The following is a 230,686-nucleotide window of genomic DNA, read 5'->3' as shown; positions in this document are numbered from 1 at the left end:
GAAGATTCACCCCGCACGCGCGATGCGCAGACGACCTCGACGGAGCGCTCCGGCCTGAAGCGGATCGTCGCCGCCTCGATGGTGGGCACCGTCGTGGAGTGGTACGAGTTCTTCCTCTACGCCACCGCCGCGAGTCTCGTCTTCGGAACGGTGTTCTTCCCCAGCGCCGGCAGTCAGCTCGACGGCATCATCGCCGCCTTCCTCACCTACGCCGTCGGATTCATCGCCCGTCCGCTCGGAGGCATCGTGTTCGGGCAGATCGGCGACCGCCTCGGGCGCAAGCACACGCTCCAGGTCACGATCATCATGATCGGCGTCGCGACGTTCCTCATCGGCTGCCTACCGGGCTTCGGCTCGATCGGCTATTGGGCACCCGCGCTGCTGGTAGTTCTGCGCTTCGTTCAGGGCTTCGCTCTGGGCGGGGAGTGGGGCGGCGCGGTGCTGCTCGTCGCCGAGCAGAGCCCGAACCGCTCGCGGGCGTTCTGGTCGAGCTGGCCGCAGGCGGCGGTGCCGGTCGGCAACCTGCTGGCCACGCTGGTGCTGCTGACCATGTCGACGATCCTCCCCGCCACGCAGTTCCTGGAGTGGGGCTGGCGCGTGGCGTTCTGGCTTTCGGCCGTGATCGTGCTCGTCGGGTACTACATCCGCAAGCACGTCAGCGAGGCACCCATCTTCCTCGAAGCCCGTGCGCAGGTCGAGGCCGAGAAGGCCGTCAGCTATGGCGTGTTCGAAGTGGTCCGCCGGTACCCGAAGGGCGTCCTGAAGGCCATGGGTCTGCGGTTCGCCGAGAACATCCTCTACTACATCATCGTGAGCTTCTCGATCGTATATCTCGTCACGGTCCACCAGTACGACACCAGTCAGCTGCTGCTGGCGCTGCTGATCGCGCACGCGGTCCACTTCGCCGTGATCCCGCAGGTCGGTCGTCTGTGCGACCGCATCGGACGCAAGCCCGTCTACTTCGCCGGCGCCGTTCTCGGTGCGACCTGGGCATTCTTCGCCTTCCCGATGTTCGACACGCTCAACCCCGCCTTGATCGTGCTCGCCGTCACGATCGGACTCTGCTTCCACGCCCTCATGTACGCCGGGCAGCCGGCCATCATGGCAGAGCTCTTCCCCACGCGGATGCGCTACTCGGGGGTCTCGCTGGGGTACCAGGTCACCTCGATCGTGGCGGGCTCGCTCGCCCCGATCATCGCCTCGGCTCTTCTGCAGCGCTATGGTTCGTGGGTGCCGATCGCCTTGTACATCGTGGGAGCGTGCATCGTGACACTTGTGGCGGTGATGACGCTGCGCGAGACCAAGGGTGCGTCGCTCCGAGCCGTCGACGAGGCGGATGCCGCGCGCTTCGGTCTGCCGTCGCCTGCGGATGCTCGATCGTGAGCGCAGAAGCCCTCGCAGGCCGCCGGGCGTTGGTCACCGGCGGAGGGGCGGGTATCGGCGCCGAGGTCGCCCGTCACCTCGCCGCCCGTGGAGCGCACGTGGTCGTCGCCGACCGCGACGGCGACGCGGCTCAGGCGGTCGCAGGTGAAATCGGGGGAACGCCTTGGGCGGTGGACCTCGCTGATCGGGAGCAGATGGACGGAGCCGCGTTCGCAGAGCGTCTGCGAGACATCGACATCCTCGTCAACAATGCGGGCATCCAGCGCATCGACGCGATCGAGGACTTCGACCCTGAGGCGTTCCGGTTCATCCTCCGGCTGATGGTGGAGGCGCCGTTCCTCCTCGTGCGCGCGGCGCTCCCGGGAATGTACGAGCGCGGTTTCGGCCGTATCGTGAACATCTCCTCGGTGCACGGACTGCGTGCCTCTCCGTTCAAGAGCGCCTATGTCACCGCCAAGCACGGGCTCGAGGGTCTGTCCAAGACGACGGCGCTCGAGGGCGGGCCGCACGGTGTCACGAGCAACTGCGTCAATCCCGGGTACGTGCGCACGGCGCTCGTCGAGAAGCAGCTTGCCGACCAAGCGGCCAAGCACGGCATCTCCGAGTCGGAGGTGCTCGAGAAGATCCTCCTCACCGAGAGCGCGATCAAGCGCCTGGTCGAGCCGCGAGAGGTCGCCTCGCTCGTCGGATGGCTGACCTCCGACGATGCGGCGATGGTCACGGGCGCCAGTTACACGATGGACGGCGGCTGGTCGGCGCGCTGATCTCGGCTCGCCGGATCTCGGCTCGCCGGTCTTGCGCGGCATCCGGTTCTTCCGCGAACGGGCGCGACACGCCGTCACGCGCTGCGCGGCGGGCCGTCCCGCGGCGTGTCGCGACCGTTGGTGATGCCGGCCCGCAGGACGCGGCATCCGGTCCTTCGACGAACGGGCGCGACACGCCGTTGCGCGCGGCGCGATGCCGCGCGGCGTGTCGCGACGGTCGGCGATACCGGCTCGCGGGACGCAGCATCCGTCCCTTCGACGACAGGGCGCGACACGCCGTTGCGCGCTGCGCGGCGGGATACCGCGCAGCGTGTCGCGACCGTTCGGCCGGGCTCGGCGGATCCCTCGAGGCGCGCGCCGCCGCGCTCGCCCGGCTGGCTGCGCGCGGCGAATCAGTCGAGCGCGTAACTGAGTGAGAGCCAGTTCTCGCGGCAGAGGCCGGCCGTCGCCTCCGCGTCGCCTGCGCGCGCCGCGGCGAGGATCTCCCCGTGCTGCGCAACCGAATCCCGCGCCGCGAACGAACCGAAGCGCTGTCGCTCCACCCGCCGCAGCAGGGGAGTGGTGATCTCCAGCACCTCGGCGATCATTGGATTGCCGCTGGCGACGACGAGCACGTCATGGAAGCGATCGTCCTCGCGCAGGGCGTCCTCGATCTCGCCGGCAGAGATCGCGCGCTCGAACGCGGCATTCGCGTGGTCCATCTGGTCGAGGAGCGCGTCGGTGAGGCGGGGCACAGCGAGGCGGGCGGCGAGTTCGTGCATGGATGCCGCGACCTGCTGTGCGCTGAGCGTCGAGGCTGCATCGAACGGGGCGACGATCGTAGACCGCCCCGGGTGGGCGACGACGAGCCCGGCGCGCTCGAGGCGCAGGAGCGCCTCGCGAATGGGCGTGCGGCTGACCCCCAGCCACGACTCGATCTCGGCATCGCGCAGACGCTCGCCGGGCGCGAGCGTGCCGTCCACGATCGCGTCACGGAGCGAGACGTAGACGTTGTCGCGCAGCAGCTCGCGCGTGCGGATGCGGCTGTCGGCCGGAATGGGCATGCATCGACTCCTCGTGACGGTGGAGTCGACTCTACGCGGCATACGCCATCTCGTATGCAATATCCAAAATACTGCGCTACGGTGAGGACACCCGACCCGAAGGAACGCGACATGCCCCTCTCAGATTTCGAGCGCTACCCGCTGACTTTCGGACCGAGTCCGATCCACCATCTGCCCCGCCTCACGCAGCACCTCGGCGGAGCCCAGGTGTGGGCGAAGCGGGAGGACGTCAACAGCGGTCTCGCATTCGGGGGCAACAAGACACGCAAGCTCGAATACCTGATCCCCGAGGCGCTCGCCCAGGGCGCGGACACCCTCGTCTCGATCGGCGGCTACCAGTCGAACCACACCCGCCAGGTGGCCGCCGTGGCGGCGAAGCTGGGGCTCAAGGCGCGGCTCGTGCAGGAGAACTGGGTCGAGTGGCCCGATCCGCTGAGCGATCGCGTCGGCAACATCCAGCTGTCCCGCATCATGGGCGCGAAGGTCACGCTCGACTCGGCGGGCTTCGACATCGGCATCCGCTCCAGCTGGCAGGCCGCGATCGACGAAGTGGTGTCCGAGGGCGGTACTCCCTACGCGATCCCGGCGGGGGCCTCCGACCATCGACTCGGTGGGCTGGGGTTCGCGAACTGGGCCTACGAGGTGGAGCAGCAGGAACGCGAGCTCGGCGTCTTCTTCGACACGATCATCGTCTGCACCGTGACCGGTTCGACGCACGCGGGCATGATCGCGGGCTTCGCGGGGCAGGAGCGCCCTCGGCGCGTGATCGGGATCGATGCATCCGCCACCCTGCAGAAGACGCGCGATCAGGTCGAGCGCATCGCTCGGAACACAGCCGAGCTGATCGGGCTCGGGCGGGACCTGCGCGATGACGAGATCACGATCCTCGAAGGCTGGGCGGGCGACCTCTACGGCATCCCGGTCGACTCGACGCTGGATGCCATCCGGCTGGGTGGCTCGCTCGAGGCGATGATCACCGATCCCGTCTACGAGGGCAAGTCGCTCGCCGGACTCATCGATCTCGTGGCATCGAAGGAGATCCCCGCGACGAGCAACGTCCTGTACGCCCACCTCGGCGGGCAGCTCGCGCTCAACGCCTACAGCGGACTGTTCCGCTGACCGCGTCCGCTCATCGACCGTCGGTGCCGCCCGGCGCGTCGAGAGCGGCGAAGTCGATCGTGCCGGTCGCGATGTCGACGCGCTGCAGGCGCAGACGCACCGTCGACCCGGGTTCGGCCCCCAGCCCCGCCACCGAAACGGTCACCGCCGGTCCGTTCAACTGCACCCGTGCCCCGTCGCCCCGTCTTCCGAGGACCGTGCCGGTGAACACGGTGCCCTCTCGTCCTCTCAGCAGAGCCGCCTCGACGCGGTCGACCGACGCGGCATCCGCGCGTCCGGCCAGCTGTCCGGTGCGACCCATGATCTTCGGCAGCTCGTCCAGGCTCGTGCGCGCCCATTCGGGCACTTCTCGCCCGTTGGCCAGTGCCTCGCAGATGACGAGGGACCAGCGGTCGACCAACCGTCGCAGCGGCGCGGTGGTATGCGCGTAGGGAGCGCCGATGGCGGCCTGCGTCGCGTCGGCGGGCGGCGTGCCGTCGAAGGCCGCGTATCCGGCTCCTCGGAAGAGGGAGGCGGCCGCGTCTGCGACCGCGAGCGCCGCGCGGTCATCGCGGTCGAGCCCCCGGAGGTAGTCGCCGTATCCCACCTCCGCGGGCCAGGGCAGGCCGAGCGCTGCTGCCCGGGTTCGGAACACCTCGACATCTGCGGCGGCGGCCTGCGGCATGGTGCGCAGGATGCCGATGCCACCGTCGAGCATGATGCGAGCGGCAGCCATGCCGGTCAGCAGCGAGACCTGCGCGTTCCAGTCCTCCACCGGCAGCGGCGCCCGCCGTTCGAGACGGTAGCCGTCCTGGTCGGCGATGATCTCCACGTCGGGCACGTTCAGACTGGCGCCTCCGCGCTCGCGTTCGCGCGCGGCCCGCAGGGGGCCGAACCAGGCGAGGGCCAGAAGGGACTCGGGCCCCGTTCCGTCGTCGATGGCGCGCTGGGCCTCGGCGTAGCTCCATTGCCGACGCGAGCGGACGACGGCGCGGCGCACCGTGACCTCCGTCGGGCGCGCGCCGTCGTCGAGCACGAGACGCCAGACGAAGGCTCGGCGGTCCCGATCGGGGAGGAGCGAGGCCGCGTCCTCGCTAATCCGGGGCGGATGCAGCGGGATCCGGCCGCCGGCCGTGTAGATCGTCTGGCCGCGCCGGCGCGCCTCTGCGTCGATCGCTCCGCCGGGCGCCACGAAAGCGGGGACGTCGGCGATCGCATAGTGCAGCACGGCTCCGGTCGCCGAGCGTGACAGATGCAGCGCCTGATCGAGGTCCTGCGAACCCTCGGGGTCGATCGTGAGGAACTCGATGTCGCGCAGATCCTCCACCCCGGCGCCGGCCGGGTCGTCGGGGACCGACGCCGCCGCGTCCTGCGCCTCGGCGAGGACATCAGGTGAGAACGCGCCCGGCAGGTCGAGCTCGGCGGGCAGGGCGGCGAGAGCGGCGGCCAATTCGCCCGCCGCCGCGGCGGAGACGAGGCGGGAACGACGGGCGGGCACGTGGTCAGTGTAGGGACACGCTTGCCGACGTGGGCGGATGAGCACCCTCGCGACGCGCCTGGCCGCGGTATCCGCCCGCCTAGACTTGGTGCTCGTGGTCACCCGTCTCTCGCACTACTTCCTGCGCACGCTCCGCGAAAACCCCTCCGACGCGGAGGTGGCGAGTCATCGCCTGCTGGTGCGCGCCGGTTACATCCGTCGTACCGCGCCCGGGATCTTCGCGTGGCTGCCGCTCGGCCTGAAGGTCAAGGCAAAGATCGAGGGCATCATCCGCGACGAGATGACTGCCGCCGGCGCCTACGAGGTGCATTTCCCGGCGCTCGTGCCCCGCGACCCGTACGAGCAGTCCGGCCGCTGGGAGACCTACGGGAACGGCATCTTCCGGCTCAAGGATCGCAACGACGCCGATTACCTGCTGGCGCCCACCCACGAAGAGCTCTTCACGCTGCTGGTGAAGGACCTGTACTCGTCGTACAAGGATCTGCCGCTGGCGATCTATCAGATCCAGGACAAGTACCGCGATGAGGCGCGACCTCGCGCGGGCCTCCTGCGCGGGCGCGAGTTCACGATGAAGGACGCCTACTCGTTCGATTACACGGACGCGGGATTGGATGCCTCGTACCAGCGTCAGCGCGACGCGTACGAGCGCATCTTCACGCGCCTCGGACTGGAGTACGTCATCGTCGCCGCCGACAACGGCTTGATGGGCGGGGCGCGGAGCGAGGAGTTCCTGCACCCCACCCCGATCGGCGAGGACACCTTCGTACGGACGGCCGGCGGGTACGCGGCCAATGTCGAGGCGTTCACCACGGTGGTGCCGGACGCGCTCCCGTTCGACGACCTCGCCGAGCCGGTCATCTTCGATTCGCCGAACACGCCGACGATCCAGACGCTCGTCGACCACGCCAACGCGAACCTCGACGCGCCCGCGGAGGGGGAGTGGACGGCCGCGCACACCCTGAAGAACGTGGTCCTCGCGCTCACCCACCTCGACGGCACTCGCGAACTCGTCGTGGTCGGGCTTCCCGGCGACCGCGACGTCGACGACAAGCGCGTGGAGGTCGCCTTCGCGCCCGCTGCCGTCGAAGCCGCCACGGCGGATGACTTCGAGCGCCATCCGCTGCTCGTGAAGGGGTACATCGGACCCTGGTCGGAGACCGGCGCGATCCTCGGCGAGGAGTCGGCCACCGGCATCCGCTACGTGCTCGACCCTCGGGTGGTCGAGGGGACCAGCTGGATCACCGGGGCGAACATCGACCAGAAGCACGTCCACACGCTGGTCGCCGGCCGCGATTTCACCGGCGACGGGTTCGTCGAGGTCTCGACCGTTCGGGCGGGAGACCCCGCTCCCGACGGCTCCGGCCCGATCGAGCTCGCCCGCGGCATGGAGATCGGTCACGTGTTCCAGCTCGGACGCTTCTTCGCCGAGACGCTGGGGCTCAAGGTGCTCGACGAGAACGGCAAGCTCGTCACCGTCACCATGGGTTCGTACGGAATCGGGGTGACGCGCATCCTTGCGATCATCGCCGAGCTCAACAACGACGACAAGGGCCTCATTTGGCCCGAGTCCGTGTCCCCGTTCGACGTGCACGTCGTGGCGACGGGCCGGGATGCTGCGGCTTTCGAGCTCGCCGAGTCGCTGTCGGCCGATCTCGAGGCATCCGGATTCGACGTGCTCTACGACGATCGGGCGAAGGTCTCACCCGGTGTGAAGTTCGGCGACGCCGAGCTCATCGGCGTGCCGCAGATCATCATCGTGGGTCGCGGGGCCGTCGACGGGCAGGTCGAGCTGTGGGACCGTCGCACCGGCGACCGGGAAGTCGTGCCGGCGGTCGAGGCCGTGGGACGGCTTCGCGCCTGACCCTGACCCGGTCCGGGTTCGGGTCAGCGGACGATCTGCAGGCTCACGATGCGAGCGGGCGTGCCGGTGCCGCAGGAGGCGTCCCCGGGAGAGGCCGTTTCGATCTTGACCAGGACGGTGTCGCCCACCGCGACCTCCTGATCGACCGGGCCGATGAGTGACCACGTCGTGCCGTCGTCGGTGACGACGTCATGGCAGCCGTCGCTGGTCGCCGACACCCGACCGGCGACGGTGCCGGCTGCCTTGGCATCGGACGGACCGCTCGGCGGACCGGTGGGTCGTGGCGTGGTGGGGAGCTCGCTCGACGACATCGGAGTGGACGACCCGGACGGACCGGTGGGGCCCGACGAGCCGGAGCCCTGACCTGCGGCGCACCCCGTGACGGTGGCGGCCAGGCTCCCCGTGGCGAGCACGGCGACAGCGATTCTCAACGACACGCGCATGATGACTCCTTCGTGGGGCTCCGAGAAGACCCGGCGGATGGACCATCCTGCGCCCCGAAACCGTGCAGCGCCCGGGAGTCGGACTCCCGGGCGCCGCACAGATGGGTGTGGATCAGAACAGTCCGACGGTCATCGACGTCCCGTTCTGCTGCAGGACGAGCATCCGCACGCCCACGGCGGGCAGTTTGACGCCGTGGTTCGGCAGCTCCTCGTACCAGTACTTCTTGCGGTCATCGAACAGCGGAGACGGCAGCTGGCTGCGTACCGTGCTCTTCTTGCCGTCCACATGCAGGTTCAGCGTGTCGGTCAGCTTGAACCCGAACGGCGCGTCGTACACCTGCACGCGCGCGCGCCACAGATTGCCGTTGACGTCCTTCAGCGGCTTGGGGTGCGCGTCGATGTAGAGGTTGCGTCCGCTGCCGGGGTGCACGAAGGTGTCGTTGTCCGCATAGGACGTGTCCCAGTACGAGATGAGCAGACCCTGCTGGTAGGGATAGTGGTCCACGAAGTCCGGCTTCGTCGACGCGTATCCGAAGAAGTAGGGACCCGTCTTCAGGTACTTGTCGTAGGAGACGTACGACCGGTTGGCGGCGATGTAGTAGTTGTCGTACTGCGCCGTCGAGGAAGAGCCGACGTTCGCGAACCCGTCCGCCGTCCAGCCGTTGTCGCCCGACTCGGCGTCGTCCGTGAAGACTCCGGCGATCGCGATGTCATCGACGAACAGGCCGTTCGGCACCTCGGGGTCGTTCCCTCCGACAGCGGGGTCGGTGGAGTAGCGGAATCGGAGATCGACCGTCTGACCGGCGTACGCACTCAGATCGAACGATGCTGCCGTCCAGTCCGCCTGCGTGCCGTCGATGCCGTTGCCACCGTCGTCGTTCGTGATGCTGCCGGGGATGGCGACGAAGCCGGAGCCCGCATCCACCTCGACGAACGCGTAGTCGCAGGCGTCCGGACCGCAGTCCTCGATATCCCAACGGGCCTGGAACGTGAGCTGAGGAGCTCCCACCGGGAGCGTCACCGATCGTGTCAGGGTGTTGCTCAGATCGGCTTCGTCTCCGCTGTACCACTGGTGCGCTCCGCTGAACGGGTCGCCGAGAGGTGTGGCGACGTCCTTCTTCGGGAGCGTGACGATGATCGCCTGCTTCTTCTTGGAGTTGTACTCCGCCGGGCCGAGTCGAACGATCTTCCGTTCGCCCGCCGTCACCGACTGGTAGTCGAGCCACCCGAGCTGGAGCTTGTTCCACGCGCCGAGGTCTCCGCCGCGCTCGCCGATCCCCTGGTCGCTCTTCGCGCCGAGTCGGCTCTGCGCCATGAGCGTCCAGTGCTCGTTGTTGTTGTCGCCGCCCGATTCGACGTTGTAGTCGTCGGGCAGCCCGAGGTCGTGCCCGTACTCGTGGTAGAAGACGCTCCGGCCGCCGTTCTCCGGCTGGATCGTGTAGTCGCCGATCCAGACGTCCGACGAACCGATCTGCGTTCCGCCGAGGGGGTTCTCGCCCGGCCCGGTCGCGCCCTGGTCGTTCGAGAAGGCGTACCAGCGGTGACTCCAGATGGCGTCGCTGCCGTAGATGGGGTCACCGTCGGCCTCGTCACCCCCGGCGTGCACGATCTGGAAGTGGTCGATGTAGCCGTCGGGCTCGTTGAACTCGCCGTCGCCGTCGAAGTCGTAGCGATCCCACTGGTCGAAGGACGCGAGATCGGCGTTGACTTCCGTCTCAGACCGGCCCTGCGCGAGCTGGTCCTGGTACCAGACGTTCGCTGCGTCCCGGACGAGGTTCCACACCGTGCTGCAGACGTTGCTGCCGCACAGGTTGGTGCCGTAGCGCCCCTGGGTGTACGGAACCTTCACCCAGTCGGTCACTTCGCCGTTCAGGCTGTAGCGACCCGAGGACTGCGACTCGTAGTACGTGCGCAGCGACTCGTCCTCACCGAAGTAGAGGTCCTGGAAGTGCGACTGCGAATAGTCGGCCTGCCACACCGTGCTGTTGTCGACCGCGCGGTTCGGCTCCGGGATCTGGTTGCGCAGGGGACCTTCGGTGCGCTGCGCATCCTCCGCCGACGGGATGTTGGCGAGCTTCTCATCGCCGAACTCCGCGAGGATCACGAACACGCGGTCGGTCGTCTCACGGGAGAGTTCGACGTACTGATCCTTACGGGGCTTGAAGTCGAAGAATCCCCGTCGGCTCTCGGCGTTCCCGCCCGGGGCGGCTCCGGCGTCTGAGCCGTTGCCGAGGTTCACCACGGTGCTGGAGCCGCGCTGCTCGGGCGTCGCCTCCCCGTTCAGGACCGACGTGATCGCCTGCTCGCGCAGAGCAGACCGTTTCTCGTCGAGCGGGTTGGGCAGGTTGTCCGTGGGGACGGACTCCGCTGCGGGAGGGACGGCCGCGGGGGCGGCGAATGCGGGACCGGCGGCGGTGAGGCCGGCACCCACGAGCGCCGCACAGACGACGCTGACGAGCAGTTTTCGCACGAATGACTCCATTTGTGAGGGTGCCGTCGTCGCTGAGGTCGGCGGCGGAACGTCAAGAGCGCAATCACCGGGCCGCACGTGCGCGGAGGGGTGCCTCAGACTCTCGTTCGTATTGCGCGCGCCGGTTCGGCGCTCTGGGGAGTCTATGAATGGGCCGAGAGTTCGACAAGACCTTGCCGAGAAGGTCCGCCTGCGATACGGACCTCGCAACTCCCGCGGATCAGTGGGTGATCCGCCCGTGGTTCATGATGTCGTCGTCGGGGGTGTCCTTGCTCACGAAGGCCTTCAGCATCCCCGCGGCCAGCGCGATCTTCCCCTTCGCGGGCTCCCAGAACTCCGTTTCGACCGGAGTGACCTTCAGGAGCGCGATGTCGGGGGTGTCCAGTCCCTCCTCGAACCAGATGTCGAGCGACGGCGAGTACAGCTCCTTCATCTTGTCCGCATCGTGGACCACGCTCGCCCGTCCCGCGACCGACACGTAGCGCATGCCCTTCGCATCGCAGTACGACAGTCCGACCTCGTGGTGGGCCTCGGCCTCGTCGACCTTCTTGGAGTCATCCGAGGTGAAGAACCAGATGTCGCCGTTGTCGTCCATCTGCCTCGTGCTCATCGGTCTGCTCACCAGATTGCCGGCGTCGTCTCGTGTCGTCAGCATCGTGAAGTCGATGTCTTCCACCAGATCCTTGACGCGGGCGATGGCCTCGGGTCCTGTCAGTTCAGTCATGGTCCGAGCCTGTCGCCGGGGTTCTTCCGCGACAAGGGATTGACAGGTCGGATGCCGCGTTCTAGCTGTTCCTCGCAGAGATCACGCAGATACGGCCGACTTATCATGGGCCGGTGGCCGGGGGACTCGATGAGCGCGGGCGCTCCATGCCCTGGAGCGCTCTCCCACGCATGATCGTCCGTGCGCCGCCGAGGGTCGTGCTCGTCGTCGGACTGGCTGTCGTCATCCTCGGTCTTCTCATCGTCACGCGGCCGCTGACATCGCTTCTCCTCCTGGGCGTGTACGTCGGACTCAGCGCCATCATCTCGGGCATCTTCGACCTGATCGCGACGCACCGGAGACCGCGCTGGTGGACGCGGGTCTTCGCCGTCCTGTGGATGGTCGGCGGCGCGGCCGTCCTGATCTGGCTGGGACGCAGCCTCGAACTCCTCCCCGCAGCGCTCGCCGTCCTTCTCCTCGTCGGCGGACTCGCGTCGCTCGGCGACGCCGTGGTCCGCGGCCGTGCCAGCGAACGCGTCCTTGCTGCGGCGTGGGGCGGGGCGCAGGTCGTGTTCGGCATCCTGGCGCTCACGTGGCCCGACGTCTCCGTGCTCGTGGTGGCCGTCGTCTTCGGTATTCGCACGATCGTGTCCGGTATCGCGCTGCTCGTCCAAGCGGTGCAGGGCCTGCTCGCCCAGGACGCCGCCCACACGGCGGCGCAGGCAGCGACCGACGAAGCCGACGGACGCGTCCCCGCCGTCGAGGCGGTACCCGACCCCGCCCGAGTCGCCCGCACCCACGCGCGCAGGCGCCGATCGGCGGATGCCGGACGGTACGCCCTGTCCCTGGTGCTGGTGGTGGCGGCGGCGGGCGGCTGGGCGCTGAACGACTACCTCGAGGACGGCGCCCCCGTGGTGGACGCCTTCTACAATCCGCCCTCCTCGGTTCCGGCCGAGCACGGCAAGCTCATCCGGTCGGACGACTACCCGGGACGCGCGCCGAAGGACGGGCGGGTGCACCGGATCCTGTACACGACCGAGGACGCGCTCGGCCGCCCGGCGGTCGCGAGTGCGCTCGTGATCACACCGACCGAGCCGATCGAGGGCGCAAGCCCCGTCGTGATCTGGAATCACGGCACCACCGGCGTCGCCCAGGGGTGCGCGCCGAGCCTGCGTGACGCGTCGGCGACGAAATGGGCGATCCCCGCGTTGGACGATGCGATGGCGCGAGGCTGGGTCGTGGTGGCGTCCGACTATTCCGGCCAGGGTGCCCCCGGGGACTATCCGTATCTGATCGGGCTGGGTGAGGCTCGCTCGTCACTGGATGCCGTGCTCGCCGCCCGGGAGTTCGAGGCGAGGTCGACCAGCCAGTGGGTGGAGATGTCCGCCCGGACCGTCGTATGGGGTCACTCGCAAGGGGGTCATGCCGGTCTGTGGACCTCGCAGATCGCGGGGGAGTACGCCCCGATGCTGAGTGTGGTCGGGACGGTCGCCATCGCGCCGGTCGCCGATCCGTACGCGCTCGCCAAAGAGATGCTGCGCGGCAGTGCGGGCGCCGAGCTGTCCGTGCTGTCGTCCTGGGTGCTGGTCCCCTACGCCGACACGTACGCCGACGTGAAGGTGAACGACTACGTGCCGCCCGAGGCGCGCACGCTGGTGCGCGAGATGACGCAGCGCTGCCTCAGCGAACCGGGCGTGGTCGTGTCAATGGTGTCGGCCCTCGGCGTGTCGGAGGATCGGCCGCTCTTCTCCGTGGGGCTGATCGGCGGTCCGCTCGGCAAGCGGCTGCAGGAGAACGCGGTCAAAGGACCGCTCCCCGGTCCCCTGCTGGTGGCGTGGGGCACGGACGACGAAGTCGTGCCCCCCAAGCTGCAGGAGGAGTTCGTCGCGGCGCAGTGCGCGGCGGGTGAGGAGGTCGAGGCGATCCCGATCAAGGGGTACACGCATCTGCAGACGATCCTTCCGAAGTCGAGCCTCCTCCCGGAGCTGATCTCCTGGACCGACGCCCGTTTCGAGGGCGAGGAGCCTGCGCCCTCCGATTGCCCCTAGGCCCGGGGCCACCTCGTCGGCTCCTTCGGGCTTCCCAGACGGTTCGGACGCGGCATCCGGTAATGTAGGCGGGATGTCGTCGCGCACGTTCGCGACGGCGAGAGCTGAATATGGAGGGCCATCATGGACATCGATCTCGGACTGCTGCGCACGGTTGAACGCGAGAAGGAGATTCCCTTCGAGGAACTCGTCCGCATCATCGAGCAGGCGATCCTCACGGCATACGCGAAGCACACATCGCCCACAGGCGAGCTGCCCGCCGGCGCACGCGCAGAGCTGGATCGCAAGACCGGCCATGTCGCCGTGTTCATCCCTCTCACCGACGAAGAGGGCCTCGTGATCGGCGAGGAGGAGAGCACGCCGGACGACTTCGGCAGGATCGCCGCTTTCGCCGCGAAGCAGGTCATCGGCCAGCGGCTGCGCGACATCGCCGACGACGCCGTCCTGGGCGAGTTCAAGGGCAAAGAGGGCGACATCGTCGCCGGGGTCATCCAGCAGGGACCGAACCCCCGCATGGTGCACGTCGATCTCGGCACGGTCGAGGCCATCCTTCCTCCCGAGGAGCAGGTCGCCGGCGAGAAGTACACGCACGGCGCCCGTGTCCGCGTGTATGTGACGTCTGTGTCGAAGGGCAACAAGGGTCCGCAGATCACGGTCTCGCGGACGCATCCCGGTCTCGTTCGCAAACTGTTCGCCCTCGAGGTGCCGGAGATCGCCTCCGGCCTCGTCGAGATCGTCTCGCTCGCCCGTGAAGCCGGCCACCGCACCAAGATCGCGGTCAAGGCGAACGATCCGTCGATCAACGCGAAGGGCGCCTGCATCGGAGAACTCGGACGCCGCGTGCGCGCCGTGACCGAGGAGCTCAACGGCGAGAAGATCGACATCGTCGACTACCACCCCGAGCTGGCGAAGTTCGTGGCCAACGCCCTGTCGCCGGCGAAGGTGACGTCGAGCTTCATCCTCGATCAGACCTCCAAAGCGGTGCGGGCGCTCGTCCCCGACTACCAGCTCTCGCTGGCGATCGGCAAGGAAGGGCAGAACGCCCGTCTCGCCGCCAAGCTGACCGGCGCGAAGATCGACATCCAGCCCGACAGCATCCTCGAGGACGCCTGAACGACGGCAACGCGGTCGCCGTGACGCCTGCGACACCGACGGGGTCGATGTCGCAGGCGGTGCACGAGGGGGAGGTGTAACATGGAGCCCGTACGAACGTGCGTCGGTTGTCGTGCGCGTGCCTCCCGGTCCGCCCTTCTCAGGGTGGTGGCCACCCACTCCGCTCTCATCCCCGATGAGCGCGCGGTGATGCCGGGGAGGGGCGCGTGGGTGCATCCGACGAATGAATGCGTGGATGCCGCCATCCGGCGCCGCGCCTTCGTACGTGCATTGCGCGCGTCAGGTCCTCTTGACTCGCAGACCCTCACCGAACACCTCCAGCGAAACGGCTGAACGGCTATGGAATCAAAGTGAACGGCTCGAAATGAGTCCCGTCCGCAACTAACGGTCTGCCCTGCCTGGGTGGATCCCAGACAGGAGAATTGTGGCTAACGCCAAACCCCGTGTGCATGAAATCGCCTCCGAGCTCGGAGTCGACAGCAAGGTCGCCCTCGCGAAGCTCAAAGAGCTCGGCGAATTCGTGAAGAGTCCCTCTTCCACCATCGAGCCTCCCGTGGCCCGCAAGCTCCGCGCCGCGCTCGCCTCCGAGGCCGGCTCCGCCGCGCCTGCCGGCGCCCCTGCTGCGGCCAAGCCCGCAGCAGCACCGTCCGGCGCGACCCGCACGCCCGGTCGTCCCGGTCCCGCCCGTCCGGCGGCTCCCGCGGCACCCGTGCCCGCGCCCGCCGCTGCCACTCCGGCCCGCCCCGCGCCGGCGGCTCCCGCTGCGCCCGCCGCGGAGACACCTTCCGCTCCGGCCGCCGCAACCCCGTCCGCTCCGGCACCGGCAGCGCCCGCAGCATCCGACGCGCCGGCGTCCTCGGCGCCCACCCCGGGTGGTGCCGCTCCCGGCGCTCCCCGTCCCGGTGGCGCCCCACGTCCGGGCAACAACCCGTTCGCGTCGGCGCAGGGCATGGGTCAGCGTCCCGCGGGTCCGCGTCCGGGGAACAACCCGTTCGCGTCGACGCAGGGCATGGGCCAGCGTCCGAGCCCCGGAAACATTCCGCGTCCGCAGGCGCCGCGTCCCGGCGCTCCCCGTCCGGGCGCCCCGCGTCCCGGCGGCCCCGGTCGTCCCGGCGGTGCCGGTCGTCCCGGTGGTGCGCCGTTCCAGCAGCGCTCCGGTGGTCCTGGTCGTCCCGGCGGCGCCGGCGGCTTCCAGCGTCCCGGCGGCGCTCCCGGTGGAGCACCGGCCGGCGGTTTCGCCGGTCGTCCCGGCGGCGGCGGTCCCGGCAGCCGACCCGGTCGTGGCGGCACAGCCGGTGCGTTCGGTAAAGGCGGCGGCAAGTCGAAGCAGCGCAAGTCGCGTCGTGCCAAGCGTCAGGAATTCGAGATGCGGGATGCCCCGACCGTAGGTGGCATCAACGTCTCGCGCGGCAACGGCGAGATCATCCGTATGCGCCGCGGAGCATCCATCTCGGACTTCGCCGACAAGATCGAGAACATCACCGGCTATACGGTGCAGCCCGGCACGCTCGTCACGATCCTCTTCAACCTGGGTGAGATGGCGACCGCGACGGAGTCGCTCGACGAGGCGACCTTCGAGGTGCTGGGTGTCGAGCTCGGCTACAAGATCCAGATGGTCTCGCCCGAGGACGAAGACAAGGAGCTCCTTGAGGGCTTCGGTCTCGATCTCGAGGCGGAGCTGGAGAACGAGAACGAGGAAGACCTCGAGATCCGTCCTCCGGTCGTCACCGTCATGGGTCACGTCGACCACGGTAAGACCCGGCTGCTCGACGCCATCCGCCAGACGAACGTGGTCGCGGGCGAGGCCGGCGGCATCACGCAGCACATCGGTGCCTACCAGGTGTGGACCGAGCACGACGGCATCGAGCGCGCGATCACGTTCATCGACACCCCGGGTCACGAGGCGTTCACCGCCATGCGTGCGCGTGGTGCGCAGGTGACGGATCTCGCGATCCTGGTGGTCGCGGCCGACGACGGCATCATGCCTCAGACGGTCGAGGCGCTGAACCATGCGCAGGCGGCGAACGTGCCGATCGTGGTCGCGGTGAACAAGATCGACAAGCCCGACGCGAATCCCGCGAAGGTCCGCCAGCAGCTGACCGAGTACGGTCTGGTCGCCGAGGAGTACGGCGGAGACGTGATGTTCATCGATGTCTCGGCCCGCAACAACGTCGGCATCCAGGAGCTCCTGGACGCGGTGCTGCTCACGGCGGACGCCGGACTCGACCTCACGGCGAACCCGAACAAGGCCGCCCGTGGTGTCGCGATCGAAGCCAAGCTCGACAAGGGCCGCGGCTCCGTGGCGACCGTGCTCATCCAGTCCGGAACGCTCCGGGTCGGCGACGCGATCGTGGCCGGTACGGCTTACGGCCGCGTGCGGGCCATGGCGGACGAGAACGGCGACGCCGTTCTCGAGGCGTTCCCGTCTCGCCCGGTGCAGGTGCAGGGTCTCAACTCGGTGCCCCGCGCCGGTGACACCTTCATCGTCACGGACGAGGACCGTCTCGCCCGCCAGATCGCTGAGAAGCGTGAGGCTGCCGAGCGCAACGCCCAGCTGGCCAAGGCACGCAAGCGCATCTCGCTCGAGGACTTCACCCGTGCTCTGCAGGAGGGCAAGGTCGAATCCCTCAACCTCATCATCAAGGGCGACGTGTCCGGTGCCGTCGAGGCACTGGAGGAGTCGCTTCTCAAGATCGAGGTCGACGACTCGGTGCAGCTGCGCATCATCCACCGCGGTGTCGGTGCGGTGACCGAGTCGGATGTGAACCTGGCGACGATCGACAACGCGATCATCATCGGCTTCAATGTGCGTCCCGACGCCAAGGCCCGCGAGCGTGCATCGCGCGAAGGCGTCGACATCCGGTTCTACTCGGTCATCTACAACGCGATCGACGACGTCGAGCAGTCCCTCAAGGGCATGCTCAAGCCGGAGTTCGAAGAGATCCAGTCGGGTGTGGCCGAGATCCGCGAGGTGTTCCGCTCTTCCAAGTTCGGCAACATCGCCGGTGTCATCGTCCGCTCCGGAACGATCACGCGCAACGCGAAGGCCCGCGTCATCCGCGATGGCGTCGTCATCGCCGATGGTCTTGCCATCGAGTCGCTGCGTCGCTTCAAGGACGACGTCACCGAGGTTCGGACGGACTTCGAGGCCGGTATCGGTCTCGGCAAGTTCAACGACATCCAGATCGGCGACGAGATCGAGACGACCGAGATGATCGAGAAGCCTCGCGGCTGATCCGCATCGGTCACCCCGTCAGGATGCCCCGCCCTCACCGGGGCGGGGCATCCTGCGTACGCATCACCCTCTGGCAGGAAATGAAGGAGAACGACATGGCAGGCGAACGACAGGCCCGTGTGGCCGACCGCATCCGCGTGGTGCTGGCCGAACGGCTCGAGAAGGGCTTGCGCGACCCGCGTCTGGGCTTCGTCACCATCACGGATGTGAAGGTGACGGGCGACCTGCAGCACGCATCCGTGTTCTACACGGTCATGGGCGATGAGGCGCTCCGGGCAGACACGGCCGCCGCCCTCAAGTCGGCGACCGGACTCCTTCGGACCGAGGTGGGCAAGAACCTCAACACGCGACTCACCCCGACGCTCGAGTTCTTCCTCGACGCGATCCCCGAGAACGCCGACCACATCGCGGCGCTTCTCCAGGAGGCGCGCGAGCGCGATGCGGCGGTGGCCGCCCTCGCCGCCACCGGCGCCTACGCGGGCGACCCCGACCCCTACGTCAAGCCGCGCGAATTCGACGAGCAGACCGACGAGGTCGACGAGGTCGACGACGCCGACGATTCCGAGGGTGCCGCGGAGCAGAAGACGGTCTGAGTCAGACTCGGGCGTCGAGCGCTCCGGGCAGAGCGAGAAGACCGGCGGATGCCTCGGCCAATCCGTCGGCCACCAGCGAGTCGATCGCGCGGTCGCGCTGCCGGGCATCGGGCCAGTCGACGAGGATGTCCTGGAGGGGAAGAGCCGATGATGAGGCATCCCGCAACGCCCTGAGGACTGCTCCCCGTGCCTGGCGGTCGCTGCCCTCGTAGCGCGCCTGCCGACGCCTCGTGTCGCCCGTGTCGGGATAGCCCGCAGTGCGCCATGCGCACACGTGCGCGAGCGGGCAGATCGGGCAGCGTGGCGCACGCGCGACGCAGACCGTCGCACCCAGTTCCATCGCCGCGGCGTTCGTGACTCCCGCAGCATCCCGCTCCTGCGGGAGGACGGCCTCCATCGCCGCGAGGTCGCGAGCCGACGGCGGACCGGGTTGCCCGGCCCCGTCGATCACCCGCGCGAGCACACGCCGCGTGTTCGTGTCGACCACGGGGTGCCTGTCGCCGTAGGCGAAGACCGCCACCGCCCGCGCCGTGTAGTCGCCGATGCCGGTGAGAGACAGCAGGTCATCCACGTCCCGGGGAACGACCCCGTTGTGGCGTTCCTGGATCTGCACCGCCGCGCGGTGCAGCCACAGCGCCCGTCGCGGGTACCCCAGATTCGCCCATTGACGGACGGCCTCGGCCGGGGCGTCCGCGGCCAGTGCCGCAGGCGTCGGCCATCGTGTCAGCCACGCTTCGAGGTGGGGGATGACGCGGGTCACCGGCGTCTGCTGCAGCATGAACTCGCTCACGAGTACACCCCAGGCCCCGAATCCCTCGGCACGCCAGGGCAGGTCGCGCGCATGCTCGCGGTACCACGCGATGAGCGGGGTGGCGAGGTCGGGCATGCGTGCCAGCCTAGGGCGACGACCCGCGGGTTCCGATCGCGGCACTCGACGGACCTCCGGCGTCCGGCGACGCGGGCCGGCCGGCGGTCCGCGCAGCGTCCGGGCGCCGATCCGCTGCGCCCGCGACTCTAGGCTGGAAGCATGCGCCTGCCGACCACCCCTGTCACGACCCTCCAGCGCGAGCTGCGCGATGAGGTGCGCCAGCACTACCGCGGGGGCCGCGTGATCGTCGCCGTCGACGGCGTGGACGGCTCGGGCAAGACCACCTTCGCCGACGGACTGGCCGAGGCCTTCGCCGAAGCCGACACCGCGGTCTTCCGCGCGAGCATCGACGGTTTCCACCGGCCGCGGGTCGAGCGCTACGCGCGCGGACGCACGTCGCCCGACGGCTTCTACCGTGATTCGTTCGACTACAGCACCTTCCGCCGGGTGCTGGTCGACCCGTTCCTCGACGGTGCGCAGACATCGGCGGCAACGGGGTTCCAGCTCAGCGCGTTCGACGTCGCGCGCGACGCGCCCGTCGAGGCGCAGTGGGTGACGGCCCCTCGCGACGCCGTTCTGATCGTCGACGGGGTGTTCCTCCTCCGCCCCGAGCTGCGAGGCCTGTGGCACTGGTCGCTCTGGCTGGAGGTGCCGTTCCGCGTCGCCTACGCGCGGATGGCGCTGCGCGACGGCAGCGATCCCGACCCCGACGCCCCGTCCAACGCCCGCTACCGTCAGGGTCAGGAGCTCTACCTCCGCGAGGCGAGGCCGAGGTACGCGGCATCCGCCATCGTCGAGAACAGCGACCTCGCCCACCCGGTGCGCATCTTCGGGGACTACTGCTGATGGCGGACGACTCGGCGCCGTCGGGGATCCTGCTCGTCGACAAGCCCGGCGGCATGACCAGCCACGATGTCGTCTCGCGCGCGCGCAAGGCGCTCGGCACGCGCAAGATCGGTCACGCCGGCACCCTCGATCCGATGGCCACGGGCCTCCTCGTCCTCGGCGTCGGGCCGGCCACACGGCTGCTGACATTCATCGTCGGTCTCGACAAGACGTACGAGGCCACGATCCGGCTGGGGTCGACGACCGACACGGACGACGCGGACGGTGCCGTCACATCGAGAGCGGATGCCGCAGCCCTCGCCCTCGTCGATGCGCCGGCGATCGCCGAGGCCATGGCCCCGCTCGCCGGTGACATCTCCCAGGTGCCGAGCACCGTGTCGGCCATCAAGGTCGACGGTCGGCGTGCCTACGACCTCGCCCGTGAGGGCGCCGAGGTCTCGCTCACGGCACGGGACGTCTCGGTGTCGCGGTTCGATCTGCTGGCTCGACGCGACCTGTCCGACGGATTCGATCTCGACGTGGTCGTTGACTGTTCGAGCGGCACGTACGTGCGTGCACTCGCGCGCGACCTCGGAAGGTCGCTCGGCGTCGGCGGGCACCTGACGGCACTGCGCAGAACACGCATCGGTCCATTCCCGGTTCAGGGCGCAGCATCCATCGATCAGCTCGCGGATGCCGCGCTGCAGACGGCCGCCGATGTCGGTGCGCTTCTGCTCGGTCGTTTCGATGCGACGCAGGCGGAGGCGCTCGACCTGCGCCAAGGCAAGCGACTGGTCGGCGCCGCGGACCGCATGGCCGGCAAGCGGGCGGCTGCGATCGATCCGGACGGCATGATGATCGGCGTCGTCCACCGGCGGGGGAGCGATGTGAAGAGTGAGATGAATCTGCCGACGGGGAAGTACGTATGATCCTCTGGTTCACGTACGTGCAGGTCGGCGTCGCCACCGTCGGCGGTCTCCTGTGCGTCGTGCTCGGACTCGCCGGGCGCCGGCCCAGCGACCTCTCGGTCGGGGCGCTCGCTCTGCTCGAGTTGCTGCTCATCGCCCAGATCGTGGTCGCCGTCATCGCGCCGTTCGCCGGCAACTCGCCCTCGGGGAGTCTGCTGGAGTTCTGGGTCTACCTCGTCTCGGCCGCGCTCCTCCCTCCCGCGGGCGCCGCGTGGGCGCTGCTGGAGCGCAGCAGGTGGAGCACGGTCATCATGGGCATCGCCGCGCTCGCGGTGGCCGTCATGGTCTGGCGGATGCAGACGATCTGGACCATCCAGATCGCCTGAGGGTGACCCTCCATCCGCCGCAGCCGCGACACCGTGCCGGCTCTAGGATTGTGAGGTCATGTCATCTGCCGTCCCCTCTCGCCGCATGACCGGTATCGGACGTGTGCTCGTGGTCGTCTACGCGATCATGGCGCTCGCCGCCACCGGTCGCTCGCTCGTCCAGCTCATCGAGAAATACGATGAAGCGCCGCTCGCCTACACGCTGTCCGCGATGTCGGCGGTCGTCTACGTCGTCGCCACTCTCGCGCTGATCTTCTCGCGCTCACGCCGCTGGTACGCGATCGCCTGGGTCGCGATCGTGTTCGAACTCGCGGGGGTGCTCGTCATCGGCGCTCTGAGCCTGGTGCTGCCCGAGCTGTTCGCCCACCCCACCGTCTGGTCGTGGTTCGGGATGGGATACCTGTTCATCCCGCTCGTGCTGCCGTTCTTCGGGCTGTGGTGGCTCGTCACGCATCGGCCGATCGACGCGGGTACGACGCAGGTTGCGGCGGTGGCGCGGTCATGATCGTCTTCCGAGACCCCACGGAGGTCCCCGAGGGCTTCGGGCCGTCCGTGGTGACGATCGGCAAATTCGACGGGGTGCATGCCGGCCACCGTGCCATCATCAATCGCGCACGGGTGGATGCCGCATCCCACGACTCACGCGTCGTCGCGGTGACCTTCGACCGCAACCCGCTGAGTCTCCTTCGTCCTGAACTCTGCCCGCCGAGTCTGATCGGAGTGACGCAGAAGCTGCAGTTCCTCGCCGAGGCCGGGGTGGACGCGACGCTCCTGCTCACGTTCGACGAGGTGCTGGCCGCGCTTCCGGCGCGAGAGTTCGTGGAGCACGTCCTGGTCGCCTCGCTGGGTGTGCACACGGTCCTCGTGGGCGAGGACTTCCGCTTCGGGCACAAGGGTGCCGGAGACTCGGAGCTGCTGCGGTCCCTCGGTGACGAGTACGGCTTCCGCGTGGACGTCATCCCGGACGTCCGCGCGATCCACGACGACCGTCGCGTGTCGTCCACCTGGATCCGCGAGCTGCTCGCAGAGGGAGACGTGCGCACGGCGGGCAGGGTGCTCGGACGTCCGGCGTCGGTCTGGGGTGAGGTGGTGCACGGGCTGAAGCGAGGTCGCGAACTCGGCTTCCCGACCGCGAACCTCTCCGTCGATCTGGAGGGGTTCGTCCCCGCCGACGGCGTGTACGCCGGATGGCTGATCGACGAGGAGCCCGAGACGGCGACCTCCGTCGAGCCGCGGCGCAGCATCCGGTACCCCGCGGCCATCAGCGTCGGCACCAACCCCACCTTCGACGATGTCCCCACGCGCCAGGTCGAGGCGTACGTCCTCGACGAGACCGACATCGACCTCTACGGCCATCACGTCGAAGTGCAGTTCATCGACCGCATCCGCGGAATGGTCGCGTTCGAGGGGATCGATCCGCTCATCGTGCAGATGACGGATGACGTGCGACAGGTGCGGGCGGCGCTCAGCTGACCGAGTCGGCCCGGGGTCAGTAGGACGAGTCGTCCGTCGCGCCGGTCGCGCCCTCACCGGCGAGGATGGCGCGCAGTTCGCCCAGGATCGTCGCACTGCCGCTCGTACCCAGTCGGGTTGCGCCGGCGTCGATCATGTCGAGCGCATTCTGGAGGCTGCGGACGCCCCCGGATGCCTTCACCTGCACATCGGCGCCCACGCTCGCGCGCATCAACCGGACGTGCTCGAGCGTCGCGCCGCCGCCCGCGAAGCCGGTGGAGGTCTTCACGAAGGTCGCGCCACCCTCCTCGGTCAGGCGGCTGCCGCGCGCGATCTGCTCGTCGTCGAGGTATGCCGTCTCGAGGATCACCTTCGAAACGTGGCCGGCAGCAGCATTCGTCACGGCAGCGATGTCCGCGACGACGTCGTCATCCAGCCCCGAACGCAGCCAGCCGATGTTGATGACCATGTCGACCTCACGTGCACCGTCCGCGAGCGCCCGTTCGGTCTCGGCCACCTTCGCGGCCGTCGACGTCGTGCCGTGCGGGAAGCCGATCACCGTGCCGACCGCCACTCCCGAGCCCTCGAGGCGCTTCACCGCGTAGGCGATGTCGGAGGGACGGACGCAGACGCTGAAGACCTTCCATTCGCGGGCGATGTCGAGCTCGGCGTCCACGTCGGCGCGGGTGAGCTCCGGCTTGAGGATGGCGTGATCGATGGTGGCGGCGAGGTCGGCTTCGCTGAGCTGAGGCATGCCTCCAGCCTACGCAGGCAGAGGATCTCCGGGGATGAACCCGCGATCGGAGCTTCTTCGGGACGAGGGAATACCCCGGGGGGGTATGGTGGTTCCACTGCAGGACAATACGCAGGAGAGGTCGGATCACCATGAGCACCGAGGTCTACCAGGTCGAAGGCATGACGTGCGCGCACTGCGCCGCGGCCGTGACACGTGAAGTGCAGAGCATCGACGGCGTAGAGGATGTCGCGGTCGACGTCGACCGGGGAACCGTCGCGATCGTGGCCGACGTCCATGACGACGACGTCATCGCGGCCGCGGTGGACGAGGCGGGCTACCGACTCGTCGGACGCCGGTGAGCACTCCCGTCACCCCCGTCTCGGGCCGGCGCGAGGCGGTCCTGGAGATCGAGGGGATGACCTGTGCGAGCTGCGTGGCACGCGTCGAGAAGCGGCTGCAGGCGGTGGGCGGCGTCACGGCCGCCGTCAATCTCGCCACGGAATCGGCGAAGGTGTCCTACCCCGCGCAAGTCGAGACCTCGCGGCTGATCGCGGCCGTCCGCGAAGCCGGGTACGACGCGACGTTGCGCGCGCCGCGCCGGGGGCGTGCGGTCTCGGCCGCTGTCGACGTCGGACACCCTGATGCTGCCGAGCATGCTGTCGGTGATCACGACCACTCCCATGAGGATGCCCCCGGGGGGACGCCGCTGCGCACCCGTGTGCTCGTGAGCGCTCTGCTCGCGCTTCCCGTCGTCGCGTGGGGGATGGTGCCCGCGTGGCAGTTCCCCGGGTGGCAGTGGGCGTCGTTCGCCCTCGCGACACCCGTGGTGCTCTGGGGAGGCTGGCCGTTCCACCGTGCCACGATCGCCAACGCGCGCCACGGCGCGATGACGATGGACACCCTGATCACCCTCGGAACGATGGCGGCTTACCTGTGGAGTGCTTGGGCCCTGTTCTTCGGGTCAGCGGGCGAGATCGGCATGGTGCACGACGTCGCTCTGTTCGGCCGTTCGCACGACGCCACCGCGCTCGTCTACTTCGAGGTGGCCGCTGCCGTCACGGTCTTCCTCCTGGTGGGGCGGCTCATCGAGCAGCGCTCGAAGAGACGCGCGGGCAGCGCTCTGCGGGCGCTGCTGCAGTTGGGCGCCCACGACGTCGAGCTCGAGAACGGCGTGCGCATCCCGATCGACGATCTGCAGGTCGGCGACCTGTTCGTCGTGCGTCCGGGGGAGAAGATCGCCGCCGACGGCACGGTGCAGGGCGGCCGCGCCGCGGTCGATCAGAGCATGCTCACCGGTGAGTCGGTGCCCGTGGACGTCGCGCCCGGGTCGACCGTCACCGGGGGCACGATCGCCGTCGACGGTCGCCTCGTCGTCCGGGCGGGCGCGGTGGGTGCCGACACGAGGCTCGCGCACATGGCGCAGCTCGTCGAGGACGCCCAGTCCGGCAAGAGCCGCGTGCAGCGCGCGGCGGACCGCATCTCGGCCGTGTTCGTGCCGATCGTCATCGCCCTCGCTGTGCTCACCTTCCTCGCCTGGGTGCTGGCCGGCCAGCCCGTGTCGGCCGGCTTCGTCGCCGCGGTCGCGGTGCTGATCATCGCCTGTCCGTGCGCGCTCGGTCTGGCGACGCCCATCGCCGTCCTCGTCGGAACCGGCCGGGGGGCGGAGATCGGCATCCTGGTCACCGGACCGGAGGCGCTGGAGTCGGCCGATCGGGTCGACACCGTCGTGCTCGACAAGACGGGCACGGTGACGACGGGGCGGATGACGGTGGCGTCGGTGACGACGGACGACGGACTCGACGCCGCGGGGGCGCTCGTCCTCGCGGCATCCGTCGAAGCCGCCTCTCAGCACCCCGTCGCCCGCGCGATCGTCCAGGGCGCGGCGCGCGTCGACGCGGTCGAGGATTTCGCCGACCACGCGGGGCGGGGCGTGACGGGTCTGGTCGCCGGTCGGCGCGTGTTCGTCGGCCGGCCGTCGTTCGCGGTCGAGCAGGGCGCGGCGGTGAGCGACGTGCTCGCCGAGGCGGTCCGCCGCGGACAGGAGCGGTCGACGACCATCGTGCTCGGCTGGGACGGCGCGGTACGCGCGGTGATCGAGGTCGCCGATGCGGTGCGCGGCGACAGTCGCGAGGCGGTCGCGGCCCTCCGGCGGCAGGGGCTCGAGGTCATCCTGCTCACGGGCGACCACGAGGGCGTCGCGCGGGCGGTGGCCGCCGAGGTCGGCATCGGCACGGTGATCGCAGACGTCCTCCCCGAAGGCAAGGCCGCCGAGATCGAACGGCTGCGGGCGGAAGGTCGGCGTGTGGTGATGGTCGGCGACGGCGCGAACGACGCTGCCGCACTCGCGCTGTCCGACCTCGGCATCGCGATGGGCGGCGGCACCGACGCCGCGATGCACGCGAGCGACATCACCCTGGTGCGCTCCGAGCTGTCGGCCGCGGTGGACGCCATCCGCCTGAGCCGCCGGACGATGGGCGTCATCCGGGGCAATCTGTTCTGGGCGTTCGCCTACAACGTCGCAGCGCTTCCGCTGGCGGCCCTCGGCCTGCTCAACCCGATGATCGCAGGTGCGGCCATGGCGTTCTCGAGCGTGTTCGTGGTTCTCAACAGCCTCCGGCTGCGCAGCTTCCGCTGACGCGCCGTGGCGGCCGGGTACGGTCGCCGCGGCGCGCGCCGCCCGCGGGCGCGGCCGCAGCGTCGGTAGTCTCGACGAGCGCCTGAACGGCACCCGGCCGACTTCGCACGGAGGAATCACATGCCCGCGCACATCCGCCACCACGTCCGTGCCCTCACCCTCGCAGCGGCGGGTGCGACGCTGATGCTCGCCCTCGTCGGCTGTCAGCCCGAGCCGTCGCCCACAAATGCCGCGTCCTCCACGCCGTCGACGAGTTCGAGCACCGCCGCGCCGGCTTCGCCGAGCCCGTCCGCATCGACATCGCCGACCTCCACGGCGGCCGCGGAAGACATCGCACTCCCGGCCTCGTGCGACCAGCTCTACTCGTCGGCGATGCGCGCGACCCTCGACGCGACCATTCCGCCGCTCGGCGACCCGGGCGTGACGATGTACTCGACGCAGACGGTGGAAGCCCTCGAGGTGCTGGACTCGGGCGTCCCGACGATCCGCTGCACGTGGGGCGTGCCGTCCGAGACCGGCCTGTCGACCAACGTCTCGATCATCGACGGGGATCAGGCCGCGGCCATCCAGTCGGCGCTGCAGAACTCGGGCTTCAGCTGCGCGCCCGGGGCCGGGGGCACGCTGTGCACCTTCGAGGAGCGATCGATCACGCAGGACGACACCGAGACCGTCCGTACCGAGACCCAGTTCTTCCGCGGCAACGCGTGGGTGACCACGGTGAGCCTGAATGCGGCGGTCCCCGGGTACACCGAAGACATCGTGACGAGCCTCTGGGGATGACCTTCGCGCTCGGCGACGCGATTGCGCCGTTCCGCTGTGGCGCGCCGACCATGCTCTAGACTGCTCGTGGGGAATCATCGTCGACACCGCACCTCGCTGAAGCGAGTTCATGCGGATCGCATCGAGAACACCTGATCCGCGTTCGACCGGTCTACCGGCCACCCCGGATCACGCAGACCGAACCGGTCCCGACCGGTCATCGCCGGAGCATCCGGCATTCACGCTCAGGAGAAGCATGCCGACCACGGCAACCGCCAGCCAGAAGTCTCAGAACTCCGGTAACAGGCGCAGGAAGCCTTCGTCATCGCGGCGCGACGACGAAGCGCCCATCATTCCGATTCTCGCCCGCAAGGTGCGCGAAGTCGAGGCGAAAGCCCAGCACGGCAAGCTCGGTCCGACCAATCGGGTCAAGTTCCAGGTGATCGCCTTCCTCGTGCGCGAGGAACGCGCACGAGTCAAGGCCGACACCACGCTGCCCGACGGTGCGCGCCCCGAGCTGCTCAAGCGCCTCGACGGGGTGGCCACGATCCTCGCCAAGACCGCCGCGCGCGACACGTCGCTCATCCAGCTGCTGGAGGCCGACCAGGCGGCGTCGCCCGTCGCCCGTCGCATGCGGCGTGACTGGCTGCTCGAGTCGGGCGCCGATCTTCCCGACGACGAGCTCATCATCACGGATGTCGCGCCCGCGAGCGCGCCCGTCGTGCCGCCCGCCCTCGCCCAGAGGCAGGTCATCCCGCCGCAGGTCGACGCGCGTCGCGAGTCCAACCCGTTCCTGCCGCCCGACCTCTCGATGCGCGTCGCCCGGGAGACACCACGCCGACGTCTCGACGGGTGGGAACTGATGGGTCCGCTCTACAAGGCGTTCGAGACGGGCGCCGGGGGATCGGCAGCCTCGATGGAGCTTCCCGAGGTGCCGGAATTCGACCGCCTGTCGCCCCGGGGGCTCGAAGTCATGCCCCATCAGTCACGGTTCCTCGAGGCCGTGCGCGCGGGGCACCGCTCCTTCCTGCTCGCCGATGAGCCCGGCCTCGGCAAGACCGCCGAGTCCGCGCTCGCGGCATCCGTCGCCGACGCCTACCCCCTCCTCGCCGTCGTCCCGAACGTCGTGAAGATGAACTGGGTGCGCGAGGTCGAGCGCTGGACGCCCCATCGTCGCGCAACCGTCATCCAGGGGGACGGCGAGCAGATCGATGCGTTCGCCGACGTCTTCATCGTCAACTACGAGGTGCTCGACCGGCACCTCGCCTGGCTGAGTTCGATCGGACTGAAGGGGATGGTCGTCGACGAGGCCCACTTCATCAAGAACCTGTCATCCCAGCGCTCGCAGAACGTGCTCGCGCTCGGTGCCCGCATCCGCGAGCAGGTCCGCGATCCGCTCATGCTCGCACTCACGGGAACGCCCCTGATCAACGACGTCGAGGACTTCGACGCGATCTGGCGCTTCCTCGGGTGGACCAACGGCGAGAAGCCGGGGCCCGAGCTCATGGAGAAGCTCGACGCGACCGGTCTCACCCCCGCCGACAAGGCGTTCTACCCCGAGGCCCGCGACGCGGTCATCTCGATGGGCATCGTCCGTCGGAAGAAGAAGGACGTCGCTGCCGACCTGCCCGACAAGCTCATCGCCGACCTGCCCGTCGAGCTGGACGACGAGTTCGGCCGCTCCATTCGTCAGGCCGAGCGCGAGCTCGGAGAGCGGCTCGCCGCCCGCTACCGCCGCATCGTCGAGGCGCGCGGCGATCGTGGGCTGCTGCCCGGCGAAGTGGACGACGACATCGTCCGTCTCGTCGCGCACAACGAGCTCGAGGAGTCCAAAGCCGCCGGAACCGGTTCGGAGAACGTCTTCACGATGGTCCGCAAGATCGGTCAGGCCAAGGCGCTGCTGGCGGCGGACTATGCCGTGCAGCTGCAGCGGTCGGTCGGCAAGGTCGTGTTCTTCGCGAAGCACATCGACGTGATGGATGCGGCGGAGAAGCACTTCGCCGGCGCCGGGCTGCGCACGATCTCGGTGCGCGGCGACCAGACCAATACGGTGCGCCAGAACGCGATCGATGCCTTCAACAACGACCCGGGTGTCGGGATCGCGGTCTGCTCGCTGACCGCCGCCGGTGTCGGGCTGAACATGCAGGCGGCATCGAACGTCGTGCTGGCCGAGCTGTCGTGGACCGCGGCCGAGCAGACGCAGGCCATCGACCGCGTGCACCGCATCGGGCAGGACGAGCCGGTCACCGCCTGGCGGATCATCGCCGCGCACACGATCGACACGAAGATCGCCGAGCTGATCGACTCCAAGCAGGGTCTGGCGGCGCGCGCGCTCGACGGTGAGGCGGTGGATCCTCAGTCCAGCGACTCCGTGCAGTTGTCGGCCCTGATGCATCTCGTGCGGCAGGCGCTCGGCGCCGCGTAGGAGGGGCTCGCCCGGGTCGGGCGTTGTGGCAGGGGCGAGGCATCCGGCGCTAATGTCGGGTGAGGCAGCGTGGCCGACCCGACCCCCAGCAGCAAGGATCACACCATGAAGATCGGCATCCTCACGAGCGGTGGCGACTGCCCCGGACTCAACGCTGTCATCCGCGGCGCCGTGCTCAAGGGCACCACCGCGCACGACGTCGAGTTCGTCGGTATCCGGGATGGGTGGCGCGGCGTCGTGGACGGCGACTTCTTCCCCCTCACCCGGCACGAAGTGAAGGGGCTCTCGAAAGTGGGCGGCACCATCCTCGGCACGAGCCGCACGAACCCGTACGACGGAGTTCGCGGCGGGGCCGAGAACATCGCGAAGACGCTGTACGGCCACCGGATCGACGGGATCATCGCCATCGGAGGCGAGGGCACGCTCGCTGCAGCCGACCGGCTGTCGAAGGACGGCATCAACGTGATGGGCGTCCCGAAGACGATCGACAACGACCTGAGGGCCACCGACTACTCGTTCGGATTCGACACCGCGGTCAACATCGCCACGGAGGCCATGGACCGCCTCCGCACGACGGGGGATTCCCACCAGCGCTGCATGGTGGCCGAGGTCATGGGGCGACACGTCGGCTGGATCGCCCTGCACGCAGGCATGGCGGCCGGTGCGCACTCGATTCTCATCCCCGAGGTGCCGATGTCGATCGACGAGGTCTGCGCGCACGTCGAGCGAGCCCATGACCGCGGTCGCGCGCCGCTCATCGTGGTCAGCGAGGGGTTCAAGCTCAAGGACATGGACGAGGCCTTCAGCGTGAAGGGCATGGACGCGTTCAACCGCCCGCGACTGGGTGGTATCAGCGAGATCCTCGCCCCCGAGATCGAGCGCATCACCGGCATCGAGACCCGCGCGACGGTGCTGGGCCACATCCAGCGCGGCGGCTCGCCGTCGGGCTTCGACCGTGTGCTGGCGACGCGCCTGGGGATGGCTGCCGTCGACGCCGTGATAGACGATGCGTGGGGTCAGATGGTGTCGCTCAAGGGCACCGACATCGTGCGCGTCTCGTTCGCCGAGGCGCTCGGTGAGCTCAACACGGTTCCGCTGTACCGCTACGAAGAGGCCGCCGCGCTCTTCGGCTGACACCCGACCGGTCGGTCACTTCCGCTGCGGATCAGGACATTCCGCGGACTGACGAAGAAGAGCGGATGCCGCGGCCGCGGCATCCGCTCCCCGCTCAGTCCGCCAGCCCGAGGGTGTCGAGCAGCCAGGCGAGCTCGAAGGCCCGCTCCTTCCAGGAGTTGTAGCGCCCGGAGACCCCGCCGTGGCCCGCGACCATCTCGCACTTCAACAGCGCGTCGGCCCCGACCTCGCGGAGGCGGGCGACCCACTTCGCCGGTTCGACGTACAGCACCCGGGTGTCGTTCAGCGAGGTCACCGCGAGGATCTTCGGATAGTCGACGTCCGCGCGCACATTCTCGTACGGGGTGTAGGACTTCATGTACGCGTACACCTCGGCGTCGTGCAGCGGATCTCCCCACTCGTCCCATTCGATGACGGTGAGCGGCAGGTCCTCGTCGAGGATCGACGTGAGCGCGTCGACGAACGGGACCTCGGCCAGGATGCCCGCGAACAGCTCGGGCGCGAGGTTGGCCACGGCGCCCATCAGCAGCCCGCCGGCCGATCCGCCCTCGGCGACGAGGCGTTCGGGAGTCGTGTAGCCCTCGGCGATGAGATGCCGGGCGCTGTCGACGAAGTCGGTGAACGTGTTGCGCTTGTGGAGCAGCTTGCCGTCCTCGTACCACTGGCGGCCCATCTCGCCACCGCCCCGCACGTGCGCGACGGCGAAGATGACTCCACGATCGAGTTCCGACAAACGCGCGATCGAGAACGCCGGGTCGATCGAGTGCTCGTACGAACCGTACCCGTAGAGATGAAGTGGTCGAGGCGCGTCGCCGGCCGGGCCGAATGACCGCTTCCAGACGAGCGACAGGGGCACTTCGGTTCCGTCGGCGGCCGTCGCCCAGACGCGTGCCTGCGCGTAGTGCTCCGGGTCGTATCCGCCGAGCACGGGCTGGCGCTTGCGCAACAACAGCTCTCGCGTCGCGATGTCGTAGTCGTAGACCGTCGACGGCGTCACGAACGAGCCGTAGCCGACCCTGAGCAGCGGCGGCGCCCACTCGCGGTTGCCGCCGAAGCCGGCGGCGTACAGCGGTTCACCGAACTGCAGGTCGTCGACGGCACCCGTCTGGTAGTCGAGCAGGCCGATGCGCGACAGGCCTTCGCGGCGGTACTCGACCGTGGCGAAGTCGCGGAAGCAGTCGACCTCGATCAGTCGGGTGCCGCCGGTGTGGGGCAGGAGCACCGCGCGCTCCCCCTGAGGGTCGGATGCCGCGACCCGCACGAGCTCGAAGTCCAGGGCGCCGTCGTTGTGGAGGATGAGCAGAACGTCCTCCCCGTCGAGGACGGCGTGATCCACGGAGTACTCGACCCCTTCCTTGCGCGGCCAGACGACCTGCGGAGTGGCGCTCAGATCGTCGGCAGGCACGAGCCAGTCCTCGGACGTGATGGATGATCCCATCCCGATCACGAGGTACTTGTCGCTGCGGGTGAAGCCCGCACCCAGCCAGAACCGCTCATCGGGCTCGTGGAACAGCTGCACGTCGGCGGCGGCGTCCGTGCCCACGATGTGATTCCACACGGTGTCGGGTCGCCACTTGTCGTCGACCGTGGAGTAGATGATCGATGCACCGTCGGGGGAGAACTGCGCGCCGGATGATGTCTCGACGATGACGTCGGGCAGGGGCGCTCCGGTGTCGAGGTCGCGCACGCGAACGGTGTAGCGCTCGTCGCCGCTGGTGTCGACGCCGAAGAGCATGAGCCGCCCGTCATCGGAGACGTCGAACGCCCCGAGGGAGAAGAAGTCCGTGCCCTCCGCCTCCAGGTTGCTGTCGAGCAGGACCTGCTCACCGGGGACGGGGACGTCCGGCGAGAGCTCCGGGGGAGTCCAGTCGTCGGGCGCCGCGATCGGGGCGCGGCATTGGATGCCGTACTGCTGCCCCTCGACGGTGCGACCGTAATACCACCAGTCGCCCCGACGGGACGGCACAGAGAGGTCGGTCTCGAGCGTGCGGTCCTTGATCTCGCGGAAGATGCTCTCGCGCAGCCCTGAGAGGTGTGCGGTGCGCTGCTCGGTGTAGGCGTTCTCCGCCTCGAGATGCGAGATGACGTCGGTGTCGTCCTTCTCGCGGAGCCACTCGTACGCGTCTTCGACGTCATCGCCGTGGTGCGAGCGCGTGAACGGCTCTCGGCGGGTGGTGGGGGGGACGAGGGATGCCGCGACCTGCGGCTCTGTGTCGGTCACCACTCCACGCTAGTCGAGGCCCGTCGGCCGCGGCCCGGAGCTCGCCCCCGACCCGATCGGCGAGCGCCGATCACGACTCGAGACGCTGCCCGCCGGCTACCTGACGGTGACGAGGGTGCGCTGCCACCCCGATGAGCCGTTGGGCGCGATCGCCGCACGCTCCTCGATCTGCAGCTGGCCCGCTTTGTCGGTCGCACGCACCGCGATGTAGTGCGTTCCCGGCGACGCATCCCAGTCGACGAACCACTGCACCCACGTATCGGCGTTGATCGGGGTCGACAGCGTGGCGCCCTGCCAATCGGCGTCGTCGATCGAGACCTCCACCTTCGCGATGCCGACCGTCTGCGCCCACGCCATTCCGGCGATCTTGACGGGGCCCGCCGTGACGGGCGCGTCCGTGCGGGGGGTGTCGATGCGCGAGGACATCTTGATCGGCGCTTCGGCGCTGTACCCGCGGGGCGTCCAATACGCCTCATCGGCGGCGAAGGTGGTGACCTTGAGCTCGGTGAGCCACTTCGTGGCCGAGACGTACCCGTAGAGGCCGGGCACCACCATGCGGACGGGGAATCCGTGCTCGAGGGGCAGCGGCTCGCCGTTCATCGCGACCGCGATGATCGCGTCGCGATCGTCGTCGGTGAGCGCGTCCAGGGGCGTGCTGGCGGTGTAGCCGTCGACACTTGTGGACAGGACCATGTCGGCACCCGACTGCACGCCCGCCTTCTTCAGCAGGTCGCGCACGGGGATGCCCTGCCAGACGGCGTTGCCGAGGAGCGGTCCGCCGACCTCGTTCGAGACGCACGTCAGGGTGATGGCGAACTCGTCGGTCCCCATCGCGAGGAGGTCGTCGAAGGACAGCTCGATCCGCTCGTCGACCATTCCGTCGATCACGAGACGCCAGGTCGAGGGATCGATCGAGGGCACGGTGAGCGCCGTGTCGACGCGGTAGAAGTCCTTGTTGTCGGTGATCAGCGACGACAGGCCGGGAATGTCGAGCTCAGCGCCGGCCGGAATGGTCACGGTCGACTTCGGCGCCGGGAGACGGAGAGCCTCTCGGACCGAGGCGATGGACGATGTCGTGGCCGAGACCACGCGCGCCCCCACACCGACGACGACGGAGGCGGCCGCGGTGATGCCGGCCAGGGAGAGGAACGACCGTCGACTCGGGTGCGTCGTGCGGGCATCGGGGTTGTCCGCGGATGCGGTGGCGGAGGACGGAGCCCGGCCGGCCGGCGCGTCGGCGCGCCAGGCGCGCAGCCGACGCACCAGCAGGACGATCATCACGACACCCGCGACGAGTCCGGCGAGCGAAGGGAGGATCGACAGGACGCCGGCGCCCGCCCGTGTGAACGCGGCGGCGCCTGACAGCACACCGGCGACGCCCAGCGCGATGGCGCCGAGCGGAGGGCGCACGTACTGCAGGACGCCCGCGATGGCCGCGGCCACGACGACGGCGAGTCCGAGACCGGCGAGCAACGCGATCTTGTCGTATTCACCGAACGTCGAGATGGCGAACTCTTTCAAGGGCTGGGGGACGATGTCGATGACGAACGATCCAACGGCCAGGAGCGGGCTCGCCTGGGAGGCCACGAGGAGGGCGACCAGTTCGGCTGCGGCGAGGAACGCCGCTGCCGAGATGACACCTGCCACCGCCGCCAGAAAGATGAAGAGGGCTGATCGCCTCGTGGACATGGGGTGCAGCCTCTCGGTCGGTTCGCGGTGCTGAGACCTATTCGCCGCCCGTGCGCGATCGGATTGTCCGCGCCGCGCCGCGCCGCGCTGAGATCGACCGGGTCGGGCGTCGCGTTGGACGCGACCGGCCGCGGGGTCACCGGGTGCACACCTCCCGAGTCCCGCTCTCGCGAGGAGTGTGGAAGGATTCTCCTGTCCCGGGTGACGGGACTGTGAACTCCAGGTGAACACTTCGTTCGCCAAGCCGATGTGCTCGGCACCATCCCTTTCTCTCAGACATCGAAAGCGACCGGTGGACTCCACAGTTCTGATCATCGTGCTGGTCATCGCACTGGCGCTGTTCTTCGACTTCACCAACGGGTTCCACGACACGGCGAACGCCATGGCGACGCCCATCGCCACGGGCGCGCTGAAGCCGCGGGTCGCGGTGCTTCTCGCGGCGTCCCTCAATCTTGTGGGTGCGTTCCTCTCCACCGAGGTGTCCCAGACCATCTCGCACGGGATCATCCGTGAGGATCAGATCTCCGCGACGGTATTCCCCGCTCTCATCTTCGCCGGCCTGATCGGGGCGATCACCTGGAACATGCTGACGTGGCTGCTCGGTCTGCCGTCCAGCTCGTCGCATGCCCTCTTCGGCGGTCTGATCGGCGCGACCGTCGTCGGCGTCGGGGTCATGGCCATCGACTTCGGCACCGTCATGAGCAAAGTGATCCTGCCTGCGCTGATCGCCCCGTTCACCGCAGGGGTGATCGCGTTCCTCGTGACGAGGATGGCGTACGCCCTGACGCGCCGATACGACTCGAAGCCCGACGGTCGCGACGGGTTCCGGTGGGGTCAGATCTTCACGTCCTCGCTCGTGGCGCTGGCACACGGCACGAACGACGCGCAGAAGACGATGGGCGTCATCACGCTCGCTCTGATCACGGTCGGCTGGCAGAACTCCGCCGACGCCGATCCGCAGCTGTGGGTCATCCTCGCCTGCGCCTTCACGATCGCGCTGGGCACGTATACGGGCGGATGGCGGATCATCCGCACCCTCGGGAAGGGCCTGACCGACGTCAAACCCGCGCAGGGATTCTCGGCCGAGACGTCGACCGCTGCGACGATCCTCGCCTCGAGCGCGCTCGGATTCGCCCTCTCGACCACCCAGGTCGCGTCGGGCTCGGTGATCGGATCGGGCCTCGGTCGCCGCGGTTCGACCGTGCGGTGGAAGACCGTCGGTCGTATCGCCGTCGGATGGCTGCTGACGCTCCCGGCCTCGGGAGCGGTGGGCGCCGTCGCAGCACTCATCGTCGTGTGGGGTGGTACCTGGGGCATCCTGATCGACGCAGTCCTGGCCGTCGCCGTCATCCTGTTCCTGTTCCGACGTTCCCGCCGCGACAAGGTCGACGCGAGCAATGCCATGAGCGAGGTCGCCGACTCCGGACGGGCGATCAAGGTCACGCGCAACCCCCCGCCGACCCGCCGGCAGCGCGCCCGCGAACGATCAGGCACGAAGGGGACGCGGTGATGGTGATCGACTGGTGGGCTTTCGTGCAGGTGTTCGCGGCCGCGCTCGTGGGCTCGGTGCTCGTCGTCGGGTTCTATTCGCTCGGGCTGCGGCTGCTGGTGCTCGCCGGCCGCGTCCCTGTCGTCGCCCCGGCCGAATTCACCGACGCGATCACCGTGATCTCGCCCACTCACGCGCAGCGCGCGGCGAAACGTGCGGCGAAAGCCGCGCGGAAGAACCCGCTCACCGAGCGTCAGAAGCGACTCGCCCTGCTCGGGGCGTGGGGATGCTTCGCCCTCTGCGCGCTCGCGGTGCTGTCGGGGCTGCTGCTGATCGTGTGGGGCTGACGTCCGACCGCACGACGGCGGGGCCGGTCGTCCGGCCGAGGTCGGAGGGCATGTCTAGGCTGATCCCATGGATGAGCCATCCGTTCTTTTCGGTCAGCACCCGCCGGCGCGGCGGACGATCGTCCACCTCAGCGACACGCATCTGATGGGGGGCAATCGGCCGCTCGGCGAGCGCTACGACACCGCCGGCAATCTCGCCCGTGCGCTCGCCGCCGTCGAGCGCAGCGGTGTGCGCCCCGACGCCATCGTCTTCACGGGCGATCTCACCGATCTCGGCGAGCCGGAGGCATACCGCGCGCTGCGCGCTCAGGTCGAGCCGTTCGCCGCACGTCTGGGAGCCCCCGTCGTGTGGGTCGCCGGCAATCACGACGAACGGCCCGAGCTCCGGCGCGAGCTCCTCGACGCCGAACCCACGGACGACCCCATCGTCGGCGTCTGGGATCTCGGCGGCCTGCGCCTCATCGCCCTCGATTCCACCGTGCCCGGCTGGCATCACGGCGATCTCGACGCCGAGCAGCTGGAGTGGCTGCGCTCCGAACTCGCCGAGCCTGCACCCCTGGGGACCCTCCTGGCGCTCCATCACCCGCCGCTCCCCAGCCACCTGCCCTTCTTCGACATCCTGGAGCTGCGCGATCAGGGACGCTTCGCCGATGTCGTCGCGGGCACCGACGTGCGCGGCATCCTGGCGGGCCATCTGCACTACTCGACGAGTGGAACGTTCGCGGGCGTGCCCGTGAGCGTGGCCGCCGCCACGTGCTACACGATGAACCTCCAACGGCCGGCCGCGGAGGTGAACGGCATGGATGCCGGACAGTCGTTCCACCTCGTGCACGTGTACGACGACACAATCACCCACGCTGTCGTACCGGTGATCGACGCACCCACCGCGGAGTTCTTCACGCCCGAATGGACCGAGCGGATGTCTCGGCTCACTCCGGAGGAGCGCCTGGAGGCCTTCTCGCGCAAGCGGTGACCGCCGCCTCCTGCATCCGGCGCGCGGAGGACTTCGAGCACAGCAGTCCACGCGAAGGTGTACGCCGCGTACAGCGGGCGTCGCAGGGGTGGGCGGTTAGGCTCGACGCATCCCCTGCACGACGACGTGACCCACAAGGACGATCGAATGGCTGTGACCACCATGACCGGCACCCGCACGGAGACCGATTCGCTCGGCTCCCTCGAGATCCCCGCGGACGCGTACTGGGGGATCCACACCGCACGGGCGCTCGAGAACTTCCCGATCGCGAAGCGGCCGATCTCGGTGTACCCCGACCTGATCATCGCGCTCGCCATGGTCAAGCAGGCCTCCGCTCGCGCCAACGCCGAGATCGGCGTGCTCGACCAGGAGAAGGCCGATCTCATCGAGCGGGCGGCGCAGCTCGTCATCGACGGAGAGCACCATGACCAGTTCGTGGTCGGTGTCATCCAGGGTGGTGCGGGCACGTCGACGAACATGAACGCGAACGAGGTCATCACCAACATCGCGCTCGAACTGGCCGGGCGCCAGAAGGGCGACTACGCCTTCCTGTCGCCGATCGACCACACCAACCGCAGCCAGTCCACGAACGACGTCTACCCGACCGCGGTCAAGGTCGGGCTCTCGCTCACCCTTCGCGGGCTTCTCGAAGAGCTCGCGCTCCTGCGCCAGGCGTTCCTCGACAAGGCGGTCGAGTTCCACGACGTGCTCAAAGTCGGCCGCACCCAGCTCCAGGACGCCGTGCCGATGACGCTCGGTCAGGAATTCCATGGGTTCGCCACGACACTCGGTGAGGACTACAGCCGTCTCACCGAGAATGCCTATCTGATGTTCGAGATCAACATGGGGGCCACGGCCATCGGAACCGGGATCACCACCCACCCCGGTTACGGCAAGTCGGTGCTGAGACACCTCCGTGAGATCACCGGCCTCGACCTCGAGACGTCGCTCGACCTGGTCGAGTCCACCAGCGACACCGGCTCGTTCATGTCGTTCTCGGCGTCGCTCAAGCGCAATGCCATCAAGCTCTCCAAGATCTGCAACGACCTCCGGCTGCTCTCCAGCGGCCCGCAGGCGGGGTTCGGAGAGATCAACCTCCCCGCGCGCCAGGCGGGCTCGAGCATCATGCCCGGCAAGGTCAACCCCGTCATCCCGGAGGTCGTCAATCAGGTCGCCTTCTCGGTGGTCGGCGCCGACATGACCGTGACGATGGCGGTCGAGGGCGGCCAGCTGCAGCTCAACGCTTTCGAGCCCGTGATCGCGCACTCCATCTTCCAGTCGCTCACCTGGATGCGGCAGGCGATGTGGACGCTGCGCGTGAACTGCGTGGTGGGCATCACGGCCAACCGGGAGCGCTTGGGCGCGATGGTGGGGGCGTCCGTCGGCGTGGTCACCGCCCTGACCCCGTTCATCGGATACGCAGCGGCGGCGGCGCTCGCCAAGACCGCTCTGCTCACCGGCCACAACGTCGCCGATCTGGTGGTCGAGGGCGGGCTGATGTCGCGCGACGAGGTCACCAAGCAGCTCTCGCCCGCCCGGCTCTCGGGACTCGAGGCCATCACTGCGGCGATCCCGATCGTGCAGCCGGCGGAGAACGTCGTCTCGGATCCGCCGAGCGGGCGCTGAGCGATCACGGCCGGTCCTCCGCCGTCACCGGCCCCGCGCGGCTCTGTCGTGCGCGCGCACGCAGCCGCTAGCGTGTGAGGGACCACTCTCAGCCACCGGAGGATCGCACCATGACCACGCCCGACAACTCACAGCCCCCGCAGTACACCCCGCCGCCGGCGCCCGAGCCGGGCTCGGCCTACGGCACATCCGCTGCGCCCGCCTACGGCTCCGGCGCCCCCGCGTACGGAGCATCGGGTCAGGCGCCCTCGGGACCCGTACCCGGCAAGACGCTCGGTATCGTCGCGCTCATCGTGGCGTTCTTCTTCAATCTCATCGGACTGATCCTCGGGATCGTGGCGCTGGTGCAGAGCCGCAAGGCCGGAGTGCGCAACCTTCCAGCCGTGTGGGCGATCATCATCGGGGCGCTGTCGATCGTGATCGGCCTGATCGTCGTGTTCGCGTTCATCATCCCGGCCGTCACGTTCGGTGTCGAAGCGGCGCAGGCGTGCCAGGCTGCGAATTTCGCGGGCACCGTCGTCGTGCGCGGCGTCGAGGTCGACTGCGCGTCGATCGACGGCTAGACCCGGCACGTCGACGTATCGGCGCCCTGACCGCGCGGTCGGGGCGCCGATGCGTTTTCCGTCAGTCGAGGATGCGGCAGTGGGTCGTCAGCTCACCGATGCCGTCGATGCCGACGGTGACGGTCGAACGATCGCGCAGGAAGATCTGAGGGTCTCGCGAGTACCCGGCGCCGCCGGGGCTGCCGGTCGAGATCAGCGTTCCCGGCAGAAGAGTGACGGACTGCGACAGGTGGGCGATCAGCGTGGGCACCGATCGCACCATCTGCCCCGTGGATGCGTCCTGCACGGTGTGTCCGTCCACGACGGCCCAGATATGCAGATCCTGCGGATCGGGAATCTCGTCGGCGGTGACGACGAACGGCCCCGTGGGCGTGAATCCGTCGAACGACTTGCATCGGCACCACTGCGCCTCAGAGAACTGGATGTCACGCGCGGTGATGTCGTTGACCACCGTGTAGCCCCAGACATGATCGAGCGCATCTTCGGCCGACACGTCCTTCGCCGGAGCCCCGATGATGACCCCCAGCTCGGCCTCGTAGTCGACCGACTCGCTCAGCGAGCGGGGCCACGATGTGACCCCCTCATGGGCGGTCAGCGAGTTCGGCCACAGGACGAACACCGTCGGCGCGGAATCGGTCTTCAGCCCCAGCTCGCTGGAATGCGCGGAGTAGTTCAGTCCGATCGCGAGGATCGTCGGGGGCGTGCGCGATGCGGACGCAAAAGTGACCGTCGACAGCGGATGCCGCGTGCCGGTGTGCTCCGCGGCGTCTCGGACGCGTGCGAGCAGCTCGTCGCCGCCGGGGATCAGTTCTTCGAGATAACGGGGCGCGCCGGCGAATAGGCTCTCGACGATGATCGCATCGTCATCGATCACCAGTGCCAGTCGCGGCTCAACTGCCCCCGAGGGGATCACGTGGGCGAAGCGCATGACTCCACGCTACCGGGCACGGAGTGGGTGGGTGCGACGGGGGTGCCGCTCCTAGGCTGTGCGTCATGGCCTTCCCCTCACCTCTGTCGCAGCCTCGCCCGGGCGTCGGTGCGCCGATCTCCGCGCCGGCCGTGTCGCCGCCGGCGCTCCCGGTTCCACCCCGGAGAGGGCGGAGCGCTTCGATCTGGGCCATCGGTCTGGTCGTGCTCCTGCTCGCCGTGCTGGTGGGCTACTTCCTCGAGGCACTCGGGCCGGGCGCGTCGATCGTGGGCATGATCCTGGCGCTCATCCCCCTCGCGGGTGTCCTCCTCGCGGTGCGGCTTGTCGATCGTTGGGAGCCCGAACCTCGGGGGCTGCTGCTCCTCGCGGTCGCGTGGGGTGCCGTGGTGGCGGTCGCCATCGCGCTCGGGGTCGACCTCGTGCTGAGCATTCTGTTCGGCGTCGGGGATTCCGCCGCGCACGACGCCCTCCGCGCGGTGGTGCAGGCGCCGATCGTCGAGGAGTTCGCGAAGGGTCTCGGGGTTCTCCTCATCTTCGCCTCCGCGCGCCGCGCGTTCGACGGTCCCGTCGACGGAATCGTCTACGGCGGGCTGGTGGGTGCCGGGTTCGCATTCACTGAGAACATCCAGTACTTCGCGATCAGTCTGATCGAGGGCGGAGCGGAGCAGGCGACGGCGACGTTCTTCGTCCGCGGCATCCTCTCTCCGTTCGCGCACGTGATGTTCACCAGCGTCACCGGCTTCGCCCTGGGCATCGCCGCGCGTCGCGGCCTCGGCCCGGGGAGGGCGCTCGGCTTCTGGGTCACGGGTATGGCGGGCGCGGCCTTGCTGCACGCGGTGTGGAACGGATCGGCGACCTTCTTCGACTTCTTCGGCCTCTACCTGACCCTGCAGCTGCCCCTCTTCGTGCTGTTCATCCTCGGGATCCTCATGCTCCGCAGGGAGGAGGCGCGGCTGACTCGGGCCCGGCTCGGCGACTATGCCGCGGTGGGGTGGTTCACCGCGGCGGAGGTCGACATGCTTGCGACCTCGTCAGGACGGCGGGCCGGTCTGGCGTGGGCGGGCAGCCTGCGGGGGGATCGGAAGCCGCTCATGAAGAGGTTCATCACGGACGCCACGGCTCTGGCCGCCGCGAGGCAGCGTGCGCTCTCCGGCCGCGATCCACGAGCGGCCGAAGACGAACAGGTGCTGCTGGTGCGGACGACGGCGACGCGCGCAGCTCTCTTCGCGCCGTGATCGTGGCCACGGGGCGACATCATCCGCCTCCGGCGGGGCCCTGACAGCGTCGCGGCCCTTGACGTGGGCATCGCCTGGGGGCAAGCTGACTGCAGACCAACTCAGCGCTCGGTTGACCCGCAGGCTATGCCGCGGCACCGGGCGCTGAGTCTGTCCGGGGGCGGTCCGGAGTCGACCGCTGCGCAGGCTCCGTGGTTGGATGGAGCCATGACTGATGACCGCACCAAGCCCGAGATCGACGCCCCCGAAGGACCGGCTCCTCGCGAGCTCGTCACCCGCGACCTGATCGTCGGAGACGGTAAAGAAGCCAAGGCCGGCGACACGGTCACCGTGCACTACCTGGGTGTCGACTACGAAGCCGGCGAAGAGTTCGACTCGTCATGGAACCGCGGCGAGAGCATCCAGTTCCCTCTTCGCGGACTCATCCAGGGGTGGCAGGACGGCATCCCCGGCATGAAGGTCGGCGGCCGCCGCGAGCTCGTCATCCCGCCACACCTCGCCTACGGTCCGGCGGGCGGCCACTTCCTCGGCGGGAAGACGCTGATCTTCGTCATCGACCTGATCGACGTCGCGTAAACAGATTCGTATGAGGGGGGCGGATGCTGCGGCATCCGCCCCTTCGCACGTCTGCGCGGATACCGCCCATGTCGGGCAATCTGTATTCGCGGGAATAGACTTGGGACCGCGACGCTTTTACCCCTGCAAGCTGCCGGAACACCGGCCATTCTCATGGAGGACCTGATATGACCACCAACACGATCGACATCCCGGGCTACAAGGCCGGCACCTGGGTGCTGGACCCCTCGCACAGCGAGGTCGGCTTCACCGTCCGTCACATGATGATCTCGAAGGTCCGCGGCGCCTTCAAGGTCAAGGAGGCGACCATCGTCGCCCCCGAGAACCCGCTCGAGGTCACCGTCGAGGCGCACGCCGACGTCGCGTCGGTCGACACCGGGGACGAGGGCCGCGATCAGCACCTCCGTTCGGCCGACTTCTTCGACGCCGAGCAGTACCCCACCATCGACTTCGTCTCGACCGGCGTGCGCATCGAGAAGGGCGAGTTCCTGGTCGACGGCAACCTCTCCATCCACGGTGTGACCAAGCCTGTCACCTTCGACCTCGACTTCGGCGGGTTCGGCAGCGACCCGTGGGGCAACTACAAGTTCGGCGCGACCGCCAAGGCCGTCGTGAACCGCGAGGACTTCGGCCTCACGTGGAACGCCGCACTCGAGACCGGCGGCGTTCTCGTCGGTAAGGATGTCACCATCACGCTCGACCTCCAGGGTGCCCTGCAGGCCGACTGAGTCATCGGCTCACCTCGGTGTCGGAGAGGACCGGATGCTGCGGCATCCGGTCCTCTCTCTTCTTCCGGACACGGAGACGGTCTTGTGCGAGCAGGATCCCGGCGAACACGATGAGCGCGCCCACGGGCTCATTCCAGCTCACCTCCTCGCCGAGTACGACCATGCCGAGCGCGACTCCGACGATGGGCGTGATGTAGGTCACCGTGGACGCGCGGGTCGGGCCCCAGACCCGCAGCGTGTTCTGATTCCAGATGTAGGCGACGCCGGTGCCGAGACACCCGAGTGCGAGCACGGCTCCGACGATCGAGGGGGTCAGTGAGATCGGGCTGAGCACGAGCACGGGTGAGAGGAGCACCATGACGGCGGCTCCGAGACCGATGTTCAGGAACGAGAAGACGAGGGCGCTCATGCCGGTGCGCGCCACGAAGCGACGCATGTACCCGAGGCTGAAGCCGTAGCACGCGGTCGCGCCGAGCATCGCCAGCTGTGCCGGCAGGCTCTGCGTGAGGTCGAGACCCTGCCACGGAGCGATGATCACCATGACGCCCAGGATTCCGACCATGATGCCGACCAGCTGGACCGCCCTCAGCTTCTCGACGCGGAAGACGAGCCCGGCCATGACGGCCGTCATGATCGGTGTCGTCGCGTTGTAGATGCTTCCGAGGCCGGACGTCACGTGCTGCTGCGCCCAGGCGAAGAGCAGGAAGGGCGCGACGCAGAAACTGATGCCGAGAACCAGCATGTGGCCCCAGACCCGGATGCTGCGCGGCAACGCCTCGCGGCGGGCGAGCACGAACACCCCGAGGGTGAGGGCACCCAGGACGAGTCGGGCCCATGCCACCTGCCCGGCGCTGAGCCCCTCGAGCCCGATCTTCATGAAGAGGAAGCTCGACCCCCAGATGACGCCGCACAGGATGAACTGGGTGACCACGGAGGCGTGGCCGGGTACGCGGTCGGGGAGGGGTGCTGCGGTCATCACCCTGGTGACTGTAGCCCCGGGACGGGACACCCGCGCCCCCGGCGGGGATCGACGTCCGGAACCCGCGGATTCGTGGCAGTCAGACGCCGATGGGCGATGCCATCTGTTGCGCCGTCGGCGATCGGAGACCGGTTTCGCCGGGGCGTCCGCTTGCTGGTAAGATCTTGAGGTTGCCGTTTGATCGGCCGCGGATAAAGAGAGCTCGCACATCAGGTGCCGGGCGCCGCGCAATGACGAGAGAGGGGATCCCATATATGGCACTCGAAGCAGACGCCAAGAAGGCGATCATCGAAGAGTACGCGACGCACCCCGGTGACACCGGATCCCCCGAGGTGCAGGTCGCGATGCTGTCGCAGCGCATCAAGGACCTCACCGAGCACTTGAAGGAGCACAAGCACGACCACCACTCGCGTCGTGGTCTGTTCCTCATGGTCGGTCAGCGTCGCCGTCTTCTCGGCTACCTCCAGGACATCGACATCGCGCGCTACCGCACGTTGATCGAGCGTCTGGGCCTGCGCCGCTAGTCGCACCCGCGTATATCGCTTTCACGAAGGCCGCTCCACGGTGTGGGGCGGCCTTCGTCGTGCGTGGCGCTCAGGCCGTCAGGACGCTGATCGCGCGGCGACCAGATCGCCGTGCCAGCGCTCCGCCACGTCGGGGTGGGCGCGCAGTCGCGACTTCAGCGCATTCTCTCCATACAGGGCATGGATCGGGTTGGTCGGATCCTGCGTCACGCCGCGCGCGTCCGCGGCGAGTTCGTCGGGCAGATCGATCAGGGGCAGCCGTGTGTCCAGGCCGGGGTTGAAGAAGTACGGGATGGAGATGCGGTCGTCGGGGAAGCGGGGCGAGACCACACGGTGGTTGGTGGCCTTGAGGTATCCCTGCGTCGCATACTCGAGCATTTCGCCGATGTTGACGACGAAAGCGCCCGGCACCGAGGGGGCATCCACCCATTCCCCGTCGCGCTCGACCTGCAGACCGCCCTTCCCGGGCTCGACCCACAGCAGCGTCAGCACACCCGAATCCTTGTGCGCGCCCACGCCCTGCTGCGGCTCCGGTGCGGTCGTCCCCGGGTAGCGCACGATCTTGAGGAGGGTCGACGGTTCACCGAAGTGCTCGTCGAAGTAGGACTCGGGTGCGCCGAGGGTGAGCGCCCACGCTCGCAGCAGTTTGCGCGAGACGCCGGCGAGGTGCTCCTGCCACTCGTCAGTGATGACGCGCAGCTCGGGCTGGGCTTCCGGCCACAGGTTGGGGCCGATCAGGCGTGCCCAGTCCGGGGCGCCCGGGTCGATGATGGCATCGCGCTCGGGTCCGATGTCGATCTGCTCGCGCCAGTCGACCCTGCCCTGCGTGCGCTCGCCGCCCACGCGGGTGTAACCGCGGAAGTGCGGGCTCGTCACGTTCTCGATCGCGAGCTTGTCGGCCTCGGGGAGAGCCAGGAAGTCGCGGGCGGCCCGATGGAGCCGCTCCTCGAGGTCGGCGGGGATGCCGGTTCCCGTGAGGTAGAAGAAGCCGACGTCGTGCGTCGCGGCCCGCAGGTCGGCGCGGAAGGCGGCGGCCGCCTCCGGCCCGTCGTCGAGGCGGGAGAGATCCAGGATCGGAAGAGTGAGATCGGCCATCCGTCGAGCGTAGGCAGGCGCCGCGCCCGATGGGGCTATGTTGCGTGACGTTACCGATGTCGTCATGCCGAGCGGGTTTGAGCGGCGCGCTCCCACGGGGTAAGGTTCTGCTTACTGAGGTATACCTAACCTTCCCTCGGCTCCCTCGTTCCCCACCCGAAAGATCGCGCTTCCGTGCTCGCCACCTTCTTGATCGGCCTCCGAGAGGGCCTCGAGGCAGCGCTCGTGGTCGGCATCCTCGTCGCGTACCTCCGCAGGCTGGAACGCAGAGATGTCCTCGTCCGCCTCTGGATCGGAGTCGCCCTCGCGGTCGCGCTCGCGGTGGCCATCGGCGCCGTCCTCACCTTCGGCGCCTATTCGCTGACCTTCGAGGCGCAGGAGATCATCGGCGGAACCCTGTCGATCATCGCCGTCGCGATGGTCACGTGGATGATCTTCTGGATGCTGAAGGCCTCGCGCTCCCTCAAGGCGACGTTGCAGGGCGACGTCGACCGCGCGCTCGCGAACGGGTCGCTGTGGGGGATCGTGATCATCGGCTTCGTGTCGGTCTCACGTGAGGGCATCGAAACGACTCTCCTGCTGTGGTCGATGGTGCAGTCGTTCGGGGATGCCCCGCTGGCCCTCGTCGGCGCGGTGCTGGGCATCGTCACGGCCGTCGCGCTCGGCTGGCTCATCGCCCGAGGAATGCTGCGACTGGACCTCCGGCGGTTCTTCCTGTGGACCGGCGCCTTCCTCATCGTGGTGGCGGCCGGAGTTCTCGCGTACGGCGTTCACGACCTCCAGGAGGCAGGGGTCCTCCCCGGCCCGTTCACCGCCGCAGCTCCGGTCGATGCGACCGGCGTGGTCGCGGTGGGGATGAGTGCGTTCCCGTTCGGGTTCGCGTTCGACGTCAGCAGCGCCATCGCACCCGGCAGCCCGCTGGCGGCGATCCTCCAGGCCACCGTCGGCTTCATGCCGGCCATGACCTGGCTGCAGGTGCTCGCGTGGGTGCTCTACATCGGCATCGTCGGCGCCCTCTTCTTGCGTCTGTCGCTCCGCCGCCCCGCGCCGAAGGCCGCCCCGCACGAGGTCGATTCCGCAGCGGCGCCGGCTACGGCCTCCCTTTCCGACCCTGCCCGCGCGCAGCCGGTCGGTGTTCTTCCCGCACCCCCGCAAGGAGCTCGATGACCATTCCACGCACCGTGACCGCCGTCACCGCGGTCGCTGCCCTCGCTCTCGCCCTCGCGGGCTGCGTCGCGAAAGCCGACGTCGCAGCCACGGACGCCCTCACCGTGACCTCGACCGACGCCGCGTGCGACGTCTCCTCGACCACGGTCACCAGCGGCACGCTCGCCTTCGATGTGAAGAACGCGGGAGCGCAGACGACCGAGTTCTACCTGCTCGCCGAAGACGGCCTGCGCATCGTCGGTGAGGTCGAGAACGTGGCTCCGGGTGCCAGCCGCACGCTGACGGTCGTCGCGCAGCCGGGGGAGTACTTCACGCTCTGCAAGCCCGGCATGGTCGGGCAGGGCGTCGGGCGGGCGAGCTTCAGCGTCGGAGGCGATGCGGTCGTCGTCGATGACGAGGACGCAGACCAGAAGAAGCAGGCGGTCGATCTCTATGCCGCCTTCGTCAAGGATCAGGTCGAACAGCTGTTGCCCGCGGTCCAGTCGTTCACGAGCGCCTACGCCGCCGGCGACGATGCGACCGCGAAGGCGGCGTTCCCGAACGTGCGTGCCTTCTACGAGCGCATCGAGCCGATCGCCGAAGCGCTCGGCGACCTCGATCCGCGCATCGACTACCGCGAGGTCGACGCGGTGGCCGAGGGACTGGAGTGGACCGGGTTCCACCGCATCGAGAAGGACCTGTGGGTGCCGGCCGCCGACGGGGTCAACTCCGACGGAGAGACCTCCGCCTACCTCGACTGGGCGCCGTCCACCCCCGCAGAGCGGCAGCAGTACGCCGACGGCCTCGACGCCGACGTCCAGGAGCTGTACGACTACGTCCACGGCGACGAATTCCAGACGACGCTTGAGGCGCAGGGCATCGCCGGACTGTCGAACGGGGCCATCGCGCTGCTGGACGAGGTGGCCACCGGCAAGATCTCCGGCGAGGAGGACTGGTGGTCCGGCACCGACCTCTGGGACTTCGCCGCCAACGTCGAGGGATCGAAGATGGCCTTCTCCCTCGTCCGCGACTTCGCCGCTTCGAAGGGCGACGAGGGAGCGGCGCTCGTCGACGACATCGACAAGGGGTACGCCGACCTCGACACGAAGCTCGCGACGTACGGCAGCCTCGACGCCGGCTTCGTCACGTACGACCAGATCACCGATCAGGACCGCAAAGACCTGACCGATCTCATCAACGCGCTCGCCGAGCCGCTGTCCCAGTTGACGGCCACTGTTCTGGAGTGATGTGAGCGAACAAGTATCGCCGCCCGCCGGCCTCAGCAGGCGTGGGCTTCTCGGTCTGCTCGGCGCCGGGGCGGGGGGGATCGTCGTCGGCGCTGCCGGCGGCGCCGTGGTCGGCACGACGGTGGCGACGGCCGCCGACAGCGGATCGGCTGCGGGAACGGTGCATCCGTTCTTCGGGGCGCACCAGGCAGGCATCACCACGCCGGTGCAGGACCACCTGCACTTCGCGGCGTTCGACATGGCCGATGACGCCACCCGGGAAGACCTCATCTCGCTGCTGCAGGACTGGACGTATGCCGCGGCGCGCATGACTCAGGGGCTCGACGTCAGCGCCTCCGGTGCGGTCGGCGGCAGGCCCGAGGCCCCGCCCGACGATACGGGTGAAGCGCTCGGACTCCCCGCCAGCGCGCTGACGATCACCTTCGGCCTGGGGCCCGACCTGTTCGAACGGGATGGGGTGGACCGGTTCGGCATCGCGGCGCGTCGACCGGCCGACCTGATCGTCCTGCCGAAGTTCCTCGGCGACGACCTCGTGCCGGCCGCTTCCGGCGGACAGCTCTGCATCCAGGCATGCGCGGACGATCCTCAAGTCGCCGTCCATGCGATCCGCAACCTGAGCCGCATCGGGTTCGGGCGTGCGAAGATCCGCTGGTCGCAACTCGGATTCGGCCGTACGTCCAAGACGTCGGCCGCGCAGGCGACCCCCCGGAACCTCTTCGGATTCAAGGACGGCACGGCGAACATCCTCGCCGACGACACCGCGGGTCTCGACGAGCATGTCTGGGTCCCGGCATCCGGGGCCGCCGGCTGGATGGCAGGCGGGTCCTACCTCGTCGCCCGCCGCATCAGCCAGCTCATCGAGACCTGGGATCGCGTGCGCCTGGTCGAGCAGGAGCGCATCGTCGGGCGCGACAAGGCGAAGGGGGCTCCCCTCTCGGGCGGGGACGAGTTCACTGCACCGGACTTCTCGAAGACGGATGCCACGGGCGCGACGTCCATCGATGCGCGCAGCCACGTGCACCTGGCGCATCCCGACGTGAACGGCGGCACCCGCATCCTGCGCCGCGGCTACAACTTCGTCGACGGCAACAGCGTCCTCGGAAGCCTCGACGCCGGTCTCTTCTTCCTGTCGTATCAGCGGTCACCCGAGCAGTTCGTCCGCATCCAGAAGAAGCTCTCGACCGACGCGATGAACGAGTACGTCCGGCACGTCGGATCGGCGGTCTTCGCGGTGCCGCCGGGCGCGACGGAGGGCTCATACGTCGGCGCGGGCCTGTTCGCCTGACGCCGTCGACTCAGCCGTTCTGTCGCGGATCGGGGTGCAGAGGTCCGGCCGACCGCGGGCGCCTGGAGCCCGTCGGATCGGACCGGCGACCTTCTTTGCCCGACAGCGACGGATCGAGGAACAGCCACGAGGGCCGGGGCTCGATGAGCGGTCGGAAGACGGTGCGCACCGGCTTCGTGGCAAGGGCCACCGCCACCGCGACGGCACCGAGCATGACGACCGGGAGCCAGAACCACACGGGCTCGAGCTCGCGCAGGAGGCCGGATTCGCGGAACGGGTACAGCACGAAGGAGTGCAGGAGGTAGACGTACATCGTGTACTGCCCGAAGTGGGTCCACCAGGTCTGTCGTCGGGGCACCAGGACGAAGAAGGCGGCCGAGAGGACGAGAGCGACGACCATCAGGAGAAGTCGTACGCCGCCCGCCCACCACTCGGTGCCGCCCAGTGCGGAGTAGGACGCGTCGTAGAACAGCCAGGAGCGCAGGTCGACCTCGCGCCAGAGGTCGCTGCCGAACCAGGCCGCAGCTCCCGCGCCGGCGAGGACGAGCACCGCTCCGGCGACCGCCGCGGGCGAGCGGCGGAGCAGGCCGAATCGGGCGACGATGTCGTGTTCGTGCAGCCACCACCCCAGCGTGAAGAACGGCAGCAGTCCGAGGGTGCGAGAGAGGGAGAAGGTGTTGTCGAGGTTGGGCAGGTACCCCGCGCCGACGGAGATCGCGACGGTCCAGACGAGCGGCCACCGGAACAGTGCGAGGTATGGCAGGACGAGACGGAAGATGCCGAGGGCGAGGAGGAACCACAGCGTCCACGAGGGCTTGGTCGGGTTCGGATTGGCCGAGCCCTCGACGGCCCACTTCGTCAAAGTCCACAGCGTCTCGAAGATGACGTACGGCACGATGATGTCGGTGACGACGCGGGACATCTGACGACGGGTCGGCGGGCCGGACTTCGAGAAGTACCCGCTGATCACGGCGAACGCGGGCATGTGGAACGCGTAGACCACGAGATACACGCTGAGCGCGGCATCCGAGTCGTAGATCATCCGCTGGGTCGCATGGCCGAGCACGACCAGCACGATGCAGGCGAAGCGGGCGTTGTCCCAGAACGGCACACGACCGCCGCCGCGCTTCGCGCCGGTCTTCGCAGCCGGCGCCGTCTGATCGCTCACCGGCCTTACGCTACCCGGCCCGGCTCCGCCCGTCCGGCCGTTGACAACGCGATCGTCGTGCAGCCCCGCACCGCGGTATCACTCGAGCAGCAGGACGCCTCTGGGTGGATGAGCAATCCGCTCGCTCGAATCCAGGAGGTCTCTCGTGTCACTTTCACTCCCTCGCCGATCTGCGATCACCGTCGCGTGCATCTCGACCGTCGCCGCCCTTTCGCTCGTCCTGCTGCCGTCGGCGTCCTACGCCGATGACGGCGCACCGCCGCCGGAGACGGTCGTGGCCGACACGACCGCCGTGACGGACGCCGCGCCCGAGCCGCCCGCCGGCCCGGCTCCCGCAGATGCGGTCGCCGACGCGACGCCGGCCGGTCCCGCTCCCGAGGCCCTCGCCGCAGAACCCGACGTCGCGCCCGAGCCTGCCGAGGTCACCGTGGTCGATCCCGCCGACACCACTCCGGAGGAGGTTCTCGCCTCGCCCGTCGACGCGCCCACCATCACCGTGTTCGACGCCACGGCCGATACTGACGCAGAGGCCGCTGCGGCGGTCGACGCGCCCGCGGACGCAGACACCGCCGCGGGGGATGTCGAGCCGGATGCCGCGGCCGCTGCGCTTCCCGCCCCGGGTGCTCCGTGTTATCCGGCGGTGTGCATCGACAACGGGACCATTCTGCTCGCCGTGAATCCGACCGGAGCGCTCAACACCGAGGACGGCACGGGGTCTGCCGCCGGCCCGGGTGATGCCGGTCTGGAATACCTGCCGACCGGCAACGACGCCACGTCACCGGGGTGCCTGTGCGAAGGGTGGGGCGTCGCCGATCCGGATGCGGGCGTGTGGGGCGGAGCCAACGTTGCCGATGATGGGGGCGCCGGACAGAACATCACCGTGGAGTCCTTCGAATGGACCGGCTCGACCGCGACGTCCGTATCGACGGTCAACGACGACGACGGTGTGCCGCACTTCCGGGTGACCCACGAATACGTTCCCGCGCCCGAGACGCCGAACCTTTACCAGGTGAACGTCACGATCGAGAACATCTCGGGCGAGCCCATCGCCACGGTGCAGTACCGCCGCGTCATGGATTGGGACGTCGAACCGACCGCATTCGACGAGTACGTGACGATCGACAAAGGCACCGCGACTGCGGTCACCTACACGAGCGACGACGGGTTCGCTTCGTCCAACCCGCTGTCTGGACCCTCAAGCATCCTCGGCGAAGGCAACATGACCGACGCCGGACCGGATGACCACGGTGCCCTCTTCGACTTCTCGTTCGGTGCGCTCGGAGTCGGTCAGTCCCTGTCGTTCATCATCTTCTACGGTGCGGCCGCCACCGAGGCCGACGCTCAGGCGGCGCTCGCCGCAGTCGGTGCCGAGGCCTATTCCTTCGGGCAGACCTCGACAGACCCGTCCGGCGGCACGCCGAACACCTTCATCTTCGCGTTCGGAAAGGTCGGGGGCGCACCGATCTTCGTCCCGCAGGACGAGCCGGCCCCGGTTCAGCCCGAGGTGCCTGCAGGCGTCGAGCCTGCCGTCGTGGGAGCAGCGGCGCCGGTCGCCCCGGTGACGATCGAAGCCGCGCCCGTGGCCGAGGCGCTCGCCGCGACCGGTGCGGACGCGGCGTCATCCAGTTCAGGATGGGCGATCGGTGGGCTCGCCGCGCTCGTCGCAGGCGCCGCGCTGCTGATCGCACGGCGGGTGAACGCGCGCGCTCAGCGATAACACCGGATCGGCAGGGGGACGGATGCCGCGGCATCCGTCCCCCTTCGCCTGCGTGAGAACGGGCTCGGAATAAAGTGGACCCACCGCTGTTATACGAGATACATTCATTTGCATAGAACACCGACGGAGAACCCGCCGATGAAGAAGCGGAGAGCGATCGTGAACGACACCACCACGTGGCCGGCCATGCAGTTCGGAATCTTCACCGTGAGCGACATCACGCAGGATCCCACCGACGGGCACACGCCGAGTGAGGCGGAGAAGATCCGCAACACCATCACCATGGCCAAGCACGCCGAAGACGTCGGACTCGACGTCTTCGCGCTGGGGGAGCACCACAACCCGCCGTTCTGGTCGTCCTCACCCACCACGACGCTCGCTTTCATCGCCGCGCAGACCGAGCGTCTGCTCCTGTCGACCTCGACCACGTTGATCACCACGAACGACCCGGTCAAGATCGCCGAAGATTTCGCGATGCTTCAGCACGTCTCGGACGGGCGCACCGACATCATGCTCGGGCGTGGGAACACCGGCCCGGTCTACCCCTGGTTCGGCAAGGACATCCGTCAGGGGTTGCCCCTCGCGATCGAGAACTACAACCTCCTGCACCGACTGTGGACCGAAGACGTCGTCGATTGGGAGGGCAGCTTCCGCACGCCCCTGCAGGGCTTCACGTCGACCCCGCGCCCGCTCGACGGCGTCGCACCCTTCGTGTGGCACGGCTCCATCCGGACCCCTGAGATCGCCGAGCAGGCCGCGTACTACGGTGACGGGTTCTTCGCGAACAACATCTTCTGGCCCGCCGAGCACTACCAGCGCCTCATCGCGCTCTATCGTCAGCGGTACGCGCACTACGGTCACGGAACGCCCGAACAGGCGATCGTCGGCCTCGGTGGTCAGGTCTTCATGAGCGCGAACTCGCAGGACGCGGTCCGTCGGTTCCGGCCGTACTTCGATAACGCCCCCGTCTACGGTCACGGTCCGAGCCTCGAGGACTTCAGCGAGATGACCCCGCTCACCGTGGGATCCCCTCAGCAGGTCATCGACCGATACGCCGGCATGCGTGAGCTCTACGGCGACTATCAGCGGCAGCTGTTCCTCATGGACCACGCCGGACTGCCCCTGAAGACCGTGCTCGAGCAGCTCGACATCCTCGGCGGCGAGGTCGTGCCGGTGCTCCGCAAGGAGCTCGCCGAGAACCGCCCGGTCGAGGTTCCCGACGCCCCGACCCACGCCGCGCGCGTCGCGGCCGCCTACGGTGACGGCGTCCCGCGCGAAGTGCGGCCCAACGCCAACCGCGGCGACAACCTCACGACGGGCTCGCCCTACCAGGACACCCCGGTCGCTGCCGGCTCGTCCTTCGGTCGCGCCGCGACACGCTCGGTGGCCTGACATGGGCACCCGTCGTATCGCGGTCGTCACCGCCGGACTGTCCAATCCGTCATCCACGCGTCTTCTGGCCGATCGACTCTCGGCCGCCGTCGTCGCGGATCTCGCTGAGCGCGGCATCGACGCGCAAGCGGACACCTTCGAGCTGCGGGACGTCGCGCACGACATCACGAACAACCTGCTGACCGGATTCGCGCCCCCCGCGCTGGAGTCGGTGATCAACGCGGTCGTCTCGGCCGATGCGCTGATCGTCGTCACGCCGATCTTCTCCACGAGCTACTCGGGACTGTTCAAGTCGTTCATCGATGTCCTCGATCCCGACTCGCTCACCGGCAAGCCCGTCCTGATCGGCGCGAACGCCGGTACGGCGCGGCACTCGCTCGCGATCGACTATGCGATCCGCCCGCTCTTCGCCTACCTGCACGCGAACCCGGTCTCGACCGGTGTCTTCGCGGCGTCCGGGGACTGGGGGGGAACCGGCGACGGAGTGTCATCGCTGGCAGACCGCATCGGTCGAGGCGCTCACGAGCTCGCCGACCTGGTCGCCGCCCGCGAACATACCGTTGAACTCGATCCGTTCGACCCGGCGAACTACCTCGGAGAGGGCCGCTCCTTCGGCCACCTGCTGGGCGGTCTCGCGGGGGAGTGACCCGCAGGCACACGCACGCGTGCACCCACCCGGCTCGGTCGCTGGATCAGCGGCCGAGCCGGACCTGGTCCAGCTGTCTCAGTCTGATCCGGGGCGGTTCCTCCCGTGCCGACACGAGAGCCAGCACGTCCGCCCCGACGATCACTCCGAAGTCGACCTCGGCGATCTCGGCGATCTCGGCCACGCTGACCTGGAACGTCCGGAAACCCTCGAGCGGCGCGACGGCCACGGCGGAGCGCTGGTCCACGTCGATCAGGTCCGTCTGGTCGAGGAGGAACCCGGCGGCGGCGACATCGTCGCCGTCACGCCACACCGCGACCTTCCAGAAGCGCCGCGGCACCTGGAGGCCCCGATAGGCGGGGTCGTCGTCGGCCAGCACCGGTGCCGTGAACACGCAGACGCGGGATCGGTTCGCCCCGGCGTAGGCGAGGACGTGGTCCTCCAGCCCCAGCCACAGCTCGGGTGACTGATTGAAGCCGGATGCCTGGGGTGCCGCGTTCGGGTAGAAGAAGGTCTGCTCGGTGGCGCGACGCGCGGTGGCGTCGTCCCCCCACCCGGGGTCGCGGCGGCGCACGAGGTGACCGCGGTCCAGATCGTTGTCACGGTAGACATCCGGTCCCGCCTGTTCGCTCGCAGGGACGCGATCGTCGAGATCCCAGTCGCCGGTGCGCGGCAGGTCCTTGAGCGTCTCGCCGTCGATCATGACGCCCGTCACGGCGGCGAGGCGGCGCCGCCGGTCCAACGTCACCGTGAAGTGCAGGTAGTCGAGGTGGGCGAGCGACCGTTCTCCCCCCGGAACGGGGAGCGGAACGTCGAGGCCGAGGAACGCGGGGTCGTAGCCGATGTCTGCCATGCGGTCCACTCTTCCCGGTGCGTCCGACACGCGCGAATCGGCGGACGTCATCGAGCCGGCCGCGATCTCCGGTGCGGGCGCCACGGCGGAGACCTCTCGTCGGCGGCGCAGCGACAGCAGCGCATCAAGACCTGCGCCGAGGGCCAGCGCGACGGCAACGGAGGCGATCACGGCGAGGGCGGGAGCATCCGGAAGCAGCCGTGCGATCAGCGCCCCGAGGAACGCCTGGTACATCGCCCACACGAGGGCCGCGCAGGCTGCGAACAGCAGATATCGACCGGCGTGCATGCGCCCGGCTCCCGCCGTGAGATTGACCGCCAGACGGGCGAACGGAATGAACCGCGCCGTGAACAGCACGGACGCGCTGCGGGTGTGCAGTCGGTGCCGCGCCCAACCGAACGCCGCGGCGACGCGCGGTCGCCGCATCCACCGCCAGCGATCCGTGCCCACGCGACGCCCGATGACGTAGCAGGCGATGTCACCGGTGAGAGCGGCTGCCGCTGCGACGACGATGACGGCGGCCAGAGGTGGTGTGCCCTGGGTGATCGACAGGGCCGCGAATGCGGTCACCGCGATCTCACCGGGCACGACCACGAGGACGGAGTCCGCGAGCACCAGGGCGAAGAGGATCGGCAGGGCAGCGGCGCCCGCCGCCACTCCCGCCAGCGCATCGTCGATCATCGGTGGGCCCACTCCACGCGGCCCGGGAGGCGCGCGGGGGACGCGGCGGTGGCCCGCGCAGGAGCAGTGGATGAACTCTGGGTGCGGCATCCCGTTTCGGGCGTTGTCGGTGGCGCCGCACCGTCACTCTGGAGACGTGAGAGTCGCACTGCTCGCCGAAACCTTCCTCCCGCACATGAACGGGGTCACCGGGTCTGTCCTGCAGGTCCTGCAGCATCTGCAGCGCGAGGGTCACGACGCACTCGTGATCGCGCCGGGGTCACCCGAGAACGAACCCACCGCACGCGACGTGCACGGAGCGCGCACCGCTCTGCTGCGGTCGGCGGCCCTGCCGTCGTACCCCGAAGTACGGCTGGCGTTCGCGCGGACGGCGCATCTGACGCGCGTGCTCGCGGAGTTCGACCCGCACGTCGTCCACCTCGCATCACCCTTCGTGCTCGGCTGGCAGGGTGTGCAGGCCGCACGGGCGCTCGCGGTCCCCTCGGTCGCCGTCTATCAGACCGACGTGATCGCCTATGCCGAGAAGTACCGTGTGCCGGGCATGACGGCGTTCGCCGCCGCTCATGTCGCCCGTCTGCACAGACACGCGACCCTCACACTCGCCCCGTCGAGCGCGGCCGAGGCGCAACTGCAGTCCCTCGGAGTGGATCGCCTGCGGCGCTGGGGCCGGGGCGTCGACGCCGAGCGGTTCGCCCCCGCGCGCCGCAGTGAACGGTGGCGGCGGGAGGTCGCCCCGGGCGAGATCATCGTCGGCTATGTGGGACGGCTCGCGCCCGAGAAGCAGGTGGAAGACCTCGCCGCGCTCGCGGACCTGCCCGGCGTGCGCCTCGTGATCGTCGGCGACGGGCCGTCTCGGTCCCGCCTCGAGTCCCTGATGCCGCGCGCGGTGTTCACGGGCTTCCTCGGAGGAGCGGCCCTCGCCGAAGCCCTGGCGAGTTTCGATGTCTTCGTGCACCCGGGCGAGAGCGAGACGTTCTGCCAGACGGTGCAGGAGGCCCTGGCGAGCGGGGTGCCGGTGGTCGCCGTCGGTCGCGGCGGCCCCGTGGACCTGGTGCGCAGCAGCGTCGACGGGTGGCTCTACCGGCCCGGCGATCTCCACGACCTGCGGGCGCGTGTCGCCGACCTGACCGGCGACGAGGCCAAGCGTCGCTCCTTCGGCATCGCTGCCCGCGCGTCCGTGCGGGATCGCACCTGGGCCGCCCTCGGCGATCAGCTGCTGAGCCACTACGACGAGGCGCGGATGCTGCGGCCCATCGACGATGCGCTGGTCGCCCGAGCCGCGACCCGACCGGTCGTCGCGCCGCGGCCGGCCGCAGCATCCGGCCCCCGGCCCGCACGGTGGGCGCGCTACGTCGCGCTCGGCGACTCGATCACCGAGGGACTGTGCGACTCCTCGCGGATGCCGGACGGCCAGTACCGCGGGTGGGCCGACCGCCTCGCGCTGCTACTCGCGCATGCGCGTCAGGGTGGCGAGCGCTTCCGCTACGCGAACCTGGCGGTGCGCAGTCGCCGGGTGCGAGACGTCGTGAACGAGCAGATACCGGCGGCGATCGCGCTCCGACCCCAGCTCGTGTCGGTGCTGATCGGTGCCAATGACCTTCTGCGCGTCGGCGCCGACCCCGCAGCTCTGGCGCGGGAACTCGAGGAGGGTGTGCGGATGCTGCGCACGGCGGGGTGCGATGTGCTGCTGGTGACGCCGTTCCTGCCGAGACGCTCGGCGGCACGGGTGCTGGCCGGGCGCTTCGCCGCCTTCGCGTCGGAGCTGCGGGCGGTCGCCGCGCGCACGGAGGCGATCCTGCTCGACGTCGATGCGCTCCCGGGACTCGGCGAGCTCGGGATGTGGGCCGAGGACCGGGTGCATCTGCAGGCCGTCGGCCACCGCTTCCTGGCGTACCGCGCCGCCGAGGTGCTCGGCGTGCCCGACGCCGAGGCCCTCGGCGCACTCGACGCCGCCCTCCATGCCGACGACGAGCCCGCCTCCGCCGCGCTGGCGTCGCGTACCTGGCTGCGGCGTCACGCCATCCCGTGGGCGATGCGCCGGATGGTCGGGCGGTCCGCGGGAGACGGTGTCAGCGCGAAGCACGAAGGCTACGTGGAGCTGCGCCCGCGTCGGCGCAGTTCGTCGAGCCACACCGACGCGTAGAGGCGCTGCCGAGCTGGCCGGGAGCGAAGGCCCCGGCAGGCCTCGTCACTCCGAGACGCGGATGAGCACCTTGCCCGTGGCGCCGTTCTCGACGGCGTCGTGAGCGGCTGCGGTCTCTTCGAGCGCGAACCAGGTCAGGGGCAGGCCGGAGGCTTCTCCCACCGGCAGCGCTCCGTCCTCGAGCGCCGCGGTGATGTCCGCAGCGGCAGCGGCCAACGCCGCGCCGCCCACCGTGTACAGCAGCAGTCCCTGCCAGCGCGCATTCTTGGCGAAGCTCTCGACGATCGGCGCGGTGAACTCCTCGCCGTTGTTGTTCGCGTAGTACGCGATGCTGCCGTGATTGGCGAGCACCCGGACATCGAGTGACGCGTTCTGCGCGGGCGCGACTTCGACGATCTGATCGACGCCGTCCGGGGCGATGGCGAGGATCTGCTCCGCGAGGTCGGCGCTCGGGTATCGCAGCACGTGATGGGCGCCGGCTGCGACGGCGAGAGTCGCTTTGCCGTCGCTGCTGACGGTCGTGATGACCGTGCCACCCGCCCACACCGCGAGCTGGATGGCCGCGTGCCCCACGGCGCCCGCGCCGCCCTGCACCAGGACGATCCTGCCGTCGAGTGATCCCGGCGAGAGCCGGTCGGGCCCGAACTCATGCACGGTGAGTGCACGGTGCGCGGTCATCGCCGGGACGCCGAGACTGGCGGCGACGTCGAAGTCGGTGTGCTCGGGCAGGGGGACGACGCGCTCGGCGGGGACGACCGTGAACTCCTGGGCGGTCCCGGTCGGGCGCTGGTGGGCGGCGAGGAAGATCCAGACGCGGTCGCCGACGTGCACGTCGGTGACGCCCTCTCCGACCTCGTCGACGATGCCCGCGCCGTCCTGGTTGGGCACGATCTCCGCGAACGGCATCGGCCGGTCCGCGGCGGCGCGCGCCTTCCAGTCCGTCGGATTGACGCCGGACGCCACCACGCGCACGCGCACCTCACCCGGCCCGGGCGACCCGGGCTCGCCCTCGGTCAGATGCAGGACGGACGACGGGCCGGTGCGGGCGTAGGAGATGGATCTCATACTGCAGTGCAAGGCGGCGACGCCCGTGGGCATTCCTCCGCCGGCCGGGGCCGACGTGTCCGGGTTGCGCACGCTCCGATCACGGCGATCCAGCGTCTGGTGGACACGGTGAGGACCTCTCGCCCGTCCCGTTCGCTCACCGCCAGTGGTACTCGGTCTCGGGCCGTCCGGGCGCGCCGTACCGCGCGGACCGCTCCACCCGCCCGACATCGGCCAAGTGCTCGAGGTATCGTCGCGCGGCGACCCTCGACATGCCGAGCTCCGACGCGACCTCGGCAGCCGACATCGGGGACCCCGCCCTCGCGGACGCCGAGACCTTCTCGAGCGTGCCCGCCGACAGTCCCTTGGGCACGTCGATCGATGCCGAGGGTCGGAGAGCGCCGAGCAGGGCGTCGATCTCGGACTGCGTCGCCTGCCCCGAGGCTGCCGCGGCCTTTTCCCGGTATGCGGCGTACTGCTCGAGCCGGTCCCGGAACGTCGAGAACGGGAACGGTTTCACCAGGTACTGGGCCACACCGAGACTCGCCGCCGCCCGTACCACTTCGGCGTCGCGCACACCGGTGATCGCGATGATGTCGACATTCTGGGCACGCGCCCGGATGTGCCGGGCGACGTCCAGTCCATGCCCGTCGGGCATCGTCATGTCGAGCAGTACGAGATCGACGCCACCCGCCGGGGGAGTCTCGAGCACGGCCGTCACCGCCGCTCGCGCGCCCGCGCACTCGGCGACCACCTCGAACCCGGCGATGCGCCCGACGTACTCGCGGTGGAGCTCACGGGTCAGACGTTCATCGTCGACGATCATCACATTGATCACCGGGTGACCTCCGCCGCGGGCAGCAGCACCCGGAACGTGGTCGGATCGGAGGTGATGTCGAGCGTTCCGCCGGCAGCGTCCGTGATGGCGCGCACCAGCGCGAGCCCGACTCCGCGCCCCTCGGCACCGGCCGGCTTCGTGCTGAAGCCGTGCTCGAAGATCTGCTCCCGCAGGCCGTCGGCCACGCCCGTGCCGCTGTCGCGGAAGGTCAGCTCGATGCGTCGCCCCGATGTCGCGGCCATCCCCACGCGCACCCACCGCGGCTCCGGGCCCGAGGCGGCGGCGTCGATCGCATTGTCGACGAGGTTGCCGACCAGCGAGACGGCGTCCACCGCGCCGAGGTTCGTGCGGGGGATCGCCGGCTCCATGTCGACGCTCCACTCGACCCCGCGCTCGGCGGCCTCGGCAGCCTTCCCCAGCAGCAGCGCCGCGACCGTGGGGTCGCCATCCCGGGCGATCACCTGGTCGACGAGATCCTGGCTCGTGCGGGCGGTCTCGGTGAGCAGTTCGATCGCCTGGTCGGTGCGGCCGAGTTCCATGAGGGCGACGGCGGTGTGCATGCGATTGCCGTGCTCGTGGTTCTGCGCCCGCAGCGCCTGCCCGAGGGTGCGCACCGACTCATAGGACGACACGGCATCGCGGACGGCGCTCGCCGGGAGGTCGCCGGCGATCCGGCGGGTGAATCGGCCCGCAAACCATGCCGCCGCCACGCCGACCGCCGCCAGCGCGATCGCGATCAGGACCACGAACGGCAGCTGGGCGAGCACTCCCGCACCGACGCTGCCCAGAGTGATGCCGGCCGACACCAGGGCGACCACCCGACCTTCGACCATCACGGGCACGATCGAGCGGAGGGAGGGGCCGAGCGTGCCCACCGCTTCCTCGGTGAGGGTCCTGCCCGCCAGGCCGGGACCGATGGTGCCGAGGTAGGGCTTGCCGATCTCGGTCGGATCGCGATGCGTCAGGCGGATCCCCGCGGTCGTCATGACGGTCACGAAGTCGATCGGTGTCTCGTCCATGATGCGCACCGCGATGGGTTGCAGGGCGGCGGTGGCGGCGGCATCCGTTCCCGTCGTCACCGCGTCGGCGACCGCGGGCATCTCGGCGATGGTCTGCGCGACGGCGAGCGTGAGTTCCTCGGCCTGCGCGCGCTCGTTCGCCTGCGCCTGGAACGCGAGCAGGGCGACGAGCAGCAGCGTGATGACGACCACCGCGCCGAGGAACGCGACGAAGACGCGCGATGCCGCGCTCCCGCGTTCCCTCGATCTCGTCATGCGCGTCCTCGCGTACTTGTGACCAATACGACCGCAACCGGGGGCCGGCGGCGGATCGGCCCCACAGTAACAGTCAGGACGGGCGCCAAGACGGCGGTCGGAGAAACGAAGAAGTCTTGCCAACGGAGGCGATGATGTCGAAGATCATTCCCAGCACCCAGAGCTTCAAGCTGCCCGGCTACAACTGGCGCCGGGGCAAGGCCTCGTGGGACAGGCACACCTGGCTCTACGTGGCGGTGATCATCGCGGTCGTCGCCGGAGCATCGATCGGACTCATCTGGCCCGAGTTCGCCGTCGCCCTGGAGCCGATCGGCAAGGGCTTCGTCAGCTTGATCAAGATGATGATCGCACCGATCATCTTCTGCACGATCGTGGTGGGCATCGGCTCGATCGCCAAGGCCGCAACGGTCGGCAAGATCGGCGGACTCGCCCTCCTCTACTTCATGATCATGACGACGTTCGCGCTGGCCATCGGCCTCGTCGTCGGCAACCTCATCCACCCCGGTGAGGGCCTGAACATGAGCAGCTCCACCTACGACACCTCGAACGTCGAGGCGAAGACGACGCAGGAGTTCATCCTCGGCATCATCCCCACCACGTTCTTCTCGGCCTTCACCGGTGAAAGCGTCCTGCAGGTGCTGTTCATCGCGCTGCTGGTCGGCTTCGCCCTGCAGAAGATGGGCCCCAAGGGCGAGCCCATCATGGCCGCGGTCAAGCACCTGCAGGCTCTGGTCTTCCGCATCCTCGGCATGATCCTGTGGCTGGCCCCGCTCGGCGCCTTCGGTGCGATCGCCGCGGTCGTCGGCAAGACGGGCTTCGCGGCCATCGTCAGCCTGAGCGTGCTCATGATCGCGTTCTACATCACGTGCGCGGTCTTCATCTTCGGCATCCTCGGCACCCTGCTCTACGCCGTCGCCCGCGTGAACATCTTCAAGCTCATGAAGTACCTGGCGCGGGAGTACCTCCTGATCGTCGGCACCTCGTCGTCCGAGTCGGCGCTGCCCCGTCTCATCGCGAAGATGGAGCACCTGGGTGTCGCCAAGCCCGTCGTCGGCATCACCGTGCCGACCGGGTACTCGTTCAACCTCGACGGCACGGCGATCTACCTCACGATGGCGTCACTGTTCATCGCCGCGGGGATGGGCATGCCCATGTCGATCCCCGAGCAGATCGGCCTGCTCGCCTTCATGGTGATCGCCTCGAAGGGCGCCGCCGGTGTCACCGGTGCCGGACTGGCGACGCTCGCCGGCGGTCTGCAGGCCTACCGCCCCGACCTCGTCAACGGCGTCGGCGTCATCGTCGGCATCGACCGCTTCATGTCCGAAGGACGGGCGATCACGAACTTCACCGGCAATGCCGTCGCCACCGTCCTCATCGGCACCTGGACCAAGCAGATCGACAAGGATCAGGTCAACCTCGTCCTGGCCGGGAAGGACCCCTTCGACGAGACGACGCTGTCCGGCGATCACGACGGAATGAGCACAGCGCCGGATGCTGTCGGCACGGTTGGTCTCGAAGCCGCCGCCGTGGACGAGGCCCTGGCCAAGGAGCGCCGCGCCGCTGAGCGACTGATGTCCTCCTGACCGTGACGCGAACCACCTGACGACGAAGCATCGCCCGCCGCATCGAATGCGGCGGGCGGTGCGTGGTCGTGCGGAGACGATGCCCCCGTGGCTCTCAGCCCTCGATACCGGCTTCGAACTGCGGGACCTCGAGCTGCAGACGCCGCTCGATCTCGATCTCCTCGGCGCGATCGAGCTCTACGCCCTCCTCGGGGGCGACGACGTCGCCTTCCTCGTTCTTGCGGTCGTCAGTCATGGCGACTCCGTTCTGTCGTCCGGGTGGCCGGGCTCAACCGCTCTTGCGGCGGAACTCGCGCTTCACCGATGCGGGGCCCTGCGTCTGGTGCACCGCCGAGTCCGCATCCATGTGCGACTCGCCGTTGCGGTGGTGGGCGTTCTTCTTGTCGAGCGCCTCTTTGAACTTGCGCTTCATCTCGTCGGATGCCGCGCCATCCTGCTTGTCTTCCGTACTCATGTCTTCAGCCTAGGCGGGCCGCGCCGTCCGGCAACAGGTGGAGCCGGCGCTCAGGCGCACCCTGGTAGGCTTCAAAGGGTTGCCTCCGGGCATCCGCTCTATTACATATGAGCACTCTGTCTGACACAGACACAGTGGAGCAGGCCGGCAGCAAGCTGGTCTCCTGTGGTGGATCCCTCGTCGCACACGGCGCCGGGTGTTCTTCTACTGGTGGCCAGCGCAGGTCCTGCGCGACGGAGAGTCGCGCGCCGATAATCTGCCTGTTCCTGCTCCTTCGAATGCTCGTGCGCGACATGCGCGCGCGAGACTAAACAAAGAAGGAGAGACCTCTTGGAAGGTCCTGAAATCACCGCCGCTGAAGCCGTTCTCGATAACGGCCGCTTCGGAACCCGTACGGTCCGGTTCGAAACCGGACGCCTCGCCCAGCAGGCGCAGGGCGCCGTCGCCGCCTACCTCGACGAGGAGACGATGCTCCTGTCGGCCACCAGCGCCGGCAAGCATCCTCGCGAAGGCTTCGACTTCTTCCCGCTGACCGTCGACGTCGAAGAGCGTTCGTACGCCGCCGGCAAGATCCCCGGTTCGTTCTTCCGCCGAGAGGGCCGCCCCTCGACCGAGGCGATCCTCGTGTGCCGTCTGATCGACCGGCCGCTGCGCCCCTCGTTCGTCCAGGGCCTCCGCAACGAGGTCCAGATCGTCGTCACCGTGCTGTCGATCGCGCCCGGCGAGTTCTACGACGCGCTGGCCATCAATGCGGCATCGCTGTCCACCCAGATCTCGGGTCTGCCGTTCTCCGGCCCGATCGCGGGTGTGCGCCTGGCGCTCATCCCCGGACACGGCGAGCACGCCGACCAGTGGATCGCCTTCCCGACCGTGACCCAGCTCGAAGAGGCCGTCTTCGACCTCATCGTCGCGGGCCGCGTGCTGCCCGACGGTGACGTCGCCATCATGATGGTCGAGGCCGAAGCCACCGAGAACAGCTGGAACCTCATCAAGGCCGGCGCCGTGAAGCCGAACGAGCAGGTCGTGGCGGAGGGCCTCGAGGCCTCGAAGCCCTTCATCAAGGAGCTCGTCGCCGCACAGAACGTCGTCGCGAACACCGCGGCCAAGGAGATCAAGGAATTCCCCGTCTTCCTGCCGTACAGCCAGCAGACGTACGACTTCGTCGCAGGCCGCGCCTACGACAAGCTCGTGCCGATCTACCAGATCGCCGACAAGCAGGAGCGCCAGAACGCCGATGACGAGCTGAAGGATGCCGTCAAGGCGGAGCTTCTCGCCGCCGTCGAGTCCGGCGAGCTGCCGGCCGTCGCGACGCTCGAGTTCTCGGCCGCGTACAAGTCGGTCACCAAGGTGATCGTCCGTGGGCGTATCCTCTCCGAGGGCGTCCGCATGGACGGTCGCGGCCTGGCCGACATCCGTCCGCTCGACGCAGAGGTGCAGGTCATCCCGCGCGTGCACGGGTCCGCGATCTTCCAGCGCGGCGAGACCCAGATCCTGGGTGTCACCACGCTGAACATGCTGAAGATGGAGCAGCAGATCGACTCCCTCTCGCCGGTGACGCACAAGCGCTACATGCACCACTACAACTTCCCGCCGTATTCCACCGGTGAAACCGGTCGTGTGGGCAGCCCCAAGCGTCGCGAGATCGGGCACGGCTTCCTCGCCGAGCGCGCGCTCGTGCCGGTGCTGCCCAGCCGCGAGGAGTTCCCGTACGCCATCCGCCAGGTGTCGGAGGCCCTCAGCTCCAACGGGTCGACGTCCATGGGCTCGGTGTGCGCATCGACGCTGTCGCTGCTGAACGCCGGTGTGCCCCTGCGCGCCCCGGTCGCCGGTATCGCGATGGGTCTGGTCTCGGACCAGGTCGACGGCCAGACGCGCTACGCCGCGCTGACCGACATCCTCGGAGCCGAGGACGCCCTCGGTGACATGGACTTCAAGGTCGCCGGCACGAGCGAATTCGTCACGGCGATCCAGCTCGACACGAAGCTCGACGGCATCCCGTCGTCGGTCCTCGCCGCCGCTCTGACCCAGGCACGGGAAGCGCGCCTCACGATCCTCGGCGTGCTGAACGCCGCGATCGACGCTCCGGACGAGATGGCGCCCACCGCGCCCCGCGTCATCAGCGTGCAGATCCCGGTCGACAAGATCGGCGAGCTGATCGGCCCCAAGGGCAAGACGATCAACTCGATCCAGGATGAGACGGGAGCGCAGATCTCCATCGAGGAGGACGGCACCGTCTACATCGGTGCGACCGATGGGCCGTCGGCCGAGGCCGCTCGCGCCCAGGTCAACGCGATCGCCAACCCGACCAACCCCGAGGTGGGCGAGCAGTTCCTGGGAACGGTCGTCAAGATCGCGACCTTCGGCGCGTTCGTCTCGCTCCTGCCCGGCAAGGACGGACTGCTGCACATCAGCGAGGTTCGCAAGCTCGCCGGGGGCAAGCGTGTCGAGAACGTCGAGGACGTGCTCGGTGTCGGTCAGAAGATCCTCGTGAAGATCACGAAGATCGACGACCGCGGCAAGCTGTCGCTCGAGCCCGTGGTCGAAGAGGCCGCCGGTGAGACCGCCGACGCGCCCGAGGTTCCCGCAGGCGTCTGACCGCCACTCGCGCATGACTGCGATGCCCGCTCTCTCCCCCCCGGAGAGGGCGGGCATCCGTCGTCCGGTCCTCGCCGAGGGACATCTCCCCGGGGCATCGCTCGTGATCCAAGCGTTATCGAATGTTTACCGACCCGTTGCCGCAGTGTCGGGCGTCACGGCCGGCGGGGCCTAGCCTCTAAGTACGCGCCGGGGGGCGCGTGCAAAACGATCACGAGGCTCTCCCCACGGAGGAATCGTGAGGGGGTGAGACATGGCTTTCTTCGGCGTAGGCGCATCGGCGGACTCCACGAGCCCGTCGCGTGCCGCTGCACCGCTGCCTCCGCATCCGTCCTCACCCATCCCGGTGCAGGGTCGCCCGCTCGGCGGCGGGGTCCGTGTTCCCTTCGGGGAGACGGGATGCTCGGTCTTCCCCCTCATCCTCGGGGGCGCCGAGTTCGGCTGGAACGTCGATCTCGACTCCAGCCACGACATCCTCGACACCTACACCGACCTCGGGGGCAATGTCGTCCACACCGCCGACAGCTACTCGGCGGGGCGCAGCGAGCACATCATCGGTCAGTGGATACACTCCCGCGGCGTGCGGGACGACATCGTCCTGATGGTGCGGATCGGCGGCCACCCCGACAACCCCGGGCTGGGTCCGGTCAATCTGGTGCGCGCTGTCGAGGCCGCTCTGACACGTCTGCGCACCGATCGCATCGATGTGCTGACGCTCGATGCGACCACCGACAGCGCGACGGCGCTGGAGGACACCCTGGCCACTGCCGAGTGGCTCGTGGAGTCGGGCAAGGTGCGTGCTCTCGGGGCGGCGGGCTACACCGCGGCTCAGCTCGTCGAGGCGCGCATCCTCGCATCGGCCGGGTTCCCCCGGATCACGGTGCTCGACGTGCCCTTCAACGTCCTGCGCCGCCACGACTTCGACGCCGACCTGCGCCTGGTGGCGGGAGCGCAGTCGATGGCCGTCACGCCGTCGCACGCGCTCGAGCACGGCTTCCTCTCGGGGCGCCACCGCACCCGACAGCGGACGATGCTCTCCGCCCGTGGCGCCCAGCTCGCGGCGAACATCAACCGCCGCGGCAGCCGAACCCTCCGCGCCCTCGACGCGGTCGGAACCGAGCTCGGGGTGCCCGATGCCGCTGTGGCGGTGGCCTGGCTCCTCGCGCAGCGTCTCGTCACGGCGCCCATCGTGAACGCCTACGCCCCCACGCAGGTCGAGGAGCTCGTGCAGGGCGTGGGGGTGCGACTCGGTCGCTCTCACCTCGCCGACATCGCACGAGCGTCCGAGTAGGTCAAGACCCTGTCACCGCGTACGGGGTGGCATAGGGTGACAACGTGTCCTGGACACCCACCTCGACGAAGTGAGCTTGCGTGACGCACTATCTGTACCTCGTGCGACACGGCGAGCACCAGGATGCCGAGCACGGCCTCGTGGACGGGCCGCTGTCGCCCCGCGGTCGCCGCCAGGCATCGCTCCTGGCGGATCGCCTCTCCGGAGTTCCCCTGAGCTCGGTGCTGCACTCCCCGCTGGAGCGCGCGAGCGAGACCGCCCGGGCCGTGGCCGACCGGTTGCCGTCCGTCGCGCCCGAACCCTCGGCGCTTCTGTTCGACTGCTATCCGACGGGTATGACCCCTGAGACGCCTTCCCATTTCGAGCCCTTCTTCGGTGCCGTCAGCGAAGCCGAGATCGAGGCGGGTCGAGCGCAGATGGACGATGCCGTGAGCGAGTTCCTCGTGCGCAAGCCCGGCGACGTGCACGAACTGCTCATCACGCACAACTTCGTCATCGCCTGGTTCGTGCGTGAAGTGCTGCAGGCACCCGAGTGGCGGTGGATGACGCTCAATCAGGCGCACTGCGGGTTGACGGTCATCGCCCAGAAGCAGGGTCGGCCGTGGACGCTGGTCACGCACAACGACCTCGCCCACCTGCCGTTCGAGCTGCGCACCGGACTGCCGGAGCAGCTCCCGGTCTAGTCGAGCGCCTTGGAGTACCAGCGCGTCGCATTGGGGTTCTCGTTGAAGCGCTCCGTCTCGACGAACCCCGACGTCCGGTAGAGACCGGCGGCGGCCTCCAGCGAGTGGTGGGTGTCGAGCACGAGTTCGCGCGCGTCCCACTCGCGGGCTCGACGCTCCAGGTCCTCCAGCATCAGGCGCCCCCAGCCCCGCCCCCGTGTGTCCGGGCGCAGATAGAGGTGCTTGACCTCGTAGCGGACGCCCCGCTCACCGTCGGCGATGCGGCGGATGCCTCCGCATCCGCGGGCCTGTCCCTCGTCATCACGGAGCACCACGAACGCGCCCGCGGGCGGAGTGAAGGTGGCGCGCGCCGGAAAGACCGGGGTGTAGACCTGATCCTGCGCGGCGAACCCGATCGTGCGGTCCTCGAAGTATTCCGCCAACAGCATGTGGGCGTCCGGCGCATCCGCGTCCGTTCTCTGCACTTGCACCATGCCGATAAGACTAGCCAGGGCCGCGCAGCTCGTGCCGCTCGGACCGTGGACGCCGGCACTCGTTAGGCTGAGTCCCATGACGACTCGAGTGGCCCTGGTCGGAGGCACCGGCAAGCTCGGCGGCATCATCCGCGAGGTGATCGACGCTGAGGCCGATTTCGACGTCGTCGCGGTGCTGAGTTCCCGTTCCGAGCTCTCCGAACTCGACGGAGCAGACCTGGTCGTCGATGCCTCTGTTCCGGCCGTGTCGATCGACGTCGTGCGCGCAGCCATCGATCGCGGGCTCAACGTGCTCGTCGCGACCTCCGGCTGGTCGGCGGAGAGGATCGCGCTCGTGCGCCCGTTGGTGGACGCCGCGGGCACGGGCGCCGTGTTCGTGCCGAACTTCTCGCTGGGTTCGGTGCTCGGGACCGCCCTCGCGGCCGCAGCGGCTCCGTTCTTCCCCTCGATCGAGATCATCGAGGCCCATCGCGAGACCAAGGTCGACTCGCCCAGCGGCACCGCCGTCCGCACGGCGGAGCTCATCGCGACGGCTCGCGCGGGCGTTGGACCCGTCGAGTCCCCCCACGTCGATCAGCGTGCGCGAGGCCAGCAGGTCGCGAGTGTGCCGATCCACTCCCTGCGACGCCCGGGCGTGATCGCCCGGCAGGACGCCGTGCTCTCGGGCCCGGGGGAGTCGCTCACGATCACCCACGACACGATCGAGCCGGCGCTCGCCTATGCCCCCGGCATCCGTCTGGCCCTGATCGCCGCGCGGGATGCCAACGGGGTGACGGTCGGACTCGACAGCTTCATCGACATCGGCATCCGCACGCCCGGGGTCGCCCCGCGACGCCTGGCACCTCTCGACGAGGGCGGTGTGCCCGGTCAGGTCGCCCGCACCACCGGCGCATGACCGCGCGCATCGGCGTCGCCGTCATGGCGGTGCTGCTCGCGCTCTACATCTTCCTGGTCGGGCAACGGGCGTACCTGCTTCTGGTCTCCGGGGAGCCGGTCGCGATCGCCATGGGGGTCGCCCTGATCGTGCTGCCGATCGTCGCCGTCTGGGCGCTGGGGCGCGAGCTCTGGTTCGGAGTGCGAGCGGAGCAGCTCGCCCGAAGGCTGGAGGCTGAGGGCGGCCTGCCGGAGGAGCCCGTCGACGTCCGGCCGAGCGGTCGCGTCATGCGCGAGGACGGTGACGCCGTGTTCCCGCGGTACAAGGCGGAGGTCGAAGCATCGCCGGAGTCCTGGCAGGCGCGCTTCCGCCTGGCGCTGGCGTACGACGCGGCCGGCGACCGGAAGCGGGCGAGGGCTGCGGTCCGGCACGCCATCTCGCTCGAGACCGCGGAACGCAGGTCGCGTCGCGCCTGACGTCAGTCGGCCAGGGCCGCCGTCACCGCGGACTCGACGGTGGGGTGGGAGAATTCGAAACCCGATGCCTCCAGCACTTTCGGTGCCACGTCGGCGTCGACCGTGAGCAGTGCTTCGGTCGCGTCCGCTCCCAGAGCGAGCTTCATGCCCCACACGGGCGCGCGCACGATGTAGGGCCGATTCATCTGCACGGCGAGGGCGAAGCCGAGGTCGTTCGCGGTCGCCCGCGTCGGCCCGGTGAGGTTGACCGGGCCCGCGACGTCGGTGTCGATGACGTGCCGGATCGCGCGCACTTCGTCCTCGAGTGAGATCCACGGCCACACCTGGGTTCCACGCCCGATGGGCCCGGAGACGCCGAGCCTGGTCAGCAGCAGGAGGGGCTTGAGCACGCCGTCACGGTGCACCACAGGTGCCGTCCGCAGCAGAGCGACCCGCGCCTCGGAACCGGCCGCGAGCGCCGCGGATTCCCATTCGCCGCAGAGATCGGCCAGGAACGACTCTCCGCGCGGAGAGCTCTCGTCGAGCGGTACGCCCGGCACCGACCCGTAGTAGCCGACGGCGGATGCCGACACGAAGGCCGGGGCATCCGTTCCCAGCTCCCGCACCGCGCGTGCGAGCACCTGCGTCGGCGTGATGCGCGACCACACGAGCGTGTTCTTGTACCTCGCGGTCCACGGGAAGCGGCCGATGCTCGCGCCGTTGAGGCCCACCACCGCGGCGGCTCCCGCCAGCACGGCGGGATCGAGCGGCGTGTCGTCCTCGAGCCACTGCACCTCGTGGGGCGACGTCGGGGCATGCCGCACGAGCGTCGTGACCGCCACGCCGTCCGCGCGCAACGACCGCGCCAGTGCCTCGCCGATCAGGCCCGACGCCCCGGCGAGCACCACCCGGGAGCCGGCGTCAGGCAAGCGTCGCCTCGAGCGTGATCTCGATGCCGGCCAGCGCCTGCGACACGGGGCAGCCCTGCTTGGCCTCATCGGCGATGCGAGCGAAGTCCTCGGCGCTCAGGCCGGGAACCGTGGCGTTGACGTTCAGGTGGCTGCCCGAGATGCCCTTCCCCGGCACGAAGGTGACGGATGCGGTGGTCTCGATGGTCTCCGGCGGGGTGCCGTTCTCCGCCAGGGCGTTCGACAGCGCCATGCTGAAGCACGAGGAGTGGGCCGCGGCGATGAGCTCTTCGGGCGTGGTGACCGAGGTGGAACCCTCGCTGCGCGCCTTCCAGTTGACGGGGAGCGGTCCCTGGTTGGAGCTCTCGAGCGCGACTTCGCCGCTTCCTTCGAAGAGCGTGCCCTTCCAGGTGGTGCTGGCTTCGCTGGTGACGGACATGGGAGCCTCCCGGGGTGACGGGCATCGACCGTCGATGCGCCTCGCGGTCAGCTTAACCTCGGGCGTCGGAGGCACGCGAGGGATTGACACCGCGGCCGTGAGGAGTGCCGCCGTGCAAGGGCTCAGGCCTCGGTCGCGCCGTCCGTGAGTCTGGCGAGCTCGAGCTCGATGACGTCGCGACGCGGAATGCCGCCGAACCGCGTCTGGATGGCTCCGTCGCGATCGAGGATGAGCGTGGTCGGCGTCTGCAGGACGCGGAAGTGCTTCGCGATGTCGGGCCGGTTCGTGAGGTCGACGTCGAGGTGCACGACGCCGCGGCGTCCGTCGGCCACCGCCGCGAGCTGACGATGCACGCCCGGGCAGCGTCCGCACGTCTCGGTGCTGAACTGGAGCAGGGTCGCGGCCTCGCCGAGCGGCGGCGCGCCGAGCCGCTCCGGCTGCACGATCTCGTGGGGGACGTGCGGCTTCGGGCGACGCTCGCGCCACCGCAGCAGCAGGCCGATGCCGATGGTCACCACCAGCAGCACCGTGAGTGCGAGGAGGGAGCCGAGGACCGTCACAACAGATCAGGCTATCCGGTTCCGCCTGAGTGGGACCGGTACGAGGTCGTGACGTCGCCGACGGCGCGCGGTCCGCCCCGGGTATGGTGGCAGGCGTGACTGATCCACAGAGCCCCGAGATCGAGTTCCGCAGCGATGTCACGGTCGAGCTGGTGCGCTCGAGCGCCGCCGATTCCGACGTGCTGTTCGCCGCCCGGGTGTCGACGCAGGGGGAGCAGACGCTCGACGCGGCGGCTGCCGGCACCGAAGCATCCGTCCGCGATCGCGGCCTCATCAACTACCTGATGCGGGACCGCCACGGCTCGCCGTTCGAGCACAACTCGATGACGTTCTACGTGCAGGCACCCATCTTCGTGTTCCGCGAGTTCATGCGCCATCGCATCGCCTCGTACAACGAGGAATCGGGCCGTTATCGGGAGCTTCGTCCCGTCTTCTATGTGCCGTCGCCGCAGCGCAACCTCCTCCAGGTCGGCAAGCCCGGTGCGTACGAATTCCTCCCGGGCACCCCCGAGCAGGTCTCTCTGGTCGATGAGACGACCCGCGCGGCATCCGTCTCCGCGTACGAGGCCTACCAGCGGATGCTCGAGGCGGGCGTCGCGCGTGAGGTCGCCCGCATCGTGCTGCCGCTCAACATCTTCTCGTCGATGTACGTGACGATGAACGCCCGTGCGCTGATGAACTTCCTGTCGCTGCGGACGAAGGCGGAGGGCACGCATTTCCCGTCGTTCCCGCAGCGCGAGATCGAGATGTGCGCGGAGAAGATGGAGACGTTCTTCGCCGAGCTCATGCCGATGACGCACGCCGCCTTCAACACCAACGGCCGAGTCGCGCCCTAGCGCGGGCTGTCTGCTCGGTCGCCTACGCTGGCGGGCATGAAGACCGCCCTCATCACCGGTGCGAGCTCCGGACTCGGCGCCGAGTACGCCCGCCAGCTGGCCGCCCGCGGGGCCGATCTGGTGCTGGTCGCCCGCACCGCGGCCACTCTCGAGTCGGTGGCGGCGGCGATCGAGGCCGAGTGGGGTGTGCGCTGCGAGATCCTCGTGGCCGATCTGTCCCGGAGTGCGGATGTGGGTCGCGTGGCGGCGCGGCTGGCAGATGGCGGGCAGCCGATCGAGGTGCTCGTCAACAACGCGGGATTCGGTCTGTCTCTGGACTTCGAGCGCAACGAGATCGACGACGAAGTGGCGCATCTCGCGGTGCACGTGGAGGCACCCATGCGGCTCATGCACGCCGCTCTCGACCCGATGCTGGCGCGGGGGAGCGGCCGCATCATCAACGTCGCCTCTGTGGCGGGGTTCATCCCTCGGTCGACCTACGGCGCCTGCAAGGCGTGGGTGATCAGCTTCAGCCGGTGGGCGAATGCACGATATGCGGCGGACGGCGTGACCGTGACGGCCGTCTGTCCGGGTTTCGTCCACACGAACTTCCACGAGCGGCTGGGGCTGCCGCCGGGCGAAGAGGGGGTGAGTCCCTGGATGTGGCTGAACGCCCCGCAGGTCGTCGCGGAATCGCTTCGTGACGCGGCGCGCGGCAGGGCGGTGTCGATCCCGTCTCTGCGCTACAAGGTGCTGACGGGTCTCGCGCGGATGATCCCGGCCTCGGTCGCCGCACGGGTCGGCACCCGGGGCCGCTGACAGCTCCGCCGTCTCCGCATCATGTGGGCCCGGCGGTCTCGCCGGCCGGACCAGGCGGCGCGAACCTGGGCCGCCGAGACCGGGACCCACCCGATAGCCTGGAAGCATGACGCACACGGGCAACCCTTTCGGACAGGTTCTCGTCGCTCTGATCACCCCGATGACAGCCGACGGCGAGGTCGATTGGCCCGCGGTCGAGAAGCACATCGACGATGTGATCTCGGCCGGTGCCGACGGCATCGTCGTGACGGGCACGACGGGGGAGACGAGCACGCTCACCGACCCCGAGAAGATCCGCCTCGTAGAGGTCGGCAAGCAGGTCTCGGGCGGCCGCGCCGCGATCATCACGGGCGGCGGGTCGAATGAGACCGCGCACGCCATCGAGCTCTACAAGGCCAGCGAGAAGGCCGGCGCGGACGGCATCATGATCGTGACGCCGTACTACAACAAGCCCACGCAGGCGGGCATCCTGACACACTTCCGATTGGTCGCCGACGCGACCGATCTGCCGGTCATCCTGTACGACATCCCGGGCCGCACCGGTGTGCCCATCAAGTACGAGACCATCCTCCGCCTCGCCAAGCATCCGAACATCCTCGCCGTGAAGGATGCGAAAGGCGACTTCAGCGAAGTGAGTCGCGTGCTCAATCAGACCGATCTGATGTACTTCTCCGGAGACGACGCGAACGTGCTGCCGCATCTCGCGATCGGAGCCACCGGGCTGATCGGCGTGACCGCGAACATCGCGCCGGCGCCCTATCGGACGATCATCGACGCCGTCAACGCCGGAGACCTCCAGACGGCGACCGCCGCCCACATGCAGCTCGAGCCGCTCGTGCGCGCCACGATGACCCACGTGCCGGGCACCGTCGCAGCGAAGTACATCCTGCACGGACTCGGCCGCATCTCGAGTCCGCGTGTCCGCCTCCCGCTCGTCGGTCCCGAGGAGTGGGAGGCCGCGGCGATCGAAGACGAGCTCGCTCTGGTCAGGAACGTCCCCGGTGCGGACTTCTCGAACTTCCGTCCCGACCGCAATGCCGCCGCCGGCGGCGCGCTGCCGAAGGTCTCGGGCACCACCCGCTGATGACCGACGTGCCCCGCTCCGAGAGTCCCGCCGCCGGGGCCGTCGGCGCGGAGTGCACGGCACCCCCACTCACCCACTGAATCGACGGATGCCGCGCGTCGGCATCTCCCAGGAGGCACCCATGCCCAGAACCGTGTACGACCCGCCCGCCCTCACCACCGGAACGCTGCGGGTCACCCCGCTCGGCGGTCTCGGAGAGATCGGCCGCAACATGACCGTCTTCGAGTACGGCGGCAAGCTGCTGATCGTCGACTGCGGCGTGCTCTTCCCGGAGGAGCATCAGCCCGGCGTCGACCTGATCCTGCCCGACTTCGAGCCGATCAAGAACCGCCTCGACGACATCGTGGCCGTCGTGCTCACCCACGGTCACGAAGACCACATCGGTGCGGTGCCCTACCTTCTGAAGCTGAAGCGCGACATCCCCCTGATCGGCTCCGGCCTCACGCTCGCTCTGGTCGAGGCGAAGCTCAAAGAGCACCGCATCAAGCCCTACACCCTCACGGTGACCGAGGGTCAGCACGAGAAGGTCGGCCCGTTCGAGCTCGAGTTCGTCGCGGTCAACCACTCGATCCCCGATGCTCTGGCCGTCGCGATCACGACCCCCGCGGGTACGGTGCTCGCGACCGGCGACTTCAAGATGGACCAGCTGCCGCTCGATGGCCGCCTCACCGATCTGCGCGCGTTCGCACGACTCGGCGAGAAGGGTGTCGACCTCTTCCTGGTGGATTCCACGAACGCCGATGTGCCCGGTTTCACACCGCTCGAGCGCAGCATCGGCCCGGTGCTCGACCAGGTCATCGGCAAGGCTCCGCGGCGCGTGATCGTGGCGAGCTTCTCCAGCCACGTGCACCGTGTGCAGCAGGTCCTGGATGCGGCGGCCCTTCATGGCCGCCGGGTGGCCCTCCTCGGCCGCAGCATGCTGCGCAACATGACGATCGCGGAGGACCTCGGCTACCTGCACGTGCCGGAGGGCATCCTGATCGACTACAAGAAGGCGCGCGACCTCCCGGACGACAAGATCGTCTACATGTCCACGGGTTCGCAGGGCGAGCCCATGGCGGTGCTGAGCCGTATGGCCAACAACGACCACGAGATCGAGCCCGGCCCCGGTGACACGGTCATCCTCGCGTCCAGCCTCATCCCCGGCAACGAGAACGCGGTGTACCGCGTGATCGACGGTCTGACCAAACTCGGCGCCAACGTCGTGCACAAGGGCAACGCGAAGGTGCACGTCTCCGGACACGCCGCCGCGGGCGAGCTGCTCTACTGCTACAACATCCTCAAACCCAAGAACGTGCTCCCCGTCCACGGCGAGTACCGGCACCTGATGGCGAACGCGAAGCTCGCCCAGGACACGGGTGTGCCCGCGGAGCGCACCATCATCGGCGAGAACGGGACGGTCATCGATCTGCGCGACGGACTCGCGTCGGTCGTCGGGCAGCTCGATCTCGGCTTCGTCTACGTCGACGGCTCGACGGTCGGCGAGATCACGGATGCCGATCTCAAGGATCGCCGGACACTCGGCGAAGAGGGCTTCATCTCGGTCATCGTCGTCATCGATTCCGCGACCGGGCGGGTGATCACGGGTCCCGAGATCCACGCCCGCGGCGTCGCCGAAGACGATCGTGTGTTCGACGCCGTCAAACCCAAGATCGCCGCGGCGCTCGCCGACGCCGCTCAGTCCGGCGTCCGTGACACGCACGCGTTGTCGCAGGTCGTGCGCCGCACGATCGGCCGTTGGGTGAGCCAGTCGCTGCGCCGTCGTCCGATGATCGTGCCGCTGGTCATCGAGGCCTGAGACGGGAGAGCGGATGCTGCGGCCGACGTCGGGTCGCAGCATCGGCTCTGCTCGGTAAACTCCCCGCATGCCCTCGACCTTCAGCGTCCGTCCCGCCACGCGGGCGGACGGCGCGTTCCTCGGCGACATGGTCGTCGAGGCGGCGAACTGGAGGCCGGGCGCGGCGCGGCCGAAGCACGACATCCTCTCGAGCCCTGAGCACAGCAGGTATCTCGCGGGGTGGATGCGCCCGAGCGACGCGGGGTTCGTCGCGATCGCGACCCACGGCGAGCCGATCGGAGCGGCCTGGTACCGGATGCTGCCGCGCACCGATCCCGGATTCGCCTATGTCGGCACCGGTGTCCCCGAGATGGTGATGGGCGTCCGGCCCATCTGGCGTGCGCACGGCGTCGGACGCATGCTGCTGCAGAGCCTCGGGGAGAAGGCGCGCGCCGACGGATACGCGCGCCTCAGCCTCAGCGTGGAGCGGGGGAATTTCGCGGTGACGCTCTACCGCAGCGAGGGGTTCGCCGTGACCCAGCCCGGCGTCGGCCGCGACACGATGGTCAAGCGCCTGCAGTAGCGGCAATCCGAGTCACACCCGTCACATGCGTCACGATGGCCTCGCGTCTATCCGGGCAAATCGGGGTGGAGCGGCCTAGCGTGGACACCATGGCCAGGAGCACCAATCCGACCACCAGTGGTCGCGCGTCCGCGAAGGCGTCTCCGCCGCGCGCCCGAAAAGCCGATCCCAAGCCCGCGCCCGCCCCCAAACGGTACGTCGGCGAGCCCGAGAGGCCGCCTGTCGTGGTGCGCGCGTGGCTCGGACTGGCGCACGCGACGGGCGGCGTCTACCGCACCTTCGGCCCGGAGACACTCGAGAAGGATCAGCGCCGAGACGGGTTCCCCTTCCTGCTCGTGCTCCTGGCGGCCGTCGGTGCGGTCATCGAGTGGTTCTTCATCGGCACCGACGTCGCCGCCGCCATCAGCGCCTACTCGGTCGGCGGTCTCCTCGGACGCACGGCGTTCGTCCTGCCGGTCTTCCTGCTCGTGCTGGCCGGCTGGCTGTTCCGGCATCCGTCTTCCGTGCACGACAACGGCAGGATCGGCATCGGCTTCGGATTGTTCCTCTGGACGATCGCGGGTTTCTGCCACGTGCTCGGCGACCGCCCGGCGCCCAAGGACGGCCTGCCCGCGCTCAGCGAGGCGGGCGGGCTGTTCGGCTGGATGATCGGGGAGCCGCTCGCACTCGGACTCACCGCGATCGGCGCGTGCGCCGTGCTGGGGCTTCTCACGATCCTCAGCATCCTGATCCTGACGAAGACCCCGCCCAACCACATCGGTCGTCGTCTCGGCGATCTCTACGCGTGGATGTTCGACGCGGAACGCCCCGACCCCGCCGCGAAGGGTCCGGTGTTCGCCGAGACCGGTGACACGAAGGTCGCGGATGCTGCGGCATCCGACCCCTCATTGCCCTGGTGGCGACGCAACAAGACCGGACGCGAAGAGGACCCGGACGACGGCGTGCTGTCGCAGGACCTCACCGAGCTCCTGCCCGTCGGATCTTCGGAGGGCGCTTTCGATCAGGCGATCCAGCCGCCCGTGCCGCCGCTTCCCGTCATGCCGGACGCCCTGACTGAAGTGATCGCCACCTCGGCCGCGGCACCCGTCATCCCCCCGCGCAAGAGCCGCGGCGACACCTCGCTGCGCGACGACAGCCCGGACTCCGACGACATGCTGCCGGGGCTTTCGGGGATCGGCAGCGATTCCGAGGGGATGCCTCCCGCCTCGCTGTATCGCCTGCCCTCGACGGCGACCCTCGCAGCCGGCACGCCGCACAAGGCGCGCTCCGCAGCCAACGACGAGATCGTCCGCGCCATCACCAGCGTGCTCGACCAATTCCAGGTCGACGCACGGGTGACCGGGTTCTCGCGCGGACCGACGGTGACCCAGTACGAGATCGAGGTCGGCCCCGGCGTCAAAGTCGAGCGCATCACCGCCCTCACCAACAACATCGCCTATGCCGTGGCGTCCAATGAGGTGCGCATCCTCGCCCCGATCCCCGGCAAGAGCGCGATCGGCGTCGAGATCCCGAACACCGACCGCGAGATGGTGACGCTCGGCGACGTCCTGCGCTCGCAGGCGGCCGCGTCCAGCACCCATCCCATGACGATCGGCGTCGGCAAGGACGTCGGCGGCGGATACGTGGTGGCCAACCTCGCGAAGATGCCCCACCTCCTCGTGGCGGGCTCGACCGGATCGGGAAAGTCCAGCTTCGTGAACTCGATGATCACGAGCCTGCTCATGCGTGCCAAGCCGTCCGAGGTGCGCATGGTCCTGATCGACCCGAAGCGCGTCGAGCTCACGTCCTACGCCGGGGTGCCCCACCTGATCACCCCGATCATCACGAACCCGAAGAAGGCCGCCGAGGCGCTCCAGTGGGTCGTGAAGGAGATGGACATGCGGTACGACGATCTCGCGTCGTTCGGCTTCCGACACATCGACGACTTCAACAGGGCGGTCGTGGCGGACGAGATCATCCTCCCGCCGGGCAGTGAGCGGGTCCTCAAGCCCTACCCCTACCTCCTCGTCGTCGTCGACGAGCTCGCCGACCTCATGATGGTGGCGCCGCGCGACGTCGAGGATTCGATCGTCCGGATCACACAGCTCGCCCGGGCGAGCGGGATCCACCTCGTGCTCGCCACGCAGCGCCCCTCGGTCGATGTGGTCACCGGCCTCATCAAGGCCAACGTGCCGTCCCGCCTCGCCTTCGCCGTCACCAGCGTGACCGACAGCCGCGTCATCCTCGATCAGCCGGGTGCCGACCGGCTCATCGGTCAGGGGGACGCGCTCTTCCTGCCGATGGGGACGTCGAAGTCGATCCGCGTGCAGGGCGCCTGGGTCAGCGAGGCCGAGATCGAGAAGGTCGTCAAATACGTCACCGCGCAGGCCCGTCCGGAGTACCGCTCCGACGTCGCCGTCGAAGCGCAGAAGAAGCAGGTCGACGCCGACATCGGCGACGACCTCGAATTGCTCCTCGCCGCGGCCGAGCTGGTGGTTTCCACCCAGTTCGGCTCGACCTCGATGCTGCAGCGCAAGCTGCGTGTGGGCTTCGCCAAGGCCGGCCGCCTCATGGATCTGTTGGAGTCGCGCGAGATCGTCGGACCGTCGGAAGGGTCCAAGGCCCGCGACCTGCTGGTGTCCGTCGAGCAGCTTCCCGGTGTGCTGGCCCGTCTGCGGGGCGACGATGCACCCGCTGCCGCCGCGACGCCCGCCGGCGATGGCGCACCGCTTCGCCCGGCCGCGCCCGCCGACCCGGTCGATGCGCAGTTCGAGGGGTATCCGATCGTCGAGGAGGACGGCGACGAGGATGCCTGGGGTCTGACGGGACGCGACTGATGGCCGTCCCGCGGCAGCTGCCGAACGCGATCACGATCGCCCGGATCCTCCTCGCGCCGGTCTTCCTGTGGATGCTCCTCGCCGACGGCGGCGCCGACGGGCCTCTGCGCTGGTGGGCCGCGGTGCTGTTCATCGTCGCCATCGCCACCGACGGCATCGACGGCTATATCGCGCGCAGATATGAGATCGTCACCGACCTCGGCAAGCTGCTCGACCCGATCGCCGACAAGGTGCTCACGGGCTTCGCGTTCATCGGGCTCTCCATCCTCCTCGAGCTCCCCTGGTGGGTGACGATCATCGTCCTGATCCGCGAAGTCGGCATCACCGTGTATCGCTTCATGGTCGTGAGCGATCACGTGCTGGCCGCCGCGTGGATGGGAAAGCTCAAGACGGTCGCTCAGTCGGTCGCGCTGTCGCTCGCTCTCCTCCCACTCGCGTCGGTCGTCGGGGATTGGATCGTCTGGGTCAACATCGTGACGATGTGGATCGCGGTGATACTCACGATCGCCAGCGGCCTGGACTACGTGATCACCGAGGCCCGTGCAGCCCGCTCGAAGAAGCGTCCGTGACAACGCCCTCGGGGGATGTCGAGGGGGGTGAGGTCGACTTCCCGCACGATGCGCAGCGTCTGCTGTCGGCGCTGCGCGAGCGCGGATGGTCGCTCGCGGTCGCGGAATCGCTCACCGGGGGGCTGCTCGCGGCATCCGTCGTCGCCGTCCCCGGCGCGTCCGCATCTTTTCGCGGGGGAGTGGTCGCCTACGCCACCGAGGTGAAGCACACCGTGCTCGGTGTGGACGCCGGCCTGCTGGCCGCACACGGTCCCGTGCACCCCGATGTGGCCGCGCAGATGGCCGTGGGGGTTCGGCGAGCGCTCGAGGGCGCAGACGGCCCTGTAGACGTCGGCATCGCGACGACCGGTATCGCCGGACCGCAGTCCCCGGACGGGCAGCCCGTGGGTACGGTCCACATCGGCGTCGCCACCCCCGACGGCATTTCCGTGCGCTCGCTGACGCTGCGGGGGACGCGCGACGAGATCCGGACGCAGACCGTCCGGCTGGCCCTCGCCACCGCATCCGCCTCGCTCTGACACCGCGCGCCCGTGCGGGAATAGGCCGTGTTTCCGCTCGGTTACATTCGGCGATTCCCACCCTTTCCCCAGCGCACGGGATTAGATTGGCACCAGTCGGTGTTGTACCGTAGTCCACCCAGACAACGGCAGGAACCAGCAGTGAGGAGGGGGCCCGAATGATACTTGTACGTCAAGAGATCGGTGAAGTCCTGCGTGACTTCCGTCAGCAGAAGGGTCGCACCCTCCGACAGGTCGCGAGTCGTGCGAGCGTCGCGCTCGGTTACCTCAGCGAGGTGGAGCGCGGTCAGAAAGAGGCTTCGAGCGAGATCCTCGCCTCGGTGGCCGATGCGCTGGATGTTCCCATCTCGACGATCATGCGCGAAGTGAGCGACCGTCTTTCGGTCGTCGAGGGCCTGCAGGTCTTCCCCGATGTCGTTCCCGACGAGCTCGTCGCGTCCGTCGACGCCGAGCTGTCGCTGCGCTGATCCGCCGAACGCGAGTCGCCCGTGCGTCGCAGTGAGTTCTTGCGCGCCGTCGACGAGCAGTTCGGCGGTTCGGCCGCCGCGCTGGTCAACGACCTCGTGCTGGGCGGTGTGGGTGGTCTGACCCCCGCCCAGGCCCTTCGCGACGGCGTTCCGCCGCGCGAGATCTGGCTTGCGCTGTGCGATGAGGCCGATGTGCCGGTCACGCAGCGCTACGGCGTCGGACGGCTGGACCCGCGCCAGAAGTAGAGCTGTCACGGCCATGTTCCGTGTGCCATCGCCGGCTGCCGGCCCGACGCGGCGAGCCGTCTCCGAGCACGGCGTGTCGTCGAAGATCTGTTCGACAGCGGCGTAGGCTCCTGCACAGGTGATGCCGGTGACGAACTGTCCACGGTCACGAGCGGGTGCAGGTCCGGATGTCGGAGGCCCCTCGTAGCGTGAACAACGTCGAACGACACCACACGCCTTGTCGCAGCATCCGCCCCACCGGGTCGGAGCGCGACAGCCTACAGGCGACGGAACGCGAGCATAAGGAGCACGCCATGCCATCAACAGCTGACCGCGAGAAGGCCCTCGAATCGGCCCTCGCCCAGATCGACCGGCAGTTCGGGAAGGGCTCGGTCATGCGACTGGGCAGCGACGACCGTGCGCCGGTCGAAGTGATTCCGACGGGCTCGATCGCCCTCGACGTCGCTCTCGGCGTCGGTGGGCTCCCGCGCGGCCGCATCATCGAGATCTACGGCCCTGAATCCTCGGGAAAGACGACGCTCACCCTCCATGCCATCGCGAACGCCCAGCGCAACGGCGGCATCGCCGCCTTCATCGATGCCGAGCACGCGCTCGATCCCGATTACGCGATGAAGCTCGGCGTCGACATCGACGCGCTGCTGGTGTCGCAGCCCGATACGGGTGAGCAGGCTCTCGAGATCGCCGACATGCTCATTCGTTCGGGGTCGATCGATCTCATCGTCATCGACTCCGTGGCAGCGCTGGTGCCCCGTGCCGAGATCGAGGGGGAGATGGGCGACTCCCACGTCGGGCTGCAGGCGCGATTGATGTCGCAGGCTCTGCGCAAGCTCACCGGTGGCCTCAACCAGACCAATACGACCATGATCTTCATCAACCAGCTGCGCGAGAAGATCGGCGTGTTCTTCGGCTCGCCGGAGACCACCGCCGGTGGCAAGGCGCTCAAGTTCTACGCGTCCGTGCGCCTCGACATCCGTCGCATCGAGACACTCAAGGACGGCACCGACGCGGTCGGCAACCGCACCCGCGTGAAGGTCGTCAAGAACAAGATGGCTCCGCCCTTCAAGCAGGCCGAGTTCGACATCCTCTACGGCGTCGGCATCTCCCGCGAGGGCAGCCTGATCGACTTCGGCGTCGAGCACGAGATCGTGAAGAAGTCCGGCGCGTGGTACACCTACGACGGCGAGCAGCTCGGGCAGGGCAAGGAGAACGCGCGCAACTTCCTGCTCAAGAACCCGGATATCGCGGCCGACATCGAATCGAAGATCAAGACGAAGCTCGGCATCGGCACGCCGAAGCTCGTCGAGGCGCCTGTCGGTGCGCCCCCAGTGGCGGAGCTGACCAAGAAGCGCTCGGCCTGACGATGACGACGGAGCACGGGGGTGAGCGTGAACAGCTCGCCCCCGTCACGCCCTTGTTCGGTGAACGTCGCGCCTCCAACACCGCCGGACCGCAGATGATCACCCGGGCCCTTCCCGATCGCCCGCGCAGAGCCGTGACATTCACCGATCTGCCCGAAGACGAGCTGCTCGTGGATGCCGCTCCCGAGGTGGGTCCGTCGGCACCGGCGTCCCCGTCGGCGCTGACGTCGTCATCGCGACGCGGCACGGGCAGTCGCGGCGGTTCGCCGCGAGGTGGAGCGGGTGAGCAGATGACCGAGGCTGAGGCTGAGGCTGAGGTCGATGATCGTGCCACCGTTATCGAGCGCGCGCGGGTGGCGCTCACCCGCAGCTTGGGTCGTCGGGGCCTGTCGATCGCCGAAGCGCGGTCGACCCTCCGCTCAGCGGGCCTTGACGCCGACGAGGTGGACGACGCCGTCGAAGACTTCGTGACCCGTGGGTGGCTCGACGATGCGCTTCTGGCCGAACAGATCGTGCACGGCGCGACCACGCGCAAGGACATGGGTTCTCGAGCGATTCGACAACTGCTCGTCAAGCGTTTGGTGTCGCGGGATGTCGTCGACGCCGTCGTGGCAGAACTGCCGGATGACGACGTGGAGCGGGCCCTCGAATTCGCGACGACGAAAGCGCGTTCGCTTGTCCGCTATGACGACGAGACGGCGATGCGGCGTCTGATGGGTCAGTTGGGCAGGCGTGGATTCGGCGGGTCGGTCGCGAGCACTGCTGCGCGCACGGCGATGGCGCGGGCTCGGGATGAGGCAGGCGGCGGCAGCGCCGTTCGATTCCGCTGAGCCGTCCCACGCTGGGCGCAGCCCCGTCGGTGCCTGTGATCTCGTATCGTGAGCCCTACCGGTGAAAGGGGCTCCGATGGCGATCGACGTGACAGGGCTGACCAAGCGTTACCGTTCGCTGACAGCGGTGGATGATCTGAGCTTCCATGTGGATGACGGACTCGTCTTCGCATTCCTCGGCACGAACGGCGCCGGCAAGTCGACGACGATCGGTTGCCTCACGACGACGCTTCCGTTCGAAGCGGGAACGGTGCAGATCGCCGGTCATGACGTCCGTTCCGACGGGGAGAGCGTGCGGGCCGAGATCGGAGTCGTGTTCCAGGATGCCCTGCTCGATCCCGAGCTCACCGTTCGCGAGAACCTGACGCTGCGGGCGACATTCGCGCGTCTCGACGCCGCGCGCACCCGTGCGCGCATCACGGCGTTGGCCGATCTGATCGAGTTGGGCGACTTCCTCGACCGCCGCTACGGCCGCCTTTCGGGCGGACAGAAGCGCCGTGTGGACATCGCTCGGGCGCTCCTTCACGAACCGCGCATCCTGTTCCTCGACGAGCCCACCGCGGGTCTCGATCCTGCGAGTCGCGCCGTCGTGTGGCGGACCATCCAGGAGCTGCGGCGGTCGTCCGGGCTCACGGTGTTCCTCACCACGCACTACATGGAGGAGACCGAGGAGGCCGATCGCGTGTGCATCATCGACCGCGGCCGCATCATCGCCGACGGCACCCCGACCGAGCTGCGGTCGACGTACAGTCGCAGCGTGCTGTCTGTCACGACGTCTGATCGGTCAGCCCTCGTGTCGTTGGCGGCCTCCCATGACCTCGTGGCGGAATCGACGACCGCGACGCTCGGACAGGCGGCTTCCGCACGCCGCGGCGACGTCGTGACCATCGCCGTGCCCGACGCGGGCGTCGCCCGACGGATCCTCGCCGAGCACGGGGACGCGGTCCGGGACTTCGAGTTCCGTCACGGACGCATGGACGACGTCTTCCTGGCGTTGACGGGTCATGCCGGCGTCGACGACGCACAGGGAGCAGCTGCGTGAGGGTCGTCGCGGGGATCGTCGTCCGCAACCTCCGGCTCTTCTTCCGGGATCGCCTGAACGTCTTCTTCTCTCTGCTCGGCGCCATCATCCTCTTCGCCCTCTACACCCTGTTCCTCAGCAATCTGCAGACCACCGGTCTGACCGAGAGCTTCCCCGATGCCGGGGAGGGCGCCGTCAAGGCCTTCGTCGACAGCTGGATGTTCGCCGGCATCGTTCTGATCACCACCATCACCACCGGCCTCGGTGCCCTGTCTGTGCTGGTGGACGACGCGCAATCCGGGAGGTTCCGCGACTTTCTCGTCTCACCGATCCGCCGAGGGCAGATCGTGCTCGGCTATCTGATCGCCGCCGTCGCCGTCGCCGTCATCATGTCCCTGCTCGTCCTGGCGCTCAGTGTGATCTACCTGGGCCTCGTCGATGGACTGTGGCTCGGTCCCGCCGCGGTCCTGCGCGCTGCAGGCCTCGTCACCCTGTTCTGCTTCGCGTTCACGTCACTGTCGGCGCTCGTCGTGTCGTTCGTGCGCACGGCAAGCGCGTTCTCGGCGATGTCCACGATCATCGGCACGGTCCTGGGTTTCATCGCGGGCGCCTACATCCCGGTGGGATCTCTCCCCACCACCGTCGGCGATGTGATCAACGCGCTCCCCTTCGCGCAGGCGGGGATGCTGCTGCGCCGGGTCTTCACCGCGGAATCGCTCACCGCGGTGACCGGGGGGGAGCCCGCGTCCGACGAGGCGCTGCGCGCGGTCTACGGGATCGATTCGATCGTGGGGGAGTGGCTGGTGCCGACCGGCGTCGCGATCGCCGTCCTGGTGGGGATCACGGTCGTGTGCACGGCGCTGTCCGCGATGCGCATCCGGGCGCGCATCCGCTGAGCCTGATCGAGCGGCTGCCGGCGCGCCGTAGAATCGAGCAATCATGACTCTGCTGGATGGCACCCCCACGATCATCGCGCCCTCGCCCTCGGCGCACGACGAGAGCGGACGAGCACGCACCTACGAAGTGCGCACGTTCGGCTGTCAGATGAACGTCCACGACTCCGAGCGACTCTCGGGCTCCCTCGAGAGCGCCGGCTACGTGCCTGCCGCCGACGGAGCCGAGGCCGACGTCGTCGTCATCAACACGTGTGCTGTCCGAGACAACGCTGCAGGCAAGCTCTACGGCACCCTGGGGCACCTCAAGGCCCGCAAGGACCGGCACGAGGGCATGCAGATCGCGGTCGGCGGATGCATGGCGCAGATGGACAAGGACGTCGTGCTCGACAAGGCCCCATGGGTGGATGTCGTGTTCGGCACGCACAACATGGGCTCCTTGCCGAGTCTGCTCGAACGGGCGCGGCACAACGACGAGGCCGAGTTGGAGATCCTCGAGGCCCTCGAGGTCTTCCCCTCCACCCTTCCCACGAAACGCGATTCGGTCTACAGCGGGTGGGTGTCGATCTCGGTCGGCTGCAACAACACGTGCACCTTCTGCATCGTGCCGAGCCTGCGTGGCAAGGAGAAGGACCGTCGTCCCGGCGACATCCTGAACGAAGTGCGCCTGCTCGCTGAGGACGGTGCGATCGAGGTCACGCTCCTCGGCCAGAACGTCAACTCGTACGGCGTCGAGTTCGGCGACCGCCACGCCTTCGGAAAGCTGCTGCGCGCTGCCGGCCAGATCGACGGGCTGGAGCGCATCCGCTTCACGAGCCCGCACCCCGCTGCCTTCACCGACGACGTCATCGACGCGATGGCCGAGACGCCCGCCGTCATGCCCCAGCTGCACATGCCGCTCCAGTCCGGAAGCGATCGCGTATTGAAGAACATGCGCCGGTCCTACCGCAGCGAGAAGTTCCTGGGCATCCTCGACCGGGTTCGCGAGCGCATGCCGCACGCCGCCATCACCACCGACATCATCGTCGGCTTCCCCGGTGAGACCGAAGAGGACTTCCTCGAGACGCTGCGCGTGGTCGAACAGGCTCGGTTCGCGAGCGCCTTCACGTTCCAGTATTCGATCCGTGAGGGCACACCCGCAGCGACCATGCCCGACCAGGTGCCGAAGTCCGTCGTGCAGGACCGCTACGAGCGCCTCGCCGCCCTCCAGGAGCGCATCTCGCTCGAAGAGAACGAGAAGCAGGTCGGCCGGGAGGTTCAGGTCCTGGTCTCGCAGGGCGAGGGCAAGAAGGACGCCGCGACACATCGGCTCACCGGGCGCGCAGAAGACAACCGCCTGGTCCACTTCGAACTGCCCGTCGGTTCCGACGTCCCCCGTCCGGGTGACGTGGTCAGCGTCGTCATCACCCGCGCGGCGCCTTTCCATCTCCTCGCGGATTCGCTCGACGGCGGCGCGCTCCGCATCCGCCGCACGCGGGCAGGCGACGCGTGGGACCGCACGCAGGCGGAATCCTGCGGCGTCCCCGCCGGCGCTGCGTCGTCGGGTGCCACCACCGCCGTCGCACTGGGGCTCCCCTCGCTGCGCATCGGGGTGTGAACAGCACCGATCACGAGGCGCCACCGCGGCTGTGGGCGATCGTGGGGGCGACCGGTACCGGCAAGACTGGACTCTCGCTCGACCTCGCGCAGCACCTGTCCGCGCAAGGCAGGCCTGCTGAAATCATCAACGCCGACGCCATGCAGCTGTACCGCGGCATGGACATCGGCACGGCGAAGCTCCGACCGGACGAGCAGCGCGGCATTCCGCACCACCTCTTCGACGTGCTCTCCGTCACTGAGGAGGCCGCCGTCGCCTGGTACCAGGAGGTCGCGCGGAACGCGGTTGCCGCCATCCACGAGCGCGGCGCCGATGCGATCCTGGTCGGCGGCTCGGGCCTGTACGTGTCCGGCGTGATCTACGACTTCCGGTTTCCGCCGCGTGACGAGGTCCTGCGGGCCCGGCTCGAGACCGAGCTCGCCGCGGACGGGCCCGGCGCGCTCTTCGCACGCCTGAGGGACGCCGACCCGGTGACCGCGGCCCGGATCGACCCGAGGAACGGCCGTCGTGTCGTGCGCGCCCTCGAAGTGCTGACCCAGGGCGAACAGACCCACGGTGCCGCACTTCCCGACGAACCGACGCTCTGGCAGGCCGGTACGCGCGTGATCGGGGTGCGGATGCCGCGCGACGAACTGGTGACCCGATTGGACACCCGGGTCGAGCGGATGTGGGAGGGAGGTCTGCTCGACGAGGTGAACGACCTCCGGGAACGCGGCCTCGAGCGCGGTGTCACGGCGCGCCGCGCCATCGGCTACGCGCAGGCGCTGGCTCAGCTCGCGGGAGAACTCCCGCAGGATGCGGCGATCGCCGAGACCCGAGCGCTCACCCGTCGGTACGCGCGGCGTCAGGTGTCGTGGTTCCGGCGCTATCCGGGGGTCCGGTGGGTCGAGGGCGGCGGCCCCGTCGACCTCGAAGGACTCACAGGGTGGTCCTGAGACCGTCGTCCCCGATACTGGTCTCATGACCAGCATCCGGCCGTTCGCCCTCCGTGACACCGAATCCGTGATCTCCCTGTGGCAGGCGACCGGCCTGACCAAATCCTGGAACAACCCCCATCTCGACATCCGGCGAAAGCTCACCGTGCAGCCCGAGCTCTTCCTGGTCGCTGTCGAAGGTGAAGATGTGATCGGTTCGGTGATGGCGGGCTATGACGGGCACCGGGGGTGGATCTACTACCTCGCCAGCGACCCCGCGCATCGTGGGGAGGGCATCGGACGCATCCTCGTCGAGCACGTGGAGGAGCTGCTGCTCGAGATGGGCTGCCCCAAGGTGCAGCTCATGGTCCGTCCGGGCAACGAAGATGTGCTCGGTTTCTACGACACGCTCGGGTACGAGCGGTTCGACACCACCACGACCGGCAAGCGACTCATCGCCGACTGAGGCCGGTCGTCTCCCTGGATAGGATCGTGGGATGCCGCAGACCATTCCGTTCACGAAGGGCCACGGCACCGGAAACGACTTCGTCCTGATCGCCGACCCCGACGGGCAGCTCGATCTCTCGGACGCGCAGGTCGCCGCGATGTGCGACCGGCGCTTCGGGATCGGTGCCGACGGCATCCTCCGGGTCGTCCGGTCCGTCGCCATCGCGGAGGGCGGGGCGACTCCGGACGCCGAGTGGTTCATGGACTACCGCAACGCCGACGGCTCAGCAGCCGAGATGTGCGGCAACGGCATCCGGGTCTTCGCGCGCTACCTGCTGCAGACCGACCTCGCCGACCTGGCCGAGGGCGGTTCGCTGCTCATCGGCACGCGCGCCGGCACCAAGGCCGTGTCGCTCCCCGGGGAGCACCTCGAAGTCGATCTCGGACCGTGGGTGGTCGCGGAGGATGACACCCTCGTGAGAGCCAGGGGGCTGCCGGTCGCGAGACCGGCGACGGGGATCGACGTCGGCAATCCGCACGTCGTCGTCGCGCTCGCCAGTGTGGCCGAACTCGATGACCTCGACCTGACCGCGCAGCCCGTGCTCGATCCCCGGCCACCGGACGGGGCGAACGTGGAGTTCGTCGTGCCGAGCGACCCGCTGGTGCGCAGCGGAGTCGGATCGATCACGATGCGCGTCTTCGAGCGGGGTGTCGGGGAGACCCTCAGCTGCGGCACGGGCGTCGCTGCGGCCGCACTGGCGGTACGCCACTGGGCAGGCGCCGCGGCACCCGACCAGTGGAGCGTCGATGTGCCGGGGGGAACGCTGGGCGTGCGCGTGTTGAACGGCCACGTCCTGCTCTCGGGGCCGGCCACGCTCGTCTTCAGCGGCGAGCTCACGTTGGCCTGACTCCTCAGACGGTCGCGACGGGCCCGGTGGCCGTCACCCCGTGCCGTCGGACCTTCAGCACCCGGAAACCCCGCCCGATGGCGGCGCGATGCACGCTGTACTCGTGCGGGAAGGTCGCTGCGATCCATCGCTGCAGCGAATCGGAGCCGAGGTTGCGCTGCACGACGAGCCAGGCATCCGATCTCTCATCCAGCCGCGGGATCCATCGCTCCAGCAGGCCGTGCAACTCGTTCTTGCCGACGCGGATGGGCGGATTCGAACGGATGCTGCGGAACACGACATCGTCGGGAACATCATCGGGCAGCACGGCGTTGACATTGGTGAGGCCGAGGATGTCGCAATTGCGACGGACGAGGTCGAGTGCGCGTTCGTTGACGTCGACGGCCCACACGGTGGCGTGCGGAGCGTCGAGTGCCAGCGACAGCGCGATCGGACCCCACCCGCAGCCGAGGTCGAGCAGGTGGCCCCCCGGCGGCGGCGGGGGGGTGTTCGCGAGAAGCACTGCGGTGCCGGTGTCGATGTGATCAGGACTGAACACACCGCCCGCAGTCACCACCTCGACGGATCTGCCGGAGAGTGTGACGCGGATGCGGCGAAGGTTCTCGGCACTGGACGGAGACGCGCTGAAGTAATGATCGCTCCCCATGCAGGCGAGCGTACCGGAGACCCCGCCCACGGCGGGAGGCTAGAATTCACGGACCCTTGGAAAGGACCCCATGACAGACATCTCGACACCTTCGAGCACCGACGAGACGTCGGTCGACCCGGTGGATCGCGTTCTCTCGCGGTCGGAGGCGCGCTCGGGTGTGCGGGTATTCGGGTCTGCTCAGGCGCTTCAGGATGCCACCACCACGGTCGGCGCTCACAGCGACGGCGAGCAGTGGGATCGGGAGGAGCGCGCCGCGCTGCGTCGTGTGCCCGGACTCTCCACGGAGCTCCAGGACGTCACCGAGGTCGAGTACCGCCAACTGCGGCTCGAGAACGTCATCCTCGTGGGTGTGCACCCGCAGGGTGAGCAGGGCGACGCCGAGAATTCCCTCCGCGAACTCGCGGCACTGGCGGAGACCGCCGGCGCCGTCGTGCTCGACGGCGTGCTGCAGCGTCGACCGCATCCCGATCCGGCGACCTATCTCGGTCGAGGCAAGGCGCAGGAGCTCCGCGACCTCGTCGCCGCTCTCGGCGCCGACACGGTCATCGCCGACACCGAACTCGCGGCCTCTCAGCGGCGCGCGCTCGAGGACGTCGTGAAGGTGAAGGTCATCGACCGCACGACGGTCATCCTCGATATCTTCAGTCAGCACGCCAAGAGCCGTGAGGGCAAGGCGCAGGTCGAGCTCGCGCAGCTCGAGTACCTCCTCCCGCGACTGCGTGGTTGGGGTGACTCGATGAGCCGCCAGGCAGGTGGCCAGGTCGGCGCGGGCGGTGCCGGTATGGGCTCGCGTGGTCCGGGTGAGACGAAGATCGAACTCGATCGTCGGCGCATCCGCACCCGCATGGCCATCCTCCGCCGGCAGCTGCGCGACTTCGCACCCGCCCGCGACGCCAAGCGGGCCGAGCGCAAGCGCAACACCGTGCCGTCGGTGGCGATCGCCGGTTATACGAACGCCGGCAAGTCGAGTCTGCTCAACCGTCTGACGAGCGCGGGCGTCCTGGTCGAGAACGCCCTGTTCGCGACCCTCGATGCCACGGTGCGACGCGCCGAGGCATCCGACGGCCGCGTGTACACGCTGACGGACACGGTCGGATTCGTCCGCAATCTGCCCCATCAGCTCGTCGAGGCGTTCCGCTCGACGCTGGAAGAGGTGGCCGACGCCGACGTGATCGTCCACGTCGTGGATGCCGCGCACCCCGATCCGGCAGCACAGCTGCAGACCGTGCGTGACGTCATGGGCGACGTCGGAGCGCGTGACGTGCCCGAGCTGGTCGTCTTCAACAAGGCCGACCTCGTCGACGACGACACCCGCCTCGTCCTGCGCGGACTCGAGCCGAAGGCCCTCTTCGCGTCATCGCGTTCCGGCGAGGGTATCGATGAGCTGCGTGCCGCGATCGAGCAGGCTCTGCCGATGCCCGCGGTCGAGGTGCACGCGGTCGTCCCGTACGACCGCGGAGACCTCGTGTCCGCGGTGCACGGCACGGGCATCATCATGAGCGAGAGTCACGAGCCCGAGGGCACGGCGCTGCATGCGCACGTATCGGCGCGGCTCGCGGCCGAGCTCACGCCCTTTTTGGCGTGACGGCGACGTTCGTCCGTCGCGGGGCGAACCACTCGTCACTCGTCACTCGAGGGTGAGCGTGGGCACGTCCGCGGGCGTGAATCCGAAGACCTGACCGAAGAAGCTGACCTCGGCCTCCAGGCATGCGATCACCGTCTCGGGTCGGCGGAAGCCGTGCGACTCGCCTTCGAACGCGAGGTACGCGTGCGGGATCCCGCGGGCGGCCAGCGCGTCGCGCACCGCTTCGGACTGCGTCGGCGGCACGACGGGGTCATCCAGCCCCTGTTCGATCAGCATGGGCGTAGTGAAGCGGTCCAGGTGCGAGAGCGGTGACCGTTCCACGTAAACGGCCTCGTCCTGCGGGTACGGCCCGACCAAGCCGTCGAGGTAGCGCGCTTCGAAGTCGTGGGTGTCCTCGGCCAGAGCCCGGAGGTCGGCCACGCCGTACCGGCTGACCCCCGCGGCGAAGCGGTCGGTCGCCGTCAGCGCGCAGAGCACGGTCCATCCGCCCGCCGATCCCCCCCGGATCGCGAGTCGGCTGCCGTCCGCGAGGCCCGCCTCGACGAGCCCTTCCGCTGCGGCCACGACATCATCGCGGTCGACGATGCCCCACTGCCCGCTGAGACGCCCCCGGTAGGCCCGGCCGTAGCCGGTCGACCCGCCGTAGTTGACGTCCAGCACACCGATGCCACGGCTCGTGAAGTACGCGATATCGAGCGATGCCCCGCCCGACACGTTCGAGGTGGGGCCGCCATGTGCGAGCACGAGGTACGGAGGTGCGCCGTCGGCGGCGGGCTGGTCGGGATTGACGGGCGCGTACGCGAACGCATGGACGGGCCCGTGCGGGCCCTCGAACGTCATGGCCCGCGAGCGGGACAGCCAGGCGGCATCCGGTGCGGCGTCGACCGTGCCGCGCACCAGGGATGCGGATGGAGTGGCGTCGTCGAGGTCGATCTCCCAGAGGCCGCCCAGCGTGGACACTCCGGAACCCGTGAAGAGCACGCGGGCGCCGCGGACGTCGTGCAGCAGGAGGCGGGACGAGACATCGGTCGGGATGTCTCGCACGGTGCCGTCCACATCGATGAGGGCGAGTTCATCCGAGCCGTTCGTACGGACCGTCAGCACTCGTCCGTCGTCGAGCGGCGCGAACCACCGGATACCGAGGTTCCACAGTGGTCCACCGGTATCGGCGTCGACAGGGGCGATCGCCACCGGCCCCTCGTCCTGCGTGGTGACGTCCACCCGGTACAGGTTCCAGCGTCCGGAACGATCGGACGCCACCCGCAGCTCGCGCTCGTCGATCCACTCGGGCTGCACCACCGATTCCTCCGGTCCGCCGAGGATCGTTCGGACGTCGGAGACCCGACCGTGGGCGTCCCGGTCGCCGATGCGCAACTCGGTACCGTCCCACGGCATGCGGGGGTGATCCCAGGCGATCCACGCCAGACGCTCGCCATCGGGGGAGACGCGGGGGTACGCGGCGAAATCACTCCCCGACACGAGGGACATGATCGCCGTTTCGTCATCGCGGGCCGAGCCGTCGAGGGGGATCGAGACGATGTCCCGGCGAGGGGCGCGCGACGCTCCGTGGGTCTCGCGCACCGCGAGCAGCTCGCCGTGCTGCACCGCGAGGTCGGCGAACCGCATTCCGAGCGCGGCCGGAGTCAGCGGCGCCGGCTGCTCGCCCGGCGTCTGCACCCAGACCCTCTGATCGGTGCTCTCGACGAAGTAGAGCGTCCCGTCCGTCGTCGCCGTCCACGCCGCCCCGCCGTACTCGTGGACGCGCGAGCGGACGTCCCACGGGCGAGGCAACATCGTCTCGGGCTCGCCGCCGTCCGCGGCGGTCCGTCGCACGGTCGATCGTCCGCTTTCCGCGGGCATCCGCTCAAGCCACCAGATCGCGTCACCGACGTAGCGGGCATCGGTCACGGGGTGAGACCCGGCCGCCACGATCTGCGCCGAGATGGGGGAGGGCCAGGAGCCGTAGGCAGAGGGTGCGTTCACCCGCTCCACGCTACGCGCAGGACGTCCGCGCGGACGTCTCCGAGGCGTGACCTCAGCCGGGGATCGGATGCTGCCACCGGACGCATCCGCGTCTGTGAACGCTGGTCAGGGGAGCGCGCCACGGGGCACGTCGGCAGCGTCCGCGTCGATTGTGGCGGGGGCGTCGCCGACGAACGCTGCGTCGCGCTTCTGGACGAGTTCCGTGAGCCACCACACGAGGGCGCTGACGATGACGACGAGGAAGATGTCGCCCACGCTCAGCGGGCGCAGGAGCAGGAGCCAGAGCACCATCAGCACGCCGAGCACGACGCGGACCAGAACCCGCTGCTGGAACATCCAGGTGCCGAATCGGCCGGTGTTCACTCCGCGGAGCGTGAGCGTGGAGCGGATGCTGTCGTTCACCGCCGCGATCCCGCCCCGAACGGCTCGTGCACCGCGCCAGCGCCCGCTCACCCACGCGAGGAGGGCGATGATGATGCCGACGACCATGACGACCACTGCGGTGTGCTGCATCGCGGCGACGACCGCCGTGTAGACCGCTGTGAGGGCGGTGGCCGGCACTCCCAGGTTGGTGGCGCTCAGGCCGAGGACCGTACCGCCGACGGCGATACCCGTCGCGACGGACAGCCCACCGAGCGCCAGTCCCACGCCCGAGCCCAGCACGGCGGTACTCCGCCGTCGGGCGATCAGGATACCGGTCACGAACAGCGCGAGCGCCACGAAGGGGAGACACCAGCCGACGGTCACCGCCAGTGTGTACACGACGCCCACAGTGGCCAGCGCGTCGCTCTGCGCGATGACGATGGTGCGGTCGATCGTCGGAATCGCGGACGCGAACCCGACACCCTGGTCGAGCAGTCGCTGCTTGACGGCGTCCACGATCGGCCCGAGGGCGATGCCGAGCTCGCCGGAGTCGCTGATCGTGACCGCGCCGTTCGCGCTCCCGCCGTTCGCCGTCGCGACGAGCGCGCGGTGACTCGCCACGAGAGTCGTCTGCCAGATTCCCGAGAACGCGTCCGACGCGACCACCCGGCTGACCGTGGTGGTCACCAGACCGTCGAGTGCCTGGGCGGCGGGGCCGCGCAGGAGATCGATGGATGACAGCGCGGCGGGCGGGAGGTCGAGGGTGGCCACGCCGTCGAACAGGTCATCCGTGATCCCGTCGAGGTCGACCGACTCCGTGATGGCCGACGATGCCTGATCGACGATGACCGCCTGCACGGAAGGATCGTCGATGAGCGGGGCGAAGGTCGACACGAAGGCGGTCTCGTCGACGAGCTGCGCGCGTGCCCATCCCGCGATGATCGTCGTGGGGATGAGCAGCGCTGCGACGATGATGCAGAAGGCGGAAAGCACCGCACGCCATCCTGTGCCGGGAGGGCCGGTCCTCGTGGCGGGCCGGGGCGCATCCGCCCGCAGCCGTGCGTTCTCCGCCTCGAGGCGGTCGAGCCGAGCCTGGAGTTCATCGACGGATGAGGGTGTGGTGCTGCCGGCGAGGGTCATTGCTCACTTATAGCGCGGAAACACTGCGCCGGACAGGGCTTCCGAGCGCAGCGCCGCGCAGGGGGCGGGTCAGACGGCGCGCAGAACGGCCACGATGCGCCCGAGAACCACGGCGTCGTCGCCCAGGATCGGTTCGAACGCCGAGTTGCGCGGAAGCAGCCACGTGTGACCGTCCCGTCGACGGAACGTCTTGACGGTCGCCTCGCCGTCGAGCATCGCCGCAACGATGTCACCGTTCTCGGCATCCGCCTGCGAGCGCACGACGACCCAGTCGCCATCGCAGATCGCCGCGTCGATCATCGACTCGCCCGAGATCTTGAGCATGAACAGGTCACCCTTGCCGACCAGCTGACGCGGAAGCGGGAAGATCTCCTCCACCTGCTGCTCCGCGGTGATCGGCACGCCGGCGGCGATGCGACCGACGAGCGGCACCATGGCCGCGTCGCCGACGGCGGGGGCGGAATCGGCGGGGTTCTCCGTCGACATGCCGGGCAGATCGATGAGGACTTCCATCGCGCGGGTCTTGCCGGGGTCGCGACGCAGGTATCCGCTCAACTCGAGCTGATTCAACTGGTGGGTCACGCTCGACAGCGACTTGAGATCGACCGCGTCGCCGATTTCGCGCATGCTCGGCGGGTAGCCGTGGCGTGCGATCGAACGCTGGATGACCTCGAGGATCGCGATCTGCTTGTCGCTCAGACTCTTCCGCCTGCGCGTCTGGGGCTTCTCCCGCGGGGTGGCCTCGCTCATGATCTCTCCTACTCTCACGGCCTCTGATCGGCATCGTTCTTCGAATGTCGGAGGTCCGTGGTGGGGTGTCGCTATCGAAACCGTATCCGGTTCCGAGCGATCCGAAGAGGAGGTGGCGCGCGTGTCGCGTTCGAACAATCAGACCCCGGGGCCCCGGTTGACAATCTCTCACGTCGAAGATAGCTTCGGAAAAGAGATTCGTATTCGGCCCTCCCGGCCGAGGGTCGAGTACGAATCTCTTCCCACCCCAGGAGGAGCCATGACCAGCGTCGCGTTCTCAGACCGGGCTTATTCGAGCCCCTCGTTCTCGAAGTCCACGCGTCTCACGCTCACCGTGCGGGGGCGTCGCGTCCTCGCCACCCTCGCCGCGCTCCCCGCAGCAGGCGTCCTCGTCCTGGCTCTCGTCAGCGGCGGCTCGGCGATCGCCTCGGCGCAGGACGGCGCGCCCCCGACCACGTTCGCGACGGTCACGGTGATGTCGGGTGACTCGCTCTGGTCGATCGCTCAGGACGTCGCCCCGCATGCCGACCCGCGGGATGTCGTCGACGCGATGGTCCGCCTGAACGCTCTGGAGGGCGCAACGGTGTCCGCGGGTCAGGAACTGGCTATCCCGGCGCAGTACAGCGCAGCGCGCTGAAGCACTTCGTCGGCCGGGCGCGGCGCTCTCCCGCCTACGATGGGACAGGTGAGTGCACGCCTGGAAGATCTGCCGATTCGTGACGACCTGCGGGGGATGACGCCATACGGCGCACCTCAAGCGGCACTGCCCATCGCGCTGAATGTCAACGAGAACACCCATCCTGTTCCGCAGGACGTGGCCGACGACATCCTGGACGCGGTGGCTCGGGCTCTGCGCGATGTCAACCGCTACCCCGATCGAGAGTTCACCGCTCTGCGCGAGGGATTCGCCGACTATCTCGGACACGGCCTGCGCCTCGAACAGATCTGGGCGGGCAACGGCTCGAACGAGGTGCTGCAGCACCTGATGCAAGCGTTCGGGGGACCCGGCCGAACGGCGTTCGGCTTCGCGCCGACGTATTCGATGTACCCGCTCATCTCGCGGGGAACGGGCGCATCCTGGATCGGCGGATCGCGAGGGCACGACTTCCTGGTGACGCCGGAAGATGCCGCCTCCCAGGTCTCGGATGCGCAGCCGGATGTCGTGTTCCTGTGTGCGCCGAACAACCCCACCGGCACTCCGATGACCCTAGACGTCATCGAGGCCGTCTACGACGCGACCGACGGAATCGTCATCGTCGACGAGGCGTATCAGGAGTTCGCCCCCCGCGACGAGCGCTCCGCAGTGACGCTGCTCGACGGCCGGGAGCGGTTGGTCGTCTCCCGCACGATGAGCAAGGCTTTCGCCTTCGCCGGCGCACGAGTGGGGTATCTCGCCGCCGATCCCGCCGTGATCGACGCCCTTCGTCTGGTGCGGCTCCCCTACCACCTGAGCGCCCTCACTCAGGCGGCGGCAACGGCTGCACTGCGCCACTCCGACACGATGCTCGGGATGGTCGACGAGATCGTCGTCCAGCGCGAGCGCATCTCCGCCACCCTGGAGGCGCTCGGCTACGAGCCGTACGACTCGTGGACGAACTTCGTGCTCTTCGGCGGGGTCGAGGATCCCGCCGCCACGTGGCAGGCCCTGTACGACAGGGGAGTGCTCATCCGCGACGTCGGGATGGCCGGACATCTGCGTGTCACCGCCGGCACCGAAGAGGAGACCACCGCGTTCCTCGATGCGCTGGCCTCGTTAGGATCGGGCGTATGACGGCCCTGGATGTCCACCGTACGGCGTCGCTTCGTCGGTCCACGAGCGAGTCCACGGTCGAGCTGACCCTCGACCTCGACGGGACCGGTACGAGCCACATCGACACCACTGTTCCGTTCTTCGACCACATGCTCACGGCGTTCGCGAAGCACTCGCTCACCGATCTCACCGTCCGCGCCTCGGGTGACACCGACATCGATGCGCACCACACGGTCGAAGACGTCGCCATCGTGCTCGGACAGGCGATCAGGGAGGCCCTCGGCGACAAAGTCGGCATTTCGCGGTACGGCGACGCCCTGGTCCCGCTGGACGAGGCGCTCGCCCAGGCGGTCGTCGACATCAGCGGCCGCCCGTACCTTGTGCATGACGGCGAACCGGCGGGCTTCGAGCATCACTTGATCGGCGGACACTTCACCGGTTCACTGGTGCGGCACACGTTCGAGGCGATCGCCTTCAACGGTGGGCTGACCGTGCACGTGCGCGTGCTCGCAGGCCGTGACCCGCACCACATCGCCGAAGCCGAGTACAAGGCATTCGCTCGCGCGTTCCGCCAGGCGAAGGCGGTCGACCCGCTCGTGCAGGGTGTTCCCAGTACGAAGGGTGCTTTGTGAGCGACCGTCCAGTGGTCGCGGTCCTCGACTACGGATCCGGCAACGTCCACTCCGCTGTGAAGGCGCTCGATGCCGCAGGTGCTGACGCGCGGCTGACCAGCGACCGCCAGCTGGTGCGGGAGGCCGATGGTTTGGTCGTGCCCGGCGTCGGCGCGTACCGAGCCGTGATGGATGCGCTGCGCGCCAGTCGCGGCGACGAGCTGATCGGTCGCAGGCTCGCGGGCGGGCGCCCTGTCCTCGGTATCTGCGTCGGGATGCAGGTCCTCTTCGAGCTCGGGGTCGAGCGGGGTGTGGACACGGAAGGCATGGGGGAGTGGCCCGGGGCGGTCACTCAGCTCGATGCCCCGGTTCTTCCGCATATGGGGTGGAACACCGTGCAGTCCGGCGCGGGATCGCGTCTGTTCGCCGGCCTCGAGGACGAGAGGTTCTACTTCGTCCACTCCTTCGCCGCGCAGCAGTGGACGCTCGACGTGCAGGCGCCGTTCCCGCAGCCGACGCTGACCTGGTGCACGTACGGTGTGCCCTTCCTTGCGGCGGTCGAGAACGGTCCGCTCTCCGCGACCCAGTTCCACCCCGAGAAATCCGGGGCTGCGGGCATCCGCCTCCTGTCGAACTGGATCGACGGGCTCGGCGCGGCTACGCTCTGACCTCGTGCCAATCGCCGGTGAGATCCGTCGCCGCACCCGTCGGCACGAGGAGCTATGAACGACTTCGCATCCACACCTGAACTCATCCTGCTGCCTGCGGTCGACGTCGCCGACGGCAAGGCCGTCCGTCTCACCCAGGGGGCGGCCGGCACGGAGACGAACTACGGCGACCCGGTCGATGCCGCACTCGAGTGGGCGCGCCAGGGTGCGCAGTGGATCCACCTCGTCGACCTCGACGCCGCGTTCGGTCGCGGCAACAACGCATCGGTCCTCCGCAAGGCGATCCGGCAGGTGCGCGGTGTGCAGGTCGAGCTCTCGGGCGGCATCCGCGACGACGCGACGCTCGATGCCGCTCTCGAGAGCGGCGCCGCCCGCATCAACCTGGGAACGGCGGCGCTCGAGAACCCCGAATGGGCGGCCGACGTGATCGGGCGCTACGGCGAGGTCATCGCAGTCGGCCTCGATGTGCGGGGAACGACGCTCGCGGCGCGCGGCTGGACGCGCGAGGGCGGCGATCTCTGGACCGTTCTCGATCGTCTCGAGGCGGCCAACTGCAGCCGTTACGTCGTCACCGACGTCACGAAGGACGGAACGCTGCAGGGGCCCAACGTCGAGCTGCTCCGTGAGATGACCTCCCGGACGCCGAAGCCCGTCGTCGCGTCCGGCGGCATCTCGAGCCTCGACGACATCGCGGCGCTCCGCGATCTCGTGCCGCTGGGCGTCGAGGGGGCGATCGTCGGCAAGGCGCTCTACGCCGGAGCGTTCACGCTGGCGGAAGCGCTCGATGTCGCCGGCGGCTGAGCACCCCGGTGACCCCGGCGCGACAGGCGGCAACGATCCGCACGGGCGCGCCGGCGATTCCGCGGGCGTTCCGTGGGAAGGGCGTCGGTTCGAACCCAATCCGCACTCGTCCGACGACGGGTCGGCTGATCCCGCCCTGCTCGCCGCGCTCGCCGCAGTCGTCGGCGGCGCCGGCGACCCGGTCGCCGTCATCGACGCCTATCGCTCGGCGCGTCTCTTGATCCCACTGGTGGCGGCGAAGGGCGAAGAGGGCGTCGGCGTCCACGGGCTGGCGGTCGACAAGACCCAGGAGCTCTCGATCGTGACGGTCGCAGCCCCCGACGGCCGCCGCGTGCTGCCGGTGTTCACCTCGGTGGCGGCGTTGGGCCGGTGGGACTCTTCGGCCAGGCCGGTGCCTGCCGAGGGCGTGCGCACGGCGCTCGCGGCATCGGCGGACGACACCGAGTTGATCGTGATCGACCCGGGCTCGGACACCGAGTTCGTCATCCGCCGACCGGCGGTGTGGGCGATCGCGCAGAACCAGCCGTGGGAGCCCGCTTACGCCTCGCCCGAGGTCTTCCTCGGGCTGCAGCAGAGCATCGGCGGCGAACTGGCCGTGGTCGACCTCGCGGTCGAGTCCGGCGATCCGGCAGCCCGCCTGCGGGGGCCGGAGATCATCGTCAAGCTGACCCTGATCGACGGCCTCGACGCGACGGAGCTCGAAGCGGTCTTGTCGCGGCTGGCGCGTCGGTGGGCTGCGGACGACCGCGTCGCGACCCTGGTCGATTCGCTGACGGTCAAGCTCGTCCGCTCCCGCCCCTGACGCCGTGGGACGAGGTCAGTTGACCGGTCCGGTCCACTTCTCGCCCGGCCCTTTGCCGATCGGATCAGGAATGGCGGATGCTTCGCGGAACGCGAGCTGCAGGGATCGCAGACCGTCGCGCAGGGAGCGTGCGTGCATGTCGCTGATCTCGGGCGCGCCGGCGGTGATGAGGCCGGCGAGGGCGTTGATGAGCTTGCGGGCTTCATCGAGATCCATCTGCGTGTCCGGGTCGTCGGCGAGGCCGAGCTTGACGGCGGCCGCGCTCATGAGGTGCACGGCGGCGGTCGTGATGACCTCCACCGCCGGCACGTCGGCGATGTCCCTTGTGGCGGCCGTGGCGGCACGCTCCTGCTCCTCCCAACGAGCCTGACGCGCAGCATCCGTCCCGTCCGTCTCCTGGGGAAGGCCGTCGTCGGTATCAGGAATCGTGTTCACGTCACTCTCTCTGCTAAGCTGGTCGGGCCTCCGGAGCGTTCTGCCCCGGATCCAAGAGGATGACATCCCACCCGCGCTTGCCGCTCAAGGCTACCGGGTCATGGCACTCCGCCTCTCTCATCAGAGAGAGGTAGCCCTTCGCGGGGTTCAGGGTGCGAAGCCGGCGTTCACGCGTCGTGCCGGGTGGAGTCGCCCTCGTGGGCCGAGACGCTGAACGCGTTGAGGTGGTCTCAATCCACGAAGAGGAGTTCCGCATCAGCGATCCCCGTACCAATGACCGCATCCGCGTCCCCGAGGTTCGCCTCGTCGGCCCCGCCGGTGAGCAGGTCGGCGTTGTCCGCATCGAGGTGGCGCTGCGTCTTGCTCAGGAAGCTGACCTCGACCTGGTCGAGGTGGCTCCGAACTCGAAGCCCCCTGTGGTCAAGATCATGGACTATGGGAAGTTCAAGTACGAAGCTGCGCAGAAGGCCAAGGAAGCACGTCGCAACCAGGCGAACACGATCCTCAAAGAGGTTCGCTTCCGTCTGAAGATCGAGGCGCACGATTACACGACCAAGCTCAAGCGCGCCGAGGGCTTCCTCCAGGCGGGCGACAAGGTCAAGGCCATGATCCTCTTCCGTGGTCGTGAGCAGTCGCGTCCCGAGCAGGGTGTCCGATTGCTCCGTAAGTTCGCCGAGGACGTCGCCGAGTTCGGCACGGTCGAATCGAACCCGACGATCGACGGTCGCAACATGGTCATGGTGGTCGCCCCGCACAAGAACAAGTCCGAGGTCAAGACCGAGCAGAATGCCCAGCGCACTGCCAACCGCGAGGCGGCGCGTCCGCCCCGTCCCGAGGACGCCGACCGCGTGGCCGCTCCGGCCGACGCCGAATAGGCCCCCACAGTCTCCCGCTCCGCGGGTAACTCTCCATCGCCCGCAGGGCTCATCAACAAAGGACAGACAATGCCGAAGCAGAAGACCCACTCGGGTGCCAAGAAGCGGTTCAAGGTCACCGGCAGCGGCAAGCTCATGAAGCAGCAGGCCGGCATGCGCCACAACCTCGAGGGCAAGTCGAGCCGTCGCACGCGTCGTCTGAACCAGGAGCAGGTCCTCGCTCCGGGTGACGCCAAGCAGGCCAAGAAGCTCCTCGGCCGCTGACGCGCGCCGACGTACGAATAGGAACAGAACGAAATGGCTAGAGTCAAGCGGGCGGTAAACGCCCACAAGAAGCGTCGCGTCATCCTCGAGCGCGCGTCCGGCTACCGCGGACAGCGTTCGCGCCTGTACCGCAAGGCGAAGGAGCAGGTCACCCACTCCCTCGTCTACGCGTACCGGGATCGTCGCAAGCGCAAGGGGGACTTCCGCCGTCTGTGGATCCAGCGCATCAACGCTGCGAGCCGCCAGAACGGTCTCACCTACAACCGCTTCATCCAGGGCCTCGGCCTCGCGGGTGTGCAGGTCGACCGGCGCATGCTCGCCGAGCTCGCGGTGAACGAGCCCGCGACCTTCGCGTCGCTGGTCGCCACGGCGAAGACGGCTCTGCCGGCCGACGTCAACGCGGCGAAGGTCTCCGCCTGACCCCGTTGTGATGAAAGGGCGTCCTCCTCAGAGGGCGCCCTTTCTCATCCGCCGTGACCGCACCTCTACACTGGTGAGGTGCTCGAGAACCCGCGCTCGCCCCGTGTTCGCGCCGTGGCGAAGCTCGCGAAGCGCAGTGCTCGAGAAGAGACCGGCCTGTTCCTGCTGGAGGGCCCGCAGGCCGCCCGCGAGGTGCTGGCCTTTCGTCCGCACACCGTGCTCGAGCTCTTCGCGACACCCACCGCGCTCGAACGCCACGCCGATGTCCGCGAGGCTGCTCGCGGGGCCGGGGTGGACGTCGAGTTCACGACCGAGGCGGTGATCGCGGCGATGGCCGACACGGTCACCCCCCAGGGGATCATCGCGGTCGCCCGGCAATCGCCGACCTCGCTCCGCGATGTCTTCGCCGCCGGACCGCGACTGATCGCCGTCTGCGAGGAAGTGCGCGATCCCGGCAACCTCGGCACGATCATCCGCGCTGCGGATGCGGCGGGCGCCGATGCGGTGCTCCTCACCGGTCGCACCGTCGACCCCTACAACCCCAAGGTCGTCCGCGCCACGACGGGTTCCCTCTTCCACGTGCCGATCGTCGTCGATGTCGAGCTCCCGGCAGTCGCGGCGGCCGCGCGCGACGCCGGTCTCCGGATCATCGCCGCCGACGTCGGCGGGTCCGACTTCCTGGCCTCGCGAGGGCTGCTCCGCGAGCCCACCGCATGGCTCTTCGGCAACGAGGCTCGTGGGCTGGATGAGGCATCCCTCGACCTCGCCGACATGTCTCTGCGGCTGCCGATCTACGGCAACGCCGAGTCGCTGAACCTCGCGACAGCCGCCAGCGTCTGCCTGTATGAGAGCGCGTTCGCGCAGCGCGCGGGCGACTGAAGCGCGCCCGGCACGCCGCGCCGACGCGCGGGTCGTTGCCCTGCCGGCGAGACCGGATGCCGCGTACCCGCCCTGTTACGGTCCGGTAAAGGTTGCCGTTGCGAGAGTGGTCGCGGCGGCAGCCCCCTCATAGGGTGAGGGGCATGGCAGACAGCGCAACATCCGCCCCCCTGGTCGTCGTCAGCAATGTGCAGAAGCACTACGGGCAGTTCCAGGCGCTCACGGATGTGGATCTGACGGTGCACAAGGGGGAGGTCGTCGTTGTCATCGGTCCATCCGGATCGGGCAAGTCGACGCTCTGCCGCACGATCAACCGCCTCGAGACGATCACGAGCGGCACGATCACGATCGACGGTAAGGAGCTCCCGAAGGAGGGGAAGGGCCTGGCCGCGCTCCGTGCCGACGTCGGCATGGTGTTCCAGTCCTTCAATCTGTTCGCGCACCTCACCATCCTCGAGAACGTCACGCTCGGGCCGATCAAGGTGCGCAAGATGAAGAAAGCCGATGCCGAGCGCGAGGCCGCTGTCCTCCTCGACCGCGTCGGGGTGGGTCACCAGGCCTCGAAGCTCCCCGCACAGCTGTCCGGCGGTCAGCAGCAGCGCGTGGCGATCGCCCGCGCACTGGCGATGAATCCCAAGGTCATGCTCTTCGACGAGCCCACCAGCGCGCTCGACCCCGAGATGATCAACGAGGTGCTCGACGTGATGGTCGGGCTTGCGAAGGACGGCATGACCATGATCGTCGTCACCCACGAGATGGGCTTCGCCCGCAAGGCGGCGGACCGCGTGGTCTTCATGGCCGACGGCAAGATCCTCGAAGACCAGAAGCCCGACGACTTCTTCACCGCTCCGAAGACGGACCGGGCGAAGGACTTCCTCTCCAAGCTCATCACCAACTGAGACTTCCCGTGCCGCTGAGGCCCCGTCGCGACGGGGCGGCGCGGGGACACCGAAGAACCATACGAAACCCAGGAGGACTCACATGCGCAAGAACCGCATCATCGCCGGCGTCGGCATGACCGCCGTCGCCCTGCTCGCTCTCACGGCCTGCAACAGCGGCACCCCCGGTGCCACCACCGGAGAGAGCGGCGCAGCCGAATCGGACGGTGCCCTGTTCGAGGTCGCCACCGACGTCACGCTCGAAGGCAGCCCGACGTTCGACGCGATCACGGAGCGCGGCACGGTCAAGATCGGCGTCAAGGAAGACCAGCCAGGACTCGGCTACCTCGACCCGACGACCAACGAGCGGTCCGGCTTCGACATCGACATCGCCCGTTGGATCGCGGCCTCGCTCGGCTACGACGAGGACAAGATCGAGTTCACCTCGATCCCGTCGGCGAACCGCGAGCAGGCGATCATCAACGGCGATATCGACTACTACGTCGGCACGTACTCGATCACCGACAAGCGCAAAGAGCAGATCTCGTTCGCCGGGCCGTACTTCGTGACCGGCCAGGGCCTGCTCGTCGCCGCCGACAGCGACATCGAGAGCGTCGACGACCTCACGGGCAAGAACGTGTGCTCCGCCACCGGCTCGACCTCGATCCAGCGCATCAAGGACGAGCACCCCGAGGCATCGACGACGGAGTTCGACACCTACTCGCAGTGCGTCGAGCAGCTGAAGTCCGGCCAGGTCGACGCCGTCACCACCGACGAGGCCATCCTGATCGGCTACGCAGCCGGTGACCCCGACAACCTCAAGGTCGTCGGCGACGTCTTCAGCGAGGAGCGCTACGGCGTCGGCATCCAGAAGGACGACACGGCGTTCGTCGAGTTCGTCAACACGATGCTGACGGACGGCGGTGACACCTGGACGGCGATCTTCGACAAGAACCTCGGCGCCTCGGGCGTCAAGGCCACCCAGCCCGAGGTCGACCCGGTCGGCTGATCGACATGGTGGCGGCATCCCGTTTCGGATGCCGCCACCATCCCTCCTCACCGCGAACGCGCGACGGGAGACGGCCGGCAAGACGGACATGAATCGAAGGGATCGCCGTGGGGATCATCACCGACAATCTCGACCTGTGGGGCGAAGCGCTGTGGGGGACCATCGTCCTCTTCCTCGCGGGCGGGGCGATCGCCCTCGTGCTCGGCGTGATCGTCGGCGCGATGCGGGTCTCGCCGATCCCCGTCGCGCGAACCGTCGGCACGCTCTACGTGAACACGGTGCGCAATACGCCGCTGACGCTGATCTTCTTCTTCTTCGCCTTCGGGGTGCCGCTGCTCGTGGACTTCCGGGTGAATTTCCTGGTGCTCGGCATCCTGGCGCTCGGCATCTACACCGCGACCTACGTGGCAGAGACCCTGCGCTCGGGTATCAACACCGTGCCCGTCGGTCAGGCCGAGGCCGCCCGTGCCCTCGGCCTCACTTTCGGTCAGGTGATGAGCCTGGTCGTGCTCCCGCAGGCCGGGCGTTCGGTCATCCCTCCGATGATGAGCGTGCTCATCGCCCTGCTGAAGAACACCACCGTGGCGGCGGGCTTCTCCGTGCTGAACCTGGGCTCGATCCGCGCCAATCTGAGTGAACGCGGCGAGAACGCGTTCGGCGTGATCCTGTGGGTCATGGCCGTGTTCGTCGTCCTCGTCCTGCTGCTGGCAGCCCTCCAGAGATACCTCGAGAACAAGTGGAGGGTCGCGCGATGAGCTCCGTCCTGTACGACGTCCCCGGTCCCCGCGCCATCACCCGCAACCGCATCCTCGGCGCCATCACCATCGTCGTGGTGCTGGCGATCCTCGGCTTCATCCTGTGGCGATTCGCCATCAGCGGTCAGTTCAGCGCCGAGAAGTGGTCGGTGTTCACCTACGTCGCGATCTGGGAGCAGTTCGGCCTGGCCGCCCTGCGCACCCTCGCGGCGTTCGGCGCCGCGGCGGTCGGCGCCGTGGTCCTCGGCTTCGTGCTCGCGATCGCCCGACTCTCCGATCACGCGTGGGTGCGGGTCCCCGCCACCGTCATCGTCGAAGTGCTGCGTGCCGTGCCCGTGCTGGTCCTCATGCTGTTCCTGTACTTCGGCCTTCCGGTGATCGACATCAAGCTCGGTTCGTACTGGTCGGTGGTCATCGCCCTCGTCGTGTACAACGGCGCCGTCATCTCCGAGATCCTCCGCGCGGGTATCGAGTCGCTCCCGCGTGGTCAGAAAGAAGCCGGCTACGCGGTGGGCCTGCGGAAGTCGGGCGTGATGCAGCTGATCCTGCTGCCGCAGGCGATCCGGGCCATGTTGCCGGTCATCATCGCGCAGCTCGTCGTCACGCTGAAGGACACCGCGCTCGGGTTCATCATCACGTACCCCGAGCTGCTGGACTTCGCCAAGAAGCTCGGGTCCAACGCCCTGTACGGCTCGCCGCTCATCCCATCGGCCATCATCGCGGGCGCGATCTACATCGGCATGTGCCTGCTCCTTTCCTGGGCCGCTGTCACCGCCGAGAAGCGCATGCGCCGGTCACCGCGCGTCATCGCGGCCGGAGCCGCGGCGCCCCTTCAGGACGGTGTGACCGACACGTCGCTCATCGTGGCGCAGCAGGACGGGCCGGACGCGAAGGGCTGATGGCCCCGTCTCGGCGGTCGCACCGCCGTCGGTAGACTCGACTCTCGTGCCAGACAGTCCTGAAATCACCCCCGAAGCAGTCGAGGCCGCCGTCGCCGATGCGCTCGCGGCGATCGCCGCGGCAGCCGATACCGGATCGCTGAAGAGCGCCCGCGCGGCCCACACGGCCGAGGGATCCCCGCTCGCCACGCTGAATGCGGGGCTCCGAGCCGTCGAGCCGTCCCGCAAGGCCGAGTTCGGCAAGCTCGTCGGCCAGGCGCGGGGACGGGTGAACCAGGCGCTGTCGGCCCGCGAGAGCGAACTCCTCGAGGCCGAGACAGCCGCGCAGCTGGGGGCCGAGCGCGTGGACGTCACCGCCCTGGCCACCCGGGCGCGCGCCGGGGCGCGGCATCCGATCTCCCTCCTCCAGGAGCAGATCTCCGACCTCTTCGTGGGGATGGGCTGGGAGATCGCCGAAGGGCCCGAGCTCGAGCACGAGTGGTTCAACTTCGACGCCCTGAACTTCGATGTCGACCATCCCGCACGTCAGATGCAGGACACGTTCTTCGTCGATCCGGTCGACCGGCATTTGGTGATGCGCACGCACACGAGCCCTGTCCAGGTGCGCTCCATGCTGCAGCGCGACCTCCCGATCTATGTGCTGTGCCCCGGCCGGGTGTACCGCACCGACGAGTTCGACGCGACGCACCTGCCGGTGTTCACGCAGTTCGAAGGGCTCGTCGTCGACAAGGGAATCACGATGGCTCACCTGAAGGGCACGCTCGACCATTTCGCGCGCCAGCTCTTCGGCCCGGAGGCGAAGATGCGCTTCCGCACGAACTACTTCCCCTTCACCGAGCCGTCTGCCGAGCTCGATCTGTGGCACCCCACCTTCAAGGGCGGCGCGCGGTGGATCGAGTGGGGCGGCTGCGGCATGATCAACCCGAATGTGCTGCGGGCCGCGGGCATCGACCCCGACGAGTACTCCGGCTTCGCGTTCGGCATGGGCATCGAGCGGGGACTGATGTTCCGCAGCGGCGTGCAGGACATGCGCGACATGGCAGAAGGCGACGTCCGCTTCAGCGAGCAGTTCGGGATGGTGGTCTGATGCGCGTCCCGCTGTCGTGGTTGCGCGACTTCGTCGATGTGCCCGCGGATGCCTCGCCCGAGGATGTCCTCGCCGACCTGGTGCGCGTCGGGTTCGAAGAAGAGGATGTCCACCGCTTCGAGCTCCAGGGGCCGATCGTCGTCGGAGAAGTCCTCTCGTTCGAAGCCGAGCCGCAGACGAACGGCAAGACGATCCGCTGGTGCCAGGTGCGTGTGGCCCCCGACGGCGTCGAGGCCGCCGACGGAGGCCCCTCCGTGCACGGCATCGTCTGCGGGGCCGGCAACTTCTTCGCGGGCGACAAGGTCGTCGTGACCCTGCCCGGAGCGGTTCTTCCCGGCCCGTTCCCGATCGCCGCGCGCACGACGTACGGCCACGTGTCGGACGGCATGATCGCGTCGGCCAAGGAGCTCGGCCTCGGCGACGAGCACAGTGGCATTCTGCGCCTCGTCGAGCTGGGCATCGATGCGCCGGTGGGCACGGACGCGATCGCCCTCCTCGGCCTCGACGACATCGCGATCGACGTGAACGTGACACCGGACCGCGGGTATGCGTTGTCGGTCCGCGGCATCGCCCGGGAGTACGCACTCGCGACCGGTGCGGAGTTCCACGACCCGGGCGATAAGGCTCGAGGCGACGTCGATCTGCGTGATGCGGCCGCCTTCGCGGTGTCGGTCGACGATCGGTCCCCCCTCCGTGGCCGCGTCGGCGCGTCGGAGTTCGTCGCCCGCATCGTCCGAGACGTCGACCCGTCCAGGCCGACCCCGGCGTGGATGGTGGCTCGGCTGACTCTCGCCGGCGTCCGCTCGCTCGGCATCCTGATCGACATCACCAACTACGTCATGATCGAGCTCGGCCAGCCGATCCACGGCTACGACCTCGACCGACTGCGGGGGGGCATCGTCGTCCGGCGGGCGACGGCGGGCGAGAAGCTCGAGACGCTCGACGGCAAGCTGCGCACCCTCGATCCGGAAGACCTGCTCATCACCGACGATTCCGGACCGATTGGGCTCGCCGGGGTCATGGGCGGCGGCCCGACCGAGATGACGGATGCCACGCGCAACGTGCTGATCGAGGCTGCGACGTTCGACACCGTGTCGATCGCGCGCACCGCCCGCCGGCACAAGCTTCCGAGCGAGGCGTCGCGACGTTTCGAACGCGGGGTCGATCCCGGCATCCCGTTCGTGGCTGCCGCACGGGTCGCCGAGCTGATGGTGGCCCACGCAGGCGGCACCGACACCCGCGCCGGTGGTGCGCTCATGACCGTGCGCCAGACCGTGGGCATCGATCTGCCCGAGCCGTTCGTCTCCACGCTGATCGGTGTCGCATACACCCGTGAAGAGATCGTCACGGCGCTCGAGAAGGTGGGCGCCCTGGTCAGCGAACGCGGGAGCGATTGGCTGGTCACGCCGCCGTCCTGGCGTCCGGATCTCACCGACAAGTGGACTCTCGCCGAGGAGGTCGCGCGCATCCACGGGCTCGATCGCATCCCGTCGATCCTGCCGACGCCACCGTCGGGCCGCGGTCTGACCTCGGCTCAGCACGGACGTCGTCGCGTGGCGAATGCCCTCGCCGCGGCCGGATACGTCGAGACGCCGTCGTTCCCGTTCTGCACGGAAGCAGACAACGCCCTGCACGGGTCGGCCTCCGGGGTGCCGTTGCCGTCGATCAAGCTCGCCAATCCGCTCGACGGCCAGTCGCCCTTCCTGCGTCGCTCGCTGGTGCCCGGACTCCTCGCGGTGGCGCACCGCAACCAGTCCCGCGGTCTGACCGATCTGGCGCTTTTCGAGACCGGCTCGGTCTTCACGCCGGAGGCGGGCATCGCCTACGGCACCGCCTTCGTGCCTCCGTTGGCCGTGCGACCGGACGCCGCGACCCTCGCCGCGCTCGACGACTCGATCCCACCCCAGCCTCGTCACGTCGCCGTTCTCCTCGCGGGGAACGTCTCCCCGAAGCAGCCGGGCCGACCCGCCGCGGCGGCCGACCTCGGCGACGCGTGGGACGGCGTCCGCACCCTCGCGCTCGCGGCGGGAGTCACGGTGGAGCTCGCGCAGACCACCCGTGCCGCCCTCCATCCGGGGCGGGCGGCCGTCCTCACCGTCGGAGATCGCGAGGTGGGCTATCTCGGCGAGCTGCTGCCGAGCGTCGCCTCCGCCGCCGAGCTGCACGGACGTGTGATCGTGGCAGAGCTCGACCTCGACCTGCTTCTCGAGCTCGCGGGCGAGCGGGTGGTGGTGGCGTCGCTGTCGGCCTTCCCCGCGGCGACCCAAGACGTCTCGCTCGTCGTCCCGTCGGAGGTTCCCGCCGCAGAGATCCAGGCGGCACTGGTCCACGGCGCAGGCGAGCTTCTCGAGTCCGCTCGGCTCGTCGACGACTACCGCGGCCAGGGTGTGCTGCCGGGTTCCAAGAGCCTGACATTCGCTCTGCGCTTCCGCGGTCGGAGTCGCACTCTCACGGCCGCCGAGGCGACCGAGGCCAAGCTCGCGGGCGTGGCCGTCACGGCCGAGCGGTTCGGCGCCCAGCTCCGCGAGTGAGGTCCGACCGCGTCGAGCGCATCACCTTCCGTCGAGAGCACGACTTTCGGTCGCACGAAGGTCGTGCGCTCGTCGGCATGCCGTGCGTTCGACGGTCGACGGCCCACGTGCGGCCGGACGTGCGCGCGGCCGAGTTGCGGATGCCCCGACCCGGCGGCTATCGTCGGCGCATGCCTTCGGCCACTCCGGTTCGCGTCGCGCTCGCTCAGAGCGCCGCTCCGGTATGCCGACGTCAGGGCGGACGCCGACTCTAGGCGACCCCGATTGCGCGCCCTCGTGGGCGCGCGACAGGTGTCGCCGTTCCTGGCCCCCGACCCCAGAACGTTAAGGTGGAACCCATGACCTATTCGGTCGCCGTCTCCGGCGCCTCCGGCTACGCGGGCGGCGAGATCCTGCGGATCCTCGCCGCGCATCCCGACATCGAGATCCGCACGGTCACCGCTCATTCCAACGCGGGTCAGCCCCTGGTCGCCCACCAGCCGCACCTCCGGTCGCTCGCCCATCTCACGCTGCAGGAGACGACGCCGGATGTGCTCGCCGGCCATGACATCGTGTTCCTCGCGCTGCCGCACGGGCAGTCGGGGCAGTACACCGAGGCGCTCGCCGGCACACCCCTGGTGATCGATGCGGGCGCCGACCACCGGCTCGAGTCGGCCGCTGCCTGGGACGCCTTCTACGGCGGCGACTTCCACGACCCCTGGACGTACGGTGTGCCCGAACTGCCGGTGGCGGGCGGCAAGCTTCGGGATCAGCTGGTGGGTGCATCCCGCATCGCCGCGCCCGGGTGCAACGCCAGCACCGTCAGCCTGAGCCTCGCGCCCGGCGTGGCATCCGGCGTCGTCGATCCCTCCGACATCGTCACCGTTCTCGCCGTCGGTCCGAGCGGCGCCGGGAAGAGCCTCAGACCCAACCTTCTCGCGAGCGAGATCCTCGGCTCGGCGAACCCCTACGCGGTGGGGGGCACGCATCGACACATCCCCGAGATCCGGCAGGCGCTCGCCGCCGCGCGCGCGGCCGGCGCTGCAGCAGACGGGCACGTCGGCGACGAGGGCATCGCCATCTCGTTCACGCCGGTGATCGTGCCGATGGCGCGCGGCATCCTGGCCACGTCGACGGCGCCGATCGCCGCAGGCGCGACTGACGACGACATCCGTGCCGCATGGCAGGGCGCATACGACGGCGAGACGTTCGTCCAGCTGCTGCCGGCGGGCTCGTTCCCGCGCACCGCCGACGTCCTCGGGGCGAATACGGCTCTCATGGGGTTGGCGATCGATCGTTCCGCCGGACGCGTGGTCGTCATCACCGCACTCGACAATCTCGTCAAAGGGACGGCCGGCGCGGCCGTCCAATCAATGAACATCGCGCTGGGCCTTCCCGAAGACCGCGCATTGACCGTGAACGGAGTCGCGCCGTGACCGTCACCGCGCCCCAGGGGTTCGAAGCATCCGGAGTCGCCGCCGGTCTCAAATCGACGGGCAGCTCGGATGTCGCGGTCGTGGTCAACCGTGGCCCGTTGCGTGCGGGCGCGGCCGTGTTCACGAGCAATCGCGCGAAGGCCAATCCGATCATCTGGTCGGAGCAGGCCGTCAGGGACGGCGTCGTCGAGGCGATCGTGCTGAATTCGGGCGGGGCGAACTGCTTCACCGGGTTATTCGGTTTTCAGACCACCCACCAGACGGCCGAGAAGGCCGCGGCGCTGCTGGGGGTGAGCGCGGGCGATGTGCTCGTCTGCTCGACGGGGCTCATCGGCACCGGTGACGAGGTATTTCGCGGCAAAGTGCTCGAGGGCGTCGCGGCGGGGATCGCGGCGCTCAGCCCGGACGGCGGAGCGGATGCCGCGCACGCGATCATGACGACGGACTCGAGGGCCAAGCAGGCCGTCGTCCGGCGCGACGGGTGGTCGATCGGCGGGATGGCGAAGGGCGCGGGGATGCTGGCGCCGGGCCTTGCGACGATGCTGGTCGTCATCACGACCGACGCCGTGCTCGATGCCTCCGCCGCCGATGCGGCGCTGCGTCGCGCCACCCGGGTCAGCTTCGACCGGCTCGACTCCGACGGCTGCATGTCGACCAACGACCAGGTCACCCTGATGGTGAGCGGAGCGAGTGGGATAGCCCCGGACGAGGACGAGTTCGCCGCGGCGCTCGCCGAGATCAGCCTCGATCTCGCCCGTCAGCTGCAATCGGATGCGGAGGGCGCGAGCCACGACATCACGATCGAGGTCGTCCACGCGGCGTCCGAAGAGGACGCGGTGGAGGTGGGGCGGTCCGTCGCCCGCAACAACCTCTTCAAGGCCGCCGTGTTCGGCAACGACCCCAACTGGGGGCGCGTGCTGGCGGCGATCGGAACCACGCGGGCCGAGTTCGACCCCTACGACGTCGACGTCTGGATGAACGGCGTGCGCGTCTGCACCGCAGGCGGGCCCGACCGGCCGCGGGAGGAAGTCGATCTGACGCCGCGGGCGACGCACCTGATCATCGATCTCCGGGTCGGCGAGGCATCCGCCACGATCCTGACCAACGATCTGACGCACGATTACGTCCACGAGAACAGCGCGTACGCATCATGAGCGACGTCGAGGTGCAGGACACCGACCCGGCTGAGGCCAGCACGCGTGCGATCACGCTGATCGAGTCGCTACCCTGGCTGCGCCGGTTCCGCGATCAGGTCGTCGTCATCAAGTACGGCGGCAACGCCATGATCAGCGAAGAGCTGCAAGACGCCTTCGCGGCCGACATCGCCTATCTGAGGTACGTCGGAGTGAAGCCCGTCGTGGTGCACGGGGGCGGTCCGCAGATCTCGTCGATGCTGGACCGACTGGCGATCCCGAGTGAATTCAAGGGCGGCTACCGGGTTACCAGCACAGAGGCGATCTCGGTCGTGCGCATGGTGCTCACCGGTCAGATCAATCCGCACCTGGTCGCGAAGATCAACGCGCACGGCCCGCTGGCGACCGGTCTCTCGGGCGAAGATGCGGGACTCTTCGGAGGCCGGCGACGCGGGGTCGTCATCGAGGGCGTGGAGCACGATCTCGGTCGGGTCGGCGACGTCGTCCAGGTCGACCCTCAACCCATCCACGATCAGCTCGATGCCGGGCGCATCCCGGTCGTCTCGAGCATCGCCCCCGACCTCGATCACCCCGGGCACTCGTTGAACGTGAACGCGGATGCTGCGGCCGCGGCTCTCGCCGTGGCGCTGGGCGCGTCCAAGCTCGTCGTCCTCACGGACGTGCCGGGTCTCTACGCGGACTGGCCGAACCGCGATTCCCTCGTGTCCCATCTGACAGCCTCGGAGCTGCGCGCAATGCTGCCGAAACTCGAGTCGGGCATGATTCCGAAGATGCAGGCGTGCCTGGATGCAGTGGACGGTGGCGTCGAGACGGCGGCCATCATCGATGGGCGGGTCCCGCACTCGGTGCTCGTCGAGATCTTCACGAGCAAGGGAATCGGAACAGAGGTGGTGGCACAGTGAGCGGCAGCAGCGTGATCGGCGCGACAGGGACGACATGGCAGGACGACGTGGGTCGCGACCTGCTGCGCAACCTGGGTGATCGACTCGAGCTCCTCGTGCGCGGGGAGGGCGCCTACGTCTGGGACGTCCAAGGTCGCCGCTACCTCGACTTCCTGGCGGGCATCGCGGTCAACTCGCTCGGCCATGCGCACCCCGTCTTCGTCGAGGCGATCTCCCGCCAGGCGGCGACGCTCGCGCACGTGTCCAACTACTTCGCCACGCCGCCCCAGCTCGAGCTCGCGGCGCGCCTGAAGCGCCTCGCCGGCACCGGCGAGGCCGGCAGGGTGTACTTCGGCAACTCGGGGGCCGAGGCCAACGAAGCGGCGTTCAAGCTGGCGCGGTTGCACGGGGGAGCGGCGGGCCGCACGCGCATCCTGTCCCTCAAAGACGCCTTCCACGGTCGGACGATGGGCACGCTCGCCCTGACCGGCAAGCCGTGGATGCAGGAGCCGTTCCTCCCGATGGTGCCCGGGGTCGAGTTCATCGACTCGACGATCGAGGCGTTGGATGCTGCGCTCGACGAGACCGTCGCTGCGCTGTTCGTCGAACCCATCAAGGGCGAGGCCGGCGTGCTCGAGCTGCCCGCGGGCTATCTCCAGGCGGCCCGCGCGCTCACGGCGCAGCGCGGCGCGCTGCTGATCATCGACGAGATCCAGACCGGCGCCGGCCGCACCGGGGAGTGGTTCGCCTTCCAGCACGCCGGCATTCAGCCCGACGCGATCACGGTCGCGAAGGGCATCGGAGGCGGATTCCCCATTGGCGCGCTCATCACGTTCGGCGCGGCGAGCGACCTGTTCTACCCGGGAACCCATGGCTCGACGTTCGGCGGCAACGCGCTGGGTACGGCTGTCGCCGGCGCGGTGCTGGCCGAGATCGAGCGGGCGGACCTCGTGCGCAACGCCGCCGAGCGGGGCGCACAGCTGCGCGCCGCCATCGCTGCGATCGATTCGTCCATCGTCGAGGGATGCCGCGGCCAGGGTCTGCTGATCGGCGTCGCCCTGCGGCATCCGGTCGCGAAGGCCGTCGTCGCCGCCGCGCAGGAGCACGGTCTCATCGTCAACGCCCCGAACGACGACACCATCCGGCTCGTGCCACCGCTCACGATCGGCGACGTCGAGATCGACGAGTTCATCGAGCTCTTCTCCGCGACGCTGGCGACCGTGGAGGACGCATTGCTGCTGGACGCACCCACGAAGGAGACCACGACGTGACTCGCCACCTGCTTCGCGACGACGATCTGACAGCCGCCGAGCAGTCCGAGATCCTCGATCTGGCGATCGAGCTCAAGAAGGATCGGTGGGCGGACAAGAGCCTCGCCGGTCCGCAGACCGTCGCCGTCATCTTCGACAAGTCCTCGACCCGCACGCGCGTCTCCTTCGCGGTGGGGATCGCCGACCTGGGTGGCTCGCCGCTGATCATCTCGACCGCGAGCAGTCAGCTCGGCGGGAAGGAGACCCCTGCCGACACGGCGCGCGTGCTCGAGCGGCAGGTCGCCGCGATCGTCTGGCGCACCTACGCGCAGTCCGGTCTGGAGGAGATGGCGCGTGACACCCGGGTGCCGGTCATCAACGCGCTCTCCGACGACTTCCACCCGTGCCAGCTGCTCGCGGACCTTCTCACGATCCGCGAGCACAAGGGCGAGCTGCGAGGTCTGACGCTCACGTTCTTCGGCGACGGGCGGTCGAACATGGCCCATTCGTACATGCTCGCCGGAGTCACGGCAGGCATGCACGTGCGCGTGGCCTCGCCGGAGTCGTACGCCCCACGGGAGGACGTGGTCGCCGATGCCGATCGCCGCGCCGCTGAGACGGGCGGCTCACTCACCCTCTACACCGATGCGAACGAAGCCGCGGGTGGCGCCGACGTGATCGTGACCGACACGTGGGTGTCGATGGGCAAGGAGGAGGAGAAGCTGGCTCGACTGCGTGACCTCGGCGCCTACAAGGTGACCCGCGACACGATGTCCATCGCACGCCCCGACGCCATCTTCATCCACTGCCTGCCGGCCGACCGCGGATACGAGGTCGAGGCTGAGGTCATCGACGGCCCGCAGAGCGTGGTCTGGGACGAGGCCGAAAACCGTTTGCACGCGCAGAAGGCGCTGCTGGTGTGGCTGCTGCGCCAGGATTGATCGCCTCCCCACCGGCTCGGGGTACGAGCTGGTTCCCGTCGAGGTGGGAGCGGCTGAGCGGTGAGAGCCGGCTCACCGGTGTCGACCTGGCGCGCGGCCTTGCCATCCTGGGGATGTTCGCCGCCCACCTGGTCGCCATCGACCCGATCGTCTGGACGGATGCTTCGACGTGGGGCGGGATCGTGCACGGGCGCTCATCCATCCTGTTCGCCACCCTCGCCGGGGTCTCGATCGGTCTGATGTCGGGGGGACCGGCGCCGCGGCCGTGGGCAGCGCTGCGTGTGGTGAGACTGCGGTTGGTGGTGCGCGCGGTGATCTTGTGGCTTCTCGGTGTCCTTCTCATCGCCACCGGCGTGCCCGTCTACGTGATCCTGCCCGCATACGCCGTGCTGTTCGTCCTGGCGATCCCGCTGCTGTCCCTGAGTTCCCGCGTGCTGCTGCCGCTCGCGGCCGCGCTGGCACTCGCGATGCCGCTCGTGCAGGCGGTCGTCGATGCGTCCGCCTTCTGGCGCACCGACCCGGGCGGAGCCTTGAGTCTGGTGCTCGGCTGGCATTACCCGTTCCTGACGTGGATCGCCTTCGTCGTCGCCGGAATGGGACTCGCGCGGGCGGGGCTGAGGCGCACCACCGTGCAGGTCGGCATGCTCGTGACCGGTCTTGTCCTCGCTGTGCTCGCGTACACCCTGGACGTCGTGAGCGGCGCGGACGAGGCATCCGAGTCCGCCTCGTGGTGGGGCGCGGTGTGGACCGCCCGCGCGCATTCCACGGGTTTGCTCGAGGTCGTCGGCTCGGGAGGATTCGCGCTCGCCGTGCTCGGCGCGTGTCTCCTGGTCTGCCGCACGGTGATCGTCTGGGTCGTCCTGCCGCTGCGTGCGGTGGGTGCCATGCCGTTGACCGCCTACACCGCTCAGATCGTCGCGTGGGCTTTGGTCGCGCAGGCGGCGCTCGGCGACCCGTCGGATCTCGTGGGGTTCCGTGCGCTCGAGCCGTTCGCGCCTTTCGTGGCTTGGACCATCGTCGGTTGCACCGCGTGGGCGCTGATGGTCGGCCGTGGACCGCTCGAGTGGTTCGTCGACATGGCGGCGCGGCGGATCGTCCCCCGCGCTCGTGCGACCGAGGACTGACGTGCCGGTCGACGCGGCCGCCCGGGCGCCGGCAGTGCGCTCGGTAGGCTGAGGAGGTGAGCGATACGAAGAACGACGGGACCAACGAGGGCGCACTCTGGGGCGGCAGGTTCTCCACCGGTCCGTCGCCCGAACTGGTCGCGCTGAGCCGATCGACCCACTTCGACTGGGCGCTCGCGCTCTACGACATCGCCGGTTCCCACGCGCATGCGAAGGCGCTCGCCGCTGCCGGGTACCTCACGGGCGATGAGGAGCGGCGGATGCACGAGGGTCTCGACACCCTCGCCGAACGGGTGGCCGACGGTACTCTGCAGGCGGTCCCCGGAGACGAGGATGTGCACGGTGCCCTCGAGCAGGCCCTGATCAGCGTGGTCGGCCCGGAGCTCGGAGGAAAGCTCCGTGCCGGCCGCAGCCGCAACGATCAGATCGCGACGCTCGTGCGGATGTTCCTGCTCGACCATTCCCGTGCGATCGCCCGCGACATCCTGCGTCTCATCGACGCGATCGTCGCGCAGGCAGAGGCGCACGAAGCGGCGGTCATGCCGGGACGCACTCACCTCCAGCACGCACAGCCGGTGCTGCTCGCCCACCACCTGCAGGCGCACGCCTGGCCGCTCGTCCGCGATCTCGAGCGACTCCGCGACTGGACCGCGCGCGCGGTGGTCTCGCCTTACGGGGGAGGTGCGCTGGCGGGGTCCACGCTGGGTTTGGATCCGCAGCTGGTCGCGAACGAGTTGGGATTGGCCCGTCCTGCCGAGAATTCCATCGACGGCACAGCAGCGCGCGACGTGGTCGCGGAGTTCGCCTATGTGACCGCGCAGATCGGCATCGATCTGTCGCGGTTCGCCGAGGAGATCATCCTCTGGAACACGCGCGAGTTCGGTTTCGTCACCCTCGACGACGGGTACTCGACCGGCTCGAGCATCATGCCGCAGAAGAAGAACCCCGACATCGCCGAGCTCGCCCGAGGGAAAGCAGGACGGTTGATCGGCAACCTCACCGGTCTGCTGGCGACCCTCAAGGGCCTTCCCTTGGCCTACAACAGGGACCTGCAGGAGGACAAGGAGCCCGTCTTCGACTCGATCGCCACGCTCGAAGTGCTTCTGCCGGCATTCACCGGAATGGTCGCCACCCTCCGGTTCGACACCCAGCGCATGCGAGAGCTCGCCCCTCAGGGCTTCAGCCTCGCCACGGACGTGGCCGAATGGCTCGTCACGCAGGGCACACCGTTCCGTGATGCGCATGAGATCTCCGGTGCGCTCGTCCGCGAATGCGAGACCCGGGGGATCGGGCTGGAGGATGCGTCGGACGAGCTGTTGACCCAGGTGTCGCCTCTGCTGACGGCCGATGTGCGCGAGGTGCTGTCCGTCGAGGGTTCCGTGGCGAGTCGCACGGGTCTGGGCGGCACAGCACCCGCGCGGGTGGCGGAGCAGCGGTCGGAGCTCATCGCCCGGTCCCAGGCGCTGGCGCACGCCCTCGTCCCGTAACGGACGATCACCCGGGCGCGTTATTAAGCGTATGTCTTATTTCTCTTGGAAATAAGCGATAGGCTGATCAAATGGCGATAGCAGTCATTGCGGACATCATCGGATCTCGTCGGCTCCCGGATCGCGACGCCGCCCAACGCACGCTCGACGAAACCATCGCGGCTGTGGAACGGGGGCTCCCTGCTCCGGTTCGGGGTCTCCGTCCCACCTTCGCCGACGAGCTGCAAGGGGAGTTCTCGGCTCTGGCCGACGCGCTGGCGTTCCTGCTCATGCTGCAACTGGCTCTCCCCGACGACGTGCAATGCCGATTCGGCATCGGCATCGGTTCCGTGGGTCTCGTCCGCTCTGTCAGCGGGGACTTGCCGGAGGGACCGGCCTGGTGGGCGGCGCGGGAGGCGATCGACACCGTCCATGACAAGCAGCAGCGCCTCGTGCCGACCACGCGCACGTGGGTCGGAGTAGCCGCAGACGAGCCGGCCTCCACGCGGGAGACGGCCATGCTCGCGAACACGATGCTGCTCTCCCGCGACCAGCTCGTCGCGGCCATGAGCGAGCGCACCCGCCGGCTGACGTACGGCCGCTGCCGAGGGGAGACGCAGAGACAACTTGCGGAAGCCGAGGGCATCACGCAGTCCGCGGTGTCTCAGGCGCTCGCCGGCGCCGGGGCCGCCGCGGTGATCGAGGGTTTCCGTCTGCTCCGCCAGGACGCGTCTCCTGCTTCCGGCGGGGCGGCCTGACATCACCAGATGGCGAGGTGCACCAGACCGCCGACGACACTCGCCCACAGCAGGCTGGCCATGGTGCCGATGATGAACCGCTCGCGCGACTCCGCCGCCGCCAGCTCCGAGAATCGTCCGACCCCCTTCACCGCCACGATGATCGCGAGCGCTTCCGGAAAGCCCGCCACGATCGCCACGACGACAGCCGTCCGCTCCAGGTACCCGATCGTGGCCCCGCCCCGCATCACTTCGCGCACCTCGGGGTGAGAGCTGACCGATGCCTCGTTCGAGTCCTCCGTCGCCGACGCCGGTGCGCGCAGCAGGATTCCCCCCGCGGCTCCGTCGCGGACGGTCCCGTGGGTGGCGATCGTCAGCACCTGGCGGGTGACCGGGTCGCCGCCGAGGATGGCGAGGGAGGTCCCGAGAAGGGCGATGATCAGTCCGACGGCGACCGGAACGTTCACGGGGGTCACGGCGACGATGATGAGCGCCAGCACCACCAGCCCCGTAGCGGCGATCAGCAGAACACGCGAAGGACGGCGGAGACTGACGATCACCAGCGCGAGCGCAGCGCTGAGGGCGAGGAACAGGAACGTCGAGAGCAACGCCACGATCAGCGCATCGAAGGGGAGCATCATGCGCCCCAGTGTGCCACCGACGTCCGTCATCGGACGGCGGCGAACGGTCGCGTCGGATGTCCGCTGATACGCTGAAGCGCGTGTCTGCACCGTCCTTGCCCGCTGTCGAGCCCACGAACGATCCGACGTTCGACACCCTGTGGGATGAGCTCGAATGGCGCGGCCTCGTGCACGTGTCCACGGACCCGGCGGCTCTTCGTGAGCTGCTCGACGGCGATCCGATCACGTACTACTGCGGCTTCGACCCGACGGCGCCCAGCCTTCACCTGGGCAATCTCGTTCAGCTCCTTCTGATGCGCCGTCTCCAGCTGGCCGGCCACAAGCCGCTGGGGTTGGTCGGCGGCTCGACCGGGTTGATCGGCGATCCCAAGCCGACCTCTGAACGCACCCTGAACGATGCGGCGACCGTCGCCGAGTGGGTGGGATACCTTCAGCAACAGGTGGCGCGCTTCCTGAGTTTCGACGGCGAGAACGCGGCGCGGCTGGTCAACAATCTCGACTGGACGGCGCCGATGAGCGCCATCGACTTCCTGCGCGACATCGGCAAGCACTACCGCGTGGGCACGATGCTGAAGAAGGACGCGGTCAGCGCCCGCCTCAACTCCGACGAGGGCATCAGCTACACCGAGTTCAGCTACCAGATCCTGCAGGGACTCGACTTCCGAGAGCTGTACCTGCAGTACGGATGCGTCCTGCAGTCCGGGGGCAGCGACCAGTGGGGCAACCTCACGAGCGGCGTCGATCTGATCAAGCGCTCCGAGGGGGCCAGCGTCCACGCCATCGGCACGCCGCTGGTGACCAACTCCGACGGTCGCAAGTTCGGAAAAAGCGAAGGCAACGCCGTCTGGCTCGACCCCGAGCTCACCAGTCCCTACGCGATGTACCAGTTCTGGCTCAACACCGACGACGCCGACGTGGCCGACCGGTTGAAGGTGTTCACGTTCCTGTCCCGCGCCGAGATCGAGGAGATCGTCGCTGAGCACGAAGCGGCGCCGTTCCGGCGGAGCGGGCAGCGGGCGGTCGCCGTCCTGGTCACGGAGTTCGTGCACGGCTCGGATGCCACGGCCGCGGCGGTCGCGGCATCCGAAGCCCTCTTCGGCCAGGGTGACCTGACTGCTCTGGACGCGGACACCTTGAGGAGTGCGTTGTCCGAGCTCCCGCATGCGGGCGTCACGCGGACGACCTCGGTGACGCAGGCACTCGTGGAAACGGGCCTGTGCGCCAGTCTTTCGGAAGCGCGGCGCGCGATCGCCCAAGGCGGAGTATCGATCGACGGCGTCAAGGTCGTCGATGAGACGGCCGTCGTTCCGGGTTCGTTGCCGGGCGGGGTCTCGGTACTGCGGCGGGGGAAGAAGACGATGGCCGGGCTCTTCGTCTCGGGCTGACGATGCCCTTCACTCCCAGTCACGCGGTCGTCGCGCTGTTGTTCGTCCGCACGCCGCTGGTGCCGGCGGCGATCGCCGTGGGTGCCATGGCGCCGGACCTCCCGCTCTTCGTCCGGGGGACACCTGTCACCTACGGCGGCACGCACGACCTTGCGCAATTGCCGAGCACGATCCTCGTCGCACTCCTCCTGCTCCTCACCTGGCGGATGGTGCTCCGTCCCGCAGCGCGTGAACTCGCGCCGCGCATGCTCGCGGAGCGACTGCCGGTTCGATGGGACGGCGGTGCCGCCACCGGGTGGCGCGAGACCTTCGCGGTGGCGGGCTCACCTCGACGCGCATCGTTTGTCGGTGTCGTGCTTCTGGTGACGTCTCTCGCGCTCGGCATCCTCACCCACGTGGTGTGGGACCTGTTCACACACGAGGGACGGTGGGGCAGCGAGATGCTCCCCGTGCTGGACGAGGAGTGGGGACCCTTCACGGGGTACAAGTGGCTGCAGCACGGTTCGAGCGTGCTCGGACTCGTGATCCTCGCGGTGTGCGCGCTCATCTGGTGGCGGCGGGCGGATACGACCTCCGTGCCTCCGCGGAGGAACGCGGAGCGGGGGATCGTTGACCGAGCGCTGCCCGGGTGGACGCGCGGCGCATGGTGGGTGTCGTTGCCCGCGATCCTGGTGAGCGGGTGGATCTGGGGAATGGTGGCGTTCGGACCGTTCTCTGCGGAGTGGACGATTCCGCACCTGGCATACCGGGTGCTTCCTCCTGCGTGCGCCCTCTGGGGGTGTCTGACCATCGTCGTCTGCATCGCCGTGCAGGTCGCCCGCTCAGCCCGGCGTGGCGCATCGGCGACGGCGGTCGGGAACGAGTGACCGCGCTGAGACACAGCGGCCGACCGGTGATCGGGCCGAATCGGTCATCCTGTCTCGACCGGCCACTCCGGGGCATCGCATCCCCACGGCCGCGGCGCCGGGTAGTCCGAAGGCGCACCGGAGTAGGCGATCGCGGGACGCGTGGTGGTGACGAGGCCCGACGCGGTCGAGTACTCACGAAGATGACCACCGGTGTCGACGGTGGGCGCGACGGACCGGTCGCCACGGGGCATCCCCAGGAGTTCCGCCGCAATACGTCGCAATGATGTCCTCACCATCCAGGTGCCGCCGTCCCGCGATTGGCGGAAAAGGGCGTTCATCACAGCGGCGGCCAGCAGATAGCCCGCGCTGTGGTCCAGCGCCTGAACCGGAAGCGCACCGGGGGTCGAACCGTCGGGGGACTCGATCCAGGCGATCCCGCTCTCGGCCTGCACGAGACTGTCGAATCCCCGCCGAGACGCGGCGGCGGTGCCGAAGCCCCAGGCGGAGAGCTGCGCGATGACGAGCCCGGGATGGGTCGCGCCGAGGTGGCGCAGCGACAATGACGCCATTGCGGTGGACGAAGGGCGGTAGGCGCCGACCACGACGTCGGCAGCGGAGAGCAGCCGTTCGAACCGATCGACCTGCCGTCGGACGTCCATGACGGCGGACCGTTTGCCGTGCCCGGTATCGAGGTGCTGCCAGGGCAGCTCGGGCAGCCCCGGGGGATCGAGGCGCAGGACATCCGCTCCGAGATGGCTGAGCACCCGCGTCGCCACAGGCCCCGCGATCACTCTCGTCAGATCCAGAACACGGATGCCACGCAGGGGCGCCTCCGCCTCGGCGACCTGCCTGCGTCGAGCCGGCGCGCCTGCCCATCGCTCGACCGCCACGACGGGGTGCGCGCGCAGCAGCGCGTCGAGCGAAGGCTGCTCCCGTCGCACGACCACGCACAACCCACCGGCGGCCGTCGTCGCGTGGACGACCTCCCGTGAGGACAGTCGGAGGATCGCTGCACACGTCGCGTCCTTGTCGGCGTGCGGCGGCACGCCGAGCGCGTGGAGGAGTGCATCGGCGTGGTGAGGGTAGTTCGCGTGGGTCCGCACCCAGCCGTCCGACGATCGGAAGAAGCCTGAGAGCGGCGACCAGATCTGGGGCGGCGTCCCGTCGATGCGCAGGTGACGTTCGCTGGCGTAGGCGATTGCGATGCGCCCGCCGTCGAGTCGGACGCCCGCGGCGGGTGCCACCCACTCGGCTGCAGCCGATGAGGCCGCGGCCACGCTGGCATGGGCGAGCGCGGACGCCGCGGTCTGCGCAACGAGCGGTACATCGGCGCGCACATCGTCGGCTATGGCCGTCCAGTCCGCGCCGAGGTCGCTGCGCACACGTGCCCAGAGGTTCGCCGCTGTTGCGTGATCGCGCATGCACCGGACGATACGCGCCTCGCCGCCGGAACGCCGCAGGCGAGCACGTCGTGCGCCAGCGACCGGATCCCGCGGAATGACAGGGCCCGCCACCGCGACACGCCCGGGGTGCACGCAGGATTTGCCGACGCCTGAATCGGCACGTAACTTATTACTTGTTCGCCCCACAGGGAAGCGGAAAGGCCGAAAAGCCTCATCCCCCCTCAAGCGGAGAACCACCCCCCACACGAACACCCCTTGCGGGTTCGTCCTTCAGGACTAGAGTGGGGTTCTCACTCCTCATTGCAGTCGAAGAGTGCTGACCGGAGACGATAGACAGTCACGGACAGCCGATTTGACAAGCCGAGCGAGAGAGATAAGATAGACAGGTTGCTTCGCAGCATGGCCATTGAGTCATGTGGGCGGAGCCACAATGTCTGTCTTCGGGACACGCGGTCACAGCCGGCTTCGACATCACGTCGGAAAATGCTGATTTGACATGCGGGTCGCGATGAATAAGATAGAGAAGTTGCCCTGCAGGGGATGCCGAGAGGCTGAACGGCAGGAGCATCCGATCCTTGAGAACTCAACAGCGTGCACTTGTCAAATGCCAAAAAACCTCGCGGTCAGCTTAGCTGGCCGATGAGATTCTTTTGAGATTAAACGAGATGTCAGCAATGACATCCGATCGTCAGATCAAACTCGCTCGGCCAAACCCATTCCGGTCTGGTCGCAGCAAAATTCTTTCACGGAGAGTTTGATCCTGGCTCAGGATGAACGCTGGCGGCGTGCTTAACACATGCAAGTCGAACGGTGAAGAAGAGCTTGCTCTTCGGATCAGTGGCGAACGGGTGAGTAACACGTGAGTAATCTGCCCCTGACTCTGGGATAACAGTTGGAAACAGCTGCTAATACCGGATACGAGACGTGAAGGCATCTTCAACGTCTGGAAAGAACTTCGGTCAGGGATGAACTCGCGGCCTATCAGCTAGTTGGTGAGGTAATGGCTCACCAAGGCGTCGACGGGTAGCCGGCCTGAGAGGGTGACCGGCCACACTGGGACTGAGACACGGCCCAGACTCCTACGGGAGGCAGCAGTGGGGAATATTGCACAATGGGCGCAAGCCTGATGCAGCAACGCCGCGTGAGGGACGACGGCCTTCGGGTTGTAAACCTCTTTTAGCAAGGAAGAAGCGAAAGTGACGGTACTTGCAGAAAAAGCACCGGCTAACTACGTGCCAGCAGCCGCGGTAATACGTAGGGTGCAAGCGTTATCCGGAATTATTGGGCGTAAAGAGCTCGTAGGCGGTTTGTCGCGTCTGCTGTGAAATCTGGGGGCTCAACCCCCAGCCTGCAGTGGGTACGGGCAGACTAGAGTGCGGTAGGGGAGATTGGAATTCCTGGTGTAGCGGTGGAATGCGCAGATATCAGGAGGAACACCGATGGCGAAGGCAGATCTCTGGGCCGTAACTGACGCTGAGGAGCGAAAGGGTGGGGAGCAAACAGGCTTAGATACCCTGGTAGTCCACCCCGTAAACGTTGGGAACTAGTTGTGGGGACCATTCCACGGTGTCCGTGACGCAGCTAACGCATTAAGTTCCCCGCCTGGGGAGTACGGCCGCAAGGCTAAAACTCAAAGGAATTGACGGGGACCCGCACAAGCGGCGGAGCATGCGGATTAATTCGATGCAACGCGAAGAACCTTACCAAGACTTGACATATACGAGAACGGGCTAGAAATAGTCAACTCTTTGGACACTCGTAAACAGGTGGTGCATGGTTGTCGTCAGCTCGTGTCGTGAGATGTTGGGTTAAGTCCCGCAACGAGCGCAACCCTCGTTCTATGTTGCCAGCACGTAATGGTGGGAACTCATGGGATACTGCCGGGGTCAACTCGGAGGAAGGTGGGGATGACGTCAAATCATCATGCCCCTTATGTCTTGGGCTTCACGCATGCTACAATGGCCGGTACAAAGGGCTGCAATACCGCAAGGTGGAGCGAATCCCAAAAAGCCGGTCCCAGTTCGGATTGAGGTCTGCAACTCGACCTCATGAAGTCGGAGTCGCTAGTAATCGCAGATCAGCAACGCTGCGGTGAATACGTTCCCGGGTCTTGTACACACCGCCCGTCAAGTCATGAAAGTCGGTAACACCTGAAGCCGGTGGCCCAACCCTTGTGGAGGGAGCCGTCGAAGGTGGGATTGGTAATTAGGACTAAGTCGTAACAAGGTAGCCGTACCGGAAGGTGCGGCTGGATCACCTCCTTTCTAAGGAGCATCTGGCACTCTTCGGAGTGTCCAGGCGCCAGATTCGAGACACACGTTCTCGACTGGTAGCTCATGGGTGGAACATTAGACAAGGTGCCTTTCGGAAACCTCCGGACTCAGTACGCTGCTCGCAGCTGGAAAGGTCTTGAACGGATGGAAGGCACATGCACGCTGTTGGGTCCTGAGGGACCGGATGCGCTCGATCTTCGGATCTTGTGCAGACGATTACTCAGGACCTTTTCTGATGCCGGCGGAGCTGGCAGCGGAGAGGGTACCGCCCGTACTTTGAGAACTACACAGTGGACGCGAGCATCTTTGAGATGATCCTTCGGGGTCATTTCACATAGATGATCTATATAGATCATTAGTCAATTTCAATTCGGACTTTCGAGTCCGGCCGATTCTGACGAAACTCATGTGATTTCAAATCTTTAAGAGCAAACGGTGGATGCCTTGGCATCTGGAGCCGAAGAAGGACGTAGCAATCTGCGATAAGCCTCGGGGAGTGGATAAGCACACTTTGATCCGAGGGTGTCCGAATGGGGAAACCCCGCTGGGCGGCTTGCCGACCCAGTGACTCCCGCCTGAATATATAGGGCGGGTAGAGGGAACGTGGGGAAGTGAAACATCTCAGTACCCACAGGAAGAGAAAGCAACCGCGATTCCGTTAGTAGTGGCGAGCGAAACCGGAACAGGCTAAACCGAGTACGTGTGATATCCGGCAGGAGTTGCGTATTCGGGGTTGTGGGACTTTTCAGGCTGCTCTGCCGAGCAGCCGGCGTTACAAGAAGGTATAGACGAACGGCATTGAAAGGCCGGTCACAGAGGGTGCAAACCCCGTAGTCGAAATGCCTCTCTTGACGCGAAGAGTATCCCAAGTAGCACGGGGCCCGAGAAATCCCGTGTGAATCTGTCAGGACCACCTGATAAGCCTAAATACTCCCAGATGACCGATAGCGGACAAGTACCGTGAGGGAAAGGTGAAAAGTACCCCGGGAGGGGAGTGAAATAGTACCTGAAACCGTTTGCTTACAAACCGTTGGAGCCTCCTTAGTAGGGGTGACAGCGTGCCTTTTGAAGAATGAGCCTGCGAGTTAGCGATATGTGGCGAGGTTAACCCGAGTGGGGTAGCCGTAGCGAAAGCGAGTCTGAATAGGGCGATTCAGTCGCATGTCCTAGACCCGAAGCGAAGTGATCTATCCATGGCCAGGTTGAAGCGACGGTAAGACGTCGTGGAGGACCGAACCCACTTAGGTTGAAAACTGAGGGGATGAGCTGTGGATAGGGGTGAAAGGCCAATCAAACTTCGTGATAGCTGGTTCTCTCCGAAATGCATTTAGGTGCAGCGTTGCGTGTTTCTTGCCGGAGGTAGAGCTACTGGATGGCCGATGGGCCCCAAAAGGTTACTGACGTCAGCCAAACTCCGAATGCCGGTAAGTGAGAGCGCAGCAGTGAGACTGTGGGGGATAAGCTTCATAGTCGAGAGGGAAACAACCCAGACCACCAACTAAGGTCCCAAAGCGCGTGCTAAGTGGGAAAGGATGTGGAGTTGCTTAGACAACCAGGAGGTTGGCTTAGAAGCAGCCACCCTTGAAAGAGTGCGTAATAGCTCACTGGTCAAGTGATTCCGCGCCGACAATGTAACGGGGCTCAAGCACGCCACCGAAGTTGTGGCATTGATATTATTGGTAGGCCTTCGTGGTCCAGCCGTATTGATGGGTAGGAGAGCGTCGTGTGGCCAGCGAAGCGGCGGGGTGACCCAGCCGTGGAGGCTACACGAGTGAGAATGCAGGCATGAGTAGCGAAAGACGTGTGAGAAACACGTCCTCCGAAAGACCAAGGGTTCCAGGGTCAAGCTAATCTTCCCTGGGTAAGTCGGGACCTAAGGCGAGGCCGACAGGCGTAGTCGATGGACAACGGGTTGATATTCCCGTACCGGCGAAGAACCGCCCAAACCAATCCAGTAATGCTAAGTGTCTGAATCCCTTTGACGGATCCCTTCGGGGTGAAGCGTTGGGCCTAGCACACGACCCTATGCTGAGGCGGTTAGCGTATTAACAGGTGTGACGCAGGAAGGTAGCCCAAGCCAGGCGATGGTAGTCCTGGTGCAAGTGCGTAGGCCGAGTGATAGGCAAATCCGTCACTCATACAGGCTGAGACACGATGCGGATAAAAAGTGGGTGATCCTATGCTGCCAAGAAAAGCATCGACGCGAGGTTCAAGCCGCCCGTACCCCAAACCGACTCAGGTGGTCAGGTAGAGAATACCAAGGAGATCGAGAGAATCGTGGTTAAGGAACTCGGCAAAATGCCCCCGTAACTTCGGGAGAAGGGGGGCCTTCGACGTATTAGGACTTGCTCCGAAAGCGTTTGGAGGCCGCAGAGACTAGTGGGTAGCGACTGTTTACTAAAAACACAGGTCCGTGCCAAGTCGCAAGACGATGTATACGGACTGACGCCTGCCCGGTGCTGGAAGGTTAAGAGGACCGGTTAGCCGCAAGGCGAAGCTGAGAATTTAAGCCCCAGTAAACGGCGGTGGTAACTATAACCATCCTAAGGTAGCGAAATTCCTTGTCGGGTAAGTTCCGACCTGCACGAATGGCGTAACGACTTCCCAACTGTCTCAACCGCGAACTCGGCGAAATTGCATTACGAGTAAAGATGCTCGTTACGCGCAGCAGGACGGAAAGACCCCGTGACCTTTACTATAGTTTGGTATTGGTGTTCGGTGTGGCTTGTGTAGGATAGGTGGGAGACTTTGAAGCATGGACGCCAGTTCATGTGGAGTCAATGTTGAAATACCACTCTGGTCACTCTGGATATCTAACTTAGAACCGTAATCCGGTTCAGGGACAGTGCCTGATGGGTAGTTTAACTGGGGCGGTTGCCTCCCAAAAAGTAACGGAGGCGCCCAAAGGTTCCCTCAACCTGGTTGGTAATCAGGTGTCGAGTGTAAGTGCACAAGGGAGCTTGACTGTGAGACTGACAGGTCGAGCAGGGACGAAAGTCGGGACTAGTGATCCGGCAGTGGCTTGTGGAAGCGCTGTCGCTCAACGGATAAAAGGTACCTCGGGGATAACAGGCTGATCTTGCCCAAGAGTCCATATCGACGGCATGGTTTGGCACCTCGATGTCGGCTCGTCGCATCCTGGGGCTGGAGTAGGTCCCAAGGGTTGGGCTGTTCGCCCATTAAAGCGGTACGCGAGCTGGGTTTAGAACGTCGTGAGACAGTTCGGTCCCTATCCGCTGCGCGCGCAGGAAATTTGAGAGGATCTGACCCTAGTACGAGAGGACCGGGTTGGACGAACCTCTGGTGTGTCAGTTGTTCCGCCAGGAGCACCGCTGATTAGCTACGTTCGGGATGGATAACCGCTGAAAGCATCTAAGCGGGAAGCCGGCCTCAAGATGAGATTTCCATGCCTTCGGGCGAGAGGCTCCCAGCCAGACTACTGGGTTGATAGGCCAGATGTGGAAGCGTGGCAACACGTGCAGCTGACTGGTACTAATAAGCCGATGATTTGATAACACACCGTTTCTGGTGCTTGCGTCCACTGAGTGGTTCTCGATGTACGGTCGAGAACCGCATGTATCGCTGCTATTGCAGCACTCATGCTTTGAACGATGAAACATCAATAGTGTTTCGGCGGCCATAGCGAGAGGGAAACGCCCGGTCACATTCCGAACCCGGAAGCTAAGCCTCTCAGCGCCGATGGTACTGCAGGGGGGACCCTGTGGGAGAGTAGGACACCGCCGGACTTCTTTCGAGAAAGGGCCACCCAATGTTGGGTGGCCCTTTTGCGTTAACGCGACGATTTTCTGCGAAGGGAAACAGCCATGGCTGAAGACGACAGGCGCGACGATCGTCGCGGAGGGTCGCAGCCTCCTCGCGACCCGAAACGCAACGGCGCTGCAGGCAGCGGCCGGCCGCCTCGTGACGGGGAGCGGAAGTCGTATCCGCCTCGTGATGGGGAGCGGAAGTCGTATCCGCCTCGTGATGGGGAGCGGAAGTCGTATCCGCCTCGTGATGGGGAGCGGAAGTCGTATCCGCCTCGTGATGGGGAGCGGAAGTCGTATCCGCCTCGTGATGGGGAGCGGAAGTCGTATCCGCCTCGTGATGGGGAGCGGAAGTCGTATCCGCCTCGTGATGGGGAGCGGAAGTCGTATCCGCCTCGTGATGGGGAGCGGAAGTCGTATCCGCCTCGTGATGGGGAGCGGAAGTCGTACCCTCCTCGTGATGGGGAGCGCAGGTCGCACGCGCCGCGGGCGGGTCGCGAGCTGGAGGCACGCCCCGGTGACGAGCTGCGGCCGGTCCGTGCCCACCATGACGACCCCATCCTGCCGGATGACGTCACACCGCAGGACCTTCCAGCCAGTGCGCGTAACGAGCTCAAGACCCTGAGCAAGGAGAACGCCGAGGGTGTGGCGCGACACCTTGCGATGGCTTCCCGGCTGATCGAGGACGATCCCGAGCTGGCGCACCAGCACGCGGTATCTGCCTCACGCCGAGCGGGGCGCATCGCGCTGGTGCGCGAAACTCTCGCCATCACGGCCTACACGATCGGCGACTACGCCCTCGCTCTTCGCGAACTGCGCACGTACCGACGCATCTCCGGGAAAGACGACCAGATCGCGCTGATGGTGGACAGCGAGCGCGGGGTGGGCAGACCGGATCGCGGCCTGGAGCTCGGTCGTTCCGTCGATCGCTCCACGCTGAGCACCCCCGTACGTGTAGAGCTCGCGATCGCCATGTCGGGAGCACGCCTCGACCAGAGCGAGCCCGAACGAGCATTGACGGAGCTCGATATCCCCGAGCTCGACCCCGACCGCGCGTTCGAGTGGAGTCCCGCGCTGTTCGCCGCCCGGGCCACGGTGCTGGAGGAGCTCGGTCGCCACGACGAGGCCGCGCAATGGCGCCGTCGGGCGACGATTGCCGAGCAGGCCCTCGGGGTCGACGATGACGGCGGCAGCGAAGAGGTCGTCTTCGTGGATGAGGTCGACGAGATCATCCTCGACGATGACGATGACGATGACGATGACGATGAGTCCGCTGAGTCGGGGATGCCCCGCCGCGCTCCGGACGCGGAGATCGACCCGGAAGACCGCACCGAGCGGGCCGCTGCCTCTGATGATGAGCAGGTGTGATGGGCCTCTTCTCCAAAAGCGCCCCGGCGCGCACACCGCTTGACGGAGTCGACGTCGTGCTGGCAGATCTCGACGGCGTGGTGTACGCAGGGGCTGGAGCGCTGCCGCATGCGATCGAGAGTCTGAACGCCGCGGGCCGCACGCGGCGGTTGGGGTACATCACCAACAACGCGTCGCGCACCGATGCGTCCGTGGCGATGCACTTGCGAGAACTCGGCTTGCACACCGAGCCGGCGGACGTCGTGACGAGCCCGCAGGCTGCAGTGCGCCTGCTCGGCGATCGCGTGACGCCGGGGGCAACCGTTCTGGTCGTGGGCGGCGAGGGCCTCGTGGTCGAACTGCAGAAGGCGGGCTACGTCGTCACGCGCAGCGCCGATGACCGTCCCGCAGCCGTCCTCCAAGGCTTCGCGCCCGAGGTGGGCTGGTCGCAGCTCGCCGAGGCTGCCTATGCTCTGGCCCTTCCCGAGGAAGAGGGAGGCATCCCGTGGATCGCCACGAACACGGACTGGACGATCCCGCAGGCCCGCGGGATCGCGCCGGGAAACGGCACTCTGGTGTCGGCCGTGCACACAGCGGTCGGTCGTCTGGCAACCGTCGCGGGCAAGCCGGAGGCGGCGATCTTCCAGGAGGCCGTTGCACGGTTCGGTGCGCAGCATCCGCTTTTCCTCGGTGATCGTCTGGACACCGACATCATGGGAGCCGTGCGGGCCGGGCTCCCTTCGGCACTCGTGCTGACCGGCATCGACCGACCCAAGCATGTACTGGCGGCACCGCCAGACTCGCGACCGACGTACATTCTGGGCGATCTTCGCGAGCTGCATGAGCCCTACCCCGAGTCGACCGTTCACGGAGACACCACCACCGTCCGCGGCGCCGCGGTACGGATCGACGGACCCGACGTGCACATCGTGCGCGAAGGGGACCGCCCGATCGACCTCGTACGCGCGGGGGCGGCCGCCATCTGGGCCACCGGTCGCGGAATCTTCGGCTTCCGCGTGCCCGAGCGCTTGTATCGCGACACCTTCCACACGCGCTGAAGCGGCGGCCGGGTCAGCGACGGCGTCGCGTAGTCTGGCGTTATGACCGACGTCCCATCTTCTGAGAACGATCGGGAGCTGTTGAGCCGCCTGCGCGTGATCGAGGAGCAGCCGTTGGACACGCGCGCGGACGCGTACGCGGCACTGCACGACCAGCTGGTGACGCGCCTCGAGTCCGGCCCGCAGGGCTGATCCGCACGATGACCCAGCGACTGGACGCGGCCCTGGCCGCGCGGGGGTTGTCGCGCTCCCGCACCCACGCCGCGACCCTGATCGCCGCGGGTCTCGTGACCGTGGACGGCCGCGGGGTCGTGAAGGCTTCCACTCCCGTCGCCGACGACGCGGTTCTGGAAGTGGCCGGCGCCGATCACTACGTCAGCCGAGCGTCCCACAAGCTGATCGCCGGACTCGACGCGTTCGAAGTCGACGTCCGAGCACGTTGCGCTCTCGACATCGGCGCCTCCACCGGCGGCTTCACCCAGGTTCTGCGCGAACGGGGCGCCGCGCCCGTGATCGCCTTGGATGTCGGACATGGACAGCTCGCAGCATCCGTCGCCGCCGACTCCGGCGTGATCCCGATCGAGGGATTCAACGCGCGAGAGCTGAGTCCCGCCTCCCTTCGGGAGGCGAGCGGAGTCGATACGTCCCCGGACGTGGTGACGGGAGACCTGTCGTTCATTTCGCTCGCCCACGTTCTGGGGCCGATCCGTGCGACGGCGGCCCGAGATGCCGACATCGTCCTTCTCGTGAAACCGCAGTTCGAGGTCGGTCGTACGTCGGTCAAGGGCGGACTGGTGACGGATGCTGCACTCCGCGCCGACGCCGTCAGCGGCGTGCTGTGGTCGGCGTGGGACGTCGGGCTCGGAACCCTCGGTGTGATCGCGTCACCGATCGTGGGAACCCATGGCAATGCCGAGTTCCTGGCGCACTTCGCGTCGGACCGCGGGCGCAATCCGACAGAATGGCTGGATACCGTCAGCCAGTTGGCAGGAGAGCGATGAACGAGGAACGCAAGATCCTCGTGGTGGTGCACGCCCGCCGCGACGACACGGTCGATGCTGCGCAGCGCGTGTTCGACGAGCTGTCGGCCGCGGGTGCGCGCGCCGTCGTCACCCCCGACGACCGGGCGGGGCTCGCTGTGATGATGGGCGATCTCGACGGCGTCCTCACGCTGGGGGAGGACGTCGCGCTCGACGACATCGAGCTGGCCATCTCCCTGGGAGGAGATGGCACGATCCTGCGAGCGGCAGAGATCGTCCGCGACAGTACGGCGCCGGTGCTCGGCATCAATATGGGGCACGTCGGGTTTCTGGCCGAGATCGAGCGCGACGACATGGTCGACGCCGTGCGGCATGTCATCGCCCGCGACTACCGCGTCGAGGAGCGGCTCGCGCTGCAGGTCCGCGTGAAGGACTCCGCCGACGCGGTGATCTATGAGACCTGGGCGCTGAACGAGGCGACGGTCGAGAAAGCGAGCCGCGAGCGGATGCTCGAAGTCGTCATGGAAGTCGACGGACGTCCCCTGTCGAGCTTCGGCTGCGACGGCGTCGTCGTATCGACTCCCACCGGGTCGACGGCCTACAACTTCTCCGCGGGGGGACCGGTGATCTGGCCGACCGTCGAGGCCATCGCCGTGGTCCCGCTCTCCGCCCACGCCCTCTTCGCACGCCCACTGGTGGTCGGACCAGAAGCCGCGGTGGCGATCGAAGTGCTCGAGCGCACGGACGGTGTCGGTATTCTCTGGTGCGACGGGCGTCGCTCGCACGAGCTGCCGCCCGGCGCGCGTGTCGTCGTCCGTCGCTCCGACCGCCCCGTACGCCTTGCACGGCTCCACCCCGCTGCGTTCACCGACCGACTCGTCCGCAAGTTCCAGCTGCCCGTCGTGGGGTGGCGGGGCCCCGCGGCACTCGACGCCGCGGTGACGGGCGCCGTCGTCCGTCCGGTCCGGCCGTGAACGTGTCGGACGGCGACGCCCTTCTCCGCCACGACATTCACGGTAACCGCCCGTGATCGAGGAAGTGCGACTGCGCGATCTCGGAGTGATCGCCGAAGCCACCCTGCCCATCGGGCCCGGCTTCACCGCGATCACGGGCGAGACCGGTGCCGGCAAGACGATGGTCGTGACCGGCCTCGGTCTGCTTCTCGGCCAGCGGGCGGACTCCGGAGCGGTTCGCGCCGGCGCGGCGCAGGCCGCCGTCGACGGCGTGTGGATCGTGCCCGCCACGGGCGCGGTCGCCGACCGCGTGCACGAGGCCGGCGGGGAACTCGAGCCGATCGATCAGGGGCGGGCCGAACTGCTCGTCGGGCGGACGATCTCCAGCGAGGGGCGGAGCAGAGCCACCGTCGGCGGTCGAGCCGCACCGGCCGGGGTGCTGGCCGAGCTCGCAGACGCGCTCGTGGTGGTGCACGGGCAGTCGGATCAGCTCAGACTGCGCACGAGTGCGGCGCAACGGGATGCGCTCGATCGATTCGGTGGTGCGCCCGTGGCTGGGGCTCTCGCACGCTATCGCGCTCACTTCGCCGAGTGGCGGCGGATCGACGGCGAGCTCGCGAGTCTTATGGGCGACCGGGACGCGCGTGCGCAGCGGGCCGAACGACTGCGGGCGACGCTCGCCGAGATCGAAGCGATCGATCCTCAGCCCGGCGAAGACGTCGAACTCGCCCACCGAGCGGAACGGCTCGCGAACGCAGAAGAGCTTCGCGTCGCCGCCCTCCTCGCGCACGATGCTCTCTCGGGCGACGGCGACGCGCCCGATGTCGGCATCCTGTTGGCCGACGTGCGACGCACGCTGGAGCGCGCCGCCGGGAAGGATCCGACGCTCGACGACATGGCTGCGACCGCGGCGGACCTCGGGTACCGCGCTGTGGATCTCGCCACCGCGCTGGCCGGCTACCTCGCGGACCTCGACGAGGCGGGTCCCCACGAACTGGCCACGGTGGAGGAACGACGAGCGGCGGTGACCGCGCTCGTGCGGGCACACGGCAGCCTCGAGGACGCGCTCGAGATCTGGCGGACCGGATCGGAGACCCTCGCCGAGCTGGATGACGACGGCGATCGCGTGCAGAGACTCGCGGGCGAACGGGATGCCGCGGCATCCACTCTCGACGAATCCGCCGCCGCCCTCACCCGCGCCCGCACAGAGGCGGCCGGTCGACTCGCGTCGGCGGTCACAGACGAACTGCACGCCCTCGCCATGCCGGACGCGCGCCTGTCGGTGGCCGTGACGGAGGGCGCCGAGACGGCCGCGGGTCGCGACGATGTGGCTGTCCTGCTCGCGCCGCACCCCGGTGCGGAGCCGCGGGCGGTGTCGCGCGGTGCATCGGGCGGTGAACTGAGCCGAGTGATGCTCGCCATCGAAGTCGTCATCGCCGCCACCGACCCGGTGCCCACCTTCGTGTTCGACGAGGTCGACGCGGGTATCGGCGGTGCCGCGGCGATCGAGGTCGGCCGCCGTTTGGCGCGTCTGGCCGAGAGCTCCCAGGTCATCGCCGTGACCCACCTGGCCCAAGTGGCGGCGTTCGCGAGCAACCACCTCACCGTGGTGAAAGCCCACGACGGCTCGGTGACGGCATCGAGCGTGCGACGGTTGGAGGGGACCGATCGCGAGGCCGAGATGGCCCGTCTTCTGTCCGGCCTCGCCGATTCCGACGCGGCCCGCACTCACGCGCGCGAGCTCCTGGAACTTGCCCGTGGCTGAGCGCGCTCGGGTGCTGCTCAGCCGCCTCCTCTCAAGACTGTTAGGGTAGAAGCCCGTGGCGGATACTTCAGACTCGGGACCTCAGAACGACATCACCAGGCACATTTTCGTGACGGGCGGTGTCGTTTCCTCGTTGGGGAAGGGTCTGACCGCTGCGAGCCTGGGCAACCTCCTCACGGCGCGCGGGCTTCGGGTCGTCATGCAGAAACTCGACCCGTATCTGAATGTGGATCCGGGCACGATGAACCCCTTCCAGCACGGTGAGGTGTTCGTCACGGACGACGGCGCAGAGACAGACCTCGACATCGGGCACTACGAGCGGTTCCTGGACATCGAGCTCAGCCAGGCGGCCAACGTCACCACCGGCCAGATCTACTCGCAGGTGATTGCGAAGGAACGCCGGGGCGAGTACCTCGGTGACACGGTGCAGGTCATCCCGCACATCACCGACGAGATCAAGCGGCGGATGCGTCTGCAGGCCAGCGAAGAACCGCGCCCCGACGTGATCATCACCGAGATCGGCGGCACGGTCGGTGACATCGAATCGCAGCCCTTCATCGAGTCGGCCCGTCAGATCAGGCACGAGCTCGGCCGGCAGAACGTCTTCTTCGTCCACGTCTCGCTCGTGCCGTTCATGGGCGCGTCCGGCGAACAGAAGACCAAGCCGACGCAGCATTCCGTGGCGACGCTGCGCTCGATCGGCATCCAGCCCGACGCGCTCGTGCTGCGCAGCGACCGGCCGGTGACCGAGTCGAACAAGCGCAAGATCGCCCTGATGTGCGACGTGGATGAGAGCGCCGTCGTCAACGCCGTCGACGTGCCCAGCATCTACGACATCCCCACCATGCTGAATGAGCAGGGTCTCGACGAGTACATCGTGCGCACTCTCGGTCTCGGAAAGGCGGCCGAGGTCGACTGGACGCGCTGGGACAAGGTGCTGCAGGCGGTGCACAACCCGAAGCACGACGTGACGATCGGGCTCGTCGGTAAGTACATCGATCTGCCCGATGCCTACCTGAGTGTGACCGAGGCGCTGAAGGCCGGCGGTTTCGCGCAGGAGACCCATGTCACGATCCGGTGGGTGCCCTCCGACCAATGCGAGACGCCCGAGGGCGCGGCCCGCGCGCTGGGCGAACTCGACGGGATCGTCGTGCCCGGCGGGTTCGGGATCCGTGGCATCGAAGGAAAGCTGGGCGCTCTGCGCTTCGCCCGCGAACAGGGCATACCGACCCTCGGCCTGTGCCTCGGCCTGCAGTGCATGGTCGTCGAGTACGCCCGCACGATGGCCGGACTCGAGGGTGCCTCGTCGAGCGAATTCGACCCCGATACCGAATTCCCCGTGATCGCAACCATGGCCGAGCAGGTCGAGATCATCGCCGGCGGGGACCTCGGCGGGACGATGCGACTGGGGATGTACCCTGCCGACCTCGCCGAAGGCTCGCTCGCCGCCGAAGTCTACGGCGCCACAAGGATCGATGAGCGCCACCGGCACCGTTACGAGGTCAACAACCACTACCGTCAGCAGCTCACCGACGCGGGTCTGGTCTTCTCGGGCCTCTCACCCGACCGCAACCTGGTCGAGTTCGTCGAGTTGCCGCGCAACGTGCACCCGTATTACATCGCCACCCAGGCCCACCCCGAGCTGCGCTCGCGGCCGACCGATCCTCATCCGTTGTTCCGTGGGCTGGTGGCCGCCGCACTCGAACGCCATCGTGCGAGCGAGCTCTTCGACGACGAGGGGGAGTGACCCGATGACGGATGCCGCGTCCCTCCACGACGAGGACGTCGACGTCGACGTCGTCACGAGCGACCTCGTCTACGAGGGCAAGGTGTGGGACGTCCGTTCCGACACATTCCGTTACGGCGATGAGCAGATCGTCCGCCAGTACGTCGACCACACCGGTGCCGCGGCGATCGTCGCTCTGGATGAGCACGAGCGCGTGCTGCTGATCCAGCAGTACCGGCATCCGATCGGTCAACGGGACTGGGAGATTCCGGCGGGGCTGCTCGACGTCGAGGGCGAGGCTCCCCTCGATTCCGCTCGCCGAGAACTGGCCGAGGAGGCCGACCTCGTGGCCGACGAGTGGGAGTCGCTGGTCAGCATCTACTCGACTCCCGGGGGTAACAACGAGATCATCCACGTGTTCCTCGCCAGGGGTCTTCGCGCCGCGGCCGTCGCGCATCCTCGCGCCGACGAGGAAGCCGACATCCGCCTGGAGTGGGTGCCCCTGACGGATGCCGTGACCGCGGTGCTCGAGGGACGGATGCGCAACGGCATCCTCGCAACGGGTGTCCTTGCGACCACCGAGCTGCTGCGCCGTCGGGCGACCGCTCCGACGGAGTGAGATGCGTGTCGATCGGGCGGTGGACTCCTACCTCCGCCACGTCTCGATCGAGCGGGGCCTGTCGGACCACACCGTGGCGGCATACCGACGCGACCTCGCGGGCTATGCGGAGTGGCTGGCCTCCCGCGGCCTGAGGGACACCGACGAGGTCACCGCTGATCTCGTCGGCGAATTCGCCGCGGAGCGTGCGGCGACGCAGCCGCCACCCGCGGCGTCCAGTCTCGCTCGCCTGCAGTCCTCCGTGCGCGGCCTGCACCGCCACCTCGCGCGGGAGGGGCTGGCCGTCGACGATCCCACCGGCAGGCTTCGCCCTCCGAAGGCGCCCCGCCGGCTGCCGAAGGCTCTCACGATCGAGCAGGTGGAGCGTCTGCTCGCTGCGGCCGGGGGCGAGGGGCCCGGTGACCTGATCGGTCTCCGGGATCGCGCGCTGCTGGAGCTGCTCTACGCCACCGGCGCGCGAGTGTCGGAGGTGGTGCAGCTCGCGGTCGACGACCTCGCTCACGGGGACGTGCTGCGCGTGCGCGGGAAGGGATCGAAGGAGCGGATCGTCCCGATCGGATCGTACGCACGGACTGCCGTCGACGCCTACCTCACCCGCGCCCGGCCGGAGCTCTCGCGTCGCGGGAAGGCGAGCTCAGCCCTGTTCCTGGGTGCTCGGGGCGCGCCGCTGTCGCGCCAGAGCGCGTGGCTGATCATCGGTGAAGCGGCGGAGCGGGCCGAGCTGACCTCGCACGTCTCGCCGCACACGCTGAGGCACTCGTTCGCCACCCATCTGCTGCAGGGCGGTGCGGACGTACGTGTCGTGCAGGAGCTGCTCGGCCACGCATCCGTGGCGACCACGCAGATCTACACCCACGTCAGCGTCGACGCCCTGCGGGACGTCTACGCGACCGCTCACCCGCGCGCCCGCTAGCTCGCTCATGCGGCGCTGAGCGGGTGACTAGAATCGGGGGACGGAAGACGAAGTCAGGAGAGTCGGTGGCGGGTAGCAAGCGAGGTTCGACGGTGGCCTCAGAGAGTGACACCCCGATCGGACCGACCGGCCGTCCGTATCACGGCTTCGCGACCCCGCCCACGCTCGACGGGCACGGTCCGGCACGCATCATCGCGCTGTGCAACCAGAAGGGCGGGGTCGGAAAGACGACCACGACGATCAATCTGGCCGCATCGCTCGCCTACTACGGCCGCCGGGTGCTGGCAGTCGATTTCGACCCGCAGGGCGCGCTGTCGGCAGGTCTGCGCATCGCGAGCCACGACGTCCCGACGATCTACGACCTGCTGCTGGACACCAAGCGCGATGCCCGGGACGTCATCCAATCCAGCAGGGTCGAGAACCTCGACGTCCTCCCTGCGAACATCGACCTGTCGGCAGCTGAAGTGCACCTCGTCAACGAAGTCGCGCGTGAGACGATCCTCTCCCGTGTCCTGCGCCAGGTCGCGGCGGAGTACGACGTCATCCTGATCGACTGCCAACCGTCACTGGGTCTCCTGACCGTGAACGCCCTGACGGCGAGCCACGGCGTGCTGATCCCTCTGGAGTGCGAGTTCTTCGCATTGCGCGGCGTCGCGCTGCTGATCGAGACGATCGAGAAGGTGCGCGATCGACTGAACCCCTCGATCCAGCTCGATGGACTCCTGGCGACCATGTACGACTCCCGCACACTTCACTCGCGCGAGGTTCTGGAGCGGGTCGTCGACACGTTCGGCGAGGACGTCCTCGAGACCGTCATCGGACGCACCGTGAAGTTCCCGGATGCCTCGGTCTCAGGTGTCCCCATCATCGATTTCGCCCCCGAGCACCCGGCGGCTCAGGCCTACCTGCGCCTCGCGCGGGAGCTGGTCGCCCGTGGCGCCGTCGCCTGACCCGACCCCGCACGACGAGGGCGACGGCTTCCGCGTCTCACTCGACCTGTTCGACGGACCATTTGATCTCCTGCTCTCGCTGATCTCCTCGCGTGAACTGGACATCACCGAGATCGCCCTCAGTCGCGTGACCGACGAGTTCATCTCCTATCTCCGGGGCCTCGACACGGAGAAGGAGCTGGACGCGGCATCCGAGTTCCTCGTCGTCGCGGCCACCCTGCTCGACATGAAAGTCGCGGGGTTGCTTCCCCAAGGGGAACTCATCGACGCCGAGTCCGTCGCTCTGCTGGAAGCGCGGGACCTGCTGTTCGCCCGCCTCCTGCAGTATCGGGCATTCAAGCAGGTGTCGACGTGGTTCGCCGCGAGGCTGCAGGCGGAGGACCGCCGTCACGTCCGCGCCGTCCGGCTGGACGAGAAGTACCGGCGAGCGACGCCTGAACTCGTCTGGACCCTCACGACCGAGGATTTCGCCGCGCTCGCCCTGCTGGCGATGACTCCGCGAGAGATCCCGCACGTCGGGCTCGATCACCTGCACGCGCCGCTGGTGAGCATCCGGGAGCAGGCGGCGATCGTGGTGACCCTGCTGCGGAGCGCCGGAACGCTCTCTTTCCGCGAGATCGTCGCCGGCGTGGCACAGCCTGGGATCTTCGTCGCCCGGTTCCTGTCGGTACTGGAGCTGTACCGGCATTCCGCCCTGTCGTTCGAGCAGGTCGAGCCTCTGGGCGAACTGACATTGCGATGGACCGCCGAGCGGTGGTCGGAAGAGAATCTCGCGACCCTGGGGGCCGACTATGACCGATGACACGTTGCGCCCGGCCACGGAAGAGGCCGAGACCCCGCCGAGACCTCAGGATCCCGTGTCGGTGTCCCGGCGACTGGAGGCGCTCCTGCTCGTGATCGAGGAGCCGCAGAGCCTGGTGAGTCTCGCCGCCGCCGCCGGCGCGCCCGTGGCCGCCGTGCGTCAGGCCGTCGAGGGACTCGTCGACGACTACGACGGCAGGACGGGCGGTCCGCGTCGCGGCTTCGAGCTGCGTGAGGTGGGCGGCGGATGGCGTCTCTATGTCCGCGAGGAGCATGACGACGTGATCACCGAGTTCGTCAACGCACAGGCGCCCTCGAGATTGTCGCAAGCAGCTCTCGAGACGCTGGCGGTGATCGCCTACAAGCAGCCCGTCACGCGAGGGCAGGTGGCATCCATCCGTGCCGTCAACGTCGATTCGGTCGTCCGCACGCTCCTCGCGCGCGGGCTGATCACCGAGATGTTCGCGGATGCCGAGACCGGCGCCATCCACTACGGAACGACCGACACGCTTCTGGTGAACCTGGGGATCAATTCGCTCGACGAGCTGCCGCACATCTCCCCGCTGCTGGACGACGGCGCGGACGGATTCGAGGAGGGGACGCGATGAGCGATCTCGATGACCCGAGCGCCGACGAGCGGTCGACGGAAGGGGTGCGACTGCAGAAGGTGCTCGCCCATGCCGGAGTGGCTTCGCGCCGGGTGGCCGAAGACATGATTGCCTCCGGACGCGTTCGGGTGAACGGGGTGGTCGTGACGGAGCTGGGGAATCGCATCGACCCGGAGACCGACCTGGTGGATGTCGACGGCACCGCGATCCAGCTCGATCAATCCAAGCGCTACGTCGTCCTCAACAAGCCGACCGGGGTCGTGAGCTCGATGCGGGATGATCGTGGACGGCCGGATCTCCGACGCTTCACCGACGAGTACCCGGAGCGCCTCTACAACGTGGGACGTCTGGACGCCGAGACCAGCGGTCTGCTCGTGCTCACGAACGACGGTGAACTGGCGCATGTCCTCGCGCACCCGTCGTTCGGCGTCACGAAGGTCTACATCGCGAAGGTCGAGGGCGTGGTCACTCCGCAGACGATCGCACGGCTCACGCGCGGTCTCGACCTCGAGGACGGACCGATCGCCGCAGACAAGGCTCGCTTGCTGTCCTCGTCCCGCGAGAGCGCCGAATCGCTCGTCGAGCTCACACTGCACTCGGGGAAGAACCGCATCGTGCGACGGATGATGGCGGCCGTCGGACACCCGGTGCGAGAGCTCGTGCGCCGCCAGTTCGGCCCGCTGCACCTGGGAACCCTCCCAGTGGGGCAGGCCCGGGAGCTGACTAAAGTGGAGCGGGGCGCGCTGCTGACACTCGCGCGCCGCGACGGCGCGACCGGAAAGACGCAGCAGGAGAACGAGTGAGTGAGCCGAAGAACGCGTCCTCCCGCGCCCGCACGCGGAGGACCCGGCCCGAGAAGACGCGACTGAGCTCGCGCGTCTCGGGCACGGTGCGCATCGTCGGCGCAGGCTTGCTGGGCTCGAGCATCGGTCACGCCCTGAGCGCGCTGGGTATCGACGTCGCCCTCGCCGACTCGTCGCGTGCGCAGCTGCGGCTGGCGATCGATTACGGCGCCGGCCGCGCGGCGGTCGCAGGCGACGCACCCTCCCTCGTCGTCGTGGCCGTTCCCCCGGACGTCGTCGCCGATGTCATCGAGCGCGAGCTCTCGGATTTCCCCGATGCCGTGGTGACCGATGTCGCCAGTGTGAAGCTCGAGCCGCTGCGCGATCTGCGTGCCCGTGGGGTGGATCTCGCGCGCTACATCGGATCACACCCGCTCGCCGGGCGTGAACGCGGGGGAGCGATTTCCGCGCGCGCAGACATCTTCGTGGGGCGACCGTGGGTGGTGTGCCGCGACGAGGAGACGTCCGCGAAAGACCTCGCCCTCGTGGAAGGGCTTGCTCTCGACCTCGGTGCCACGCCGCTGGAGATGACACCGGAGGAGCACGATCGATCGGTGGCACTCGTCTCGCACGTCCCTCAACTCGTCGCCAGCCTCCTGGCCGGCCGCTTCGTGGACGCGCCCGAGGGGTCGCTGCGACTGGCAGGTCACGGCGTGCGCGACACGACACGGATCGCGGCATCCGCCCCCGAGCTGTGGGTGCAGATTCTGGGCGCCAACTCCGCGCCGGTCGTCGATGTGCTCGATGCGCTCGCCGCCGACCTCTCTGCAGTCGCCGGCGCTCTGCGCGCCCCCGAGGCGCCCGGTGCCCGTCGCGCGGTCGCCGACGCGATCCGTCGCGGCAACGAGGGCGTGGAGCGGCTGCCGGGTAAGCATGGACAGAACCGGCGTTTCGAGTCGGTCGTGGTCATGGTCGACGACACCCCCGGTCAGCTCGGGCGTCTCTTCGGAGAGCTCGGCGACCTCGACGTGAACGTCGAAGACCTGCGTCTGGAGCATTCTCCCGGCGCTCAATTCGGGCTGGCCGAGATCAGCGTCGTCCCGAGCGCGGTGCGACCGGCGGTCGAAGGACTGCAGGCGCGCGGCTGGAAGATCGCGAGCACGAGCAATGACTGACCCTCAGACGATCCCATCCGCCCCCGCGCGCATCGTGGTAGCGGTGGACGGGCCCGCCGGGAGCGGCAAATCGAGCGTGTCGATGCGGGTCGCCCGCGCGCGCCGCTTCGGCTACCTCGACACGGGCGCGGCCTACCGCGCTCTCGCCTGGCACGTCCTGAAGCGCGATGTCGACCCTGCCGACGAAGGAGCCGTCCTCGCCGCGGCGGAGGACTTCGACTACGCGATCTCACTGGACCCGGATGACCGCTGGGTACGCGTGGGAGGCGTCGACGTCACCGCGGCCGTCCGCCGACCTGAGGTGAGCGCGGCCGTCAGTGCGGTCGCCAGGATCCCGGCGGTCCGGCATGCACTGACGACCTTGTTCCGCGTTCTCATCGCGGCTTCTCCGGCGGACGGCGTCGTCGTCGAGGGCCGCGACATCACCACGGTGGTGGCCCCTGACGCGTCCGTCCGCATCCTCCTCACCGCGGCGCCCGAGGTGCGCGCACGTCGTCGCAGTGCGGAGCTCGACACCGAGGATGCCGCGACCGTCGCCGACGCGCTGCACAGACGCGACGCATCCGATGCCACCGTCGTCGACTTCCTGACCGCCGCCCCCGGCGTCGTGGTCGTCGACTCCACCGAACTCGATTTCGATCAGACCGTGGACGCCGTTCTCGGCGTCATCAGCGCGGAGCTGAACACACAGACAGGAGCGCACAATGGGCGCTGAAGACGAATACGAGGGTGGGCCGGACCAGCTCGCCGAAAAGCTCGCCGACATCGATGAGGAGTTCGCCGAACAGCGGGCCGCCACGCTGCGCGCCAGCCTCTCCGAGTACGAACTGGACGACGAAGACGCGGAACTGCTCGAACTGGGCGAGATCGGCGAAGACGGCATCCAGTACTCGCCGGCGCTCCCGGTCGTGGCGATCGTCGGCCGACCCAACGTGGGCAAGTCCGCACTCGTGAACCGCATCCTCGGCCGCCGGGAAGCCGTGGTCGAAGACACCCCCGGTGTCACGCGCGACCGGGTCACGTACAAGGCCGAATGGATGGACCGGCGCTTCTCGCTGGTCGACACCGGCGGCTGGGAACCGGACGCGCGCGGCATCGATCAGTCCGTCGCGGCGCAGGCCGAAGTCGCGATCGACCTCTGCGACGTCGTGCTGTTCGTGGTCGACGCGATGGTCGGGGCGACCTCGACCGATGAGGCTGTCGTCAAACTGCTCCGTCGCAGCGGCAAGCCGGTGTTCCTCGTGGCGAACAAGATCGACGATGCTCGTCACGAGCCGGAGGCGGCGGGGCTGTGGGGCCTCGGCCTCGGCGAGCCCTACCCCGTGTCGGCGATCCACGGGCGCGGTGTGGCCGATCTGCTCGACGAGATGATGAAAGTGCTGCCCGAGGTCTCGTCGATTCCCGGCTATGAGATCGGCGGTCCCCGACGGGTGGCCATTCTCGGGCGGCCCAACGTCGGCAAATCCTCCCTGCTCAACAAGGCTGCGGGCGAAGAGCGCGTGGTCGTCAACGAGCTGGCGGGCACGACCCGCGACCCGGTCGACGAGATCGTCGAACTGGGCGGCAAGCTGTGGCGACTCGTGGACACCGCAGGCATACGGCGGCGCGTGCACCTCCAGCAGGGCGCCGACTTCTACGCTTCACTGCGCACATCGGCGGCGTTGGAGAAGGCCGAAGTCGCCGTCGTCGTGCTCGACGTCTCCCAGTCCATCTCGGAGCAGGACGTCCGCATCATCGACATGGTGCTCGAGTCGGGGCGTGCGCTCGTACTCGCGTTCAATAAGTGGGACCGTCTCACCGACGACGACCTCGAGAACGCCGACCGTCGCCGCTACCTCGAGCGCGAGATCGAGCAGGACCTCGCCCACGTCGCGTGGGCGCCGCGCGTGAACATCTCCGCCCGCACGGGTCGACACCTCGAGAAGCTCGTACCGGCCCTCGAGACGTCGCTGGCCTCGTGGGATCAGCGGATCCCCACCGGAAAATTCAATGCGTTCCTCTCCGAACTGGTCGCCGAGCACCCGCACCCGCTGCGGGGCGGCAAGCAGCCGAGGATCCTGTTCGGCACCCAGGCGGCGACACGTCCGCCGACGTTCGTGTTGTTCACGACCGGCTTCCTCGATCCCGGGTACCGGCGGTTCATCCAGCGTCGTCTGCGCGAACTGTTCGGGTTCGAGGGCACGCCCATCGTGGTGAACATGCGGGTGCGCGAGAAGCGTCAGCGCTGAGGCCGAGGCGAGGATCGGGCGTCGGACGAAGCCGCCTCCGTGCAGGTGTGAAAGGCTGATCGGGTGACGATCGAGCACCCCGAGCCTGCGGGTCCGCCCCGCCCGCACGGGCCGCGAGACCCGGGCGACGCGTGGGTCGAAGCCCCCACCGGCGAGCGCTATTGGGGCCGCTTCGGCGCCTCCGGACTGCTCGCACTCGACCGCGATCGAGGCATCCTGCTGCAGCACCGGGTCTCGTGGAGCCACTTCGGTGACACATGGGCGCTCCCCGGCGGGGCCCGCCACGCGCACGAGAGCGCGCGCGAGGGGGCACTGCGGGAGGCGGCCGAAGAGGCGGGTGTCCCGAACGCGGCGGTGCGGTGCCGGTTCGAGAGCGTTCTCGACGTCGGTGTCTGGACCTATACGACCGTGGTCGCCGATGTCGTCCGACCGTTCGAGCCGGTGATCAGCGACCCGGAGAGTCACGCTCTCGCGTGGGTGCCGATCGCAGACGTCGAACAGCTGCCGCTGCATCCGGGATTCGCGGCCTCGTGGACGCACCTGCGAGAGCTGCTGTCCGTGCATCCGGCGATCGTCGTCGACGTCGCGAACGTGATGGGCTCGGTCCCCGACGGGTGGTGGAAGGATCGGGCGGTCGCCGCGTCGCGGTTGATCGCGCGTCTCGACGGCCTGTCGGGCAGGGGAGTGGATGCAGCAGCCCTGGATCTTGCTGAGGACACGTGGTTCCCCGAGATGGTCGCGGTCCTGGAGGGCGCGGCGCGGTCGGCCGACGACGGATCGGGAGTGGTGCGTGTGGTGCGGGCGGAGGCGTCCGGCGACGACCGCATCGTCGCTGAGACGGCAGCCCTCGTCGAGGCCGGTCGCACCGTCATCGTCGTGACGAGCGATCGGGGCCTGGCAGAGCGGGTCAACGCGCTCGGGGCAGCGTCTCGCGGCGCGGGGTGGATGCTCGACCTGCTCCGCCGCTGAGGAGCCGACCTACTCGCGACCGCGGAGGTGGTCGATGTCGCGACGCTCGCGCTTGGTGGGTCGGCCCGCGCCGCGGTCGCGTGTCGCGATGACGCCGGCGAACTCCGGGGCCGGCGGCGGAGGCGTGCGGTCCTCGTAGGCCAGAGCGGCGACGGGGGCTCCGACGCGCTTCACGAGCAGCTGACGCACCACGAGGATGCGGTCGAACCCGCTGATCCTTATCCGCACCTCATCACCGACGCGCACATGCTGGGCGGCCTTGGCCTTGTCGGTGCCGAGACGGACATGTCCGGCACGGCACGCGGTCGTCGCAGCCGAACGGGTCTTGTAGACCCGCACCGCCCACAGCCATGCGTCGATGCGCACAGCGGTCGGGGCATCCGGGGTCATCCCTCCATGCTCGCACGCAGCGCGCACACGGGGAGCCTGTGGCTCACGCCGTGAGGTCGAGGGTGACGATGGTGCGATCCGGTCGGGGGCGTGCCGTCTCTCGGAAACCCGCGCGCTCGAACACCGAGAGGATTCCGTAGTAGAGGTCGTTGGCGCTCCTCGAGCTGTGCGCCGCGTCGATCGGATAGGCCTCGAGGACCCGCGCGCCCTGCTCCCGCGCGAATTCCACGGCCGCCTCCAACAGGCGGCCGTTCAGCCCCTGCCCGCGATGCTCCTTCCGGACGACGAAGCACGTGACCGCCCACACGGCGGGGTCGTCCCACGGTTCGGTGGTCGCCGCGAAGTTGCGCGTTCGGGAGAGTCGCGGCTGTCGTGTCCGCGGTCCGACCCGTACCCACGCCGCAGGCTCGCCGTCGACGTAGGCGATCAACCCCGGCGGGGTGCCCGAGTTCACCTCGTGACGAAGCAGTTCCGTCCGCTCCTCCGGGGTCGAGGCGTCGAATTCGCTTCGTGTCAACGTCCACCACTGGCACTGGCAGCCGAGCCCGTCGCCGCCTCCCGAGAAGGCGTGCTGAGCATCTTCGAAGCGCGGAGAGGCGGCGGGGACGATCGCGACGTCGGGCATGGTGCGACCGTACTGCCGGCATCCGACACCGGCAACCGCGTTCGCGGGGCTCGTGACGACCGGCTAAGATAGTGGAGTTGTCCGCTCGCGGGTGGCGAGAACTGAACATCGGGATGTGGCGCAGCTTGGTAGCGCACTTGACTGGGGGTCAAGGGGTCGCAGGTTCGAATCCTGTCATCCCGACCACGAATGGTCGGCGAAGAGCCTTCCGCAGGAATGCGGGGGGCTCTTGTCGTCTCCGGGTCGGTCGCAGAGCCCACGCCCCTCACCGGATCGCCCCGTCGCTAGATGGCCGGTCCGGCGAGAGCCCGCTGCACCGCCCCGAGCGTCGACGGGTCGAGCGCGACGATCCGGACGTCCTGGACCCGGGTGTCTGTCGCGGCCACCGTCTCGACCGCTGCCGCGATCGCGTCGCCCATCGGCCAGCCGTAGACACCGGCACTGATGAGCGGAAAGGCGACGGATCGGGCTCCGATCTCGTCCGCGACCTCGAGCGCCCGCCGGTAGCACGACACCAGCAGCGATCGGTCCCGCTGGCCGGCGGCATGATTCGGCCCGACGGTGTGGATGACCCACGTGGCCGGCAGGTCGCCCGCGGTGGTCCACCCCGCGTCGCCTGTCGCCAGCCCGCGGGGGAACCGCGCGATGCAGTCCTGGAGGATCGCAGGCCCACCGGCGCGATGGATCGCTCCGTCTACTCCTCCGCCTCCGCGCATGCCGTTGTTGGCGGCGTTGACGATCGCGTCGACGTCCTGGCGAGTGATGTCTCCGAGCACGGCGGTGAGTGTGGTCATACGTCGAGTCTGGCCCCATCCGCGCTCCCACCTGCCAAGGCGCTGAGAACTGCGGATGCCGCGGCCCGGCCGGGTTGCGGCATCCGCTCGCCCCATCGACCATGGGGGAATGGGGAGATGCGGATGACGGGGGACGGCGTTCCCGCGCCGAGCGTACGGCGAGGAAGACGATGGATGTGGTGGGCATTCGCCGCGGCCGTGGTCGTGGTCATCGCGATCGTCGCGCTGATCCCTCGTTCGGCACCGGCCTCCGCGCCGATGGAGACGGCGACGCCGACATCGACAGCGACGCCGTCTGCAGAACCGACGCCGACACCCACCCCCACCCCGACGGGCCCACCGGCCAACACCGCCGTCTACGACCTCGGGACGCTCCCCAAGATCGACGTGTTCACCGTGCTGGCCGCACTCCCGGTCGACGCCGACCCCTTCGGCGCCTTCGCCGGTTTCACCGCTCGTGCCGTCGCGGTCGGAGCGCCGGTGTTCGCCGACCCGTCGGGTCAGCCCGTCGGGTACCTGCCACGAGACGATCCGTACGACGGCACCACCGTGCCGGTCATCACGCGCGACGCGAACTGGGTGCAAGTCCTGCTCACCGGACGGGAGGCCCTCCCCTCGCAGGGGAACCCCTCGCAGGTCACCGGGTGGTTGCGCGTCGCCGACGTCGAGCTGGCCCCCGTCGTCACCAGCGTCGAGGTGAGCCTCTCCGCGCGCACGATCGACATCGTGACCAACGGGGTCCCCGAGCGCATCGCCGACGACTTCGGATCGGGGGCGGATGCCACTCCCACCCCGACGGGGCGGGCGTTCCTCATGATGACCCGCGTCGAGCCGTCGTTCTGGTACACCCGCGGTCATCCGCTCGTGTATCTGTCGGTGCAGTCCCGCACCCTGGACGGATTCGGCGGAGCCGACGTCGCCGTGACCGCGTTCCACTACCATGACGACCGGTCGGGTTCGATATCCAACGGGTGCATCCGCGTCGACCCCGGCGCCATCACGCGGCTGGCCGAACTGCCCGTCGGCACCCCCGTCGTGATCAGACCCTGATCCCCGCCCGCACCACCCCACGATGCGGCCGCATCGCCGCGTCGCCCCCGAACACCCCCACCCTAGGAGCACCTCCATGCAACAGCGTCCTCTCGGCCGAACCGGCCGCGACATCTCCGCCATCGGTCTCGGCACATGGCAGCTCGGCGCCGACTGGGGCGCGGTCGACGAAGACGACGCGCTCGCCGTCCTCGCGGCGTCCGCCGATCGCGGCGTGACGCTCTTCGACACCGCAGACGTCTACGGCGACGGCCGTTCCGAGTCGCTCATCGGACGATTCCTCGCCGAGCACCCCCGGCACGGGATCACCGTCGCGACCAAGATGGGACGTCGCGTCGACCAGGAGCCGGAGAACTACACGCCGGAGAACTTCCGCGCGTGGACCGCCCGCTCGCGGCACAACCTCGGCGTCGACACCCTGGACCTCGTGCAGCTGCACTGCCCGCCGTCGGCGGTCATCGACGACGCCGCGACATTCGACGCCCTCGACGCACTCGTCGCGGAAGGGGCGATCGCCGCGTACGGCGTCTCCGTGGAGACGACGGCGCAGGCGCTGTCGGCCATCGCCCGCCCGAACGTCACGAACGTGCAGATCATCTTCAATCCCTTCCGGCTGAAGCCTCTCGACGAGGTGCTTCCGGCGGCCGCGGACGCGGGCGTGGCGATCTTCGCGCGCGTGCCCCTGGCGAGCGGTCTCCTCTCGGGCAAGTACACGTCCGACACCACGTTCGCCGCAGACGACCACCGCAGCTACAACCGCGACGGTGCGGCCTTCGACAAGGGAGAGACCTTCTCGGGGGTGGACTTCGAGGTCGGGTTGCAGGCGGCGCGGGAACTGGCCGCTGCTCTTCCCGAGGGGGTGACGCTCCCGGCGGCGACCCTGGCATGGATCGCGTCCCAGACCGGCGTCACCACCGTGATCCCCGGAGCACGCAACGTCGATCAGGCGACCTCCAACGCCGAGGCTGCCCGGCTCGTCGAAGACGCCGCGTCCGGCTTCGACGTCCAGGCGTTCGACGCCGTCGTCCACGAGGTCTACGACCGCGATCTGCGGGCGGCGATCCACCCGCTCTGGTGAGACGACGGATGCCTCGGCCCAGACCCTGATCCGAGGCATCCGCGGCATCATTTCATCTCTTCGAAACCTGCCGATTTAGGTGCGGTGCCCTGGTGCCGATACCTTCATGTCGTGGCCGTTAACGACGCATCCCCCGCCCCGTCCGATCCGCCTGCGCGCTCCCTGAGTGCGTCGCATCCGCTGGCGCTCGCGCCGGTGACGGGACCGCCCACCTCGGTGGACGGGTTCGTCCGCGAATTCCTGCGGAATCTCAATTTCGAGCAGGGCGTCGCCCTGTCGGCAGCGAGCCCCAACGACCGGTACCTGGCGCTCGCGCACACCGTGCGCGACTACCTCATGGCGCGCTGGCTGGAAGACCAGCGGCGTCAGCTCGAGGTGCAGGCCAAAGGCGTCTGCTACCTCTCGGCCGAGTACCTGCTGGGACGCCAGCTCGACAACAACCTGCTCGCCAGCAGGCTGACGGATGTCGCGACCGAGGCGCTCGCGGCGTGCGGGATCGACCTCGACGACCTGCGTCAGCAGGAGGTCGAGCCGGGGCTCGGCAACGGCGGGCTGGGGCGCCTCGCCGCATGCTTCATCGATTCGCTCGCCACCATGAGCGTGCCGAGCATCGGCTACGGCATCCGCTACGAATACGGCATCTTCCGGCAGACCTTCGTCGACGGTCAGCAGGTCGAGCAGCCGGACGCGTGGCTGGCACTCGGTTCCCCGTGGGAGTTCCCCCACCCGGAGGCGGCTCAGACGATCTCGTTCGCCGGCCGCACGGAGAAATACGACGACGAGGGCGTCGAGCGCAGCCGCTGGATTCCGGGCTGGAACGTGCAGGCGGTGCCCTACAACTACATGGTGCCCGGCTACCACAACGGTCGCGTCAACACCCTGCGGCTGTGGCGGGCGGTGGCGACCAACGCCTTCGATCTGCGCATCTTCAACTCGGGCGACTACGAGGAGGCGGTCCGCGCGCAGACCTTCGCCGAGAACATCTCCAAGGTGCTGTACCCCGAGGACTCCACTCCGCAGGGCAAGGAGCTGCGCCTGCAGCAGCAGTACTTCTTCGTCGCCGCGTCCATCCATGACTTCTTCGACTACGTCCTCGCCGAGGACTACGACCTCGCGAAGCTGCCCGACCGCGTCATCTTCCAGCTCAACGACACCCACCCCGTGATCGCGGTGCCGGAATTCATGCGCGTCCTCGTCGACGAGAAGCACATGGAGTGGGATGCCGCGTGGGCGATCACGCAGCAGTGCTTCGCCTACACCTGCCACACGCTGCTGCCTGAGGCGCTCGAGGTGTGGTCGGTGGACCTCCTCGGTCGCCTGCTGCCTCGCCACCTCGAGATCATCTACCGCATCAACGACGAGTTCCTCCTGGCCGTGCGTGAGCGATTCGGCGACGACGAGATGCGCATCCGCAACATGTCGATCATCTCCGACTTCCCGGAGCGGTCGGTGCGCATGGCGTATCTCGCGACCGTCGCCGGAGCGAAGGTCAACGGTGTCGCTGAGCTCCACTCCCAGCTGCTGCGCGACAAGGTGCTGCCCGACTTCAACGAGTTCTTCCCGGGCAAGTTCACGAACGTCACGAACGGCGTCACGCCCCGGCGCTTCATCCGCCTCGCCAACCCGCAGCTGGCCACGCTCATCACGGAGGCACTGGGGGCGGGCTGGACCGTCGATCTCGAGCGCCTGCGCGGCCTCGAGGTCTTCGCCGAAGATCCCGAGTTCCGCGCGCGGTTCGCTGAAGTGAAGGCCGCGAACAAACGCCGCCTGAGCGAAGTCCTCCTCGCGCGCGACGGCTTCGAGGTGTCCGACGGGCACATGCTGGACGTGATGGTCAAGCGTCTGCACGAGTACAAGCGGCAGATGCTCAAGGTGCTGCACATCGTCACGAGCTACGAGAGCATCGTGTCGGGTCGGATCGCGGCGTCCGACGTGCAGCCTCGCACGTTCATCTTCGGCGCCAAGGCCGCGCCGGGCTACGCGATGGCCAAGCGCATCATCCACCTCATCAACGCGGTCGGCTCCGTCGTCAACGCCGACCCGCGCGTCGAGGGCAGGCTGAAGGTCATCTTCCCCCCGAACTACAACGTGACCCTTGCGGAGCGCGTCATCCCGGCGGCAGACCTGTCGGAGCAGATCTCCCTCGCCGGCAAGGAGGCGTCCGGCACGGGCAACATGAAGTTCGCACTGAACGGCGCTCTCACGATCGGCACGGACGACGGCGCGAATGTCGAGATCCGCGAGCTGGTCGGGGATGAGAACTTCTTCCTCTTCGGCATGACCGAGCCCGAGGTCGAGGCGCTCTGGGAGAGCGGGTACCGGCCGAGCGAGTTCTATCAGAACGACGAGCAGCTGCGCCGGGCGATCGACCTGATCGCATCGGGTGCGTTCTCCGGCGGCGACCGGACGGTGTTCGAGCCGATCGTCTCGAACCTGCTCTACGACGACCGGTTCATGGTGCTGGCGGACTACGCGACCTACATCGCGGAACAGGCGAAGGTCGACGCGGCGTACGCGGACGAGGACGGCTGGACCCGCTCCGCGATCCTCAACGTCGCCCGAAGCGGCTACTTCTCGTCCGACCGTTCTATGCGGGACTACATCGACCGCATCTGGCACACGCCCCCGTCCTACTGAGGTCCGGCGGCGAGGACCATCCACAGATCGGCGTCGTGCCACCGGACGTGAATCGCAGACGTGCTAGACACGCGTCATGAGTCCGATCGACGCGCACCCCGGTGCGATCGTGGCGACCGTGCTGGCCTTCCTGCTGCTGGCGGTCGTGAGCGTCGTGCTCACGGTCATCGATCTGCGTGAGCACCGCCTGCCGAACAGGATCGTGCTGCCGCTGTATCCGGCCGTGCTCGCACTCCTGGCCATCGCGTGTGTGTTCGGCAGCCCCTGGACGTGGCTGCTGCGGGCGGCCGTCAGCGGTGCGACCCTGTTCGTCTTCTACGCGCTGATGCGTGGCGTGAGTGGGCGCGGCGTGGGCGGTGGGGACGTGAAGCTCGCCGGCGTGATCGGCCTGTATCTCGGGTGGGTCGGCTGGGGCGCTCTGGTGGTCGGCACGGTGTCGGGGTTCCTCATCGGGGGAGCGGTCGCTGTCGCCCTTCTCGCCGCCCGGCGCGCGAATCGGTCCACGGCGATTCCTTTCGGCCCGTGCCTCCTGGCCGGCGCGTGGGTCGGCATCCTCGTCGGCGAAACTCCGGCAGCGGCCTATCTCGGCCTCTGACGGGGGTCAAGGCCCGATCGCCCGGTCGGGCGGACGATAACCTGAGCGCATGGCTGAGACCGAGGCATCCCCGCCCCTGCTGACCCGACTGATCGCCGGCGCGCTGAAGCGCAAGCCCGTGCGCGCACTCCTGCTGTACGTGGAGCACCGCGGGCCGATGCTGGCGGACAGCGTCACGTATCGGACGCTCTTCAGCGTCTTCGCGGGTGTCGCTCTGGGCTTCTCGCTCGCGGCGATCTGGCTGGCCGGCAACGAGCAGGCCCTGAACGCGCTCGTGGAGTCGGTGGACGCCGTCGTGCCGGGGCTCGTCGGCGAGGACGCGTTGATCAACCCGGCGCTGATCAAGGCCCCCACCGGCTTCACGGTCGCGGGGGTGATCTCGCTGATCGGTCTCGTGGGCGCGGCGATCGGCGCGATCGGTTCGCTGCGGACCGCCATCCGCCTGCTCGCCGACAACGTGTACGGCGACATCCTCCCCGTCTTCGTCATTCTTCGGAACCTGGTGCTCGCGATCGTGATCGGTGCGGCGCTCGTCGCCGCTGCCGCCGCGACGTTCCTGGCGACGTCGGGGGTGGGGATCGTGAGCGGATGGTTCGGGATCTCGGCCGAGGATCCCCTCACGCGCACGCTCACGCGCGTCGCCTCGATCGTGGTCGTCTTCATCCTCGACACCGGCGTCGTCGCTGTGCTCTACGTCACCCTTTCCGGGGTCAAGGCGTCCGCTCGTTCGTTGTGGACCGGGGCGGTCATCGGCGGAGTGGGCCTGATCGCGCTGCAGGAGCTCTCCGGCCTGTTCGTCGGAGGCGCCTCGAACAACCCGCTGCTGGTGACTTTCGCCTCGCTCATCGCCCTGCTCCTGTGGCTCAATCTGTCGGCTCAGGTGATCTTGATCGCGTGCGCCTACATCATCACCGGAGTGGACGAGGAGAAGGACCGCGTGCGCGCGAGATTCGGCGCTTCGACGTTCGCGCAGCGCCGCATGAAGCAGGCCGAGCGGGCGGTTCAGGTCGCGTCGGACGAACTGGCCGCAGCCCGAGAGGTCGAGCAGCAGGAGCGCGAGAAAGCCGACGCCTGACGGCAGCGGCTCCCCTCACCGCGCGTAGCGCTCGACGAACGCGCGCAGGATGTCACGGGGGTGGCTCACGGTGGTGCGCAGGACGGCATCCAGTGTCGTCTGCAGCTCGCCGGGGGAGAAGTAGCCGTGATCGGCGTACGCGTGGATGCGTGTGGTGATGCCTGCAGCATCCAGTTCAGGGTGGAACTGGGTCGCGTAGACATTCTCGCCGACGCGGAACATCTGCACGGGGCATGTGGGCGAGGAGGCCAGCAGCGTCGCCGACGACGGCAGCACGCGGATCGCCTCCTTGTGTCCGACGAAGGCGTCGAACTGACGGGGGAGACCGGCCAGCAGCGGGTCCGCGACCCCGGCCTCCGTCATCGTGACGGGGACGATGCTGATCGGCTCGCGGTACAGGTCGTCGATCGCCGCGTGCAGATGGGTGCCCACCGTCCCGATGCCGTAGCACGCGCCCAGGAACGGGAAGTCGAGGTCGATGACCCGGTGCAGGAGGGCGTCGATCTCCGCCTCGACACGGCGCTGCACCGCCGACTTCTTCTCGAGGGGGTCGGACGCGTTGAACGGGCCGCCGCCGACGAAGATGCCGGAGTAGTCCTCGAGGTCGAGGTGCGGCATCGGCTGGGCTTCCAGGCGGATGCGCACGAGCTGTTCGGGGTCGAGGCCGGCGAAGCGCAGGAAGAGGGCGTACTCCTCGTCGGCGGGGACATCCTCGGCGCGGGTGGCGAGCAGCACGAACGGTTTCACCCTTCGACGATAGTCGGGGCTCCGCGGCGGAAGCGGCGGCGGGAGGTGTGCCGGCGTCGCCGGACGCGCCTAGGCTGTGTCCATGGCTATTGCACGACTTTCCGGAGGCCCGCTCGACGGGCAGGTCCTTCCCCTCGACCCCACGGTCGACGACGCGCTGATCGTTCCCTACGGTGAGGGGCAGATCATCTACCACCGTGACGGCTCGCTCGAGAACACCGGTGACGATGACGGTCCGACGGAGGCCCGCTTCGTCTACGTCGAGGCGACCGAGGACATCAACCCCGACCCCGACGGCCGAGACGAGTAGGTCGATGGCATCGGCGCCGGATGCCGCATCCGGTCGCTCTCATTCGGTAGAGGTCGAGGAGAAGTTCGACGTCGACTCCGACACTCCACTGCCCGACTGGCTCGCCATCCCGGGTGTCTTCGCCGTCGGCGATCCGGAAGAGCGGGATCTCGATGCGCAGTATCTCGACACGGCGGAGCTCGCGCTCGGTCGCGCGGGCTACGCACTGAGGCGACGCACGGGCGGTCACGACGCGGGCTGGCATGTCAAGGGCCCGGTCGTCGGCGGCGGACGGGTCGAGCTGGGGTGGCCCCTCGGCGACGATGACGCGGTTCCCGACGCCATCCGCGAAGAGCTCGCAGCGGTGACAAATGCCGCGTTCGAGCCGCTCGCCCGGATACGGAACGCCCGTACCGCCTATGCGCTGCTGTCGCCCTCGGGGTCGGTCGTCGCCGAGTTCGTCGACGACCGCGTTCGCGCGACCGACGAACGCGAAGGCAGTGTCCGCGAATGGCGGGAGTGGGAAGTCGAACTCGGGCCCGCCGGGCCGGAAACCGACGAGGAGCGGAAAGCGTTCTTCACCGCGGTGGAGGCCGCCGTACTCGCCGCGGGAGCGCGCCACGCGTCATCCGCCTCCAAGCTGGCCCGCGCGCTGGGACTCGCCTCGCGGCGTTGAGCCCACGGACGCCGTCGACGAAACGAACAGAACGAAACGCCCCTGCGCATGCGCAGGGGCGTTTCCGTTCGCATTGTTCGCTCCATGACCGGAGCGACGAGGCTCAGAGGTTGATCATGTGACCGGCGAGGCCGTGGAAGGCCTCCTGCACGGCCTCGGACAGCGTCGGGTGCGTGTGCACGTTGCGCGCGGTCTCGAGCGCCGTGAGGTCCCACTTCTGGGCCAGGGTCAACTCGGGGAGCAGTTCCGACACGTCGGGGCCGATCAGGTGGCCGCCGATCAGCTCGAGGTGCTCGGCGTCGGCGATCAGCTTGACGAAGCCGATGGGCTCGCCGAGGCCGTTCGCTTTGCCGTTCGCGCTGAACGGGAACTTCGCGACCTTGACGTCGTAACCGGCGTCGCGCGCCTGCTGCTCGGTGAGTCCGAAGGAGGCGATCTGCGGGGAGCAGAATGTGGCGCGCGGCATCATCCGGTAGTCGCCGAGGGTCATGGTCTCGGCCTTGCCGATCGTCTCCGCGGCCACTACCCCCTGCGCTTCGGCCACGTGCGCCAGCTGCAGCTTGGCGGTGACATCTCCGATCGCGAAGATGTGCGGCACGTTGGTGCGCATGTAGTCGTCGATCGCGATGGCGCCGCGGTCGGTGAGCTCGACGCCGGTCTTCTCGAGGCCGAATCCGTCGACCTTCGGAGCGAACCCGATCGACATCAGCACGCGGTCGGCCTCGATCGACGCCTGGGCGCCGTCCTTGGGCGTGTAGGTGACCGTCACCTTGTCGCCGGAATCGACGACCGTCTCGACCTTGGTCGAGGTGAGGATGTCGACACCGTACTTCTTGTACTGGCGGGCGATCTCCTTCGAGACGTCGGCGTCCTCATTGGGAAGCGCGCGATCGAGGAACTCGATGATCGTCACCTTGACGCCGTAGTTCACCAGAACGAAGGCGAACTCCATGCCGATCGCTCCCGCTCCGACGATCACGATCGACTTCGGCAATTCGCGATTGAGGATCTGCTCCTCGTACGTCACGACGTTGTCGCTGAGCGACACACCCGGGAGAAGCCGCACGGTGGAACCCGTCGAGATGATGGCGTTGTCGAACGTGATGTCCTCGGTGGAGCCGTCCGACTTCGTCACGGTGATGGCCTTCGGGCCGGTGAACGACCCGCGTCCCTCGTACTCGGTCACCTTGTTCTTCTTCATCAGGAAGTGGATGCCCTTGACATGGGTGTCCGCCACCTTGCGGCTGCGGTCCCACGCCACACCGAAGTCGAACGACACCTCGCCGGAGATGCCGAACAGGTCGGCCTGATCGTGGAAGATGTGGGCGAGGTCGGCGTTGCGCAGGAGCGCCTTGGAGGGGATGCAGCCGACATTCAGGCAGACACCACCCCAGTACTTCTCTTCGATGATCGCAACCGAGAGTCCGAGTTGGGCGCTGCGGACGGCCGCGACGTAACCGCCGGGACCCGCGCCGAGAATGACGACGTCGTAATGAGGCATGGTTCCAGCCTATCGCTCGGCGGGGTCGTCGGAACCGGAGCCGGAGGGGGTCGGGGAGGCCTTCGGCTGGGCCGCCGACAGGTCCCGTGTGCGGCGGGCCCGGGAGACGAGGAGGTAGACGACCGCGGCCACGACGAGGAGGGCGACGACCCCCAGGATCCACGGCAGCGGGCTGGCGTCACCGGAGGGCGCCGGGGCTGACGTGGGCGCGGTGGTCGGGACGACCGAGGCCTCACTCGGTGTCGGGGCAGCGGTCGGTGTGGTCGTCGCGGACGCACTGGCCGTCGCAGCCGGGGTCGGTGCACCGGTGGCCGTGAAGGCGAACTGGCCGGAGATCGGATGGCCGTCGCCCGACGCGACGCGCCAGAGCACGGTGACGGTCCCGGTCGCCGTCCCGGCGAGGGCCTGCGTCACGGTGTTGTCCTGCACGGACGGCGCGCCGTCCAGGAGCGAAGTACCCGCGGCATCCGTCACCTGCAGTTCGGCCGAGCCCTCGTCGGTCAGCAGCGGACCGCTGAAGGTCAGCGTCAGCTGCGCGGGCAGCGCCTCCACGGTCGAGTCCGCGGCGGGGTCGCTGCCGATCAGCTCGTCGTGCGCCGATGCTGCGAGCGGCGCGACGAAGACGAGGGCGAAAGCCGCGAGCACGGATGCTGCGACCACGGTCAGCCGACGGGGCGCCTGAGCGCGGCGGCGAGTGTACGTGTCCATCCCGTCCAGCCTAGGCCGCGGCATCCGGGCGGTTCCTGCGTGCGGGTGCCGTATGACGGCGGTGTGAATTCTGGATGGGGGTTCGTTGCCGCCCGTGACGTGGCAGAGGTTCCGGAGTAGCGTGCGGTCCAGGCGGCCATTCCGCCGTCGGGACGACCGAACAGGATGAGGTGCGCGATGGACTCGATGATGATGGACGCGATGTCGAAGGACATGATGTCGATGCCCGGGATGGACATGATGGACATGTCGGTGATGCAGGCAGCGATGGACGCCTGCGCGGCCTGCGAACAAGCATGCACGGTGTGCTCGATGCAGATGATGTCGTGCGCCGCCGCGTGCATGAACTGCGCGGACATGTGCAACACGATGATGCGCGCGATGCTGCGGATGCAGGGGATGACCGGCGCGAGCATGATGGCGATGCTCGACGCCTGTATCGCGATGTGTCAGACGTGCATGGACGAATGCATGGAGCACGCAGCGGAGAGCGACGTCTGCAGGATGTGCGCCGACTCGTGCAAGGCCTGCATGGATGCGTGCATGGCGATGAAGGACTCGATGATGAAGATGGCCAGCTGAACGGACGACTATTTCCCGCGGGACGACCCGCGCTCCGGTCGGTCAGCCGATCGGTTGGACGTTGAACCAGGTGCGCCCGACGGCGAGCACGTGATAGCGCTCGTGGAGCGCGACCGGCGTGCCCACCTCGACGGCGCGAGCGGCGCCCGCGCCGCTCCATACGACGGTCGGCGTGCCCTCGGAGACCGCGTGCACCGTGAGCGAGCCATCGGCGTGGGTGGACCCGACCACCGCGTCCACCCACTCGCCCGGAGTCGCCGAGGCGAGGCGGGCCTGGATGAGGTGTACGGCATGGCCCGGAGCGAAGGTCGAGCACGGCTCGCCGTGGATGCACATGCACGCCGCACGCTCACGCACCGTCAGGGCGGAAATGTGGTTGTGCGGGCTCGACACGGGAGTGCTCCAGTCAGTAGTTTCGAATACTCGAAGGCTAGGACGAAGCCGCGCACAGGTCGCGGCCGGTGACACACACCGAAACATTGCCGACGACGTTCCCCCGGACCCTGTCGGCGCCCGTCGGGCCGTGGTCGATCGGATAGTCTGGTCGCAGAGGAGGCATACCGTGGAAGACAACCGCCACCGCGAGCCGGACGAGATCCGGCGCAGCGCTGATGTCGGGTCCGCTGACGGCTCCACCGACACGACGCAGACCTTCGGTCACGATTCCGATCTGTCGTTCGTTCCGTTCGGCAGCGACCTCAGTGACGCCGAGATCGAGGCCATCGGTGCCTTGCCGACACGGTCATCACTGCTGATCGTGCGCTCCGGCCCTACTGCGGGCGCGCGCTACCTGCTCGACACCGACGTCACCACCGTGGGCCGGCACCCCGAAGCCGACATCTTCTTCGACGATGTCACCGTCTCGCGGCGACATGCCGAGATCACCAGAGAGGGCGCGGCGTTCGAAATCGTGGACCAGCGCTCGCTGAACGGCACGTATGTCGACGGCGAGCGCGTCGACCGGGCCGGTCTGGCGAACGGCGCCGAGGTGCGCATCGGCAAGTTCCGTCTGAACTTCTTCGTTTCACCTGCTGATCTGCCCCAGGCCGCGGACGCCTGATGCCGGCTGCTCACGCCCGCGAACGATCCTCGTCCGCGGGTCTGCTCAGCATCGGTCAGGTACTGGCGCTGCTCACGCCGGAATTCTCCTCACTCACCTCGAGCAAGCTGCGCTTCCTCGAGGTGCAGGGCATCGTGACCCCGACGCGCACCGAGTCGGGCTACCGCAAGTTCTGCCAGGCCGACGTCGATCGCCTGCGCCTCGCGCTCACGCTGCAGCGCGACCACTACCTGCCTCTCGTGGTCATCCGCGATCACCTCGAAGACGTCGACGCGGGGCGCGAGCCGTCGCCGCCGACCGCCGTGCCCTCCATCGTGCCCGCGCCGCGCCGCTACCGCCGCGAAGAACTGCTCTCGGCGGCCGGAGCGACACCGCAACTGCTCAACGACGCGATCAGCACGGGCGTGCTGACGGGCGGGGACGGCTACACCGATCAGTCCGTGGCGGTGCTGCGCGCTCTCGTCGCACTGGATCGTCACGGCATCGAACCTCGGCACATCCGCACGGTCCGCCAGAGCGCTGAGCGTGAGGTCGCCCTCATCGAGTCGGCACTGGCACCGCTGCTGCGACGGGCCGACGCGGCGTCGCGGGCCCGCGCGAATGAAACGGCCCCCGAGCTCGCCAAGCGCCTCGACGAAGTGCGGGGTATCTTCGTCAGAGCGGCCCTCGAGAAGCTCATCCCCTGATCCGTCGCGACACGCCGCCCCGCCGGGGCGGATGTCATTGCCCGCTGTCCTTCGCTGATCTAGCGTGGAACCACCCCCATCCAGAGGAGGATGCGCATGACCGCTCCCGAAACGGCAGGCGACTCCGCGTTCGCCGCCGACCTCCTCTTCACCGACGGTCTTCCGCAGATGGATGACGAAGTCGGGTATCGCGGAGCCGTGGCTGCGCGGGCGGCGGGGATCACCTACCGCCAGCTGGACTACTGGGCACGCACCGAGCTCGTCGAGCCCACCGTCCGCGGAGCGAGCGGATCCGGCTCGCAGCGCCTGTACGGATTCCGCGACATCCTGGTGTTGAAGCTGGTGAAGCGACTTCTCGACACGGGGATCTCGTTGCAGCAGATCCGCACCGCCGTCGAGCAGCTGCGTGCTGCCGGCATCCGCGACCTCGCGGGAACCACGCTGATGAGCGACGGCGCCTCGGTGTACCTCTGCACCTCGAACGACGAGGTCATCGACCTCGTGAGCCGCGGCCAGGGCGTGTTCGGCATCGCCGTCGGCAAGGTGCTGCGCGAGGTCGAGTCGACGCTGGTCGACTTCGACGCTCAGGCGCCCGAAGTGCTCGACGAACTCTCCGCGCGCCGCGCCGTGCGCACCGCCTGATCAGAACGAAAGAAGAGCGGATGCCTCGAGGCATCCGCTCTTCGTCGTTCGATCAGGAGCGTGCTTCGCCCGGCACCGGGATGCGTCCCGTGCGGAGCACGCGGTCCAGGAGGGCATCGAAATCGGCGGCCAGCTCCTGCGCGGAATCGCCGGGCCAGATGTGCAGCGGCTTCGCCGCCCCCTGCGCCTGCTGGAGCGACGTGCGCTCGGGCAGCTGAGGCGCGAGCACCAGAGGACCGAACATGTCGCGCAGTTCCTTGATGCGGAACTGGTGTTCGATCGACTGCGGCCTGACCCGGTTGACGACGATGCCCAGCGGCTGCAGCCGAGGCGAGAGGCCCCGCCGGATCTCTTCGATCGCACGGAGAGCCCGGTCGGCCGCGGCGACCGAGAACAGCCCCGGCTCGGTGACGACGATCACACGGTCGCTGGCCGCCCACGCGGTACGGGTGAGGGCGTTCAGCGAAGGCGCGCAGTCGATCAGAACGAGGTCGTAGTCGGACTCGATCGTCGCGAGGGCCTCCTCGAGCTTCCACACGTCGCGGACAGAAGGATGAGGTCCGTCGAAGTTGATGGCGGACGGGCTGCCGATCATGACGTCGATCGTGCCGGGGTGGACCTTCGCCCAACCGCTGGAGGTGATGGCCTGACGGACGACCTTCTCCTTGGGGTTGGCGAGCACGTCGGCGACATTGAGTCGCCCGGCCACCTGGATGTCCATGCCCGTCGAGACGTCGGACTGGGGGTCGAGGTCGACGACGAGGGTGCGGACACCTCGCGCGAATGCCGCGGAGGCGAGCCCCAGAGTCACAGTCGTCTTGCCGACCCCGCCCTTGAGTGAGCTGACGGAGAGTACGTGCACAAGCGTCTACGTTACCGTCCCCTAGGCTGTGATCACACTTTGCCCGTCGTTCGGCTTCCCCGATGAGGTGCGCATGTTCCGCAAGATCCTTGTTGCAAACCGCGGAGAGATCGCGATCCGCGCGTTCCGCGCCGCGTTCGAGCTGGGGGCCCGCACCGTCGCGGTCTTCCCGTATGAGGACCGCAACTCGCTGCACCGGCTGAAGGCCGACGAGGCCTACGAGATCGGCGAACGCGGCCACCCGGTGCGCGCCTACCTCGACGTCGAGGCGATCGTCCGCGTGGCCAAAGAGGCCGGTGCCGACGCGATCTACCCGGGATACGGATTCCTCTCGGAGAACCCGGAACTGGCGGAGAAGGCCGCGGCCGAGGGCATCACCTTCATCGGCCCGCCCTCGACCGTGCTCGAGATGGCAGGCAACAAGGTGACGGCCAAGCATCACGCCATCAGCGCGGGCGTTCCGGTGCTGCGGTCGACCGAGGCGTCGTCCGATATCGATGAATTGGTCGGTCAGGCGAACGACATCGGCTTCCCGCTCTTCGCCAAGGCGGTCGCCGGGGGCGGCGGGCGCGGGATGCGCCGTGTCGAGTCGGCCGGCGAGCTCGCACCCGCGCTCGCGGAGGCGATGCGCGAGGCCGACAGTGCGTTCGGCGACCCGCGGATGTTCCTCGAGCAGGCAGTGCTGCGGCCGCGGCACATCGAAGTGCAGATCCTCGCCGACGCCACCGGAGCCACCGTGCACCTGTTCGAGCGCGACTGCTCGGTGCAGCGTCGTCACCAGAAGGTGATCGAGATCGCGCCCGCGCCGAACCTCGACACCGCGGTGCGCGACTCCCTGCACCGGTACGCGATCGCCTTCGCCGAGTCGATCGGCTACCAGAACGCCGGAACGGTGGAGTTCCTGCTCGAGACCTCCGGCCCCCGCACCGGCGAGGTCGTCTTCATCGAGATGAACCCCCGCATCCAGGTGGAGCACACGGTCACCGAGGAGGTGACCGACGTCGATCTGGTCCAGTCCCAGATGCGCATCGCTGCAGGGGAGACGCTCGCCGATCTCGGCTTGACGCAGGGAGAGATCAGGCTCCGCGGCGCAGCCCTGCAGTGCCGGATCACGACAGAGGACCCGACGCAGGGCTTCCGCCCCGATACCGGGAAGATCACGACGTACCGCTCGCCGGGAGGCGCCGGCATCCGTCTCGACGGCGGCACGACGGCAGCAGGCTCGCAGGTCAGCCCGCACTTCGATTCGATGCTCGCCAAGCTCACGTGTCGTGCGCGCGACTTCCCTGCTGCGGTCAGTCGCGCACGTCGGGCGCTCGCGGAGTTCCGCATCCGCGGCGTCTCGACGAACATCCGATTCCTCCAGGCCGTCCTCGACGACGCGGATTTCGTCGCGGGCGACCTGAGCACGTCGTTCATCGATGAGCGTCCCCAGTTGTTGCGCGGTCCCGAGTCCAAGGACCGCGGCACGAAGATGCTGAACTGGCTGGTCGACGTGACCGTCAACAAGCCGAACGGCGAGAATCCGCTGCACATCGATCCGCGGGTCAAGCTTCCGGCACTCGACCTTCTGGCCCCGGCTCCCGATGGGTCGAGGCAGAAGCTTCGAGCGCTCGGGCCGGCGGGCTTCGCGGCAGACCTTCGCGCGCAGACTGCTCTCGCCGTCACCGAGACGACCTTCCGCGACGCGCACCAGTCCCTTCTCGCGACCCGCGTGCGCACGAAGGATCTGGTTGCCGTCGCACCGTACGTCGCCCGCATGACGCCGCAGCTGCTGTCGGTCGAGGCATGGGGCGGTGCCACGTACGACGTGGCACTCCGCTTCCTCGGCGAAGATCCGTGGGAACGACTCGATCGACTGCAGGCCGCGCTGCCGAACGTCGCGATCCAGATGCTGCTGCGCGGGCGGAACACCGTCGGCTACACCCCGTATCCGACGGCGGTGACCGACGCCTTCGTGCGCGAGGCCGCGTCCAGCGGGGTCGACATCTTCCGCATCTTCGACGCGCTCAATGACGTGTCGCAGATGCGCCCCGCGATCGACGCCGTGCTCGCGACCGATACCGCGGTCGCCGAAGTCGCCCTCTGCTACACCGGCGATCTGCTCAACCCGGCCGAGGATCTGTACACGCTCGACTACTACCTGGCTCTCGCCGAGAAGATCGTCGACGCGGGGGCCCACATCCTGGCCATCAAGGACATGGCCGGCCTGCTGCGTCCCGCCGCGGCCTCGCGGCTCGTCCAGGCCCTCCGCGATCGCTTCGACCTCCCCGTACACGTGCACACGCACGACACCGCGGGCGGGCAGCTCGCGACGCTCCTCGCCGCGAGCGCCGCGGGCGCGGATGCCGTGGACGCCGCCGCCGCTCCGCTGTCGGGCACGACGAGCCAGCCGTCTCTTTCTTCGCTGGTCGCAGCGTTGGCGCACACCGAGCGCGACACCGGGCTGGATCTGGACGCGGTGTCGGACCTCGAGCCCTACTGGGAAGCCGTCCGCCACATCTACCGCCCGTTCGAGTCGGGATTGCCCGGCCCCACCGGCCGCGTCTACCGCCACGAGATTCCGGGCGGCCAGCTCTCCAACCTTCGTCAGCAGGCGATCGCGCTGGGGCTGTCGGAGGACTTCGAGCTCATCGAGGACATGTACGCCGCTGCCAACAGCATCCTGGGTCGCGTTCCCAAGGTGACACCGTCCTCGAAGGTGGTCGGCGACCTCGCGCTGCATCTGGCGGCGGTCAAGGCCGACCCCGCGGACTTCGAGCAGAACCCGCAGAAGTACGACATACCCGACTCGGTCGTGGGGTTCATGGCGGGCGAGCTGGGCGATCTTCCGGGCGGATGGCCCGAGCCGTTCCGCACGAAGGTACTGGCCGGGCGCCAGGTGAATATCGACGTGAAACCGCTTACCGCGAAAGAGGAGGAGGGGCTGGAAGGGGATGCCGCGTCTCGCCGCGCCACGCTGAACGCCTTGCTCTTCCCCGCGCCCGCCCGCTCCTTCGAGCAGGTGCGGGAGCTGTTCGGTGATCTCAGCGTCCTGGACACGGCGGATTACCTCTACGGACTCACTCCGGGGGGCGAGCACATCGTCGAGATCGAACGGGGCGTGCAGCTCTACGTGGGGCTGGAGGCGATCGGCGAAGCCGACGACAAAGGCATGCGGACGGTCATGACGACGCTGAACGGGCAGCTGCGGCCCGTGTTCGCGCGCGACCGCAGCATCCAGGTCGAATCCCGCCAGGCGGAGAAGGCGGACACCACCAAACCCGGGCAGGTCGCCGCGCCGTTCTCCGGCGTCGTCACGATCAAGGCCGCCGTCGGAGACACCGTGACAGCGGGTGAACCGGTGGCATCGATCGAGGCGATGAAGATGGAGGCGGCCATCACTTCGTCGGTCGACGGCGTCGTGGAGCGGATCGCGATCGCGGCCACGCAGCAGGTCGACGCAGGTGACCTTTTGGTCGTCGTCCGCCCCGCGCATTAGCCTGAGGGGTGGGCGACCCGAAGCCTGCCCCCGTTTTGGAGATGTGCAATGGCCCCTGACCGCAACGACCGTACGCCGGAAGACGACCTGGAAAACGGAGTCCTCGGCGATTCCGGGAGCCTCGAGACGACGAGCATCGGCATCGTCGGGGGAGTCACCGAGCAGCTCAGCGTCGTCCTTCCTCCGTCCTCGGAGGACGAACTCGAGGATGACGACGATGTCATCGACGATGAGGTCGAACCCGCGGGGTTCGACCCGGCCTCGCTCTCGCTTCCCTCCGCAGCGGGCGACGTCGCCCCGAACACCGCACCCGTGGAATTCACCCGGCATGCGCGGGCGCACCCGCCCGAGATCGAGACCGTCGAAGCCGAGATCGATGAGCCGGAAACCGGAGACACCGGCCGGCCCGGGATCGCCACCGAGGACGATCGCGAGACGAGTGCCGACCTGATCGCCGACGTCGTCGCGCCGGAGTTCGGATCCGAGTTCGCCGACGAGGGCGCCTCGGGCGCGTCGGGGGCAGCCCTCGACACCACCGACGTCGGGTCGACGGCCCGCGCTGAGGGGAGCCCCAGCAGGGACGAGCCGTTCGCCGGTGCGGTCGTGATCGAACTCGACGGGCGCGGGAGGAATGAGTCGGGTGCCTTCGCTCTCCCTGGATCCGGGGATGACAGCACGGGGGACGCGGTCCCGGATGCCACCCCCATCGTCGCTCCGGCAGGATACGGTGTGACAGCGGGGCATGACGAAGACGATGCCCCGGTGCCGCCGTCGGGGGTCGACGGGCACGACCAGGAGGACGACGTGACGCACGCGGACCGCGCGCCGGAGCCGAACCCGACCACCGGGCCCGCCCTGCCGTCGAAGGCCGCGACGCCGCCGACGACGGGATCGGTTCCGACGACGCGACGCGGGGCGCAGCATCCGGAGTCCACCGTCGACCGTACGGACCGCGCTCATGCTGTCGAGCGGGTCCAGACACGCCACGAGGTGACCCTCGCGTCCAAGCGGGTCGGCGAGTTCGAGCCCGACCGCGAATCATCGGACCTCCTGACAGCCGACCGCCTGCTGGACCCTTCCCAGATCGTGCGGCCCGAGCCTGAGGGCCGGTGGCGACACTTCGTCTACTCGATCTCGGGTCGCCGGATCAATCTCGGTGACGGAAAGAGGGCCCGCAGTCGCAAAGAACTCGATCGTCTCATCGGTTTGCCGCTCGACGGCAACGCGCGATTCGTTCCGGTGCTCTCGCGCAAGGGGGGCGTCGGCAAGACGACGATCACCACGCTGCTCGGGATGGCCCTCGCCGATGCCCGCGACGACCGCGTGATCGCGATCGATGCGAACCCCGACCGGGGAACGCTCGCCGAGCGCATCGCGAACTCCAACGGCAAGACCGTCCGGGATCTGGTCCGCATCCGTGACAACGTCAGCGGATATAAAGACGTCTCGTCGGTCGTGGCGCGTGACGCCACACGACTCGACGTGCTCGCTTCGGATTCCGATCCTCGTGTCTCGGAAGCGTTGAGCGATCGCGACTACCAGGATGTCGCGACGATCGCCGCGCACTACTACTCGATCGTGCTCACCGACACCGGAACGGGCATCGTCCACTCCGTCATGGGGGCGACCCTCGAGGCTGCGGACGCGATCGTGGTCGTCGCCGGGCTGAGCGTCGACGAGGCGCGCCTGGCCTCGGAAACGCTCACGTGGCTGGAGACCAACGGGTATCAAGACCAGGTCCGCAATGCCGTGGTCGTGCTGAACACCTCTCGTCCCGGCACACCTCTCGTGCGTCAGGAAGAGCTGGAGACGCACTTCCGCACCCGCGTCCGGACTGTCGTCCGCATGCCGTACGACCCTCTGATCGCCGCCGGCAGCGCGATCACCTTCAGCAACCTGCAGCCCGCGACGCGGCTGGCCGCGCGGCGACTGGCCGCCGCGGTGGTGGAGGGCCTGCGGGCCCTCGCATCGGCGGCGTAGGCGAACGATGGCTGTCCGACCCATCAGGATCTTCGGCGACCCCGTCCTGCGCGCGACCAGCGCGCCCGTCGTCGAGATCGACGACGGGGTGCGTGCCCTGGTGCAGGACCTCCTCGACACCGTGGAGCTCCCTGGGAGGGCCGGCGTCGCCGCGCCCCAGATCGGGGTCGGCCAACGGGTGTTCAGCTACAACATCGACGGCGATATCGGCTATGTCATCAACCCGGTCCTGGTCGAGGTCTCGGGCGAGCCCGAACCTGTGAGCGAGGGGTGCCTGTCGGTGCCGGGGCTCTGGCACGAGGCGCTTCGGCACCCGCACGCGAAAGTGGTGGGCATCGACCTGGACGGCCGGGAGGTCGTACTCGAGGGCGACGGTCTGCTGGCGCAGGCGCTGCAGCACGAGACCGATCATCTCGACGGCAGGCTGTATCTGGACCGTCTGCCCGCCGAGACGCGGCGTGTGGCGATGCGCGAAGTGCGCGAGTCCGACTGGTTCTGATCCGCGACGGCGGGTTCCGGGTGTCGATGAGGAAGGCCCCGCACCGAGGTGCAGGGCCTTCTTCATCACTCCTACTTGAGCGACACGTTCGTGGTGTTCACGGGAACGTCGTACAGCTCCTCGACGTCGGCCGCGAAATCCTGCATGATGACGTTGCGCTTGATGCTCATCTTCGGTGTCAGATGGCCGCTGGCCTCCGTCCATTCCGTCGGCAGGATGACGAATTTGCGGATCGACTCCGCACGGGAGACGGTCTTGTTCGCGATGTCGATCGCCCGCTGCACTTCGGCCTTCACCGCGGGGTGGGTCGCGGCATCCGTCGCCGTCATGTCGGCGGACAGGCCGTTGTTCGCGAGCCACGTCGGAAGCATCTCGGAATCGAGCGTGACGAGCGCGGCGATGAAGGGCCTCTGGTCGCCGACGACGACGACCTGACCTACGATCGGGTTCGCTCGGATCGGGTCTTCGAGCGCGGCAGGGGCGACGTTCTTGCCCGCCGCGGTCACGATGATCTCTTTCTTGCGGCCGGTGATCGACAGGAAGCCCTCGTCATCGAATGATCCGATGTCGCCGGTCTTGAACCATTCGCCGTCGAAAGCCGCTGCGGTCGCCTCAGGATTGCGCCAGTACTCCTTGAAGACGTTTATCCCGCGCACTTCGATCTCACCGTCATCGGCGAGTCGGACACCGACCCCGGGCAGCACCGGACCGACGGACCCGATCTTCGACTTCTTCGCGAGGTTGACGGTGGCGGGCGCCGTCGTCTCGGTGAGGCCGTAGCCCTCGAGGATGACGACGCCCAGGCTGTGGAAGAAGTGTCCCAAGCGCGCGCCGAGCGGCGCGGAACCCGAGACGGCGTACACCACCCGGCCACCCATCGCCGCGCGCAGCTTGCTGTAGACGAGCCGGTCGAACACGGCGAACTTGATCCGGGTGCCGAAGGGGACCTTCTTGCCCGCTGCCTGGAGCGTGGAGTGCTCGATCGCGGTGTGGGCCGCAGCGCGGAAGATCTTCCCCTTGCCGCCCGCCTCGGCCTTCTGCTCGGCCGAGTTGTACACCTTCTCGAACACACGCGGGACGGCGAGCAGGAAGGAGGGCTTGAAGGATCCGAGGGCCGGAAGGAGCTGCTTCGTGTCGGGCTGATGCCCGGTCTTCACACCCGCGTGGATGTCGAGGATCGAGATGAACCGCGCGAAGACGTGCGCCGTCGTGATGAACAGCAGCGTGGACGCGCCCGGCACCGACACGACCTCATGCAGCGACCTGGCCGAGTTGCGGCACAACTCGACGAAGTTCGCGTGTGTGAGCACGCACCCCTTGGGCCGCCCCGTCGAACCCGACGTGTAGATGAGCGTCGCGATGTCGGCGCCATCGGCGATCGAACGGCGTCGGACGATCTCGGCATCCGAAACCCCCTCGCCCTTCGCGACCAGCTTGTCGAGATCTCCCCGGTGCATCTCCCACACGGTGCGGATGAGCGGAAGATCAGCGCGCACCTCGTCGAGGCTCGCCGCGTGGTCCGGGCTCTCGAGGATCATCGCGATCGCGCCCGAGTCCGAGAGGATCCACTGGATCTGTGCAGGGGAGCTGGTCTCATAGACGGGCACCATCACCGCGCCCGCGTAGAACAGTGCGAAGTCCACCAGGGTCCACTGGTAGGTCGTCCGCGCGAGGAAGGCGACCTTGTCGCCGGGCTCGATACCCGACGCGGCGAAACCCTTGGCGAGCGCGATCACCTGGCGCTCGAACGCCGCGGCGGTGATGTCACGCCAGCCAGCACCGTCCGGGACGGCGAACAGGGCGAGATCGGGGGTGGCGGCAGCCCTCTCGACCAGCAGATCGGCGATGTTCGCCTGCGGGTCGGCGGGCACGATGGCGGGTACGTCGAATTGGATCACGGGCAGCTCCTTCGGCACTCGTGGAAGTTCAGTCTCCTCGTCAGTCTACCGCGTGCACCCGCGAGAACCCTCGGCCGGATGCGGCGCCCCGCTAGACTGCAAGGCGCCGCGCGGGCACGCGCAGGCCGGAAAGGAATGCCGTGCTCAGGGTCGGAATCGATATCGGCGGGACGAAGATCGCGGGCGGTGTGGTCGACGGCGAGGGCCGCATCATCGAGAAGCTCCGCGTCAGCACGCCTGTCGACACGACGGCACTGTCCGATGCCGTGATCGACATGGTGCACCACCTCGGTGACCGTCACGAGATCGTGGCGGTCGGCGTCGCCGCTGCGGGCTTCATCGACAGAGACCAGTCCACCGTGATCCACGCTCCGAACATCGCGTGGGAGAACGAGCCGCTGCGCGCGATCCTCGAGGCGCGCATCGATGTCCCCGTGACGATCGACAATGACGCCAACGCCGCCGGGTGGGCGGAGTTCCGCTACGGCGCCGGTCGCGGATTCACGGACATGGTCATGCTCACGATGGGCACGGGTGTCGGGGGAGCCGTGGTGATCGGCGGAGGCCTGCACCGCGGCGGCCACGGCATCGCGGGCGAATTGGGCCACACGCGCTTCATCCGCGACGGACACCCGTGCGGCTGCGGGCAGAGCGGATGCCTCGAACAGTACGCCTCCGGACGAGCGCTGCAGCGCGAGGCCCACGCGATCGCCGACGACGGCGGCATCGGGGCCGGCCTCGCGGCGCTGCGAACGGAGACCGGCGCGCTCGAGGGGCCGGACATCTCGCGGCTCGTCCTGGCCGGCGATCCTGGCGCGATCGAGGCGCTGCATCGCGTGGCGACCGCGCTGGGCGAGGCATGCGGCGGCTTCCAGGCGGTACTCGACCCCGAGGTGTTCGTGATCGGCGGCGGAGTCGCCCAGCTGGGTGAAGCGCTGCTCGAACCGATGCGGATCGCCTACGACCACTCTCTCCCCGGGTACGGCGAACGTCACATCGCCGAATTCGCGATCGCGCAGCTGGGCAACGATGCGGGCCTGATCGGGGCGGCCGACCTGGCCGAGGCCGAGATCCGCACCATCGAGCGGATCGTCTGACGATGTTCTATTGGCTGATGAAGTACGTGGTGATCGGACCGATCGTCAAAGCGATCTGGCGACCGTGGATCATCGGCCGTCGAAACATCCCCACCGAGGGCGCGGCGATCCTCGCCAGCAACCACCTCTCGGTGAGCGATTCGGTGTTCCTGCCGCTCATGATCGACCGCCCGATGTCCTTCCTCGCCAAGAGCGACTACTTCACCGGCAAAGGCATCAAGGGTCGGGCGACGCGGTTCTTCATGAAGGCCACCGGGCAGATACCGATCGACCGGTCGGGCGGCAAGGCGTCAGAAGCCTCGCTCAACACCGGACTTCAGGTGCTCGGGCGCGGCGACCTGCTCGGGATCTACCCCGAGGGCACCCGCAGCCCCGACGGCAAGCTCTACCGGGGGCGGACCGGGATCGCGCGGATGGCCCTGGAGGCCCGCGTTCCCGTGGTGCCCGTCGTCATGGTCGACACCGACACTATGATGCCGATCGGACGGACCGTCCCCCGCATCGTCCGGGTGGGCATCGTCATCGGCGAACCACTGGACTTCTCGCGCTTCGCGGGCATGGAAGGCGACCGCTACATCCTTCGGTCCGTCACCGACGAGATCATCGTCGCTCTGCAGCGGCTGGGGGAGCAGGAGTACGAAGACGTCTACGCCTCGAGCGTGAAGGACCGGGCCGCGGCATCCGCCGTGTCCCCCTGAGAGTGTCGTCGTGATCCCGCCCCGCTGATTCCGTCATCATGCTCCAGAGGCGAGCATCCGCGCGGATAGACTGAGCGGATGCCTCAGCAGCCCGACGCCCTCGACCACTGGCGGACTCTGCCCATCAAACAGCAGCCGTCGTGGACCGACGCCGACGCCGTAGCCGCGGTCTCGGCCGAGATCGCCACGCTGCCGCCGCTGGTCTTCGCCGGTGAGGTCGATCTCCTGCGTGAGCGTCTCGCCCGCGCCGCGTCCGGCCGGGCATTCCTGCTGCAGGGTGGCGATTGCGCCGAGACTTTCGCCGGCGCGACGGCGGAGCAGATCCGCAACCGCATCAAGACCGTGCTGCAGATGGCCGTCGTCTTGACCTACGGCGCGTCCATGCCGATCGTGAAGATGGGCCGCATGGCGGGCCAGTTCGCGAAGCCGCGCTCGAGCGACACCGAGACGCGCGGCGACGTCACGCTGCCCGCGTACCGCGGCGACATCGTGAACGGCTTCGATTTCACGGAGGCCTCCCGCACGCCCGACCCGCAGCGACTGCTGAAGGGCTACCACACCGCCGCGTCGACGATAAATCTGATCCGGGCGTTCACCCAGGGCGGCTTCGCCGACCTCCGCGAGGTGCATTCCTGGAACAAGGGCTTCGCGCAGAACCCCGCCAACCAGCAGTACGAGCGTCTCGCGCAGGAGATCGATCGCGCGATCAAATTCATGGAGGCCGCCGGCGCCGACTTCGACGAGCTCAAGCGGGTCGAGTTCTACACCGGTCACGAGGGCCTGCTGATGGACTACGAGCGACCCATGACGCGCATCGATTCGCGCACGGGTACGCCCTACAACACCTCGGCCCACTTCGTCTGGATCGGCGAGCGCACCCGCGACCTCGACGGCGCGCACATCGACTATTTCTCGAAGATCCGAAACCCCATCGGCGTCAAGCTCGGACCGACCACCACGCCCGAGACGGCGCTGCGGTTGATCGACACGCTCGACCCCGAGCGCGAGCCGGGTCGCCTCACGTTCATCACGCGCATGGGCGCGGGCAAGATCCGCGACGCACTGCCGCCGCTGCTGGAAGCCGTGCGCGACTCGGGGGCGACTCCGCTGTGGGTCACCGACCCCATGCACGGCAACGGCATCACGACACCCACCGGCTACAAGACACGCCGCTTCGACGACGTCGTCGACGAGGTGCGCGGGTTCTTCGACGCGCATCGCGCCGTCGGCACGTTCCCCGGAGGCATCCACGTCGAGCTCACAGGCGACGACGTCACGGAGTGCCTCGGAGGTTCTGAGCACATCGACGAGAAGACCCTCGCGATGCGCTACGAGTCATTGTGCGATCCGCGCCTGAACCACATGCAGAGCCTCGAGCTGGCGTTCCTGGTGGCCGAGGAGCTCGAGAAGCTCTGACCACGGCGAGCGCGGATGCCTCGCCCCGAGGCATCCGGCACGTCAGGTCCCGCGGCAGAGCGGATCAGAGCGAGGCGGCGATGCGCACCGAGATGACGGTGCCCTTCGGCCGCTGGGTCGCCGCCGCAGGGCTCTGCGACTCGACCTTCGTAAAGGCGTCGGGGAACGAGTCCCACCGCCCGTCGTACTCGATCTTGAAGCCGCTCTTCTCGAGGGCGCCGCGGGCGGCCGCCAGCGTCATGCCGGTGAGATCGGGCACGGGGAACAGCGGCGGCCCCTGCGAGACGATCAGAGTCACGGTGTCGCCGGGGACCCAGCTGCCGCCGCCCTCGCGATCCAGCATGCCGATCACCTTGCCGTCGGCGACCGAGTCGCTGAAGTCCTCGGCGTTGTCGCCGCTGACCTGCAGGCCGACACCCGTGAGAGCCGACGTCGCGGCCGAGATGCTCAGTCCCGAGACGTTCGGCACCGGCCCGAGCGACACCGAGAGTACGGCGGTGTCTCCCTCGTAGAGCGTGCAGCCGTCGGTGCAGTTCTGGGGCTCCCCACCGGCGCGGGGCGTGACCGATGCGGCGATGACGCTGTCGGTGGCGGCCTCTCCGAAGGACTTCTGGTCATCGCTCACCGTGACGCGTGCCGCCTCGAGCTGCTGGCGAGCCTGCGCGGCCGACATCCCCGCGAGCGCCGCGACATCGTGGGGCTGCGGACCCTGGGAGACGAGCACGACGACGGCGGCCTCCTTGTCGAGTCTCATCCCTGCCGCAGGATCGGTGCCGACGGCGGTGCCGGCCGGCACGTCGAAGTCGTACACGTCTCGCTGGGTCGCGGACAGCGTCTGCGCGGCGAGCGTCGCCGTGGCGTCGGCGAACGACTGACCCGCGACGTTGGGAACGGCGACCAGCGAACCCGGTCCCGACCCGAACCACCAGCCGGTGCCCCCGGCGAGGCCGGCCAGGAGGGCCACGACGACGATGGTCCAGATGCCCTTCGCCGCCCGTCTCTTCGTCGCCCGACGCAGGCGGGTGGCATTGTCGCTCGCGTCGACCGTCGCGAGCGGGGCGGTGATGGAGGACGGAAGGATGCTGGTGATCTCGTCCGAGTCGAGTCCGTCGTCGTGCGCGGGTCCGGCAGCGGCGGTCGCCCGCGCGACCTGCGGGCTGATCCCGAGATCGCGCTCGATCTCGCGCAACCGCTCGAGCATCTGCGCGGCGTCGTTCGGACGATCGTCGGGAGACTTCTCGGTGGCCCACAGCACCAGTTCGTCCAGCGGCTCGGGCACACCGGGGTTCTTGGCACTGGGGCGAGGGACCGAATCGGTCGCGTGCTGGAAGGCGATCTGCATCGGCTGCTCGCCCTTGTAGGGCTGCTCGCCGACGAGCATCTCGTACAGCATGATGCCGAGGGCATAGATGTCGCTGCGCGCATCCGCCGTGCCACGGGTGACGAGCTCGGGCGCGAGATACGCGATCGTGCCGAGGAGCATCTGCCCGGTCGCCGTGTTCGCCGTCGTGGCGCGGGCGAGGCCGAAGTCGCCGATCTTGATGCGGCCGTCTTCGGCGAGCAGCACGTTCTCGGGTTTCACATCGCGGTGGACGATGCCCCCGCGGTGCGCGGCCGCAAGCCCTGCGAGCACCGCGTCCATGATGGTCACGGTCTGCGCCACGCTCAGGCGCCGCTGGTCCCGCATGAGCTCACGCAGGGTGATACCGGGCAGATACTCCATCACCAGGTAGGCGGTGTCGCCGTCCTGTCCCTGATCGAAGACGTTCACGACATGCGGATCCGCCAGCCGTGCTGCGGAGCGCGCCTCCTGGATGAATCGGCTCTGGAACACCGAGTCGTCGCTCAAGTGCCCGTGCATGACTTTGAGGGCGACCCGGCGCTCGAGGCGCAGATCGGTGGCGACGTACACGGTGGCCATCCCGCCCCGCGCGATGCGCGCGCGAACACGGTATCGACCGTCGACGAGACGGCCGATCAGCGGGTCGGCCTGCTGACTCGTGCTCACGGTGAGAGTCTACGGAGCGGGTGCAGTCCGACCCGGCAGCGGCTCACCCTCCGTGACCGGGTCGAGACACGATCAGCCGAGGGCGGCGAGCCACGAGGAGGCGGGCTGCTCCCACTGAGCGTAACGGTCGGGGTATGCAGAGATCTGCACCGCCTGCGCGGCATCCGCGAAGCTCATGCTCTGCCAGCCCGCGATGTCCAGAAGTCCGCGCGTCGTCGACCCGTTGGGATCCGACGGGCCGCCGAAGAACGCCCGCGCGGCACGGTCGCCATCGCGCACCTGGTCGGCGCTGCCCCAGCCCATGCTGGGACGCTGTTGGAACAGCCCGAGCGAGTCGCGGTCGCCCCAGTCCAGGTTGCGCAGCCACGATTCCTGCATGGCCGTGCCGAGTGCAATGGTGATGCCACGGTCGGGCACGCCCATCTCGCGGCCGACACGGATGATCATCTGCGCGTTGGCCGCCTGTTCCGCATCGAGGCTCGAGCTTGCCGCGGCGGACAGGGGGGTGACGGATGCGGCGGTGACCATACCCGCGGCCGGAAGGGCGATGCTCTGCCCGGGGTAGATGATCGACGCTGTCGTCAGTCCGTTCGCGTCGAGGATCGCGCGGGTCGTCGTGCCGTGACGGCTCGCGATCGCGCTGATCGTGTCGCCTGCCTCGACGGTGTACGCGCCGGATGTCACGGCGGGGGCCGACGCCGGCACCACGGCGGCGGGCGCCGACGCCGTGGCGGCGACCGACCCGGGGAGGGCCAGAGCCTGACCTGGATAGATGATCGACGCCCGCGTCAGGCCGTTGGCGTCGAGCACGGCTTGGATGCTCGTTCCGTGCGCCCGTGCGATCGCACTGATCGTGTCTCCGGCGGCGACGGTGTACGACCCCGATGCGGCGGGCGGCGTCGCAGGCGCAGCGGACGCGGGCGCGGCGGCGACGGCGCCGTTCAAGCGCAGCACCTGGCCCGGATAGATGACAGAGGAGCGGCTGAGTCCGTTGATCGCGAGCACGTCGGCGGTTCGCAGGCCGAATCTCCCGGCGATCGCACTGACCGTGTCTCCCGCGGAGACGGTGTAGGTGTCGGGTGCGACGGCGCTCTGCACCCGCGCCGAGACCGCGGCGTGGGAGCCGGTCGCCACAGGGTGGACACCGCTGCGAGGTGTTTCGCGCGCGTGGGCGCGCTCGTCTCCGGCTGCGTGCGCGGGCATCGCCGTGAGCGACAGTGCGAGCGAGCCGACGATGACGGCGGGTACGCCGATGCCGAACGCGCGGTTCTGCATCGGGTTCGGGCGGGCGGGCGGGCGGTGCATTTCGGGTGGTCGCACGAGTTTTCCCTCTCCGGTGACTTCCCACACCGTGTCACGGAAGTAAAAAGGTGTCAACCAGTGATAAGGGAGTTGCAGATGGTGCAGAAGTGATGAAAGTGCATTGGGCGTCGGCCACGCCGCTGCCGGACGCCCACCGCGACGCGGTCACCGGCTCCAGGTTTCCGAAGTGAGATAGTGGACTCGTGACCGGAGAGACCGACCCCCGCATCGAGACCGAATGGCTGACGCTGCCGCAGCTCGTGGACGTACTCGGACTTCCGCTGACCAGAGTGCGTCAGCTCCTGGACGAACGCCATCTGATCGGCACGCGCCGTACGGGTGCGCTCACCGTGCCCTCGGTGTTCATCGTCGAGGACGAGCCGTTGGGCTCCCTTCGCGGAACCATCTTCGTGCTCCAGGACGCCGGCTTCACCGACGACGAGGTCATCGACTGGATGCTCGCGGACGAGGAGTCCATCGGAATGCCGCCGATCGCGGCCTTGCGAGCGGGACGCAAGAGCGAAGTGCGCCGCGTCGCACAGTCCGCCGGCTGAGGGCGGTTCCGTCAGGCGGTGCGAGCGGTCGCGGCGTGCGCCAGCCTGCGTAGTTCGCCCAGTGCATCGTCGGCGAGCGGGGCGCCCGTGAGCGCATCGTCGGCGGCCGCCACGTAGTCGGTGATGAGCGCCTCGACGCGATCGAGCCCGCCGGAGGCGACGATGGCCGTCTGAAGCGACGAGATCTGCGCCGTATCCAAGGATGGATCGCCGATGAGACCGTCCATCCGCGAGCGGTCTTCGGGCGACATCCCCTCGCGGGCATACGCGATGAGCACGGTGCGCTTCCCCTCGCGCAGGTCGTCACCCGATGGCTTACCGGTGACGCTCTCGTCGCCGAAGACCCCCAGAACGTCGTCGCGCAGTTGGAAGGCCATGCCGATCGGGTGACCGAACGCGGAGAGCGCATGCTGCTGCGCCGTGTCGGCGCCGGCCAGGGCCGCCCCGATCAGCAGCGGCTGCTCCACGCTGTAACGCGCGGACTTCAGCGAGGCGACCCGGAGCGCGCGCTCCGCCTGCAACTCGTCGGCCGCGGCGCGGAACGCCGACTCCTCGGCGACGTCGAGGAACTGGCCGACCGTGACGACGCGACGCATGAGCGCGTACTCCCGGCGCGCACCGGCGCCGGCATCGGGGGCGGCCTCGGCGAATCCCTCCTCGGCCAGATCGTCGCTCCACGCCACGAGCAGGTCACCCAGCAGAATGGCCCCGGAACGGCCGAACGCGGCGGCATCGCCCTCCCAGCCCGCCGCGCGGTGCTGCGACTCCAGAGCGCGGTGGGCAGCGGGGCGCCCTCGACGGGTGTCGGAGTTGTCGATCAGATCGTCGTGGACGAGTGCTGCGGCGTGAAAGATCTCGAGAGCGGATGCCGCGGCCACGACGCCGTCGTCGGGCGAAGTCATGCGCCCTGACGCCTCCTCCACAGCCCTCCACCCCGCCAGGCAGAACCGCGCGCGCAGACGCTTCCCGCCCTGGAGGGCGGCGATCGCAGCTTCGATCAGACCTTCGCCTTCGGGGCCCCATTCCTGTGCTTCCACACGTCGGGCGGTGAAGAAGTTGTCCAGACGCTGGGAAACAGCTTGAATCGGATCCGTGGTCGGCGACACAGGCCTAGCCTAGTGATCGACGGCGGACGTAGACTTTACGCCCAGGGAATCTCAGAGGGGGAAGCATGCCACTCTCCGAACAGGAGCAGCGTCTGCTTGACGAGATGGAACGCCATCTCATGCACAACGACGCAGATGTCGTGAGCGCGTCCACGGACGGCCGAACTCTGAGTTATCGGAACATCGTCTACGGCACCATCCTCGTGCTGGTGGGGCTCGGCGGCCTGATCGCCGGGGTGTCCATTCCACTCGTGGTGGTGGGTGTCATCAGCTTCGTCGTCATGCTGGGGGGAGTGATCCTCGCGGTCACGCCGACGCGGGCGGGCAACGGTCGCGTGGCTGCCGATCCGGCACAGCCCGCGAAGGCGAAGGCCTCGTCATCCGGATCCTTCATGGACCGCATGAACGACCGGTGGGAGCGCCGCCAAGAAGACCGCTGAGCACCGAGTCCGCCCGCGTCAGCAGGCGGCGAGAAGTTGCAGAGCACCGACCTTCGGGTCGGTGCTCTTTTTCGTGCGCCCGTCGTCCTGCGTCGTCGCGCGGAGAACCCCCCGCCGGGCGCACGTGGGTCGTCTGCCGCACCAGTCCCGGCAATTCTGTAGGTAAGTGGAGGGAAGTGGAGTAAAGTGGCGAACGCAACCCAGCGGGGCCGGACGAAGGGGGGTGGTGGCGATGCTTCTCGGCACGCACGCTCCCAAGCTCGACGACAAGGGTCGGGTCATCCTCCCCGCGAAATTCCGTGAAGACCTCGGCAACGGCATCGTCGTGACCCGCGGGCAGGAGCGGTGCCTGTACGTGTTCAGCACGGAGGAGTTCGAGCGGGTGCACGAGCGCATCCGCGAAGCGCCGCTCTCCAACAAGCAGGCACGCGACTTCCTGCGCATGTTCCTGTCGGGCGCGAGCGCCGAGAAGCCGGACAGCCAGAACCGCATCACGATCCCGCCGCCGTTGCGCGCGTACGCGGGCCTCGAGAAGGACCTCGTCGTCACAGGGGTCGGTGCGCACGCGGAGATCTGGAACGCGGACGCCTGGAACGCCTACGCCGACAGCAACGAAGACAGCTACGCCGATATGGAGCAGGAGGTGATCCCGGGCCTCTTCTAGCGTCCTCGGTTGCGATCTCCCGCCGCTCACGCCCTGACACACTTCCCCGGTGCCAGGTCGGAGCGGAAGGGGATCGGAATCTGGGAACAGGGCCCCGAGACCATGAGCCTCCGCGACATCCACACCCCCGTCCTGCTCGACCGCTGCGTCGAGCTGCTCGCTCCCGCGCTCGAGCGCGACGGCGCCGTCCTCGTGGACGCGACCCTCGGCATGGGCGGACACTCCGAAGCCTTCCTCGAGCGCTTCCCCGGAATGCGGCTCATCGGGCTCGACCGCGACCACGACGCCCTGCGTATCGCGGGCGAGAGGCTGCAGCCGTTCGGTGACCGCGTCACCCTGGTGCATACGGTCTACGACGGCATCGGCGAGGCGATCACCCGGAGCGGTCTCCGCTCCGTCGACGGGATCCTCTTCGACCTGGGGGTGTCGTCGCTGCAGCTCGATGTCGCAGACCGGGGATTCGCCTATGCACAGGATGCACCCCTGGACATGCGGATGGATCAGAGCGGCGGCACGACGGCCGCCGACATCGTCGCGACCTACGGGGAAGGCGATCTGCGCCGCATCTTCGAGCGGTACGGCGAGGAGAAGCTCGCGGGCCGCTACGCCCGTGCCATCATCTCCGCTCGCGGCGCCGGCCGCATCGAGCGCTCGGGTGAGCTCGTCGACATCCTTCAGGCCGCCACGCCCGCGGCTCTCAAACAAGCCGGTCATCCCGCGAAACGCGTCTTCCAGGCATTGCGCATCGAGGTCAACGGCGAGCTGTCGGTGCTCGAGCGGGCGATCCCCTCGGCTCTCGAGCGTCTGCGTGTCGGCGGGCGCATCGTCGTGATGTCCTATCAGTCCCTCGAGGACCGCCTGGTCAAGCGCGTGCTCGCAGACGCCTCGACCTCGACTGCTCCGGCCGGTTTGCCGGTGGAGCTTCCCGAGCACGCCCCGCAGTTCCGCCTGCTGGTCAAGGGAGCGGAACAGGCTTCGGCCGACGAGATCGCGCGCAATCCGCGCGCGACCCCGGTGCGGCTGCGCGCCGCCGAGCGACTCAAGGAGGCGGCGTGAGCACCGCGACCATCGCGCGGGGCGCTCTTCCCGCCCGCACCACGAGCACACCGACCCGCGGGCTGCGGCCGGTCGCGGCATCCGCTCGCCGCCGCCGCCCGCGGCTGCTGTACGGCATCGTGGCGCTGGCCGGCGCCGTGGCCATCGGCGCCGCCCAGATGGCGCTGTCGATCGTCACGACCCAGGGCTCGTACGAGCTGACGGCCCTGACCCAGCAGCAGCGCGAACTCGACTGGAACAAGCAGATCCTGCAGGACGACATCGCCGGGCTGAATTCGCCGCAGTACCTCGCGGCCAATGCGGCGGCGCTCGGCATGGTCATCGACGAGTCTCCGAGCTATCTGCGGCTCAGCGACGCCGCGATCCTCGGGAGCGGCTCGGCATCGCTGGGGGCGTCTTCCGTCGACGCTCTGGGCCGTGGCACGGTGCCGAACGCCCTCATCACCGAGACTCCTCTGGTGACGGCTCCGGATGCCACGATCCAGGGCGCTCCTGTCCCGACCGTCGACCCGACCGCGGTGACGGAGGACGGCGTATCGAACACGCCGCCGCCACTGACCGACGGTCTGCCGACCCCCAGCACACACTGAGTACATGAGCACGAGAGCCACGCGCAGCCCGCGCCGCCGCACCGTGATCGCTCTCGCGGTCGTGCTGGCGGTCCTCGCGGGCTTCATCGTGCGACTCGTGGACATCCAGGTCGTGAACGCTGAGGAGAACATGGCGCAGGCGAAGTCCTACAGTCTGGGCGCCTCCCGCCCGCTGTACGGCACGCGGGGCGCGATCGTGGACGAGTCCGGGCAGACGCTGGCCGGCAGCATCCTGCTCTACGACGGCGTGCTGGACCCCAAGAACGTCGGCACCTACACGCGCACCACGGCGGCCGGCGTCACCGAGAAGGTCACGTGGGAGCAGGCCTCGGGGGAGATCGCCGGGATCACCGGGCAGAGCGCCGCCGACATCCAGAAGATCGTCGCCTCGGCGCTCGCCGCGGACCCCGCCGACCAGTACGAGCGATTCCAGCGCGGACTCACCACCGAGCAGTATCGCGCCCTGGTGGAGACCGGTGCACCGTATCTCTCGTTCGAGCAGCACCCCGCACGCACCTACCCCGACGGCGCCGTGGCGGGGAATCTCTTGGGATTCATGGGTATCGACGGCGATGCCCTGCAGGGCCTCGAGCTCAGTCAGGACTCCTGCCTCGCCGCCACCAACGGCTCTCTGACGTATGAGAAGGGCAAGGACGGCGTCGTCATCCCCGGCACGGAAACGACGGATCCCGCGGTGAACGGCGGGACGCTGCAGCTCACGATCAACCGGGATCTCAACTGGTACCTGCAGCAGCTCATCGGCGAGCAGGTGCAGGACATGGGCGCGAAGCGCGGCACGATCACCGTCGTGGAGGCGAAGACGGGCAAGATCCGCGCCGCCGCCGAGTACCCCAGCGTCGACCCCAACAATGTGAGCGCCGCCGCCCAGGACGATCAGCGCAGCCACATCTTCACCGACACCTTCGAGCCCGGCTCGACGTTCAAGGCCCTCACCGCGTCCACGGTCCTCGACGCCGGCGGTCAGACCCTGGACTCGACCGTCGTCGCATCCAGCCGTGAGAAGTTCCCGAACGGCGCGTCCGTGCAGGACGCCTTCACGCACGATGCATACGACTACACGCTCGCCGGTGTCCTCATCGATTCGTCCAACGCGGGCATCTCGAAGTTCAGCGAGACCGTGTCGCCGCAGACCCGCTTCGACTACCTCCAGAAGTTCGGCATCGGACAAGGCAGCGCGGTCGGATTCGGTGGTGAGGCCAAGGGTGACCTGGTCCCCGTCGCGAACTGGGACAACCAGCAGACGTACAACACGTCGTTCGGACAGGGCGTCACCACGACGGTCCCCGAACTCGTGGGCGCCTACGGCGCGATCGCCAACGGCGGGCTGAAGATGCCGCTCTCCCTGGTCGAGTCGTGCACGAAGGCGGACGGCACCGTCATCACCCCGACGCTCCCGGAGCCGACGCAGGTGCTGAGTGCGCAGACCTCCGCCGAGATGCGGGAGATCCTCGAGAACGTCGCGATGCAGGCCGGCTACGCCAAGCAGGTCGCGATCCCCGGATATCGGATCGCGACGAAGACCGGAACGGGCGAGAAATCCGACGGCAACGGACGGTACAAGGCGGGCGTCTACTTCACCACGATGATCGGATTCGCCCCCGCGGACGACCCGCAGTACATCGTCGCCGTCACTCTCGACGAGCCCACCACGATAACCTCGTCTTCGGCCAACGCGCCCGCCTTCCAGAAGGCGATGACCCAGGTTCTGAAGACCTACCGCGTCATGCCGTCCACGACACAGCCGACGGTGCTCCCCAAGTTCGGTGAGTGACGCCGCAGACCGACCCACCCCGGTCCGCTCGGAGAAATCATGATCGCCCTCACCCTCACCCAGCTCGCCGACGCGATCGGCGGGGAGCTTCGGCTCACCGGAGCGGACACCGCCGAGACGACGGTCTCGGGGACCGTCGACACCGACTCGAGGGTGATCGGCGCGGGGGACATCTTCGTCGCGAAGCCCGGCGAGGTCACCGACGGCCATCTGTTCGTCGCCGTCGCCGCACAGGCGGGGGCAGCCCTCGCGATCGTGGAGCGTCCCGTCGACGCGCCCGTCTCGCAGATCGTCGTCCCCGACGTCGTGGACGCCCTCGCGACGCTGGCGCGCTTCGTCGTCTCGCAGGTGCGCAGCCTCGGCCGTCTGCGCGTCATCGGCATCACGGGCTCGAACGGCAAGACCACGACGAAGAATATGCTCGCGCGCATCCTCGAGGCCGAAGGTGAGACCGTGGCGCCGCGAGCCTCCCTCAACAACGAGGTGGGTGCGCCGCTGACCATGCTGCGGGTGACCGACGACACGGCGTTTCTGGTGAGCGAGTTCGGTGCGAGCGGGCCGGGGGAGATCGCTCGGTTGGCGGGTCTCGTCGAACCCGACGTCTCGGTCGTGCTCATGGTCGGCATGGCCCACGCCGGCGGCTTCGGTGGAATCGAGGCCACGTTCGCGGCCAAGTCGGAACTCGTCCACGCCACCCGCCCCGGAGGCGTGGCGGTCCTCAACATCGACGACGGGCGCGTCGCCTCGATGGCGACGATCGCGACGGCGCGGGACATCTCGGTGCGCTCCTTCGGTCGCAGCGGAACCGCCGACGTCCGCGCCGACGACGTCGAGGTGAGCGCATCGGGTACGCGCTGCGTCGTCACGATCGACGGCCGGAGCCTTCCGCTGCGCCTGCAGGTTCTCGGTGAGCACCACGTCATGAACGCCCTCGCCGCAATCGCGGCGGCGACCGCGCTGGGAGTGTCCTTCTCCGACAGCGTCGCCCGCGTCGAGACCCTCGAGATCGCGGAGCGGTGGCGTATGGAGCCTCTCGGCTCGGATCGCGTCCGCATCATCAACGACGCCTACAACGCCAGCCCCGACTCGATGGCGGCGGCGCTGCGCACCCTGGCGCAGCTGACCGGCCCGGGGGAGCGGACGGTCGCCGTGCTCGGCGCGATGAGCGAGCTCGGCGAATACTCCGAGGAAGAGCACGATCGCGTCGGGCTCCTCGCCGTCCGCCTGCGCATCCAGCGCATCGTGATCGTCGGCGCGGACGCCCGGCGGATGTTCCTCGAAGCCATCAGCCAGGGATCGTGGGACGGCGAAGCCGTCTTCTTCCCCGACGCCGACGCCGCCTACGACTATCTGATGGGCGAGCTGCGCGACGGCGACCGCGTCCTCGTGAAGTCCTCCAACGCCGCCGGTCTCCGGTTCCTCGGCGATCGTCTGGGAGAATCGTTCTCGTGAGATCACTCCTGACGGCGGCTGCGATCTCGATGGCCTTCACGCTGTTCCTGACTCCTCTGTTCCTGCGTCTCTTCCGCGCGTGGGGCTGGGGCCAGGTGATCCGTACGCCCGAGAACATCAACAACCCCTCCCACGGCGCCAAGCGTGGTACGCCCACGATGGGCGGCACGATCTTCATCGCGGGCACCATCATCGGCTACCTCGTCGGCAGTTTCACCGGGAACAACCCGCCCACGATCTCGGGGTGGCTCGTGATCTGGATGATGGTCGGCTTCGGGGCGGTCGGCTTCATCGACGACTACATGAAACTTCGCCGACAGCGCAGCCTCGGCCTCAGCGGCTGGCGCAAGATCGTCGGTCAGATCCTGGTCGCCGTCCCCTTCGCCGTCGTGGCACTGAACTTCCCCAATGCGTGGGACCAGACGCCCGCGTCGCCCTTCATCTCGGTCGTGCGTGATGTGCCGATGCTGTCGTTCATGGCCCTCGGTCCGATCATCGGCTGGCTCCTGTATCTGGGGTGGATCTCCCTGGTGGGGGTCGCCACGTCGAACTCGGTGAACGTGAGCGACGGCCTCGACGGACTGGCCGCGGGGGCGGGCATCTTCGTCACCGGGGCCTACAGCCTGATCGCGTTCTGGCAGTTCAACCAGATGTGTCAGACGGCTCCGTCCGCCGCCTGCTATTCCACGCGCGACCCGTTCGACCTCGCCATCATCTCCGCCGCCTTCGTGGGGGCCCTCGTCGGCTTCCTCTGGTGGAACGCACCGAAGGCGCAGGTGTTCATGGGCGATGTCGGATCGATGGCGATCGGCGGTGTCATCGCGGCGATGGCCATCCTGACCCGCACCGAGCTGCTCCTCGTGCTCGTCGCGGGCGTGTACGTGATCGCATCCGGCTCGGTGATCCTCCAGCGCCTCTACTTCAAACTGACCCGCGGCAAACGCCTGTTCCTGATGAGCCCGCTCCACCACCACCTCGAGATGCGCGGGTGGGCGGAGATCACGATCGTCGTCCGCATGTGGATCATCGCCGGCATCCTCGCCGTCCTCGGCGTGGGTCTCTTCTACGTCGAGTGGCTGGCACGCACGTGAGCGCTCCGCGCCTGGATGCATTGACCAGTTGGCACGCCGATTGGCGCGGCCTGCGCGTCGCCGTGCTCGGGCTCTCGGTGACGGGGTTCTCCGTGGCCGACACCCTCGCTGAACTCGGAGCCGACGTCCTCGTCGTCACCGAAGCCGCCGACGAGGAGTACGCCCGGCTCCTGCCCGTCATCGGCGTGAAGCTGTGGACCGGTCCGCTGCAGAACGTGCCGGGAGACCTCGCCGACTTCGCGCCCGAGGTCATCGTCGCCTCACCGGGCTTCTCGCCGCGGCATCCGATCGTGGAGTGGGCCGGAGTGCAGGGCATCGCTCTCTGGGGCGACGTCGAGCTGGCATGGCGGCTGCGCGACAAGGTCGTGCGGCCGGATGGGACACCTGCCGCCTGGGTACTCGTGACCGGCACGAACGGCAAGACCACGACGACGCGGCTCGCCGCGTCGATGCTGGTGGCAGGCGGCCTGCGCGCCGCCCCGGTGGGCAACATCGGTGTGCCGGTCCTCGACGCCGTCCGCGATCCCGCGGGCTTCGACGCGCTCGTCGTCGAGCTCTCGAGCCACCAGCTCTGGTATCTCGGGCAGCAGCGGACACCCCGCCCGGTCTCGCCCCACGCGAGCGTATGCCTGAACCTGGCCGAGGACCACCTCGAATGGCACGGCACCTTCGAGGCGTACCGCGACGCCAAGGCCGTCGTCTACGCGCACACCCGGATCGCCTGCGTCTACAACAAAGCGGATGCCGCGACCCGCACCATGGTCGAAGAGGCCGAGGTCATCGACGGCGCGCGGGCGATCGGCTTCGACCTCGGCATCCCGGGGCCGAGCGATCTCGGCCTGGTCGACGGGATCCTCGTGGATCGCGCCTTCCTGGAGGAGCGCGCCACGAGCGCCCTCGAACTCACGACCGTGGACGATCTCGCCGCACGCGGCCTGGCCGCCCCGCATATGGTCGCCAACATCCTGGCGGCGAGCGCCCTCGCGCGGGCGCTCGGCGTCCCGCCGGCCGCCGTGCGCGACGCGCTCGCGGACTTCCGGCTCGACCCGCACCGCATCGACGTCGTGGCCGTCGCGTCCGGCGTCACCTGGGTGGACGACTCGAAGGCGACGAACCCGCACGCCGCGAACTCATCGCTGGCGGCGTTCCCCGGCGCGGTCTGGGTCGTCGGCGGCCAGCTGAAGGGCGTCGACATCGGCGACCTCGTCGCCGGGCGCGGCAGCAGGGCGAAAGCCGCGATCGTGATCGGGGTCGACCGCGAGCAGATCATGTCGGCGTTCGCGCGACACGCGCCCGAGGTGCCCGTGATCGAGGTGCCGCACGATGAGACTGAAGACGTCATGGCGCGGGTCGTCGAACTGGCCGCCGGTATCGCTCGTGACGGGGACGTCGTTCTTCTCGCCCCCGCCGCGGCATCCTTCGACCAGTTCGCTTCGTACGCGGACCGCGGCCGACGCTTCGCGGCGGCCGTGCAGGACTGGATCGAACGGGGACACGATGGCGGGGAGACCACCGACACGGACCCTTCCGACCGGTTCTGACGGCGACCGCACGGACGGCCGTGGGCTCGCCGCCCGCGTGTCGCTCGGTCGCGTGTTCGCACCGGTGCCGAGCGAATTCCTGCTCATCGCCTCCACCGCTCTGCTGCTCACGGGGTTCGGCCTCGTGATGGTGCTCTCCGCGACATCGGCGACGGCGACTGCAGCGGGCCAGCAGCCCTACGAGGCGGTCATCAAGCAGGCCGTGTTCGCGGTGATCGGCATCCCGCTCATGTTCATCGCGAGCCGGTTGCCGATCGCGTTCTGGAAGAAGATCGCCTGGCCGGCGCTGATCGCGGCGATCATGTTCCAGCTGCTCGTGTTCGTGCCCGGCATCGGCGTCGAGGCGAACGGCAACAGGAACTGGATCCAGATCGCGGGTGTGCAGGCGCAGCCCGCCGAGTTCCTCAAACTGACGCTGGCGCTGTGGATCGGGTACGTCCTGTACCGCAAGCAGACACTCCTCGGTCTCTGGCGGCATGTGTTCATCCCGCTCGTGCCGGTCACCCTGCTCGTGATCGCCACAGTGATGGCAGGGCACGACCTCGGCACGGCGATGATCCTCGCGCTCATCGCCCTGGGCGCGCTCTTCTTCTCCGGTGTCAAGTTGCGCATCTTCCTCCTCCCGCTCATCGCAGCGGCCGGCGGAGTCATCTTCTTCGCGGTCACCAGCCCCGACCGCATGCGCCGCATCATGAGCTTTCTGAACGCGGACTGCCTCGCCGATTACTACACCGACTGCTACCAGCCGCTGCACGGCATCTGGGGACTCGCCGGCGGCGGCGTGTTCGGGCTCGGACTCGGCAACTCGAAGGAGAAGTACGACTGGCTTCCTGCCGCCGCGAACGACTACATCTTCGCCATCGTCGGGGAAGAACTCGGACTCATCGGCTGCGGTGTCGTCCTCGGGCTGTTCGCCCTCTTCGCGATCGGCGCCTTCCATGTCATCCGCAAGACCCACGACCCGTTCGTGCGCATCGTTTCGGGCGGCATCACCATCTGGATCGTGGGTCAGGCGCTCATCAACATCGGCGTCGTGCTCCGGGTGTTCCCGGTGCTGGGCGTGCCTCTGCCGTTCATGTCACAGGGAGGCACGTCGCTCCTGTCGGTACTGATCGCCTCCGGGGTCCTGCTGTCGTTCGCGCGCGCCCTGCCGGCGAAGCGCCAGCCCGCCGCGCCCGTCCGTCCCGTGCGCATTCCGGCGGGCGTCCGCTGACCGCGACGCGGCGCATCGCGACGTCGTCGGGCTCGCGCAGGCGAGCGTGGAAGAATCTCCGGGTGAGCCCCCGTACCTATCTCCTCGCCGGCGGCGGCACCGCCGGGCACGTCAACCCGCTGCTGGCGGTCGCCGACGGGTTGCGGGCACGGGATGCCGCGGCATCCGTGCTGGTTCTGGGCACACGGGAGGGGCTCGAGGCGCGGCTCGTCCCGCTGCGCGGCTATGAGCTGCTGTTCGTGGACAAAGTGCCGTTCCCTCGGCGCCCCGATCGGGCCGCGGCCGCGTTCCCGACTCGTTTCCGTCGTGCCGTCGCACAGGTGAGGGCGCACATCCGCACGCACGACGTGGATGTGGTCGTGGGCTTCGGCGGCTACGCATCCGCCCCCGCGTATGTGGCCGCCGCTCGAGAGGGTGTGCCGTTCGTGGTGCACGAGGCGAACGCCCGCCCCGGCCTCGCCAATGTGCTCGGAGCACGGCGGGCGGCAGCCGTCGGCGTCGCGTTCGCCGGCACCCCCCTGCGTCGAGGGGAAGTCGTGGGCATGCCGCTGCGGCGCGAGATCGTCGACCTCGACGCGACCACGCTGCGGTCGGAGGCCGCGCGGTATTTCGGGTTGGACGCGGCTCGGTCCACGCTGCTCGTCTTCGGGGGGTCGCTCGGCGCCCAGCGACTCAACGACGCACTCGCCGACTCCTGGCAGGACGTGCTCGACGCCGGTTGGCAGCTCCTGCACGTGACCGGCCAGAGGTCCGAGACGGCCGACCCGGGGGTGGCCGGATACGCACTGCGCCGTTACGTCGACCGGATGGACCTGGCGTTCGCGCTCGCCGACCTGATCGTCTCGCGCTCGGGGGCCGCGACCGTGAGCGAGATTAGCGCGCTGGGCATCCCCGCCGTCTACGTGCCGTACGCGGTGGGTAACGGTGAGCAGGCGCTCAACGCGTCGTCTGCGGTACGCGGCGGAGCGGCGCGCCTCATCTCCGACGCCGACTTCACGGCCGAGCGGGTGCGCAGCGAAATCGTTCCGCTGCTGGGCGATCGCGCGGCGCTCGACGGGATGCGTGCGGCCGCGGCATCCGTCGGCAGCCGCACGGGCACCGAGAACGTCCTCACCCTGATCGATCGCGCAGCCGCGAGCCGACGCCGCTGAGCGCCCGTGCGCGCACCTCACAGCGTGCCGGGAGGTGTTGCCGGGCTCGCCAACTTAGGATTGTGGCGTCATGATCAGACCCGATTTGAGCCTTCCCCTGCCCGCCCGCATCGAGGCCGCGCACTTCATCGGCATCGGCGGTTCCGGCATGTCGGGCCTGGCTCGCATGTTCCTCGCGCGGGGGATCCGGGTATCGGGATCCGATCGCGCCGACAGCCCGGCTCTGCAGCAGCTGCGAGCCCTGGGCGCGCGAGTGCACGTCGGGCATGACGCGGCCCACCTCGGTGATGCCGACACGGTCATCCACACCGGCGCGATCTGGCCGGAGAATCCCGAGTTCGTGCGTGCCAGGCAAAGCGGGATGCCCGTCATCCACCGCTCCCAGGCGCTGCACTGGCTGATCGGCGGACGCCCCCTGGTCTCGGTGGCAGGTGCGCACGGCAAGACGACGTCGACGGGCATGATCGTGACGGCCATGCAGTCGCTGGGTGCCGACCCGAGCTTCGTCAACGGGGGAGTGGTGACCCAGCTCGGAGTGTCGAGCGGCACCGGCGCGGACGACCTCTTCGTGATCGAGGCCGATGAGTCCGACGGAACGTTCCTGCTCTACGACACGTCGATCGCCCTCATCACCAACGTGGACCCCGACCACCTCGACCACTACGGCAGCGAAGACGCGTTCGTCGACGCGTTCGCACGATTCGCGAACGACGCCCGCGACGCCGTCGTCATCTCGTCCGACGACGCCGGCGCCCAGGACGTGCGTGCACGCCTCACGCATCCCCGGGTGCTGACGTTCGGTCGATCGGATGCCGCGGACCTGCACGTGACCGGGATCGTGACGGACGGACCGGTGTCGTTCACACTGTCGTACGACGGCGCGTCCGCCGACGTCCGGCTGGGCGTCCCGGGCGCGCACAACGCGATCAACGCGGCGGGCGCCGTCGGCGTCCTGCTCGCACTCGGGCACGACCTGCGGTCGGCCGCCGCCGCCGTCGAGGGGTTCGCGGGCACGGCACGCCGCTTCGAACTGCACGAGACCGTCCGCGGCGTGCGCGTCTACGACGACTACGCCCACCACCCCACCGAGGTCGCCGCCGCCCTGTCGGCCGCCCGCACCGTGATCGGCGGCGGACGGATCATCGCGCTGCACCAGCCGCACACGTACTCCCGCACACAGCTCATGGCGCGGGAGTTCGCCGATGTGCTCGAGCAGTACGCCGACCACACGGTGGTGCTCGATGTCTACGGTGCGCGCGAGGATCCGATCCCGGGCGTCACCGGCGAGCTGGTCAGCGCGGCGTTTGCGGATGCATCGCACGTGGCCTACGTCGCGGACTGGCAGCGTGCTGCCGACTACACCGCGTCCGTCGCGCGCGACGGGGATTTCATCATCACTCTGGGATGCGGCAACGTGAACCTCATCATCCCCCAGGTCATCGACGCCCTCGAGACTTCCCCCTCCCTACCCGCGCAGCCCGACGTCGTCGCGGCGAAGTAGCGCCGGATGCGTCGCCCCTCGCCCCTGCCCCCACCGCCGGTGGCGCCCCCCGTGGTCCGTCCGGACCGCGATGAGCCGCCACGGGTGCCCGGGGCGCACACCGACGACGAGCGGATCGCACGGACGCGTCGTCCGGTCGCTCCGCCGGACGCGGATGTCGTCGATCCTCCGTCCTCGTCGCCGGATGGGCCGGCCGCGCCGATCCGGGTCCGCGACGTGTGGCGCGCTGCTCGCGCACGGCGACGGGCGCTGCGGGCGGAGGTGCGCCGCTTCACCGTCCGGCAGCGACGGCGACGGCTGGTGTGGATCGGCGCGGCAGCGTCCCTCGTCCTGCTCGTGCTCGTCACGCTGGGAGCCGCGTACAGTCCGCTGTTGGCGGTGGAGAAGATCAGCGTGGTGGGGACATCGCAGCTCGATGCGGCCTCCGTGGAGTCCGCTCTGGCCACGCAGATCGGGACTCCGCTGCCGCTCGTGAGCGAGAGCGACGTCAAGGCGGCGCTCATCGGATTCCCGTTGGTGGAGACGTACTCCCTCGAGGCGCGCCCCCCGCACGAGCTGGTGGTGCGGATCGTCGAGAGGACCCCGATCGGCGTGATGGAGACCCGGGCCGGTTACACCGTCGTGGACGCCGCCGGTGTGGCGCTGTCCACGACCCCGACCGCGCCCGCCGGCCAACCGGTGCTCGACATCACGGGCGGTGCGAAGTCGGCGGCCTTCCGTGCCGCGGGAACCGTCATGCGCTCGCTCCCCGACGACATCCGCGCCCAGGTGACGGCTGTCACGGCCTCCACCGCCGACGACGTGACGATCACGCTCGGGGGCACGAACACGCAGATCATGTGGGGGAGTGCGGACGAGTCCGCGATGAAGGCTGTGGCCCTGGCGGCGACGATGAAGGCCCGACCGCCGTCGACGGTGAGCTCGTACGACGTGTCTTCCCCGGAGGCGGTCGTCGTCGGCTGACGACCCTCCGATCCACGCGTTTTCCTGCGAGTCTCACGACACGCCCACGGTGATCCGGATGGGGCGCCTGCGGCCGCATACCTTCAGATCAGGAATTGCATACCGAGCAATTCTTTATACCTCTACTAGAGGTTGAATGTTGACTTGTCAGGGGCACGGAGGCCGGCATGAGCCAGAACCAGAACTACCTCGCGGTGATCAAGGTCGTCGGGGTCGGCGGCGGCGGCGTGAACGCCGTCAACCGCATGATCGACCTCGGGCTGCGAGGCGTCGAGTTCATCGCGATCAACACGGACGCGCAAGCGCTCCTGATGAGCGATGCCGACGTCAAACTCGACGTGGGCCGCGAGCTCACCCGCGGACTCGGAGCAGGCGCTGACCCTGAAGTGGGACGACGCGCCGCCGAAGACCACGCGGAAGAGATCGAAGAGGCCCTGCGCGGGGCGGACATGGTCTTCGTCACGGCCGGCGAGGGCGGTGGCACCGGAACCGGTGGAGCGCCCGTGGTCGCGAAGATCGCCAAGTCGATCGGCGCGCTGACGATCGGTGTCGTCACGAAGCCGTTCTCGTTCGAGGGTCGTCGTCGTCAAAGCCAGGCGGAGACCGGTGTCGCCAAGCTGAAGGAAGAAGTCGACACGCTCATCGTCGTGCCGAACGACCGACTGCTCGAGATCAGCGACCGCGGCATCTCGATGATCGAGGCGTTCGCGACCGCCGATCAGGTGCTGCTCGCCGGTGTGCAGGGCATCACCGACCTCATCACCACTCCCGGGCTCATCAACCTCGACTTCGCCGACGTCAAATCGGTGATGCAGGGCGCGGGCTCGGCGCTCATGGGCATCGGCTCCGCCCGTGGTGCCGACCGCGCGATCAAGGCTGCCGAGCTGGCCGTCGAGTCCCCCCTGCTGGAGGCGAGCATCGAGGGCGCGCACGGTGTGCTGCTGTCGATCCAGGGCGGGTCGAACCTCGGAATCTTCGAGATCAACGACGCCGCCCAGCTGGTGAAGGAGGCGGCTCACCCCGAGGCCAACATCATCTTCGGTACCGTCATCGACGACACGCTCGGCGACGAGGTGCGCGTGACCGTCATCGCCGCCGGGTTCGACGGCGGAGAGCCCTCTCTCCGCCTGGACCCGGTCACGGCCGCGCGTCCCGCCACAGCTCCGGCACTCCCGGCCACGCCCGCTGCCGAGGTCGTGCGCGAACCCGAAGTGAAGAAGGAATCGGTCTCGGTGGCGGCATCCGTCCCCGACACGAGCTACGACTCGGCGTTCGGTGACGACGATCTCGACATCCCGGACTTCCTCAAGTAGGACCACCACCTCATCGACGCCCTCGACGCGGCGGCCTGCCCACGGGTACGGCCGTCGCGTCGAAGCGTGAAAAGGATCGCCGTGACTTCCGATCTCGCCGACAGGCTCGCCGTCGTCGACCAGCGTATCGTCGAGGCGATGCGCTCCGCGGGACGCACGCCGGCGGAGCTCACGCGCATCGTCGTGACGAAGTTCCACCCCGCGGCCATCGTCGACGAGCTGTACGAGCTCGGCGTGCGCGATGTCGGCGAGAACAGGCAGCAGGAGCTCAGCGCCAAGCTCGCAGAAGTGGGACCGAAGGACGGACTGCGGTGGCACTTCATCGGGCAGGCACAGGCCAACAAAGCGCGTGCCGTGCGGGCCGCGGCATCCATCGTGCACTCCCTCGACCGAGCGCGCATCGTCGATGCTCTCGAAGCAGCCGGCACCGAGTCTGACCCGCCGCTCGACGTTCTGATACAGATCAACCTCACCGAGGACCCGGCACGCGGTGGCGTCGCGCCGGACGGCCTCGAGCAGCTTGCCGGGCACATCGCCGGATGCCGCACCCTGCGCCTTCGCGGCGTCATGGCCGTCGCTCCGCTCGATGAAAGCCCTGCGGCGGCGTTCGCCCGCCTGCACGCGTACTCCCTGCGCACACGGGCCATCGTGCCCGACGCCACCTGGATCTCCGCAGGGATGACGAACGATTTCGTGGAGGCGATCGACGCGGGCGCGACACACCTGCGGATCGGCTCCGCAATCACCGGTCCGCGCCCCCCGCGCGGCTAACCTCGAAAACAGACAGCGACAACGGAGGATGCGATGTCAAACCCGCTCAAGAAGACCATGGTGTACCTGGGCCTTGCCGACGAAGAGGAAGCCTACGATGAGCCGACTCCGCAGCCGACGAGCCGCAACAAAGTGCAGGCCGTCGAGAAGACTGCCCCGGTGACGCCGATCCACCGCCCGACCGTCGTGCGTCAGCCGGCGCCGTCGGCGATCAGCGAGATCCTCACGGTGCACCCCAAGCAATACCGCGACGCGCAGATCATCGCGGAGAACTTCCGCGACGGCATCCCGGTCATCATCAACCTGTCGCAGATGAGCGATGCGGACGCCCGTCGTCTGATCGATTTCGCGAGCGGTCTCTCCTTGGGCCTGTACGGCCGCATCGAGCGCGTCACCAGCAAGGTCTTCCTGCTTTCTCCCGAGAACGTGGCAGTTTCCGGTGACGGTGCTGTGGCGCAGGCCGATCCGGAGTCTGCGCCCTTCTCACAGCCGTAGTCTCGAGTAGTGAACATCGTCGGGATCCTCGCGTCCGTACTGAACGCCCTCCTGCTCGTCTTCGTCCTCTTCCTGCTGATACGTCTCATCCTCGACTGGATGCCGATGTTGAACCGGGAGTGGCGACCGAAGGGCTTCGGACTGGTGGCGGCCGAGATCGTGTATACGATCACGGATCCGCCGATCAAGCTCTTCCGGCGGTTCATCCCCCCGTTGCGGGTGGGCGCGATCGCCATCGATTTCGCCTACACCGCCACGATGCTCCTGTGCTTCGTCCTGCTGGGGATCACCGGCTCGCTGGCGGCCTGACGCGGCCCCGCAGCGCCCCCTCCCACCTTCGACACTCCCGTAGGCGGTGGCTATGCTGGGTGGGGTACGGTCGGCTCCCGCGGCTCAGCCAGAGACATCTGCCCGCGACCTGAACCCTCGGAAAAGGAAACATCATGGCATTGACCCCCGATGACGTCGTCACCAAGCAGTTCCAGCACGTTCGCTTCAAGGAGGGCTTCGACCCCGATGAGGTCGACGACTTCCTCGACGAGATCGTCGTCGAGTGGCGCAAGACGATCGCCGAGAACGACGAGCTGAAGGCCAAGCTCGCGGCCCTCGAGTCAGGCGACGCCCCGAGCGAAGCTGCTCACGAAGAAGCGCCCGCCGAAGAGACGCCCGCCGAGAGCCCCGCAGCTGAGGCGCCCGCCGCCGAGGCCACGTCGACCGACTCGCAGGTGTCCGCCGACGTCGCTCCCGCCGCCGCGAGCGCCGGCATCATCGAACTCGCCCAGCGCCTCCACGACGAGCACGTCGCCGAAGGCAAGGCGCAGCGCGACCAGCTCATCTCCGACGCGCAGACGCAGGCTGCGGCTATCGTGTCCGAGGCCGAGGAGAAGGGGCGCATCGAGATGGAGCGCCTCGACCGCGAGCGCGCGACGCTCGAGGGCCGTATCACCGAGCTCCGCAACTTCGAGCGCGACTACCGCACCCAGCTGCGCAGCTGGATGGAGGGAAAGCTCCGCGACCTCGAGACGACCACCACGGCATCCGGAGCGACCCCGGTCTCAGCCATCGGTCTCTAGGCCGGTCTTGTCAGGCCGAGCCCCCCTCCGTACGGCAGCGGCCAGTACCCTCATCGCGATCCTCGCGGTGGCGGTACTGGCCGCTGACCAGTTCACCAAGCACCTCGCGATCCAGAACCTGCCGTCCGAGCGGCCCGTTCCCGTCCTGGGCGACTTCCTGATCTTCTACCTGATCCGCAATCCCGGAGCCGCATTCTCGCTCGGCGAGGGTGTCACCTGGATCTTCACGCTGGCGCTGGCGGCCGTCGCGGTCGTCATCCTCTGGCTGATGGCCACGCGCGTGGGATCCCGCGCGTGGGCCATCGTCCTCGGACTGCTGCTGGGAGGTGTGCTCGGCAACCTGACCGACCGTCTGTTCCGTGCGCCGGGCTTCGCCGTCGGCCACGTGGTGGATTTCATCAACACCCCCTGGATGATGCCGGCGATCTACAACGTCGCCGACATGTTCATCGTGACGATGATGATCGGGGTGGCCGTCCTCGTCGTCAGCGGGCTGCATCTCGACGGCACCCGTGAGAACCGCGGGCACGCAGCGGACGACACGACAACCCGCGACGGCGGCGGCGACGGCGACGAGGAGTCGCCGTCCGACGGAGCGGTCGAGGCGCGACCCGACGGCGAACCCCGAGACGGTCGCTGACGTGGACCGCCGCACGTTGATGGTGCCGGACGGTCTCGACGGTTCGAGGGTCGACGCCGCTCTGGCGAAGATGCTCGGCTTCTCGCGCACCTTCGCCGCGGAGGTGGCCGACGGCGGCGGCGTGTCGTTGGACGGGCGCGGAGCGGGCAAGTCCGACCGCGTGCGCGCGGGGTCGTGGCTCGACGTGGAATGGCAGCCCAAGCGCGACCCCGAGATCGTTCCTCAGCTGGTCCCCGACCTCGACATCGTCTACCAGGACGACGACATCGTCGTCGTGAGCAAGCCGGTCGGCGTCGCGGCTCATCCCTCGCTCGGTTGGGAAGGACCCACGGTGCTGGGCGCGCTGGCGGCGGCGGGAGTCCGGGTCGCCACGACGGGTGCCGCCGAACGCCAGGGCGTCGTGCACCGCCTCGATGTCGGAACCAGCGGACTCATGGTCGTGGCGAAGTCCGAGCACGCCTACACCGTGCTCAAGCGCGCGTTCAAGGAGCGCACCGTCGAGAAGATCTACCACGCCGTCGTGCAGGGACATCCCGACCCGCTGTCCGGCACCATCGACGCGCCGATCGGGCGGCATCCGACCCACTCGTGGAAGTTCGCGGTCACGTCCTCCGGCAAGGACTCCGTCACGCACTACGAGACCATCGAGGCCTTCCCCGGTGCGTCGCTCCTGGAAGTGCATCTCGAGACGGGCCGGACGCACCAGATTCGCGTGCACATGGCGGCCCACCGCCATCCGTGCGTGGGAGACCCGCTGTACGGAGCCGACCCGACGCTGTCGGCGCGTCTCGGCCTCACGCGCCAGTGGCTGCATGCGAGGCAACTTTCCTTCCTCCACCCGACGACCGGCGAACGGGTGACCTTCCAATCGGACTATCCGGCGGATCTCGCGCACGCTCTGGACGTCCTGCGTGCGGACTGACGGCGTTCGGGTCTTGCCCGTGTCGGATGCCCGTGCCAACGTCGGGTCATGGCGATCGACGTGCGACCCGCGACCAAATTCACCGACGTCCGCACGATGGTCGGACCGAAGAAGCCGACGTCGAACGTCTGCTGGTGTCTGAGCTACCGCATCCCGTCCGCCCTCAACGGTGAACTGACCGGCCCGGCTCGAGGGGAATTCGTGCGGAAGCTCGTGCGGGAGGAGCCGCCCCCCGGGGTGCTCGCGTACGACGGCGACGAGGTCGTCGGCTGGGCCGGGGTGCACCCCCGCGCAGACACGACGTTCGACCGCTCACGCAGGATCCCGCACGTCGACGACCTCGACGTCTGGTCGGTGTGGTGCATCCGTGTCAGGCCGGGGCATCGCGGCAAGGGCATCTCGCACGCTCTCCTCGATGGTGCGGTGCGATTCGCCGACGAACACGCCGCGCCGGCGATCGAAGGGTATCCGGTCGACAACGAAGGCGCGAAGGTGGATCTCACGATGGCGTACGTGGGGACGCGCGCGCTCTTCGAGAAGGCCGGTTTCCGGAAGGCGGCAGACACCGATTCGGTTCTGAACGGCTTCCCCCGGGTGCTGATGCGTCTCGATCTGCGCTGAAATCCGGTCAGCGCCCGCCTTCGAAGAGCGTGTCGCCGTGCTGGAGCGCAGACGCGATGCGTGCCCGCATGTCGGCATCGATCTCGGGCAGCGCGTCGAGGTCGTACCATCCCACCTCGGTCATCTCGCCGTCGGCGGGGAAGGGCTCGCCCGAGACCCATGAGCACCGGAAGGTCAGGTCGAGATAATCGCTCTGGTCGCCGTTGTCGTAGGTGATGCGCGGAATCTGATGCACCCACGCGAGCCTGTCGACGCGGATCACCACATCAGCCTCCTCGAGGGCCTCGCGGGCTGCGGCGTCCGCAGGTTCCTCGCCGGGGTCGACGATGCCCGTGATCGGAGTGAGCAGGCCGTTGTCGCTGCGTCGACCGAGCAGCGCCCGGCCGTCGCGGATGACCACCGCCGTCACACCGACGAGAGGCAGCGGGGCGTGGCCGATGTGGCGACGCAGGTCGAGAACGAAGTCGGGGGTGGGCATGCCCTCACGGTAGCCGTCGGTCGGTCGCGCTGTCCGACCCCGACCGTAGACTCGAGACGTGGCATCCGATTCCTTCGTCCATCTGCACGTGCACAGCGAATACTCGATGCTCGACGGGGCCGCGCGCATCGGTCCGATGGTGCAGGAAGCCGTGAAGCAGGGTATGCCTGCGATCGCCGTCACCGACCACGGCAACACGTTCGCGGCGTTCGAGTTCTACAAGACCGCGAAAGACGCCGGCATCAAGCCGATCATCGGCATCGAGGCGTACGTCACCCCGGGCACGCATCGCAGCGACAAGGCTCGAGTGCGGTGGGGCACGCCCGAGCAGAACAGCGACGACGTCTCGGGCTCGGGTGCCTACACGCACATGACGCTGCTGTCGGAGTCGACCGAGGGGATGCACAACCTCTTCCGGTTGTCGTCCCGCGCGAGCATGGAGGGCTACTACTTCAAGCCCCGCATGGACCGCGAACTGCTGCAGACGTACGCGAAGGGTCTCATCGCCACGACCGGATGCCCGTCAGGTGAGGTGCAGACACGCTTGCGCCTCGGCCAGTACGACGCGGCGCGCGCGGCGGCGGCGGAATTCCAGCAGATCTTCGGCAAAGAGAACTACTTCGCCGAGATCATGGACCACGGCCTGAGCATCGAGCGCCGGGTGATGTCGGACCTGCTCAAGATCGCCAAGGACCTCGACATCCCGCTGGTCGGCACGAACGACCTCCACTACACGCATCAGCACGACGCCACCAGCCATGCCGCACTGCTGTGCGTGCAATCGGGGTCGACGCTCGACGACCCGAAGCGCTTCCGATTCGACGGCGACGGCTACTACGTCAAGTCGCCGGCCGAGATGCGGCAGATCTTCCGCGACCACCCCGATGCCTGCGACAACACGCTGCTGATCGCCGAGCGGTGCGACGTCGAGTTCAACACGAGCGCGAACTACATGCCGCGATTCCCGGTGCCCGCCGGCGAGACCGAGGAATCCTGGTTCGTCAAGGAGGTCGAGGCGGGTCTGCAGTCGCGCTATCCGGCGGGTATCCCCGATGCCGTCCGGGCTCAGGCCGAGTACGAAACCACCGTCATCGTCCAGATGGGGTTTCCGGGCTACTTCCTGGTCGTCGCCGACTTCATCAACTGGGCGAAGGAGAACGGCATCAGGGTCGGGCCGGGGCGCGGGTCGGGAGCGGGCTCGATGGCCGCGTACGCGATGAAGATCACCGATCTCGATCCCCTGCAGCACGGGCTCATCTTCGAGCGGTTCCTCAACCCCGACCGCGTGTCCATGCCCGACTTCGACGTCGACTTCGACGACCGCCGGCGCGGCGAGGTCATCCAGTACGTCACCGAGAAGTACGGCGACGAGCGCGTCGCGCAGATCGTCACCTACGGCACCATCAAGGCGAAGCAGGCGCTGAAGGACGCCGGTCGTGTCCTCGGCTTCCCGTTCAGCATGGGGGAGCGGCTCACGAAGGCGATGCCGCCCGCCGTGATGGGCAAGGACATGCCACTGGAGGGCATGTTCGACAAGAACCACCCCCGGTTCAAAGAGGCGTCCGAGTTCCGCACCCTGATCGAGACGGATGCCGAGGCCAAGACGGTCTTCGATACGGCGGTCGGTCTCGAAAACCTGAAGCGGCAGTGGGGTGTGCACGCGGCGGGCGTCATCATGTCGAGCGAACCGCTGATCGACATCATCCCCATCATGCGTCGCGAGCAGGACGGACAGATCGTCACGCAGTTCGACTACCCGTCGTGCGAGTCCCTCGGGTTGATCAAGATGGACTTCCTGGGGTTGCGAAACCTCACGATCATCAACGATGCGCTCGACAACATCGAGGCCAACCGCGGCCATCCCCTCGTCCTCGAAGACCTGTCGCTCGACGATGCGGCCGCGTACGAGCTGCTCTCCCGCGGCGACACCCTCGGCGTGTTCCAGCTCGACGGCGGACCGATGCGGTCACTGCTGCGACTCCTGAAGCCCGACAACTTCGAAGACATCTCGGCCGTCATCGCGCTGTATCGACCCGGCCCGATGGGCGCCAACTCGCACATCAACTACGCCCTGCGTAAGAACGGGCAGCAGGAGATCACCCCGATCCACGAGGAGTTCACCGAATCCCTGCGCGAGATCCTCGACACCAGCTACGGACTGATCATCTATCAGGAGCAGGTGATGGCGATCGCCCAGAAGGTCGCCGGGTTCAGCCTCGGTCAGGCCGACATCCTCCGTCGAGCCATGGGCAAGAAGAAGAAGTCCGAGCTCGACAAGCAGTTCGAGGGCTTCCGAGCGGGGATGCACGCGAACGGATATTCGGATGCCGCGGTGAACATGCTGTGGGAGATCCTGCTGCCGTTCTCGGACTACGCATTCAACAAGGCCCACTCCGCGGCCTATGGTCTGGTCTCGTATTGGACGGCCTACTTGAAAGCCCACTATCCCGCGGAGTACATGGCGGCGCTCCTCACCAGCGTCGGCGACTCGAAAGACAAGATGGCGGTCTATCTCAACGAGTGCCGCCGCATGGGCATCAAGGTGCTGCCGCCCGACGTCGGTCAGTCGATCCGCTACTTCGCCGCCGTCGGCGAAGACATCCGCTTCGGACTCGGCGCGGTGCGAAACGTCGGCGCCAATGTGGTGGACGGCATCGTCACCGCCCGCGCCGACGACAGCTTCGTGAGCTTCCACGACTTCCTCACGAAGGTGCCGCTCCACGTCGCGAACAAGCGCACCGTCGAATCCCTCATCAAGGCGGGCGCATTCGACTCGCTGGGTTCGTCGCGCCGCGCCCTGATGGAGATCCACGAAGACGCCACCGAGGCGGCGGTGGAGACCAAGCGCAAGGCCGCGACCGGGGCGATCGGGTTCGACTTCGACAGCCTGTACGACGAGACCGAGGAGATCAGGCCTGCGAAGGTGCCCGACAGGCCGGAGTGGACCAAGAAGGACAAGCTCGCATTCGAGCGTGAAATGCTCGGCCTCTACGTCTCCGACCACCCGCTGGCGGGTCTCGAGGCACCGCTGGCCAAGCACGCCTCGACGAGCATCCACGACCTGCTGTCTTCGGAGGAGGTCAACGACGGCGACCAGGTGACGGTCGCCGGGCTGGTCACGAGCGTTCAGCATCGCGTGGCGAAGCAGAGCGGCAATCCGTACGGGATGATCACCGTCGAGGATTTCAACGGCGAAGTCACCGTCATGTTCATGGGCAAGACCTACACCGAGTTCGCGAGCATGCTGGTCGGCGATTCGATACTGGTCGTCCGCGGCCGCGTGTCCCGTCGAGACGATGGACTCAACCTGCACGCCCAGTCGGCCTTCTCGCCCGATCTGGGAGCAGTGGACGCCTCCAGCGGGCTCGTACTCGTGGTGCCCGAGCAGCGGGCCACCGAGACGGTGATCAGCGAGTTGGCCGAGGTGCTGCGCCGCCATCGCGGCGACACCGAGGTGATCCTGCGGCTCCACAAAGGCTCGGCCGCAAAGGTCTTCGAGGTGCCGCTGCCGGTGCGCGTGACGGCCGATCTGTACGGCGAGTTGAAGGGGCTCCTCGGGCCGCAATGCCTGGGCTGATTCCCGGGGGTTCATGGTCGTCGCAGGTAGTATCGGGTGCGGCGCAGCCCCGAACGCGTCGTTGATGGAGGAATGACTGTGACCGACCCCGCCCTGAACCCCGCGATCGACGACACGCAGAACGATGAGGCGCAGGCCGACACCGCGGACCGCCCCGATGCGTCGTCGGAGGATGCTCGCACCGAGGAGCAACCGCAGTACGGCGTGGGACCCTTCTCGGTCCGTGAGGTCGCACTCGTCGGCGTCTGGCTCGTCGCGTTCGTGATCTCGTTCTTCTCCTTGAGCGTGGTGGGCTTCTCGTCGCTGTGGACGTCCGGGATCGACTGGATCCTGACGATCGGGCTGCCCACGGTCGCCGTGTTCCTCCTCGTGCTGCGCAGGCTCTCGCCCGACGGAATCCGTCGCGTCGGTTCGCTCGGGATCGATCAGTTCGCCTCCGTGGCGTTCTCGGTGTCGGCGATGATCTGGGTGCAGCTCACCTGGACGACCGTCGCCATCGCCTCGAGCCGGGGTGTCTGGGCGTACTCGTGGGTGCTGTGGCTCGAGCTCGTCCTCATGCTCGCCGGGGTCGTGCTCACGGTGTTCGCCCCCCTGACCCCCGTGCTCCGCGAAGATTTCCTCGGACGCCGCGAGATCCCCGCCCACCGCAATGCCCGACCGATCCGTCCCGTCGTCGCGGCACCGCCGCGCGCGCCGCGTGAGCGACGAGCCGCCACGGCCGACGAACAGGTCGAGGACGACGGGCACGGCGATTCGGCGCCGACGGACGGCTCCCTGCCCGACGGGGACAATCGGTACGACGCGGCGGAGACGGGCGGGTACGCGACCTCCGGCGACACCGGCGCGCACGCCCTGTTCTCGTCCGACAGCCAGGATCTCGAGGGGTACGACGCGCCCTCGACCAACGACACGGGCGATTGGTCGTCCGAGCGCCGCGACGCCGACGACGCCGCGGCATCCGCCCCGCAGCCGACCGTCAGCCGTCAGGCGTTCTGGGCTCTCAGCCCGGTGGAGCGCGACGTCGTCGACGACCGTGGCGTCCCGCTCTTCGGCGTCGGACCCACCGCGTGGGCGCTCGTCATCGAGGACCACGGTTCGATGTTCGTCATCCGTCACGAGGACGGACGGGTCGGGTACCTCCACGACGTCAGCGACGTGACCAGGGGCTGAGGTCTGCAGCGCTCGGGCGCTGACCGCTCCTGCGGAGCGGATAGCCTGGAGGGATGCTTCGCACCATCGATCTCCGCGGACGGACGCTGTCGGCCGCCGAGCTGCTCGCCGCCGTTCCGCGTGCCACTGCGGCGCGCGAGGAGGCGCTGACCACGGCCGCTGCGCTCGTGCAGGATGTCGCCCGTGAGGGCGAGGAAGCATTGCGACGTCAGGCCGAACGCTTCGACGGAGTGAGCGACCATGCCGTGCGCGTCCCGGCGTCGCATCTGTCGGAGGCGCTCGCCGCACTGAGCCCAGACGTACGCGGCGCCCTCGAGGAGGCGATCCGCCGGGTGCGCCTCGCGTCGGCCGCGCAGGTCCCGTCACCGGTCGTCACCGATTTGGGCGAGGGCGCCCTCGTCATGCAGCGCTGGCAGCCGGTGCGTCGCGTGGGCGTCTACGTTCCGGGCGGGAAGGCGGTCTACCCGTCCAGCGTGGTCATGAACGTGGTGCCCGCGCAGGTGGCGGGCGTACGTGAAGTGGCCCTCGCATCGCCGCCCCAGCGGGAGTACGACGGTCGGGTGCACCCCGTGATCCTCGCCGCCGCACACCTCCTCGGCGTGACCGAGGTGTACGCGATGGGCGGAGCGGGTGCCATCGGCGCTTTCGCCCACGGCGTCGATTCCGTCGGGCTTTCTCCGGTCGACGTCGTGAGCGGACCGGGCAACAATTTCGTCGCCGCGGCCAAGCGCGCCGTGGCCGGACGTGTCGGCACCGACTCGGAGGCGGGCGCGACCGAGATCCTCATCGTCGCCGACGACAGTGCCGACCCGCGGCTCGTCGCGGCCGACCTGATCAGCCAGGCCGAGCACGACGAGCAGGCGGCCGCCGTGCTCGTCACGGCATCCTCGGCACTCGTCGACGCGGTGAACGCCGAGCTGGCGATGCGCGCTCCCCTCACGATGCACGCAGAACGGGTCGCCGAGGCGTTCGCCGGACCGCAGTCCGCGATCATCCTGGTCGACGACCTGCAGACGGCGACGGACGTCAGCAATGCCTACGCCCCCGAGCACCTCGAACTGCATCTCGCCGACCCCCGGCCCGGCGACTTCGTGCACGCGGGAGCGGTGTTCGTCGGAGATCACTCGCCGGTGAGCCTCGGGGACTATCTCGCCGGGAGCAACCACGTTCTGCCGACGGGAGGTCAGGCCCGTTACGCGCCCGGGCTCTCGGCCGCCACGTTCCTGCGCCCGCAGCAGGTGATCGAGTACACCCGCGACGCCCTTGCCGAGGTGCGTCAGCAGATCGTGACCCTTGCGAATGCCGAAGTCCTGCCCGCCCACGGGGAGGCCGTCGAGGCGCGCTTCGAGCTCGACGCGCGGCACTGACCGTTCCGGACCACCACGGTTGCGTGGCGTAGTCTGTCGATGCCATGCACTGCCCCTTCTGCCGCCATCCCGACTCGCGCGTCATCGACTCGCGGACGAGTGACGACGGACTCAGCATCCGTCGCCGTCGCCAGTGCCCCGAATGCGGGCGCCGATTCTCCACCATGGAGACGGCGAGCCTGAACGTGATCAAACGGTCGGGGGTCATCGAACCGTTCAGTCGGGAGAAGGTCATGTCGGGAGCCCGCAAGGCGTGTCAGGGCCGTCCGGTCACCGATGCCGACCTTGCGATGCTCGCGCAGGCCGTCGAGGAGACGGTGCGCCAGACCGGGTCATCCCAGGTCGACACGAACGAGATCGGTCTCGCGATCCTCGGACCCCTCCGCGAACTCGACGAGGTCGCGTACCTGCGCTTCGCCAGTGTGTACCAGGCGTTCGACTCCCTCGAAGACTTCGAGACGGCCATCGGACTCCTGCGCGCCGACCACGGTGCGCAGGCGGAGGCGCATGACCCGCGGTCGACGTCATCGGACGCGCTCGAGGCCCGATAATCTGGCGGGGATGTATCCCCTCCTGTTCCGCACGGTCCTGACCCGCTTCGACCCCGAGACCGCGCACCACGCCGGCATGCTCGTGGTGCGACTCGCCGGGGTCCGGCCGTTCGCATGGATCGCGCGCGCGCTGACCGCGCCCGATCCTGCGCTCCGCACAACCACCCTCGGGCTGCAGTTCTCCACACCCTTCGGCATCGCGGCCGGTTTCGACAAAGACGCCGTCGGCGCGTTCGGCCTCGGGGCCCTCGGGTTCGGACACGTCGAGATCGGCACCGTGACCGCCATCCCGCAGGACGGCAACCCGCGACCCCGCTTGTTCCGGTTGACGGCAGATCGTGCGCTCATCAACCGGATGGGCTTCAACAACGGCGGAGCGGATGCCACGGCCGCACGGCTCCGTCGGCTTCGCACTCGGCGCCATCGACCGGTGATCGGCGCGAACATCGGCAAATCGCGGGTCATCGACGTCGAGGACGCCACGGCGGACTACGTCCGCAGTGCACGCCTCCTGGCTCCACTCGCCGACTATCTCGCGGTCAACGTCTCATCGCCGAACACGCCGGGTCTGCGAACCCTGCAGGCGGTCGAGACGCTGGCACCACTGCTGCGGGCCGTCAAGGACGCCGCCGGCACGACGCCCATGCTCGTGAAGATCGCCCCCGACCTGACCGACGACGAGGTGGTCGCGATCACGCGACTCGCCGTCGATCTGGGGCTTGCGGGACTCATCGCCACCAACACGACGATCTCCCGGGACGCGCTGCGCACCGACGCGGCGACCGTGGCGGCCGCAGGTGCCGGCGGGCTCTCCGGCGCGCCCGTGCGACAGCGCGCACTCGACGTGGTTCGTCTGGTGCGGGGTGCGGCTCCGAGCCCGGAGTTCTGCGTCATCGGGGTCGGGGGAGTCGAGACGGCAGAAGACGTGCGGGCGCTGCAGGAGGCGGGCGCAACCCTCGTCCAGGGATACACGGGGTTCATCTACCGCGGCCCGCTCTGGGCGCGGCACCTCAACCGCGGGCTCTCCCGCAGCCGGTGAGCGCACCGCTCACGCGGGGTGCTGGCCCCGCTTGACCTGCGGCTTGGGCAGGCGCATGAAGCGCATCTGGATGGTCCGCATCGCGGCGTACCACCCGAGGCCCTTCTCCATGCGTTCGGCGCCGAACTTGTCGCGAACGGCGCGCTTCACGCGGATCGACGTGATGATCATGTCGCCGATGACGAAGAGGATGAAGATCCACAGTGCGATGAACGAGTAGTACTGGATGGCGGGGAGCGGGATGAACGTCGCGACGATCACCAGCACCATCGCAGGCATCAAGGCTTCACCGAGGTGCCACCCGGAATCCACGAAGTCGCGGGCGAATCTGCGCTGCGGACCCTTGTCGCGCACCGGGAGGAACTTCTCATCGCCGGCGGCCATGCCGACCCGGGCTTTCTCGCGCTGCGCGGCGAGGTCTGCGCGCGCACGCGCCTTCGCCTCTTTCGTGTCGGCGACGAGCGGCCGCTTGCGCGCAGCCTCCTGCTCGGCGCGAGAGGGCGTCGCGCGCCCCTTGCCGGACGGGCTGACAGTGCCGCCGTTGAGGACCGTTCCCTCGGAGGGCGCTGCGTTGGACGCGGGGGCTTCGGGTGACTTTGCCACGGTGATCCTCAAATGTTGCGAAAGGCGATGGACTTAAGATTACCCGCATGAGCACTGAACTGTCCCGCACTCAGGCCGTACGCGATGCTGCGACCTCCGGCATCCCGGCGGCGCTTGCCGACCTGGGCGCGCTGGTGCGCATCCCGTCCATCGCCTGGCCGGCGTTCGATCAGACCCAGCTGCAGCGCAGCGCCGAGGCTGTCGCCGCCCTCGCCGAGGGAACGGGGGTGTTCGATCAGGTGCAGGTCACGTCCGCAGCGATCCCCGGAACGGATGAGATCGGGCAGCCCGCGGTCCTCGCGACCCGAGCCGCGCGCAACGGCCGACCGACCGTGCTCCTCTACGCCCATCACGACGTCCAGCCCATGGGCGACGAGGCGCTGTGGGAGACGCCGCCCTTCGAGCCGACGGTCCGCGACGGTCGGCTGTACGGGCGCGGCGCGGCCGACGACAAAGCGGGCGTGATGGCCCACATCGCCGCGCTCCGCGCGCTGCGCGAGGCGCTGGGCGACGATTTCGACCTGGGAGTCGCCCTGTTCATCGAGGGCGAGGAGGAATACGGGTCCCGATCTTTCGCACAGTTCCTCTCCGACAATGTGGACGCCTTGCGCAGTGACGTGATCGTCGTCGCGGACTCGGGCAACTGGGACCTGAACACACCGGCCGTGACGGTCTCGCTGCGGGGGAACGCCCGTTTCACGCTCACGGTGCGCACCCTCGATCACGCCTCCCACTCGGGCATGTTCGGCGGGGCGGTGCCCGACGCACTGATGGCGACGGTCACGTTGCTGGCGACGCTGTGGGACGCGGACGGGGCCGTCGCCGTCGAGGGGATGACCGAGCGCGAGGGCACGACGCCGGAGTACTCGGAGGCCACCCTGCGCGACGAGGCGGGGCTGCCCGAGGGTGTTCAGCCGATCGGGCGGGGGACGATCCTCAGTCGCATCTGGAACAAGCCCGCGATCACGATCACCGGGATCGACGCGACCAGCGTGGCCGAGGCATCCAACACCCTCGCTCCGTCCGCATCCGTCGTGATCAGCGCCCGCGTCGCTCCGGGACAGCCCGCCGAGGACGCCTATGCGGCTCTGGAGGCGCACCTGCGCTCTCACGCGCCGTTCGGTGCTCAGCTGGAGTTCACCGACGTCGACCTCGGCAACGGATTCCTCGTCGACACGAGCGGCTGGGCGGTCGACGCGGTGCGCGAAGCGCTCCACGAGGGGTACGGCGTCGAGCCGATCGACATCGGCGTCGGCGGTTCCATCCCGTTCATCGCCGATCTCGTCGAGTCGTTCCCCGAGGCGCAGATCCTCGTGACCGGCGTCGAAGACCCGCACACACGCGCGCACAGCCCCAACGAGTCGCTGCATCTGGACACGTTCCGCCACGCCGTGCTCTCGGAGGCGCTCCTGCTCGAGGGTCTCGACGCGCGCACCGTCTGAGGAGCCCTCGCGACCGGATGCCGCGTCCGGGCGTAGAATCGACGAAGACAACCGATCGCCCCGCCGTCAAGGAGAGTCATGACCGACACCGCCCTGTCTCCCGACCAGACCGTCAACGCCCACGGCGTGCAGCTGACGGACGCCGCCGCGGCGAAGGTCAAGCACCTGCTCGCCCAGGAGGGCCGCGACGACCTGCGTCTGCGCGTCGCCGTCCAGCCCGGCGGATGCTCGGGCCTGATCTATCAGCTCTATTTCGACGAGCGCTACCTCGATGGTGACAACACCGTCGACTTCGACGGCGTCGAGGTCATCGTGGATGACATGAGCGTCGCGTACCTCGACGGCGCCTCGATCGATTTCAAGGACACGATCTCGGAGCAGGGCTTCACGATCGACAACCCGAACGCCGCAGGCAGCTGCGCGTGCGGCGACAGCTTCCACTGATCTTCCGACGAGGAGCGCCCCAGGACTTCGCCGTCCTGGGGCGCTTTTCGGCGTCTGACGCCCGCGCGGATATGGTTCGACGACGTCCCATCGTGCTGAGCGGATGGCCCGAATACCGTGTGAGGTTGCCGTAGACTGACGGCAGTTCTTTTACCCCCGGGAAGGTGCACAGTGCAGTCGAATCGAGCTCCTTCGAAACGCCGTATCCGGTGGGCGATCCTTCCGATCGGTATCGCCGCCGCGGTCGTCCTGGCCGGGTGCACGCAGCAGGAGCTGCACGGTTACCTCCCCGGTTTCGTCGAGGGCGAGCCGCCCGCGACGAACCGCACGGAGATGGTGGCCGGCCTCTGGGTCAACTCCTGGATCGTGCTGCTGGTCGTGGGAATCGTGACGTGGGCACTGATGGGTTGGGCTGCCATCGCGTACCGCCGCCGGAAGGGCCAGACCGGTCTTCCCGTGCAGATGCGCTACAACATGCCCATCGAGATCTTCTACACCGTGGTGCCGCTGATCCTGGTCGTGGGCTTCTTCGCCTTCACCGCCCGCGATCAGAACATCCTCGAGACGCAGACCGAGAACCCGGATGTCTCGATCACGGCCATCGGCAAGCAGTGGGCGTGGGACTTCCAGTACAACGGCGATGACGAGGACAACTCGGACGCCGTCTGGACGATCGGCGTCCAGGCCGAGCCCGCCGCCAACGGCGACGTCGACCAGGACAAGCTGCCGACCCTGTACCTGCCGGTGGACAAGACGGTCAAGATCCAGCTGCAGTCGCGCGACGTGATCCACTCCTTCTGGATCATCGACTTCCTGTACAAGAAGGACATGTACATCGGCAAGGACAACTACTGGTCGTTCACGCCGACTCGCGAGGGCACCTACGAGGGCAAGTGCGCAGAGCTCTGCGGCGAGTACCACTCCGCGATGCTCTTCAACGTCAAGGTCGTCAGCGACGACGAGTACGAGTCGTACCTGTCCTCGCTCCGTGCGCAGGGCAACACCGGAGACATCACCGACGAGTACGACCGGTTGCAGAATCAGCCGGGCACCGGCGCCGAGGGGAACGAGTAATCATGGCGACCACGCTTCCGTTGCAAGAGTCGGGTTCCGGCCGTCCGACGACGCTGCCGGCGCGGCAGGCGGCTCTTCTGAGTTCGACGCGTGTCGAGCAGAAGGGCAACATCGTCGTCAAGTGGATCACGTCCACCGACCACAAGACGATCGGGTACATGTACCTGATCGCATCCGTCGTGTTCTTCATGCTCGGCGGCGTGATGGCCCTCATCATCCGCGCCGAGCTCTTCGAGCCGGGCATGCAGATCGTCCCGACGAAGGAGCAGTACAACCAGCTGTTCACGATGCACGGCACGATCATGCTGCTGATGTTCGCGACGCCGTTGTTCGCGGGTTTCGCGAACGTGATCATGCCTTTGCAGATCGGTGCGCCCGATGTCGCGTTTCCGCGGCTGAACGCGTTCGCGTTCTGGCTGTTCCTGTTCGGCTCCACCATCGCCGTCTCGGGCTTCCTCACCCCGCAGGGTGCCGCTGCGTTCGGATGGTTCGCCTACCAACCTCTCGCGGGGGCGACCTTCTCGCCGGGGGCTGGGGGTAATCTTTGGATGCTCGGCCTCGGGATGAGCGGGTTCGGAACGATCCTCGGTGCGGTGAACTTCATCACGACGATCATCACGATGCGCGCGCCCGGTATGACCATGTGGCGCATGCCGATCTTCACCTGGAACACCCTGGTGACGAGCATCCTCGTGCTGATGGCGTTCCCCGTTCTGGCTGCTGCCATCCTCGCCGCGGCTGCGGACCGGGTTCTCGGTGCCCACATCTACGATCCGGCCAATGGCGGGGTGCTGTTGTGGCAGCACTTGTTCTGGTTCTTCGGGCATCCGGAGGTGTACATCATCGCGTTGCCGTTCTTCGGGATCGTGTCGGAGATCTTCCCGGTGTTCAGCCGGAAGCCGATCTTCGGGTACAAGACCCTGGTGTACGCGACGATCGCGATCGCGGCCCTGTCGGTGGCGGTGTGGGCGCACCACATGTATGTGACGGGCTCGGTGCTGCTGCCGTTCTTCGCCCTCATGACGATGCTGATCGCGGTGCCCACCGGGGTGAAGATCTTCAACTGGATCGGCACCATGTGGCGGGGCTCCGTCACCTTCGAGACGCCGATGATGTTCGCCCTCGGGTTCCTGGTCTCGTTCGTCTTCGGCGGGCTGACGGGTGTCATCTTGGCGTCGCCGCCGCTCGACTTCGCGCTGTCGGACTCCTATTTCGTCGTCGCGCACTTCCACTACGTGGTGTTCGGGACGGTCGTGTTCGCGATGTTCGCGGGCTTCTACTTCTGGTGGCCGAAGTTCACCGGCCGCATGCTGAACGAGCGTCTGGGTTACATCCACTTCTGGATGCTGTTCGTCGGCTTCCACATGACCTTCCTCATCCAGCACTGGCTGGGAGTCGACGGCATGGTGCGTCGCTACGCCGACTACTCCGCAGCGGACGGCTTCACGTGGGAGAACCAGGTGTCGACCATCGGTTCCGTCATCCTCGGCGCATCGATGATCCCGTTCCTGTTCAACGTGTGGGTCACCGCGCGGAAGGCGCCGAAGATCACGGTGAACGACCCGTGGGGATATGGCGCGTCATTGGAGTGGGCGACGTCGTGCCCGCCGCCGCGGCACAACTTCACGTCGATCCCGCGCATCCGCAGCGAGCGCCCCGCCTTCGATCTCAACCACCCCGAGGCCGGACTGCCCGTCGGAGTGGGACCGGCGAAGGATGCCCCCGATGCGCCCGTCGTCGACGCCGACCAGGGAAAGGTCAAGTAGGTGCGCACCAACACCGGACTCTGGTGGTTGCTCACCGTCTTCTTCTTCCTCGTCTTCGCCATGTACACGGCGTGGAACATCATCGCGCACGTCTCACCGGAGGTCGCCTGGTATCACGCGATCGAGTGGGTCGGCAGTGTCGCCCTGCTGTTCAGTGCGCTGATGGCGGCGCTCATCGCGTTCTACATCGGTCGTGTGCACAGCGCTCAGGGCGGTGAGCTGCCCGAGGACATCCTCACGGCCGACATCGACGACGGCGACCCCGAGCTCGGCGAGTTCAGCCCGTGGTCGTGGTGGCCCATCGTGCTGGCGTCGTCCGCCGCGATCGGCATGATCGGCCTTGCCGTCGGTTCGTGGATGGTCCCGATCGGCCTCGCCGTCTTCGCCGTCGCCATCGTCGGCTGGGTGTACGAGTACTATCGCGGATACTTCGCCCGCTGACTCTGTGCGTCTTCTCGCCGCCGCTGTCTCCGACGTAGGCCTCCACCGGTCGGTCAATCAGGACGCGGCGTTCACCGCCCCGTGGGGCGCAGTGGTCGCCGACGGCGTCGGTGGCGGGCCCGCCGGCGACTTGGCTTCGTCGTCGCTCCTGCACAGGCTCGCCGCGACCGGCGCATACCGGCGTGACGACTCGGAGGGACTGCAGGAGCGGATCCTGGTCGCCAACTGGGAGCTGTCCGCCCACGCTGCACGGGACCCTTCACTCGTCGGCATGGCGACGACGTTGACAGGCATCTTCTGCGGAGCGACGGCGAACACTCTTCTGCTGGCCCATACCGGCGATTCGCGTGGCTATCGTCTGCGACGTGGCGTTCTGACCCGGATGACCAGAGATGACTCCTACGTCCAGGAACTCGTCGACCAGGGGATCCTCTCGCTCGCAGATGCCGCTTCCCATCCACGTCGCAACATCATCACTGCGTCGCTCAGCGGTGACGAGGATGATGTCGTCCGCGTGACGAGACACGAGGCGGAGGACGGTGACCGTTGGCTGCTGTGCAGCGACGGGGTGACGGATTATGTTCCCGAACCGTACCTCGAACAGCTGCTCGTCTCCGTCGCCGACCCGCACGATGCGGCGGACGCGGTGGTGCGACTCGCTCTGCGCGCGGGCACCATGGACAATGTCACCGCCGTGGTCTGCGACACGACGACGGATGCGCTCGACTACGCGCCTTCCGCCCCCGCCTTCACCGGGGCCGCGGCATCGTGGTTCGTCGACGATTTCGACCTCGATGTCGAGACGGCCTGAGAGAGCGGGTCAGCGCACCACCATGGTCAGCGGATCGAAGACCCGGGGGAGTGGTCCGTCTGAGTCCTCGGTGGGCTGACCTTCGCGAACCCAGTACTCGTACCCGCCGATCATCTCCCTGACGGTGTACCCCAGTCGTGCGAAGGCGAGAGCCCCCTTCACGCCCGCGTTGCAGCCCGGGCCCCAGCAGTAGACGACGACGGGGGAGTCGAGGGGTATCTCCGCGGAGGCTTGTTCGGCGATCATGGCGTGCGGCAGGTGGATGGCCCCGCTGATGCGCCCCTGGGCCCACGCAGCGTCACTGCGAACGTCGACCAGCGTGAACTGCTCACCGGCCCGTTGTGCGGCGTAGACGTCTGACGGGTCTGTCTCGTGTGCGAGACGCTGAGCGAAGAAGGAAGCCGTATCGGTCATGATCTCGACGCTACGCGGCGAACTCGATCGCGGTACGCCGTCTCCCGGTCACCCCGCGCACGATTCCTGCCGTCATCGAGCCGGCTCGACCCCGAGCTGAACAGCAGGATGCCCGGTACGATCCCCTCGCGGGTGATCGTACCGGGCATCCTGTGTTCAGCCGGCTACTTGTCGTCGGGAGACGAGCCCTTCGAAGCGTCGGGGTTCTCCGGGATGATGATGTTCGACGGACGGACGGCCGTCTCGGACTGATTGCCGTCGTCGATCGGACGGTGCGGCGCGTCGGGGACCCCGGCGCGATCGTGCGCACCTTGGATCTCAGCGTCCTCTTCGGCGGCGATGTGATCCAGCGAGTGGTGCTGGTGAGCCACGGCGGCGTCGAGCTCAGACTGCGTGAGGGGCGTGAGCCGATCCTCGAAGAACCAGCGCGAGATGGACGAGCGGACGTTCTCGTGCCACGGGATGCGACCGTGCGCGTTGGGACGGACGACCAGCGGCTCGTTGTCGATGTGCGAGACGAGCTTCCACCGGTCGTACTCATCGACGGGCTGATGAACCTCGATGTACTCGCCGCCGGGAAGACGGACGATACGACCGGATTCGTAACCGTGCAGAGCGATCTCGCGGTCCTTCTTCTGCAGCGCGATGCAGATCCGCTTCGTCACGAAGTAGGCGACGACCGGGCCCACGATCAGGAGCGCCTGGAGGGTGTGGATGACACCTTCCATGGTCACCCAGAAGTGGGTCGCGATGATGTCCGATGATGCTGCGGCCCACAGGACTGCGTAGAACGTGACGCCGGCGGCTCCGATGGCCGTGCGGGTGGCCGCGTTGCGCGGACGCTGAGCGATGTGGTGCTCGCGCTTGTCACCCGTGACCCAGGCCTCGATGAAGGGGTAGATCAGAACCAGCACGATGAAGACGCCGATCACTCCGAGAGGCAGGAGGATGTTCCACGAAATGGTGTGGTTGAACAACACCGTCTCGAGGTGCGGCGGAACGAGTCGGAGCGCGCCGTCGGCGAAGCCGATGTACCAGTCGGGCTGGGTGCCCGCCGACACGGGGGACGGGTCGTATGGACCGTAGTTCCAGATCGGGTTGATCGTGAACAGCGAGGCGATCAGCACGATGACACCGAAGGTGATGAAGAAGAAGCCGCCCATCTTCGACATGTACACGGGCATCATCGGGTAACCCACGACGTTGCTGTTCGTGCGGGCCGGACCGGCGAACTGCGTGTGCTTGTTGATCACCATGAGCATCAGGTGGAGCACCAGGAGCCCGACCAGGATCGCGGGGAGCAGCAGGATGTGCAGCGTGTACAGACGACCGACGATCTGATCGCCCGGGAACTCGCCTCCGAACAGCAGGAACGAGATCCACGTGCCGACCAGGGGGATGCCCTTGACCATGCCGTCGATGATGCGCAGGCCGTTACCCGAGAGCAGGTCGTCCGGCAGCGAGTAGCCGGTGAAGCCCTCTGCCATCGCGAGGATGAAGAGGATGAAACCGATCACCCAGTTGAGCTCGCGGGGCTTGCGGAATGCGCCGGTGAAGAAGATGCGCAGCATGTGCACGCCGATGCCGGCGACGAAGACGAGAGCCGCCCAGTGGTGGATCTGACGGACGAGCAGACCGCCGCGGATGTCGAACGACAGTCGCAGCGATGAGTCGAGCGCCGCCGACATCTCGACACCGCGCATCGGGATGTAGGCACCGTCGTAGTGGGTCGGCACCATGGAGGCCTGGAAGAAGAACGTCAGGAACGTGCCCGAGATGAGGACGACGACGAAGCTCCACAGCGCGATCTCACCGAGCATGAACGACCAGTGATCGGGGAAGATCTTGCGGCCGAGCTCCTTGACCAGCCCGGAGAGGCTGGTGCGCTCGTCGAGGTAGTTCGCCGCGCCGGCGACGAACTTACCGCCGAGCGGCTTGTCCGATGCCTTCCCCTGGAAGTTGGCCGGCTGGGCCTTCGAGCTCGAGGCCGCCTCGAAGGCGGGTACGCCCGATCCGGATGCGGATGCGGTAGTCATCAGTGACGCTCCCAGAAGCTCGGGCCGACCGGTTCGTTGAAGTCGCTGCGGGCGACGAGATAGCCGTCCGCGTCGACGGTGATGGGCAGCTGCGGCAGCGGCCGGGCGGCGGGGCCGAAGATCACGGCTGCGCCGTTGGCCACGTCGAACTGGGACTGGTGGCAGGGGCACAGGAGATGGTGCGTCTGCTGCTCGTACAGAGCGACCGGGCAACCGACGTGGGTGCACACCTTCGAGTACGCGACGATGCCGTCGTACGACCAGTCCTTCTTGTCGTCGGCCTCGGTGATCTGCTCGGGCAGCATGCGCATGAGCAGCACGATGGCCTTCGCCTTCTCTTCGAGGTAGCCCTCTTCGTGCCCGAGGGAGGCGAGCTCCTCGGGGATGACGTGAACGGCTGAGCCGAGTGTGACGTCCGACGCGCGGATCGGCTCACCCGACGGGTCGTGCGCGAGTCGCATGCCCTCGGCCCACATCGTGTGGCTGAGAAGGAAGACCGGGTTGCCCGCGTTCGGGTTCTCCGGCGTGTCCTGCGGGGCCAGGCCGCGAAAGAGCGTGACGCCAGGGATGACCGAGGCGGCGAGTGCGGCGAACAGAGAGTTGCGGATCATGACGCGACGCCCGAAGCCGGACTCCTCGTTGGCTTCGGCGAACGCCGCCACCACGGCTTCGCGGGTCGTGTCGCGGCCACGGGTCGCGTGCCGGTCCTCGATGTACTCCTTGTCGGACATGATCGCCTTGGCCCAGTGCGTCGCACCGATGCCGATGGCGAGCAACGCGAGCGCGATGCCCAGACCGATGAAGAGGTTGTTGTGCCGGATGCTGAGGATCTCGCCGTCTTCGATCGGGAAGATCATGTACGCGACCATCGCCCAGATGCTGGCGGCGACGGAGAGGTAGAACAGCGTGTAGACGGTCCGGACGGCGCGCTTCATCGCGGCCGGGTCCTTGTCGGTGACGCGCTCGCGATGCGGCGGGAGCGGCGGAGGCTGCACCGGGTCGGTGACCGCGATCTCCAGCCCCGAAGACGGCTTCCAGGAAGCCCTCTCGTGCTCGAGCGCATTCTGCTCGTGTGCCATGGTGCTCCTCGTGCGTTCTTCTGTCAGCGGGCGATCAGTTTGATTTCGCGGAGATCCACACCGTGAGCGCGATCAGCGTTCCGATGCCGAAGATCCAGATGAACAGACCTTCCGACACGGGGCCGAGCGAGCCGAGGGCGTAACCGCCGGCGGATTCGTTGTTCTGCATGTAGAGCAGAGAAGAGATGATGTCGCGCTTGTCTTCTGCCGTGAGGTTCAGGTTGTTGAAGACGGGCATGTTCTGCGGACCCGTCACCATCGCCGCGTACATGTGCAGGGCGCTGGTCTCGGTGAGCGCGGGCGCGTACTTGCCCTCGGTGAGCGCACCACCGGCGGCCGCCACGTTGTGGCACATCGCGCAGTTGATACGGAACAGCTCGGCGCCCCGGGCGACGTCGCCCTCGCCGTCGAGGACCTCCTCGTCGGGGTACGTCGGGCCGGGAGAGGTGGACTGCACCCACGCCGCCATGGCCTGGATCTGCTCTTCCGTGAACTGGACCGGCTTCTGCGGCGCCTGCGGGCCCTGCATCTGCAGCGGCATGCGTCCCGTCGACACCTGGAATTCGACGGCGAGCTCGCCGACGCCGTAGAGCGAGGGACCCGCCTCCGTGCCCTGGAGATCGAGTCCATGGCAGGTGGCGCAGTTCGCCTGGAAGAGCTTCTTGCCGTCATCCGCGGTCAGCGTGGACGTGACCGCCGTGTCTGTGGGCGAGGCCATCGCTGCGGATGCGCCGGCGTAGATCCCGCCGGTCAGCAGCAGGCCGATGCCGATGAGCGCGGCTGCGGCGACGGGGCTGCGGCGTCCGGTCGCTCGGCGCTTCTTCTCTCGTGCCATGTCGGGTTACGGCTCCGCTCTTATTTCAGGAAGTAGATGACGAGGAACAGGGCGATCCAGACGACGTCGACGAAGTGCCAGTAGTACGACACGACGATCGAGGTGGTCATCTCTTTGCGCCCGAAGTTCTTGACCGCGAATGCGCGGCCGATCACCAGGAGGAAGGCGATCAGGCCGCCGGTCACGTGGAGGGCGTGGAAGCCGGTGGTGATGTAGAACGCCGAGGCGTACGAGTCCGCCGAGATCGGCATCCCCTCCGCCACGAGCTGCGCGTACTCCCACACCTGACCGGTGACGAAGATCGCGCCCAGCGCGAAGGTGAGGAAGAACCACTCGACCATGCCCCAGCCGAGCACACCGCGCTTCTTCGTCGAATACGGCTGGAACCGCTCCGCCGCGAAGACACCCATCTGGCAGGTCACGGACGACAGCACGAGGATGATCGTGTTGACCGTCGCGAAGGGCACGTTCAGCAGCTCGGTCCGCTCCGCCCAAAGCTCCGGGGAGGTGTTGCGCAGGGTGAAGTAGATCGCGAAAAGACCCGCGAAGAACATCACCTCGCTACCGAGCCACACGATGGTTCCGACAGCGACCGGATCGGGCCGCTTGACGGACCGCATCGCCTGAGAATAGGTCGCTGTCGTGGTCGTCACATTCCCCATTATGACCGATCTGGAGGGGGTGAGCTCGCACTTGAGGGCCTTGTTTTGACCAGCTCTGAACTTAGGATCGCCTCAGAGCGGCCTGCCAATGCGCCCTCCGCCGCCTGAGCGCCGCGTGTGAGCCTTCAGACCATCGAAAGGTCGGTCCGAAGTCACGATCCGACTACGATCGGGAGCTATGGCTGAGCTTCACTCCTGGCCCGACATCCTCACCTCGTTGCTGGACGGACGCGACCTCAGCATCTCCGAAGCGACATGGGCGATGCGGCAGGTCATGACGGGTTCGGCGACGCCGTCGCAGCTCGCGGGTTTCCTCATCGCCCTGCGGGCGAAGGGCGAGACCGTCGACGAGGTCGTGGGCTTCCGCGATGCGATCCTCGAGTCGGCCGTCCCGCTCCCCGTCGATGCCAACGTGCTCGACATCGTCGGCACCGGTGGCGACCGGTTCGGAACGGTCAACATCTCGACGATGTCGGCGGTCGTGGCCGCGGCATCCGGCATCCCCGTCGCCAAGCACGGCAACAGGGCGGCCAGCTCCGCCTCGGGCTCGTCCGACGTCCTCGGCGCGCTCGGGCTCGATCTGACGCTCGATCCGTCCGCGGTCGCCGAGACGCTGGCGCGGACCGGGATCACCTTCGCGTTCGCCTCGGCGTTCCACCCCGGCTTCCGCCATGCGGGGCCGACGAGGTCGGAGCTGGGAGTGCCGACGGTCTTCAACATCCTGGGCCCGCTCTGCAACCCCGCTCGGGCCGAGGCCAATGCGGTCGGTGTGGCGAGCCTGGACCGGGTGCCGCTCATCACGGGCGTCTTCCGGACGCGTGGAGCGACCGCGCTGGTGTTCCGTGGCGACGACGGGCTCGACGAACTGACGACGACGGGCCACAGCAGGCTCTGGGAGATCAGCCGCGGCGACGTCCACGAGCACGATCTCGATCCGCGTGACCTCGGCATCCCCCTGGCGGACATCGACGATCTGCTCGGAGGCGACCCGGCGCACAATGCCGGCGTCGTCCATCGCGTGTTCGCGGGCGACCGTGGACCGGTGCGCGACATCGTGCTGCTGAACGCCGCAGCGGGAATGGTCTCGTACCGCCTGTTCCGCGATTCCACGCAGGCGCAGCGCCCGATCCTCGAGCGTCTCGCCGAGGCGCAGGACGACGCGGCGGCCGCCATCGACTCCGGCGGTGCGGCGGCCAAGCTCGACGAGTGGGTGTCCGTCACTCAGGAGTTGGCGTCGGCGGTCCGTTGACCGACGACGGTCCGGTGAGCGGCTTCGACGACATGAGACTGGCCTGACGTGGACCCGCTCGAGGCGCTGAACGAGATCGCCACGCTGCTGGAGCGCGAGCGGTCGTCGCGTTACAAGTCGAAGGCCTTCCGCACCGCGGCCGAGGCGATCTCCGACATGTCGGACGCCGAGCTGCGGGACACGGCATCCCTCAAGCGCCGGAAAGGCGTCGGGGACTCGACCTTCGCCGTGATCCAGCAGGCTCTTGAGGGTCGCGTGCCGGACTACCTCGCCGACCTGCGGGAGCGCGCGGGCGGTCCGAAGCCGAACGCCTTGCGCGCACTCCTCCGCGGAGACCTGCATTCGCACAGCGACTGGTCGGACGGTCTGACATCGATCGATCTCATGGTCGACGCCGGTCGTGCGCTCGGTCACGAATACCTCGCGCTCACGGATCACTCACCGCGACTGCGCGTCGCGAACGGGCTGTCCGCCGAGCGGCTGCGCGCGCAGCGCGAGGTCATCGCCCAGCTCGGCGGCAACGGCTTCACACTGCTCTCGGGTATCGAAGTCGACATCCTCGAGAACGGCGACCTCGACCAGGAGCCCGCTCTGCTCGACGAACTCGACATCGTCGTGGCATCCGCTCATTCGAAGCTGCGGATGGAGAGGGGACCGATGACGCGGCGTCTCGTCACGGCGGTCCGAAGCGGTCGCGCCGATGTGCTCGGACACGTCACCGGCAGGCTGGTGGAGGGCTCGAGGGGAACACGACCGCCGTCGAGCCTCGACGCGGCCGCCGTGTTCGCGGCGTGCGCCGAGCACGACGTCGCGGTCGAAATCAATTCCCGCCCCGAACGGCAGGATCCGCCGGATGAGCTCATCGCGATCGCTCTGGACGCCGGATGCCTATTCTCGATCGATTCCGACGCGCATGCTCCCGGCCAGCTGGCGCTGCTGGACTATGGAGCCGAACGGGCCGAGCGCGCGGGCGTGCCGGCCGAACGCATCGTGACGACGTGGCCGCTGGACCGCCTGCGCGAGTGGGTCGAGACGCGACGGGCAGGATCCCGGGGCTGAACGCTGGACGCCGCGACGCTCGTCGGCGGTCCTGACACGGCCGAAGCCGTCGCCGCCCCAGCGCTCAGGCCGGTGGTGCGGCGTTCGCGCGGATGACCTCCAGGCGCGCCCGGTACTCCACCTCGTCGATGTCACCCTGGGCGAACCGCTCGGCGAGCGTGGTCTCCGCGCGACGCACGGGGCTCAGGCGCCCGCCGGGTCCCCCTCCGTTCGCCGCGGCGGCGCGACGCCAGCGTCGGCCGAAGACGGCGAACAGGATCGCGAACACAGTGATCCAGAACAGCGGGATGAGCAGGCACAGCCAAGGCGCGAAGCCGGCCGGTCCGCCGAAGTGCGCGGCGGCGGCGGTGGTGATGTCTCCCGATGACATGGGGTGTCCTCTCGTCATGATCGCGGCGCGGACCGCTGCGATCGGATGCTCCGAGTCAACGCCCGCGCGCTGTCGGACGAATCCGGCGGAGGAGGTGTCTCCGCATGCTCCCCCGGGAGTACGTCGAGTGGAGGGTCGTGCTCCTAACCCCAGCCGCGTGTCACCAGGCCGGACTCGTAGGCGAGGACGACCAGCCGCACGCGATCGCGCGCGTGCAGCTTCTGCATGATCCGCGACACGTGCGTCTTCGCCGTCAGCGGGGAGAGGAACAGCTCCGCCGCGATCTCGTCGTTCGAGAGACCGCGTCCGACGAGCAGCAGGACTTCGCGCTCGCGATCCGTGAGTGCGGTGAGGGGCGAAGGGCTCGCGGCATCCCGCAGCCCTTCCGCAGCGCGTTCGAGCAGTCGTCGTGTGATGCCGGGGGAGAGCAGCGCATCGCCTTCGGCGACCACGCGGACCGCGCGGATCAGGTCGACCGGCTCCGTGTCCTTCACGAGGAAACCGGCGGCGCCCGCGCGGATCGCGCGGGCGACATACTCGTCGAGCTCGAAGGTCGTGACGATGACGACCCGCACGTCCGACAAGGCGGGGTCCGCGGCGATCTGCTCGGTCGTCCACAACCCGTCGCCGTCGGGCATCCGGATGTCGAGCAGAGCGACATCCACCGGTATCGCCCGGATGGCGCGCAGGAGGTCTTCCCCGCCGGACGCCTCGACCACGACCTCGATGTCGGGTTCGGAGTTCAGCAGGGCGCGGAACCCGGCCCGCACCAGCTGGTGGTCGTCGGCGAGAGCGACCCGGATCACCGGGGGCCCTCCCAGGGCAGCCGGGCGGTGACGACAGTGCCGCCGCGCGGACCCGTGCCGACGGTGAGGGTGCCGTCGGCGAGATCGGCACGCTCGCGCATCCCGCGCAGTCCCGCACCCTCGACATCGGCGGGGGCGATGCCCATGCCGTCGTCCTCCACCTCGACGACGAGATCCGAGCCGTTGCGGGCGACGGTCACGGTCGCGGTCGTCGCGGCGGAGTGCCGCACGACATTCGTCAGCGCCTCCTGCACGATGCGATAGGCGGTGGTCTGCACAGCGCTCCGCGGCGCGGCATCCTCTCGCATGTCCCTCAGCGTCACGGTGAGTCCCATCGCCGTGCGCTCACGCACCAGGGCGGCGAGGTCGGCCAATTGAGGCTGGGGGGTCAGCGGCGCGGTCTGCGGGTTCGACGCTTCGTCTCCACGGAGGAAGGAGAGCACACCCCGCACCTCATCGAGACCGACGGCACTCAGCGCGCGGATGCTCGACAACGCCTCGCGGGCACGCTCGGGCTCTCGGTCGAAGAGGTGCAGACCCACGCCGGACTGCACGGAGATCTGGCTCAGGGAATGCGCGAGCACGTCGTGCAGCTCGCGGGCGATGCGGGTGCGCTCATCCTGTTCGGCGGTGCGACGTCGTTCGGCCAGCTGGTCGCGTCGTGCGGCGGCGTGGGCGAGGCGTGCGCGGATGCTCTCGCCGATTGCGAAGCAGAGGGCGAGTCCGAATGTCGTGAGGGCGATGCGGAACGGGTGCCACGTGGTGTCGAGCAGTCCGCTGCCGATCACCGCCGCGAGCCACCCCACGCCCACCGAGACGAACGCCCAGAGGCGTGCGTCGCGCAGGCATGCGGCGATGATCGCGAAGGCGAGGGCGACGAAGGGCGGGCCGGCGTCGGGGGGCACGAACAGGTCGACCGCGGTGAGCGCGGCGACGACGGCGACCGTCGGGCCGGGATACCGGCGGGCCGCGAGCAGGCAGAGGGCGGATGCCGCAGCCAGCGTGACGCTCAGTGCCGCCCACCCGCGGGGACTGTGCATCCAGAACGAGATGCCGATCGCGGCGGGAACCTGGATCAGGAACGAGATCACCACCGGCACGAGCAGTCCCACGGTGGACGGCGGTCCGAAGCGGGGCGGGGCGTCGGCGCCGTCGGCGCGCGCGGACCGCTCCCACACGACACCAGGCATGTACGAGATGCTACGCCGGGGGCTGCTGGGAGGCATCTGACCGCGGGAGTGGTCCGGGTACTCCCGCGGGAGTACGTCCATCCAGGGATGACGCGATGTCCGGTCTTCCGCCGCGTCGTCCGCGCGGAACCGACGCCGAGGCCGCTCGCCCGACCGATGCCGCAGACGTCGCGGACGTCGGCTCAGCGGTCGAGCGCCGCGACGATCCGGTCGATGGTGGTGCCCAGGCCGCGGCGCTCGGCCAGGGCCGAGGCATCCGCCCTCTTCTCGGCGGTGAGGGGTCGCAGGCGGAAGTCGGCCTTCTCGAGCGGAAGGTCCTTGACGACGGCGACGACGGTCGGGGCGACCTCGAGGTAGGGGAGTGCCGCCGCGATCTTCGCCTGCACACCGGCCGACATGCCTTCGCCCGCGGCGGCGGCGGCGAGGATGCCCTCGAGGTCACCGTGGGCGGCGAGCAGGGTTGCGGCGGACTTCTCTCCGATACCCGCGACGCCGGGGAGCCCGTCGGAGGAATCGCCTCTCAGGGTGGCGAAGTCGGCGTACTGCGTCGGAAGGACGCCGTATTTCGCGACGACGGTCGCGTCGGTGACGACCTCCAGGTTGCTCATGCCGCGAGCGGTATAGATCACCCGAACGCCGCGGGCGTCGTCGACGAGCTGGAACAGGTCGCGGTCGCCGGTGACGATGTCCACGGGCATATCGGCGACGGTCGCAAGGGTGCCGATGACATCGTCGGCCTCATGTGCGGCAGCGCCCACGATGGGGATGCCCAGCACGCCGAGCGCCTCCCGGATGACCGGCACTTGGACTTCGAGCGGATCGGGGACCACCTCGACGTCGGGGCCCACGTCGATGACCTGGGCAACCCGGTGCGTCTTGTAGGTGGGGATCAGGTCGACCCGCCATTGCGGTCGCCAGTCATCGTCCCAGCACGCGACGAGATGGGTCGGCTCGTACATGGTGACGAGCTTCGTGATGATGTCGAGAAACCCCCGGACCGCATTCACGGGCGAGCCGTCGGGAGCTTTGATCTTGTCGGGCACCCCGTAGAACGCGCGGAAGTAGAGCGACGCGCTGTCGAGCAGCATCAAACGGTCGGGCATGCGCTCATCCTGTCACGGGGTCTGTCGCGGCGATCAGCAGCCGGGGCCGGAAGGATTCTCGAGGCACGTCTTGTCGACCAGCGCGGTGTGCACCTCGACGACGCGCACTTCGTACCCACCGGCTGTTGCTTCGACGAATCCGGCCACCGGCCGCCAGCCGTCGCCGAAGTTCACGGCGGCCGAGTACTGCACGGTGGCCGCCGCCACATAGGTGCCGCGCGCGCTGTAGACGTGGCTCGTGGCCGTCGGGGTGAACTGCGCCTGACCGAGTGCCGACCAGCTGGCACCGCCCGCCGGCGAGAACGACGTGGTGCCGTCGCCGTGGGAGAAGCGGAAGCCCGCCGGCGTGAAACGGACGACCACCGGGCGCTCGAAGATGACCCCCTGCATGTCTTGGGCGGATGCCGCGGCGACGAAGTTCGTCGGCATGCCGACGACACCCAGCCCGGCGGGCTCCCCGTCGAGCGACGGGCGGGCGGGGGTGAAGGAGGCGAGATCGGCCAGCGTCACCTCGGGGATCGGGATCAGGACCACGTCGTAGTTGCCGCGGCACGGATCGAATGCGCATTCCACTTCGGGTGCGACGGGGACGACGATCTGTCCGTCTCCGGAGCCGGGGTTGTCGTTGTCGTGTGACTCGCCGCCGCCGGACCCGCCACCACCGCCGGATCCGCCCTGCGACCCGGTGCCGCCGATGTCAACGCTGGTGCCGGTGTTTGAGGCGCACGCGGAGATCAGCCCGCCGCTGGCACTGCACACATCATTGGAGATTGGTGCCATCGGCAACATTGCTACGACCAACGAAGCGAGAACGATTGTCAACATGTTGTTGGCCCGGGAGAAGGCGTAATCGCTTCGACTACCAGACCTGTGTCAGATGGGCCGCTCTCAAGCTCGATCCGCAGGTGCTGAACATCCGGCCGACTCGGATCTACGACTGATTCCCCTTGAGCGTCGGTGACAATGACATCGGCCACGTGGTAACAAGCGTCGATCAACATCATCGGAGTGAGCGTGTCCAGTTGGCTTGCTCCCGCTTGTTCCACGGCACTGACGGTGGCAACGCCCGTCTTCGTCCAATCGCTCGCATGCCATGACGAGAAGTTCTTGCGGTCTTGCGCGTTGAGGTCCCCCGTCGTCCACGCGTACACGGGCTCGAACGTCGACGGGTCGCTGAGGTCGACCTGATTGAGTGCGTCGACGTAGTTGCGGTAGGTCTGCTCCGCCGCGGCGAACGCCTCGTCCTCCGAGGAGAAGAGCGGAGTCGATTCGGCCGGCGCGGGCTGTCCGATGCATCCGCTCAGCACGGCGGTCGCGACGACGAGGGTCGCGACGGCGGCGGCGATGCGGCGGATCACGCCACCACCGTAGCCGGGCGTGCTCGCGCGCGGCCATCGTTGTCCACAGCCGGCGTCCCGGGGAGGAGTCGCCGACCCGGGCGCTGAGCTGCGTGTCAGCCGATGACGGCGGCGCAGGCCATGAGCAGCGCCGAGGCACCCATCGCGGCGAACTGGGTGCGTTCACGCCATCCGTGCGCCCGTGCGGCCCACGCTCCCGACAGTGCGGCGTACCCGACGGCGGTCACGACGAGCATCGCCGAGAAGCCGTCGGCGCTGAGACCATGGCTGTGTCCCTGCGCCCCCGCGCCGGCGTGCGCACCCATCCCCAGCAGCAGCGCGGCCATCAGCACGAGGCCGAGGGTGGTGTGCAGCGTCATCGCCCTGCCGTCCGCCGCCCTGCTGCTGCCCAGCCGGCTGCCCGGACCGCTGCGCGCCACCCGGCCGGGCAACAGCCCCCGCGTGCCCGAGCCTGCAGCACTCGCTCCCTCGACGGGAACGGCCCGGCGTGCCCCCCGCGCTGCCGCCAGCACCATCGCGCAGGTAATGAGCGCCGCGGCCCAGACGACGACCGGCAGCACCGGCGCGGGGCTCACCGCATCGAGCATGGCGAGCATCATCAGGGCGGCGGCCGCGAGTTCGAGCGCCCGCGCCCGCCGTCGATCGGCGGCCACGCAGCACGCGCCGATCGCGGCGGGGGCGAGTGCCCACGCGTGCAGGATCTCCGTCACGGATCAGTGGTGAGGTGCGGACGCACCGTGGTCGTGCCCGTCCGTGTGCGATGGGTGACCGGTCGCGCTCGGGTCGGCGGGCACGTCCGCGTGGTGTCCGTGGCCTGCGTGCTCCGCGTGGGCGCCGCTCGTGCCCGCCGAGCAGTGATCCGACATCGCCGGCGCCGGCACGTTGAGCGTAGGGTTGCGCTCGAAGAAGTTGTAGGGCTTCAGCGTGAACTTGGCGTAGTCCATCGGCATGACGGGCCAGTCCTCGTTGCGGGGGAAGTGCGTGAGCCCGAACGTGTGCCAGAGCACGACGTCCTCCCCGATGAGAGGCTCGTCGCCCTCGATGAACGTCGGGATGCCCGCGCCACCCGGATGCTGGTTGACGAAGTCGCCCGCCGCGTAGCGCTCTGCGGGGTCGTACTTGGTGACGAAGAGGTTCTTGGTCGCGAACCCGGCGCGCGAGGCGATCGAGGACTCGTCGGCGGCCAGCAGCGTCGGCGTCTCGGTCGGGTACAGCACGTATGACGTGGGCTGACCCATCGTGGTCGTCTTCTCGGTCGACGCGATCTGCCACACGCGGTTGAGGGAGCCGTCGGCCACGCGCCCGGACGTCTTCTCCGATGCGATCGGCGTGACCCGCTTCGTGAAGGCGTTGCCGGCCGGGTTGAGCTCGGAGATCGGCATGCGGACGGCGTCGATCTCGTTCACGACGTTCGCGACGCCGTCGACGGTCATGTCGAGACGGGCGGAGAAGAGGTGCTGGTGGTAGGGCGCGCCCAGTCCGGGCGCGACTTCCGAGGCGAACGGGTACGGGGAGCCGTCCTCCGCGAGACCGGGATAGGCGGAGGTGAAGAGGATGCCGGTCAGCTTCGCCTCGCACTCGATCGTGCCGTCGAGGTAGAGGTACCAGTAGAAGCCGTAGTCGTAGTTGCCGACGGTCGTGAAGAACGAGATGACCAGACGCCGTGATCGCCGCACCTCTGCGGAGCCGGTGAACAGATCGGTGTGCTTCCAGAGTGTGCCGAAGTCCTCCTCGTGCATGCACACGCCGTTGCGCACCGTGCGCGGCATCCCCAGTTCGTCGGCGAGCGTCGCGTCGAAGTAGCGGATCTCGCCCACGCAGTCGCAGCCGAGTGAGAGCTCGTTGGTGTAGCGCCCGAAGAGGTACTCACCGGTGTCGAAGTAGTTCTGCCAGAACCGGTTCGGCGACGGGTCGGCGTACGGCACGAGCATCTCGTTGATCGAGCCGCGGTACATCACCGGCCGGTCGGCGAAGGACAGCTGGCGCAGGATGAGGCCCTCGCGTGTGTCGAAGCCGATGCGCAGGTCCCACTGACCCCACTGCACATGCTCGCCGTCGACGTGGAAGCTCGCACCCTCGGGCTGAGTGATCACGATCGGGGTGAGGCCCTCGAGCGGCGCGCCCTGCAGCGCGGGGTCGTCGAAGTTGCCGCTCGTCTCGGGCACCGCGAATCCCGGGGTGTCGACGATCTCGATGACACGCCGCGCCGCCGTGTCGATGTAGGCGGTGAGTCCGTCGACGGGGTGCGCCCACGGATGGTCGGCGGGGTGATCCTGCCGGAACGCGAAGGTGCGCAGGATGCGGCGGCCTTTCTCTTCCTCGTAGCCGTAGCTGCCTGCCGACAGAGGCACGAGCACGACGTCATCGACCGTCAGCCCTCGTGAGGCCAGTGCGGCGACCCATCCCTCGTCGGCGTTCGCGATCAGCCCGACCTCCTCGAACTCCGCGTCGAGGATGGGGAGCTGTCCGTCCGAGCCGTCCAGGACCGCCGACGACAGCACTGCACCGCTGTCGATCGAGATGACGAGGTCGACGGAGTAGCCCGTCGCCATGTCGAGGAGCTGCACACGCGCGCGCCGTTCCGGCAGCGCGCCGGTGCCCTCCTGCCACGCCAGCACATCGCCCTTCACCGGTTCCTCCAGGCCCACGTACGCGAACCGGATCGTGTCGGTGGCCTCGGGCAGGCTCAGCACGACGCCGCGGACGGCCTCGATCTCGACGGCCGTCAGCGACGAGAGCGGGTGCTCGGGGGCGGGCGGCGCGTCGTAGACGTCGGTGGTCTGAAGGTCGGTGATGCTCATGGGTTCTCCTTGCGGGTGGGGTGGGAAGTGAGAGGGGAGGATGCTGCGCCCGGGATCACGCGGACCGGCGCGCGCGCGGCATCCATCAGCCGCCGATGGTGTCGATGAGCTTGGCGTAGGCGGCGGGCCTGCGGTGCTTGATCCACGCGGCCTGGGCATAGCCGAGGAGGGGGAAGACGACGACCAGGGCCAGGAGGAACCAGCTCACCGCACCGAACACGGGGCTGCCCTGGCCGTCGACGTCACCGACCATGATCGGGAAGTACGCGATGATCAGCACCGCCGACACGATCAGTCCGATGAAGCCCAGTGCGGGCGCGACGATCGTGTTCCAGACGCGGCGGTCCTTCTTGGTGCGCAGGAAGTACACGATCACGGCGACGGAGGTCACGGCCATGAGGATGGAGATCGCCAGTGTGGCCACACCCGCGAACCAGGTGAAGACCTGCAGCACCGGGTCGAGCTGGAAGAGCGCGAAGACCGCGATCAGCACGATCGAGGTGACCGTCTGCACCAGCGAGGAGATGTGCGGCGAGAGGTGCGCGTGGTGCACGGCGGCCACCTTGTCCGGCAGGACGCCGGCGTTCGACATGGAGTGCTGGTAGCGGGTGAGGACGTTGTGGAACGACAGGACGCACGCGAACATCGACGTGATGAGGAGCACGTTGACCGTGATCTCCCCGGCGACACCCAGGTAGCGCGAGACGGTGCGGAGGATGAGCGTGCCGGGGTCGGCGGCCGCCTCGTCGAGGATGTTGTCGGGTCCCCAGGCCATGACCATGGCCCAGGACGCCAGCGTGTAGAAGATGCCGATGCCGATCACGGCCGCGTAGGTGGCCCGGGGGATCGTGCGATTCGGGTCGCGCGCCTCGTCGCGGAAGATCGCGGTCGCCTCGAAGCCGATGAAGGCCGCGATGGCGAACATCAGGCCGACGCCGGGAGAGCCGCTGACGATCTGGGCGGGTTCGAACGGCTCGAGGCTCAGACCCTGCGCACCGCCGCTGAACATGACTGCGGCGACCATCAGCAGCACGATGCCGACCTCGGCGATGAGCAGCACACCGAGGACCTTGCTCGACAGGTCGATGTGGCGGTAGCCCAGGATGCCGACGAGCGCGATCATGGCGAGGGAGTACAGCCACCACGCGATCGTCGGGCCTCCGATCGAGGCGATTGTGACGCTGAGGATGTACCCGATGTAGCCGTAGACCGACACCTGGATGGTCGTGTACGTCAGCATCGCGACCCAGGCGGCCGCCAGACCCGAGGGGCGCCCGAGACCGTAGCCGACGTAGGTGAAGAACGCGCCCGGCTTGGGCACGTGCCGCGTCATGACCGCCAGGCCGACAGCGAACAGCAGCAGGATCACCGCGCTGATGGCGTAGAGCGCCGGGAAGCCGACGCCGTTGCCGAGCAGGATGCCCAACGGAGCGGCACCTCCGATGACGGTGAGGGGTGAGGCGGCCGCCACCACCATGAACACGATGGCGGTGACTCCGAGCGAGCCGCGCAGTGCGCGCCGGTCGGATGTCACGACTCCGGGTGATTCGAGCTTCGTCATGTCGGTCCTTCGCAGAGACAGCACGGGGGAGATGGATTCCCCGAGCATCGCGGTGTGGGATTGCCTCGCGGTCTCGTCGGTGTGAAACCTCGGGTGCGCCGTCTGAGAAGCCGCCCGGCGGGTGTCTCATTCGACGGACACGAGCGCGAAACATGGTCTTCGCGACGGCGCAACGGCACCGGGGTAGCGTCACGGGGGAATCCGGAGGCGACCATGACCGCACTCGAGCGGGCGATCGCGACGCCCGACCCCGTCCACGACTTCGGCGCGCGGTCGCCGCTGGACGGACTCGACCGTCGGAGCGTCGGATTCGCGGACGTGCTGGCGCAGTCCGTCGCCGCCGTGGCGCCGTCGGCGGCCGCGACGACCATGATCGTGCTGGTCGCCGGCGTCTCATCGGGGGGCACCGTCATCGCCGTCGTGATCGCGACCGTCATCGCGCTCCTGGTCGCCCGAACACTCAATGTCTTCGCCCGCCGGATGGTGACCTCCGGGAGCCTCTACACGTATGCCGCGAAGGGACTCGGCCGCGCAGCCGCTCTCGCGGCAGGTGTCGCGAACCTGGCGGGGTACGGCTTCATCTCGATGTTCGCCCTCCTCGGCGGCGCGCACTACAGCTCCCTCCTGCTGCAGCGGCTCTGGCCCGGGGCGGCTTCTCCCGTCGCCGTCGTCGGCATGCTCGTGATCGAGGCGGTGATCCTCGCCGTCGTCCTCGTGCGCGGCATCCGGTTCTCGACACGCGTCGCCCTGATCGTCGAGCTGATCTCGGTGGCGATCATCGTGGGACTGCTGACCGTGCTGCTGGTCCGGATCGGACCCCTCGATCCTGCGGCGATCGTGCCGGCGGGCGGCTTCTCCGTGGCGGGTTCGGCGGCCGGTGTGGTGCTGGCGCTCACGGCTTTCGTCGGGTTCGAGAGCTCGGCCACGCTGGGGGTCGAGGCGCGCTCGCCGCTGCGGAACATCCCCCGGTCGATCGTGTGGACCGTCCTCGTCGCCGGTGGGCTCTTCGTCCTGGCGGCGTATGCGCAGGTGGCCGGCTTCCGCGTGCTCGGTCGTGAGCTCGCGGACTCCGCGGCCCCCGTCAACGAGCTCGCGTCCGCGTACGGCCTCGATCAGTGGGGGATGACGGTCGACATCGGCATCGCGGCATCCTTCCTCGCCTGTGCCGTCGCGTCGACCACCGCTCTGACCCGGGTGCTGTTCGCGATGAGCCGTGACGGGGTCGTGCCTTCCCGGCTCGGCCGAGCGCACTCGCGCTTCCGCACCCCCATCGGTGCCGTCCGCGTGGCCGTGCCGGTCATCGTCGCCGTGCCGATCGTCCTGATCGCCGCCGGGGTGGAGCTGTGGGACGCGATGCAGGCCGTCCTCGTCATCGCCGCGGTCGGCTACATCGTCGCCTACACCCTCGTCTGCGTCGCCGCACCGGTGTTCCTCCGCAGGATCGGCGAGCTCACGCTCGGTACCGTCCTGGTGGCGGGCATCGCCGCGACGGCATTGGTGGCCGCGCTCGGCGTCTATCTGATCGTCGAGGGCCAGCGCGGCAACCCCGGCGTGTGGATCGCGGCGGCGCTGGCGGCGATCGCGGGCATCGCGATCGCGTGGCGCATGCGGCGGTCCTCGTCCGAACCTCTGGATCTCGGCGGCTACGACGAGCCGCTCGCATCGGAAGTCCTCGGCGGAGTGGCCCGGCGGGGTTCCGATGGCTGAGGCAGCGGCCGACCCTCCACCGGCCCCCACACTGACGGCCAGACAGCCGCGCGCGATCCACAGCGCACTCACGGTACTCGAGGCCGTGGCCGCCCTCGGCGCGGGCGTCACGGCGAGGGAGATCTCCTCCACCCTCGGGCTGCCGCGAGCGACGACGTATCGCCTGCTGAACCTGCTCGTGCAGGACGAGTTCCTCGTGCGCACCCCGGATCTCGCAGGGTTCGCCCTCGGCGCAAAGGTCGTGCAGCTCGCCGCGGTGGCGGCGCCCGTGCGCCTGCCCACCGCCGCACGCGACGTGCTCGCGCAGACCCGGT

At 68.3% G+C, this 230,686-nt stretch carries 214 protein-coding genes, 1 tRNA gene and 3 rRNA genes (2 of these 218 cut by a window edge); 160 read left to right on the top strand and 58 right to left on the bottom strand.

Going from position 1 to position 230,686, the window contains the following annotated elements; translation table 11 throughout:
- Positions 1–1,383, top strand: partial view of an MFS transporter gene (locus ACFM35_RS08070; RefSeq protein WP_378840639.1) — the 3' portion only. 9 nt of this gene lie to the left of the window's left edge; 1,383 of the gene's 1,392 nt are visible here — the last part of the coding sequence; its start codon lies off the left edge, out of view; it ends in the stop codon at positions 1,381–1,383.
- Positions 1,380–2,147, top strand: a complete 768-nt coding sequence (locus ACFM35_RS08065) for a 3-hydroxybutyrate dehydrogenase (RefSeq protein ID WP_378840636.1) — start codon at positions 1,380–1,382, stop codon at positions 2,145–2,147. Before ACFM35_RS08070 ends, ACFM35_RS08065 begins: the two co-directional genes overlap by 4 nt.
- A 392-nt stretch (positions 2,148–2,539) precedes the next feature.
- Here ACFM35_RS08065 and ACFM35_RS08060 read toward each other — a convergent pair whose 3' ends face one another.
- A complete protein-coding gene (locus ACFM35_RS08060) occupies positions 2,540–3,190 on the bottom strand; it encodes a GntR family transcriptional regulator (protein WP_378840634.1) in 651 nt (216 codons plus the stop codon).
- Between the two features lie 111 nt (positions 3,191–3,301).
- On the opposite strand from ACFM35_RS08060, the gene ACFM35_RS08055 reads away from it, so the two are divergent.
- The gene (locus ACFM35_RS08055; RefSeq protein ID WP_378840631.1) at positions 3,302–4,309 is read left to right on the top strand and encodes a 1-aminocyclopropane-1-carboxylate deaminase; all 1,008 of its coding nucleotides are present in this window, start codon (positions 3,302–3,304) and stop codon (positions 4,307–4,309) included.
- A 10-nt stretch (positions 4,310–4,319) separates the two neighbouring features.
- Here ACFM35_RS08055 and ACFM35_RS08050 read toward each other — a convergent pair whose 3' ends face one another.
- Complete coding sequence (locus ACFM35_RS08050; protein WP_378840629.1) at positions 4,320–5,786, bottom strand: RNB domain-containing ribonuclease; 1,467 nt, start codon at positions 5,784–5,786, stop codon at positions 4,320–4,322.
- A gap of 94 nt (positions 5,787–5,880) precedes the next feature.
- On the opposite strand from ACFM35_RS08050, the gene ACFM35_RS08045 reads away from it, so the two are divergent.
- A complete protein-coding gene (locus ACFM35_RS08045) occupies positions 5,881–7,647 on the top strand; it encodes a proline--tRNA ligase (protein ID WP_378840627.1) in 1,767 nt (588 codons plus the stop codon).
- Between the two features lie 23 nt (positions 7,648–7,670).
- Here the strand turns inward: ACFM35_RS08045 and ACFM35_RS08040 are convergent, their stop codons facing one another.
- From ACFM35_RS08040 to ACFM35_RS08030, 3 genes are all read right to left on the bottom strand, one after another.
- Complete coding sequence (locus ACFM35_RS08040) at positions 7,671–8,090, bottom strand: hypothetical protein (RefSeq protein ID WP_378840625.1); 420 nt, start codon at positions 8,088–8,090, stop codon at positions 7,671–7,673.
- 112 nt (positions 8,091–8,202) lie between these two features.
- On the bottom strand, positions 8,203–10,560 hold the full coding sequence (locus ACFM35_RS08035) for an immune inhibitor A domain-containing protein (protein WP_378840622.1): 2,358 nt from the start codon (positions 10,558–10,560) through the stop codon (positions 8,203–8,205).
- A gap of 220 nt (positions 10,561–10,780) precedes the next feature.
- Positions 10,781–11,284 (bottom strand): pyridoxamine 5'-phosphate oxidase family protein, encoded by a 504-nt coding sequence (locus ACFM35_RS08030; RefSeq protein ID WP_378840619.1) that lies wholly within the window; start codon positions 11,282–11,284, stop codon positions 10,781–10,783.
- Positions 11,285–11,397: 113 nt separating this feature from the next.
- Here ACFM35_RS08030 and ACFM35_RS08025 point away from each other — a divergent pair, with 113 nt between their 5' ends.
- The 5 genes from ACFM35_RS08025 to rbfA all read left to right on the top strand — a co-directional run bounded on the left by ACFM35_RS08025 (position 11,398) and on the right by rbfA (position 18,252).
- A complete protein-coding gene (locus ACFM35_RS08025) occupies positions 11,398–13,311 on the top strand; it encodes a lipase family protein (RefSeq protein ID WP_378840617.1) in 1,914 nt (637 codons plus the stop codon).
- Between the two features lie 123 nt (positions 13,312–13,434).
- The gene (nusA, locus tag ACFM35_RS08020) at positions 13,435–14,424 is read left to right on the top strand and encodes a transcription termination factor NusA (protein WP_378840614.1); all 990 of its coding nucleotides are present in this window, start codon (positions 13,435–13,437) and stop codon (positions 14,422–14,424) included.
- 81 nt (positions 14,425–14,505) lie between these two features.
- Positions 14,506–14,757 (top strand): YlxR family protein, encoded by a 252-nt coding sequence (locus ACFM35_RS08015; protein ID WP_378840611.1) that lies wholly within the window; start codon positions 14,506–14,508, stop codon positions 14,755–14,757.
- Positions 14,758–14,869: 112 nt separating this feature from the next.
- On the top strand, positions 14,870–17,659 hold the full coding sequence (gene infB, locus ACFM35_RS08010; protein WP_378840706.1) for a translation initiation factor IF-2: 2,790 nt from the start codon (positions 14,870–14,872) through the stop codon (positions 17,657–17,659).
- Between the two features lie 95 nt (positions 17,660–17,754).
- The gene (rbfA, locus tag ACFM35_RS08005; protein ID WP_378840608.1) at positions 17,755–18,252 is read left to right on the top strand and encodes a 30S ribosome-binding factor RbfA; all 498 of its coding nucleotides are present in this window, start codon (positions 17,755–17,757) and stop codon (positions 18,250–18,252) included.
- Between the two features lies 1 nt (position 18,253).
- On the opposite strand, the gene ACFM35_RS08000 is transcribed toward rbfA, so the two are convergent.
- Positions 18,254–19,138: an HhH-GPD family protein gene (locus ACFM35_RS08000; protein WP_378840605.1), complete on the bottom strand. Its 885-nt coding sequence runs from the start codon at positions 19,136–19,138 to the stop codon at positions 18,254–18,256.
- 141 nt (positions 19,139–19,279) lie between these two features.
- On the opposite strand from ACFM35_RS08000, the gene ACFM35_RS07995 reads away from it, so the two are divergent.
- Genes ACFM35_RS07995 through ACFM35_RS07975 form a run of 5 tightly spaced genes read left to right on the top strand, consistent with a single transcriptional unit; the run spans position 19,280 to position 22,712 of the window.
- Positions 19,280–19,966: a nucleoside/nucleotide kinase family protein gene (locus tag ACFM35_RS07995; RefSeq protein WP_378840603.1), complete on the top strand. Its 687-nt coding sequence runs from the start codon at positions 19,280–19,282 to the stop codon at positions 19,964–19,966.
- Entirely contained in the window at positions 19,966–20,874 is a 909-nt protein-coding gene (gene truB / locus ACFM35_RS07990) for a tRNA pseudouridine(55) synthase TruB (RefSeq protein WP_378840600.1), read from the top strand. The genes ACFM35_RS07995 and truB overlap by 1 nt, the downstream gene beginning before the upstream one ends.
- Positions 20,871–21,239 (top strand): hypothetical protein, encoded by a 369-nt coding sequence (locus ACFM35_RS07985; RefSeq protein WP_378840598.1) that lies wholly within the window; start codon positions 20,871–20,873, stop codon positions 21,237–21,239. The genes truB and ACFM35_RS07985 overlap by 4 nt, the downstream gene beginning before the upstream one ends.
- Before the next feature lie 58 nt (positions 21,240–21,297).
- Positions 21,298–21,744, top strand: coding sequence for a hypothetical protein (locus ACFM35_RS07980; protein ID WP_378840596.1), 447 nt, complete (start codon positions 21,298–21,300; stop codon positions 21,742–21,744).
- Positions 21,741–22,712 (top strand): bifunctional riboflavin kinase/FAD synthetase, encoded by a 972-nt coding sequence (locus ACFM35_RS07975; protein WP_378840593.1) that lies wholly within the window; start codon positions 21,741–21,743, stop codon positions 22,710–22,712. The genes ACFM35_RS07980 and ACFM35_RS07975 overlap by 4 nt, the downstream gene beginning before the upstream one ends.
- Before the next feature lie 16 nt (positions 22,713–22,728).
- Here the strand turns inward: ACFM35_RS07975 and deoC are convergent, their stop codons facing one another.
- The gene (deoC, locus tag ACFM35_RS07970; RefSeq protein ID WP_378840591.1) at positions 22,729–23,445 is read right to left on the bottom strand and encodes a deoxyribose-phosphate aldolase; all 717 of its coding nucleotides are present in this window, start codon (positions 23,443–23,445) and stop codon (positions 22,729–22,731) included.
- 131 nt (positions 23,446–23,576) lie between these two features.
- Between deoC and ACFM35_RS07965 the strand changes: the two genes are divergently transcribed.
- The 5 genes from ACFM35_RS07965 to ACFM35_RS07945 all read left to right on the top strand — a co-directional run bounded on the left by ACFM35_RS07965 (position 23,577) and on the right by ACFM35_RS07945 (position 30,380).
- Entirely contained in the window at positions 23,577–23,786 is a 210-nt protein-coding gene (locus tag ACFM35_RS07965; RefSeq protein WP_378840588.1) for a heavy-metal-associated domain-containing protein, read from the top strand.
- Positions 23,783–26,062 carry a heavy metal translocating P-type ATPase gene (locus tag ACFM35_RS07960; protein ID WP_378840585.1) on the top strand — a complete coding sequence of 760 codons (2,280 nt, stop codon included), beginning with the start codon at positions 23,783–23,785 and terminating at the stop codon, positions 26,060–26,062. Before ACFM35_RS07965 ends, ACFM35_RS07960 begins: the two co-directional genes overlap by 4 nt.
- Positions 26,063–26,182: 120 nt before the next feature.
- A complete protein-coding gene (locus ACFM35_RS07955) occupies positions 26,183–26,842 on the top strand; it encodes a hypothetical protein (RefSeq protein WP_378840584.1) in 660 nt (219 codons plus the stop codon).
- Positions 26,843–27,077: 235 nt separating this feature from the next.
- Positions 27,078–29,246, top strand: coding sequence for a DEAD/DEAH box helicase (locus tag ACFM35_RS07950; protein ID WP_378840581.1), 2,169 nt, complete (start codon positions 27,078–27,080; stop codon positions 29,244–29,246).
- A 105-nt stretch (positions 29,247–29,351) separates the two neighbouring features.
- The gene (locus ACFM35_RS07945) at positions 29,352–30,380 is read left to right on the top strand and encodes a 6-phosphofructokinase (RefSeq protein WP_378840578.1); all 1,029 of its coding nucleotides are present in this window, start codon (positions 29,352–29,354) and stop codon (positions 30,378–30,380) included.
- 94 nt (positions 30,381–30,474) lie between these two features.
- On the opposite strand, the gene ACFM35_RS07940 is transcribed toward ACFM35_RS07945, so the two are convergent.
- Together ACFM35_RS07940 and ACFM35_RS07935 are read right to left on the bottom strand one after the other, a co-directional pair.
- Positions 30,475–32,601: a S9 family peptidase gene (locus ACFM35_RS07940; RefSeq protein ID WP_378840575.1), complete on the bottom strand. Its 2,127-nt coding sequence runs from the start codon at positions 32,599–32,601 to the stop codon at positions 30,475–30,477.
- Positions 32,602–32,697: 96 nt separating this feature from the next.
- Positions 32,698–34,290, bottom strand: coding sequence for a molybdopterin-dependent oxidoreductase (locus tag ACFM35_RS07935; protein WP_378840573.1), 1,593 nt, complete (start codon positions 34,288–34,290; stop codon positions 32,698–32,700).
- 247 nt (positions 34,291–34,537) lie between these two features.
- Here ACFM35_RS07935 and ACFM35_RS07930 point away from each other — a divergent pair, with 247 nt between their 5' ends.
- The 5 genes from ACFM35_RS07930 to ACFM35_RS07910 all read left to right on the top strand — a co-directional run bounded on the left by ACFM35_RS07930 (position 34,538) and on the right by ACFM35_RS07910 (position 39,288).
- Entirely contained in the window at positions 34,538–35,800 is a 1,263-nt protein-coding gene (locus ACFM35_RS07930) for an inorganic phosphate transporter (RefSeq protein ID WP_378840703.1), read from the top strand.
- The gene (locus ACFM35_RS07925) at positions 35,800–36,126 is read left to right on the top strand and encodes a peptidase (RefSeq protein WP_378840701.1); all 327 of its coding nucleotides are present in this window, start codon (positions 35,800–35,802) and stop codon (positions 36,124–36,126) included. Before ACFM35_RS07930 ends, ACFM35_RS07925 begins: the two co-directional genes overlap by 1 nt.
- A 67-nt stretch (positions 36,127–36,193) precedes the next feature.
- On the top strand, positions 36,194–37,099 hold the full coding sequence (locus ACFM35_RS07920; RefSeq protein WP_378840571.1) for a phosphodiesterase: 906 nt from the start codon (positions 36,194–36,196) through the stop codon (positions 37,097–37,099).
- Positions 37,100–37,246: 147 nt separating this feature from the next.
- Positions 37,247–38,725 carry an aspartate ammonia-lyase gene (locus ACFM35_RS07915; protein WP_378840568.1) on the top strand — a complete coding sequence of 493 codons (1,479 nt, stop codon included), beginning with the start codon at positions 37,247–37,249 and terminating at the stop codon, positions 38,723–38,725.
- Positions 38,726–38,835: 110 nt separating this feature from the next.
- A complete protein-coding gene (locus ACFM35_RS07910) occupies positions 38,836–39,288 on the top strand; it encodes a DUF4190 domain-containing protein (protein WP_378840566.1) in 453 nt (150 codons plus the stop codon).
- Between the two features lie 61 nt (positions 39,289–39,349).
- Here ACFM35_RS07910 and ACFM35_RS07905 read toward each other — a convergent pair whose 3' ends face one another.
- Entirely contained in the window at positions 39,350–40,216 is an 867-nt protein-coding gene (locus ACFM35_RS07905; protein ID WP_378840563.1) for a fumarylacetoacetate hydrolase family protein, read from the bottom strand.
- A 65-nt stretch (positions 40,217–40,281) separates the two neighbouring features.
- Here ACFM35_RS07905 and ACFM35_RS07900 point away from each other — a divergent pair, with 65 nt between their 5' ends.
- From ACFM35_RS07900 to ACFM35_RS07890, 3 genes are all read left to right on the top strand, one after another.
- On the top strand, positions 40,282–41,451 hold the full coding sequence (locus tag ACFM35_RS07900) for a PrsW family intramembrane metalloprotease (RefSeq protein WP_378840561.1): 1,170 nt from the start codon (positions 40,282–40,284) through the stop codon (positions 41,449–41,451).
- A gap of 207 nt (positions 41,452–41,658) precedes the next feature.
- Positions 41,659–42,027 (top strand): FKBP-type peptidyl-prolyl cis-trans isomerase, encoded by a 369-nt coding sequence (locus ACFM35_RS07895; protein WP_378840558.1) that lies wholly within the window; start codon positions 41,659–41,661, stop codon positions 42,025–42,027.
- Positions 42,028–42,194: 167 nt separating this feature from the next.
- Positions 42,195–42,755, top strand: a complete 561-nt coding sequence (locus ACFM35_RS07890) for a YceI family protein (RefSeq protein ID WP_378840556.1) — start codon at positions 42,195–42,197, stop codon at positions 42,753–42,755.
- Position 42,756: 1 nt separating this feature from the next.
- Here ACFM35_RS07890 and ACFM35_RS07885 read toward each other — a convergent pair whose 3' ends face one another.
- A complete protein-coding gene (locus ACFM35_RS07885; RefSeq protein WP_378840553.1) occupies positions 42,757–43,731 on the bottom strand; it encodes a DMT family transporter in 975 nt (324 codons plus the stop codon).
- A gap of 257 nt (positions 43,732–43,988) precedes the next feature.
- On the opposite strand from ACFM35_RS07885, the gene rpsO reads away from it, so the two are divergent.
- Positions 43,989–44,258: a 30S ribosomal protein S15 gene (rpsO, locus tag ACFM35_RS07880; protein WP_378840550.1), complete on the top strand. Its 270-nt coding sequence runs from the start codon at positions 43,989–43,991 to the stop codon at positions 44,256–44,258.
- A gap of 78 nt (positions 44,259–44,336) precedes the next feature.
- On the opposite strand, the gene ACFM35_RS07875 is transcribed toward rpsO, so the two are convergent.
- Positions 44,337–45,353 (bottom strand): isopenicillin N synthase family dioxygenase, encoded by a 1,017-nt coding sequence (locus ACFM35_RS07875; protein ID WP_378840547.1) that lies wholly within the window; start codon positions 45,351–45,353, stop codon positions 44,337–44,339.
- Between the two features lie 174 nt (positions 45,354–45,527).
- On the opposite strand from ACFM35_RS07875, the gene efeU reads away from it, so the two are divergent.
- Genes efeU through efeB form a run of 3 tightly spaced genes read left to right on the top strand, consistent with a single transcriptional unit; the run spans position 45,528 to position 49,031 of the window.
- Complete coding sequence (gene efeU, locus ACFM35_RS07870; protein WP_378840544.1) at positions 45,528–46,520, top strand: iron uptake transporter permease EfeU; 993 nt, start codon at positions 45,528–45,530, stop codon at positions 46,518–46,520.
- Positions 46,517–47,746, top strand: coding sequence for an iron uptake system protein EfeO (efeO, locus tag ACFM35_RS07865; protein ID WP_378840542.1), 1,230 nt, complete (start codon positions 46,517–46,519; stop codon positions 47,744–47,746). The genes efeU and efeO overlap by 4 nt, the downstream gene beginning before the upstream one ends.
- 1 nt (position 47,747) lies before the next feature.
- Positions 47,748–49,031 carry an iron uptake transporter deferrochelatase/peroxidase subunit gene (gene efeB, locus ACFM35_RS07860; RefSeq protein ID WP_378840539.1) on the top strand — a complete coding sequence of 428 codons (1,284 nt, stop codon included), beginning with the start codon at positions 47,748–47,750 and terminating at the stop codon, positions 49,029–49,031.
- A gap of 10 nt (positions 49,032–49,041) precedes the next feature.
- Here the strand turns inward: efeB and ACFM35_RS07855 are convergent, their stop codons facing one another.
- Entirely contained in the window at positions 49,042–50,199 is a 1,158-nt protein-coding gene (locus tag ACFM35_RS07855) for an acyltransferase family protein (protein ID WP_378840537.1), read from the bottom strand.
- Between the two features lie 145 nt (positions 50,200–50,344).
- On the opposite strand from ACFM35_RS07855, the gene ACFM35_RS07850 reads away from it, so the two are divergent.
- The 3 genes from ACFM35_RS07850 (at position 50,345) to ACFM35_RS07840 (ending at position 53,954) form a co-directional block, all read left to right on the top strand.
- A complete protein-coding gene (locus ACFM35_RS07850) occupies positions 50,345–51,916 on the top strand; it encodes a hypothetical protein (protein WP_378840535.1) in 1,572 nt (523 codons plus the stop codon).
- A 186-nt stretch (positions 51,917–52,102) separates the two neighbouring features.
- Positions 52,103–53,308 (top strand): LLM class flavin-dependent oxidoreductase, encoded by a 1,206-nt coding sequence (locus tag ACFM35_RS07845; RefSeq protein WP_378840698.1) that lies wholly within the window; start codon positions 52,103–52,105, stop codon positions 53,306–53,308.
- Between the two features lies 1 nt (position 53,309).
- A complete protein-coding gene (locus ACFM35_RS07840; protein WP_378840533.1) occupies positions 53,310–53,954 on the top strand; it encodes an FMN reductase in 645 nt (214 codons plus the stop codon).
- Positions 53,955–54,000: 46 nt separating this feature from the next.
- Here ACFM35_RS07840 and ACFM35_RS07835 read toward each other — a convergent pair whose 3' ends face one another.
- On the bottom strand, positions 54,001–55,488 hold the full coding sequence (locus ACFM35_RS07835; protein ID WP_378840530.1) for a DNA/RNA non-specific endonuclease: 1,488 nt from the start codon (positions 55,486–55,488) through the stop codon (positions 54,001–54,003).
- Between the two features lie 136 nt (positions 55,489–55,624).
- On the opposite strand from ACFM35_RS07835, the gene ACFM35_RS07830 reads away from it, so the two are divergent.
- Positions 55,625–57,631: a glycosyltransferase gene (locus ACFM35_RS07830; RefSeq protein WP_378840527.1), complete on the top strand. Its 2,007-nt coding sequence runs from the start codon at positions 55,625–55,627 to the stop codon at positions 57,629–57,631.
- Between the two features lie 45 nt (positions 57,632–57,676).
- Here the strand turns inward: ACFM35_RS07830 and ACFM35_RS07825 are convergent, their stop codons facing one another.
- From ACFM35_RS07825 to ACFM35_RS07815, 3 genes are all read right to left on the bottom strand, one after another.
- Positions 57,677–58,696, bottom strand: coding sequence for an NADPH:quinone reductase (locus ACFM35_RS07825; RefSeq protein WP_378840525.1), 1,020 nt, complete (start codon positions 58,694–58,696; stop codon positions 57,677–57,679).
- Between the two features lie 136 nt (positions 58,697–58,832).
- On the bottom strand, positions 58,833–59,513 hold the full coding sequence (locus ACFM35_RS07820; protein WP_378840523.1) for a response regulator: 681 nt from the start codon (positions 59,511–59,513) through the stop codon (positions 58,833–58,835).
- Positions 59,510–60,787, bottom strand: a complete 1,278-nt coding sequence (locus ACFM35_RS07815; protein WP_378840520.1) for a sensor histidine kinase — start codon at positions 60,785–60,787, stop codon at positions 59,510–59,512. The genes ACFM35_RS07820 and ACFM35_RS07815 overlap by 4 nt, the downstream gene beginning before the upstream one ends.
- A gap of 146 nt (positions 60,788–60,933) precedes the next feature.
- Here ACFM35_RS07815 and ACFM35_RS07810 point away from each other — a divergent pair, with 146 nt between their 5' ends.
- On the top strand, positions 60,934–62,370 hold the full coding sequence (locus ACFM35_RS07810; protein ID WP_489672262.1) for a cation:dicarboxylate symporter family transporter: 1,437 nt from the start codon (positions 60,934–60,936) through the stop codon (positions 62,368–62,370).
- Positions 62,371–62,464: 94 nt separating this feature from the next.
- On the opposite strand, the gene ACFM35_RS07805 is transcribed toward ACFM35_RS07810, so the two are convergent.
- Both ACFM35_RS07805 and ACFM35_RS07800 read right to left on the bottom strand, forming a co-directional pair.
- A complete protein-coding gene (locus ACFM35_RS07805) occupies positions 62,465–62,605 on the bottom strand; it encodes a hypothetical protein (RefSeq protein WP_378840515.1) in 141 nt (46 codons plus the stop codon).
- A 33-nt stretch (positions 62,606–62,638) separates the two neighbouring features.
- A complete protein-coding gene (locus ACFM35_RS07800) occupies positions 62,639–62,824 on the bottom strand; it encodes a DUF5302 domain-containing protein (protein ID WP_378840512.1) in 186 nt (61 codons plus the stop codon).
- 330 nt (positions 62,825–63,154) lie between these two features.
- Between ACFM35_RS07800 and ACFM35_RS07795 the strand changes: the two genes are divergently transcribed.
- From ACFM35_RS07795 to ACFM35_RS07785, 3 genes are all read left to right on the top strand, one after another.
- Positions 63,155–65,419, top strand: a complete 2,265-nt coding sequence (locus ACFM35_RS07795; protein ID WP_378840510.1) for a polyribonucleotide nucleotidyltransferase — start codon at positions 63,155–63,157, stop codon at positions 65,417–65,419.
- 253 nt (positions 65,420–65,672) lie between these two features.
- The gene (locus tag ACFM35_RS07790; RefSeq protein WP_378840507.1) at positions 65,673–66,710 is read left to right on the top strand and encodes an aldo/keto reductase; all 1,038 of its coding nucleotides are present in this window, start codon (positions 65,673–65,675) and stop codon (positions 66,708–66,710) included.
- A gap of 80 nt (positions 66,711–66,790) precedes the next feature.
- The gene (locus ACFM35_RS07785) at positions 66,791–67,393 is read left to right on the top strand and encodes a histidine phosphatase family protein (protein ID WP_378840504.1); all 603 of its coding nucleotides are present in this window, start codon (positions 66,791–66,793) and stop codon (positions 67,391–67,393) included.
- On the opposite strand, the gene ACFM35_RS07780 is transcribed toward ACFM35_RS07785, so the two are convergent.
- Positions 67,390–67,866 carry a GNAT family N-acetyltransferase gene (locus tag ACFM35_RS07780; protein ID WP_378840501.1) on the bottom strand — a complete coding sequence of 159 codons (477 nt, stop codon included), beginning with the start codon at positions 67,864–67,866 and terminating at the stop codon, positions 67,390–67,392. The two genes, ACFM35_RS07785 and ACFM35_RS07780, sit on opposite strands and share 4 nt — an antisense overlap.
- Before the next feature lie 76 nt (positions 67,867–67,942).
- Between ACFM35_RS07780 and ACFM35_RS07775 the strand changes: the two genes are divergently transcribed.
- Positions 67,943–68,761, top strand: coding sequence for a 4-hydroxy-tetrahydrodipicolinate reductase (locus ACFM35_RS07775; protein WP_378840499.1), 819 nt, complete (start codon positions 67,943–67,945; stop codon positions 68,759–68,761).
- Positions 68,758–69,216, top strand: a complete 459-nt coding sequence (locus tag ACFM35_RS07770; RefSeq protein WP_378840496.1) for a hypothetical protein — start codon at positions 68,758–68,760, stop codon at positions 69,214–69,216. The genes ACFM35_RS07775 and ACFM35_RS07770 overlap by 4 nt, the downstream gene beginning before the upstream one ends.
- 2 nt (positions 69,217–69,218) lie before the next feature.
- On the opposite strand, the gene ACFM35_RS07765 is transcribed toward ACFM35_RS07770, so the two are convergent.
- From ACFM35_RS07765 to ACFM35_RS07755, 3 genes are all read right to left on the bottom strand, one after another.
- Positions 69,219–70,124 (bottom strand): TIGR01777 family oxidoreductase, encoded by a 906-nt coding sequence (locus ACFM35_RS07765; RefSeq protein WP_378840494.1) that lies wholly within the window; start codon positions 70,122–70,124, stop codon positions 69,219–69,221.
- Complete coding sequence (locus ACFM35_RS07760) at positions 70,117–70,542, bottom strand: OsmC family peroxiredoxin (RefSeq protein WP_378840493.1); 426 nt, start codon at positions 70,540–70,542, stop codon at positions 70,117–70,119. The genes ACFM35_RS07765 and ACFM35_RS07760 overlap by 8 nt, the downstream gene beginning before the upstream one ends.
- 122 nt (positions 70,543–70,664) lie before the next feature.
- On the bottom strand, positions 70,665–71,102 hold the full coding sequence (locus tag ACFM35_RS07755; RefSeq protein WP_378840491.1) for a TlpA family protein disulfide reductase: 438 nt from the start codon (positions 71,100–71,102) through the stop codon (positions 70,665–70,667).
- A gap of 95 nt (positions 71,103–71,197) precedes the next feature.
- Here ACFM35_RS07755 and thyX point away from each other — a divergent pair, with 95 nt between their 5' ends.
- The 18 genes from thyX (at position 71,198) to dapF (ending at position 88,764) form a co-directional block, all read left to right on the top strand.
- Complete coding sequence (gene thyX / locus ACFM35_RS07750; protein ID WP_378840489.1) at positions 71,198–71,938, top strand: FAD-dependent thymidylate synthase; 741 nt, start codon at positions 71,198–71,200, stop codon at positions 71,936–71,938.
- Positions 71,939–71,974: 36 nt separating this feature from the next.
- Positions 71,975–72,736, top strand: coding sequence for an SDR family NAD(P)-dependent oxidoreductase (locus tag ACFM35_RS07745; RefSeq protein WP_378840486.1), 762 nt, complete (start codon positions 71,975–71,977; stop codon positions 72,734–72,736).
- Between the two features lie 106 nt (positions 72,737–72,842).
- Positions 72,843–73,820 (top strand): 4-hydroxy-tetrahydrodipicolinate synthase, encoded by a 978-nt coding sequence (gene dapA, locus ACFM35_RS07740; RefSeq protein ID WP_378840483.1) that lies wholly within the window; start codon positions 72,843–72,845, stop codon positions 73,818–73,820.
- 121 nt (positions 73,821–73,941) lie between these two features.
- Complete coding sequence (locus ACFM35_RS07735) at positions 73,942–75,618, top strand: ribonuclease J (protein WP_378840480.1); 1,677 nt, start codon at positions 73,942–73,944, stop codon at positions 75,616–75,618.
- A gap of 67 nt (positions 75,619–75,685) precedes the next feature.
- Positions 75,686–76,180, top strand: a complete 495-nt coding sequence (locus ACFM35_RS07730; RefSeq protein ID WP_378840478.1) for a GNAT family N-acetyltransferase — start codon at positions 75,686–75,688, stop codon at positions 76,178–76,180.
- Positions 76,181–76,269: 89 nt separating this feature from the next.
- On the top strand, positions 76,270–78,996 hold the full coding sequence (locus ACFM35_RS07725) for an FtsK/SpoIIIE family DNA translocase (RefSeq protein WP_378840475.1): 2,727 nt from the start codon (positions 76,270–76,272) through the stop codon (positions 78,994–78,996).
- Complete coding sequence (pgsA, locus tag ACFM35_RS07720) at positions 78,996–79,565, top strand: CDP-diacylglycerol--glycerol-3-phosphate 3-phosphatidyltransferase (RefSeq protein WP_378840473.1); 570 nt, start codon at positions 78,996–78,998, stop codon at positions 79,563–79,565. Before ACFM35_RS07725 ends, pgsA begins: the two co-directional genes overlap by 1 nt.
- On the top strand, positions 79,562–80,083 hold the full coding sequence (locus tag ACFM35_RS07715; protein ID WP_378840470.1) for a CinA family protein: 522 nt from the start codon (positions 79,562–79,564) through the stop codon (positions 80,081–80,083). The genes pgsA and ACFM35_RS07715 overlap by 4 nt, the downstream gene beginning before the upstream one ends.
- A 158-nt stretch (positions 80,084–80,241) precedes the next feature.
- Complete coding sequence (locus tag ACFM35_RS07710; protein ID WP_378840468.1) at positions 80,242–80,550, top strand: helix-turn-helix domain-containing protein; 309 nt, start codon at positions 80,242–80,244, stop codon at positions 80,548–80,550.
- 21 nt (positions 80,551–80,571) lie between these two features.
- Positions 80,572–80,796: a DUF3046 domain-containing protein gene (locus ACFM35_RS07705; RefSeq protein ID WP_378840466.1), complete on the top strand. Its 225-nt coding sequence runs from the start codon at positions 80,572–80,574 to the stop codon at positions 80,794–80,796.
- A 293-nt stretch (positions 80,797–81,089) separates the two neighbouring features.
- A complete protein-coding gene (recA, locus tag ACFM35_RS07700) occupies positions 81,090–82,154 on the top strand; it encodes a recombinase RecA (RefSeq protein WP_378840463.1) in 1,065 nt (354 codons plus the stop codon).
- A 2-nt stretch (positions 82,155–82,156) separates the two neighbouring features.
- Positions 82,157–82,984, top strand: coding sequence for a regulatory protein RecX (locus ACFM35_RS07695; RefSeq protein ID WP_378840460.1), 828 nt, complete (start codon positions 82,157–82,159; stop codon positions 82,982–82,984).
- Between the two features lie 76 nt (positions 82,985–83,060).
- Entirely contained in the window at positions 83,061–84,026 is a 966-nt protein-coding gene (locus tag ACFM35_RS07690; protein WP_378840457.1) for an ABC transporter ATP-binding protein, read from the top strand.
- Positions 84,023–84,901 (top strand): ABC transporter permease, encoded by an 879-nt coding sequence (locus ACFM35_RS07685; RefSeq protein WP_378840454.1) that lies wholly within the window; start codon positions 84,023–84,025, stop codon positions 84,899–84,901. Before ACFM35_RS07690 ends, ACFM35_RS07685 begins: the two co-directional genes overlap by 4 nt.
- Positions 84,902–84,944: 43 nt before the next feature.
- Positions 84,945–86,495, top strand: a complete 1,551-nt coding sequence (gene miaB, locus ACFM35_RS07680; protein ID WP_378840452.1) for a tRNA (N6-isopentenyl adenosine(37)-C2)-methylthiotransferase MiaB — start codon at positions 84,945–84,947, stop codon at positions 86,493–86,495.
- Positions 86,492–87,430 carry a tRNA (adenosine(37)-N6)-dimethylallyltransferase MiaA gene (miaA, locus tag ACFM35_RS07675; protein WP_378840449.1) on the top strand — a complete coding sequence of 313 codons (939 nt, stop codon included), beginning with the start codon at positions 86,492–86,494 and terminating at the stop codon, positions 87,428–87,430. Before miaB ends, miaA begins: the two co-directional genes overlap by 4 nt.
- Positions 87,431–87,455: 25 nt before the next feature.
- A complete protein-coding gene (locus ACFM35_RS07670) occupies positions 87,456–87,875 on the top strand; it encodes a GNAT family acetyltransferase (RefSeq protein WP_378840447.1) in 420 nt (139 codons plus the stop codon).
- Between the two features lie 31 nt (positions 87,876–87,906).
- Positions 87,907–88,764 carry a diaminopimelate epimerase gene (dapF, locus tag ACFM35_RS07665; RefSeq protein ID WP_378840445.1) on the top strand — a complete coding sequence of 286 codons (858 nt, stop codon included), beginning with the start codon at positions 87,907–87,909 and terminating at the stop codon, positions 88,762–88,764.
- Positions 88,765–88,768: 4 nt separating this feature from the next.
- Here the strand turns inward: dapF and ACFM35_RS07660 are convergent, their stop codons facing one another.
- The gene (locus tag ACFM35_RS07660; protein ID WP_378840695.1) at positions 88,769–89,410 is read right to left on the bottom strand and encodes a class I SAM-dependent methyltransferase; all 642 of its coding nucleotides are present in this window, start codon (positions 89,408–89,410) and stop codon (positions 88,769–88,771) included.
- Between the two features lie 70 nt (positions 89,411–89,480).
- Here ACFM35_RS07660 and hflX point away from each other — a divergent pair, with 70 nt between their 5' ends.
- On the top strand, positions 89,481–90,998 hold the full coding sequence (hflX, locus tag ACFM35_RS07655; protein ID WP_378840442.1) for a GTPase HflX: 1,518 nt from the start codon (positions 89,481–89,483) through the stop codon (positions 90,996–90,998).
- Between the two features lie 42 nt (positions 90,999–91,040).
- Here the strand turns inward: hflX and ACFM35_RS07650 are convergent, their stop codons facing one another.
- The 3 genes from ACFM35_RS07650 to lexA all read right to left on the bottom strand — a co-directional run bounded on the left by ACFM35_RS07650 (position 91,041) and on the right by lexA (position 95,234).
- Positions 91,041–92,981: a dipeptidyl-peptidase 5 gene (locus ACFM35_RS07650; protein WP_378840439.1), complete on the bottom strand. Its 1,941-nt coding sequence runs from the start codon at positions 92,979–92,981 to the stop codon at positions 91,041–91,043.
- A 105-nt stretch (positions 92,982–93,086) separates the two neighbouring features.
- Complete coding sequence (locus ACFM35_RS07645) at positions 93,087–94,484, bottom strand: hypothetical protein (RefSeq protein ID WP_378840437.1); 1,398 nt, start codon at positions 94,482–94,484, stop codon at positions 93,087–93,089.
- 69 nt (positions 94,485–94,553) lie between these two features.
- The gene (gene lexA, locus ACFM35_RS07640) at positions 94,554–95,234 is read right to left on the bottom strand and encodes a transcriptional repressor LexA (protein WP_378840435.1); all 681 of its coding nucleotides are present in this window, start codon (positions 95,232–95,234) and stop codon (positions 94,554–94,556) included.
- Between the two features lie 259 nt (positions 95,235–95,493).
- On the opposite strand from lexA, the gene ACFM35_RS07635 reads away from it, so the two are divergent.
- Genes ACFM35_RS07635 through ACFM35_RS07610 form a run of 6 tightly spaced genes read left to right on the top strand, consistent with a single transcriptional unit; the run spans position 95,494 to position 99,866 of the window.
- Positions 95,494–95,871, top strand: coding sequence for a LysM peptidoglycan-binding domain-containing protein (locus ACFM35_RS07635; RefSeq protein ID WP_378840432.1), 378 nt, complete (start codon positions 95,494–95,496; stop codon positions 95,869–95,871).
- 39 nt (positions 95,872–95,910) lie between these two features.
- Positions 95,911–97,005: a histidinol-phosphate transaminase gene (locus ACFM35_RS07630; RefSeq protein ID WP_378840430.1), complete on the top strand. Its 1,095-nt coding sequence runs from the start codon at positions 95,911–95,913 to the stop codon at positions 97,003–97,005.
- On the top strand, positions 97,002–97,616 hold the full coding sequence (gene hisB / locus ACFM35_RS07625) for an imidazoleglycerol-phosphate dehydratase HisB (RefSeq protein WP_378840427.1): 615 nt from the start codon (positions 97,002–97,004) through the stop codon (positions 97,614–97,616). The genes ACFM35_RS07630 and hisB overlap by 4 nt, the downstream gene beginning before the upstream one ends.
- The gene (gene hisH / locus ACFM35_RS07620; RefSeq protein WP_378840424.1) at positions 97,613–98,263 is read left to right on the top strand and encodes an imidazole glycerol phosphate synthase subunit HisH; all 651 of its coding nucleotides are present in this window, start codon (positions 97,613–97,615) and stop codon (positions 98,261–98,263) included. Before hisB ends, hisH begins: the two co-directional genes overlap by 4 nt.
- Positions 98,264–98,317: 54 nt before the next feature.
- Complete coding sequence (priA, locus tag ACFM35_RS07615; RefSeq protein WP_378840422.1) at positions 98,318–99,064, top strand: bifunctional 1-(5-phosphoribosyl)-5-((5-phosphoribosylamino)methylideneamino)imidazole-4-carboxamide isomerase/phosphoribosylanthranilate isomerase PriA; 747 nt, start codon at positions 98,318–98,320, stop codon at positions 99,062–99,064.
- Positions 99,048–99,866 carry an SseB family protein gene (locus ACFM35_RS07610; RefSeq protein WP_378840419.1) on the top strand — a complete coding sequence of 273 codons (819 nt, stop codon included), beginning with the start codon at positions 99,048–99,050 and terminating at the stop codon, positions 99,864–99,866. The genes priA and ACFM35_RS07610 overlap by 17 nt, the downstream gene beginning before the upstream one ends.
- A 15-nt stretch (positions 99,867–99,881) precedes the next feature.
- Here ACFM35_RS07610 and ACFM35_RS07605 read toward each other — a convergent pair whose 3' ends face one another.
- A complete protein-coding gene (locus ACFM35_RS07605; RefSeq protein WP_378840693.1) occupies positions 99,882–100,292 on the bottom strand; it encodes a DUF1844 domain-containing protein in 411 nt (136 codons plus the stop codon).
- A 233-nt stretch (positions 100,293–100,525) separates the two neighbouring features.
- On the opposite strand from ACFM35_RS07605, the gene infC reads away from it, so the two are divergent.
- The 18 genes from infC to ACFM35_RS07515 all read left to right on the top strand — a co-directional run bounded on the left by infC (position 100,526) and on the right by ACFM35_RS07515 (position 118,887).
- On the top strand, positions 100,526–101,176 hold the full coding sequence (infC, locus tag ACFM35_RS07600) for a translation initiation factor IF-3 (RefSeq protein ID WP_378840416.1): 651 nt from the start codon (positions 100,526–100,528) through the stop codon (positions 101,174–101,176).
- Between the two features lie 69 nt (positions 101,177–101,245).
- Positions 101,246–101,440, top strand: coding sequence for a 50S ribosomal protein L35 (gene rpmI / locus ACFM35_RS07595; RefSeq protein WP_076681003.1), 195 nt, complete (start codon positions 101,246–101,248; stop codon positions 101,438–101,440).
- Between the two features lie 33 nt (positions 101,441–101,473).
- Positions 101,474–101,860 (top strand): 50S ribosomal protein L20, encoded by a 387-nt coding sequence (gene rplT / locus ACFM35_RS07590; protein WP_378840412.1) that lies wholly within the window; start codon positions 101,474–101,476, stop codon positions 101,858–101,860.
- A gap of 78 nt (positions 101,861–101,938) precedes the next feature.
- Positions 101,939–102,739, top strand: coding sequence for a TrmH family RNA methyltransferase (locus tag ACFM35_RS07585; protein WP_378840409.1), 801 nt, complete (start codon positions 101,939–101,941; stop codon positions 102,737–102,739).
- Positions 102,740–102,882: 143 nt separating this feature from the next.
- Positions 102,883–103,638: an amino acid ABC transporter ATP-binding protein gene (locus ACFM35_RS07580; protein ID WP_378840407.1), complete on the top strand. Its 756-nt coding sequence runs from the start codon at positions 102,883–102,885 to the stop codon at positions 103,636–103,638.
- Between the two features lie 82 nt (positions 103,639–103,720).
- Positions 103,721–104,626 carry a glutamate ABC transporter substrate-binding protein gene (locus tag ACFM35_RS07575; RefSeq protein WP_378840404.1) on the top strand — a complete coding sequence of 302 codons (906 nt, stop codon included), beginning with the start codon at positions 103,721–103,723 and terminating at the stop codon, positions 104,624–104,626.
- A 107-nt stretch (positions 104,627–104,733) separates the two neighbouring features.
- Positions 104,734–105,381, top strand: coding sequence for an amino acid ABC transporter permease (locus ACFM35_RS07570; protein ID WP_378840401.1), 648 nt, complete (start codon positions 104,734–104,736; stop codon positions 105,379–105,381).
- Positions 105,378–106,280 carry an amino acid ABC transporter permease gene (locus tag ACFM35_RS07565; RefSeq protein WP_378840398.1) on the top strand — a complete coding sequence of 301 codons (903 nt, stop codon included), beginning with the start codon at positions 105,378–105,380 and terminating at the stop codon, positions 106,278–106,280. Before ACFM35_RS07570 ends, ACFM35_RS07565 begins: the two co-directional genes overlap by 4 nt.
- A 46-nt stretch (positions 106,281–106,326) precedes the next feature.
- Positions 106,327–107,367 carry a phenylalanine--tRNA ligase subunit alpha gene (gene pheS, locus ACFM35_RS07560; RefSeq protein WP_378840395.1) on the top strand — a complete coding sequence of 347 codons (1,041 nt, stop codon included), beginning with the start codon at positions 106,327–106,329 and terminating at the stop codon, positions 107,365–107,367.
- The gene (gene pheT, locus ACFM35_RS07555) at positions 107,367–109,898 is read left to right on the top strand and encodes a phenylalanine--tRNA ligase subunit beta (protein ID WP_378840393.1); all 2,532 of its coding nucleotides are present in this window, start codon (positions 107,367–107,369) and stop codon (positions 109,896–109,898) included. The genes pheS and pheT overlap by 1 nt, the downstream gene beginning before the upstream one ends.
- A 338-nt stretch (positions 109,899–110,236) precedes the next feature.
- Positions 110,237–111,313 (top strand): N-acetyl-gamma-glutamyl-phosphate reductase, encoded by a 1,077-nt coding sequence (gene argC, locus ACFM35_RS07550; RefSeq protein WP_378840392.1) that lies wholly within the window; start codon positions 110,237–110,239, stop codon positions 111,311–111,313.
- A complete protein-coding gene (gene argJ, locus ACFM35_RS07545; RefSeq protein WP_378840391.1) occupies positions 111,310–112,467 on the top strand; it encodes a bifunctional glutamate N-acetyltransferase/amino-acid acetyltransferase ArgJ in 1,158 nt (385 codons plus the stop codon). Before argC ends, argJ begins: the two co-directional genes overlap by 4 nt.
- Positions 112,464–113,369, top strand: coding sequence for an acetylglutamate kinase (gene argB / locus ACFM35_RS07540; protein ID WP_378840388.1), 906 nt, complete (start codon positions 112,464–112,466; stop codon positions 113,367–113,369). Before argJ ends, argB begins: the two co-directional genes overlap by 4 nt.
- On the top strand, positions 113,366–114,619 hold the full coding sequence (locus tag ACFM35_RS07535) for an acetylornithine transaminase (RefSeq protein WP_378840386.1): 1,254 nt from the start codon (positions 113,366–113,368) through the stop codon (positions 114,617–114,619). Before argB ends, ACFM35_RS07535 begins: the two co-directional genes overlap by 4 nt.
- Entirely contained in the window at positions 114,616–115,539 is a 924-nt protein-coding gene (argF, locus tag ACFM35_RS07530; RefSeq protein WP_378840384.1) for an ornithine carbamoyltransferase, read from the top strand. Before ACFM35_RS07535 ends, argF begins: the two co-directional genes overlap by 4 nt.
- Complete coding sequence (locus ACFM35_RS07525) at positions 115,518–116,663, top strand: heparan-alpha-glucosaminide N-acetyltransferase domain-containing protein (protein WP_378840381.1); 1,146 nt, start codon at positions 115,518–115,520, stop codon at positions 116,661–116,663. Before argF ends, ACFM35_RS07525 begins: the two co-directional genes overlap by 22 nt.
- Positions 116,664–116,719: 56 nt before the next feature.
- Positions 116,720–118,150: an argininosuccinate lyase gene (argH, locus tag ACFM35_RS07520; protein ID WP_378840377.1), complete on the top strand. Its 1,431-nt coding sequence runs from the start codon at positions 116,720–116,722 to the stop codon at positions 118,148–118,150.
- Positions 118,151–118,221: 71 nt separating this feature from the next.
- Positions 118,222–118,887, top strand: coding sequence for a SatD family protein (locus ACFM35_RS07515; protein WP_378840375.1), 666 nt, complete (start codon positions 118,222–118,224; stop codon positions 118,885–118,887).
- A gap of 2 nt (positions 118,888–118,889) precedes the next feature.
- Here the strand turns inward: ACFM35_RS07515 and ACFM35_RS07510 are convergent, their stop codons facing one another.
- Entirely contained in the window at positions 118,890–119,507 is a 618-nt protein-coding gene (locus ACFM35_RS07510) for a hypothetical protein (protein ID WP_378840372.1), read from the bottom strand.
- 56 nt (positions 119,508–119,563) lie between these two features.
- On the opposite strand from ACFM35_RS07510, the gene tyrS reads away from it, so the two are divergent.
- Positions 119,564–120,892, top strand: a complete 1,329-nt coding sequence (gene tyrS / locus ACFM35_RS07505; RefSeq protein ID WP_378840369.1) for a tyrosine--tRNA ligase — start codon at positions 119,564–119,566, stop codon at positions 120,890–120,892.
- 2 nt (positions 120,893–120,894) lie between these two features.
- Positions 120,895–121,758 (top strand): DUF4184 family protein, encoded by an 864-nt coding sequence (locus ACFM35_RS07500; protein WP_378840366.1) that lies wholly within the window; start codon positions 120,895–120,897, stop codon positions 121,756–121,758.
- A 44-nt stretch (positions 121,759–121,802) separates the two neighbouring features.
- On the opposite strand, the gene ACFM35_RS07495 is transcribed toward ACFM35_RS07500, so the two are convergent.
- Entirely contained in the window at positions 121,803–123,161 is a 1,359-nt protein-coding gene (locus tag ACFM35_RS07495) for a CoA transferase (RefSeq protein WP_378840363.1), read from the bottom strand.
- Positions 123,162–123,885: 724 nt separating this feature from the next.
- Between ACFM35_RS07495 and ACFM35_RS07490 the strand changes: the two genes are divergently transcribed.
- From ACFM35_RS07490 to ACFM35_RS07395, 20 genes are all read left to right on the top strand, one after another.
- Positions 123,886–125,407: ribosomal RNA gene (locus ACFM35_RS07490) — 16S ribosomal RNA — on the top strand.
- A 421-nt stretch (positions 125,408–125,828) separates the two neighbouring features.
- Positions 125,829–128,932: ribosomal RNA gene (locus tag ACFM35_RS07485) — 23S ribosomal RNA — on the top strand.
- Between the two features lie 113 nt (positions 128,933–129,045).
- A 5S ribosomal RNA gene (gene rrf, locus ACFM35_RS07480) occupies positions 129,046–129,162 on the top strand.
- Together the 16S, 23S and 5S rRNA genes form the textbook arrangement of a ribosomal RNA operon.
- Before the next feature lie 681 nt (positions 129,163–129,843).
- Positions 129,844–130,548, top strand: a complete 705-nt coding sequence (locus tag ACFM35_RS07475; protein ID WP_378840361.1) for a hypothetical protein — start codon at positions 129,844–129,846, stop codon at positions 130,546–130,548.
- Positions 130,548–131,585 carry an HAD-IIA family hydrolase gene (locus ACFM35_RS07470; protein WP_378840359.1) on the top strand — a complete coding sequence of 346 codons (1,038 nt, stop codon included), beginning with the start codon at positions 130,548–130,550 and terminating at the stop codon, positions 131,583–131,585. The genes ACFM35_RS07475 and ACFM35_RS07470 overlap by 1 nt, the downstream gene beginning before the upstream one ends.
- Positions 131,586–131,627: 42 nt before the next feature.
- Entirely contained in the window at positions 131,628–131,777 is a 150-nt protein-coding gene (locus ACFM35_RS07465) for a hypothetical protein (RefSeq protein WP_378840357.1), read from the top strand.
- 8 nt (positions 131,778–131,785) lie between these two features.
- Positions 131,786–132,586 carry a TlyA family RNA methyltransferase gene (locus ACFM35_RS07460; protein WP_378840355.1) on the top strand — a complete coding sequence of 267 codons (801 nt, stop codon included), beginning with the start codon at positions 131,786–131,788 and terminating at the stop codon, positions 132,584–132,586.
- Positions 132,583–133,539, top strand: a complete 957-nt coding sequence (locus ACFM35_RS07455) for an NAD kinase (RefSeq protein WP_378840352.1) — start codon at positions 132,583–132,585, stop codon at positions 133,537–133,539. Before ACFM35_RS07460 ends, ACFM35_RS07455 begins: the two co-directional genes overlap by 4 nt.
- A 52-nt stretch (positions 133,540–133,591) precedes the next feature.
- Entirely contained in the window at positions 133,592–135,283 is a 1,692-nt protein-coding gene (gene recN / locus ACFM35_RS07450) for a DNA repair protein RecN (protein WP_378840350.1), read from the top strand.
- 55 nt (positions 135,284–135,338) lie between these two features.
- Positions 135,339–137,030, top strand: coding sequence for a CTP synthase (gene pyrG / locus ACFM35_RS07445; RefSeq protein WP_378840348.1), 1,692 nt, complete (start codon positions 135,339–135,341; stop codon positions 137,028–137,030).
- 4 nt (positions 137,031–137,034) lie between these two features.
- On the top strand, positions 137,035–137,628 hold the full coding sequence (locus ACFM35_RS07440; protein ID WP_378840346.1) for an NUDIX domain-containing protein: 594 nt from the start codon (positions 137,035–137,037) through the stop codon (positions 137,626–137,628).
- 1 nt (position 137,629) lies between these two features.
- Entirely contained in the window at positions 137,630–138,541 is a 912-nt protein-coding gene (xerD, locus tag ACFM35_RS07435; RefSeq protein WP_378840344.1) for a site-specific tyrosine recombinase XerD, read from the top strand.
- A 92-nt stretch (positions 138,542–138,633) separates the two neighbouring features.
- A complete protein-coding gene (locus ACFM35_RS07430) occupies positions 138,634–139,491 on the top strand; it encodes a ParA family protein (RefSeq protein WP_378840341.1) in 858 nt (285 codons plus the stop codon).
- Entirely contained in the window at positions 139,475–140,293 is an 819-nt protein-coding gene (locus ACFM35_RS07425) for a segregation and condensation protein A (protein WP_378840338.1), read from the top strand. The genes ACFM35_RS07430 and ACFM35_RS07425 overlap by 17 nt, the downstream gene beginning before the upstream one ends.
- Positions 140,283–140,900 (top strand): SMC-Scp complex subunit ScpB, encoded by a 618-nt coding sequence (scpB, locus tag ACFM35_RS07420; RefSeq protein WP_378840337.1) that lies wholly within the window; start codon positions 140,283–140,285, stop codon positions 140,898–140,900. Before ACFM35_RS07425 ends, scpB begins: the two co-directional genes overlap by 11 nt.
- Positions 140,897–141,703 (top strand): pseudouridine synthase, encoded by an 807-nt coding sequence (locus tag ACFM35_RS07415; protein WP_378840335.1) that lies wholly within the window; start codon positions 140,897–140,899, stop codon positions 141,701–141,703. Before scpB ends, ACFM35_RS07415 begins: the two co-directional genes overlap by 4 nt.
- Before the next feature lie 62 nt (positions 141,704–141,765).
- Positions 141,766–142,857 carry a prephenate dehydrogenase gene (locus ACFM35_RS07410; protein ID WP_378840690.1) on the top strand — a complete coding sequence of 364 codons (1,092 nt, stop codon included), beginning with the start codon at positions 141,766–141,768 and terminating at the stop codon, positions 142,855–142,857.
- Entirely contained in the window at positions 142,850–143,572 is a 723-nt protein-coding gene (gene cmk / locus ACFM35_RS07405; RefSeq protein ID WP_378840332.1) for a (d)CMP kinase, read from the top strand. The genes ACFM35_RS07410 and cmk overlap by 8 nt, the downstream gene beginning before the upstream one ends.
- Positions 143,562–145,085 (top strand): ribosome biogenesis GTPase Der, encoded by a 1,524-nt coding sequence (der, locus tag ACFM35_RS07400; protein WP_378840329.1) that lies wholly within the window; start codon positions 143,562–143,564, stop codon positions 145,083–145,085. Before cmk ends, der begins: the two co-directional genes overlap by 11 nt.
- Before the next feature lie 63 nt (positions 145,086–145,148).
- Positions 145,149–146,054, top strand: a complete 906-nt coding sequence (locus ACFM35_RS07395; RefSeq protein WP_378840326.1) for an NUDIX domain-containing protein — start codon at positions 145,149–145,151, stop codon at positions 146,052–146,054.
- A 9-nt stretch (positions 146,055–146,063) separates the two neighbouring features.
- Here ACFM35_RS07395 and ACFM35_RS07390 read toward each other — a convergent pair whose 3' ends face one another.
- Both ACFM35_RS07390 and ACFM35_RS07385 read right to left on the bottom strand, forming a co-directional pair.
- Complete coding sequence (locus tag ACFM35_RS07390; protein WP_378840323.1) at positions 146,064–146,444, bottom strand: RNA-binding S4 domain-containing protein; 381 nt, start codon at positions 146,442–146,444, stop codon at positions 146,064–146,066.
- A gap of 43 nt (positions 146,445–146,487) precedes the next feature.
- On the bottom strand, positions 146,488–147,069 hold the full coding sequence (locus ACFM35_RS07385) for a GNAT family N-acetyltransferase (protein WP_378840320.1): 582 nt from the start codon (positions 147,067–147,069) through the stop codon (positions 146,488–146,490).
- Between the two features lie 109 nt (positions 147,070–147,178).
- Here ACFM35_RS07385 and ACFM35_RS07380 point away from each other — a divergent pair.
- Positions 147,179–147,255, top strand: a tRNA-Pro gene (locus tag ACFM35_RS07380).
- 98 nt (positions 147,256–147,353) lie between these two features.
- Here ACFM35_RS07380 and ACFM35_RS07375 read toward each other — a convergent pair.
- Positions 147,354–147,863, bottom strand: coding sequence for an O-acetyl-ADP-ribose deacetylase (locus ACFM35_RS07375; protein ID WP_378840318.1), 510 nt, complete (start codon positions 147,861–147,863; stop codon positions 147,354–147,356).
- 174 nt (positions 147,864–148,037) lie between these two features.
- Between ACFM35_RS07375 and ACFM35_RS07370 the strand changes: the two genes are divergently transcribed.
- The 5 genes from ACFM35_RS07370 (at position 148,038) to ACFM35_RS07350 (ending at position 154,298) form a co-directional block, all read left to right on the top strand.
- Positions 148,038–148,913 carry a L,D-transpeptidase gene (locus ACFM35_RS07370; protein ID WP_378840315.1) on the top strand — a complete coding sequence of 292 codons (876 nt, stop codon included), beginning with the start codon at positions 148,038–148,040 and terminating at the stop codon, positions 148,911–148,913.
- Positions 148,914–148,989: 76 nt separating this feature from the next.
- Entirely contained in the window at positions 148,990–149,991 is a 1,002-nt protein-coding gene (locus ACFM35_RS07365) for an aldo/keto reductase (RefSeq protein ID WP_378840312.1), read from the top strand.
- 162 nt (positions 149,992–150,153) lie between these two features.
- Positions 150,154–152,628 carry a glycogen/starch/alpha-glucan phosphorylase gene (locus tag ACFM35_RS07360; RefSeq protein ID WP_378840687.1) on the top strand — a complete coding sequence of 825 codons (2,475 nt, stop codon included), beginning with the start codon at positions 150,154–150,156 and terminating at the stop codon, positions 152,626–152,628.
- Positions 152,629–152,704: 76 nt separating this feature from the next.
- Positions 152,705–153,223, top strand: a complete 519-nt coding sequence (locus ACFM35_RS07355; protein ID WP_378840309.1) for a prepilin peptidase — start codon at positions 152,705–152,707, stop codon at positions 153,221–153,223.
- A 49-nt stretch (positions 153,224–153,272) separates the two neighbouring features.
- Positions 153,273–154,298 carry a YihY/virulence factor BrkB family protein gene (locus ACFM35_RS07350; protein ID WP_378840306.1) on the top strand — a complete coding sequence of 342 codons (1,026 nt, stop codon included), beginning with the start codon at positions 153,273–153,275 and terminating at the stop codon, positions 154,296–154,298.
- 15 nt (positions 154,299–154,313) lie between these two features.
- Here ACFM35_RS07350 and ACFM35_RS07345 read toward each other — a convergent pair whose 3' ends face one another.
- Positions 154,314–155,045 (bottom strand): glutamine amidotransferase, encoded by a 732-nt coding sequence (locus ACFM35_RS07345; RefSeq protein ID WP_378840304.1) that lies wholly within the window; start codon positions 155,043–155,045, stop codon positions 154,314–154,316.
- A gap of 82 nt (positions 155,046–155,127) precedes the next feature.
- Between ACFM35_RS07345 and ACFM35_RS07340 the strand changes: the two genes are divergently transcribed.
- Together ACFM35_RS07340 and ACFM35_RS07335 are read left to right on the top strand one after the other, a co-directional pair.
- Positions 155,128–155,355: a response regulator gene (locus ACFM35_RS07340; protein WP_378840301.1), complete on the top strand. Its 228-nt coding sequence runs from the start codon at positions 155,128–155,130 to the stop codon at positions 155,353–155,355.
- A gap of 4 nt (positions 155,356–155,359) precedes the next feature.
- Positions 155,360–156,010, top strand: coding sequence for a CYTH domain-containing protein (locus ACFM35_RS07335; RefSeq protein ID WP_378840299.1), 651 nt, complete (start codon positions 155,360–155,362; stop codon positions 156,008–156,010).
- Between the two features lie 103 nt (positions 156,011–156,113).
- Here ACFM35_RS07335 and lpdA read toward each other — a convergent pair whose 3' ends face one another.
- Positions 156,114–157,511 (bottom strand): dihydrolipoyl dehydrogenase, encoded by a 1,398-nt coding sequence (gene lpdA / locus ACFM35_RS07330; protein ID WP_378840296.1) that lies wholly within the window; start codon positions 157,509–157,511, stop codon positions 156,114–156,116.
- Positions 157,512–157,520: 9 nt separating this feature from the next.
- Positions 157,521–158,219: a copper resistance CopC family protein gene (locus ACFM35_RS07325; protein WP_378840294.1), complete on the bottom strand. Its 699-nt coding sequence runs from the start codon at positions 158,217–158,219 to the stop codon at positions 157,521–157,523.
- Between the two features lie 177 nt (positions 158,220–158,396).
- Here ACFM35_RS07325 and ACFM35_RS07320 point away from each other — a divergent pair, with 177 nt between their 5' ends.
- Complete coding sequence (locus ACFM35_RS07320) at positions 158,397–158,801, top strand: four-helix bundle copper-binding protein (RefSeq protein WP_378840291.1); 405 nt, start codon at positions 158,397–158,399, stop codon at positions 158,799–158,801.
- A gap of 42 nt (positions 158,802–158,843) precedes the next feature.
- On the opposite strand, the gene ACFM35_RS07315 is transcribed toward ACFM35_RS07320, so the two are convergent.
- Positions 158,844–159,137 carry a hypothetical protein gene (locus ACFM35_RS07315; RefSeq protein ID WP_378840288.1) on the bottom strand — a complete coding sequence of 98 codons (294 nt, stop codon included), beginning with the start codon at positions 159,135–159,137 and terminating at the stop codon, positions 158,844–158,846.
- 226 nt (positions 159,138–159,363) lie between these two features.
- On the opposite strand from ACFM35_RS07315, the gene ACFM35_RS07310 reads away from it, so the two are divergent.
- The 3 genes from ACFM35_RS07310 to ACFM35_RS07300 all read left to right on the top strand — a co-directional run bounded on the left by ACFM35_RS07310 (position 159,364) and on the right by ACFM35_RS07300 (position 161,189).
- Positions 159,364–159,861: an FHA domain-containing protein gene (locus ACFM35_RS07310; RefSeq protein WP_378840286.1), complete on the top strand. Its 498-nt coding sequence runs from the start codon at positions 159,364–159,366 to the stop codon at positions 159,859–159,861.
- Positions 159,861–160,547: a transcriptional regulator FtsR gene (ftsR, locus tag ACFM35_RS07305; RefSeq protein ID WP_378840282.1), complete on the top strand. Its 687-nt coding sequence runs from the start codon at positions 159,861–159,863 to the stop codon at positions 160,545–160,547. The genes ACFM35_RS07310 and ftsR overlap by 1 nt, the downstream gene beginning before the upstream one ends.
- Positions 160,548–160,643: 96 nt before the next feature.
- Positions 160,644–161,189: a MerR family transcriptional regulator gene (locus tag ACFM35_RS07300; RefSeq protein WP_378840279.1), complete on the top strand. Its 546-nt coding sequence runs from the start codon at positions 160,644–160,646 to the stop codon at positions 161,187–161,189.
- A gap of 52 nt (positions 161,190–161,241) precedes the next feature.
- Here ACFM35_RS07300 and ACFM35_RS07295 read toward each other — a convergent pair whose 3' ends face one another.
- Positions 161,242–162,051 carry a ParA family protein gene (locus ACFM35_RS07295; protein ID WP_378840276.1) on the bottom strand — a complete coding sequence of 270 codons (810 nt, stop codon included), beginning with the start codon at positions 162,049–162,051 and terminating at the stop codon, positions 161,242–161,244.
- Between the two features lie 73 nt (positions 162,052–162,124).
- Between ACFM35_RS07295 and ACFM35_RS07290 the strand changes: the two genes are divergently transcribed.
- From ACFM35_RS07290 to def, 3 genes are read left to right on the top strand one after another with little or no spacing between them, the layout of a single operon-like run.
- A complete protein-coding gene (locus ACFM35_RS07290; protein WP_378840274.1) occupies positions 162,125–165,532 on the top strand; it encodes a pyruvate carboxylase in 3,408 nt (1,135 codons plus the stop codon).
- Between the two features lie 48 nt (positions 165,533–165,580).
- A complete protein-coding gene (locus tag ACFM35_RS07285) occupies positions 165,581–167,512 on the top strand; it encodes a nucleotide-binding protein (protein ID WP_378840271.1) in 1,932 nt (643 codons plus the stop codon).
- 7 nt (positions 167,513–167,519) lie between these two features.
- Positions 167,520–168,011 (top strand): peptide deformylase, encoded by a 492-nt coding sequence (gene def / locus ACFM35_RS07280; RefSeq protein ID WP_378840269.1) that lies wholly within the window; start codon positions 167,520–167,522, stop codon positions 168,009–168,011.
- A gap of 71 nt (positions 168,012–168,082) precedes the next feature.
- Here def and ACFM35_RS07275 read toward each other — a convergent pair whose 3' ends face one another.
- The gene (locus ACFM35_RS07275) at positions 168,083–169,909 is read right to left on the bottom strand and encodes an AMP-dependent synthetase/ligase (RefSeq protein ID WP_378840266.1); all 1,827 of its coding nucleotides are present in this window, start codon (positions 169,907–169,909) and stop codon (positions 168,083–168,085) included.
- Between the two features lie 140 nt (positions 169,910–170,049).
- Between ACFM35_RS07275 and ACFM35_RS07270 the strand changes: the two genes are divergently transcribed.
- From ACFM35_RS07270 to ACFM35_RS07260, 3 genes are all read left to right on the top strand, one after another.
- Positions 170,050–171,006, top strand: coding sequence for an ROK family glucokinase (locus ACFM35_RS07270; RefSeq protein WP_378840264.1), 957 nt, complete (start codon positions 170,050–170,052; stop codon positions 171,004–171,006).
- A 2-nt stretch (positions 171,007–171,008) separates the two neighbouring features.
- Positions 171,009–171,704 carry a lysophospholipid acyltransferase family protein gene (locus tag ACFM35_RS07265; protein WP_378840261.1) on the top strand — a complete coding sequence of 232 codons (696 nt, stop codon included), beginning with the start codon at positions 171,009–171,011 and terminating at the stop codon, positions 171,702–171,704.
- A 78-nt stretch (positions 171,705–171,782) separates the two neighbouring features.
- A complete protein-coding gene (locus ACFM35_RS07260) occupies positions 171,783–173,120 on the top strand; it encodes a class II 3-deoxy-7-phosphoheptulonate synthase (RefSeq protein ID WP_378840258.1) in 1,338 nt (445 codons plus the stop codon).
- Between the two features lie 64 nt (positions 173,121–173,184).
- On the opposite strand, the gene pknB is transcribed toward ACFM35_RS07260, so the two are convergent.
- Positions 173,185–175,128, bottom strand: coding sequence for a Stk1 family PASTA domain-containing Ser/Thr kinase (pknB, locus tag ACFM35_RS07255; RefSeq protein ID WP_378840256.1), 1,944 nt, complete (start codon positions 175,126–175,128; stop codon positions 173,185–173,187).
- Between the two features lie 72 nt (positions 175,129–175,200).
- Positions 175,201–176,331 carry a LysM peptidoglycan-binding domain-containing protein gene (locus ACFM35_RS07250; RefSeq protein WP_489672261.1) on the bottom strand — a complete coding sequence of 377 codons (1,131 nt, stop codon included), beginning with the start codon at positions 176,329–176,331 and terminating at the stop codon, positions 175,201–175,203.
- 302 nt (positions 176,332–176,633) lie between these two features.
- Between ACFM35_RS07250 and ACFM35_RS07245 the strand changes: the two genes are divergently transcribed.
- A complete protein-coding gene (locus tag ACFM35_RS07245) occupies positions 176,634–176,984 on the top strand; it encodes an Rv2175c family DNA-binding protein (RefSeq protein ID WP_378840250.1) in 351 nt (116 codons plus the stop codon).
- Positions 176,985–176,995: 11 nt separating this feature from the next.
- Here ACFM35_RS07245 and ACFM35_RS07240 read toward each other — a convergent pair whose 3' ends face one another.
- Positions 176,996–178,090 (bottom strand): polyprenyl synthetase family protein, encoded by a 1,095-nt coding sequence (locus ACFM35_RS07240; protein ID WP_378840248.1) that lies wholly within the window; start codon positions 178,088–178,090, stop codon positions 176,996–176,998.
- Positions 178,091–178,155: 65 nt separating this feature from the next.
- Here ACFM35_RS07240 and ACFM35_RS07235 point away from each other — a divergent pair, with 65 nt between their 5' ends.
- The 20 genes from ACFM35_RS07235 (at position 178,156) to ACFM35_RS07140 (ending at position 197,379) form a co-directional block, all read left to right on the top strand.
- Positions 178,156–178,530 (top strand): SCO2097 family morphological protein, encoded by a 375-nt coding sequence (locus ACFM35_RS07235; protein ID WP_378840241.1) that lies wholly within the window; start codon positions 178,156–178,158, stop codon positions 178,528–178,530.
- Positions 178,531–178,762: 232 nt separating this feature from the next.
- On the top strand, positions 178,763–179,194 hold the full coding sequence (gene mraZ / locus ACFM35_RS07230) for a division/cell wall cluster transcriptional repressor MraZ (RefSeq protein ID WP_378840685.1): 432 nt from the start codon (positions 178,763–178,765) through the stop codon (positions 179,192–179,194).
- A 102-nt stretch (positions 179,195–179,296) separates the two neighbouring features.
- Positions 179,297–180,250, top strand: a complete 954-nt coding sequence (gene rsmH / locus ACFM35_RS07225; RefSeq protein WP_378840238.1) for a 16S rRNA (cytosine(1402)-N(4))-methyltransferase RsmH — start codon at positions 179,297–179,299, stop codon at positions 180,248–180,250.
- Positions 180,247–180,840, top strand: a complete 594-nt coding sequence (ftsL, locus tag ACFM35_RS07220) for a cell division protein FtsL (protein WP_378840236.1) — start codon at positions 180,247–180,249, stop codon at positions 180,838–180,840. The genes rsmH and ftsL overlap by 4 nt, the downstream gene beginning before the upstream one ends.
- Positions 180,841–180,844: 4 nt before the next feature.
- Positions 180,845–182,632 (top strand): peptidoglycan D,D-transpeptidase FtsI family protein, encoded by a 1,788-nt coding sequence (locus tag ACFM35_RS07215; protein WP_378840234.1) that lies wholly within the window; start codon positions 180,845–180,847, stop codon positions 182,630–182,632.
- Between the two features lie 39 nt (positions 182,633–182,671).
- Entirely contained in the window at positions 182,672–184,084 is a 1,413-nt protein-coding gene (locus tag ACFM35_RS07210) for a UDP-N-acetylmuramoyl-tripeptide--D-alanyl-D-alanine ligase (RefSeq protein ID WP_378840231.1), read from the top strand.
- A complete protein-coding gene (mraY, locus tag ACFM35_RS07205; protein WP_378840228.1) occupies positions 184,081–185,175 on the top strand; it encodes a phospho-N-acetylmuramoyl-pentapeptide-transferase in 1,095 nt (364 codons plus the stop codon). Before ACFM35_RS07210 ends, mraY begins: the two co-directional genes overlap by 4 nt.
- A complete protein-coding gene (gene murD / locus ACFM35_RS07200) occupies positions 185,172–186,716 on the top strand; it encodes a UDP-N-acetylmuramoyl-L-alanine--D-glutamate ligase (protein ID WP_378840224.1) in 1,545 nt (514 codons plus the stop codon). The genes mraY and murD overlap by 4 nt, the downstream gene beginning before the upstream one ends.
- Positions 186,673–187,929 carry a putative lipid II flippase FtsW gene (gene ftsW, locus ACFM35_RS07195; RefSeq protein WP_378840221.1) on the top strand — a complete coding sequence of 419 codons (1,257 nt, stop codon included), beginning with the start codon at positions 186,673–186,675 and terminating at the stop codon, positions 187,927–187,929. The genes murD and ftsW overlap by 44 nt, the downstream gene beginning before the upstream one ends.
- Positions 187,930–187,991: 62 nt before the next feature.
- Positions 187,992–189,080 carry a UDP-N-acetylglucosamine--N-acetylmuramyl-(pentapeptide) pyrophosphoryl-undecaprenol N-acetylglucosamine transferase gene (locus tag ACFM35_RS07190; protein ID WP_378840219.1) on the top strand — a complete coding sequence of 363 codons (1,089 nt, stop codon included), beginning with the start codon at positions 187,992–187,994 and terminating at the stop codon, positions 189,078–189,080.
- Positions 189,081–189,150: 70 nt separating this feature from the next.
- A complete protein-coding gene (gene murC / locus ACFM35_RS07185) occupies positions 189,151–190,581 on the top strand; it encodes a UDP-N-acetylmuramate--L-alanine ligase (RefSeq protein WP_378840217.1) in 1,431 nt (476 codons plus the stop codon).
- Positions 190,582–190,587: 6 nt separating this feature from the next.
- Entirely contained in the window at positions 190,588–191,544 is a 957-nt protein-coding gene (locus ACFM35_RS07180) for an FtsQ-type POTRA domain-containing protein (RefSeq protein WP_378840214.1), read from the top strand.
- 167 nt (positions 191,545–191,711) lie between these two features.
- The gene (ftsZ, locus tag ACFM35_RS07175) at positions 191,712–192,857 is read left to right on the top strand and encodes a cell division protein FtsZ (RefSeq protein ID WP_378840212.1); all 1,146 of its coding nucleotides are present in this window, start codon (positions 191,712–191,714) and stop codon (positions 192,855–192,857) included.
- A gap of 81 nt (positions 192,858–192,938) precedes the next feature.
- A complete protein-coding gene (locus tag ACFM35_RS07170) occupies positions 192,939–193,628 on the top strand; it encodes a YggS family pyridoxal phosphate-dependent enzyme (protein WP_378840209.1) in 690 nt (229 codons plus the stop codon).
- A 33-nt stretch (positions 193,629–193,661) separates the two neighbouring features.
- Positions 193,662–194,123, top strand: a complete 462-nt coding sequence (locus ACFM35_RS07165) for a cell division protein SepF (RefSeq protein ID WP_378840207.1) — start codon at positions 193,662–193,664, stop codon at positions 194,121–194,123.
- A gap of 9 nt (positions 194,124–194,132) precedes the next feature.
- Positions 194,133–194,432 (top strand): YggT family protein, encoded by a 300-nt coding sequence (locus ACFM35_RS07160; RefSeq protein ID WP_378840204.1) that lies wholly within the window; start codon positions 194,133–194,135, stop codon positions 194,430–194,432.
- A gap of 134 nt (positions 194,433–194,566) precedes the next feature.
- The gene (locus tag ACFM35_RS07155; RefSeq protein ID WP_378840202.1) at positions 194,567–195,196 is read left to right on the top strand and encodes a DivIVA domain-containing protein; all 630 of its coding nucleotides are present in this window, start codon (positions 194,567–194,569) and stop codon (positions 195,194–195,196) included.
- Between the two features lie 7 nt (positions 195,197–195,203).
- Positions 195,204–195,836 (top strand): signal peptidase II, encoded by a 633-nt coding sequence (lspA, locus tag ACFM35_RS07150; RefSeq protein WP_378840199.1) that lies wholly within the window; start codon positions 195,204–195,206, stop codon positions 195,834–195,836.
- 19 nt (positions 195,837–195,855) lie between these two features.
- Positions 195,856–196,758, top strand: a complete 903-nt coding sequence (locus ACFM35_RS07145; protein WP_378840682.1) for an RluA family pseudouridine synthase — start codon at positions 195,856–195,858, stop codon at positions 196,756–196,758.
- A gap of 48 nt (positions 196,759–196,806) precedes the next feature.
- Positions 196,807–197,379 carry a GNAT family N-acetyltransferase gene (locus tag ACFM35_RS07140; RefSeq protein ID WP_378840196.1) on the top strand — a complete coding sequence of 191 codons (573 nt, stop codon included), beginning with the start codon at positions 196,807–196,809 and terminating at the stop codon, positions 197,377–197,379.
- 7 nt (positions 197,380–197,386) lie between these two features.
- Here the strand turns inward: ACFM35_RS07140 and ACFM35_RS07135 are convergent, their stop codons facing one another.
- On the bottom strand, positions 197,387–197,857 hold the full coding sequence (locus tag ACFM35_RS07135) for an NUDIX hydrolase (protein WP_378840193.1): 471 nt from the start codon (positions 197,855–197,857) through the stop codon (positions 197,387–197,389).
- 106 nt (positions 197,858–197,963) lie between these two features.
- Between ACFM35_RS07135 and dnaE the strand changes: the two genes are divergently transcribed.
- From dnaE to ACFM35_RS07110, 5 genes are all read left to right on the top strand, one after another.
- Positions 197,964–201,434, top strand: coding sequence for a DNA polymerase III subunit alpha (gene dnaE / locus ACFM35_RS07130; RefSeq protein WP_378840679.1), 3,471 nt, complete (start codon positions 197,964–197,966; stop codon positions 201,432–201,434).
- A gap of 78 nt (positions 201,435–201,512) precedes the next feature.
- Entirely contained in the window at positions 201,513–202,604 is a 1,092-nt protein-coding gene (locus tag ACFM35_RS07125) for a hypothetical protein (RefSeq protein ID WP_378840190.1), read from the top strand.
- Positions 202,605–202,657: 53 nt separating this feature from the next.
- Entirely contained in the window at positions 202,658–203,971 is a 1,314-nt protein-coding gene (gene hisD / locus ACFM35_RS07120; RefSeq protein WP_378840188.1) for a histidinol dehydrogenase, read from the top strand.
- A 44-nt stretch (positions 203,972–204,015) separates the two neighbouring features.
- On the top strand, positions 204,016–204,522 hold the full coding sequence (gene nrdR / locus ACFM35_RS07115; protein ID WP_378840185.1) for a transcriptional regulator NrdR: 507 nt from the start codon (positions 204,016–204,018) through the stop codon (positions 204,520–204,522).
- A gap of 10 nt (positions 204,523–204,532) precedes the next feature.
- Positions 204,533–205,561: a quinone-dependent dihydroorotate dehydrogenase gene (locus tag ACFM35_RS07110; RefSeq protein WP_378840184.1), complete on the top strand. Its 1,029-nt coding sequence runs from the start codon at positions 204,533–204,535 to the stop codon at positions 205,559–205,561.
- A 9-nt stretch (positions 205,562–205,570) separates the two neighbouring features.
- On the opposite strand, the gene ACFM35_RS07105 is transcribed toward ACFM35_RS07110, so the two are convergent.
- Positions 205,571–206,164, bottom strand: a complete 594-nt coding sequence (locus ACFM35_RS07105; RefSeq protein ID WP_378840182.1) for a DUF3043 domain-containing protein — start codon at positions 206,162–206,164, stop codon at positions 205,571–205,573.
- 47 nt (positions 206,165–206,211) lie between these two features.
- On the opposite strand from ACFM35_RS07105, the gene ACFM35_RS07100 reads away from it, so the two are divergent.
- The 6 genes from ACFM35_RS07100 to ACFM35_RS07075 all read left to right on the top strand — a co-directional run bounded on the left by ACFM35_RS07100 (position 206,212) and on the right by ACFM35_RS07075 (position 212,142).
- Positions 206,212–207,606: a dipeptidase gene (locus tag ACFM35_RS07100; protein WP_378840181.1), complete on the top strand. Its 1,395-nt coding sequence runs from the start codon at positions 206,212–206,214 to the stop codon at positions 207,604–207,606.
- A gap of 78 nt (positions 207,607–207,684) precedes the next feature.
- Positions 207,685–208,050 carry an iron-sulfur cluster insertion protein ErpA gene (erpA, locus tag ACFM35_RS07095; protein WP_378840179.1) on the top strand — a complete coding sequence of 122 codons (366 nt, stop codon included), beginning with the start codon at positions 207,685–207,687 and terminating at the stop codon, positions 208,048–208,050.
- A gap of 171 nt (positions 208,051–208,221) precedes the next feature.
- Positions 208,222–209,124: an aa3-type cytochrome oxidase subunit II gene (ctaC, locus tag ACFM35_RS07090; protein ID WP_378840177.1), complete on the top strand. Its 903-nt coding sequence runs from the start codon at positions 208,222–208,224 to the stop codon at positions 209,122–209,124.
- Positions 209,125–209,126: 2 nt separating this feature from the next.
- Positions 209,127–210,890, top strand: coding sequence for an aa3-type cytochrome oxidase subunit I (gene ctaD, locus ACFM35_RS07085; protein ID WP_378840174.1), 1,764 nt, complete (start codon positions 209,127–209,129; stop codon positions 210,888–210,890).
- Positions 210,891–211,331 (top strand): cytochrome c oxidase subunit 4, encoded by a 441-nt coding sequence (locus ACFM35_RS07080; protein ID WP_378840172.1) that lies wholly within the window; start codon positions 210,891–210,893, stop codon positions 211,329–211,331.
- 4 nt (positions 211,332–211,335) lie between these two features.
- Positions 211,336–212,142 (top strand): PP2C family protein-serine/threonine phosphatase, encoded by an 807-nt coding sequence (locus ACFM35_RS07075; protein WP_378840170.1) that lies wholly within the window; start codon positions 211,336–211,338, stop codon positions 212,140–212,142.
- Between the two features lie 9 nt (positions 212,143–212,151).
- On the opposite strand, the gene ACFM35_RS07070 is transcribed toward ACFM35_RS07075, so the two are convergent.
- The 5 genes from ACFM35_RS07070 to ctaE all read right to left on the bottom strand — a co-directional run bounded on the left by ACFM35_RS07070 (position 212,152) and on the right by ctaE (position 217,168).
- Complete coding sequence (locus ACFM35_RS07070; RefSeq protein ID WP_378840167.1) at positions 212,152–212,556, bottom strand: rhodanese-like domain-containing protein; 405 nt, start codon at positions 212,554–212,556, stop codon at positions 212,152–212,154.
- 164 nt (positions 212,557–212,720) lie between these two features.
- Positions 212,721–214,592: a cytochrome bc1 complex cytochrome b subunit gene (gene qcrB / locus ACFM35_RS07065; protein ID WP_378840164.1), complete on the bottom strand. Its 1,872-nt coding sequence runs from the start codon at positions 214,590–214,592 to the stop codon at positions 212,721–212,723.
- Positions 214,592–215,671: a cytochrome bc1 complex Rieske iron-sulfur subunit gene (gene qcrA, locus ACFM35_RS07060; RefSeq protein WP_378840162.1), complete on the bottom strand. Its 1,080-nt coding sequence runs from the start codon at positions 215,669–215,671 to the stop codon at positions 214,592–214,594. Before qcrA ends, qcrB begins: the two co-directional genes overlap by 1 nt.
- A 34-nt stretch (positions 215,672–215,705) precedes the next feature.
- A complete protein-coding gene (gene qcrC / locus ACFM35_RS07055; RefSeq protein ID WP_378840159.1) occupies positions 215,706–216,506 on the bottom strand; it encodes a cytochrome bc1 complex diheme cytochrome c subunit in 801 nt (266 codons plus the stop codon).
- 20 nt (positions 216,507–216,526) lie between these two features.
- Positions 216,527–217,168, bottom strand: coding sequence for an aa3-type cytochrome oxidase subunit III (gene ctaE / locus ACFM35_RS07050; protein ID WP_378840157.1), 642 nt, complete (start codon positions 217,166–217,168; stop codon positions 216,527–216,529).
- Between the two features lie 178 nt (positions 217,169–217,346).
- Between ctaE and trpD the strand changes: the two genes are divergently transcribed.
- Both trpD and ACFM35_RS07040 read left to right on the top strand, forming a co-directional pair.
- Positions 217,347–218,417: an anthranilate phosphoribosyltransferase gene (gene trpD, locus ACFM35_RS07045; protein WP_378840154.1), complete on the top strand. Its 1,071-nt coding sequence runs from the start codon at positions 217,347–217,349 to the stop codon at positions 218,415–218,417.
- Between the two features lie 48 nt (positions 218,418–218,465).
- Positions 218,466–219,476, top strand: coding sequence for a PHP domain-containing protein (locus ACFM35_RS07040; protein ID WP_378840152.1), 1,011 nt, complete (start codon positions 218,466–218,468; stop codon positions 219,474–219,476).
- 64 nt (positions 219,477–219,540) lie between these two features.
- Here ACFM35_RS07040 and ACFM35_RS07035 read toward each other — a convergent pair whose 3' ends face one another.
- From ACFM35_RS07035 to ACFM35_RS06995, 9 genes are all read right to left on the bottom strand, one after another.
- Positions 219,541–219,846, bottom strand: coding sequence for an SHOCT domain-containing protein (locus ACFM35_RS07035; protein ID WP_378840150.1), 306 nt, complete (start codon positions 219,844–219,846; stop codon positions 219,541–219,543).
- A 143-nt stretch (positions 219,847–219,989) separates the two neighbouring features.
- Entirely contained in the window at positions 219,990–220,652 is a 663-nt protein-coding gene (locus ACFM35_RS07030) for a response regulator (protein WP_378840148.1), read from the bottom strand.
- Positions 220,649–221,842 (bottom strand): sensor histidine kinase, encoded by a 1,194-nt coding sequence (locus tag ACFM35_RS07025; RefSeq protein WP_378840145.1) that lies wholly within the window; start codon positions 221,840–221,842, stop codon positions 220,649–220,651. Before ACFM35_RS07025 ends, ACFM35_RS07030 begins: the two co-directional genes overlap by 4 nt.
- A 182-nt stretch (positions 221,843–222,024) precedes the next feature.
- Complete coding sequence (locus ACFM35_RS07020; protein WP_378840143.1) at positions 222,025–222,945, bottom strand: 5'-3' exonuclease; 921 nt, start codon at positions 222,943–222,945, stop codon at positions 222,025–222,027.
- A 33-nt stretch (positions 222,946–222,978) separates the two neighbouring features.
- On the bottom strand, positions 222,979–223,725 hold the full coding sequence (locus tag ACFM35_RS07015) for a hypothetical protein (protein ID WP_378840141.1): 747 nt from the start codon (positions 223,723–223,725) through the stop codon (positions 222,979–222,981).
- A gap of 38 nt (positions 223,726–223,763) precedes the next feature.
- Complete coding sequence (locus ACFM35_RS07010; RefSeq protein WP_378840138.1) at positions 223,764–224,303, bottom strand: hypothetical protein; 540 nt, start codon at positions 224,301–224,303, stop codon at positions 223,764–223,766.
- 95 nt (positions 224,304–224,398) lie between these two features.
- Positions 224,399–225,013, bottom strand: a complete 615-nt coding sequence (locus tag ACFM35_RS07005; RefSeq protein ID WP_378840136.1) for a hypothetical protein — start codon at positions 225,011–225,013, stop codon at positions 224,399–224,401.
- A 3-nt stretch (positions 225,014–225,016) separates the two neighbouring features.
- Complete coding sequence (locus ACFM35_RS07000) at positions 225,017–227,104, bottom strand: primary-amine oxidase (protein ID WP_378840133.1); 2,088 nt, start codon at positions 227,102–227,104, stop codon at positions 225,017–225,019.
- An 85-nt stretch (positions 227,105–227,189) separates the two neighbouring features.
- The gene (locus ACFM35_RS06995) at positions 227,190–228,665 is read right to left on the bottom strand and encodes an APC family permease (protein ID WP_378840131.1); all 1,476 of its coding nucleotides are present in this window, start codon (positions 228,663–228,665) and stop codon (positions 227,190–227,192) included.
- A 213-nt stretch (positions 228,666–228,878) separates the two neighbouring features.
- On the opposite strand from ACFM35_RS06995, the gene ACFM35_RS06990 reads away from it, so the two are divergent.
- Together ACFM35_RS06990 and ACFM35_RS06985 are read left to right on the top strand one after the other, a co-directional pair.
- Positions 228,879–230,372, top strand: a complete 1,494-nt coding sequence (locus ACFM35_RS06990; RefSeq protein ID WP_378840128.1) for an APC family permease — start codon at positions 228,879–228,881, stop codon at positions 230,370–230,372.
- On the top strand, positions 230,365–230,686 hold the 5' portion of the coding sequence (locus tag ACFM35_RS06985; RefSeq protein WP_378840125.1) for an IclR family transcriptional regulator. Its footprint extends 422 nt past the window's final position; the window shows 322 of its 744 coding nt (coding positions 1–322); the start codon lies at positions 230,365–230,367; the stop codon falls past the right edge of the window. The genes ACFM35_RS06990 and ACFM35_RS06985 overlap by 8 nt, the downstream gene beginning before the upstream one ends.

The organism is Microbacterium songi (assembly GCF_042747925.1).
Classification (GTDB): domain Bacteria; phylum Actinomycetota; class Actinomycetes; order Actinomycetales; family Microbacteriaceae; genus Microbacterium.
The sequence above is the reverse complement of the archived record's forward strand: the minus strand, read 5'-3'. Positions and strand labels throughout refer to the sequence as shown.

Bases quoted from the DNA above. Each gene is read 5' to 3' on its own strand.
- ACFM35_RS08060 (WP_378840634.1), bottom strand. From the start codon at position 3,190: ATGCCCATTCCGGCCGACAGCCGCATCCGCACGCGCGAGCTGCTGCGC.
- ACFM35_RS08055 (WP_378840631.1), top strand. From the start codon at position 3,302: ATGCCCCTCTCAGATTTCGAGCGCTACCCGCTGACTTTCGGACCGAGT.
- ACFM35_RS08040 (WP_378840625.1), bottom strand. From the start codon at position 8,090: ATGCGCGTGTCGTTGAGAATCGCTGTCGCCGTGCTCGCCACGGGGAGC.
- ACFM35_RS08030 (WP_378840619.1), bottom strand. From the start codon at position 11,284: ATGACTGAACTGACAGGACCCGAGGCCATCGCCCGCGTCAAGGATCTG.
- nusA (WP_378840614.1), top strand. From the start codon at position 13,435: ATGGACATCGATCTCGGACTGCTGCGCACGGTTGAACGCGAGAAGGAG.
- ACFM35_RS08015 (WP_378840611.1), top strand. From the start codon at position 14,506: ATGGAGCCCGTACGAACGTGCGTCGGTTGTCGTGCGCGTGCCTCCCGG.
- rbfA (WP_378840608.1), top strand. From the start codon at position 17,755: ATGGCAGGCGAACGACAGGCCCGTGTGGCCGACCGCATCCGCGTGGTG.
- ACFM35_RS08000 (WP_378840605.1), bottom strand. From the start codon at position 19,138: ATGCCCGACCTCGCCACCCCGCTCATCGCGTGGTACCGCGAGCATGCG.
- ACFM35_RS07995 (WP_378840603.1), top strand. From the start codon at position 19,280: ATGCGCCTGCCGACCACCCCTGTCACGACCCTCCAGCGCGAGCTGCGC.
- truB (WP_378840600.1), top strand. From the start codon at position 19,966: ATGGCGGACGACTCGGCGCCGTCGGGGATCCTGCTCGTCGACAAGCCC.
- ACFM35_RS07985 (WP_378840598.1), top strand. From the start codon at position 20,871: ATGATCCTCTGGTTCACGTACGTGCAGGTCGGCGTCGCCACCGTCGGC.
- ACFM35_RS07980 (WP_378840596.1), top strand. From the start codon at position 21,298: ATGTCATCTGCCGTCCCCTCTCGCCGCATGACCGGTATCGGACGTGTG.
- ACFM35_RS07975 (WP_378840593.1), top strand. From the start codon at position 21,741: ATGATCGTCTTCCGAGACCCCACGGAGGTCCCCGAGGGCTTCGGGCCG.
- deoC (WP_378840591.1), bottom strand. From the start codon at position 23,445: ATGCCTCAGCTCAGCGAAGCCGACCTCGCCGCCACCATCGATCACGCC.
- ACFM35_RS07965 (WP_378840588.1), top strand. From the start codon at position 23,577: ATGAGCACCGAGGTCTACCAGGTCGAAGGCATGACGTGCGCGCACTGC.
- ACFM35_RS07955 (WP_378840584.1), top strand. From the start codon at position 26,183: ATGCCCGCGCACATCCGCCACCACGTCCGTGCCCTCACCCTCGCAGCG.
- ACFM35_RS07950 (WP_378840581.1), top strand. From the start codon at position 27,078: ATGCCGACCACGGCAACCGCCAGCCAGAAGTCTCAGAACTCCGGTAAC.
- ACFM35_RS07945 (WP_378840578.1), top strand. From the start codon at position 29,352: ATGAAGATCGGCATCCTCACGAGCGGTGGCGACTGCCCCGGACTCAAC.
- ACFM35_RS07935 (WP_378840573.1), bottom strand. From the start codon at position 34,290: ATGTCCACGAGGCGATCAGCCCTCTTCATCTTTCTGGCGGCGGTGGCA.
- ACFM35_RS07930 (WP_378840703.1), top strand. From the start codon at position 34,538: ATGTGCTCGGCACCATCCCTTTCTCTCAGACATCGAAAGCGACCGGTG.
- ACFM35_RS07925 (WP_378840701.1), top strand. From the start codon at position 35,800: ATGGTGATCGACTGGTGGGCTTTCGTGCAGGTGTTCGCGGCCGCGCTC.
- ACFM35_RS07920 (WP_378840571.1), top strand. From the start codon at position 36,194: ATGGATGAGCCATCCGTTCTTTTCGGTCAGCACCCGCCGGCGCGGCGG.
- ACFM35_RS07915 (WP_378840568.1), top strand. From the start codon at position 37,247: ATGGCTGTGACCACCATGACCGGCACCCGCACGGAGACCGATTCGCTC.
- ACFM35_RS07910 (WP_378840566.1), top strand. From the start codon at position 38,836: ATGACCACGCCCGACAACTCACAGCCCCCGCAGTACACCCCGCCGCCG.
- ACFM35_RS07905 (WP_378840563.1), bottom strand. From the start codon at position 40,216: ATGCGCTTCGCCCACGTGATCCCCTCGGGGGCAGTTGAGCCGCGACTG.
- ACFM35_RS07900 (WP_378840561.1), top strand. From the start codon at position 40,282: ATGGCCTTCCCCTCACCTCTGTCGCAGCCTCGCCCGGGCGTCGGTGCG.
- ACFM35_RS07895 (WP_378840558.1), top strand. From the start codon at position 41,659: ATGACTGATGACCGCACCAAGCCCGAGATCGACGCCCCCGAAGGACCG.
- ACFM35_RS07890 (WP_378840556.1), top strand. From the start codon at position 42,195: ATGACCACCAACACGATCGACATCCCGGGCTACAAGGCCGGCACCTGG.
- ACFM35_RS07885 (WP_378840553.1), bottom strand. From the start codon at position 43,731: ATGACCGCAGCACCCCTCCCCGACCGCGTACCCGGCCACGCCTCCGTG.
- rpsO (WP_378840550.1), top strand. From the start codon at position 43,989: ATGGCACTCGAAGCAGACGCCAAGAAGGCGATCATCGAAGAGTACGCG.
- ACFM35_RS07875 (WP_378840547.1), bottom strand. From the start codon at position 45,353: ATGGCCGATCTCACTCTTCCGATCCTGGATCTCTCCCGCCTCGACGAC.
- efeO (WP_378840542.1), top strand. From the start codon at position 46,517: ATGACCATTCCACGCACCGTGACCGCCGTCACCGCGGTCGCTGCCCTC.
- ACFM35_RS07845 (WP_378840698.1), top strand. From the start codon at position 52,103: ATGCAGTTCGGAATCTTCACCGTGAGCGACATCACGCAGGATCCCACC.
- ACFM35_RS07840 (WP_378840533.1), top strand. From the start codon at position 53,310: ATGGGCACCCGTCGTATCGCGGTCGTCACCGCCGGACTGTCCAATCCG.
- ACFM35_RS07835 (WP_378840530.1), bottom strand. From the start codon at position 55,488: ATGATCGACGATGCGCTGGCGGGAGTGGCGGCGGGCGCCGCTGCCCTG.
- ACFM35_RS07825 (WP_378840525.1), bottom strand. From the start codon at position 58,696: ATGAGATCCATCTCCTACGCCCGCACCGGCCCGTCGTCCGTCCTGCAT.
- ACFM35_RS07815 (WP_378840520.1), bottom strand. From the start codon at position 60,787: ATGACGAGATCGAGGGAACGCGGGAGCGCGGCATCGCGCGTCTTCGTC.
- ACFM35_RS07805 (WP_378840515.1), bottom strand. From the start codon at position 62,605: ATGACTGACGACCGCAAGAACGAGGAAGGCGACGTCGTCGCCCCCGAG.
- ACFM35_RS07800 (WP_378840512.1), bottom strand. From the start codon at position 62,824: ATGAGTACGGAAGACAAGCAGGATGGCGCGGCATCCGACGAGATGAAG.
- ACFM35_RS07790 (WP_378840507.1), top strand. From the start codon at position 65,673: ATGGCTTTCTTCGGCGTAGGCGCATCGGCGGACTCCACGAGCCCGTCG.
- ACFM35_RS07780 (WP_378840501.1), bottom strand. From the start codon at position 67,866: ATGGTGCAAGTGCAGAGAACGGACGCGGATGCGCCGGACGCCCACATG.
- ACFM35_RS07775 (WP_378840499.1), top strand. From the start codon at position 67,943: ATGACGACTCGAGTGGCCCTGGTCGGAGGCACCGGCAAGCTCGGCGGC.
- ACFM35_RS07770 (WP_378840496.1), top strand. From the start codon at position 68,758: ATGACCGCGCGCATCGGCGTCGCCGTCATGGCGGTGCTGCTCGCGCTC.
- ACFM35_RS07760 (WP_378840493.1), bottom strand. From the start codon at position 70,542: ATGTCCGTCACCAGCGAAGCCAGCACCACCTGGAAGGGCACGCTCTTC.
- ACFM35_RS07745 (WP_378840486.1), top strand. From the start codon at position 71,975: ATGAAGACCGCCCTCATCACCGGTGCGAGCTCCGGACTCGGCGCCGAG.
- dapA (WP_378840483.1), top strand. From the start codon at position 72,843: ATGACGCACACGGGCAACCCTTTCGGACAGGTTCTCGTCGCTCTGATC.
- ACFM35_RS07735 (WP_378840480.1), top strand. From the start codon at position 73,942: ATGCCCAGAACCGTGTACGACCCGCCCGCCCTCACCACCGGAACGCTG.
- ACFM35_RS07730 (WP_378840478.1), top strand. From the start codon at position 75,686: ATGCCCTCGACCTTCAGCGTCCGTCCCGCCACGCGGGCGGACGGCGCG.
- ACFM35_RS07725 (WP_378840475.1), top strand. From the start codon at position 76,270: ATGGCCAGGAGCACCAATCCGACCACCAGTGGTCGCGCGTCCGCGAAG.
- pgsA (WP_378840473.1), top strand. From the start codon at position 78,996: ATGGCCGTCCCGCGGCAGCTGCCGAACGCGATCACGATCGCCCGGATC.
- ACFM35_RS07710 (WP_378840468.1), top strand. From the start codon at position 80,242: ATGATACTTGTACGTCAAGAGATCGGTGAAGTCCTGCGTGACTTCCGT.
- recA (WP_378840463.1), top strand. From the start codon at position 81,090: ATGCCATCAACAGCTGACCGCGAGAAGGCCCTCGAATCGGCCCTCGCC.
- ACFM35_RS07695 (WP_378840460.1), top strand. From the start codon at position 82,157: ATGACGACGGAGCACGGGGGTGAGCGTGAACAGCTCGCCCCCGTCACG.
- ACFM35_RS07690 (WP_378840457.1), top strand. From the start codon at position 83,061: ATGGCGATCGACGTGACAGGGCTGACCAAGCGTTACCGTTCGCTGACA.
- miaB (WP_378840452.1), top strand. From the start codon at position 84,945: ATGACTCTGCTGGATGGCACCCCCACGATCATCGCGCCCTCGCCCTCG.
- ACFM35_RS07670 (WP_378840447.1), top strand. From the start codon at position 87,456: ATGACCAGCATCCGGCCGTTCGCCCTCCGTGACACCGAATCCGTGATC.
- dapF (WP_378840445.1), top strand. From the start codon at position 87,907: ATGCCGCAGACCATTCCGTTCACGAAGGGCCACGGCACCGGAAACGAC.
- ACFM35_RS07660 (WP_378840695.1), bottom strand. From the start codon at position 89,410: ATGGGGAGCGATCATTACTTCAGCGCGTCTCCGTCCAGTGCCGAGAAC.
- hflX (WP_378840442.1), top strand. From the start codon at position 89,481: ATGACAGACATCTCGACACCTTCGAGCACCGACGAGACGTCGGTCGAC.
- ACFM35_RS07645 (WP_378840437.1), bottom strand. From the start codon at position 94,484: ATGACCCTCGCCGGCAGCACCACACCCTCATCCGTCGATGAACTCCAG.
- lexA (WP_378840435.1), bottom strand. From the start codon at position 95,234: ATGAGCGAGGCCACCCCGCGGGAGAAGCCCCAGACGCGCAGGCGGAAG.
- ACFM35_RS07635 (WP_378840432.1), top strand. From the start codon at position 95,494: ATGACCAGCGTCGCGTTCTCAGACCGGGCTTATTCGAGCCCCTCGTTC.
- ACFM35_RS07630 (WP_378840430.1), top strand. From the start codon at position 95,911: ATGGGACAGGTGAGTGCACGCCTGGAAGATCTGCCGATTCGTGACGAC.
- hisB (WP_378840427.1), top strand. From the start codon at position 97,002: ATGACGGCCCTGGATGTCCACCGTACGGCGTCGCTTCGTCGGTCCACG.
- priA (WP_378840422.1), top strand. From the start codon at position 98,318: ATGAACGACTTCGCATCCACACCTGAACTCATCCTGCTGCCTGCGGTC.
- ACFM35_RS07610 (WP_378840419.1), top strand. From the start codon at position 99,048: ATGTCGCCGGCGGCTGAGCACCCCGGTGACCCCGGCGCGACAGGCGGC.
- rpmI (WP_076681003.1), top strand. From the start codon at position 101,246: ATGCCGAAGCAGAAGACCCACTCGGGTGCCAAGAAGCGGTTCAAGGTC.
- rplT (WP_378840412.1), top strand. From the start codon at position 101,474: ATGGCTAGAGTCAAGCGGGCGGTAAACGCCCACAAGAAGCGTCGCGTC.
- ACFM35_RS07580 (WP_378840407.1), top strand. From the start codon at position 102,883: ATGGCAGACAGCGCAACATCCGCCCCCCTGGTCGTCGTCAGCAATGTG.
- ACFM35_RS07575 (WP_378840404.1), top strand. From the start codon at position 103,721: ATGCGCAAGAACCGCATCATCGCCGGCGTCGGCATGACCGCCGTCGCC.
- ACFM35_RS07565 (WP_378840398.1), top strand. From the start codon at position 105,378: ATGAGCTCCGTCCTGTACGACGTCCCCGGTCCCCGCGCCATCACCCGC.
- pheT (WP_378840393.1), top strand. From the start codon at position 107,367: ATGCGCGTCCCGCTGTCGTGGTTGCGCGACTTCGTCGATGTGCCCGCG.
- argC (WP_378840392.1), top strand. From the start codon at position 110,237: ATGACCTATTCGGTCGCCGTCTCCGGCGCCTCCGGCTACGCGGGCGGC.
- argB (WP_378840388.1), top strand. From the start codon at position 112,464: ATGAGCGACGTCGAGGTGCAGGACACCGACCCGGCTGAGGCCAGCACG.
- ACFM35_RS07515 (WP_378840375.1), top strand. From the start codon at position 118,222: ATGGCGATAGCAGTCATTGCGGACATCATCGGATCTCGTCGGCTCCCG.
- ACFM35_RS07510 (WP_378840372.1), bottom strand. From the start codon at position 119,507: ATGATGCTCCCCTTCGATGCGCTGATCGTGGCGTTGCTCTCGACGTTC.
- tyrS (WP_378840369.1), top strand. From the start codon at position 119,564: ATGTCCGCTGATACGCTGAAGCGCGTGTCTGCACCGTCCTTGCCCGCT.
- ACFM35_RS07500 (WP_378840366.1), top strand. From the start codon at position 120,895: ATGCCCTTCACTCCCAGTCACGCGGTCGTCGCGCTGTTGTTCGTCCGC.
- ACFM35_RS07495 (WP_378840363.1), bottom strand. From the start codon at position 123,161: ATGCGCGATCACGCAACAGCGGCGAACCTCTGGGCACGTGTGCGCAGC.
- ACFM35_RS07475 (WP_378840361.1), top strand. From the start codon at position 129,844: ATGGCTTCCCGGCTGATCGAGGACGATCCCGAGCTGGCGCACCAGCAC.
- ACFM35_RS07470 (WP_378840359.1), top strand. From the start codon at position 130,548: ATGGGCCTCTTCTCCAAAAGCGCCCCGGCGCGCACACCGCTTGACGGA.
- ACFM35_RS07465 (WP_378840357.1), top strand. From the start codon at position 131,628: ATGACCGACGTCCCATCTTCTGAGAACGATCGGGAGCTGTTGAGCCGC.
- ACFM35_RS07460 (WP_378840355.1), top strand. From the start codon at position 131,786: ATGACCCAGCGACTGGACGCGGCCCTGGCCGCGCGGGGGTTGTCGCGC.
- ACFM35_RS07455 (WP_378840352.1), top strand. From the start codon at position 132,583: ATGAACGAGGAACGCAAGATCCTCGTGGTGGTGCACGCCCGCCGCGAC.
- ACFM35_RS07440 (WP_378840346.1), top strand. From the start codon at position 137,035: ATGACGGATGCCGCGTCCCTCCACGACGAGGACGTCGACGTCGACGTC.
- xerD (WP_378840344.1), top strand. From the start codon at position 137,630: ATGCGTGTCGATCGGGCGGTGGACTCCTACCTCCGCCACGTCTCGATC.
- scpB (WP_378840337.1), top strand. From the start codon at position 140,283: ATGACCGATGACACGTTGCGCCCGGCCACGGAAGAGGCCGAGACCCCG.
- ACFM35_RS07415 (WP_378840335.1), top strand. From the start codon at position 140,897: ATGAGCGATCTCGATGACCCGAGCGCCGACGAGCGGTCGACGGAAGGG.
- cmk (WP_378840332.1), top strand. From the start codon at position 142,850: ATGACTGACCCTCAGACGATCCCATCCGCCCCCGCGCGCATCGTGGTA.
- der (WP_378840329.1), top strand. From the start codon at position 143,562: ATGGGCGCTGAAGACGAATACGAGGGTGGGCCGGACCAGCTCGCCGAA.
- ACFM35_RS07390 (WP_378840323.1), bottom strand. From the start codon at position 146,444: ATGACCCCGGATGCCCCGACCGCTGTGCGCATCGACGCATGGCTGTGG.
- ACFM35_RS07385 (WP_378840320.1), bottom strand. From the start codon at position 147,069: ATGCCCGACGTCGCGATCGTCCCCGCCGCCTCTCCGCGCTTCGAAGAT.
- ACFM35_RS07375 (WP_378840318.1), bottom strand. From the start codon at position 147,863: ATGACCACACTCACCGCCGTGCTCGGAGACATCACTCGCCAGGACGTC.
- ACFM35_RS07370 (WP_378840315.1), top strand. From the start codon at position 148,038: ATGTGGTGGGCATTCGCCGCGGCCGTGGTCGTGGTCATCGCGATCGTC.
- ACFM35_RS07365 (WP_378840312.1), top strand. From the start codon at position 148,990: ATGCAACAGCGTCCTCTCGGCCGAACCGGCCGCGACATCTCCGCCATC.
- ACFM35_RS07355 (WP_378840309.1), top strand. From the start codon at position 152,705: ATGAGTCCGATCGACGCGCACCCCGGTGCGATCGTGGCGACCGTGCTG.
- ACFM35_RS07350 (WP_378840306.1), top strand. From the start codon at position 153,273: ATGGCTGAGACCGAGGCATCCCCGCCCCTGCTGACCCGACTGATCGCC.
- ACFM35_RS07340 (WP_378840301.1), top strand. From the start codon at position 155,128: ATGGCTATTGCACGACTTTCCGGAGGCCCGCTCGACGGGCAGGTCCTT.
- ACFM35_RS07335 (WP_378840299.1), top strand. From the start codon at position 155,360: ATGGCATCGGCGCCGGATGCCGCATCCGGTCGCTCTCATTCGGTAGAG.
- lpdA (WP_378840296.1), bottom strand. From the start codon at position 157,511: ATGCCTCATTACGACGTCGTCATTCTCGGCGCGGGTCCCGGCGGTTAC.
- ACFM35_RS07325 (WP_378840294.1), bottom strand. From the start codon at position 158,219: ATGGACACGTACACTCGCCGCCGCGCTCAGGCGCCCCGTCGGCTGACC.
- ACFM35_RS07320 (WP_378840291.1), top strand. From the start codon at position 158,397: ATGGACTCGATGATGATGGACGCGATGTCGAAGGACATGATGTCGATG.
- ACFM35_RS07315 (WP_378840288.1), bottom strand. From the start codon at position 159,137: ATGTGCATCCACGGCGAGCCGTGCTCGACCTTCGCTCCGGGCCATGCC.
- ftsR (WP_378840282.1), top strand. From the start codon at position 159,861: ATGCCGGCTGCTCACGCCCGCGAACGATCCTCGTCCGCGGGTCTGCTC.
- ACFM35_RS07300 (WP_378840279.1), top strand. From the start codon at position 160,644: ATGACCGCTCCCGAAACGGCAGGCGACTCCGCGTTCGCCGCCGACCTC.
- ACFM35_RS07290 (WP_378840274.1), top strand. From the start codon at position 162,125: ATGTTCCGCAAGATCCTTGTTGCAAACCGCGGAGAGATCGCGATCCGC.
- ACFM35_RS07285 (WP_378840271.1), top strand. From the start codon at position 165,581: ATGGCCCCTGACCGCAACGACCGTACGCCGGAAGACGACCTGGAAAAC.
- def (WP_378840269.1), top strand. From the start codon at position 167,520: ATGGCTGTCCGACCCATCAGGATCTTCGGCGACCCCGTCCTGCGCGCG.
- ACFM35_RS07265 (WP_378840261.1), top strand. From the start codon at position 171,009: ATGTTCTATTGGCTGATGAAGTACGTGGTGATCGGACCGATCGTCAAA.
- ACFM35_RS07260 (WP_378840258.1), top strand. From the start codon at position 171,783: ATGCCTCAGCAGCCCGACGCCCTCGACCACTGGCGGACTCTGCCCATC.
- ACFM35_RS07250 (WP_489672261.1), bottom strand. From the start codon at position 176,331: ATGCCCGCGCACGCAGCCGGAGACGAGCGCGCCCACGCGCGCGAAACA.
- ACFM35_RS07235 (WP_378840241.1), top strand. From the start codon at position 178,156: ATGCCACTCTCCGAACAGGAGCAGCGTCTGCTTGACGAGATGGAACGC.
- mraZ (WP_378840685.1), top strand. From the start codon at position 178,763: ATGCTTCTCGGCACGCACGCTCCCAAGCTCGACGACAAGGGTCGGGTC.
- rsmH (WP_378840238.1), top strand. From the start codon at position 179,297: ATGAGCCTCCGCGACATCCACACCCCCGTCCTGCTCGACCGCTGCGTC.
- ACFM35_RS07215 (WP_378840234.1), top strand. From the start codon at position 180,845: ATGAGCACGAGAGCCACGCGCAGCCCGCGCCGCCGCACCGTGATCGCT.
- ACFM35_RS07210 (WP_378840231.1), top strand. From the start codon at position 182,672: ATGATCGCCCTCACCCTCACCCAGCTCGCCGACGCGATCGGCGGGGAG.
- ftsW (WP_378840221.1), top strand. From the start codon at position 186,673: ATGGCGGGGAGACCACCGACACGGACCCTTCCGACCGGTTCTGACGGC.
- murC (WP_378840217.1), top strand. From the start codon at position 189,151: ATGATCAGACCCGATTTGAGCCTTCCCCTGCCCGCCCGCATCGAGGCC.
- ACFM35_RS07180 (WP_378840214.1), top strand. From the start codon at position 190,588: ATGCGTCGCCCCTCGCCCCTGCCCCCACCGCCGGTGGCGCCCCCCGTG.
- ftsZ (WP_378840212.1), top strand. From the start codon at position 191,712: ATGAGCCAGAACCAGAACTACCTCGCGGTGATCAAGGTCGTCGGGGTC.
- ACFM35_RS07165 (WP_378840207.1), top strand. From the start codon at position 193,662: ATGTCAAACCCGCTCAAGAAGACCATGGTGTACCTGGGCCTTGCCGAC.
- ACFM35_RS07155 (WP_378840202.1), top strand. From the start codon at position 194,567: ATGGCATTGACCCCCGATGACGTCGTCACCAAGCAGTTCCAGCACGTT.
- ACFM35_RS07145 (WP_378840682.1), top strand. From the start codon at position 195,856: ATGGTGCCGGACGGTCTCGACGGTTCGAGGGTCGACGCCGCTCTGGCG.
- ACFM35_RS07140 (WP_378840196.1), top strand. From the start codon at position 196,807: ATGGCGATCGACGTGCGACCCGCGACCAAATTCACCGACGTCCGCACG.
- ACFM35_RS07135 (WP_378840193.1), bottom strand. From the start codon at position 197,857: ATGCCCACCCCCGACTTCGTTCTCGACCTGCGTCGCCACATCGGCCAC.
- dnaE (WP_378840679.1), top strand. From the start codon at position 197,964: ATGCTCGACGGGGCCGCGCGCATCGGTCCGATGGTGCAGGAAGCCGTG.
- hisD (WP_378840188.1), top strand. From the start codon at position 202,658: ATGCTTCGCACCATCGATCTCCGCGGACGGACGCTGTCGGCCGCCGAG.
- nrdR (WP_378840185.1), top strand. From the start codon at position 204,016: ATGCACTGCCCCTTCTGCCGCCATCCCGACTCGCGCGTCATCGACTCG.
- ACFM35_RS07110 (WP_378840184.1), top strand. From the start codon at position 204,533: ATGTATCCCCTCCTGTTCCGCACGGTCCTGACCCGCTTCGACCCCGAG.
- ACFM35_RS07100 (WP_378840181.1), top strand. From the start codon at position 206,212: ATGAGCACTGAACTGTCCCGCACTCAGGCCGTACGCGATGCTGCGACC.
- erpA (WP_378840179.1), top strand. From the start codon at position 207,685: ATGACCGACACCGCCCTGTCTCCCGACCAGACCGTCAACGCCCACGGC.
- ctaD (WP_378840174.1), top strand. From the start codon at position 209,127: ATGGCGACCACGCTTCCGTTGCAAGAGTCGGGTTCCGGCCGTCCGACG.
- ACFM35_RS07070 (WP_378840167.1), bottom strand. From the start codon at position 212,556: ATGACCGATACGGCTTCCTTCTTCGCTCAGCGTCTCGCACACGAGACA.
- qcrB (WP_378840164.1), bottom strand. From the start codon at position 214,592: ATGACTACCGCATCCGCATCCGGATCGGGCGTACCCGCCTTCGAGGCG.
- qcrA (WP_378840162.1), bottom strand. From the start codon at position 215,671: ATGGCACACGAGCAGAATGCGCTCGAGCACGAGAGGGCTTCCTGGAAG.
- qcrC (WP_378840159.1), bottom strand. From the start codon at position 216,506: ATGGCACGAGAGAAGAAGCGCCGAGCGACCGGACGCCGCAGCCCCGTC.
- ctaE (WP_378840157.1), bottom strand. From the start codon at position 217,168: ATGGGGAATGTGACGACCACGACAGCGACCTATTCTCAGGCGATGCGG.
- trpD (WP_378840154.1), top strand. From the start codon at position 217,347: ATGGCTGAGCTTCACTCCTGGCCCGACATCCTCACCTCGTTGCTGGAC.
- ACFM35_RS07035 (WP_378840150.1), bottom strand. From the start codon at position 219,846: ATGTCATCGGGAGACATCACCACCGCCGCCGCCGCGCACTTCGGCGGA.
- ACFM35_RS07025 (WP_378840145.1), bottom strand. From the start codon at position 221,842: ATGCCTGGTGTCGTGTGGGAGCGGTCCGCGCGCGCCGACGGCGCCGAC.
- ACFM35_RS07020 (WP_378840143.1), bottom strand. From the start codon at position 222,945: ATGCCCGACCGTTTGATGCTGCTCGACAGCGCGTCGCTCTACTTCCGC.
- ACFM35_RS07015 (WP_378840141.1), bottom strand. From the start codon at position 223,725: ATGGCACCAATCTCCAATGATGTGTGCAGTGCCAGCGGCGGGCTGATC.
- ACFM35_RS07000 (WP_378840133.1), bottom strand. From the start codon at position 227,104: ATGAGCATCACCGACCTTCAGACCACCGACGTCTACGACGCGCCGCCC.
- ACFM35_RS06995 (WP_378840131.1), bottom strand. From the start codon at position 228,665: ATGACGAAGCTCGAATCACCCGGAGTCGTGACATCCGACCGGCGCGCA.
- ACFM35_RS06990 (WP_378840128.1), top strand. From the start codon at position 228,879: ATGACCGCACTCGAGCGGGCGATCGCGACGCCCGACCCCGTCCACGAC.